At 66.5% G+C, this 226,031-nt stretch carries 219 protein-coding genes (1 of these 219 running past the window's edge); 83 read left to right on the forward strand and 136 right to left on the reverse strand.

Features of this window, described 5'->3' with window-relative positions; all coding sequences use genetic code 11:
* Positions 1-72: 72 nt before the first annotated feature.
* The 4 genes from ACFVTE_RS13010 to ACFVTE_RS13025 all read right to left on the reverse strand — a co-directional run bounded on the left by ACFVTE_RS13010 (position 73) and on the right by ACFVTE_RS13025 (position 3,249).
* Complete coding sequence (locus ACFVTE_RS13010; RefSeq protein ID WP_003802221.1) at positions 73-420, reverse strand: RNA polymerase-binding protein RbpA; 348 nt, start codon at positions 418-420, stop codon at positions 73-75.
* Between the two features lie 277 nt (positions 421-697).
* Positions 698-1,663: an SPFH domain-containing protein gene (locus tag ACFVTE_RS13015; RefSeq protein WP_387100993.1), complete on the reverse strand. Its 966-nt coding sequence runs from the start codon at positions 1,661-1,663 to the stop codon at positions 698-700.
* 106 nt (positions 1,664-1,769) lie between these two features.
* Complete coding sequence (locus tag ACFVTE_RS13020) at positions 1,770-2,231, reverse strand: NfeD family protein (RefSeq protein ID WP_387100995.1); 462 nt, start codon at positions 2,229-2,231, stop codon at positions 1,770-1,772.
* A 121-nt stretch (positions 2,232-2,352) separates the two neighbouring features.
* The gene (locus tag ACFVTE_RS13025) at positions 2,353-3,249 is read right to left on the reverse strand and encodes a methyltransferase domain-containing protein (RefSeq protein WP_387100997.1); all 897 of its coding nucleotides are present in this window, start codon (positions 3,247-3,249) and stop codon (positions 2,353-2,355) included.
* A 73-nt stretch (positions 3,250-3,322) separates the two neighbouring features.
* On the opposite strand from ACFVTE_RS13025, the gene ACFVTE_RS13030 reads away from it, so the two are divergent.
* On the forward strand, positions 3,323-5,410 hold the full coding sequence (locus tag ACFVTE_RS13030) for a S9 family peptidase (protein WP_387100998.1): 2,088 nt from the start codon (positions 3,323-3,325) through the stop codon (positions 5,408-5,410).
* Between the two features lie 10 nt (positions 5,411-5,420).
* Here the strand turns inward: ACFVTE_RS13030 and ACFVTE_RS13035 are convergent, their stop codons facing one another.
* The 4 genes from ACFVTE_RS13035 to ACFVTE_RS13050 form a co-directional block, all read right to left on the reverse strand.
* Positions 5,421-6,110: a peptide deformylase gene (locus ACFVTE_RS13035; protein WP_387100999.1), complete on the reverse strand. Its 690-nt coding sequence runs from the start codon at positions 6,108-6,110 to the stop codon at positions 5,421-5,423.
* Positions 6,111-6,156: 46 nt separating this feature from the next.
* Complete coding sequence (locus tag ACFVTE_RS13040) at positions 6,157-7,290, reverse strand: FAD-dependent oxidoreductase (RefSeq protein ID WP_387101001.1); 1,134 nt, start codon at positions 7,288-7,290, stop codon at positions 6,157-6,159.
* A complete protein-coding gene (locus ACFVTE_RS13045) occupies positions 7,287-7,958 on the reverse strand; it encodes a class I SAM-dependent methyltransferase (RefSeq protein WP_387101453.1) in 672 nt (223 codons plus the stop codon). The genes ACFVTE_RS13040 and ACFVTE_RS13045 overlap by 4 nt, the downstream gene beginning before the upstream one ends.
* A gap of 67 nt (positions 7,959-8,025) precedes the next feature.
* Positions 8,026-9,252, reverse strand: coding sequence for a type III polyketide synthase (locus ACFVTE_RS13050; RefSeq protein WP_387101003.1), 1,227 nt, complete (start codon positions 9,250-9,252; stop codon positions 8,026-8,028).
* Positions 9,253-9,359: 107 nt separating this feature from the next.
* Here ACFVTE_RS13050 and ACFVTE_RS13055 point away from each other — a divergent pair, with 107 nt between their 5' ends.
* The 3 genes from ACFVTE_RS13055 to ACFVTE_RS13065 all read left to right on the forward strand — a co-directional run bounded on the left by ACFVTE_RS13055 (position 9,360) and on the right by ACFVTE_RS13065 (position 12,800).
* Positions 9,360-9,803 (forward strand): helix-turn-helix transcriptional regulator, encoded by a 444-nt coding sequence (locus tag ACFVTE_RS13055; protein ID WP_387101005.1) that lies wholly within the window; start codon positions 9,360-9,362, stop codon positions 9,801-9,803.
* A gap of 9 nt (positions 9,804-9,812) precedes the next feature.
* On the forward strand, positions 9,813-10,223 hold the full coding sequence (locus ACFVTE_RS13060; protein WP_387101006.1) for a VOC family protein: 411 nt from the start codon (positions 9,813-9,815) through the stop codon (positions 10,221-10,223).
* 186 nt (positions 10,224-10,409) lie between these two features.
* A complete protein-coding gene (locus ACFVTE_RS13065) occupies positions 10,410-12,800 on the forward strand; it encodes an ATP-binding cassette domain-containing protein (protein WP_387101007.1) in 2,391 nt (796 codons plus the stop codon).
* 17 nt (positions 12,801-12,817) lie between these two features.
* Here ACFVTE_RS13065 and ACFVTE_RS13070 read toward each other — a convergent pair whose 3' ends face one another.
* Together ACFVTE_RS13070 and ACFVTE_RS13075 are read right to left on the reverse strand one after the other, a co-directional pair.
* The gene (locus ACFVTE_RS13070) at positions 12,818-14,050 is read right to left on the reverse strand and encodes an amidohydrolase family protein (protein WP_387101009.1); all 1,233 of its coding nucleotides are present in this window, start codon (positions 14,048-14,050) and stop codon (positions 12,818-12,820) included.
* Positions 14,051-14,136: 86 nt separating this feature from the next.
* Positions 14,137-15,438, reverse strand: a complete 1,302-nt coding sequence (locus ACFVTE_RS13075; protein ID WP_387101011.1) for a DUF3100 domain-containing protein — start codon at positions 15,436-15,438, stop codon at positions 14,137-14,139.
* A gap of 264 nt (positions 15,439-15,702) precedes the next feature.
* Here ACFVTE_RS13075 and ACFVTE_RS13080 point away from each other — a divergent pair, with 264 nt between their 5' ends.
* The 4 genes from ACFVTE_RS13080 (at position 15,703) to ACFVTE_RS13095 (ending at position 20,445) form a co-directional block, all read left to right on the forward strand.
* Positions 15,703-17,190, forward strand: a complete 1,488-nt coding sequence (locus ACFVTE_RS13080; protein ID WP_387101013.1) for a chlorohydrolase family protein — start codon at positions 15,703-15,705, stop codon at positions 17,188-17,190.
* 149 nt (positions 17,191-17,339) lie between these two features.
* Positions 17,340-18,677 (forward strand): amidohydrolase family protein, encoded by a 1,338-nt coding sequence (locus ACFVTE_RS13085; RefSeq protein WP_387101015.1) that lies wholly within the window; start codon positions 17,340-17,342, stop codon positions 18,675-18,677.
* 71 nt (positions 18,678-18,748) lie between these two features.
* Positions 18,749-19,735, forward strand: coding sequence for an ornithine cyclodeaminase family protein (locus tag ACFVTE_RS13090; RefSeq protein ID WP_387101017.1), 987 nt, complete (start codon positions 18,749-18,751; stop codon positions 19,733-19,735).
* A gap of 41 nt (positions 19,736-19,776) precedes the next feature.
* Positions 19,777-20,445: a GntR family transcriptional regulator gene (locus tag ACFVTE_RS13095; RefSeq protein WP_387101019.1), complete on the forward strand. Its 669-nt coding sequence runs from the start codon at positions 19,777-19,779 to the stop codon at positions 20,443-20,445.
* Positions 20,446-20,923: 478 nt separating this feature from the next.
* Here the strand turns inward: ACFVTE_RS13095 and ACFVTE_RS13100 are convergent, their stop codons facing one another.
* Both ACFVTE_RS13100 and ACFVTE_RS13105 read right to left on the reverse strand, forming a co-directional pair.
* Positions 20,924-21,487, reverse strand: a complete 564-nt coding sequence (locus ACFVTE_RS13100) for a dihydrofolate reductase family protein (RefSeq protein WP_387101020.1) — start codon at positions 21,485-21,487, stop codon at positions 20,924-20,926.
* A gap of 570 nt (positions 21,488-22,057) precedes the next feature.
* Positions 22,058-22,210 (reverse strand): hypothetical protein, encoded by a 153-nt coding sequence (locus tag ACFVTE_RS13105; RefSeq protein ID WP_377997334.1) that lies wholly within the window; start codon positions 22,208-22,210, stop codon positions 22,058-22,060.
* Positions 22,211-22,380: 170 nt separating this feature from the next.
* Here ACFVTE_RS13105 and ACFVTE_RS13110 point away from each other — a divergent pair, with 170 nt between their 5' ends.
* Positions 22,381-23,832 carry a GntR family transcriptional regulator gene (locus tag ACFVTE_RS13110; RefSeq protein ID WP_387101023.1) on the forward strand — a complete coding sequence of 484 codons (1,452 nt, stop codon included), beginning with the start codon at positions 22,381-22,383 and terminating at the stop codon, positions 23,830-23,832.
* Positions 23,833-23,869: 37 nt separating this feature from the next.
* Here the strand turns inward: ACFVTE_RS13110 and ACFVTE_RS13115 are convergent, their stop codons facing one another.
* Both ACFVTE_RS13115 and ACFVTE_RS13120 read right to left on the reverse strand, forming a co-directional pair.
* Positions 23,870-24,262, reverse strand: a complete 393-nt coding sequence (locus ACFVTE_RS13115) for a hypothetical protein (RefSeq protein WP_387101025.1) — start codon at positions 24,260-24,262, stop codon at positions 23,870-23,872.
* A 360-nt stretch (positions 24,263-24,622) separates the two neighbouring features.
* Positions 24,623-25,426 carry an alpha/beta fold hydrolase gene (locus ACFVTE_RS13120; protein ID WP_387101027.1) on the reverse strand — a complete coding sequence of 268 codons (804 nt, stop codon included), beginning with the start codon at positions 25,424-25,426 and terminating at the stop codon, positions 24,623-24,625.
* Between the two features lie 266 nt (positions 25,427-25,692).
* Between ACFVTE_RS13120 and phnA the strand changes: the two genes are divergently transcribed.
* The 6 genes from phnA (at position 25,693) to dapA (ending at position 33,115) form a co-directional block, all read left to right on the forward strand.
* Positions 25,693-27,042, forward strand: a complete 1,350-nt coding sequence (gene phnA / locus ACFVTE_RS13125) for a phosphonoacetate hydrolase (protein ID WP_387101029.1) — start codon at positions 25,693-25,695, stop codon at positions 27,040-27,042.
* 117 nt (positions 27,043-27,159) lie between these two features.
* The gene (locus ACFVTE_RS13130; protein ID WP_387101031.1) at positions 27,160-28,521 is read left to right on the forward strand and encodes an MFS transporter; all 1,362 of its coding nucleotides are present in this window, start codon (positions 27,160-27,162) and stop codon (positions 28,519-28,521) included.
* Positions 28,522-28,570: 49 nt separating this feature from the next.
* Positions 28,571-30,040 carry an aldehyde dehydrogenase family protein gene (locus ACFVTE_RS13135; RefSeq protein ID WP_387101032.1) on the forward strand — a complete coding sequence of 490 codons (1,470 nt, stop codon included), beginning with the start codon at positions 28,571-28,573 and terminating at the stop codon, positions 30,038-30,040.
* A 24-nt stretch (positions 30,041-30,064) separates the two neighbouring features.
* Positions 30,065-30,958 (forward strand): LysR family transcriptional regulator, encoded by an 894-nt coding sequence (locus ACFVTE_RS13140; protein ID WP_387101033.1) that lies wholly within the window; start codon positions 30,065-30,067, stop codon positions 30,956-30,958.
* A 79-nt stretch (positions 30,959-31,037) separates the two neighbouring features.
* On the forward strand, positions 31,038-32,186 hold the full coding sequence (locus tag ACFVTE_RS13145) for a TIGR03364 family FAD-dependent oxidoreductase (protein ID WP_387101034.1): 1,149 nt from the start codon (positions 31,038-31,040) through the stop codon (positions 32,184-32,186).
* Positions 32,187-32,200: 14 nt separating this feature from the next.
* Complete coding sequence (gene dapA, locus ACFVTE_RS13150; RefSeq protein WP_387101036.1) at positions 32,201-33,115, forward strand: 4-hydroxy-tetrahydrodipicolinate synthase; 915 nt, start codon at positions 32,201-32,203, stop codon at positions 33,113-33,115.
* A gap of 9 nt (positions 33,116-33,124) precedes the next feature.
* Here the strand turns inward: dapA and ACFVTE_RS13155 are convergent, their stop codons facing one another.
* The gene (locus ACFVTE_RS13155; protein ID WP_387101037.1) at positions 33,125-33,760 is read right to left on the reverse strand and encodes a dihydrofolate reductase family protein; all 636 of its coding nucleotides are present in this window, start codon (positions 33,758-33,760) and stop codon (positions 33,125-33,127) included.
* A gap of 137 nt (positions 33,761-33,897) precedes the next feature.
* Here ACFVTE_RS13155 and ACFVTE_RS13160 point away from each other — a divergent pair, with 137 nt between their 5' ends.
* The gene (locus ACFVTE_RS13160; RefSeq protein WP_387101039.1) at positions 33,898-34,662 is read left to right on the forward strand and encodes an MBL fold metallo-hydrolase; all 765 of its coding nucleotides are present in this window, start codon (positions 33,898-33,900) and stop codon (positions 34,660-34,662) included.
* A 386-nt stretch (positions 34,663-35,048) separates the two neighbouring features.
* On the opposite strand, the gene ACFVTE_RS13165 is transcribed toward ACFVTE_RS13160, so the two are convergent.
* The 4 genes from ACFVTE_RS13165 to ACFVTE_RS13180 all read right to left on the reverse strand — a co-directional run bounded on the left by ACFVTE_RS13165 (position 35,049) and on the right by ACFVTE_RS13180 (position 37,746).
* Complete coding sequence (locus ACFVTE_RS13165) at positions 35,049-35,729, reverse strand: cyclodeaminase/cyclohydrolase family protein (protein ID WP_387101041.1); 681 nt, start codon at positions 35,727-35,729, stop codon at positions 35,049-35,051.
* A 124-nt stretch (positions 35,730-35,853) separates the two neighbouring features.
* Positions 35,854-36,630, reverse strand: coding sequence for a glycoside hydrolase family 16 protein (locus ACFVTE_RS13170; protein ID WP_387101042.1), 777 nt, complete (start codon positions 36,628-36,630; stop codon positions 35,854-35,856).
* A gap of 130 nt (positions 36,631-36,760) precedes the next feature.
* Positions 36,761-37,234: a VOC family protein gene (locus ACFVTE_RS13175; RefSeq protein ID WP_387101044.1), complete on the reverse strand. Its 474-nt coding sequence runs from the start codon at positions 37,232-37,234 to the stop codon at positions 36,761-36,763.
* A 128-nt stretch (positions 37,235-37,362) separates the two neighbouring features.
* Entirely contained in the window at positions 37,363-37,746 is a 384-nt protein-coding gene (locus ACFVTE_RS13180) for a VOC family protein (protein ID WP_387101045.1), read from the reverse strand.
* 97 nt (positions 37,747-37,843) lie between these two features.
* Between ACFVTE_RS13180 and ACFVTE_RS13185 the strand changes: the two genes are divergently transcribed.
* The gene (locus ACFVTE_RS13185) at positions 37,844-38,254 is read left to right on the forward strand and encodes a DUF3054 domain-containing protein (protein ID WP_387101046.1); all 411 of its coding nucleotides are present in this window, start codon (positions 37,844-37,846) and stop codon (positions 38,252-38,254) included.
* Positions 38,255-38,400: 146 nt separating this feature from the next.
* Positions 38,401-38,682, forward strand: a complete 282-nt coding sequence (locus tag ACFVTE_RS13190) for an Lrp/AsnC family transcriptional regulator (protein ID WP_377966439.1) — start codon at positions 38,401-38,403, stop codon at positions 38,680-38,682.
* A 167-nt stretch (positions 38,683-38,849) separates the two neighbouring features.
* Here the strand turns inward: ACFVTE_RS13190 and trpD are convergent, their stop codons facing one another.
* Positions 38,850-39,908: an anthranilate phosphoribosyltransferase gene (gene trpD, locus ACFVTE_RS13195; RefSeq protein WP_387101047.1), complete on the reverse strand. Its 1,059-nt coding sequence runs from the start codon at positions 39,906-39,908 to the stop codon at positions 38,850-38,852.
* 208 nt (positions 39,909-40,116) lie between these two features.
* Between trpD and ACFVTE_RS13200 the strand changes: the two genes are divergently transcribed.
* From ACFVTE_RS13200 to ACFVTE_RS13215, 4 genes are all read left to right on the forward strand, one after another.
* Complete coding sequence (locus ACFVTE_RS13200) at positions 40,117-40,695, forward strand: heme-copper oxidase subunit III (protein ID WP_043418354.1); 579 nt, start codon at positions 40,117-40,119, stop codon at positions 40,693-40,695.
* 87 nt (positions 40,696-40,782) lie between these two features.
* Positions 40,783-41,571, forward strand: a complete 789-nt coding sequence (locus ACFVTE_RS13205; protein WP_387101048.1) for a c-type cytochrome — start codon at positions 40,783-40,785, stop codon at positions 41,569-41,571.
* Between the two features lie 100 nt (positions 41,572-41,671).
* On the forward strand, positions 41,672-42,742 hold the full coding sequence (locus tag ACFVTE_RS13210; protein ID WP_387101049.1) for a Rieske 2Fe-2S domain-containing protein: 1,071 nt from the start codon (positions 41,672-41,674) through the stop codon (positions 42,740-42,742).
* On the forward strand, positions 42,720-44,390 hold the full coding sequence (locus ACFVTE_RS13215) for a cytochrome bc complex cytochrome b subunit (RefSeq protein ID WP_387101051.1): 1,671 nt from the start codon (positions 42,720-42,722) through the stop codon (positions 44,388-44,390). The genes ACFVTE_RS13210 and ACFVTE_RS13215 overlap by 23 nt, the downstream gene beginning before the upstream one ends.
* Before the next feature lie 109 nt (positions 44,391-44,499).
* Here ACFVTE_RS13215 and ACFVTE_RS13220 read toward each other — a convergent pair whose 3' ends face one another.
* Positions 44,500-45,291, reverse strand: a complete 792-nt coding sequence (locus ACFVTE_RS13220; RefSeq protein WP_387101052.1) for a GntR family transcriptional regulator — start codon at positions 45,289-45,291, stop codon at positions 44,500-44,502.
* Between the two features lie 186 nt (positions 45,292-45,477).
* Here ACFVTE_RS13220 and ACFVTE_RS13225 point away from each other — a divergent pair, with 186 nt between their 5' ends.
* Complete coding sequence (locus ACFVTE_RS13225; protein WP_387101054.1) at positions 45,478-45,771, forward strand: HPr family phosphocarrier protein; 294 nt, start codon at positions 45,478-45,480, stop codon at positions 45,769-45,771.
* 93 nt (positions 45,772-45,864) lie between these two features.
* Here ACFVTE_RS13225 and ACFVTE_RS13230 read toward each other — a convergent pair whose 3' ends face one another.
* The 5 genes from ACFVTE_RS13230 to ACFVTE_RS13250 all read right to left on the reverse strand — a co-directional run bounded on the left by ACFVTE_RS13230 (position 45,865) and on the right by ACFVTE_RS13250 (position 51,047).
* Positions 45,865-46,266 (reverse strand): cytochrome c oxidase subunit 4, encoded by a 402-nt coding sequence (locus ACFVTE_RS13230; RefSeq protein ID WP_387101056.1) that lies wholly within the window; start codon positions 46,264-46,266, stop codon positions 45,865-45,867.
* The gene (ctaD, locus tag ACFVTE_RS13235) at positions 46,263-47,984 is read right to left on the reverse strand and encodes a cytochrome c oxidase subunit I (RefSeq protein ID WP_387101057.1); all 1,722 of its coding nucleotides are present in this window, start codon (positions 47,982-47,984) and stop codon (positions 46,263-46,265) included. Before ctaD ends, ACFVTE_RS13230 begins: the two co-directional genes overlap by 4 nt.
* Positions 47,985-47,994: 10 nt before the next feature.
* A complete protein-coding gene (coxB, locus tag ACFVTE_RS13240; protein WP_387101058.1) occupies positions 47,995-48,867 on the reverse strand; it encodes a cytochrome c oxidase subunit II in 873 nt (290 codons plus the stop codon).
* Positions 48,868-49,052: 185 nt separating this feature from the next.
* Positions 49,053-49,442 carry an iron-sulfur cluster assembly accessory protein gene (locus tag ACFVTE_RS13245; RefSeq protein ID WP_306923786.1) on the reverse strand — a complete coding sequence of 130 codons (390 nt, stop codon included), beginning with the start codon at positions 49,440-49,442 and terminating at the stop codon, positions 49,053-49,055.
* A gap of 159 nt (positions 49,443-49,601) precedes the next feature.
* Positions 49,602-51,047: a dipeptidase gene (locus ACFVTE_RS13250; RefSeq protein WP_387101059.1), complete on the reverse strand. Its 1,446-nt coding sequence runs from the start codon at positions 51,045-51,047 to the stop codon at positions 49,602-49,604.
* A 130-nt stretch (positions 51,048-51,177) separates the two neighbouring features.
* On the opposite strand from ACFVTE_RS13250, the gene ACFVTE_RS13255 reads away from it, so the two are divergent.
* Positions 51,178-51,768 (forward strand): DUF3043 domain-containing protein, encoded by a 591-nt coding sequence (locus ACFVTE_RS13255; RefSeq protein ID WP_387101061.1) that lies wholly within the window; start codon positions 51,178-51,180, stop codon positions 51,766-51,768.
* Positions 51,769-51,884: 116 nt separating this feature from the next.
* Here ACFVTE_RS13255 and ACFVTE_RS13260 read toward each other — a convergent pair whose 3' ends face one another.
* The gene (locus ACFVTE_RS13260; protein ID WP_387101062.1) at positions 51,885-52,949 is read right to left on the reverse strand and encodes a quinone-dependent dihydroorotate dehydrogenase; all 1,065 of its coding nucleotides are present in this window, start codon (positions 52,947-52,949) and stop codon (positions 51,885-51,887) included.
* Positions 52,950-53,076: 127 nt separating this feature from the next.
* Between ACFVTE_RS13260 and ACFVTE_RS13265 the strand changes: the two genes are divergently transcribed.
* Positions 53,077-54,057: an alpha/beta hydrolase gene (locus ACFVTE_RS13265; RefSeq protein ID WP_387101064.1), complete on the forward strand. Its 981-nt coding sequence runs from the start codon at positions 53,077-53,079 to the stop codon at positions 54,055-54,057.
* A gap of 28 nt (positions 54,058-54,085) precedes the next feature.
* Here ACFVTE_RS13265 and ACFVTE_RS13270 read toward each other — a convergent pair whose 3' ends face one another.
* The 3 genes from ACFVTE_RS13270 to leuA form a co-directional block, all read right to left on the reverse strand.
* Positions 54,086-54,907: an isoprenyl transferase gene (locus ACFVTE_RS13270; RefSeq protein ID WP_387101066.1), complete on the reverse strand. Its 822-nt coding sequence runs from the start codon at positions 54,905-54,907 to the stop codon at positions 54,086-54,088.
* Between the two features lie 2 nt (positions 54,908-54,909).
* The gene (gene recO, locus ACFVTE_RS13275) at positions 54,910-55,659 is read right to left on the reverse strand and encodes a DNA repair protein RecO (RefSeq protein ID WP_387101068.1); all 750 of its coding nucleotides are present in this window, start codon (positions 55,657-55,659) and stop codon (positions 54,910-54,912) included.
* A gap of 91 nt (positions 55,660-55,750) precedes the next feature.
* Positions 55,751-57,490 carry a 2-isopropylmalate synthase gene (gene leuA / locus ACFVTE_RS13280; RefSeq protein ID WP_387101070.1) on the reverse strand — a complete coding sequence of 580 codons (1,740 nt, stop codon included), beginning with the start codon at positions 57,488-57,490 and terminating at the stop codon, positions 55,751-55,753.
* 252 nt (positions 57,491-57,742) lie between these two features.
* Between leuA and ACFVTE_RS13285 the strand changes: the two genes are divergently transcribed.
* Positions 57,743-59,695, forward strand: coding sequence for a M13 family metallopeptidase (locus ACFVTE_RS13285; RefSeq protein ID WP_387101071.1), 1,953 nt, complete (start codon positions 57,743-57,745; stop codon positions 59,693-59,695).
* A 99-nt stretch (positions 59,696-59,794) separates the two neighbouring features.
* Here the strand turns inward: ACFVTE_RS13285 and ACFVTE_RS13290 are convergent, their stop codons facing one another.
* From ACFVTE_RS13290 to ACFVTE_RS13310, 5 genes are all read right to left on the reverse strand, one after another.
* Entirely contained in the window at positions 59,795-61,375 is a 1,581-nt protein-coding gene (locus ACFVTE_RS13290) for an LCP family protein (protein WP_387101072.1), read from the reverse strand.
* A 107-nt stretch (positions 61,376-61,482) separates the two neighbouring features.
* Positions 61,483-62,442, reverse strand: a complete 960-nt coding sequence (gene era, locus ACFVTE_RS13295) for a GTPase Era (protein WP_387101074.1) — start codon at positions 62,440-62,442, stop codon at positions 61,483-61,485.
* Complete coding sequence (locus ACFVTE_RS13300; protein ID WP_387101076.1) at positions 62,426-63,757, reverse strand: hemolysin family protein; 1,332 nt, start codon at positions 63,755-63,757, stop codon at positions 62,426-62,428. The genes era and ACFVTE_RS13300 overlap by 17 nt, the downstream gene beginning before the upstream one ends.
* Positions 63,754-64,227, reverse strand: coding sequence for an rRNA maturation RNase YbeY (ybeY, locus tag ACFVTE_RS13305; RefSeq protein WP_306923804.1), 474 nt, complete (start codon positions 64,225-64,227; stop codon positions 63,754-63,756). The genes ACFVTE_RS13300 and ybeY overlap by 4 nt, the downstream gene beginning before the upstream one ends.
* Positions 64,211-65,311 carry a PhoH family protein gene (locus tag ACFVTE_RS13310; RefSeq protein ID WP_387101078.1) on the reverse strand — a complete coding sequence of 367 codons (1,101 nt, stop codon included), beginning with the start codon at positions 65,309-65,311 and terminating at the stop codon, positions 64,211-64,213. The genes ybeY and ACFVTE_RS13310 overlap by 17 nt, the downstream gene beginning before the upstream one ends.
* Before the next feature lie 352 nt (positions 65,312-65,663).
* On the opposite strand from ACFVTE_RS13310, the gene ACFVTE_RS13315 reads away from it, so the two are divergent.
* A complete protein-coding gene (locus tag ACFVTE_RS13315) occupies positions 65,664-66,572 on the forward strand; it encodes a GerMN domain-containing protein (RefSeq protein ID WP_387101080.1) in 909 nt (302 codons plus the stop codon).
* A 59-nt stretch (positions 66,573-66,631) separates the two neighbouring features.
* On the opposite strand, the gene ACFVTE_RS13320 is transcribed toward ACFVTE_RS13315, so the two are convergent.
* Genes ACFVTE_RS13320 through hrcA form a run of 3 tightly spaced genes read right to left on the reverse strand, consistent with a single transcriptional unit; the run spans position 66,632 to position 69,601 of the window.
* Positions 66,632-67,402, reverse strand: a complete 771-nt coding sequence (locus ACFVTE_RS13320) for a 16S rRNA (uracil(1498)-N(3))-methyltransferase (RefSeq protein ID WP_387101082.1) — start codon at positions 67,400-67,402, stop codon at positions 66,632-66,634.
* A 2-nt stretch (positions 67,403-67,404) separates the two neighbouring features.
* Entirely contained in the window at positions 67,405-68,529 is a 1,125-nt protein-coding gene (gene dnaJ / locus ACFVTE_RS13325) for a molecular chaperone DnaJ (protein ID WP_387101084.1), read from the reverse strand.
* A gap of 58 nt (positions 68,530-68,587) precedes the next feature.
* Positions 68,588-69,601 (reverse strand): heat-inducible transcriptional repressor HrcA, encoded by a 1,014-nt coding sequence (gene hrcA, locus ACFVTE_RS13330; protein ID WP_387101086.1) that lies wholly within the window; start codon positions 69,599-69,601, stop codon positions 68,588-68,590.
* A gap of 212 nt (positions 69,602-69,813) precedes the next feature.
* Between hrcA and ACFVTE_RS13335 the strand changes: the two genes are divergently transcribed.
* Both ACFVTE_RS13335 and ACFVTE_RS13340 read left to right on the forward strand, forming a co-directional pair.
* Entirely contained in the window at positions 69,814-70,668 is an 855-nt protein-coding gene (locus ACFVTE_RS13335) for a DUF3097 domain-containing protein (protein WP_387101088.1), read from the forward strand.
* 142 nt (positions 70,669-70,810) lie between these two features.
* Positions 70,811-71,230, forward strand: coding sequence for a DUF4870 domain-containing protein (locus ACFVTE_RS13340; protein ID WP_003800826.1), 420 nt, complete (start codon positions 70,811-70,813; stop codon positions 71,228-71,230).
* A 105-nt stretch (positions 71,231-71,335) separates the two neighbouring features.
* Here the strand turns inward: ACFVTE_RS13340 and hemW are convergent, their stop codons facing one another.
* Positions 71,336-72,565, reverse strand: a complete 1,230-nt coding sequence (gene hemW / locus ACFVTE_RS13345; RefSeq protein WP_387101090.1) for a radical SAM family heme chaperone HemW — start codon at positions 72,563-72,565, stop codon at positions 71,336-71,338.
* A 36-nt stretch (positions 72,566-72,601) separates the two neighbouring features.
* The gene (lepA, locus tag ACFVTE_RS13350) at positions 72,602-74,455 is read right to left on the reverse strand and encodes a translation elongation factor 4 (RefSeq protein WP_387101091.1); all 1,854 of its coding nucleotides are present in this window, start codon (positions 74,453-74,455) and stop codon (positions 72,602-72,604) included.
* A 182-nt stretch (positions 74,456-74,637) separates the two neighbouring features.
* Here lepA and ACFVTE_RS13355 point away from each other — a divergent pair, with 182 nt between their 5' ends.
* Both ACFVTE_RS13355 and rpsT read left to right on the forward strand, forming a co-directional pair.
* Positions 74,638-75,183, forward strand: coding sequence for a type II toxin-antitoxin system PemK/MazF family toxin (locus tag ACFVTE_RS13355; RefSeq protein WP_387101093.1), 546 nt, complete (start codon positions 74,638-74,640; stop codon positions 75,181-75,183).
* A 185-nt stretch (positions 75,184-75,368) separates the two neighbouring features.
* Positions 75,369-75,629 (forward strand): 30S ribosomal protein S20, encoded by a 261-nt coding sequence (gene rpsT / locus ACFVTE_RS13360; RefSeq protein WP_111903413.1) that lies wholly within the window; start codon positions 75,369-75,371, stop codon positions 75,627-75,629.
* Between the two features lie 212 nt (positions 75,630-75,841).
* Here the strand turns inward: rpsT and holA are convergent, their stop codons facing one another.
* The 10 genes from holA to ACFVTE_RS13410 form a co-directional block, all read right to left on the reverse strand.
* Positions 75,842-76,855, reverse strand: a complete 1,014-nt coding sequence (holA, locus tag ACFVTE_RS13365; RefSeq protein WP_387101096.1) for a DNA polymerase III subunit delta — start codon at positions 76,853-76,855, stop codon at positions 75,842-75,844.
* On the reverse strand, positions 76,792-78,534 hold the full coding sequence (locus ACFVTE_RS13370; RefSeq protein WP_387101098.1) for a ComEC/Rec2 family competence protein: 1,743 nt from the start codon (positions 78,532-78,534) through the stop codon (positions 76,792-76,794). The genes holA and ACFVTE_RS13370 overlap by 64 nt, the downstream gene beginning before the upstream one ends.
* A 205-nt stretch (positions 78,535-78,739) precedes the next feature.
* Positions 78,740-79,771 (reverse strand): helix-hairpin-helix domain-containing protein, encoded by a 1,032-nt coding sequence (locus ACFVTE_RS13375; protein WP_387101099.1) that lies wholly within the window; start codon positions 79,769-79,771, stop codon positions 78,740-78,742.
* 176 nt (positions 79,772-79,947) lie between these two features.
* Entirely contained in the window at positions 79,948-80,133 is a 186-nt protein-coding gene (locus ACFVTE_RS13380; protein ID WP_387101100.1) for a hypothetical protein, read from the reverse strand.
* A gap of 81 nt (positions 80,134-80,214) precedes the next feature.
* Positions 80,215-81,807, reverse strand: a complete 1,593-nt coding sequence (locus tag ACFVTE_RS13385; RefSeq protein WP_387101101.1) for a DUF222 domain-containing protein — start codon at positions 81,805-81,807, stop codon at positions 80,215-80,217.
* Between the two features lie 237 nt (positions 81,808-82,044).
* Complete coding sequence (locus ACFVTE_RS13390; RefSeq protein WP_387101102.1) at positions 82,045-83,088, reverse strand: DegV family protein; 1,044 nt, start codon at positions 83,086-83,088, stop codon at positions 82,045-82,047.
* Positions 83,089-83,231: 143 nt separating this feature from the next.
* Entirely contained in the window at positions 83,232-85,757 is a 2,526-nt protein-coding gene (gene leuS / locus ACFVTE_RS13395) for a leucine--tRNA ligase (RefSeq protein WP_387101455.1), read from the reverse strand.
* A gap of 401 nt (positions 85,758-86,158) precedes the next feature.
* Positions 86,159-87,673, reverse strand: a complete 1,515-nt coding sequence (gene glpK, locus ACFVTE_RS13400; RefSeq protein WP_387101104.1) for a glycerol kinase GlpK — start codon at positions 87,671-87,673, stop codon at positions 86,159-86,161.
* Between the two features lie 124 nt (positions 87,674-87,797).
* Positions 87,798-88,544: an MIP/aquaporin family protein gene (locus ACFVTE_RS13405; protein WP_387101106.1), complete on the reverse strand. Its 747-nt coding sequence runs from the start codon at positions 88,542-88,544 to the stop codon at positions 87,798-87,800.
* Positions 88,545-88,599: 55 nt separating this feature from the next.
* A complete protein-coding gene (locus tag ACFVTE_RS13410) occupies positions 88,600-90,387 on the reverse strand; it encodes a glycerol-3-phosphate dehydrogenase/oxidase (protein WP_387101108.1) in 1,788 nt (595 codons plus the stop codon).
* 139 nt (positions 90,388-90,526) lie between these two features.
* Between ACFVTE_RS13410 and ACFVTE_RS13415 the strand changes: the two genes are divergently transcribed.
* Positions 90,527-91,489: a sugar-binding transcriptional regulator gene (locus ACFVTE_RS13415; RefSeq protein ID WP_387101110.1), complete on the forward strand. Its 963-nt coding sequence runs from the start codon at positions 90,527-90,529 to the stop codon at positions 91,487-91,489.
* On the opposite strand, the gene ACFVTE_RS13420 is transcribed toward ACFVTE_RS13415, so the two are convergent.
* From ACFVTE_RS13420 to ACFVTE_RS13430, 3 genes are read right to left on the reverse strand one after another with little or no spacing between them, the layout of a single operon-like run.
* Entirely contained in the window at positions 91,467-92,462 is a 996-nt protein-coding gene (locus ACFVTE_RS13420; protein WP_387101112.1) for an NAD-dependent epimerase/dehydratase family protein, read from the reverse strand. The genes ACFVTE_RS13415 and ACFVTE_RS13420 overlap by 23 nt on opposite strands.
* Positions 92,459-95,116, reverse strand: coding sequence for an alpha/beta fold hydrolase (locus tag ACFVTE_RS13425; protein WP_387101113.1), 2,658 nt, complete (start codon positions 95,114-95,116; stop codon positions 92,459-92,461). The genes ACFVTE_RS13420 and ACFVTE_RS13425 overlap by 4 nt, the downstream gene beginning before the upstream one ends.
* Positions 95,110-96,132: a 3-oxoacyl-ACP synthase III gene (locus ACFVTE_RS13430; protein WP_387101114.1), complete on the reverse strand. Its 1,023-nt coding sequence runs from the start codon at positions 96,130-96,132 to the stop codon at positions 95,110-95,112. The genes ACFVTE_RS13425 and ACFVTE_RS13430 overlap by 7 nt, the downstream gene beginning before the upstream one ends.
* A gap of 244 nt (positions 96,133-96,376) precedes the next feature.
* Here ACFVTE_RS13430 and ACFVTE_RS13435 point away from each other — a divergent pair, with 244 nt between their 5' ends.
* From ACFVTE_RS13435 to ACFVTE_RS13450, 4 genes are all read left to right on the forward strand, one after another.
* Entirely contained in the window at positions 96,377-96,739 is a 363-nt protein-coding gene (locus tag ACFVTE_RS13435; RefSeq protein ID WP_387101116.1) for a VOC family protein, read from the forward strand.
* Positions 96,740-96,829: 90 nt separating this feature from the next.
* Positions 96,830-97,699 (forward strand): aldo/keto reductase, encoded by an 870-nt coding sequence (locus tag ACFVTE_RS13440; RefSeq protein ID WP_387101118.1) that lies wholly within the window; start codon positions 96,830-96,832, stop codon positions 97,697-97,699.
* 14 nt (positions 97,700-97,713) lie between these two features.
* On the forward strand, positions 97,714-98,643 hold the full coding sequence (locus ACFVTE_RS13445) for an alpha/beta fold hydrolase (RefSeq protein WP_387101120.1): 930 nt from the start codon (positions 97,714-97,716) through the stop codon (positions 98,641-98,643).
* The gene (locus tag ACFVTE_RS13450) at positions 98,640-99,716 is read left to right on the forward strand and encodes a glycosyltransferase family 4 protein (protein ID WP_387101122.1); all 1,077 of its coding nucleotides are present in this window, start codon (positions 98,640-98,642) and stop codon (positions 99,714-99,716) included. The genes ACFVTE_RS13445 and ACFVTE_RS13450 overlap by 4 nt, the downstream gene beginning before the upstream one ends.
* Before the next feature lie 18 nt (positions 99,717-99,734).
* Here ACFVTE_RS13450 and ACFVTE_RS13455 read toward each other — a convergent pair whose 3' ends face one another.
* From ACFVTE_RS13455 to pyrR, 13 genes are all read right to left on the reverse strand, one after another.
* A complete protein-coding gene (locus ACFVTE_RS13455; RefSeq protein ID WP_387101123.1) occupies positions 99,735-101,855 on the reverse strand; it encodes a primosomal protein N' in 2,121 nt (706 codons plus the stop codon).
* A gap of 99 nt (positions 101,856-101,954) precedes the next feature.
* Positions 101,955-103,190, reverse strand: coding sequence for a methionine adenosyltransferase (metK, locus tag ACFVTE_RS13460; RefSeq protein ID WP_387101124.1), 1,236 nt, complete (start codon positions 103,188-103,190; stop codon positions 101,955-101,957).
* A gap of 76 nt (positions 103,191-103,266) precedes the next feature.
* Entirely contained in the window at positions 103,267-104,502 is a 1,236-nt protein-coding gene (gene coaBC, locus ACFVTE_RS13465) for a bifunctional phosphopantothenoylcysteine decarboxylase/phosphopantothenate--cysteine ligase CoaBC (RefSeq protein ID WP_387101126.1), read from the reverse strand.
* Between the two features lie 40 nt (positions 104,503-104,542).
* A complete protein-coding gene (gene rpoZ, locus ACFVTE_RS13470) occupies positions 104,543-104,803 on the reverse strand; it encodes a DNA-directed RNA polymerase subunit omega (RefSeq protein ID WP_387101127.1) in 261 nt (86 codons plus the stop codon).
* A gap of 15 nt (positions 104,804-104,818) precedes the next feature.
* Positions 104,819-105,415: a guanylate kinase gene (gmk, locus tag ACFVTE_RS13475; RefSeq protein ID WP_387101128.1), complete on the reverse strand. Its 597-nt coding sequence runs from the start codon at positions 105,413-105,415 to the stop codon at positions 104,819-104,821.
* 43 nt (positions 105,416-105,458) lie between these two features.
* Entirely contained in the window at positions 105,459-105,782 is a 324-nt protein-coding gene (gene mihF / locus ACFVTE_RS13480) for an integration host factor, actinobacterial type (protein WP_043418338.1), read from the reverse strand.
* A 97-nt stretch (positions 105,783-105,879) separates the two neighbouring features.
* A complete protein-coding gene (gene pyrF, locus ACFVTE_RS13485; RefSeq protein WP_387101130.1) occupies positions 105,880-106,749 on the reverse strand; it encodes an orotidine-5'-phosphate decarboxylase in 870 nt (289 codons plus the stop codon).
* On the reverse strand, positions 106,742-110,086 hold the full coding sequence (carB, locus tag ACFVTE_RS13490; RefSeq protein WP_387101132.1) for a carbamoyl-phosphate synthase large subunit: 3,345 nt from the start codon (positions 110,084-110,086) through the stop codon (positions 106,742-106,744). The genes pyrF and carB overlap by 8 nt, the downstream gene beginning before the upstream one ends.
* On the reverse strand, positions 110,086-111,393 hold the full coding sequence (carA, locus tag ACFVTE_RS13495; RefSeq protein WP_387101134.1) for a glutamine-hydrolyzing carbamoyl-phosphate synthase small subunit: 1,308 nt from the start codon (positions 111,391-111,393) through the stop codon (positions 110,086-110,088). The genes carB and carA overlap by 1 nt, the downstream gene beginning before the upstream one ends.
* A 4-nt stretch (positions 111,394-111,397) precedes the next feature.
* Entirely contained in the window at positions 111,398-111,916 is a 519-nt protein-coding gene (locus tag ACFVTE_RS13500; protein WP_387101136.1) for a hypothetical protein, read from the reverse strand.
* Positions 111,916-113,277 carry a dihydroorotase gene (locus ACFVTE_RS13505; protein WP_387101138.1) on the reverse strand — a complete coding sequence of 454 codons (1,362 nt, stop codon included), beginning with the start codon at positions 113,275-113,277 and terminating at the stop codon, positions 111,916-111,918. Before ACFVTE_RS13505 ends, ACFVTE_RS13500 begins: the two co-directional genes overlap by 1 nt.
* Entirely contained in the window at positions 113,277-114,272 is a 996-nt protein-coding gene (locus ACFVTE_RS13510; RefSeq protein ID WP_387101140.1) for an aspartate carbamoyltransferase catalytic subunit, read from the reverse strand. The genes ACFVTE_RS13505 and ACFVTE_RS13510 overlap by 1 nt, the downstream gene beginning before the upstream one ends.
* Positions 114,269-114,853: a bifunctional pyr operon transcriptional regulator/uracil phosphoribosyltransferase PyrR gene (gene pyrR / locus ACFVTE_RS13515; RefSeq protein ID WP_387101142.1), complete on the reverse strand. Its 585-nt coding sequence runs from the start codon at positions 114,851-114,853 to the stop codon at positions 114,269-114,271. Before pyrR ends, ACFVTE_RS13510 begins: the two co-directional genes overlap by 4 nt.
* A 135-nt stretch (positions 114,854-114,988) precedes the next feature.
* Between pyrR and ACFVTE_RS13520 the strand changes: the two genes are divergently transcribed.
* Entirely contained in the window at positions 114,989-116,233 is a 1,245-nt protein-coding gene (locus tag ACFVTE_RS13520; protein WP_387101144.1) for a PrsW family intramembrane metalloprotease, read from the forward strand.
* A gap of 92 nt (positions 116,234-116,325) precedes the next feature.
* On the opposite strand, the gene nusB is transcribed toward ACFVTE_RS13520, so the two are convergent.
* The 14 genes from nusB to ACFVTE_RS13590 all read right to left on the reverse strand — a co-directional run bounded on the left by nusB (position 116,326) and on the right by ACFVTE_RS13590 (position 129,875).
* Complete coding sequence (gene nusB / locus ACFVTE_RS13525) at positions 116,326-116,736, reverse strand: transcription antitermination factor NusB (RefSeq protein ID WP_003800750.1); 411 nt, start codon at positions 116,734-116,736, stop codon at positions 116,326-116,328.
* Positions 116,736-117,299 carry an elongation factor P gene (gene efp, locus ACFVTE_RS13530; RefSeq protein WP_003800749.1) on the reverse strand — a complete coding sequence of 188 codons (564 nt, stop codon included), beginning with the start codon at positions 117,297-117,299 and terminating at the stop codon, positions 116,736-116,738. The genes nusB and efp overlap by 1 nt, the downstream gene beginning before the upstream one ends.
* A gap of 132 nt (positions 117,300-117,431) precedes the next feature.
* On the reverse strand, positions 117,432-117,950 hold the full coding sequence (locus tag ACFVTE_RS13535) for a tetratricopeptide repeat protein (RefSeq protein ID WP_387101145.1): 519 nt from the start codon (positions 117,948-117,950) through the stop codon (positions 117,432-117,434).
* On the reverse strand, positions 117,950-119,038 hold the full coding sequence (gene aroB, locus ACFVTE_RS13540) for a 3-dehydroquinate synthase (RefSeq protein WP_387101147.1): 1,089 nt from the start codon (positions 119,036-119,038) through the stop codon (positions 117,950-117,952). The genes ACFVTE_RS13535 and aroB overlap by 1 nt, the downstream gene beginning before the upstream one ends.
* On the reverse strand, positions 119,035-119,676 hold the full coding sequence (locus tag ACFVTE_RS13545) for a shikimate kinase (RefSeq protein ID WP_387101149.1): 642 nt from the start codon (positions 119,674-119,676) through the stop codon (positions 119,035-119,037). The genes aroB and ACFVTE_RS13545 overlap by 4 nt, the downstream gene beginning before the upstream one ends.
* Positions 119,676-120,875, reverse strand: coding sequence for a chorismate synthase (gene aroC / locus ACFVTE_RS13550; RefSeq protein WP_387101150.1), 1,200 nt, complete (start codon positions 120,873-120,875; stop codon positions 119,676-119,678). Before aroC ends, ACFVTE_RS13545 begins: the two co-directional genes overlap by 1 nt.
* Before the next feature lie 26 nt (positions 120,876-120,901).
* Entirely contained in the window at positions 120,902-121,762 is an 861-nt protein-coding gene (locus ACFVTE_RS13555; RefSeq protein ID WP_387101151.1) for a shikimate dehydrogenase, read from the reverse strand.
* A complete protein-coding gene (gene mltG, locus ACFVTE_RS13560) occupies positions 121,759-123,420 on the reverse strand; it encodes an endolytic transglycosylase MltG (protein ID WP_387101152.1) in 1,662 nt (553 codons plus the stop codon). Before mltG ends, ACFVTE_RS13555 begins: the two co-directional genes overlap by 4 nt.
* Entirely contained in the window at positions 123,417-124,016 is a 600-nt protein-coding gene (gene ruvX / locus ACFVTE_RS13565; RefSeq protein ID WP_387101153.1) for a Holliday junction resolvase RuvX, read from the reverse strand. Before ruvX ends, mltG begins: the two co-directional genes overlap by 4 nt.
* 6 nt (positions 124,017-124,022) lie before the next feature.
* Positions 124,023-126,701, reverse strand: a complete 2,679-nt coding sequence (gene alaS, locus ACFVTE_RS13570) for an alanine--tRNA ligase (RefSeq protein WP_387101155.1) — start codon at positions 126,699-126,701, stop codon at positions 124,023-124,025.
* 107 nt (positions 126,702-126,808) lie between these two features.
* Complete coding sequence (locus ACFVTE_RS13575) at positions 126,809-127,039, reverse strand: DUF6167 family protein (protein WP_387101157.1); 231 nt, start codon at positions 127,037-127,039, stop codon at positions 126,809-126,811.
* A gap of 18 nt (positions 127,040-127,057) precedes the next feature.
* A complete protein-coding gene (locus ACFVTE_RS13580) occupies positions 127,058-127,432 on the reverse strand; it encodes a DUF948 domain-containing protein (protein WP_387101158.1) in 375 nt (124 codons plus the stop codon).
* Between the two features lie 145 nt (positions 127,433-127,577).
* Positions 127,578-128,204 (reverse strand): 30S ribosomal protein S4, encoded by a 627-nt coding sequence (gene rpsD / locus ACFVTE_RS13585; protein ID WP_387101160.1) that lies wholly within the window; start codon positions 128,202-128,204, stop codon positions 127,578-127,580.
* Positions 128,205-128,375: 171 nt separating this feature from the next.
* Positions 128,376-129,875 (reverse strand): replication-associated recombination protein A, encoded by a 1,500-nt coding sequence (locus ACFVTE_RS13590; RefSeq protein WP_387101161.1) that lies wholly within the window; start codon positions 129,873-129,875, stop codon positions 128,376-128,378.
* 62 nt (positions 129,876-129,937) lie between these two features.
* On the opposite strand from ACFVTE_RS13590, the gene ACFVTE_RS13595 reads away from it, so the two are divergent.
* Positions 129,938-130,627: an acVLRF1 family peptidyl-tRNA hydrolase gene (locus tag ACFVTE_RS13595; protein WP_387101163.1), complete on the forward strand. Its 690-nt coding sequence runs from the start codon at positions 129,938-129,940 to the stop codon at positions 130,625-130,627.
* Between the two features lie 99 nt (positions 130,628-130,726).
* Here the strand turns inward: ACFVTE_RS13595 and ACFVTE_RS13600 are convergent, their stop codons facing one another.
* From ACFVTE_RS13600 to ACFVTE_RS13620, 5 genes are all read right to left on the reverse strand, one after another.
* Positions 130,727-131,050 (reverse strand): 2Fe-2S iron-sulfur cluster-binding protein, encoded by a 324-nt coding sequence (locus ACFVTE_RS13600; RefSeq protein WP_190602686.1) that lies wholly within the window; start codon positions 131,048-131,050, stop codon positions 130,727-130,729.
* 10 nt (positions 131,051-131,060) lie between these two features.
* Positions 131,061-132,374: an NAD(P)/FAD-dependent oxidoreductase gene (locus ACFVTE_RS13605; RefSeq protein ID WP_387101165.1), complete on the reverse strand. Its 1,314-nt coding sequence runs from the start codon at positions 132,372-132,374 to the stop codon at positions 131,061-131,063.
* Positions 132,367-133,656 (reverse strand): cytochrome P450, encoded by a 1,290-nt coding sequence (locus tag ACFVTE_RS13610; RefSeq protein ID WP_387101167.1) that lies wholly within the window; start codon positions 133,654-133,656, stop codon positions 132,367-132,369. Before ACFVTE_RS13610 ends, ACFVTE_RS13605 begins: the two co-directional genes overlap by 8 nt.
* Positions 133,657-133,817: 161 nt before the next feature.
* Positions 133,818-134,570, reverse strand: coding sequence for an IclR family transcriptional regulator (locus ACFVTE_RS13615; protein WP_387101169.1), 753 nt, complete (start codon positions 134,568-134,570; stop codon positions 133,818-133,820).
* 20 nt (positions 134,571-134,590) lie between these two features.
* Positions 134,591-136,351 (reverse strand): FAD-dependent oxidoreductase, encoded by a 1,761-nt coding sequence (locus ACFVTE_RS13620; protein ID WP_387101171.1) that lies wholly within the window; start codon positions 136,349-136,351, stop codon positions 134,591-134,593.
* Between the two features lie 133 nt (positions 136,352-136,484).
* Between ACFVTE_RS13620 and ACFVTE_RS13625 the strand changes: the two genes are divergently transcribed.
* The 6 genes from ACFVTE_RS13625 to ACFVTE_RS13650 all read left to right on the forward strand — a co-directional run bounded on the left by ACFVTE_RS13625 (position 136,485) and on the right by ACFVTE_RS13650 (position 141,780).
* Positions 136,485-137,270, forward strand: coding sequence for an IclR family transcriptional regulator (locus tag ACFVTE_RS13625; RefSeq protein WP_387101173.1), 786 nt, complete (start codon positions 136,485-136,487; stop codon positions 137,268-137,270).
* A 105-nt stretch (positions 137,271-137,375) separates the two neighbouring features.
* Entirely contained in the window at positions 137,376-138,137 is a 762-nt protein-coding gene (locus tag ACFVTE_RS13630; RefSeq protein ID WP_387101175.1) for an SDR family NAD(P)-dependent oxidoreductase, read from the forward strand.
* Between the two features lie 68 nt (positions 138,138-138,205).
* The gene (locus ACFVTE_RS13635; protein WP_387101177.1) at positions 138,206-139,888 is read left to right on the forward strand and encodes an FAD-dependent oxidoreductase; all 1,683 of its coding nucleotides are present in this window, start codon (positions 138,206-138,208) and stop codon (positions 139,886-139,888) included.
* Position 139,889: 1 nt separating this feature from the next.
* Positions 139,890-140,219, forward strand: coding sequence for a Dabb family protein (locus ACFVTE_RS13640; protein ID WP_387101179.1), 330 nt, complete (start codon positions 139,890-139,892; stop codon positions 140,217-140,219).
* 10 nt (positions 140,220-140,229) lie between these two features.
* Positions 140,230-141,624: an MFS transporter gene (locus tag ACFVTE_RS13645; protein WP_387101181.1), complete on the forward strand. Its 1,395-nt coding sequence runs from the start codon at positions 140,230-140,232 to the stop codon at positions 141,622-141,624.
* Positions 141,625-141,651: 27 nt separating this feature from the next.
* Entirely contained in the window at positions 141,652-141,780 is a 129-nt protein-coding gene (locus ACFVTE_RS13650) for a hypothetical protein (RefSeq protein ID WP_387101183.1), read from the forward strand.
* A 103-nt stretch (positions 141,781-141,883) separates the two neighbouring features.
* Here the strand turns inward: ACFVTE_RS13650 and ACFVTE_RS13655 are convergent, their stop codons facing one another.
* Both ACFVTE_RS13655 and aspS read right to left on the reverse strand, forming a co-directional pair.
* Entirely contained in the window at positions 141,884-142,699 is an 816-nt protein-coding gene (locus tag ACFVTE_RS13655) for a GNAT family N-acetyltransferase (RefSeq protein WP_387101457.1), read from the reverse strand.
* 115 nt (positions 142,700-142,814) lie between these two features.
* A complete protein-coding gene (aspS, locus tag ACFVTE_RS13660) occupies positions 142,815-144,602 on the reverse strand; it encodes an aspartate--tRNA ligase (RefSeq protein ID WP_387101185.1) in 1,788 nt (595 codons plus the stop codon).
* A 99-nt stretch (positions 144,603-144,701) separates the two neighbouring features.
* Here aspS and ACFVTE_RS13665 point away from each other — a divergent pair, with 99 nt between their 5' ends.
* Positions 144,702-145,973: an APC family permease gene (locus ACFVTE_RS13665; RefSeq protein ID WP_387101187.1), complete on the forward strand. Its 1,272-nt coding sequence runs from the start codon at positions 144,702-144,704 to the stop codon at positions 145,971-145,973.
* Between the two features lie 15 nt (positions 145,974-145,988).
* Here the strand turns inward: ACFVTE_RS13665 and hisS are convergent, their stop codons facing one another.
* Positions 145,989-147,341 (reverse strand): histidine--tRNA ligase, encoded by a 1,353-nt coding sequence (gene hisS, locus ACFVTE_RS13670; RefSeq protein WP_387101189.1) that lies wholly within the window; start codon positions 147,339-147,341, stop codon positions 145,989-145,991.
* 278 nt (positions 147,342-147,619) lie between these two features.
* Between hisS and ACFVTE_RS13675 the strand changes: the two genes are divergently transcribed.
* The 3 genes from ACFVTE_RS13675 (at position 147,620) to ACFVTE_RS13685 (ending at position 151,063) form a co-directional block, all read left to right on the forward strand.
* Complete coding sequence (locus ACFVTE_RS13675) at positions 147,620-148,438, forward strand: peptidylprolyl isomerase (RefSeq protein ID WP_387101191.1); 819 nt, start codon at positions 147,620-147,622, stop codon at positions 148,436-148,438.
* Positions 148,439-148,510: 72 nt separating this feature from the next.
* The gene (locus tag ACFVTE_RS13680) at positions 148,511-150,211 is read left to right on the forward strand and encodes a DUF349 domain-containing protein (protein WP_387101193.1); all 1,701 of its coding nucleotides are present in this window, start codon (positions 148,511-148,513) and stop codon (positions 150,209-150,211) included.
* 87 nt (positions 150,212-150,298) lie between these two features.
* Positions 150,299-151,063: a hypothetical protein gene (locus tag ACFVTE_RS13685; RefSeq protein WP_387101194.1), complete on the forward strand. Its 765-nt coding sequence runs from the start codon at positions 150,299-150,301 to the stop codon at positions 151,061-151,063.
* Here ACFVTE_RS13685 and ACFVTE_RS13690 read toward each other — a convergent pair.
* The 9 genes from ACFVTE_RS13690 to pdxT all read right to left on the reverse strand — a co-directional run bounded on the left by ACFVTE_RS13690 (position 150,944) and on the right by pdxT (position 160,929).
* Positions 150,944-153,337: a RelA/SpoT family protein gene (locus ACFVTE_RS13690; RefSeq protein ID WP_387101195.1), complete on the reverse strand. Its 2,394-nt coding sequence runs from the start codon at positions 153,335-153,337 to the stop codon at positions 150,944-150,946. The two genes, ACFVTE_RS13685 and ACFVTE_RS13690, sit on opposite strands and share 120 nt — an antisense overlap.
* Positions 153,338-153,545: 208 nt before the next feature.
* Positions 153,546-154,559, reverse strand: coding sequence for a protein translocase subunit SecF (gene secF / locus ACFVTE_RS13695; protein ID WP_387101197.1), 1,014 nt, complete (start codon positions 154,557-154,559; stop codon positions 153,546-153,548).
* Complete coding sequence (gene secD / locus ACFVTE_RS13700; RefSeq protein ID WP_387101199.1) at positions 154,559-156,316, reverse strand: protein translocase subunit SecD; 1,758 nt, start codon at positions 156,314-156,316, stop codon at positions 154,559-154,561. The genes secF and secD overlap by 1 nt, the downstream gene beginning before the upstream one ends.
* A 100-nt stretch (positions 156,317-156,416) precedes the next feature.
* Positions 156,417-156,830, reverse strand: coding sequence for a preprotein translocase subunit YajC (yajC, locus tag ACFVTE_RS13705; RefSeq protein ID WP_387101201.1), 414 nt, complete (start codon positions 156,828-156,830; stop codon positions 156,417-156,419).
* A gap of 188 nt (positions 156,831-157,018) precedes the next feature.
* Complete coding sequence (ruvB, locus tag ACFVTE_RS13710; RefSeq protein ID WP_387101202.1) at positions 157,019-158,107, reverse strand: Holliday junction branch migration DNA helicase RuvB; 1,089 nt, start codon at positions 158,105-158,107, stop codon at positions 157,019-157,021.
* Entirely contained in the window at positions 158,100-158,747 is a 648-nt protein-coding gene (gene ruvA / locus ACFVTE_RS13715; protein WP_387101204.1) for a Holliday junction branch migration protein RuvA, read from the reverse strand. The genes ruvB and ruvA overlap by 8 nt, the downstream gene beginning before the upstream one ends.
* 81 nt (positions 158,748-158,828) lie before the next feature.
* Positions 158,829-159,407 (reverse strand): crossover junction endodeoxyribonuclease RuvC, encoded by a 579-nt coding sequence (gene ruvC, locus ACFVTE_RS13720; RefSeq protein ID WP_003800677.1) that lies wholly within the window; start codon positions 159,405-159,407, stop codon positions 158,829-158,831.
* A gap of 31 nt (positions 159,408-159,438) precedes the next feature.
* Positions 159,439-160,194 carry a YebC/PmpR family DNA-binding transcriptional regulator gene (locus tag ACFVTE_RS13725; RefSeq protein WP_387101206.1) on the reverse strand — a complete coding sequence of 252 codons (756 nt, stop codon included), beginning with the start codon at positions 160,192-160,194 and terminating at the stop codon, positions 159,439-159,441.
* 3 nt (positions 160,195-160,197) lie between these two features.
* On the reverse strand, positions 160,198-160,929 hold the full coding sequence (pdxT, locus tag ACFVTE_RS13730; RefSeq protein ID WP_387101208.1) for a pyridoxal 5'-phosphate synthase glutaminase subunit PdxT: 732 nt from the start codon (positions 160,927-160,929) through the stop codon (positions 160,198-160,200).
* A 90-nt stretch (positions 160,930-161,019) separates the two neighbouring features.
* Between pdxT and ACFVTE_RS13735 the strand changes: the two genes are divergently transcribed.
* From ACFVTE_RS13735 to ACFVTE_RS13745, 3 genes are all read left to right on the forward strand, one after another.
* Positions 161,020-162,309: a MurT ligase domain-containing protein gene (locus ACFVTE_RS13735; protein ID WP_387101210.1), complete on the forward strand. Its 1,290-nt coding sequence runs from the start codon at positions 161,020-161,022 to the stop codon at positions 162,307-162,309.
* Complete coding sequence (locus ACFVTE_RS13740) at positions 162,306-163,058, forward strand: type 1 glutamine amidotransferase (RefSeq protein ID WP_387101212.1); 753 nt, start codon at positions 162,306-162,308, stop codon at positions 163,056-163,058. The genes ACFVTE_RS13735 and ACFVTE_RS13740 overlap by 4 nt, the downstream gene beginning before the upstream one ends.
* A 74-nt stretch (positions 163,059-163,132) precedes the next feature.
* On the forward strand, positions 163,133-165,145 hold the full coding sequence (locus ACFVTE_RS13745) for a M3 family metallopeptidase (RefSeq protein ID WP_387101214.1): 2,013 nt from the start codon (positions 163,133-163,135) through the stop codon (positions 165,143-165,145).
* Positions 165,146-165,297: 152 nt separating this feature from the next.
* Here the strand turns inward: ACFVTE_RS13745 and pdxS are convergent, their stop codons facing one another.
* The 6 genes from pdxS to ACFVTE_RS13775 all read right to left on the reverse strand — a co-directional run bounded on the left by pdxS (position 165,298) and on the right by ACFVTE_RS13775 (position 173,653).
* Complete coding sequence (gene pdxS, locus ACFVTE_RS13750) at positions 165,298-166,224, reverse strand: pyridoxal 5'-phosphate synthase lyase subunit PdxS (RefSeq protein WP_387101215.1); 927 nt, start codon at positions 166,222-166,224, stop codon at positions 165,298-165,300.
* Positions 166,225-166,362: 138 nt separating this feature from the next.
* Positions 166,363-166,983, reverse strand: a complete 621-nt coding sequence (gene pgsA / locus ACFVTE_RS13755; RefSeq protein WP_387101216.1) for a phosphatidylinositol phosphate synthase — start codon at positions 166,981-166,983, stop codon at positions 166,363-166,365.
* Positions 166,973-167,560, reverse strand: coding sequence for an HIT family protein (locus tag ACFVTE_RS13760; protein WP_387101218.1), 588 nt, complete (start codon positions 167,558-167,560; stop codon positions 166,973-166,975). Before ACFVTE_RS13760 ends, pgsA begins: the two co-directional genes overlap by 11 nt.
* Before the next feature lie 20 nt (positions 167,561-167,580).
* Positions 167,581-169,545, reverse strand: coding sequence for a threonine--tRNA ligase (gene thrS, locus ACFVTE_RS13765; RefSeq protein WP_387101459.1), 1,965 nt, complete (start codon positions 169,543-169,545; stop codon positions 167,581-167,583).
* A gap of 203 nt (positions 169,546-169,748) precedes the next feature.
* Entirely contained in the window at positions 169,749-173,291 is a 3,543-nt protein-coding gene (locus ACFVTE_RS13770; RefSeq protein ID WP_387101220.1) for a DNA polymerase III subunit alpha, read from the reverse strand.
* Positions 173,288-173,653 carry a DUF6504 family protein gene (locus tag ACFVTE_RS13775; RefSeq protein WP_387101222.1) on the reverse strand — a complete coding sequence of 122 codons (366 nt, stop codon included), beginning with the start codon at positions 173,651-173,653 and terminating at the stop codon, positions 173,288-173,290. Before ACFVTE_RS13775 ends, ACFVTE_RS13770 begins: the two co-directional genes overlap by 4 nt.
* Positions 173,654-173,796: 143 nt before the next feature.
* On the opposite strand from ACFVTE_RS13775, the gene ACFVTE_RS13780 reads away from it, so the two are divergent.
* Positions 173,797-174,183, forward strand: a complete 387-nt coding sequence (locus tag ACFVTE_RS13780) for a hypothetical protein (protein WP_387101224.1) — start codon at positions 173,797-173,799, stop codon at positions 174,181-174,183.
* 97 nt (positions 174,184-174,280) lie between these two features.
* On the opposite strand, the gene ACFVTE_RS13785 is transcribed toward ACFVTE_RS13780, so the two are convergent.
* Positions 174,281-174,607 (reverse strand): chorismate mutase, encoded by a 327-nt coding sequence (locus ACFVTE_RS13785; RefSeq protein ID WP_331572896.1) that lies wholly within the window; start codon positions 174,605-174,607, stop codon positions 174,281-174,283.
* A 14-nt stretch (positions 174,608-174,621) separates the two neighbouring features.
* Here ACFVTE_RS13785 and ACFVTE_RS13790 point away from each other — a divergent pair, with 14 nt between their 5' ends.
* Positions 174,622-175,044 (forward strand): VOC family protein, encoded by a 423-nt coding sequence (locus ACFVTE_RS13790; protein WP_387101226.1) that lies wholly within the window; start codon positions 174,622-174,624, stop codon positions 175,042-175,044.
* A gap of 39 nt (positions 175,045-175,083) precedes the next feature.
* On the opposite strand, the gene ACFVTE_RS13795 is transcribed toward ACFVTE_RS13790, so the two are convergent.
* Positions 175,084-175,833, reverse strand: a complete 750-nt coding sequence (locus tag ACFVTE_RS13795; RefSeq protein WP_387101228.1) for an SOS response-associated peptidase — start codon at positions 175,831-175,833, stop codon at positions 175,084-175,086.
* 103 nt (positions 175,834-175,936) lie between these two features.
* Here ACFVTE_RS13795 and ACFVTE_RS13800 point away from each other — a divergent pair, with 103 nt between their 5' ends.
* Positions 175,937-176,194, forward strand: coding sequence for a mycoredoxin (locus ACFVTE_RS13800; RefSeq protein ID WP_078028863.1), 258 nt, complete (start codon positions 175,937-175,939; stop codon positions 176,192-176,194).
* A 62-nt stretch (positions 176,195-176,256) separates the two neighbouring features.
* On the opposite strand, the gene ACFVTE_RS13805 is transcribed toward ACFVTE_RS13800, so the two are convergent.
* Positions 176,257-176,391 (reverse strand): hypothetical protein, encoded by a 135-nt coding sequence (locus ACFVTE_RS13805; protein ID WP_387101230.1) that lies wholly within the window; start codon positions 176,389-176,391, stop codon positions 176,257-176,259.
* Between the two features lie 277 nt (positions 176,392-176,668).
* Between ACFVTE_RS13805 and ACFVTE_RS13810 the strand changes: the two genes are divergently transcribed.
* Complete coding sequence (locus ACFVTE_RS13810; RefSeq protein ID WP_387101232.1) at positions 176,669-177,031, forward strand: VOC family protein; 363 nt, start codon at positions 176,669-176,671, stop codon at positions 177,029-177,031.
* A 60-nt stretch (positions 177,032-177,091) separates the two neighbouring features.
* Here ACFVTE_RS13810 and ACFVTE_RS13815 read toward each other — a convergent pair whose 3' ends face one another.
* Positions 177,092-177,865 (reverse strand): biotin/lipoate A/B protein ligase family protein, encoded by a 774-nt coding sequence (locus tag ACFVTE_RS13815; RefSeq protein ID WP_387101233.1) that lies wholly within the window; start codon positions 177,863-177,865, stop codon positions 177,092-177,094.
* On the opposite strand from ACFVTE_RS13815, the gene ACFVTE_RS13820 reads away from it, so the two are divergent.
* Positions 177,864-178,241, forward strand: a complete 378-nt coding sequence (locus ACFVTE_RS13820) for a DUF2177 family protein (protein WP_387101235.1) — start codon at positions 177,864-177,866, stop codon at positions 178,239-178,241. The genes ACFVTE_RS13815 and ACFVTE_RS13820 overlap by 2 nt on opposite strands.
* Positions 178,242-178,262: 21 nt before the next feature.
* On the opposite strand, the gene ACFVTE_RS13825 is transcribed toward ACFVTE_RS13820, so the two are convergent.
* Complete coding sequence (locus ACFVTE_RS13825) at positions 178,263-179,066, reverse strand: thioesterase family protein (protein WP_387101237.1); 804 nt, start codon at positions 179,064-179,066, stop codon at positions 178,263-178,265.
* A gap of 231 nt (positions 179,067-179,297) precedes the next feature.
* On the opposite strand from ACFVTE_RS13825, the gene ACFVTE_RS13830 reads away from it, so the two are divergent.
* A complete protein-coding gene (locus ACFVTE_RS13830; RefSeq protein WP_354259488.1) occupies positions 179,298-180,002 on the forward strand; it encodes an endonuclease/exonuclease/phosphatase family protein in 705 nt (234 codons plus the stop codon).
* Here ACFVTE_RS13830 and ACFVTE_RS13835 read toward each other — a convergent pair.
* The 5 genes from ACFVTE_RS13835 to ACFVTE_RS13855 all read right to left on the reverse strand — a co-directional run bounded on the left by ACFVTE_RS13835 (position 179,980) and on the right by ACFVTE_RS13855 (position 183,322).
* Entirely contained in the window at positions 179,980-181,749 is a 1,770-nt protein-coding gene (locus tag ACFVTE_RS13835) for a DUF5671 domain-containing protein (RefSeq protein WP_387101239.1), read from the reverse strand. The genes ACFVTE_RS13830 and ACFVTE_RS13835 overlap by 23 nt on opposite strands.
* A complete protein-coding gene (locus ACFVTE_RS13840) occupies positions 181,707-182,186 on the reverse strand; it encodes a hypothetical protein (protein ID WP_387101241.1) in 480 nt (159 codons plus the stop codon). The genes ACFVTE_RS13835 and ACFVTE_RS13840 overlap by 43 nt, the downstream gene beginning before the upstream one ends.
* Positions 182,187-182,194: 8 nt before the next feature.
* Positions 182,195-182,383: a DUF1918 domain-containing protein gene (locus tag ACFVTE_RS13845; protein WP_331572919.1), complete on the reverse strand. Its 189-nt coding sequence runs from the start codon at positions 182,381-182,383 to the stop codon at positions 182,195-182,197.
* 80 nt (positions 182,384-182,463) lie between these two features.
* A complete protein-coding gene (locus ACFVTE_RS13850; protein WP_387101243.1) occupies positions 182,464-182,814 on the reverse strand; it encodes a TraR/DksA family transcriptional regulator in 351 nt (116 codons plus the stop codon).
* Positions 182,804-183,322 (reverse strand): NUDIX domain-containing protein, encoded by a 519-nt coding sequence (locus ACFVTE_RS13855; protein WP_387101244.1) that lies wholly within the window; start codon positions 183,320-183,322, stop codon positions 182,804-182,806. Before ACFVTE_RS13855 ends, ACFVTE_RS13850 begins: the two co-directional genes overlap by 11 nt.
* A gap of 32 nt (positions 183,323-183,354) precedes the next feature.
* On the opposite strand from ACFVTE_RS13855, the gene ACFVTE_RS13860 reads away from it, so the two are divergent.
* Complete coding sequence (locus tag ACFVTE_RS13860) at positions 183,355-183,864, forward strand: metallophosphoesterase family protein (protein ID WP_387101246.1); 510 nt, start codon at positions 183,355-183,357, stop codon at positions 183,862-183,864.
* A gap of 130 nt (positions 183,865-183,994) precedes the next feature.
* Here the strand turns inward: ACFVTE_RS13860 and ACFVTE_RS13865 are convergent, their stop codons facing one another.
* The 3 genes from ACFVTE_RS13865 to ACFVTE_RS13875 all read right to left on the reverse strand — a co-directional run bounded on the left by ACFVTE_RS13865 (position 183,995) and on the right by ACFVTE_RS13875 (position 184,988).
* A complete protein-coding gene (locus tag ACFVTE_RS13865) occupies positions 183,995-184,171 on the reverse strand; it encodes a CsbD family protein (protein WP_003800599.1) in 177 nt (58 codons plus the stop codon).
* Positions 184,172-184,267: 96 nt separating this feature from the next.
* A complete protein-coding gene (locus tag ACFVTE_RS13870; RefSeq protein ID WP_387101248.1) occupies positions 184,268-184,708 on the reverse strand; it encodes a DUF1810 domain-containing protein in 441 nt (146 codons plus the stop codon).
* A 7-nt stretch (positions 184,709-184,715) separates the two neighbouring features.
* Positions 184,716-184,988 (reverse strand): hypothetical protein, encoded by a 273-nt coding sequence (locus tag ACFVTE_RS13875; RefSeq protein ID WP_387101249.1) that lies wholly within the window; start codon positions 184,986-184,988, stop codon positions 184,716-184,718.
* 402 nt (positions 184,989-185,390) lie between these two features.
* Between ACFVTE_RS13875 and ACFVTE_RS13880 the strand changes: the two genes are divergently transcribed.
* Positions 185,391-186,779, forward strand: coding sequence for an ammonium transporter (locus ACFVTE_RS13880; protein WP_387101251.1), 1,389 nt, complete (start codon positions 185,391-185,393; stop codon positions 186,777-186,779).
* 28 nt (positions 186,780-186,807) lie between these two features.
* On the opposite strand, the gene ACFVTE_RS13885 is transcribed toward ACFVTE_RS13880, so the two are convergent.
* Positions 186,808-187,464, reverse strand: coding sequence for a DNA alkylation repair protein (locus tag ACFVTE_RS13885; RefSeq protein ID WP_387101252.1), 657 nt, complete (start codon positions 187,462-187,464; stop codon positions 186,808-186,810).
* A 410-nt stretch (positions 187,465-187,874) separates the two neighbouring features.
* Here ACFVTE_RS13885 and ACFVTE_RS13890 point away from each other — a divergent pair, with 410 nt between their 5' ends.
* The 6 genes from ACFVTE_RS13890 to ACFVTE_RS13915 all read left to right on the forward strand — a co-directional run bounded on the left by ACFVTE_RS13890 (position 187,875) and on the right by ACFVTE_RS13915 (position 194,600).
* Positions 187,875-189,038: a glycoside hydrolase family 16 protein gene (locus ACFVTE_RS13890; protein WP_387101253.1), complete on the forward strand. Its 1,164-nt coding sequence runs from the start codon at positions 187,875-187,877 to the stop codon at positions 189,036-189,038.
* 290 nt (positions 189,039-189,328) lie between these two features.
* Positions 189,329-191,074 (forward strand): HNH endonuclease, encoded by a 1,746-nt coding sequence (locus ACFVTE_RS13895; RefSeq protein ID WP_387101255.1) that lies wholly within the window; start codon positions 189,329-189,331, stop codon positions 191,072-191,074.
* 179 nt (positions 191,075-191,253) lie between these two features.
* Positions 191,254-192,147, forward strand: coding sequence for a ribonuclease Z (locus tag ACFVTE_RS13900; protein WP_387101256.1), 894 nt, complete (start codon positions 191,254-191,256; stop codon positions 192,145-192,147).
* Positions 192,148-192,192: 45 nt separating this feature from the next.
* Positions 192,193-193,317, forward strand: coding sequence for a 23S rRNA (uracil(747)-C(5))-methyltransferase RlmC (gene rlmC / locus ACFVTE_RS13905; RefSeq protein WP_387101258.1), 1,125 nt, complete (start codon positions 192,193-192,195; stop codon positions 193,315-193,317).
* A gap of 149 nt (positions 193,318-193,466) precedes the next feature.
* Positions 193,467-193,853, forward strand: coding sequence for an Hpt domain-containing protein (locus tag ACFVTE_RS13910; RefSeq protein WP_387101260.1), 387 nt, complete (start codon positions 193,467-193,469; stop codon positions 193,851-193,853).
* Positions 193,854-194,009: 156 nt separating this feature from the next.
* Positions 194,010-194,600 carry a DoxX family protein gene (locus tag ACFVTE_RS13915; protein WP_387101262.1) on the forward strand — a complete coding sequence of 197 codons (591 nt, stop codon included), beginning with the start codon at positions 194,010-194,012 and terminating at the stop codon, positions 194,598-194,600.
* A 37-nt stretch (positions 194,601-194,637) separates the two neighbouring features.
* Here ACFVTE_RS13915 and ACFVTE_RS13920 read toward each other — a convergent pair whose 3' ends face one another.
* From ACFVTE_RS13920 to ACFVTE_RS13935, 4 genes are all read right to left on the reverse strand, one after another.
* Positions 194,638-195,612, reverse strand: a complete 975-nt coding sequence (locus tag ACFVTE_RS13920) for a dienelactone hydrolase family protein (RefSeq protein WP_387101264.1) — start codon at positions 195,610-195,612, stop codon at positions 194,638-194,640.
* 86 nt (positions 195,613-195,698) lie between these two features.
* Positions 195,699-196,205, reverse strand: coding sequence for a DUF664 domain-containing protein (locus ACFVTE_RS13925; RefSeq protein WP_387101265.1), 507 nt, complete (start codon positions 196,203-196,205; stop codon positions 195,699-195,701).
* A 10-nt stretch (positions 196,206-196,215) separates the two neighbouring features.
* Positions 196,216-197,055: an aldo/keto reductase gene (locus ACFVTE_RS13930; RefSeq protein WP_387101267.1), complete on the reverse strand. Its 840-nt coding sequence runs from the start codon at positions 197,053-197,055 to the stop codon at positions 196,216-196,218.
* Between the two features lie 332 nt (positions 197,056-197,387).
* A complete protein-coding gene (locus ACFVTE_RS13935) occupies positions 197,388-197,510 on the reverse strand; it encodes a hypothetical protein (protein WP_387101269.1) in 123 nt (40 codons plus the stop codon).
* A gap of 159 nt (positions 197,511-197,669) precedes the next feature.
* Here ACFVTE_RS13935 and ACFVTE_RS13940 point away from each other — a divergent pair, with 159 nt between their 5' ends.
* Positions 197,670-198,194, forward strand: a complete 525-nt coding sequence (locus ACFVTE_RS13940) for a DUF2087 domain-containing protein (protein ID WP_387101271.1) — start codon at positions 197,670-197,672, stop codon at positions 198,192-198,194.
* A 2-nt stretch (positions 198,195-198,196) separates the two neighbouring features.
* On the opposite strand, the gene ACFVTE_RS13945 is transcribed toward ACFVTE_RS13940, so the two are convergent.
* The 3 genes from ACFVTE_RS13945 to ACFVTE_RS13955 all read right to left on the reverse strand — a co-directional run bounded on the left by ACFVTE_RS13945 (position 198,197) and on the right by ACFVTE_RS13955 (position 201,081).
* Complete coding sequence (locus ACFVTE_RS13945) at positions 198,197-198,622, reverse strand: ChaB family protein (protein ID WP_387101272.1); 426 nt, start codon at positions 198,620-198,622, stop codon at positions 198,197-198,199.
* Positions 198,623-198,771: 149 nt separating this feature from the next.
* Positions 198,772-200,022, reverse strand: coding sequence for a hypothetical protein (locus ACFVTE_RS13950; protein WP_387101274.1), 1,251 nt, complete (start codon positions 200,020-200,022; stop codon positions 198,772-198,774).
* Between the two features lie 102 nt (positions 200,023-200,124).
* Complete coding sequence (locus ACFVTE_RS13955) at positions 200,125-201,081, reverse strand: GlxA family transcriptional regulator (protein ID WP_387101276.1); 957 nt, start codon at positions 201,079-201,081, stop codon at positions 200,125-200,127.
* Positions 201,082-201,192: 111 nt separating this feature from the next.
* Between ACFVTE_RS13955 and ACFVTE_RS13960 the strand changes: the two genes are divergently transcribed.
* On the forward strand, positions 201,193-202,524 hold the full coding sequence (locus ACFVTE_RS13960; protein ID WP_387101278.1) for an alpha/beta fold hydrolase: 1,332 nt from the start codon (positions 201,193-201,195) through the stop codon (positions 202,522-202,524).
* A gap of 45 nt (positions 202,525-202,569) precedes the next feature.
* Here the strand turns inward: ACFVTE_RS13960 and ACFVTE_RS13965 are convergent, their stop codons facing one another.
* From ACFVTE_RS13965 to ACFVTE_RS13975, 3 genes are all read right to left on the reverse strand, one after another.
* A complete protein-coding gene (locus ACFVTE_RS13965; RefSeq protein WP_387101280.1) occupies positions 202,570-204,501 on the reverse strand; it encodes a glycoside hydrolase family 15 protein in 1,932 nt (643 codons plus the stop codon).
* Positions 204,502-204,602: 101 nt separating this feature from the next.
* Entirely contained in the window at positions 204,603-205,436 is an 834-nt protein-coding gene (locus ACFVTE_RS13970; protein WP_387101282.1) for an aldo/keto reductase, read from the reverse strand.
* A gap of 243 nt (positions 205,437-205,679) precedes the next feature.
* Entirely contained in the window at positions 205,680-206,339 is a 660-nt protein-coding gene (locus tag ACFVTE_RS13975) for an NAD(P)H-binding protein (protein ID WP_387101283.1), read from the reverse strand.
* Between the two features lie 361 nt (positions 206,340-206,700).
* Here ACFVTE_RS13975 and ACFVTE_RS13980 point away from each other — a divergent pair, with 361 nt between their 5' ends.
* The 3 genes from ACFVTE_RS13980 (at position 206,701) to ACFVTE_RS13990 (ending at position 209,583) form a co-directional block, all read left to right on the forward strand.
* Positions 206,701-208,245 carry an acetyl-CoA hydrolase/transferase family protein gene (locus ACFVTE_RS13980; RefSeq protein ID WP_387101285.1) on the forward strand — a complete coding sequence of 515 codons (1,545 nt, stop codon included), beginning with the start codon at positions 206,701-206,703 and terminating at the stop codon, positions 208,243-208,245.
* A gap of 156 nt (positions 208,246-208,401) precedes the next feature.
* Positions 208,402-208,929 carry an HAD domain-containing protein gene (locus tag ACFVTE_RS13985; protein ID WP_387101287.1) on the forward strand — a complete coding sequence of 176 codons (528 nt, stop codon included), beginning with the start codon at positions 208,402-208,404 and terminating at the stop codon, positions 208,927-208,929.
* Positions 208,930-209,001: 72 nt separating this feature from the next.
* Complete coding sequence (locus ACFVTE_RS13990; RefSeq protein WP_387101289.1) at positions 209,002-209,583, forward strand: RBBP9/YdeN family alpha/beta hydrolase; 582 nt, start codon at positions 209,002-209,004, stop codon at positions 209,581-209,583.
* A gap of 129 nt (positions 209,584-209,712) precedes the next feature.
* Here ACFVTE_RS13990 and ACFVTE_RS13995 read toward each other — a convergent pair whose 3' ends face one another.
* On the reverse strand, positions 209,713-209,904 hold the full coding sequence (locus tag ACFVTE_RS13995; protein WP_387101291.1) for a hypothetical protein: 192 nt from the start codon (positions 209,902-209,904) through the stop codon (positions 209,713-209,715).
* A gap of 304 nt (positions 209,905-210,208) precedes the next feature.
* Positions 210,209-210,793 carry a hypothetical protein gene (locus ACFVTE_RS14000; RefSeq protein ID WP_387101293.1) on the reverse strand — a complete coding sequence of 195 codons (585 nt, stop codon included), beginning with the start codon at positions 210,791-210,793 and terminating at the stop codon, positions 210,209-210,211.
* Between the two features lie 882 nt (positions 210,794-211,675).
* Between ACFVTE_RS14000 and ACFVTE_RS14005 the strand changes: the two genes are divergently transcribed.
* The 4 genes from ACFVTE_RS14005 to ACFVTE_RS14020 all read left to right on the forward strand — a co-directional run bounded on the left by ACFVTE_RS14005 (position 211,676) and on the right by ACFVTE_RS14020 (position 213,160).
* Complete coding sequence (locus ACFVTE_RS14005) at positions 211,676-211,834, forward strand: hypothetical protein (RefSeq protein WP_387101294.1); 159 nt, start codon at positions 211,676-211,678, stop codon at positions 211,832-211,834.
* 31 nt (positions 211,835-211,865) lie between these two features.
* Positions 211,866-212,261 (forward strand): DUF5956 family protein, encoded by a 396-nt coding sequence (locus ACFVTE_RS14010; RefSeq protein ID WP_387101296.1) that lies wholly within the window; start codon positions 211,866-211,868, stop codon positions 212,259-212,261.
* Between the two features lie 372 nt (positions 212,262-212,633).
* Positions 212,634-212,852 carry a hypothetical protein gene (locus ACFVTE_RS14015; protein ID WP_387101298.1) on the forward strand — a complete coding sequence of 73 codons (219 nt, stop codon included), beginning with the start codon at positions 212,634-212,636 and terminating at the stop codon, positions 212,850-212,852.
* A gap of 41 nt (positions 212,853-212,893) precedes the next feature.
* Complete coding sequence (locus ACFVTE_RS14020; RefSeq protein ID WP_387101300.1) at positions 212,894-213,160, forward strand: hypothetical protein; 267 nt, start codon at positions 212,894-212,896, stop codon at positions 213,158-213,160.
* Positions 213,161-213,803: 643 nt separating this feature from the next.
* Here ACFVTE_RS14020 and ACFVTE_RS14025 read toward each other — a convergent pair.
* Entirely contained in the window at positions 213,804-213,956 is a 153-nt protein-coding gene (locus ACFVTE_RS14025) for a hypothetical protein (protein ID WP_387101302.1), read from the reverse strand.
* Positions 213,957-214,028: 72 nt separating this feature from the next.
* Positions 214,029-214,451 (reverse strand): DUF3592 domain-containing protein, encoded by a 423-nt coding sequence (locus ACFVTE_RS14030; protein WP_387101460.1) that lies wholly within the window; start codon positions 214,449-214,451, stop codon positions 214,029-214,031.
* Positions 214,452-214,542: 91 nt separating this feature from the next.
* On the opposite strand from ACFVTE_RS14030, the gene ACFVTE_RS14035 reads away from it, so the two are divergent.
* The 5 genes from ACFVTE_RS14035 (at position 214,543) to ACFVTE_RS14055 (ending at position 216,470) form a co-directional block, all read left to right on the forward strand.
* A complete protein-coding gene (locus ACFVTE_RS14035; protein ID WP_387101303.1) occupies positions 214,543-214,866 on the forward strand; it encodes a hypothetical protein in 324 nt (107 codons plus the stop codon).
* Between the two features lie 9 nt (positions 214,867-214,875).
* A complete protein-coding gene (locus ACFVTE_RS14040; protein WP_387101305.1) occupies positions 214,876-215,547 on the forward strand; it encodes a DUF6226 family protein in 672 nt (223 codons plus the stop codon).
* 79 nt (positions 215,548-215,626) lie between these two features.
* A complete protein-coding gene (locus ACFVTE_RS14045; protein WP_387101307.1) occupies positions 215,627-215,839 on the forward strand; it encodes a hypothetical protein in 213 nt (70 codons plus the stop codon).
* 38 nt (positions 215,840-215,877) lie between these two features.
* Positions 215,878-216,126, forward strand: coding sequence for a hypothetical protein (locus tag ACFVTE_RS14050; protein ID WP_387101308.1), 249 nt, complete (start codon positions 215,878-215,880; stop codon positions 216,124-216,126).
* 125 nt (positions 216,127-216,251) lie between these two features.
* A complete protein-coding gene (locus ACFVTE_RS14055; protein WP_387101310.1) occupies positions 216,252-216,470 on the forward strand; it encodes a hypothetical protein in 219 nt (72 codons plus the stop codon).
* A 791-nt stretch (positions 216,471-217,261) separates the two neighbouring features.
* On the opposite strand, the gene ACFVTE_RS14060 is transcribed toward ACFVTE_RS14055, so the two are convergent.
* The 5 genes from ACFVTE_RS14060 to ACFVTE_RS14080 form a co-directional block, all read right to left on the reverse strand.
* Positions 217,262-217,960: a hypothetical protein gene (locus tag ACFVTE_RS14060; protein ID WP_387101312.1), complete on the reverse strand. Its 699-nt coding sequence runs from the start codon at positions 217,958-217,960 to the stop codon at positions 217,262-217,264.
* 6 nt (positions 217,961-217,966) lie between these two features.
* Positions 217,967-219,598 carry a hypothetical protein gene (locus ACFVTE_RS14065; protein WP_387101313.1) on the reverse strand — a complete coding sequence of 544 codons (1,632 nt, stop codon included), beginning with the start codon at positions 219,596-219,598 and terminating at the stop codon, positions 217,967-217,969.
* Positions 219,599-219,926: 328 nt separating this feature from the next.
* Positions 219,927-220,250, reverse strand: a complete 324-nt coding sequence (locus ACFVTE_RS14070; protein ID WP_387101314.1) for a DUF6507 family protein — start codon at positions 220,248-220,250, stop codon at positions 219,927-219,929.
* 19 nt (positions 220,251-220,269) lie between these two features.
* On the reverse strand, positions 220,270-220,575 hold the full coding sequence (locus ACFVTE_RS14075) for a pore-forming ESAT-6 family protein (protein WP_387101316.1): 306 nt from the start codon (positions 220,573-220,575) through the stop codon (positions 220,270-220,272).
* 81 nt (positions 220,576-220,656) lie between these two features.
* Positions 220,657-220,998: a hypothetical protein gene (locus ACFVTE_RS14080; RefSeq protein WP_387101318.1), complete on the reverse strand. Its 342-nt coding sequence runs from the start codon at positions 220,996-220,998 to the stop codon at positions 220,657-220,659.
* A 218-nt stretch (positions 220,999-221,216) separates the two neighbouring features.
* Between ACFVTE_RS14080 and ACFVTE_RS14085 the strand changes: the two genes are divergently transcribed.
* The 4 genes in view from ACFVTE_RS14085 to eccCa are tightly spaced (at most 3 nt apart) and all read left to right on the forward strand, a layout consistent with a single transcriptional unit that may run on beyond the window.
* Positions 221,217-221,480, forward strand: a complete 264-nt coding sequence (locus ACFVTE_RS14085) for a hypothetical protein (RefSeq protein WP_387101320.1) — start codon at positions 221,217-221,219, stop codon at positions 221,478-221,480.
* Entirely contained in the window at positions 221,477-222,829 is a 1,353-nt protein-coding gene (gene eccD, locus ACFVTE_RS14090; protein WP_387101322.1) for a type VII secretion integral membrane protein EccD, read from the forward strand. The genes ACFVTE_RS14085 and eccD overlap by 4 nt, the downstream gene beginning before the upstream one ends.
* Positions 222,822-223,907, forward strand: coding sequence for a hypothetical protein (locus ACFVTE_RS14095; RefSeq protein ID WP_387101324.1), 1,086 nt, complete (start codon positions 222,822-222,824; stop codon positions 223,905-223,907). Before eccD ends, ACFVTE_RS14095 begins: the two co-directional genes overlap by 8 nt.
* 3 nt (positions 223,908-223,910) lie before the next feature.
* A protein-coding gene (gene eccCa, locus ACFVTE_RS14100) for a type VII secretion protein EccCa (RefSeq protein ID WP_387101326.1) crosses the window boundary here: on the forward strand, positions 223,911-226,031 show its 5' portion. 1,839 nt of this gene lie beyond the right edge of the window; only the first 2,121 of its 3,960 coding nucleotides appear in the window; the start codon lies at positions 223,911-223,913; its stop codon lies off the right edge, out of view.

The following is a 226,031-nucleotide window of genomic DNA, read 5'->3' on the forward strand; positions in this document are numbered from 1 at the left end:
GGCCCCGCCGCCTCGCTGCATGCAGCGGGGCCGGCCCTTTTGGTTGTGGCGGCTGCCAGTGGCTAGCAGCCCTTAGGCAGAACGCCGTTCGCCGCGACGCTCGCGCAGAATGGTGAGGCGGTCTTCGAGGATCTGCTCCAGCTCAGGAAGCGAGCGGCGCTCAAGCAGCATGTCCCAGTGCGTGCGCACTGCCTTCTCGTTGCTGGTGTCCGGGCGTTCGCCATCAACGAGCAGCGCTTCCTTGCCGGTCTTGGAAACCCAGACAGGGGGAATTTCGGCTTCGGAGGAAAAGGTTACAAAAACCTGTTCGCCATCCTCGCACCGGTACTCAACCCGCTGACGCGGAGCCGGCTCCACGCCGGATTCGGTCTCCATGCTTTGGGCGCCAAGACGCATGCCTCGCAGGCTGCGATCGCTCATGATTTCTCCCTCTAATCGGTTCGCGGAGCGGACCCCGCGCTAGCCGGAAGCCCTGATAAGGGTGCCTCCGGACTACGGTGTGGTTCACGTAGCATCACTAGGTGAAACGCTTCGCCAAGCATTGTTGTTCCGCACGGACTGATCCGGCCGGACAAATATCCCATTATACGGATTCCGAAGGGCTGCAGCAATCCGAACCGGCGCAGCAATCCGGCGCGTGCAAAGCAAACGGGAGGCAGGCCGTTGCGGCCTGCCTCCCGTTGCTCACCATAAAGCGCTACGCCTGGGTCCGGGCCGGTGCCTCGCCGGGCTGGCCACCGTCCTGGCTGCCGAACAGGTCGCCGGAACGGGGATCGGCGTTGGTTCCGCCGAGCGCGCTGCCGATGCCCTTCAGCGCCTCGCCGACTTCGCTGGGGATGATCCACAGCTTGTTGGCGGAGCCGTCGGCGAGCTTCGGCAGGGTCTGCAGGTACTGGTAGGCCAGCAGCTTCTGGTCCGGGTTGCCCTTGTGGATGGCGTCGAAGACTTTCTGGATGGCCTGCGCCTCACCGTCTGCACGAAGGATGGCCGCCTTCGCGTCACCCTCGGCCTTGAGGATGGCGGCCTGCCGCTGCCCTTCTGCCGTCAGGATCGCGGACTGCTTGGTTCCCTCGGCGGTCAGAATGGCGGCACGGCGGTCACGTTCTGCCCGCATCTGCTTTTCCATCGAATCCTGGATGGAGTGCGGCGGGTCGATGGCCTTCAGCTCCACCCGGGAGACGCGGATGCCCCAGCGGCCGGTGGCTTCATCCAGGACGCCGCGCAACTGGCCGTTGATCTGGTCGCGGGAGGTGAGCGCCTCCTCGAGGTTCAGGCCGCCCACCACGTTACGCAGGGTGGTGGTGGTCAGCTGCTCCACGGCCTGGATGTAGTTGGCGATCTCGTAAGTGGCCGCACGCGGGTCGGTGACCTGGAAGTAGACCACCGTATCGATGGACACCACGAGGTTGTCCTCGGTGATCACGGGCTGCGGCGGGAAGGACACCACCTGCTCGCGCAGGTCCAGCAGCGGCAGGAGCCGGTCAACGAAGGGGATGAGGAGAGTCAGGCCGGGATTGAGTGTCCGCTGGTACTTTCCCAGCCGTTCCACGACGCCGGCCCGGGCCTGCGGCACTATCCGCACCGAGCGGACCAGCACGATGATGACAAAAATAATCAGGACCACCATCACGAACGTGAGGGCGACTCCTCCTGGGCTATCCATACTTCTCCTTTGTCCCCAACTTTCAGTGAAGCTCTAACCTGGCGAAAAACTCGCCGCAATCTGCTGCTCCGCCGCGGCGGGAGCAGAAACCAATGGGGGAGAACGCCTACTGGACGGCGGTCTCAGCCTGTGGTGAGACGACCGCCGTCGCGCCTTCAATGGCCGAGACGATCACGCGCTGGCCTTCGGCCAGGACGCCGGACTGCGAGCGGGCGCTCCAGATGTCGCCGCCGATCTTCACCCGTCCGCCCGTGGCCGTGACTGCCTCAAGAACAAGCGCTGATTCACCGATCAGGCGGTCGATGTTGGTGCGCTGTTCGGGGGGTCCCTTGTGCAGGTGCTTGAGGGTCACCGGGCGGACGAAGGCGATCATGAGCAGCGAGACGACGCAGAACACGACGATCTCCAGCCACAGGTCGGCGCCGGCGAAGTCGGCCACCAGGCCGGCCAGGGCGCCTCCGCCCAGCATGATGAAAAACAGGTCAAGGGTCAGCATCTCCACGGCGGCGAACACCAGGAAGAGGGTGAGCCACAGTGCCCACCAGTTTTGGCCAAGCCATTCAAACATCGCGTTCCCCCTTGATCCCGAGGGCTGCGGGGCAGACCCTCAGTAACTTTCTTTCATCGTAGACCGAAGCGGGAGCGCCCGGCAGGGGAATGGCGGGCCGCGCAGGAACGTGGCCAAGCCGTTATGGAGCGCGGTTTTCCGAGGGCACGAAGATGCTGATCCGGAACCGAGCGGACACTTCGGTGGTTGGCGGAAGGCCGGCCAGCCGCTCGCCAAGTGCGGCGCGGTCCGTGTGGTGGCCGGCGGGGCCCATGAGCGCAATGTCGGCCACGTCCTCGGGGGAAAGCGACAGGTGAACATCGATGTCCTGCGTCGACAGCGGGGAGAAGCGGCCTGCGAGCGCCTCGGCCAGGCGCTCGTCCTTGGCGGGGTCGATGCCCAGCATCCCGGCCTGGCTGGCGATCTCCCCGAGGTGGCCGGCGCGTGGCGTCACCACGATGAGCCGGCCTGAGGGTTTGAGGACGCGGGCGAACTCGGCAGCGTTGCGGGGCGCGAACACCACGGTGACGACGTCGACGGCGGCGTCGGGCAGGGGCAGCGGCTGCCAGACGTCCCCCACCAGGTTGATGGCTTCCGGATTGAGTCTGGCGGCGCGGCGCAGCGCGAACTTGGAGATGTCCAGGCCCACGGCGGCCACCCCGTCCGCGCCGTCCGCATGTTTGCTCTCCAGATAGTCAAGGATCGCCCGCAAGTAGTGCCCGGTTCCCGTGCCCGAGTCAAGGACCGTTGGGGCGGGGCCGTTCAGCGCCGGTGCGGCTGCCCGTGCCAACGCGTCGGCCAGGGGCCGGTAGTGGCCGGCGTCTAGAAAGGCCGTCCTGGCCGCGACCATCTCCGCGGTGTCCGGTTCGAAGGCGGTCCCCTTGCCCACCAGCATGTTGAAGTAACCCTGCCGGGCGGCATCGAAGCTGTGCCGCTCCCGGCACGCCAGCGCACGCACCCGCCCGGTGGCGCCGTCGTGGACTGCCTCGAGATCCTGGCGGCAGACGGGGCAGAGGAGGACGGGGAGGCGCGAAAGCATGAGTTCAATCCTAGGGCAGGTGTTCTGCGCGCTGCCGTTCCGTGCCCTGGCCCGACCCGCTAGGCTCACGAGGGTGAAGCCTGAACATCTGCCGCTGCTCAACTCCGTTTCCGCCCCTGCCGCCCACCCTGACGGCACCCGGGCCGTGGTGTCCGTCGTCCGGCCGGACTTTGACGCCGACTCCTACGTCGGCCAGCTGTGGAACGTCCCCCGGGACCCGGAGAAGCTTCCCCGCCGCGTGACCCGGGGCTTCCGGGACACCGCGCCGGCCTTTTCACCTGACGGCCGGGTGCTTGCGTTTCTCCGCGCTGCCCCGGGCGGCAAGCCGCAGCTCCACGTGGTGGAGGCCGCGGGCGGGGAACCGCAGGCCCTGACCGACAGAAAGATGGGCGTCACCTCCTTCGCCTGGTCGCCGGACTCCAGCCGCATCGTCTTCGGATCCCGGGAACCGGCTTCGGGCCGCTACGGATCGCTCGACGGCGTGGGATCCGGAGCCGAGGACGCGCGGCTGATCACGGACTACAAATACAGAATGAACGGCGTGGGATACACCCGCGACAAGCCGCTGCAGCTTTTCCTGCTCGACGTTCCGGAGCTGGGCGGGGAACCCTGGGTCAAGCCAGTGGGCCGCGCCGCCAAGCGGAGCGGCAGCGGGAAGGGCCAGGGCGATACCGACAGTGATATTCCGGACGAGTCCGGCGAGGAATCCGGCGGGTTCCCGGCGGCGCGCCAGCTCACGACGTCCGCAACCGACCACGCCGGCGCCACCTTCAGCAACGACGGCACTGCCGTCTACTTCGTGGCCGCCCTCCACGAGGATGCCGACCAGGATTTGGTGTCCGGCATCTACCGCGTACCGGCCGACGGCGGCACGCCGGTTTTGGTGCCGGTCCCCAACCTGGGTGCCCAGACCGTTTCCGATGTCCGGGAGTCGGCCGACGGGCGCTGGCTGTTCTTCACGGGCCAGGACCTGGGCAGCACCCGCCAGGACTTCGTTGCCAAGAACACGGTCCTGTACGTCATGCCCGCCGCGGGCGGCGACGCCACAGCCCTGAGCGATGCGGAGACCATGGATGTCGAGGCGCCCGGTGCCACCATCGGCCTCCGCGGCGTGGACAGTGCGCTGGTGCTCAACAACGCACAGGGAACGGTGGAACTCCTCGAATTCAGCGCCACAGGAGACCACTCCCTCCTCGTGCATGGCGACCGAGTGGTCGGCGGTGCCGGGGACGCTGCGGGCACAGTGTTCCTTAGCTACAGCGACGCCGCCTCGGCAGGTGACGTGGGTGTCCTCGAAGACGGCCAGCTCCGGCTGCTCACCGACTTCTCGGCCGCGCTGCGGACCGAGGCAGGCATCATCGAACCGCAGGAACTGACGTTCTCCGCCCCCGACGGCTACCCGGTCCACGGCTGGCTGGTTCTTCCGCCGGGCAAGGGCCCGCACCCGGTGCTGCTGAACATCCACGGCGGACCGTTCGCGCAGTACACCACGGCGTTCTTCGATGAAGCACAGGTATATGCCGCGGCCGGATATGCCGTTCTGATGTGCAATCCCCGTGGCTCGGCCGGTTACGGCCAGGCCCACGGACGGAGCATCAAGGAGCGGATGGGCACGGTGGACATGCAGGACGTGCTCGCGTTCCTGGAGGGAAGCCTCGAGAAGTTCTCCTCCCTGGACGCCGGGGCCCTCGGAATCATGGGCGGCTCCTATGGCGGTTACCTCACGGCATGGACCATCAGCCAGAACCACCGGTTCCGGGCGGCCATCGTGGAGCGCGGTTTCCTGGACCCCGTCAGCTTCACGGGCTCGTCGGACATCGGCTGGTTCTTCGGCGGCGAATATGTTGGCTCGGCGGCCGAACAGGTGGCCGCCCAGAGTCCGATGGCAACCGTGGCCGCCGTGCGGACGCCCACGCTGGTGATCCACAGCGAGGATGACCTGCGCTGCCCGGTGGAACAGGGCCAGCGCTACTTCACCGCCCTCAAGCAGCAGGGCGTCGACTCGGCGTTCCTCGTGTTCCCGGGCGAGGACCACGAGCTGTCACGCTCGGGCACGCCGCATCACCGGCGGCAGCGGTTCGAACACATCCTGGCCTGGTGGGCGAAGTACCTGCCGACGGACAGCAACCGTGGCGACTCTGCTGAAACCGGGTCTGCCTGATCCGCTTCGCTCAATCCGTTTCGGTTTCCCGGCCCGCCGGGCTGCCGGCGGGGAAGCCGAGTTCCCGGCTGGCGGTAGCGATGCCCGGTTCGGCCCAGCGTGCGGCGTATTCGCTGTTGGTGCTGAGCGACCGGAGCTCGGCCCGGTCGATGTAGAGCCGGCCGTGGAGGTGGTCGGTCTCGTGCTGCACGATCCGCGCCTGCCAGCCGCTGAAGTCCTTGGCGACCTGCCCGCCGTCGGGCGTTACATACTCCAGCCGCACGCTTTCGGGACGCTCCACCACGGCCTGCAGCCCGGACAGCGAGAGGCAGCCTTCGAAGAAGGCGGCCGTGCCGTTGCCCAGGCGGGAGTACGACGGGTTCAGCATCGCGAAAAACTCCAGCGGCACCCTGCCCCGGGCCGCGGCCGTAACCTCGTCGATCTCAAACTGGTCCTCAAGGACGGCCAGCTGCAGCGGAATGCCGAGCTGCGGAGCGGCCAGGCCGACGCCGGGCGCCGCGTGCATGACCTGCCGCATCAGGACGATCAGCCGGCTGAGTTCATCGGGTTCCAGCTGGCCCTCGAAGGGAGCCGCGTGCTGCCGCAGCACCGGGTGCCCGGCCTGAACGATGGGCGGCAGTGCCTCCAAGGCCAGCAATTCCTGCACTGTTTCCCTGATCCGGGCGGGGCTGTAGGTCGTTGGTGGCGATGCGTGGGTCATGGGGACAGCCTAGTGCCGTGCAGTGCCGCGTCACTGCGGTGCCGCGTCATTGCATGGTGAAACGCCGGGCCACCAGGGCGTTGAAAGCCGGTATGGCCGCGACGCGGGCGATCGCGGCGTTCCGGGGCCGCAGCAGGCCGTCCGGCAGGGGCCTGCCAAGTGCCATGTTCACCTCAGCCTGGCGTTTGGCGGCCGCTGCCGCCCGCCGCCGGTTCGCATCGAAACCCCGCAGCGCCGCAGCGGACGGCCCACCGCGCACGACGGCGAGAATCGCCGGCAGCAGCGCCTCTGCATCCAGCCAGCCAAGGTTCATTCCCTGACCGCCGATGGGGCTGATCTCGTGCGCCGCATCGCCGATCAGCGCCGTCCGGCCCGAGACCATGCGCGCGGCCAGCCGCGAACGGACACTGAAGCTGCTAAGCATGGTGTTCGCACCGGCGTCCAGTGCCATGCGGGTTCTGCAGGCAACGAGGCTCGCCAGCTGCTCCGCGTCGGGGCATGCCGGCGGTTTCCCCAGCCGGACCACCCAGCGGCGGACGCCGCCTGGAAGCGGGAAGGACTCCACAATGCCCTCGCTTTCCAGGAACAGCGCGGCATCGCTGCCGAAGGGGCTGGATTCGGGGAAGTCACCCATCAGATAGTGGTCCGGATACAGTTTCTCCGGCGCCGGGACCCGCAGGAGCGTCCGCATTGTCGAGTAGGCGCCGTCGGCGCCCACCGCGAAACCGGCGGAGTGGCTGGCGGTGCGCCCGCCAGTGGTGACATTGAGCGTGACCCTGCCCCCGTCGTCGTTCATTCCAGTGACCTGGGCGTTCCGGAGCAGCGCACCGCCGTCCAGCTCCCGAAGCCTCCGCTCCAGCACCTCCTCAGTCACGGGCTGGGGCACGGCCAGGACGAACGGATACCGGTCGGAGACCGGAGCGAACGGCATGCGGGCAATCTTCCGGCCGTGGCTGACAGCGAACCCCTGGCGTATCGGTACGCCGCGGCCAATCAGCTCCCGGGCTACGCCGATGCGGTCCAGGGCGGCGAGCGCCGGCGGATGGATGCCGATGGCCCGGGTGTGGGCGTTCCGGCGGGTCCTTCGTTCCAGGACCCGGACGGCGACGCCGTGCTGCAGGAGCAGCGAACCGAGGAAGAGTCCCACCGGCCCGCCGCCCACGATCAGCACATCGGTCATGCCGGGCGCTGCCGGTAAGTATCGTGCCGCCGGTACGTGAGCAGGCAGTGGAAGGGGGCGTGCGGTTCCACGGTCCAGCCGGCGGGGACCACGGCGGCCAGTTCCGGGACGGTGTAGCTGCGCCTGATGGAGGTCAGCCCGTCCCCGCGGATATAGGAGCCGGTGAGCGGCAGGGCCCCGGCGCTAAACAGGGCATAGGCCGCCGCACTCCGGCTGAGGTCGTTGTGCAGGGCCAGGCTGCGGGCAAGCCGGGCGGAGTCGTCCAGGAACGCCTGCAGCTCCGCTGTGGTCAGGTGGTGCAGCACATGGTTGGAAATGACGACGTCGTACCGCTTGCCCTCCGCAAGCAGGTCACCGCTGCCCGCCTGGCGGAACTCAACGCCGGGTATGGGTTTGCGGGCCGCAGCGAAGCGGAAGGCCCGTTCATCCGGGTCCACCCCCGTCACGTGGAGCGGGACCCCGTCCCTGGCGGCCCAGCGGGCGAGCATTACGGCCAGGTCCCCGCCGCCGCAGCCGACGTCCAGCAGGGTGGCCTGACCGGAGCCGGCCGCCAGTGGGCGCACCCTGGTGCGGTACAGCCGGTGCCAGCCGGAGACCACGCGGTTGACCAGCGCGAACTGTTTGTAGGTGCGGTGCAGCCGGTCCGGATCGCAGTCCGCCCGGTCCATCTCCTCGACGGCGTCCGTGTCCCGCCGGCCGAGGACGCCTGGGCCCGTTCCCGGGATTCTCACCGGATCAGGCCACGGACGGCTCGGCGTCACCGGAAAGTGTGTCACCGGAAAGCGTGTCCCCGGAAAGGGTCCCGCCCGCCATGGCATCAGCGTCATTCGCCCGCTGCCTCACTTTGGTGAACAGCCCGGTTTCCACCGTCAGGCCCGGGCCGAAGGCCATGGAGCAGATGCGTTCGTCCCCCTCCTGCGGCGGAAGATCCAGGATGTGTTTGAGGACGAAGAGCACGGTGGCGCTGCTCATGTTGCCGTAGTTCCGCAGCGTTTCGCGGGCCGGACGCAGCTGCACGTCGGTGAGATCCAGCCGGGACTGGACCTTGTCCAGGATGCTGCGGCCGCCCGGGTGGATGGCCCAGTGGGTGATGTCGCGGTAGGCGAGGTCCCGCAGGGAGTGGTCGCGGGCCAGCAGCGGCTCGAGCGCGCCCACGATGTGGTCGTCGATGATGTGCGGCACATAGTTGCCGAGCACCATCTCGAAACCTTCATCGCCGATGTTCCAGGCCATCGAGTCCTCGCCCACGGGAGTCAGGACCGTTTCGAAGTGGTCCAGTTGGAGCAGCGGCGGGGAGGGCAGGTCCTCGCGGGCTGTCACGACGGCGGCCGCCGCGCCGTCCGCAAACAGCGCGGATCCCATGATCGTGTCGGGATCGTTGGAGGTCCGGACGTGCAGGGAGCACAGTTCGGCGCACACCACCAGAACAACGGCCGCAGGGTCCGCCTCGCAGAACGATTTGGCCGCGCGGAGCGCCGGGAAGGCCGCGTAGCAACCCATGAAGCCCAGGTGGTAGCGCTGCGCCGCAGGGTCGAGGCCGAGCGCGCGGACAATTTTGTAGTCCGGTCCGGGGTTGAAAAAGCCTGTGCAGGAGACGGTGATGAGGTGGGTGACGTCCAGCGGGTCAATGCCGTCGCACTTGGAGACGGCCGCATCTGCCGCCTCGATGAAAAGCTTCGTTGCCTCCTCGGCGAAGAGGTTGTTGCGTGCTTTGGTGCTGGGGCTCCGCAGCAGGCCGGTCTGCGGATCAAAAAACTGGGGATTTTCGGCGGTGGAGTCCAGGGTCAGTTCGCGGACCGCCGTGTACCGGGTGTCGATGGCGGCCGAATCGAAGCACGTGGACACGAGCCGTGAGCCAAGGCGGGTCAGCCCCGGCTGGGCGGCGAACACATCACGGGCCTCATGCTGGATGAGGATAGTCGGCGGAACTGCAGTTTCGAGAGCTCTCACATAGACCGTCATTCGTTCATTCTTAACGAGTGCGCACGGTTAAGACAATGGATTGGACTGGCCGCAAACAGACATCTCCGGACTGGACAACCCGGTCAGGAGGTAGCACCATCACGACTGTGACCAGCAAACCCGCAGCAGAACAGCGCCTGGACGATCTGGCGCGGCTGCGCCGCGTCCGGGACCGCATGGACAGGGAGTACGCCCAGCCGCTCGACGTCGAGGCACTTGCCCGTGGCGTCAACATGTCAGCCGGGCACCTCAGCCGGCAGTTCCGGGAAGCCTATGGAGAGCCGCCGTACGCCTACCTGATGACGCGGCGGATCGAGCGGGCGATGGCCCTGCTGCGGCGCGGCGACCTCAGCGTCACAGACGTGTGTTTCGCCGTCGGCTGCTCCTCCCTGGGGACCTTCAGCACCCGCTTCACCGAGCTGGTCGGCATGCCGCCCAGCGCGTACCGGGCACAGGCCGCGGGCGAGACAGCAGGGATGCCGTCATGCGTGGTGAAACAGGTGAGCAGACCGGTCAGGAATCGAGAAGCGGTCCCGTCCGGCCGTACCTAGACTGGCGGCATGAACCTCACCATTCACTACACTTTCCTTCCACACAACGACGCCGACGCCTCCCTGGCGTTCTACCGCGACACCCTCGGATTCGAGCTCCGCAACGATGTGGGGTACGGCGGGATGCGCTGGCTCACCGTCGGCCCGCCCGACCAGCCCGGCACCTCCGTGGTCCTGGAGCCGCCGGCTGCCGATCCCGGCATCACCGACGACGAGCGGCGCACCATCACCGAGATGATGGCCAAGGGCACCTACGCGCGGCTGGTGCTCGGCACTCCGGACCTGGACGGCACCTTCGACAAGGTGCAGGCCAGCGGGGCCGAGGTGGTCCAGGAGCCCACCGACCAGCCGTACGGGGTCCGCGACTGCGCCTTCCGCGACCCGGCGGGCAACCTGATCCGCATCAACGAGGTCCGCTAGGTACTTTCCGTTCACCACCGGCGGGCGCAGCAGCTGCGCCCGCCGCTTCTTGTGCGGCTTACGAACACCGCTCCCGCGGTTGCTGTTGCCGCAGCTGTTGCCGCGGCCGCGCCGACGAACAAGAATCAGACATGGTGCACGAAGCCCGCGGGCGCAGCCCACCGCCGCTGAACAGATGGAGAGACGATGACCACTACGACGAGGACGGACACGCAGCCATCCGGACTGCACACCGCCGACGGCCATGACCTGATCCGTGTGCAGGGCGCGCGCGTGAACAACCTCAAGGATGTCAGCGTCGAGATCCCCAAGCGCCGCCTCACCGTTTTCACGGGTGTCTCCGGCTCCGGCAAGAGCTCCCTCGTGTTCGGCACGATCGCCGCGGAGTCGCAGCGGATGATCAACGAGACGTACAGCGCGTTCGTACAGGGGTTCATGCCGACCCTGTCGCGGCCCGAGGTCGATATGCTGGAGGGCCTGACCACTGCCATCATCGTGGACCAGGAGCGGATGGGGGCCAATCCGCGCTCCACCGTGGGCACCGCGACCGACGCCAACGCGATGCTGCGCATCCTTTTCAGCCGGCTCGCCCAGCCCCACATCGGCTCGCCCAACGCCTACTCCTTCAACATCCCAACGGTGAAGGCCAGCGGCGCAATCACGGTTGAGCGCGGCAACAAGACGAAGGCGGAGAAGGCAACCTTCAACCGGCTGGGCGGCATGTGCCCCCGCTGCGAGGGCATGGGCAACGTCAGCGACTTCGACCTCACTGCACTGTATGACGACAGCAAGTCGCTCAGCGAGGGCGCCCTGACCATCCCGGGCTACAGCATGGACGGCTGGTACGGCCGGATCTTCAGCGGGGCCGGCTTCAACATGGACAAGCCGATCAACAAGTACACCAAGAAGGAACTCCACGACCTCCTCTACAAGGAGCCGACGAAGATCAAGGTCGAGGGCATCAACCTGACCTACGAGGGCATCATCAACAAGATCCAGAAGTCGATGCTGTCCAAGGACGTGGACGCTCTGCAGCCCCACGTCCGCGCCTTCGTGGAGCGGGCCATCACCTTCACCACGTGTCCCGACTGCGGCGGCACCCGGCTCAGCCAGGAAGCACTGTCATCGAAGATCAAAGGCAAGAACATCGCGGACGTCTGCAGCATGCAGATCACCGACCTGGCGGACTGGATTCGGGGCCTGGACGAGCCGTCCGTGGCCCCGCTGCTGGCCGGGCTGCAGCACCTTTTGGACTCATTCGCCGAAATCGGCCTGGGCTACCTCTCGCTGGACCGGCCGTCGGGCACCCTGTCCGGCGGCGAGTCGCAGCGCACCAAGATGATCCGCCACCTGGGCTCATCCCTCACGGACGTCACCTACGTCTTCGACGAGCCCACCATCGGCCTGCACCCGCATGACATCGAGCGGATGAACTCCCTCCTGCTCCAGCTGCGCGACAAGGGCAACACGGTGCTGGTCGTCGAGCACAAGCCGGAGAGCATCGCCATCGCCGACCACATCGTCGACCTTGGGCCGGGCGCCGGCACCGGGGGCGGCACCGTCTGTTTCGAGGGCACGGTGGACGGGCTGCGGGGGAGTGACACCATCACCGGCCGGCACCTCGATGACCGGGCCCGGATCAAGGAGTCGGTGCGTTCCGCCTCCGGCGCGCTGGAGATCCGCGGCGCGTCGACGAACAACCTCAAGAACGTCGACGCCGACATCCCGCTCGGCGTGCTCTGCGTCCTCACCGGCGTGGCCGGTTCGGGGAAGAGCTCGCTCATCCACGGATCGGTCGCCAAGCGCGACGGCATGGTGGTGATCGACCAGTCCGGCATCAGGGGTTCCCGGCGTAGCAACCCGGCCACGTACACGGGGCTGCTCGAGCCGATCCGCAAGGCTTTTGCCAAGGCCAACGGCGTGAAGCCCGCGTTGTTCAGCTCCAACTCCGAGGGCGCCTGCCCCACGTGCAACGGCGCCGGCGTCATCTACACGGACCTGGGCGTCATGGCCACGGTCGAAACCACCTGCGAGGAATGCGACGGCAAGCGCTTCCAGGCGGCGGTGCTGGACTTCACGCTCGGCGGCCGGAACATCGCCGAGGTGCTGGCGATGTCGGTGGCGGAGGCCGAGGAGTTCTTTGAGGACGGCGATGCGCGCACGCCGGCTGCCCACAAGATCCTTGACCGGCTGGCCGACGTCGGGCTTGGTTACCTGACCCTCGGCCAGCCGCTCACCACGCTGTCCGGCGGTGAGCGGCAGCGGCTCAAGCTGGCCGCGCAGATGGCCGAGAAGGGCGATGTCTACATCCTGGACGAACCGACCACCGGCCTGCACCTTGCCGACGTCCAGAACCTGCTGGGCCTGCTCGACCGGCTCGTCGACTCAGGCAAGTCGGTGATCGTCATCGAGCACCACCAGGCGGTCATGGCGCATGCCGACTGGATCATCGACCTCGGACCAGGTGCAGGGCACGACGGCGGCAGGATCGTTTTCGAGGGATCGCCGGCAGATCTTGTGGCCGGCCGTTCAACGCTGACCGGCGAGCACCTGGCGGCGTACGTCGGCGCCAGCTGACACACGCTCCGGTCGAGCTAGGCCGCCGGGCCCGGCAGGACCGACAGCCCGTTGGCGACAACGCGGCCCTCGTGGATGACGGTGCGGTCAGCGCCCCGGTCCATGACGGTGCTCGTGACGGTTTCGCCGTCGACCAGGACGATGTCTGCTGGGTCCCCGACCGCCAGGCCGGGCCGGTCGTCGGGGCTCCTGAGGCGCCGGACGCTCCGGTCCATGATGGAGGCACCCCCAACGGTGGCAATCGCGGCACAGTGCTCGATCAGCCGGTCCTTGCGCAGCCGGTGCGTGAAGGCCAGCTGCCAGGTGCGGTCGAGCATGTCGCAGTTGCCGTACGGGCTCCAATAGTCCCGCTGGCCGTCCTCGCCCAGCCCAACCCGGATCCCGGCGTCGGTCATCTGGGCCAGGTCAAACTGGGTGCCTCCGCTTGCGGGGGCGACGGTCGCCCAGGCGATGTCCAGCTCGGACAGCTGCTCCAGGAGCCGCGCGGTCACGTCCGGATGGATGTTGGCCAGGTCGTAGGCGTGGGACAGCGACACGCGCCCCTCCATCCCCAGTGCCCTGGTGCGTTCAAAGATGAGTTCGGCGCTGAAAACGCCGAGGTGACCGGGCTCGTGCAGGTGGATGTCGACGTCGACCCCGTACTTTTCTGCCAGGCCGAAAACGATGTCCAGGTGGCGGACGGGATCCCGGTCCAGCTGGCAGGGATCAATGCCGCCGATGGTCGTGGCGCCTGCCCGGAGTGCGTCCTCAAGGAGCGGGACTGTGCCGTCTTCAAGCAGGAGTCCGGCCTGGGGAAATGCCATGATCTCCACTGTCGCGGCGCGGGCGAAGCGTTCCCTGGCAGCCATGACCGCCTCGAAGCGCTCCAGTTTGCAGTCGACGTCGATCTGGGCGTAGGAGCGGACGCGTGTGGTGCCCCGCGCAATCATCCGTTCCAGCGTTCCCGCCACCACCTCCGGGTAGGGGATGGGGGTATCGCGCCAGTTTTCCCGGTCGTTGCACATCATGTTCCACACGCCGGGCGCGCCGGTGTGTTCCCGGAACGGCAGCCCAATCCGGGTCGAATCGAGATGGACGTGCACGTCGGTGAAGGCAGGAATGGCGATCCGGCGGCGCCCATCCACTGACTCGACGGGAGTCCCGGCACTGACGGCTGCGGTCCCCGCGGGGTGGAGTGCGGCTATCCGACCCCCGCGGATCTCGATGTCCACGGCGGCCCCGCCCCACGGACGGACATTGGTGATGAGCATGGTTCCTTCCTTTCGACCGGCTGGGATACAGCTGACAGTGGAGAGGTACGGGTGCCGGCTGGCTCGTCCCTCGACAGCAGCATCTTCTAGAAGTTCAACGCAACCTGGGCGATGCCCGCCGCGGCGACGAAGCTCGCCGTGAAGGTTATCAGCGCAACGATGACGATCTTCCAACTGAGTGAACGCAGCGCCTTGACGTCCCGGCCAAGCGACATGCCGATCAAGGCAATCATGGGCAGGCCGGCAAAGAGGACGCTGACGTTCTGCGTGGCGGAGGCGATGAACGGGCCGACGGGCACGAATGTCGCTGAGGCAAGGGTGGCAAGGGCCAGGACCCAGATGCTCGACGGGACGGCCGGAACGAGTTTTGCAAGAACAAGTGCGACGGCGGTGAGGGTGAGAAGGATGACCACGCCGACGGCATCCAGGGGCCGTGCTGAACCGGTGCCGAGGGCATTCAGCAGCAAGCCGGCCGAGCCGGTCGCCGCAAACGCGGTGAGCCACGTCCAGTGCGTCCGGACAACAGTTGGGTCTTGTTCGACGCCGGTGACATCCACGGAGTCCGTCCTGGGTTCCCCTTCCACGGCGGCTACGGCCGGCCCTGTACGGCGGACACGGCGGCCGAGGTCGTCACGTCCCCAGACGCGGGACCACATTGCGTACAGCTTCTGGCACATCGGAAGCGCCACGAACACCCCTGCGTAGAAGCCCACGATGTTGGTGACGAGGTTGGAGAGGGCGGCCAGGGCCATGATTTCCCCTGCCGACTCCGGAAACAGGATGGACAGCGCGCCGACGCCGCCGAGCATCATGGAGGCCGACCCGAGCCCGAGACCCAATGCGAGGGCCCGCGGATCCAGGAAGCCCATTCCACCGAGCAGGCCGGCCAGGAGGGAAATAAAGACGGCACCGAAGACGCTGCCCAGCACCCACACGCCGAACACCCCGCGGTACTCCGGGGAACGGACCCCGAAGCGCTGAATGGCGAAGGCAAGATAGGACTCCCGGTCGATGGACCAGGTGGCGCCGATTGCTGTGCGGCCCAGGCCCAGCGCAACGGCCACCGGCAGGGCCAGGACCACCGTCCCTGCTACGTGGCCGACCTCCTGGAGGAGGATCGCGGGGCCAATGTTGGTGAACTTCGTCAGTGACGGGCCGATTTGAGTGCCGAGACCTGCCAGGAAGAAGACAATCGATACGTCCATCAGGTGCGTGGATACCGCGCGTGCCCGTCCGCCGATCGGCTTCCACTTCTGAACGCCAAGGAATCCGCCGATGAGCACGGTCCACAGGATGGGCATCAGGACGATGGCCGCCGGACCAACGTGGAACTTGTGCGTGCCGATCATGATGGCCAGGGCGCACACGACGGTGGAGGTTCCAATCATTGCCACCCATACGGCGGGACGGGCACGGAATGAACGCTGCGGGACTGCGTCCAGTAAGGCTGGCAAGGAGCCGGATGTGGTCTTCGCTTCATTGCGCATGACACAGGCCTTTCAAGGGAGTCAGTGGGGGATAACCGGGACCGGGTTCGAGTGAGGCTCGACCCGTTCGGTATACCAAATGACTGTATACTCGCTCCTAGTGAGAGGCAAGTCACATCCCCGCCAAAGCGGGGGGAATCCCCACATCTGTACAAGGAGTCACACATGTACACGAAAATCTCGGCCCGGTACGTCCTGGGGTCAGACGGAAAACAGCACACGCTCATCGAGGACGGGGATGTTGTCTTCCGTGGCGACCTGATCGTCTTCGTGGGACGCAACTACAGCGGACCCGTGGACGAGGAACGCGACTACGGGCAAAGCCTGATCATGCCTGGCCTGATCGACCTTGATGCACTTGCAGACATAGACCACCTCATTCTGGACTCGTGGGCGTCGCCCGACGTTGCGGCCGGCCACCTGTGGTCGGAGGACTACTTTGCCAACCGCCGCAGGGACGTGTTCACCCGGGCGGAGCGGGGCAAGGTCCGGCAGTTCGCACTCGCGCAGCTCGCCCTGCACGGGATCACGACCTACATGCCGATCGCCTCCGAGATCCACAGCTCCTGGGCCGAGAGCCTGGATGAACTCGTGGACATGACAGAGACTAGCCGGCGCATCGGACTTCGCGGGTACCTCGGTCCGGCTTACCGGTCCGGGGTCCATGTCACCACTGCCGACGGAACCCGCTCCGTCCGCTTCAACGAATCTGAAGGGCTCGCCGGCCTGCATGACGCCGAGAAATTCCTGGACTACGCCGACAGCCTTGCGGACCCGCTTGTCACCGGAGTTCTGCTGCCGTGCCGCATAGAGACACTGTCGGAGCACCTCATGCGGGAAACGGCCCGCATCGCCCGCGAACGGGACGTGATCATCCGTCTTCATTGCCTCCAGTCACCGCTCGAGGACGGTCTCCTGCAGCAATCTGCCGGGCGCGAAGTCCTGGAACTCCTTGAATCCACGGGGCTTTTTGGCACCCGCCTGCTCATTCCGCACGCCGTGGTGGTCAACGGCAAGGACCCCAGCGCACCGGCTCCAGGAGGGCCGCTGGATCTGCTCGCCAGGCACAACGTCAGCATCGTGCACTGCCCGCTGACGTCCTTCCGCTACCAGAAGCAGCTTGTCTCGTTCGACCGATTTCGGGCGGCCGGGGTTAATCTTTGCCTCGGCACGGACTCCTTCCCTCCGGATCTTGTGCGGGGGATGGACGTCGGCACGCACCTGGCCAGGATGGTTGAGGGTCGGCCCGACGCCGGTAAGCTCGCCGATTACTTCGCTGCCGCGACCTGCGGGGGCGCGCAGGCCCTCGGACGGGCCGACCTGGGGCGGCTTGCCCCGGGCATGCAGGCTGACATCACAGTCGCCTCGCTGGGACACTTCGGGGACGGCGTCGTCGAAGACCCCCTGCGCACACTGGTGCTCAACGGCACGGCGCGCCAGGTGACAGATACCTTCGTAGCGGGACGTCCCGTCGTCGTTGGCGGAAGCCTGCCCGGCGTGGACCTTAATGCCCTGCGCGCCGAGGGGCAGCGGCTGTTCGACAGGATGCGGGCAGCCTATTCAGAGCGGGACCACCGCCTCCGCGAACCGGACCAGCTGTTCCCACCTGCCTATCAGCAGGCCCCGGTGCCATCGCCGGCCGCAGCCCGGTAGATCACCCCTCTTGTTTTGGTATACCAAAAGCTGTATGGTGGGGTCATTCGATTCCTGCTGCACCTCCCGGCGAAGGCCTGCACTTCCCCTGACCTGACTTACTCACGAGGCCCGTCCCGCGGCAGGGCCAACCACTTTTGGAGACCACCATGTGCCTGCACGACCACACCCCTGAAGCCCCGCCTGCAACCGCTGTCCCGCGCCGGGGCATCCTTGCCGGGGCGGCGGCGCTGGCCGGAATTTCAATGGCGAGCCTTGCCGCCCAACTCGGAAGCGCCCCCGCAGCACGGGCGGCAGACCACGCAGCAAGCGCCACCCGCCGGGACCGCCCTGTTTCACCTCCGCCAATGATCATCGAGGGTGGCACCATCGTGGACCCCAAGACCGGCCACGTGGTGGAAGACGGCGTCCTCGTCCTGGAAGGAGGCCGGGTCAGCGCCGTCGGCAACCGTAATGAAACACGGCGTGCCGTCGCTGCTCTTGGCGGCAGGGCCCACACGGTGGATGCGTCCGGCCGCTGGGTCCTTCCCGGCCTCATCGACGTGCACGTACATGCCAATGCGCTATCCGATGCGGCCGCCATCCTGCAGGGCGGGGCGACGAGCGTCCGGAGCGGTTCGACGAGCTTCTACCAGGACGTCGCCCTCGCTGCCCTGCCTGAGTGGGCGGCTGGCGCGTCACCCCGGATGAGCCCCGCTGGCCTGTTCATTTCGCCCGAGCTGGGGGACTCGCTCCTGGCGGACCCGGACCTTGGGCCGCTTGCATCCCTCCGAGGGGGAGTGACCGAACCTGCCGACCTCGCCTACCTCGCGCGGGTCAACCTGAAACGCGGCGCCAAGGTGATCAAGACCCGGGCCAATCCGCGGGCCGGCCTGCCGGAGCAGGATCCGCGGGAACTCGTGTACAACTTCGAGCAGCTGTCCGCGGTGGTCAAGGCCGCGGGGAAGGCAGGCGTCCTCTGCCACGCCTACAGTGCTGAGGGGATCGACGGTGCCGTGCGGGCCGGCGTGCGCAGCATCGAACACGGCGTCTTCGTCTCCGAGGCGACAATCTCCCGGATGGCCAGCCAGGGGACGTACTTCACACCTACCCTGGACGCCATCACTGGCATGTCCGGCTCCTCCGACCCCATCCTCGCAGCGCGGGGCCGGGAATACACGCCCATCATCAAGGCCGCCGTGCGGGCAGCCCACGAGGCCGGCGTGACGGTCGTGGCGGGCACCGACTCCTTCGGCTCCGAGGTGACTCCGATCGGCACCGAGGTGCGCCTGCTTGTTGAGGCGGGGCTCTCACCGCTGGAGGCCCTGAGGGCGGCAACGGTCAATGCCGCCGCCCTGCTCGGCTGGAGCGGCGATGCCGGACGCCTTGTCCGCGGCGCCTATGCAGATGCCGTCGTGGTGAACGCTGATCCGCTGAGCAGTGCCTCGGCACTGGAGCAGATCAGTGTCGTGGTGGCACAGGGAGTCCTTGTGCGGAACGACCGCTGACCGGCCAGCCACCTCCGGACCCCGGCGCTGTCCCTCGCGCTCTATCCGCCCTCCAGTCGAGAAAGCCACCCATGACCCTGATCCTTACGGCCTCCGAGCTGCAGTCGCTGGCCGACATGCCCGGGACGATCACCGCCGTCGAAGGCGTCTTTGCCGGTCTCAGCCGGGGCACCGCCGTCCAGCCGACGCCCGATTCACTCCGCCTGCCGACCTCCGATGCCAGGTTCCTGCCGATGGCGGCGCTGTCCGGCGCCGACGGGCTCGCATCCGTAAAGCTGCTGGCGGACATCCCCTGCAATGGTGCGGCCAACCTGCCCACGCAGCGGTCCACCATCATGCTCGTGTCCCAGCTGACCGGCGAAACCCTGGCCATCCTGGACGGCAAAGTCCCCACCAGGGTCCGCACAGCCGCCGCCAGTGCTGTCGCCACGAAACTCCTCGCGCGGCGAGCCAGCACCACCTTGGGACTGGTGGGGGCCGGGGCCCTGGCCGTGGCACACCTGGAAGCCATGCTGGCAGTGAGGCCGATTGAAAATGTCCTGGTGTGGTCGCGCTCGGCAGACACCGTCGCTGCCTTCTGCCACGAAACTGCACGATACGGGCTCAACATCACGCGGGCCGCCAGCGTTCGGGAAGTCGTGGAAGGCGCCGATGTGCTGTGCACCCTCACTCCGGCGGTGGAGCCGCTGGTCAAGGGGGAGTGGTTCCGGCCGGGACTTCACGTCAACGCCGTCGGCTCCCGGCCCCGGCCGGACCATCGGGAAATTGATTCGGCCGGCATGGCGCGGGCGCGCGTTTTTGTGGACAGCCTCGCCACAGCGAAGGCCAAATCCGGCGGGCTCATCATACCCGTGACCGAAGGGGCAATGGACTTTGAGGACGTCGCAGGGGAGCTGGGTGACGTGGCGGCGGGGATAAAAGCAGGGCGCATGGGAGATCAGGACGTAACCTTGTTCAACTCGGTGGGTATAGGTCTGCAGGATCTGGCCATCGGCCGGCTCCTGTATGACGCTGCCCTGACCGAGGGAATCGGCACCCACGTGGAGCTGAATAACTGAGACGCGCGGCTGCATGACGCCGGCAACAACGGGAGGCATCAATGACAGTCCAGGCGGAATCCCCCGGATCCTCGGCGGAGACTACCCGGGCGCGGATCCGCGAGCTGATCATCTCAGGGGACTTCGCCCCGGGATCGCGGCTCCGGGAACGTGAGCTGTCCCAGTCCCTTGACGTATCCCGGGTCCCCGTCCGCGAGGCCCTCCAGCAGCTGGAAGCCGAAGGTTTCATCGATACCTCCCCCCGGCGCGGTGCCACGGTTAAGCAGATCACCCTGCGGGACGTCAACGAACTTTTCGATGTACGCCTGAGCCTGGAAGTCCTCGCCGCGCGCCTCGCGGCCCAGGCCGCCGCCCGCGGAGAGCCGTCGTTGCATCTGCGCCTGGTGATGGACCGGGCAGAAGAAGCAACCCGGCAACAGGATGAGGCGCAGATTCCGCTGCTGAACACGGCACTGCATGCAGAAATCGTTTCGATGGGAGGCAACACGTTGCTGGAGTACTCCATGAAGCCTCTGCTGGGCAGGATGCAGTGGCTGTTCACCCTCACCGGTCACCGCGATCCGCAGGTACAGTGCGCGGAGCACCTCAGCCTTTGCCAGGCCATCTACGACGGAAAGGCCGAACTCGCGGCAGCGCTGGCCTTTGCCCATGTTGAGCTCGGCCGCGCGCCCTCGCTCCAGAGGCTGGCCGGGCACCTGCCTGAAGGTTGAGCCGGCGCCGGGGAGGGACGCCATTTCCCCGAAGATCTGACATTATGTCAAGTTAAATGTGCAGAGCCCCTGGGAGCGGGGCCCAACTCCAGGGGCGGCGGCCAGCGGAGTGCACGCGGATCAGTGGCCGTCAGGGTAGCCAAGTCTTGCCCAGGGATTCCACCAGGACGACGCGCACGACATCCGGAACCAAAAGATGGATTACTCAACAGGAAGTTCGGATCGTGTCATTGCGTCCAGCGCTGGCGACCACGTCATGGCTGCAAACTGTGACCGAAGCGTCCAGTCGATACTGAGACGAAACCGGATGCGTAAGCCGTATGGATGTGCCGCGCAGGGCATCCACGCACCCCTTCTGCGCAGTGATCTTAAACGCCGATAATCAGCATTATGTAAAGTAGTTTCAGTTTTGGTCCTGGTTGCGGGTCGTTGGCTCAGGATCCTCCTCCCCTGCGGCCGGGGTGCAGAGGAATCACACTCAGCGCCTCGTCTCGTACCTCGTAAGGACCACGCCGCCGGAAAACGTACGCGTCTCCACGAGGTTCAGGTTCACCCAGCTGTCCAGCGCAGTGAAGAACGGCGTGCCGCCGCCCACCAGGACCGGATGCGTGGCCATCACGTACTCGTCGATCAGCCCGGCCCGCATGGCCGCCCCGCCGAGCGTTGCGCCACCGACGCTCATCGGGCCGCCGTCCTCGGCCTTGAGCCGGGTGATCTCGGCTATCGCGTCGCCGGTGACCAGGCGGGTGTTCCAGTCGACCTTGTCGATCGTCGAGGAGAACACTACCTTCGGCGTGTCCCGCCAGTTCCGCGCGAATTCGATCTCCGCCGGGTTGGCGTTGGGCTGCTGGTCGCCGGTCGGCCAGTAGGAGCTCATTGTCTCCCACAGCTTGCGCCCGTACAGCAACAGGCCGCTCGCCCGCTCATGGTCAAGCCACCACTGGAAGAGTTCGTCGCTCGGCCTGCTCCAGCCGATGTCATCGCCGGCCGCGGCGATGTAGCCGTCCAGAGTCAGGTTCATGCCGTAGATCAGCTTCCGCATGGCGCCAGCCTTCCGTCAATCGGGTCTCCAGCATATAGACCAACACGGCGGGGAACCTCTGTCGCCCCACGCATGCCCCTCCTCCACCGGGCACCCTCCGCTCACCGTCACCCGTGCCCCACTGACGACATCGGCATCCTGGCCTAGCGCAACTTCAACATGCCGCCCGCCCGGTGACACTCCGTGGTCGGGAACCACAGGATCAAGGATTCCGGTCGAACCAGTCCTCCAAGCACGGCGCTTCAAGGAGCGGATACGCACTTGCGGCAACCCATAGAGGCTCAGCAGCCGGAGGTTTGCTTGAGCACTCAGAGCAGACAGATCATGCAGACCGCCACTGCAGCTGCGCCAGGACCGCAACATGCCCTCCGATCATGGGAGTGCTGGTTTTTGAAGACGGCGCGGAATCGACTGGTTCAAACCGGTTAAGAAGCTCTAGACCGCGGCCTCTCCCCCGCTGGATGCCGCGCCCTGCTCGAGTCGTAATGCCGCTCACTTGGGCTGATCGCGGCCGCCTGCGCTACTTCACGGAACACGCATTATCTACTGGTGGACGCCGGTGGTTCGAGCTTAAGCGTGATGACTGCTGCGGACCGCCTGCGGTGCGCAAACAAAGAACAGCGGCTGCTCCACCTGGGCGAACGGCACGACGAGCCACCGACCACCGTAAAACTCGACATACGAGTCCGGCGTGCACCTGGCGAAAGCTTCTTCGCGTGTCATCGTCATTCCTTTCCCAATAGGCTTCCGCATTTCAGGACTGTCATTCACCGTCAGAACCGTTTGGCTCCGACCTCGTTCTGATGTCCCCGAGTGATACTCTTAAGTGTAGACCTTCATTGATAAAGGTCAATAGACATTCAAGGTTAAATGTCACTTCGTCTGGAGCCACAATGGTCACTTGGAAAGAGCAACTCGCCTTCGCCCCGCTCGAGAATGCGGACCGTGGCGAGGAGGTTGGCCGCCGGCTTAGGCATGCCATCGAACTCGGAGTGCTCGAGGATGGCTCCCAGCTTCCCAGCGAAAGCTACCTTGCATCGAGGATGGGCGTTTCCACACTGACGCTGCGGGCCGCCTTGGCCGAGCTCCGCGGACTGGGCCTTGTGGAGACTCGGCGCGGCAAAGGCGGCGGAAGTTTCGTGAAGGCCAACACCGGGGACATCGCCCGCGTCCAGCGCCAGTCTCTTGCGGCATATTCCCTGGAAGACCTGCGGGATCTGAGAGAGTACCGCGCCTTCTTGGCCGGCAGCGCCGCAGCCGCCGCCGCGACTGCTAACCGGTCCCATCGACTCTCGATGGGACGCCTCGCCTACACATCCAATGAGATCCGCGGCTGCGAGCACCCGGCGGACGCGATCCGGGCGGACAGCAAGTTTCACATCGAGCTCGCGGCCAGTTCAGGTTCGGTGAGACTCACCCGACAGGAAGTGGCACTGCAGGCCGAGGTGGGCCCACTGATTTGGGTTGACCCGGCCCGCAATAAGGACGCGGCTGCAGAAGAACACACTAAGATCGTCGAGGCGATCAGGAACGGCGACGTCGTCGGCGCCCGAGCCCTGGCTGAAGAACACGTCAGGCGGGATATGAACCTGGTCATCGACGAGCGAATGGAGATGGACCGCATACCGACCGAGTCGCCGCATGGTCCGGCCTCCGGCGACGACGCTGTGGCCGCCATCGAATCACTCGCAGGAATGTTCTACGGAACGGCCGCGGCGTCGATGCGCGAGCTCGAGCAAGCGGTGCGTGCCAGCATCGGGTCCGGAGTCAGCAGAGACAAGGCCGATACGGACATCTATGGTGCGGCCCGAAGGGCAGTGGCCATCGGCGTTCCGCTTCTGTACGGGGCCGGCTTCATTGCGGAGCAGTCATACTTCGGTGAGAGCTGGATTGCCTGGTGCTACACGCCGGCGGGTCCAGAGTCGCCGCAACGGCTATACATCGACATGGACCTCTACGATGTCGTCACTGCACCCTGGCGCCCCGACGATACCGCTGATGACACCACCATCCACACGAGTCACGCGTACGTGGATGCGAGTGGAACGAACGAGAACATCGTCACCTTCAGCAAGCGAGTCACCATCGCCGGAGATTATGTAGGAGCCGTGGCTGCCGATATTCGCGTCAGTCAACTCCAGGATTCGTTCGAGCCCCTCCTGCGGCCCTTGCCGCCGAACACCTGCATCGTGGACCAGCACGGTGCCATCATCGCAACCAACACTGGCCGCTTCGTAGGCGGAACCGTCTCGGCAGCCGACCAGGTCACCCGACGAGCCCTCCCGGGGGTCCCGTGGTGGCTTTGCACGGGAATCGCCGACGAACACGCGGAACAAGTCACGTAAGAGCTATCCGGGCAAGCAGCCCCACCGCTCGCGCCGGTCAGTGGATATGGACCCAACCAACGCCGCCGCCGAAGCGGATGCCGCTGCCGCATACAGAGCACGACCATTTGCCACGGGACCACCGGCGCTCACCTACTGTGCGGCAGGTGCTGATTTCCGGGCTGTCCGATTGAGCACTGGCCCGCACCATCGCGGCCAGCACGACCCGGACATCCGTCTCGCAATTATCCATCGCATGGAAGTCGCGCAGTTCGCAGCGGGAACCGTGCAAGCACGCCCCATCGTGCAGCCGGCGGGCGATCCCCAGCACCGCCTGGTCGCTAACGGTGACGGTGACGACCGGCGCAGCGAAAACTTCTGCGGGGCAGGTCCGTGGCCCGGGATGATCCGCGAACGAATCGTCGATCAGGTGGTTTATTGTGGCGGTCATCGGGTGCTCCTCGGCGCTCCAGTGGTTGTAGTTGTATCCCCCTCGTCTTCGGCACCGTGTGATGCCAGTCACGTTCAATCGCTTCAGAACTAAAGCTACGTCATTTTAAACATCTAGTCCAGACTTTTTTGTCCGCTTAGGAGCACAGTTTGGGTAAGCCGTTGCAGCAACGTTGAGCGCAAGCCGGTGAAAATCCAGAGTAAAAGTCTCGGCGCTAGGGTTTTAAAGTCAATGCACTCCCCACGCCCGTCACAACGCGCCCATGGCCACTGAGTCTGCGGGCCCCTCCGGTGAGTACTGGCGTGGCCTCCTGAATGGCCAGACCGGGTCCACCCTCCACGAGACCCTGGACAGGCTCTGCTAGCGAAGTTCCCGCATCCGGTCGAGCCACTCGGTGATCAGGGCCTTGAGGAGGCCGGGCTGCTCGTGCGGTAATGCGTGACCGGCGCGGTCGAGCACGGCGAATGCAGCCCGCGGATAGTGCTCGAGCAGATCCCATTGACCGGCGTAGCCCACCATGGAGTCCTGGCGGCCGGCGACAATGAGGACGGGGCCGGGGTACGGTGGGCCCCCTTCGGGACTGCTGCCGAACTGCCATTGTTGGCCGATCCGCTCGAGTCCGGCCTCGTCGACCAGAGAAAGGCCGGGGACGACGTACTCCGCGTACCGCTCCAGCGTGGCCTGCGTCTGCACGACAAAGTAGTCGCGGTACACACTCTCCTCGGACGGGCTGAGCATTCCGCCCGGATCGACCGAGGAGTGCAACACCTGATGGGCTGGAAGGTTCCCGGTGTTCTCGCCCAACGGGCAGATCAGTGCAAGCCCTGCTAGCTGCTCCGGGCGTCTGCCGGCGATGGCCCGGGCGTAGTAGGCTCCGGCCGAATGGCCTATGAGCCCGAACTGCCCGTCACCGATCACACCATCGATAAACTCGAGCAGCAGGTCAAGAACCTCGTCGGCACTGTCAAGCGTGCCCGCCGGCGTATGCCCCATGCCCGGCAGATCAGGGTAGAGGCGCTGATAGCCCAACAGCTCGCTAAATATCGGCTCCAGGGCACCGACCATCTCTCGGTGATCTACGCCGGCACCGTGCAATACCAGGAGCGGAGCCCCGTCACCGTGCTCGGCATAATGCACTGGTATCCCGCATGCTTCGTACTCCACTGCGTCAGCCTAATCTCGGCCCTGCATCACCGGTAGCGCCCCCGCTTCCCGGCCAACTGGTGGCGCGCTTCCCTGCCTACCTCCGGGCGCCCCCTCCCCTGCCAGGACCCGCACCCTGCCGGGGTCATAGCTTCAGCCGATAGCCTTCATAGTTTTTTGGCGTCTGTCGGGTCCTGCGGTTCGTACAGATGCTTAGTTCATCAGTTACGAATCTTGCCCGCTCCTCCCCGGAGGAAAGCGGGGCAGGTCTTGAGAGTAGGAACTTAATGTCCCAGACGGAATTTTCAGTCAATGGCCGCAGCTACGCCTTTTCCGATGCCCCGGTCGTCGTCATCTGCATCGACGGCAGCGAGCCCGCCTACCACGAGGAAGCCATAGCGGCCGGACGGATGCCGTGGCTCAGGGAGGTGCTGGCGTCCCGGGGCAGTTCGTGGGCAGCCCACTGCGCCGTTCCGACGCTGACCAACCCGAACAACATGTCCATCGCCACCGGCCGGCCACCCGCTGTCCATGGGATCTGCGGCAACTACATCCTGGACCCCGAGTCCGGCGAAGAAGTCCTGATGAACGATCCGAAATACCTCCGTGCCCCCACGATCTTCGCCGCGGCGGCCGCGGCCGGGCTGTCCGTGGCCGTCGTGACAGCAAAGGACAAGCTCTCCAGGCTGCTGGCCGCCGGACTCACCCAGCCGGGCCTTGACCCCGCCGGCTCGGGTGCTATGGTCGCGCCGGCCAACAAGGGCATCTGCTTTTCGGCCGAAAAAGCCCACCAGGCAACCGTGGAAGCCAACGGCATCGACGCCGTGATGGAAATGGTGGACATGGACCTGCCTGAGGTCTACTCCGCCGGACTCAGTGAGTTCGTCTTGGCAGCGGGAGTCCGGCTGCTCGAACAGCGCACCCCGGATCTGATGTACCTGACGCTGACGGACTACATCCAGCATAAGAACGCCCCGGGAACCGAAACGGCCAACGACTTCTACGCCATGATCGACCGCTACGCCGCGGCGCTGGACGAACTCGGCGCCGTGGTTGTCATCACCGCAGACCACGGCATGAGCCCGAAGCACAAAACGGACGGAACCCCTCAGGTCATCTACCTGGAAGAGGAAGTCAACCGGGTCCTGGGGATCAAAGGGGAAACGCCCGACGGCGGCAGCCGGGTCATTCTTCCCATCACCGATCCCTACACCGTGCACCACGGCGCCCTGGGTTCCTTTGCCAACGTCTACCTTCCCGACGGCGCCGACCGGGAAGCTGTCCTGGCCGCAATGAGCCGACGGGAAGGAATCTCCGGTGTGTACCGCTCCGAGGAAGCGGCCGTACTGTTCGACATGCCGCTGGACCGGATGGGAGACATCACGGTCCTTTCGGACAAGAACACTGCTTTGGGCCGCTACGCCGCCTGGCACGACCTGGCCAACCTCGAAGTTCCCCTGCGCTCCCATGGCGGCCTGGGTGAACTGAACATCCCCTTCTTCATCAACCGCGTACTCCCGGCCCCGGCCGGGACAGAAAGCGAGGCTCCCAACGGAGACAGGGCACTGGCCCACAACTATGACGCATTCTGGGTGGCAACAACCCATGCCTCGTTTGACCTCGCAGCCATCAGCTGATTCCTCCGCCGGACCGGCCCGCCGCCACAGGCGGGCCCGTCTGGCCAAGAGGCCCGCCAGGCCGAAGGCCCCTCGGGCCACGCCAACCCCAGGTTTGTATGACGAGAGGACTCAGCAGTGTCCGATTCAAACTCACCCCAGACCCAGCTACAATCCCCGCCGCCGGAGGGCACAGGAAGCCTGAAAACCTCCACGAAACGGCAGGAGCTACTCAAATGGCAGATCCGAATCTTCGCGCTCTCGTGGCTGGCATACGCCGCCTTCTACTTCCCCCGTTCAGCCTTTTCCGCCGCCAAGGTGGGCATCCTTGAGGAAGGGTTCCTCAGCCGCCAGACTATGGGGCTTCTGGACTCCGTCTACCTGGCCGCTTACGCCGCCGGACAGTTCATTTGGGGCGCGTGCGCCGAAAAATACGGCACCCGCGTCGTCGTCGCCGGCGGCATGATCATGGCAGGCGTGGCGTCCCTGCTCATGGGTATCGTCCCCGCCGTCGCCCTGTTCCTGCCGCTGATGATCGCCCAAGGCCTGGCACAGTCAACCGGCTGGGCAGCGCTGAGCAAGAACATCGCCTCATTCTTCACCATCAGCAACCGCGGCCGCGCCATGGGCTTCTTCTCCACCAGTTACGCCTTCGGCGGCCTGGCGGGCGCCCCGGTGACCGGGTGGGTGGCCTACTCGCTCTTCGACAGCTGGCGTTGGGCGTTCATCGCCGGCACCGCCGTCATCGCCTTTGCTTTCGTCCTGTTCATCATCTTCCAGCGGAACTCGCCCCAGGAGGTGGGCCTGCCTGGGATCGATGAGGATCCCTCACTGCTGGACCACGCCCACGACGGCGGGACCAAACCGGCTGCCACCACGACGCCAAAGACGAAGTTCTCCCTCCGGGATCTGCTGGCAGCGGTCCGCTATGAGCCGATGGTGCTGCGGCTGGGCATCGTGTACTTCCTGATCAAACCGGCCCGGTATGCGATCCTGCTCTGGGGCCCGGTGCTGGTCCTCGAGGCCATGCCGAACTTGAGCGCCATGACGGCAATCATGGTCCCCGTCGCCTTCGGCGTCACCGGGATGGTTGCACCGGTCGCGGCCGGCTGGATGTCCGACACCGTCTTCGGTGCACGGCGTGTCCCGCCGAGCGTCCTGTGCCTGTCGCTGATGGTGGTGGCGCTCGCACTCTGGCAGGCCATCACCCAAACCGGCTCCCTGCCGCTCATCGTGGCGCTGCTCGCTTTCATCGGTCTGACCGCGTACGCGTCGGACGCCATGATCTCCGGAGTTGCCGCGGTGGACTTCGGCACCTCCAGGTACGCTGCCGGCGCCACCGGCTTCGTCAACGGCTGCGGCTCCATCGGTGCCATTCTCGGCGGGCTCCTGCCCGGCTTTTTCTCGGGCATAGTGATCTTCTACACCTTTGCCGGAGCAGCTTTGGTTGCCGCCGTCATCCTCGTGCCGTCCTGGAACAAGCGCCCCATCAGCGCCTGACGCCCTTCGGGCGTCCGGCACCAGCTGTACGTTAACCATCAGAGGAAAAATGAACGCCTTCAAAGACTCCGAACTGAACCTGAACTACATCGACGGCCAATGGCGGCCGTCCTCCGGTGGAGCCACCTTCACCAATATCAATCCGGCGGACACCCGGGACGTCATCGGGGACTTCCCGGACTCGTCGGTTCAAGACGCGCTGGACGCCGTCGGGGCGGCGGAAAAAGCCCGGCAGTACTGGGACTCGCTGGGAACCATCAAGCGCGGCGACATACTGTTCGCGGCCGCGGAAATCCTGGCCCGCCGGAAGGAGGAACTGGCGCGGGCCGTGACGAGAGAACAGGGCAAATGCCTGCGGGACTCCCTGGGAGAAGCGCAGCGGGCCGTGGACATCCTGCGCTACGTTGCCGGTGAAGGCCGCCGGCTTTCAGGTTCGGCCCTTCCGGCCGACGAGCCCCGGAGCATGGCGCTGACCTGGCGCAAGCCCATTGGCGTCGTCGCCCTGATCACGCCCTGGAATTTCCCGTTGGCCATACCCGCCTGGAAAATCGCGCCCGCGCTGCTCTCCGGTTGCACCGCCGTCCTCAAGCCGTCGCCTCTGGCACCGCATACCGCGGCCCTGCTGGTGGATATCTTCATCGAGGCCGGAGTACCGGCCGGCGTCCTCAATCTCGTTCAGGGCGACAGGGATCCCGGGGAAACGCTGAGCAACCACCAAGAGGTAAGGGGCATCTCCTTCACCGGTTCGCTGGGCGTGGGCCTGGCCATCCAGCAGGCGGCCGCACCCCGGCTGGCCAGGACCCAGCTCGAACTCGGGGGCAAGAACGCGCTCATCGTCCTGGCCGACGCCGATCTTGACCTGGCGGCGGACGCCATCCTGCACGGCGCTTTCGGGCAGGCCGGACAGCGCTGCAGCGCCACCAGCCGGGTCGTCGTCGAAAGATCCGTCCGCGAGGAGCTGGTGGGCAAGGTGCTCGCCCGCCTGGCCGATCTAACGATCGGTGACCCGTTCGACGCCGGCACGAAGTTGGGCCCCGTGGTCAACGGAGACCGCCTCGCCGCGTGCGTCCAAGCCATTGAACAGGCCCGCCGGGACGGCGCCACGTGCCGCACCGGCGGTGCGGTTGCTGATTCCGGGGAACTGGCACACGGCTACTTCATACAACCTACGCTGCTGACCGACGTCGCCCCGGACTCCGAACTGGCCATGGAGGAAGTCTTCGGACCCGTCCTGGCCGTCATCGATGCGGAGAACTTCGACCACGCCATGGACGTCTCCAATTCCGTCCGTTACGGCATGTCCGGCACCATCTTCACCAACAACCGCAAGCACATCTACGACGCCCTGGAACGATTCGAAGCCGGCATGTTGCACGTCAACAGGCCGGGGGTGGGAGCCTGGCCGCACATGCCGCACATGGGCGCCAAACTTTCCCAATACGGTGCGCCGGAATGCTCCCCGGAAACCTGGGACTTCTATATGGGGTGGCGGTCCGCTTGCATCAGCTTCCCCGCGTAAAGGCGAGCAGCTAGGTTCGGGATCATGAATCTGAGCATCCAGGGACTGCGGATCTTTCTCGCCGTCGTCGAAACCGGAAGTTTCTCGGCGGCGGGCCGCAGGCTCTACATGAGCCAGCCATCGGTGTCTGCACACGTTCGCAGTCTCGAAACCTCCCTCTCGGCTCACCTGCTGGACAGGGGCCCGGCCGGCGCGTCACTCACGCCAGCCGGGCAGGTGCTGGCCGACCACGCCCGGGCGATCTTCGCCGTGATGGACCAGGTCGACGCAGACGTGGCCGCCGCCCAGGGAATCCAGGACCGCAAGCTGTCCGTCGCCGGCACCAGCACGCTCGGTTCGTATTTGCTTCCCCGGGCACTCAGCCGGTTCCTCGCCGAGAATGACGGGCTCAGGACCGAGCTGCGGGTAGGAAACACCGAAGCGGTTGCTGACTGGCTGATCAACCGGGAGGTGAGCCTGGCGATCTGCGCCGGTGAAATCGACCACGAGCAACTGGAGGGGACGGTGATCTTCCAGGATGCGCTGGTCCTCGTGGCCGGTCGGGCAAGCCCGCTGGCCGGACGTGACCTCACTCCGGCCGACCTGGAAGGCCAGCGTTTCCTGCTCCGGGAGATCGGGTCATCCACCAGGTTCGACCAGGACCAGGCGCTGGCCGACTGGAAGCTCACCCATGCGGAGCAGTGGACCATCTGGACGTCCGAGGCGGCAAGGGAATCTGTCCGGGCCGGACTGGGGCTGGCGCTGGTCTCCGAACACGTGGTGGCACAGGACCTCCGGTCCGGCGAACTGGTCCGGCTGAAAATCCATCCGGCTCCCCGGCACCGCCCGGTATCCCTGGTCCGCATGGCCGGGCAGCCGCTGACCCGGGTTGAGACCTCGTTCGTGGAAATGATCCAGAAAATGCATTCCTGGCCCTGAGCCGCCTGACGGGGCTCGCGGCCGAATCTTTGCCGGACGCCGTCCGGCTCACATTCACGCCACTTGAAAGGCAGAACCTATGAACTCCAAAGATACCGGGAACGCGCTCGACGGCGAGCGTACGGACCTGTTGATTGTCGGTGCAGGAATTGTGGGCCTTGCACACGCCTTCGAGGCGCACCGCAAGGGATATACCGTCCGGATCATCGAACGCGACGCCCGGCCCAATGGCGCGTCCATCCGGAACTTCGGCCACTGTTGCATCACAGCGCAGGACGGTGAACACCTCGACACCGCCTACAGGTCACGCGAAGGGTGGCTGGCTGCAGCCGCCGCAGTGGGGTTCTGGTCCCCGGAAGCCGGGGCACTCGTCGTGGCACGAAGCCAGACGGAGCTGTCCGTACTTGAACAACTCAGCGACAAACGCGGCACCGACAGCGTGCAGCTGCTCACGGCAGCACAAACTGCGGACCGGCTCTCCCCTGCCGGTTCCCCTGACCCGCAAATCTGCGGCGGGGCTTTCCTGCCCGCGGACCTGCGCGTCGACCCGCGCACCGCGGCGCCGGACATCGCGGACTGGCTGCAGAAACAGGCGGGGGTCCAGATCCAATGGGGCACCGCTGTCAAGAACATCCAGGACGGCACCGTCGCCACCACCCGCGGCGACTTCCACGCAGGCAAAGTCCTCATCTGCGTCGGGCACGACCTGGACTACCTCCTCCCGGACGTCGCCGCCCGCTACCAGGTCCGGCGCTGTGCCCTGCAGATGGCACTGGCTCCGGCGCCGGCAGGCTTCACCCTGGACTCGGCAGTGCTGACCGGAACTTCCATGACACGCTACGACGGCTTCACCACCATGCCCGCGGCCGAGGCCGTCCGGCAGGAAATCCGTGGGCACAGCCCCGAACTGATCGACATCGGAGCCAACGTCATGTTCACCCGCCGGCCCGACGGCACCGTCCTGCTCGGCGACAGCCACGTCTACGGACAGACCATCGGCCCCTTCCAGGACGAATGGATGACCACACGCCTGGTCGGCGAGATCGGGAAGATCCTCGGCACCAGGCTGACCGTCACGCAACGCTGGCAGGGAATCTACGCATCCAGCCCCCTGACCTCGCTCCTGCGCGAAGAGCTCGATGCAGTTACCACTGCGATCACGGTGACCTCCGGAATCGGCATGACCCTGTCGTTCGGCATTGCGGCCGAAACGATTGAGCGCCTTTGAAGCGGGAGGCACCCGTGGCAACCGACTCCGCCGATCTCCCCCGCCGCCCTTTTGGGAGCCTCCTCACGGCCATGGTCACGCCCTTCACGGCAGCCGGAGAGGTGGACCTGGACGCCGCCGCTGAGCTTGCTGCGGGGCTGGTCGACGGCGGCAGCGACGGGCTCGTTGTCTGCGGAACCGCCGGTGAAGCCGCCACTCTTGAAGATCAGGAAAAGGAGGACCTGATCCGGGTGGTCAAGGAGACCGTGGGCAACCAGGTCAGCGTCGTCGCGGGCACTGGGACCAACTGCACTGCCCGTTCCATCATCATGGCCGGGCGTGCCGCCAGGGCAGGCGCGGACGGCCAGCTGGTGGTCACCCCGTACTACAGCAAGCCCACCCAGGCAGGGGTGATGGAGCACTTCACCAGGATCGCCGGAGCATGCGATCTTCCGGTGATGCTCTATGACATACCCGGCCGCGCCGGGATCGCCATCAGCACCGACACCATGAAGCGCCTGGCCGAGAACGCCCGCATCGTTGCCCTGAAGGATGCGAAAGCCGACTTCAGCGCGACGACGGTAGTACTCGCCGGAACCGACCTAGCCGTTTACGCCGGAGACGACGCGCTCGCATTGCCGTGGCTGACTGCCGGCGCGGCGGGACTGGTAAGCGTGTCGGCCCACGTTGCCCCGGGTGCATTCCGTCAGCTGGTCGATGCCGTTCACTGCGGGGATCTGGCACTGGCGAGGCGGCTGCACTTTGAGCTGGCTCCGCTGGTCCGCGCTGTGATGGACCACATTCCCGCAGCAGCCGCGGCGAAACACATCCTCCACCGCCAACAGAGACTCCCCGGTGGCTTTGTCAGGTCCCCGCTGACGGAGCCAACAGGGAGTGAGGCCGGGAACCTCGCGGCGGAACTTGCCGGAACAGCCTGGGCGCTTAACTGAACACGGGCCCTAACTGAACACGTCCTCGGGGCCGGCGGTGGCGGTGGCGTACTCCGGCCGCCCGAGCGGCCGGTACGTATGGATGGTGATGCCCCGGGACGTGGTCCGCGAGCTGACGAGCTCGAGCGCCATGTCGGGACCGGAATCGGGGAACAGCCGTGTGCCCTGGCCGACGACGACGGGATAGGTCACCAGGTCGAGCCGGTCGACCAGGCCGTTGGCCAGCAGCCACCGGACGAGGACACCGCTGCCCGGCACCAGCAACTCGCCGTCGTGTTTCGCCTTCAGTTCAGTGATGGCCGTGGCAACGTCGCCCTGCAGGACAGTCGTGCCCGCCCAGTCCGGGTCGGCGAGGCTGCTGGAGACCACGTACTTGGGGCGGCTGTTCAGCGCCGCGGCAATCGGATTCGTTTCAGGGTTGGGCAGCACTCCCCAGTAACCGGCGAAGATTTCGTACGTCCGGCGGCCAAAGAGAAACGCGTCCGCTCTGCCGTAGACCTGATTGAGGTAGTCACCTGCTTCGTCGTCGATCAGCGGGATCGCCCATCCGCCGCGGTCGAAGCCCCCGCTGCGGTCCTCGTCCGGTCCGCCCAACCCCTGCATCACGCCGTCAACCGAGACGTTGGTCGTGGTGGTCAGCCTCATGTCTTGTCACCTCGTCGGACAACGGCCGCAGACCCCTGCCGGATCTGCGCTACCGGCTACAGACAAGCACACATGCTGCAGCCACGCGAGAGCTCAATGAGCACGGACGCCCGTCGCCCGGTGGCTAGGATGTGCCTGTGAAGCAGCAAACCCATCAGTGTCAGGCCTCCGCCAGCACGTCCGAGCCCGCCCCCGGTGTCTTTTTCGTCGAAGGGCCGGCATCAAACTGGATCCTGGTCCGCGACGAGACCGGATTCATGGTGATCGACAGCGGTTACCCGTCCGACCGTCCGCTGGTCCTTGAATCCATCCGCCGTCTGGGCCTGCGTCCGGCTGACGCGCGGGCCATGCTCATCACGCATGGCCACGTCGACCACACCGGGTCAGCGGCCTACTTCTCCGAAACGTACGGAACGCCCATCCTGTGCGCGCCGGAAGAGCTGGCCCACGTCCAGGGCAAGGAAAAGCACCAGGTCACCTTCGGCCAGGTCGTCGTCCGCGCCTGGCGGCCGCGTGTCTTCCGCTGGCTGGCCCACGTCATCAAGGCGGGGGCCCTCAAGGCGAAGCCGGCAACGGATGCCCGGGCCTGGAGAACGGACGACCTGCAGAAGCTTCCCGGGAAGCCGGAAGCCGTACTGCTGCCGGGGCACACACCGGGCAATGTCGCCATCCTGCTTCCCCAGGCCGGCGCCATAGCGGTCGGTGATTCCTTCGTCAGCGGCCATCCCCTGAGCAGTACCCACGGGCCGCAGATGCTGCACCCGATGTTCCACACCGACCCCGCACACGCGCTCGCAGCCACCCACCGCCTTGACGACATCGACGCCTCCGTGGTTCTGCCGGGCCACGGCGCAGCGCTCCGCATGCCGCTGGCCGATGCACTGGCAGCGTTGCGGGGCTAGGAATAACTGCTCCTGTCGCATAAAATGAATGATGTTCATTTATATGGAGCCAGCCCGGAAAGTGGGTGAGGCCGACCAAAAGCGAAGGAGCCACCGACAGTGACGCCGGGGACAACTGCAGGAAAAATTCATGATGCGCGCCACCTGATTGGGACGGAAGTCAGGGTGGAGCGGGCTGGAACGGTCATCCGTGTGGGCTACGTGGAAACCGCCACGCCCTCAGGGGAACTCTTCTGGATCAGGGCGAACGGGTGCGAGCCCCGTGAGCTATTTGGTTCGGCGCTGGGTCACACGGTTGTCCCGGCGTCGGAACCTGGCCAGATCGCCGGCTGAATCGCGACCCGTCCCCGCGCGGCGGGAGCCGCGTCCTAGGAAAGAGCGCCGCCCTAGGAGCCGGAGCCTCCAAGGCCGGAACCACCCGGGCCGGAACGGTGGTTCACCTCGGCAGTCAGCCGGTCGATCCGGGCGACCGCGCCGTCCAGGTTTTCCACTGCCGCCCACAGGACAGGCTGCTCTTCCCGGATCTGCTCCGGCGTGCGGCCTGCGGATGTGAGCGCGGCGAGGTCGAAACTCACGTTGGTCCGTGCCCCGGTCACCGCTGCCCTGAGGGCCCCGAAGGCGACGACGACATCGGCAACCAAGGCCCGGTTCCCGTTCGACGCCAGCCACTGCAGGTCCGCAATGGCACCGATGGCGCGCTCCCCGAGCACGGCAGAAGCCCTGGCAGCGTCCACGGATGCCCGGTGAATCGCATCCTCCCGTTCCGGCCCCGGATTTAGCCGGAAGGCGGCGCCGAAAGCCTTGGAGGCTGAAGCATCCTCGTCGGCCAGCCGCAGCGCGTCTTCCCGCAGCGAACGCACCCGCGCATGAACGTCTGCCAGTTCCTGGCGCTGGCGCCCGTAAGCTTCCGTATATCCGGCGACCATGGACGCCAGCGACGCGGCGATGGCAAGCATGACGCCCGCGCCGGCGCCGCCGCCAGGGGAACCAACGGACTGCGCCAGGGCCTGCGTCCAATCCTCAACTGTCGAACGCTGGGTGGTCACCGCCTTCGCATCATCACTCATGGCACCAGTCTGCCCCACGCCGCACCGTCTGGTCAGCCGGAAACGCTATGGGGCGACGCCGACAGAAAACCGGACGACGGCGGGAGCTCCCGCCGTCGTCCCCGGAGACTTTGCTGATGCGGCGCTACCGGTAAACGCGCACCCAATCGACGATCATCTGGGTTTGGTTGGTGATGGTTCCGTCCGGGAACCAGTCGAGCTGCAGCGTCTGGTGCATTCCCACCGTCGGCAGATGGGACGGGGTCGTATCGATGTACCACGGGACGCCGTCGATGTAGCCGGTGATACCGGTCCGCGTCCACTCGACGGCGTAGTTGTGCCACTGCGTAAGGTCGATGGCCTTGGCCGCCCGGGTCTGATAGTTGGACCGCGTGCAGGCATAGTGCAGGCTGAACTTGATCACGTTGACGTTGCCCAGCGCCTCTGCGTAATCAACCTCGGCGCAGTTCGGCGACTTGTTGTCGTTGGGCCACAGCAACACCACGGGGTGATATTCCACATCCCGGATGCTGGTTCTCATCCGCGTCTCCCAGCGGCCGTACTTCTGTTGGGCGAACTTGGCGGACACCCCGCCCGTGGTGCCATGCGCGTCACCCGTGATGAAGAGCGCCCCCCAGGCAACTTTCACTGCCTTCGGGCTGCGGATCCCGTTGCCGTCATGGCCGACGCTGTCGTACACCTTCCACTTCAGCGGGTTGGGGGGTCCCAAATAATTGAACTCATCACCGGCCACCACCGGGCCCCAGTTCCGAACAACGGCGGCCTGTACGTTCGGCACGACAGTCGCCGCGAAGGCCGCGTCCCCGTGTCCGCCGGAGAAGTCCTCGTTCAGATTAACTGCCGCCACATTCAAGGCAACGGCAACGACGATTGCCGTTGCCACCTTTCGCCTCCACAGCATGATCTCACCTCGGTTTGCAGCCTTCGCAGCGCCCCGCCCAACGCATCGTGTTCAGTACCCTGCCGACAGGGTACTGAGAGCAACTTGGGAAAACCTTGGGTTCCCGGGGGAAGGCCGGCTTACCGGGGAACTACCCGCCGTCGTAAGCCCGCTGAAGTTCGGCGATAACCAGCTTCTGCATGCCCAGCATGGCCTGGACCGCACGCTGGGCGCCGGCGGGGTCCGGCCCGTTAATCAGCTGGCTGAGGACCTTCGGCACTATCTGCCACGAAACTCCGTACCTGTCCTTGAGCCAGCCGCACTGGCTTTCGCTCCCGCCGTCCGTGAGCGAATTCCAGTAGCGGTCCACCTCTTCCTGCGAGGCGCAGTCCACCACGAAGGACACTGCCTCATTGAAGGAGAACGCGGGCCCACCGTTCAGTGCCTGGAAAACCTGGCCCTCGATTTCAAACTCCACGACGACAACCTGGCCTGCCGGCCCGGGCCCGGCCTCACCGAAGCGCGAGACGCCGGTAATCGAGGCGTTATCGAAGACTGACACGTAGTATTCGGCCGCTTCCTCCGCCTGGGTGTCGAACCACAGGCAGGGTGTGATTTTCTGCACGCCGCTCTCCTTCTTCGTGAGGCCCTTAGCCCGCCCGACGGGCGTCGGCACCCCAGGACCTCCTGCATTCCGCCCTGAGACTAGTCCCGCCAGGTGCCAGGGACAATGGGGCGGGCACAGGCTCCTGCTCAGGCGGGGGTCCCGGCGCCGGACGAGTGGCTCACCAGCCCGACGCTATTTCCTTCACTGTCCCGGATGAACGCCATCCATTCGTCCGTGCCCGCAGGGCCGAGCCGGGCATCCTCGTGATGGAAGATTACGTGCGGGGCGCCCACCACCTCCACTCCCCTTGCCTGCAGCTCAGCCACGCACGACCGGACGTCGGCGACGTTGAGGTAGATCAACGACGACGGCGCTCCCCGCTCCAGCAGGAGCCGGACGCCGTCGAGATCGAAGAACAGCAGTCCCGGCGGATCGAAGACCGCAGCCGGAGCGTAACCGAGCAGGGCGGAGTAGAACTCCGCCGCCCGGTCAAGGTCCTCCGCATGCAACGCAATCTGGGTGAGCTTCACCAGGCCTCCTTCGGGGTGCACATTTGTTCCTGCCTGACATCGTCAGGGCATATTCCCGCAGGGGCAAGAGCCGCCAAAAACGGATAGGCTCGGAAGCATGCCTTCCACAACAGACCGTTCCGGAACACGGGCAGTTCCGGCCGCCACGGCAGCCGCAGCAGCAGCGGATTTCATCCTCATCCTGACATTTGCCGCCGTAGGCCGCGACGCCCACGCGCGCGGCGAATCAGTCATCGGGATCCTGTCCACGGCCTGGCCGTTCCTGGCCGGTGCAGCCGTCGCCTGGCTGCTGCTGCGGGTCTGGCGGCGGCCCCTGGCGATATGGCCGGCCGGGGTGGCTGTCTGGCTGGGCACCGTGGCCATCGGGATGGCGCTGCGGGCGCTGACGGGACAGACGGTGGTCCTGCCATTTGTGATTGTTGCCCTGCTGAGCCTGGCGGTGTTCCTCCTGGGCTACCGCCTCATCGTCGCCATAGTCCTCCGCCTCCGCGCCCGCCGGCGCGCCTGACTCCTGCGGGCAGGCCCGGCCCCGCGGGCCGGGCCGAGTCCTGCGGGCCGGTCTGGTCGCCGGCGGCCCGGCGGGTGGCCACCCATGTACCACCAGCCCATGTATTAGGCTGGCAGCACAGCTCAACAGATCCGGAAGGGTTCACAGTGGTCACCGCATTCGTCCTGATCAAGACAGACGCCTCGCGCATCCCCGAAACGGCCGAGGAAATATCCGCCATCGAGGGCATCAGCGAGGTCTACTCCGTCACCGGGGAATGGGACCTGATCGCCGTTGCACGGGTGGCCCAGCACGAGGACCTCGCGGACGTCATCGCTGACAAGCTGTCCAAGGTGCCCGCCGTCGTGCACACCACCACCCATATCGCCTTCCGTGCTTACTCACAGCACGACCTCGATGCCGCGTTCGCGCTGGGCTTCGAGGAGTAGCTGGGTTTCGAGGAGTAGCTGGGTTTCGAGGAGTAGCTGGGCTTCGAGGAGTAACTGGGCTTCGAGGAGTAGACGTCCTGTAACACCCCGTTGGACAACAAGGGAGGGGCCGGGCACCTGCAGGTGCCCGGCCCCTCCCTTGTTATTGCCTCGGGCTGCTGGGTGTCTTAGGCCTGCGAGAGGCTAACCCACTTGTCGAGAACCGCAGCGGCTGCGCCTGAACCAATGGATTCTGCAGCCCGGTCCAGCGCAAGCTTCATGCGGTCAGTGAGCGGACCGTCGGCCTGAAGGTCGTAGGCCACCAGACCCGCCGCCGCGTTCAGCAGGACAGCGTCCCTGACCGGGCCCGTTTCCCCGGCCAGGACATTGCGGACGACGGCGGCGTTCGCCTGCGCGTCGCCGCCGCGCAGCTGCTCGACGGTCGCCTGAGGGATGCCCAGGTCCTTCGGCGAGAAAGTCTGTTCGGTCACCTCACCGCCGCGGATCTCCCACACGGTGGACGGTCCCGTGGTGGTCAGCTCATCCAGGCCGTCGCTTCCACGGAACACCAGGCCGCGGCTGCCGCGCCGCGCCAGGACGCCTGCCACCAAAGGTGCCATCCGTGCGTTCGCCACTCCCACTGCGGAGGCCTGCACCCGGGCGGGGTTGGTGAGGGGGCCCAGGAAGTTGAAGGCTGTTGGGATCGCGAGTTCACGACGGGGCACCGCGGTGTGGCGGAACGACGGGTGGAAGACCTGGGCGAAGCAGAAGGTGATGCCCGCTTCCTCCGCGTTCCGGGCAACGTTGGCAATGGGGAGGTCGAGCCGCACGCCCAGCGCTTCCAGGACGTCCGCGGATCCCGACGACGACGACGCCGCCCGGTTGCCGTGCTTAACGACCTTTGCGCCCGCGCCGGCACAGACCAGTGCGGCCATCGTGGAGATGTTAACGGTGTTAAGTTGGTCACCGCCGGTGCCTACAATGTCCAGCTTCTCGCCGGTGATGGAGATCGGATTGGCATGGGACACCATGGCGTCAACCAGGCCGGCAATCTCTTCTACGGTCTCGCCCTTGGCGCGTAGCGCAACCAGGAAACCGGCGATCTGGACGGGTGTGGCGGACCCCGACATGATGGTGTCCATGGCCCACGATGTACTGTCCGCGCTCAGGTGTTCGCCATTCAACAGTGCCGAGATGAGGCGCGGCCAGGTGTTACCTGCCGCCGGTGCCGATACCTGAGAAGTCACCTCCTGATGCTATCGAGGAGCCCGTCGCAAAGACCAATGTGAACGCCACCGGGAACTTTTCAGCGCGATTTCGCGTCTTTGTAGAAAAAGTCTCCGCAAAAGGCGGTTTGCGTTGGGCAAGCCGAAGTTTTACAGACATAATGTCTATGTGACATCTGCGACCCATGCCCCCAGTACCCCTGCGCACCCTACGCTGAACCGCCCGAATATGGTCTCCGTCGGGACCGTCGTCTGGCTCTCCAGCGAGTTGATGTTCTTCGCCGGCCTATTCGCCATGTACTTCACACTCCGGTCCACTTCCGGCCAGATGTGGGCTGAAGAGACGGCCAAGCTCAACTTCCCCTTTGCGCTCGTTAACACCATCGTCCTCGTGGCAAGTTCCTTCACTTGCCAGATGGGCGTTTTTGCCGCCGAAAGGCTCCAGCCGCGACGCAGCGGCGGGCCGCTCCAGTTCACCCGCTGGGGCATGAACGAATGGTTCACCCTGACCTTCCTCATGGGCGCATTCTTCGTTGCCGGCCAGACCACGGAATACGCCATGCTGGTCTCGGAGCACGTGTCGCTGTCCTCGAACGCCTACGGATCCGCCTTCTACATGACCACCGGCTTCCACGGCCTGCACGTCATCGGCGGCCTGGTCGCCTTCCTGCTCATCATGGGCCGCTCCTTCGCCGCCAAAAAGTTCGGTCACTTCGAGGCGACGTCGGCAATTGTCACCTCTTACTACTGGCACTTCGTGGACGTCGTGTGGATTGGCCTCTTCCTGGTCATCTACGTCCTCAAGTAGTCCAGGCTTTCCCCCTCTCTCCAGAGAGAACGAATTTAAAGAAGCGGCTCACGGAGCCGACGCACGATCGAATAAAGGAACCACCACGTGAAGGCACTCTCGCAGAAGCGACGTCACCCACTGGCAGCAATAGCCCTGCTGTTGATGGGCCTCCTCCTCACTGGTGGGCTGTACGCCGTTGCCACCACCGTCAACGAGGCCAAAGCCAGCACTGCAGAGTTCACCGCCAGCGATACACAGGAAGGCAAGAAGCTCTTCGAAGCAAACTGCGCCACCTGCCACGGCATGGGTGCCAGCGGAACGCAGGACGGTCCCTCACTGGTTGGCGTCGGCGCCGCCGCTGTTGACTTCCAGGTCGGCACCGGCCGCATGCCCATGCAGATGAACGGACCCCAGGCCTACAAGAAGCCAGCCCAGTTCAACGACACCCAGACCCACCAGCTGGCCGCGTACGTTGCTTCGCTGGGTCCAGGTCCGGCCATTCCGGCCGACGAATACCTCGACGAAAAGGGCGATGCCGCCAAGGGTGGCGAGCTGTTCCGCACCAACTGCGCCATGTGCCACAACGCTGCGGCTGCAGGCGGTGCACTGACCCGCGGCAAGTTCGCGCCGGCGCTGGCTGATGTCTCGGGCAAGCACATCTACGAAGCCATGGTCACCGGACCGCAGAACATGCCGGTGTTCAGCGACTCGAACATCACCCCCGAGGGCAAGCGCGACATCATCACCTTCCTGAAGCAGATTGAAGCCAACGGCTCCCCGGGTGGCGCAGACCTGGGTGCCCTGGGTCCCGTTTCGGAAGGCCTGTTCGTGTGGATCGCCGGCCTCGGCGTCATCATCGCCTTCACGATCTGGCTGACGTCCCGCACGTCCTAGCCAACCCGGCAACAAAAGAATGTCCTGCTGATCACTCGGCAGGTTTGGAACTGAACATTAACTCGGCAAAAGCCGAGACGAGAGAAGGATGAGGCGAATCATGGGCAACCATAGTGACGGCAGTCCGAACCACTCGGGCACCGTAGCTACGGCTGGTCAGCATGAGGTGGAGAAATTCCAGGATCCTGGAATTCCCCCGCACCGCTTGCGCCTGGCTGACACGGACCCGAAGGCCGCCAAGCGGGCAGAACGGCAGGTTGCTGCACTGTTCGCAATCTCAGTCGTTGGCACCATCATCTTCCTGGTGGCGTACTTCGCCATCGATTTGGGAGACGACTCCAGCGTTGCGACGATCCGCCTGCAGAATGCGCTGCTCGGCATCGGAACGGCGTTTGCCATGCTCGGCATCGGCACCGGCATCGTGCACTGGGCCAAGGCCCTCATGCCGGACCACGAAGTTTCCGAGGAACGCCACGCGATCCGCACGGAGGACGACCGCCAGGCTGCGGTCCGCATCGTCGACGACATCGTGGAGGAAACGGGCATCAAGCGCCGTCCCCTCATCCGGAACACCCTGCTCGGCGCAGTCGCACTGGCACCCCTGCCGGCCCTCGCCATCTTCGGTGACCTCGGACCGCGTCCGGACGACAAGCTGGCGCACACCATGTGGGCCCCGCAGGACGGCAAGCTCAAGCGCCTCACCCGCGACCCCGATGGCACCCCCATCAAGGCCTCGGACGTCACCATCGGTTCCGCCTTCCACGTCATCCCGGAGGGCCTCAACGAACTGCACGAGGGCAAGCTCAACGAAAAGGCCAAGGCCGTCGTTCTGCTGATGCGCCTCAACCCGCAGGACCTCAACATCTCTGCGGGCCGTGAGAACTGGAGCTACAACGGCATCGTTGCGTACTCCAAGATCTGCACCCACGTCGGTTGCCCTGTTGCCCTCTACGAGCAGCAGACGCACCACCTGCTGTGCCCGTGCCACCAGTCGACCTTCGACCTGACCCAGGAATGCAAGGTTATCTTCGGCCCGGCAAGCCGCCCGCTCCCCCAGCTGCCCATCGCAGTTGACGATGAGGGCTACCTGGTCGCCACCAGCGACTTCAAAGAACCTGTAGGACCAAGTTACTGGGAGCGTGATGAGCATGAGCGCAGCGTCAACAGCTGAAGCCCCCGCCTACGTAGCCAACACCAAAGTCGGACGGTTTACTGACTTCGTCGACGAGCGCGTCGGCGGATCGGGCATCCTCCGCGAATTCGGCCGGAAGGTATTCCCGGACCACTGGTCCTTCATGTTTGGCGAGGTGGCGCTGTACTCCTTCGTCATCCTGCTGATGTCGGGAACCTTCCTGACGTTCTTTTTCGATCCTTCCATGGCGGAGACGCACTACGCCGGCTCCTACACCCCGCTGAAGAACGTCGAAATGTCCGTCGCCTACAGCTCGTCGCTGGACATCTCCTTCGACGTCCGCGGCGGCCTGTTCATGCGCCAGGTCCACCACTGGGCAGCACTGCTGTTCGTGGCCTCCGTGGCGGTGCACATGCTCCGCGTGTTCTTCACCGGCGCGTTCCGCAAGCCCCGTGAAATGAACTGGGTGGTGGGCGGCGTCCTGCTGATCCTGGCCATGGCTGCCGGCTTCACCGGATACTCCCTCCCCGATGACCTGCTGTCCGGCAACGGCCTGCGCATCATCGACGGCGTGATCAAGTCGATCCCCGTGATCGGCACCTACATCTCGTTCTTCCTGTTCGGTGGAGAGTTCCCCGGCACGGTCATCATCAGCCGCCTCTACACGCTGCACATCCTGCTCGTGCCGGCACTGATCCTGCTCATGATCGTCATCCACCTCTTCATGGTGGTTGTCCACAAGCACACCCAGTACCCCGGCCCGGGCCGCAACGACCACAACGTCGTTGGTTACCCGCTGGGCCCGGTCTACGCTGCCAAGGCCGGTGGCTTCTTCTTCATCGTGTTCGGCGTCATCGCGCTGATGGCTGCGTTCTTCACCATCAACCCGATCTGGAACTACGGCCCGTACGACCCCTCCCCCGTGTCCGCAGGCACCCAGCCTGACTGGTACATCGGCTGGGTTGACGGCGCACTGCGGCTGATGCCCGGTGTGGTCAACGGCTTCCACTTCGAATACATCATCTTCGGCCACGTCCTGACCCTGAACGTCCTTCTTCCGGCACTCGTTCCGGCAGGCGCGGTGTTCACCGTGCTGTTCACCTACCCGTGGATCGAACGCTGGATCACCAAGGACAACCGCGAGCACCACGTCCTGGACCGTCCCCGCAACGCCCCCACGCGTACGGCTATCGGCATGGCCGGATTTACGTTCTACTGCGTCATGTGGGCCGCGGCGAGCTCCGACCTCATTGCAACGCACTTCCACGTGGCACTGAACGACGTCACTTACTGGCTGCGGGCACTGTTCTTCCTCGGACCGATCATCGCGTTCGTGGTTACCAAGCGCGTGGCCCTGGCCCTGCAGCGCAAGGACCGCGAAATCGCCCTCCACGGCCGCGAGACCGGACGCATCGTCCGCCTCCCGCACGGTGAGTTCATCGAGGTGCACGCCCCGCTGGACGAGTACAAGCGCTACAAGCTGGTTGGCTTTGAGTCGCCCGCGCCGCTGCCCGCACAGCCCAACGAGCACGGCGTGGTCACCCGCAAGGAAAGCCGCCGCGCCAAGCTGTCCCGCTGGTTCTTCGAGGACAGGGTTGCCCCGGCAACGCCTGCTGAGCTCGAAGCCGGCCACGGCCACCACGAAGCCGTTGAAGCCGGCGAGGGACAGAAGACCCTGAGCCACTAGAGTCTTCACCCACGCACTGCACAGAAGAAGGCCCGGTCCTGATGGACCGGGCCTTCTTCTGTGTTTGAGGAGAATCTGTAACGCCGGGTCCTCCCCGAAGGGAGGCAGGCTACTGCTGCCGGTAACCCGACGCGTAATTACGCGTTGGCCGGACGCCGGGACGCTGCAGGGGCACCCAGAGCTTGTACCGGTCTGCCCTGTAGTAGGACACCGAGTAGTCCACCATCGCCCGGGCCACAAAGGCATGCCGCTGGATCTTCAGCAGGGGCGCACCGTTCTCGACGTTGAGCAACCTGGCGATGGACGGCGACGCAGCCGTGGCCTCGATCATGTCCTCGCCCCATTCCATGACCAGGCCGAACTGCTCACTGAGGACGTTGTAGAGCGAGGTGGGCGGCTCGCCGTCGAGCAGGCCCGGCACACGGTGGGCGGGGATGAAGTTCTCGTCCACGCTCATTGGCTCGTTATCGGCCAGCAGAAGGCGCCGGAAGCGGACCAGTGGCGTTCCCTCCTCGAGCTGGAGTTCGCGGGCCAGGAAGGCGCTGGCGGCGATCTGCTCGAAGCTCAGCACCTTCGCAGCCGGCACCATGCCGCGGCGCTGCATCTCCTCGCTGTAGGAGGTCAGCTTGACCTGGAGGTCCAGCTTCGGTTTCCGGACGAAGGTGCCCAGGCCGACCACCCGTTCGATGACCTCCTCGCCCACCAGGGCGTCGATGGCCTGCCGGACGGTCATCCGGGCGAGGCCGAACCGCTCGGCCAGGTCCCGTTCGGAAGGTAGCGCCGAGCCTGGGGGGCAGGACGTCGCTATGTAGGACCTGAGGATCTCACGGAGCTGGACGTAGATCGGCGTCCCGCTGGTTCTGTCGATTTCACCGGCAATGCCGGCCACGCTAGCCGGCACGGCGGCCGCTCCTGTATTGCATTCTCACAGTTCAAGGGTAAGCCAACACGGCCACAGGTCTAGACCAGCCCGGTCCCCCGGGCGAATTGACGGCACGGGGCCCGATATTCTTAAAGGCGAACAAAATAGAAAGACGACGGCGGCTTCCCCCCAATGTGCCATCCCGTCCAGAATGAAGGAGTCCAGTTGCCCGTTCGTAAGGCAATAGTTTCTGCGGCCATCGGCCTGCACGCCCGGCCGGCAGCGGTGTTCGTCCGCGCGGTCACGGAGACAGGGTTGCCGGTGACCATCCGCAAGGACGGCATTGACGCCGTCGACGCCCGCTCGCTGCTCGAGGTCATGACTGCCGACTTCAACTTCGGCTGCGAGGTAGAGCTTGCAGTTAAGGAATCGGCCCTCCCTGCGGGCAGGAGCCTCGGTGAGGCCGAGGCGGCGCTCTCGGGTCTCGTCGAGCTGCTGGCGTCGCAGAAGCCCAGCTAACACCGGCTGCAGCAGCGATTCAGCTTAAGCACAGAACGACGGCGGGCCCCACCGAAAAGGTGGGGCCCGCCGTCGTTCTTGGTACTGAAACGCTTAGTGCGCGTGGTCTCCGCGGCTGTACTCATAAACCCAGCCCACCAGGGCCACCAGCGCCATGCCACCGGCGATGAAGACCATCCAGAAGCCCACGGCCAGGCCCAGGAATCCTGCGGCGCAGGACAGGCCCAGAACCAGCGGCCACCAGCTCCAGGGGCTGAAGTGCCCCTGCTCGCCGGCGCCTTCGTGGATTTCAGCGTCGGCACGGTCCTCGGGGCGCATGCCCACGCGCTTGCCGGTGAAGCCCAGGTAGGCACCGATCATGCCTGCGAGGCCGCCCACCAGGAGGATGCCCAGGATGCCGACCCACTCAGACCAGTTGGTGAGGAAGCCGTAGATGATGGAAACCGGAACGAAGAAGAAGACTCCTGCTCCAAAAATCCAAGACTCGATTCTCATTGCGCGGTGTCCTTCTGATCGGCGTTGCCCAGCACGCTTGCTGCAGGTGCCGGCGATTCAACGGTGTGTGACTGGGAAAGCTCAGGGTGGTGCAGGTCCAGTGCCGGACGCTCGGAGCGGATGCGCGGCAGGGACGTGAAGTTGTGACGCGGCGGCGGGCAGGACGTGGCCCACTCCAGTGAGGCACCGAAGCCCCACGGATCGTCAACCTGAACTTTCTCGGCGCTGCGTGCGGTGATGTACACGTTCCAGAAGAACGGGATCAGGGACGCACCCAGGACGAACGAGGCGACGGTGGAGAACTGGTTCATCCAGGTGAAGCCATCCTCCACCAGGTAGTCAGCGTAACGGCGGGGCATACCTTCAACGCCAAGCCAGTGCTGGATCAGGAACGTGCCGTGGAAGCCCAGGAACAGGAGCCAGAAGTGGATCTTGCCGAGGCGCTCGTTGAGCATCTTGCCCGTCCACTTGGGCCACCAGAAGTAGAAGCCGGCGAACATCGCGAACACCACGGTGCCGAACACCACGTAGTGGAAGTGCGCCACCACGAAGTAGGAATCGGACACGTGGAAGTCCAGCGGCGGGGAGGCCAGGATGATGCCGGTCAGGCCGCCGAAGAGGAACGTGATGAGGAAGCCGATGCTCCACAGCATGGGAGTCTCGAACGTCAGCGAACCGCGCCACATGGTGCCGATCCAGTTGAAGAACTTCACACCGGTGGGGACCGCGATGAGCATGGTCATGAAGGAGAAGAACGGCAGCAGCACGGAGCCGGTGACGTACATGTGGTGCGCCCACACGGTCACGGACAGGGCAGCAATCGCGATGGTCGCGTAGACCAGGCCCTTGTAGCCGAAGATCGGCTTGCGACTGAAGACCGGGAAGATCTCGGACACGATGCCGAAGAACGGCAGCGCGATGATGTACACCTCGGGGTGCCCGAAGAACCAGAACAGGTGCTGCCACAGGACGGCGCCGCCGTTCTCCGGGTCGAAGATGTGGGCACCGAAACGACGGTCCGCACCGAGGGCGAAGAGTGCAGCTGCCAGCGGCGGGAACGCCATCAGGACCAGGATGGCCGTCACCAGCGTGTTCCAGGTGAAGATCGGCATGCGCCACATGGTCATGCCGGGGGCGCGCATGCAGATGATGGTGGTGATGAAGTTGACCGCGCCCAGGATGGTGCCGAAGCCGGACAGTGCCAGGCCGAAGACCCAGAGGTCACCGCCGACGCCGGGGCTGAACGTGGTGTTGGAGAGCGGCGCGTAAGCGAACCAGCCGAAGGAGGCAGCACCCTGCGGGGTGATGAAGCCGGAAACGGCGATGGTGGAGCCGAACAGGAAGAACCAGAAGGCCAGCGCGTTCAGTCGCGGGAACGCGACGTCGGGTGCACCGATCTGCAGCGGCATGATCACGTTCGCAAAGCCGGCAAAGAGCGGCGTGGCGAACATCAGCAGCATGACGGTGCCGTGCATGGTGAACAGCTGGTTGTACTGTTCCTTGGTCTGCAGGATCTGCATGCCGGGTTCGAAGAGCTCGGCGCGGATGAGCAGGGCCATCACGCCGCCGAAGCAGAAGAACACGAAGGACGCGATCAGGTACATGTACCCGATGGTCTTGTGGTCTGTGGAGGTGATCCAGTTGACGACGATGCGCCCCTTGGATTTGGGAACTACGGGAGCCTCAAGGATCCCGGGGGTCTGGGTGTAAGTAGCCACTTCGCTTCCCTTACTTCGTTGCGTTCAGGTTCGGGTTGCGGTCGTACTCGGGACCAAGCAGGCCCGTGTTGCCGTCCTGGCGAAGCTGGTTCATGTGAGCCTGGAATTCGGACTCGGAAACAACCTTGACGCGGAACAGCATTTCGGAGTGGTACTCACCGCAGAGCTCGGCGCACTTGCCGTCGTAGGTGCCCTCTTTGGTGGGAGTGAACCGGATGTAGTTGGTCTTGCCGGGGATCATGTCCCTCTTCTGCAGGAACGCAGGAACCCAGAAGGAGTGGATCACGTCGCGCGAGTTCAGTTCCAGGTCGACGGACTTGTTAACCGGCAGGTACAGGGTGGGGAGCTTTTCCTTGTCGATCGCCTCACCGGTGAGGTGCGCCTGGACGCCGGCCTCGTGGAGATCCTCGGTGACGACGTCGCCCTTCTTGTAGTTGAAGTCCCATGCCCACTGCTTGCCGCGGACGTCCACTACGACGTCGGCCGGCTGCGAGCGGTCATCGATCGCCTGCTGGTCACGGTCGGTGAAGTAGAAGAACACCAGGACCATGAACAGCGGGATCGTCAGGTAGAAGACCTCGAGGGGCAGGTTGAAGCTGGTCTGCCGCGGGAATCCCACGGTGCCCTTGCGGCGGCGGTAGGCCACGAGGCACCAGACGATCAGGCCCCAAGTGATGATGCCCACCACGAGGGCGGCAATCCATGAGTTGACCCAGAGGTCCATGATGCGGTCAGTGTGATTGGTGGTGCCACGCTCGGTGGGCAGCCACCCCTTCTCTACCTCTGGCGAACATCCAGTCAAAACCAACGCGCCGGCAGTTGCCAAGCCAGTGATCATAGTGATCGTTTTGCGTCGGCTGCCGGTTCGGTTCTGCGAACTCACAGACGGCCCTTCCTACTTGTTGCTGTTGCCAGGGCGGCAAAAAGCTTCCCGGGCACACTAAAAGTTTTACTACTCGGTGTAGAGCTTACCGCTCCCCGCAGGTTTTCGCCCACATGTCCCCACCGTGTGGCGGCGCCGGTTTTCACCGGCGCCGCCAAGAGGTTCAGGATGGGCTTACTTGCCCTTTAGTGGAACGAATCACCGCAGGCGCATGAGCCGCCCGCATTCGGGTTATCGATGGTGAAGCCCTGCTTCGAGATGGTGTCTTCAAAGTCGATGCTGGCACCGCTGAGGTACGGCACGCTCATCTTGTCGACGACGACCTCGACACCGTCGTAGTCGCGTACCGCGTCACCTTCAAGGAGGCGCTCGTCGAAGTACAGCTGGTAAATGAGGCCGGAGCAGCCGCCCGGCTGCACGGCTACGCGGAGGCGAAGATCGGTGCGGCCTTCCTGCTCCAGGAGGCTGCGGACCTTGCCTGCGGCAACGTCCGTCAGCTGAACCTCGTGGCTCGCCAGTTCCTCACTGGCCGTGCCGGTGGGTTCGGTGCTGTTTTCATTGGTCGTAGTGCTCATTGGCCTACCTTACTAACGACGGTTGTGGCTGCCCCGCTTGCACGGTGCCTGCCCCTACGGAAACGGTACGGGCTATAGCTACATGCTACGTCGATCCGGCGCGGAGCTCTAACTTAGTCGTAACCCTCCGCGGCCCCCCGTTGTTCCCTGCGAGGCCTGCTAGCGGAGCCCCTCTGCGTTCAGCCGTGCCAGCAGCAACGCCTCGGCAACCACCGCGTTGCGGAAGTCCCCCAGGTGCAGCGACTCGTTGGCGGAATGTGCGCGCGAGTCGGGGTCCTCCACGCCCGTCACCAGGATCTGGACCTCGGGGTACAGCTCGGTGAGGTCGCTGATGAACGGTATCGAACCGCCAATCCCCATTTCCACCGCCGGTACGCCCCAGGCCTCGCCGAGCGCCCACATGGCCAGGCCGGCAGCCGATGAACCCGTATCCGTCTGGAAGGCGTTGCCGCTCTCCCCCGGCGTGAAGGTCACCTTGGCGCCGAACGGCGCGTGGGTTTCGACGTGCCGGCGCACGGCCTCCATGGCCTCCGCCGGGTCCTGGCCGGGGGCCAGCCGGAGGCTGAACTTGGCCCGGGCGCGGGGCAGCAGGGTGTTGGAGGCAACGCTGACGGCCGGCGCATCAAAGCCGATGATCGACAGGGCAGGCTTGGTCCACAGGCGTGAGGCGATGGTTCCCGTGCCCGCCAGCTGCACGCCGTCGAGCACTGAGGCATCGGCGCGGTACTCCTCCTCGGTGAGGTCCACGGCGGTTTCGTCCCGGCCCGCCAGTCCAGCAATGGCCACGCTGCCGTCGTCGTCGTGGAGTGTGGCGATCAGGCGCGAGAGCAGGGTGGGTGCATCCAGCACCGCCCCGCCGAACATTCCCGAATGCACGGCATGGTCGAGGACCTGCACCTCGATGGTTCCGTCAACCAGTCCGCGCAGGCTGGTGGTCAGGGCCGGTACACCCACCTTCCAGTTGCTGGAATCAGCCACCACGATGACGTCCGCGCGGAGCAGTTCGCGGTGCGTTTCAAGGAACGTCCTGAAGGTCGGCGAACCTGCCTCTTCCTCCCCTTCGAAGAAGAGCGTGACGCCCAGCCCGAATTCGTCACCGAGCACCCGGGTGACGGCGCCGTAGGCGGCGACATGGGCCATGATCCCGGCCTTGTCATCTGCCGCGCCGCGCCCGAAAAGGCGCCCGTTGCGTTCGACGGCGGTAAACGGCTCGGACTCCCACAGCGCGGGATCACCGGGCGGCTGGACGTCATGGTGGGCGTAGAGAAGAATGGTCGGCTTGCCGTGCGCGGCCTCGCGGCGTGCGACGACGGCGGGTCCGCCGGGCGTGCCGTCCTCCTTGTCGCACCTCAGGATCCGGACGTCCCCGATGCCCGCCGCGCGGACCAGGCTGGCCACGGCCTCTGCGCTGGCATCCAGCGGGGCGGGGTCAAAGCTGGGCCAGGCGATGCCGGGTATGGCCACCAGGTCCTTCAGCTGTGCAACTGTGGAGTCGAACGCCGCGTCTACGGCAGCCCGCAGGGCGTCGGTGTCGATGCCGGCCGCTGTCACCCCATGCTGCTGGGCGTCGTACTGTTGCGGGGTCGCCGCAGGGAATGTAGTCATGGCCAAACACTACCTGTGTCACACGCCACAACAAATCTCGCAGTTGCGGGGATGCAGGGTGGCCCAGCCCGGCACTTGGCGGGGATCCGGGCTTGACCGGGGGCGCAGTCCGCCAAGGTATTCTGTTGTGGTGTTCGGACGTAAAAAGGAAGCGCCAGCGGCGCAGGATGTAGTAGACCAGCAGGCTGCCGAGGCAGCTGCGATAGCAGGCAAAGGCGCACCCACGCCCAAGCGCAAAGCACAGGAAGCGGCCCGCAAGCGCCCCCTCGTGCCGGAGGACCGCAAGGCCTCCAAGGAGGCGGAGCGTGCCGCCGCCCAGGAGCAGCGCCTGAAGATGCGCCAGGCCCTGGACACCGGTGACGAAAGGTTCCTGCCGATCCGCGACAAGGGGCCGCAGAAGCGCTTCGCCCGTGATTACGTGGACGCCCGCTTCAGCCTGGGCGAGTACCTGATGTTCGGCGCCCTCGTGTTCGTCATCATCTCCTTGGTGGTGCCTGCCAGCAGCAACATGATGGTCTACGTGCTGGGCGGCTTCTGGGTGATGTTCCTGGCTGTTTTCGTGGACGTGTTCATCCTGTCCCGCAAGCTCCGCAAGCGCCTCGCCGAAAAGTTCGGCGAGGTTGAGCGCGGCACCGTTTGGTACGGCTCCATGCGTTCGCTGCAGTTCCGGAAGCTTCGCCTGCCCAAGCCCCTGGTCCGCCGCGGGCAGTACCCGTCCTGATTCCTCATTTCCCCCTGCGGCGCGGCCGCCAAGGGGGCGGTCCCGGACCTAAAGCAGCAGCCCGGCGGTTCCACCGCCGGGCTGCTGCGTTTAACGCGCTGGTTTGTTCAACGCGGCTAGCGGTTCTTCGCCAGTTCCTTATTGATCCGGGCGGCCCAGAACGGCCCCTCGTACAGGAAGGCGGTATAGCCCTGGACCAGGGTGGCACCGGCGTCCAGCCGGTCCTGGACGTCCTGGCCGGTCTCCACCCCGCCCACGGAGATCAGCGCCAGCCGGTCCTGGGTGACCGACTTCAGCCGGCGCAGCACCTCCAGTGACCGGCTCTTCAGCGGTGCCCCGGAGAGGCCCCCGGCACCGCAGCCCTCCACCTTGTCCGCAGCGGAAGTGAGCCCGTCGCGGCCGATGGTGGTGTTCGTGGCGACGATGCCGTCGAGGCCGAGGTCCATCGCCAGCCGGGCGACGTCGTCGATATCCTCATCGGTGAGGTCGGGTGCGATCTTGACCAGCAGCGGGACGTGCCGGCCTGCTGACTTATCGGCTTCCTCCCCTACTGCCTTCAGCAGCGGCCGGAGGGTTTCCACGTTCTGCAGGAGCCTGAGCCCGGGGGTGTTCGGCGAGCTGACGTTCACCACGAGGTAGTCGGCCGCCGGGGCAAGGCTGCGTGCGCTGATGAGGTAGTCCTCCACGGCGTCCTCGAGCTCCACCACCTTGGTCTTGCCGATATTGACGCCGATCACGGGCCGCACCTTGGCGTGGCGCCGCTGCAGTGCAGCCCGGGCGGACTTCAGCCGCGGAGCCACGGCAGAGGCGCCGTCGTTGTTGAATCCCATCCGGTTGATGACGGCCCGGTCCTCAACCAGCCGGAACAGGCGGGGCTTTTCATTGCCGGGCTGGGCCTGGCCGGTGATGGTGCCCACCTCGACATGGCCGAATCCGAGCTCCGTCAGGGCCTCGATTCCGTGGCCCTCCTTGTCGAAGCCGGCGGCCAGCCCGAAAGGCGACGGGAAGGTCAGGCCGAGCGCGTTCGTCTGCAGGGACGCCGGCGGAGCCGTAAACCGTTCGAGCAGCCGTCCCGCTCCCACGGAATGGACCAGCCGGATTCCTTTGAAACCGATCTTGTGGGCGCGTTCGGCGTCCATCCATGAAAAGGCCAGCCTGAAGAAAGTGGGGTATACGCGCATGCCTCTAGTTTTCCGTCTTCGGGGGTGCAGACCAAATTGCGCGGTGCAGGCCAAAAGACACGGTGCAGACCAAACCGGACCGCGACAACACCGCCCGCGCCGGAACCGGAAAGCCTACGCTGGTGCCATGGAGTGGCAAAGCGACATCCTGGGGCCGGGCTTCGAGTCCTGCGCCTTCGACGCCGCGGGCGCGGACGGCATCCGCCGCAGGGCCACGCTGGTCCGCTTCACTCCCCCGGACAGCCCGGACACTCCGGACGAACGTCCTGCCGGGCCGCGCCGGGCGGTGCTGTTCCTGCACGGCTGGAGCGACTACTTCTTCAACGTGGAGCTTGCCCGGTTCTGGGACGCGCAGGGCTTCGACTTCTTTGCCCTGGACATGCACAACCACGGCCGCAGCCTGCAGCCGGGCGCCCCTGGCGGCTACGTCGCGGATCTGGGCAACTACGACGCCGAGATCAGGACCGCGGTGGGCATGATCTCGGAACCCGGTGGTCCAGGAGGCGTGCAGCTCACGCTCATGGGCCATTCCACCGGCGGCCTGGTGGCAGCCCTGTGGGCCAGCCGCAATCCCGGCGCGGTGTCCCAGCTGGTGCTGAACAGTCCATGGCTCGAAATGCATGGCAGCTCCCTGGTCCGGCGCGCGGCCTGGACCATGGTGGGGCCGATCGCACGCCTGCGGCCGGAGGCGGTGATCAGGCTGCCGGAGCGCGGCTTCTACTGGCGGAGCATCAGCAATGCGGCCGAAGGTGAGTGGACCCTGGACGCAGCCTACCGGCCGCCCTTGGCCTTTCCGGTGCGCGCGGCCTGGCTCAGTGCCGTCCTGGCCGGGCAAGCCAAGGTTGCGCGCGGCCTGGGCATCGGAATTCCCATTCTGGTCCTGCTGTCCGCCGCGAGCGAGAACGGCATGGTGTGGAACGAGGAAATGCGCCGGACGGACGCGGTGCTGGACGTCAACACGATCGCCGCGCGCGCCATATCACTGGGCACGAGCGTCACCGTGGAGCGCATCGACGGCGCCCTCCACGATGTGTTCCTGTCCGGCGCGGACGTGCGGGCCGACGCGTACGGACGCCTGGCCAGGTGGCTAAGGGGCTACGGCGGGTGAACCAACGCTGGGTACCCGGACGAGGGACCTAGAGGGCCTTGGCGGCGTCCACGGCCCCGCCGTACCGGCGGTCCCGCTGGGCATAGATCTCCACCGCATCCCAGAGGGTCCGGCGGTCAACGTCGGGCCACAGGGTGTCCATGAAGACGAACTCGGCGTACGCCGACTGCCACAGCATGAAGTTGGACAGGCGCTGCTCGCCGGAACTGCGGAGGAAGAGGTCGACGTCGGGAAGGTCCGGCTCGTCGAGGTACTTCTGGATGGTCTTCTCGGTGATGGCGTTGGGCTTGAGCCGCCCGTCGGCCACGTCCCGGGCAATGGCGGACACGGCGTCGGCAATTTCCGCCCGGCCGCCGTAGTTCACGCACATGGTCAGCGTGCAGGTGCTGTTTCCGGCGGTGTATTGCTCCGCCTCCTCGAGTTCGCGGATCACCGAGCCCCAGAGCCTGGGACGCCGGCCGGACCAGCGGATCCGCACGCCCCAGTCGTCCAGCTGGTTCCGCTGCCTGCGCAGCACCTCCTTGTTGAATCCCATCAGGAAGCGGACTTCCTCCGGAGACCGGCGCCAGTTCTCCGTGGAGAAGGCGTACACGCTGACGTATTCGATGCCCAGCTCAATGGCGCCGGCCACGACGTCCAGCAGCGCCGGCTCCCCCGCCTTGTGGCCCTCGATCCGCGGCAGGCCGCGCTGGTTGGCCCACCTTCCGTTGCCGTCCATCACAATCGCCACGTGCCGGGGCACGAACTCGGCCGGAATGGACGGCGGAACCGCGCCTGAGGGGTGCGGGTACGGGGCCACCACCGGGGTGGTGCGGCGGCGGGCAGGACTGGTCTTCTTTCCCAAGGACACTGTTAGGTACGCTCCACATGTTTGAGGGATTTCAGGACACGCTCCAGGTGCCACTGCAGATAGCTTGCCACCAGGCCCGCGGATTCGCGGCGGTGGAGCGGAAGCGAGGCATCCGCCGTCGCCCATTCCCCGGTGAGCAGCGCACCCAGCAGGGACACCGTTTCAGGCGCCGGCGCAGGCGATCCCGGCGGCCGGCAGCCGCCGCAGACCATGCCGCCGAGCGGGGCGGAGAAGGCGGTGTGCGGTCCGGGCGCGCCGCAGCGTGCGCAGTCGGTGAAGCTGGGTGCCCAGCCGCCGGTGGAAAGGGCCCGCAGGAGGTAGGAATCCAGGATCAGCTCCGGCGCGTGGTCCCCGCGGCTCAGGGAGGCCAGGGCGCCGACCAGAAGGTTGTACTGCGCTGTTCCGGCTTCACCGTCGACGTCGGTCAGCTTCTCGGCGGTCTCGGTCATGGCCGCGGCCACCGTATACCGCCCGTAGTCGGCGGCGATGTTGCCCCCGTATGCGCCTTTCGCGACGGCCTGCGTCACGATGTCGAGGGTCTTGCCGGACACGAGCTGCAGGTCTGCCACCATGAAGGGCTCCAGGCGGGCGCCGAAGCGGCTGGTGGTCCGCCGGACCCCTTTGGCCACCGCCCTGACCTGGCCGTGGTGCTTGGTCAGCAGGGTGATGATGCGGTCCGCCTCGCCCAGCTTGTGGGTGCGCAACACCACGGCGTCGTCGCGGTAGCTGCGCGCTGCAAATGATTGGGCCACGCTTTATCTTCCCATTGACTCAGTGAAAACAGCTGAGCCGCCGAAACAGCTGCGCCGCCGGCATGGACCGGCGGCGCAGCTGTTAGGAAGCTCAGGCCTGGGCGTCCCGGATGGCCCGGTTCACGGCAGAGATGACTGCCTTCAGCGCCGAGGTGCTGGTGTTGGCATCGATGCCGACGCCCCACAGGACACGCTCCCCGACGGCGCATTCGACGTAGGCCGCGGCGAGGGCGCTGCCGCCTTCGGACAGGGCGTGCTCGCTGTAGTCCAGCACCCGCACATCCACGCCGTCCTGGCCGAGGATGTCCAGCAGCGCGGCGATGGGGCCGTTTCCGGTTCCGGTGCGGCTGGCGTGCGTGCCGTCCACGCCCAGTGAGGCGTGCAGGGTCATGGCGCCGTCCTCGTCCGATTCGGTTTTCACCGACCCGAGCGAGTACCGGCCCCACTGGCTTTCCGACTTGGCGGAGGGCAGGTACTCGTCCTGGAAAATCTGCCACAGCTGGGCGCCGCTGACTTCGCCGCCGACAGTGTCCGTGCGCTTCTGGATGACACCGGAGAATTCGATCTGTGCCCGCCGCGGCAGGTCCAGGCTGTGCTCGTTCTTCAGCAGGTAGGCCACGCCGCCCTTGCCGGACTGGGAGTTGACGCGGATCACGGCCTCGTAGCTGCGGCCGAGGTCCTTCGGGTCCACTGGCAGGTACGGAACCTGCCAGGTGAAGTCGCTGACGTCCTTGCCCGCGGCTGCCGCGTCCTTCTCCAGGGCTTCGAGGCCCTTCTTGATGGCGTCCTGGTGGGACCCGGAGAACGCGGTGAAGACGAGGTCGCCGCCATAGGGGGCACGCTCCGCGACGGGCAGCTGGTTGCAGTACTCCACGGTGCGCCGGACGTCGTCGATGTCGGAGAAGTCGATCATCGGGTCAATGCCCTGCACGAACATGTTCAGGCCGAGGGTGACCAGGTCCACGTTGCCGGTGCGCTCACCGTTGCCGAACAGGCAGCCTTCAATGCGGTCAGCGCCGGCCTGGTAGCCCAGCTCGGCGGCGGCCACGCCGGTACCGCGGTCGTTGTGCGGGTGCAGCGAGAGGATGATGCCTTCACGCGGGTGCAGGTGGCGGCTCATCCACTCGATGGAGTCCGCGTAAACGTTCGGGGTGGCCATTTCCACGGTGGCGGGCAGGTTGATGATCACCTGCCGGTCGGCTGAGGCCTCGAAGACGTCCGCGACGGCGTTGCAGACCCGGACCGCGTACTCCAGCTCTGTGCCGGTGAAGGACTCCGGCGAGTACTCGTAGGTGATGTGGGTGTCGCCGAGCGTTTCCTCGTACTTCTTGCAGAGGCGCGCGCCCTGCAGGGCGATGTCCAGGATGCCGTCCTCGTCCTGGTTGAACACCACGCGGCGCTGCAGGACGGAGGTGGAGTTGTACAGGTGCACGATGGCCTGCTTGGCACCCACCAGGGACTCGTAGGTCCGCTCGATGAGGTGTTCGCGGGCCTGGGTCAGCACCTGGATGGTGACGTCGTCCGGGATGTGGTTGCCCTCGATCAGCTGGCGGACGAAGTCGAAGTCGGTCTGCGAGGCAGAGGGGAAACCGACTTCGATTTCCTTGTAGCCCATGCGGACCAGCAGGTCGAACATCTTCATCTTGCGCGCGGGGCTCATCGGGTCGATCAGTGCCTGGTTGCCGTCACGCAGGTCCACTGCGCACCAGCGCGGGGCCGTGGTGATGACTTTGTCCGGCCACGTGCGGTCCGGCAGATCAACCTTGATCTGGTCCTGGAAGGGGACGTAGCGGTGGATCGGCATTCCCGAGGGCTTCTGTGCGTTTCGCATTAATCTGGCCTTTTCTGTGATTCCTGAGTGAAAGGGTGGCCGGGCAACGCAAACTCCGCGACGAGGGTGGGCCTTGCGCTAGATCGCGTCTGAGGCCTCGCCGCGGCAGCTAAGAAGAAGGAGCTCTGCACGCACCGTTTCACAGTAACACGGGTGCGTAAGATGAAGGGGCAACACCTCCAGCAACGTCCACCATGCAGACGCTGCCCCCGGTGAAAGTGCCGGCCGCAGCCCGTCATCGAAGGAGAACCTGTGCCAATTTCGGGGATCGCCCTGTCAAACATCGACCACAGCGTGAGGCCACAGGACGACCTCTACCAGCATGTGAACGGCGCCTGGCTGAAGGACACCACCATCCCTGACGACCGCCCGCTGGAAGGCACCTTCACTGCGCTTCGCGACGGCTCCGAGCTGGCGGTCCGGGAAATCATCGAGGAAGCCGCTGCCAAGGGAGCCGAGGCCAGCGGCATCGAGCGGAAGATCGGCGACCTCTACAGCAGCTTCATGGATGAGGCAGCCGTCGAAGCCAAGGGCATGGACCCCATCCGCGGACGTCTGGCCGAGGTCTTCGCCACCGCCACCATTTCCGAGCTGCTGGCCCTGGCCGGCCGGCTCTTCCGTGCCGATGTGTCCGGACTTTTCTACATCTATCCGGCACCCGACGCCGGCAACCCCGACCGCGTTCTCCTGTACACCGGCCAGGGCGGCCTCGGGCTCCCGGACGAGTCCTACTACCGTGAAGAGAAATTCGCCCCGGTGGTGGAGTCCTACCGGGAGTACGTGGGCACCATGTTCGGCCTGGCCGGCGTGGCCGATCCCGAATACGCCGCAGCCCGGGTGGTGGCGCTGGAGACCTCCCTCGCCTCGCACCACTGGGACAACGTCACGCTCCGCGACCCGCAGAAAACCTACAACCTGAAGTCTGCGGACGAGGCACGCGAGCTGTTCCCGCTGCTGGACACGTGGTTTGACGCAGCGGACATTGCCCCGGAGAAGCGGCAGGAGATCGTGGTCAGCACCCCCGACTTCTTCGCCGGTGCCGCCGCGCTGCTGGCCTCAGAGTCACTGCCGGTATGGCAGGAGTGGCTTGCCCTAAGGGTCATCAACTCGGCGGCCCCCTACCTCTCGTCCACTTTTGTGGACACGAACTTCGCCTTCCATGGCACCACCATCAGCGGCACACCGCGGAACAAGGACCGCTGGAAGCGGGGCGTCGCCGTCGTCGAGGCCGCACTGGGCGAGGCCGTGGGCCAGATCTACGTGGCCCGGCACTTCCCCGAGGGCCACAAGGCCCGCATGCAGACCCTGGTGGGGAACCTGATCGAGGCCTACCGGCAGAGCTTCAGCGGCCTGGAATGGATGGGCGAGGACACCAAAGCCGAGGCGCTCCGGAAACTGGGGGCATTCCGGGCGAAGATCGGCTTCCCGGACGAATGGATCGACTACTCCGCCGTGGTCATCGACCCCGCGGACCTGCTCGGCAACGTGGAGCGGGCCCACAACGCCGACGTCGACCGGCACCTTGACGAGGTGGGCAAGCCGGTGGATCACAACAAGTGGCTCATGACGCCGCAGACCGTCAACGCCTACTACCACCCGATGCTGAACGAGATCGTCTTCCCGGCGGCGATCCTCCAGCCGCCCTTCTTCACCGCCGAAGCGGACGACGCCGTGAACTACGGCGGCATCGGGGCCGTGATCGGGCACGAGATCGGCCACGGCTTCGACGACCAGGGCTCGCAGTTCGACGGCACGGGCGAACTGCGCAACTGGTGGACCGAGGACGACCGCAAGGCCTTCGAAGCCCTGACCGGACGACTCGTGGACCAGTTCGACGCACTGTCCCCGTATGCCGCGCCCGGCCACAACGTCAACGGCAAGCTCACGCTGGGCGAGAACATCGGGGACCTCGGCGGACTCACAATTGCGCACAAGGCCTACCGCCTGAGCCTCGACGGCCAGGAACCTCCGGTGCTCGACGGGCTGACGGGTGAACAGCGCTTCTTCGCTTCCTGGGCCGCGGGCTGGCGCCAGGTGATCCGCGCCGAGGAGGCCATCCGGCGCCTCGCCACGGACCCGCACTCCCCCAACGAGTTCCGCACCAACGCCATTGCCAAGAACCTCGACTCGTTCCACGCCGCGTTCGGCGTCACGGAGGAGGACGGCATGTGGATGCCTCCGGCGGAGCGCGTCAGCATCTGGTGAGAGCAGAAATGCCGGGCCGCCCCTGTTCGGGGCGGCCCGGCATTTTTTGTGCCCGGATGCTTGTGGCTGGCCTGCCTGGATGTCCGGCCTGCCGGCCGGTTACTGCTGGACGATCAGTTCAGGGTTTGCCTTCTGGCAGACGGTGTCGCCCGCGGTCTGGTTGACGACGTCCTTGGGGACGGTGGTCTTGCCGTACTTAGTGCCGGACGGGAAGTCGGAGCCGAGGTACAGCTGCACGCCCGCGACGCCGGACGAAGGCGCCACCTGGGCGGCCGGAATACCGAACAGGGCTGCCACATCGGCGGCGACGTCCGCGAATTCCGGGCCGTAGTAAACCATGGTCTTTGCCGTGGTCTCGGCCTCCAACTGCCCCACCTGGGTGAATCCGCCGGCAACAACGGCCTCCACGATTTCCTGGGTCCGCGTGGCTGAGCCGGTGCCGTTGGCCACGGTGATGGGCTGCAGCGCCTTGTCATACGGCGCCGCCGTGGCGGTGGGCTTCGGGGTGGCCTTCGGAGTGGAGCTGGCCGACGGTGAGGGCGTCGCCGACGGTGACGGGGTTTCCTTCCCGTCCGGGTCGGTCAGGTCGACGTCCTTGCGCAGGGCAGCAAACAGCTGCGCGGCGGCCGGCGCGGCTTCCAGCCGGTTGGGATCGCTGGTGGCCGGCACGGTGGGCATCGCCACAAAGGCGACCTTGCCGACGTCGATCGTCTTCAGCCGGTTGGCGATCGTGATCATCGAGGGCACGGAGGCGAGTCCGTCGTCGACCGTCAGGTTCTTGGTGATGACGTCGGCGATGTTCAGCAGCTTCGCCGGGTTGGAAAGGGTGCCGTCGTCCTTGATCTTCCGGGTCAGGGAGGACAGGAAGCCCTGCTGGGCCTTGATGCGGCCGAGGTCGCCGCCGTCGCCGAACGCATGGCGGGTGCGCAGAAACGCCAGGGCCTGTTCGCCCTGCACCTGGGAGGTGCCCTTGGGCAGCCGCAGCCGCGAGTCGGGGTCATAGACGGCGTCGCTGATGCACACCGAGACGCCCCCCACGGCGTTCGACAGCTCCTTGACGGCGTTGAAGTCGGCCATCATGAAGTGGTCCACCTCCATGCCGGTCAGCTTGTTGACGGTGTCAACGGCGCAGCCGATGCCGGCTTCCTTCATGGCCTCATTGATCATGATGCCGCTGCGGGCCGGGTACTGCTTGCCGGTCTTCTGGTCGGTGCACTTGGGGATGTCCACCAGCAGGTCGCGGGGAAAGCTGATGACGTTGACCCGCTTGTTGTCCTCCGAGATGTCCATGAGCATCATGACGTCGGAGTTGCCGTAGCCGGTGGAATCCTCGGTGCTGCCGTAATTGGAGTTCTTGCCGTCGCGGGTGTCGGAACCCAGGATCAGGATCTGCAGCCTGCCGGTGGCGTCGTCCGTGGTGTCCGTGCGGCTGCTGCCGGCGCCCAGTGCGGACGTGGAGATGTTGGACTGCAGCCTGAAGTACCAGTAGCCGGCAAAGGCCAGGCCGCCGGCCAGGACCACGGCGACAACGGCGGTGGTCACCTTGAGCCACGTGGGCATGTGGCGGACATTCAGGTGCCGGGCGGCGCCCAGCCGGGAGTCCTCGGCATGCCGGGCAGCTGGCTCGGAGCGGGCGGGTGTGCCCGGTCCTTGGGCGCGGTTGTCGCGGCGTCGCACCACAGGGTGTACCTTCCTCGAAAAAATGGGATCCGGCCTATTTTAGTAGCCGTTTCTGGGAAAACCCCGGCAATCAGGCGTTGGCGGCCCGGCGCGCGGGCGCGGGCGGCTCAGAACCCCAGTTTCACCAGCTGCTTCGGGTCGCGCTGCCAGTCCTTGGCCACCTTGACGTGCAGGTCGAGGTAGATGCGGGTGCCCAAGAGCGCCTCGATGCCCTTGCGGGCGTTGGTGCCGACCTCGCGCAGGCGGCTTCCGCCCTTGCCGATGATGATCGCCTTCTGCGACGGGCGCTCCACATAGAGGTTTACGCGGACATCCAGGAGCGGATTGTCCTCGGTCCGGCCCTCGCGCGGCACGATCTCCTCGACCACCACGGCCAGGGAGTGCGGCAGCTCGTCGCGCACGCCCTCCAGCGCGGCCTCGCGGATGAGTTCGGCCACCATGACGGCCTCCGGTTCATCGGTCAGCTCGCCGTCCGGATAGAGCGGGGGCGACGGCGGCATGTGGCTGATCAGGACGTCCGCCACCGTGTCCACCTGGAAGCCGTCCGCGGCCGAGACCGGAACGATGTCCTTCCAGCCGTCCTCGCCCAGCACTTCCCTGCCGAGTTCGGCGACGGCCAGCAGCTGCTCGGTCAGGGCCTGCCGGTCCACCAGGTCCGCCTTGGTCACGAGGGCAATCACCGGCTTGCGGCCTACCGCGGCGAGCTGGGCGGCGATGAACTTGTCACCTGGGCCGATCTTCTCGTTGGCGGGGATGCAGAACCCGATCGCGTCCACCTCGGAGAGGGTGTCGGCGACGAGGTCGTTGAGCCGCTTGCCCAGCAGGGTGCGGGGCCGGTGCAGGCCGGGGGTGTCCACGAGGATCAGCTGGGCGTCCTCGCGGTGGACGATACCGCGGATGGTATGCCGCGTGGTCTGCGGCTTCGCGGACGTGATGGCCACCTTCTTGCCCACCAGGGCGTTGGTGAGGGTGGATTTGCCGGCGTTCGGACGGCCCACCAGCACCGAGAATCCGGCATGGTACCCGCCGAACGGTTCGCCGCCGTCGGCCTTATTCTGCTTGCTCACGTGGAACTCCCTGTTGCATTGATTCGGCCTCGTCGAGAAGTTCGTCAAGGTCAGTGTGTTCTTTCGGCGCAGCGGCCGCAATGATGTGGCTGACGCGGTTCCGGCGGCCTTCCAGCCGCTCGGCGCGCAGCGAAACGCCGTCAACATCCACCGCGCTGCCCACGATGGGGACCCGGCCCAGGGCCTTGGCCAGCAGGCCGCCCACGGTGTCCACCTCGTCGTCGTCGAGTTCGATGCCGAACAGCTCGCCAAGGTCGTCGATCCCCATCCGGGCGCTCACCCGGAATGTTCCGTCGCCCAGGTCGACGACGGCGGCGCTCTCGGAGTCGTACTCGTCCACGATTTCGCCGACGAGCTCTTCGATCAGGTCCTCGAGCGTCACCAATCCTGCGGTGCCGCCGTACTCGTCGATGACGATGGCCACGTGCGTGGACTCCTTCTGCAGTTCCCGCAGGAGTTCGCTCACCGGCTTGGAATCCGGCACGTAGCGGACCTCGCGGGCCAGCATGTCCACCACGGGCGGCTCGGCCTCGGGGTCCATGCCATGGATCGCGGCCGCCACATCCTTGAGGTAGATGATGCCCAAAATCTGGTCGGTGTTCTCGCCGATGACCGGGATCCTGGAGTACCCGGACCGCAGGAACAGTGCCATGGCGCTGTGCAGGCTCGAGCCGGCGTCAATGGTCAGGATGTCCGTCCTCGGCACCATGACGGCGCGGACCAGCGTGTCCCCGAACTCGAAGACGGACTGGATGAGTTCGGCCTCGTTGTCCTCGATCACGTCCGACTCGGTGGCCCGGTCAACCAGTTCGCGGAACTCCTCCTCGCTGAAGTAGGAGTCGTCACCGTTGGGCGAACCCGGAGCCACGGCGCTGCCCAGCCGGACCAGCCAGGCCGGGATGGGCCCCAGAATCCAGGCCAGGAACCGCACCAGCGATGCCGAGTTCCGCGCCACGGCGGCCGGATGCGAGCGGCCCAGCTGGCGTGGCGAGACGCCCACCAGCACAAACCCGAGGACCGCCATGATGCCTGTCGCGGCCAGGCCGGCGAGCCAGACGTTGTCCAGCAGGCTGTAAAGCAGCACGGCCACAGCCACGGCGGAGGCCGTCTCGAACCAGATCCGCCAGAAGCGCAGGGCACGCATGTGCGTCATCGGCTGGTCCAGGATCCTGCGCAACGCCGGGCCCTGGCTCCCCTGCACAGCCTGCTCGGCGTCGTGGCGCGGAAGAAAGCTGAACGCCGCCTCGGCAGCAGTCAGCAGCGCTGCGGCACCGAGAAACGCCAGCGCCATGCAGACAAGGAGCAGGGAGGTCACTGGGTGGTCTCGGCCGGTGCTTCTTTGCCGGTGAATGCGGTCAGCAGTTCACGCTGCAGGCCGAACATTTCTGCCTTCTCCTCGGGTTCGGCGTGGTCATAGCCGAGCAGGTGGAGGATTCCGTGCGTGGTCAGCAGCAGCATCTCGTCCTGCGTGGAATGCCCGGCATTCCGGGCCTGGACCTCGGCCACCTGCGGGCAGATGGCTATGTCGCCAAGCATCCCCTGCGGCGTCGGCTTGTCCGGGGTGCCCGGGGTCAGCTCGTCCATGGGCACGGACAGCACATCGGTGGCTCCGGGCTCATCCATCAGTTCGATGTGCAGCTTTTCCATGGCCGGCTCGTCCACGAGCAGGATGGACAGTTCCGCCTGCGGGTGGATGTACAGCTGTTCGAAGATGAAGCGTGCCAGCGCCACCAGGCGGGCTTCGTCCACCTGGATGCCGGATTCGTTGTTAACTTCGATGCTCATGCGTGCTCTCCCGTCGTTCCCGGGGAACGGAATGCTTGACCCGGTTGCGTTGTGCTTCGTCCCAGATGCTGTAGGCGTTGACGATGTCCCCCACCAGGCGGTGGCGGACAACGTCGGCGGCGTCCAGGACAGAGAAGCTGACATCGTCGATTCCGGTGAGGATCTCCTCGACGATGCGCAGGCCGGAGCGGGTCCCGAACGGAAGGTCCACCTGCGTGATGTCGCCGGTGACCACCATCTTGGAGCCGAAGCCGAGGCGGGTCAGGAACATTTTCATCTGTTCCGGCGTGGTGTTCTGTGCCTCGTCGAGGATGATGAAGGCGTCGTTCAGCGTCCGGCCCCTCATGTAGGCCAGCGGCGCCACCTCGATGGTGCCGGCCGCCATGAGCCGGGGAATGGACTCCGGGTCCATCATGTCGTGCAGCGCGTCGTACAGCGGACGCAGGTACGGGTCGATCTTGTCGCTGAGCGTGCCGGGAAGGAACCCCAGCCGTTCGCCCGCTTCGACGGCGGGGCGGGTGAGGATGATCCGGCTGACTTCCTTCTGCTGCAGCGCCTGCACCGCCTTGGCCACCGCGAGGTAGGTCTTGCCGGTACCGGCCGGGCCGATTCCGAAGATCACCGTGTTCGCGTCGATGGCGTCCACGTAGTTCTTCTGGTTCAGCGTCTTGGGCCTGATGGTCTTGCCGCGGCTGGACAGGATGTCGTGCGTCAGCACCTCCACCGGATTCTGCAGCGACTGGCTGCGGAGCAGCGAGACCAGCTGCTGGAGAACCGCCGGCGTAATAACGGTGCCGCGGGCCACGAGACCGCGGACCTCGTGAAGCAGGCGCATGATCCGCGGAACGTCGGCGGCGGGTCCGTTGATGGAGAGTTCATTGCCGCGGACGTGGAAACTGACGGCCGGGAACTGGTCCTCGATAAAGCGGAGGGCCTCGTCGTGGCTTCCCAGCGACTGCACCATCTGATCAGAGTTATCGAAGATGACCACCTCCGTCCGGACACCGGGGAGAGTATGGGGGAATTCGCCCGTGGTTCGGTCCCCCGTGTTGAGGCGGCGCTTTCCGTTTGCTGATTCAGTCATGGTGACGGCCCTCAGGCCTTAGGTTCCCTCCAGTTCGGAATAACTCGTTTGCGTCCTTACATCTTACGCCAGCGCACGCCCCGGCCTGCCGTCCCGGAAGGTCACGGCGGACCGCATTTCCGTAACGCGTTCCCGCAATTAGGTATCAACTTTGTATCGGCCTCATATCGTTCCCGTTGCAGTTCGGCCGCCTGCCGCGAAAGGCACCCAGCGCCGCAATGTCTCGTGTAATGCTGGAAAAGGAGCTCGCCGGCAACGGTCCGGCGTGCCCGCACACAACTGCTCATTCGAAGGGATCGCCAGCATCAGTCAGCCAGGAACTCCGGGCCGGAAAGTACCGAGGACGCGCTCCGTGCTGCTGTCCGCGCTGCTTCCGGCTGCCCTGCTGCTGTCCGGGTGCATCGCCGATCCCGATCCCTCGGTGACGTCCGCGAACTCCCCGACGTCCTCCTCGCGCCGGGCCGCCGGCACGGACGGCGTCCCCACCACCAGCGCCCCGCTGGAGACAACGCAGTCGTCCAACAAGGCGCCGGTCTACTGGATCGGGCGGAGCAACAGCAACGTCTTCCTGTACCGCGAGTTCCGCGACGTTCCTGACGACGAGAACCCGATCACCCGGGCCCTGCGCGCCATGATGTCCGAGACGCCGCTGGATCCCGACTACTTCACGCCGTGGCAGAACCCCAAGAACCTCGCGACGTCGATCTCGGGCACCAACGTCATCACCGTGGACGTTTCCGCGGATGCCTTCAACAGCAACCTCGACGCGGACATGGCCCAGCGGGCCATCCAGCAGCTGGTGTACACCGCTACCGCCGCCGGTGCCAGCTCGGGCCTGATTGACGCAGGCCAGCAAATCGAAGTGGTCATCCTGGTGGACGGGCACACGGACTATCTGGCGTTCAAGCACGTCAAGCTCGGTGCCCCCACGTCCCGCAGCGCCGGAATGGTGGCGCCGGTGTGGATCATTGATCCGCAGGAAGGCACCGAAGTCGGCGACGGCCGGGTCAAGATCTCCGGGCGCAGCACCGTCCCCAACGGCAAGCTCCACTGGCGCATCCTCAAAGTCCAGGACAACGGCGACAAGGAGAGCTACCTGACCGGGGAAGCCAGGGCCGCGGCTGATCCCGGCGCCTCCGGGATCTTCGGCATCACGGTGAACCTCGCGCCCGGGAACTATGAGGTACGGGTTTCCCAGCTCGACCCCGGCAAGCCCGAGGACGAACTCAACGTGGACTCGCGCGGGTTCGCCGTCCGCTAGCATCACCGACCGCCAGGTTGGCTGGCTACCGGTCCCCGCCCACTAAAAGTGCGCTGAACCTACCAGCGGCCCAGGACGTCGCTGGCAACCACGACGCCGGCCGGTCCCGCAGTCGACGACCGCAGCACGTGCGGTCCCAACAGTGCCGTCACGGCCCCGGCGCTGCACAGCCGGGTGACCTCGCGGGGGCTGATGCCCCCTTCCGGACCAACAATCAGGAAAATTTCGACGGCTCCGGCCGCGTCCTGGCGCTCCTCGGACCACCTGCCAAGAACCCGCCGCAGCGGCGTAACAGCGTCTTCGTGCAGGATCACGGCGAGGCCTGCTTCCGCCACTTCCCTGGCCAGGGCCTGGGTGTCGACGGCGGGCCGCACCTCGGGGATCCAGGCGCGGCGCGCCTGCTTGGCGGCCGCCGTCACGGCGGACTGCCATTTCCCGTGTGCCTTCGCTGCCCGCTCACCCTTCCACCTGACGATGGAGCGTTCCGACTGCCAGGGGATCACGGCGTCGATCCCCAGCTCGGTGGCGGTTTCGATCGCCAGCTCGTCCCGGTCGCCCTTGGCGAGAGCCTGCACGAGCACAAGGCGCACGTCCGGCCGCGGTTCAAGGCTGACGGACGTGCATTCGACCGTCAGTTCGGCCGCGGCAGCATCCGTCACGGTGCCAGTGATGCGTTTCCCCGCGCCGTCGGCAATGTCCACCTGTTCCCCGACGGCCAGGCGCTTGACGGTCACCGCATGGCGGGCCTCGGCGCCGTCGAGGACGAACACCGAGCCGGGTGCTGTGCTGTCCAGCGCGCCGGCCGGCGTGAAGAATACGGGGTTGCTCACCGCTACAGGTTACCGAGGCGGTCCCGCAGCTTGGCGAAGACGCCGCCGCTCGCTGCGAGCTTGCCCTCGGAGAACTGCTCGCCGCGGAGCTTTGCCAGTTGCCGGAGCAGGTCCTCCTGGGCGGGGTCGAGCTTGGACGGTGTTTCCACCTGCAGGTGGACCTTGAGGTCGCCGCGGCCGTAGCCTCGCAGGTGGGTGACCCCGAGTCCGCGCAGGGTGATGATCTCGCCGGACTGCGTGCCCGCCTTGACGTCGATCTCCTGCTTGCCGTCGAAGGTCTCCAGGCTCAGTTCCGTGCCGAGGGCAGCGGCGGTCATGGGGATGTTCAGGGTGGCGTGGAGGTCGTCGCCCTCGCGGATGTAGGTGGGGTCGTTGTTGACCCGGATTTCCACGTAGAGGTCGCCGGACGGGCCGCCCGCGGGGCCGGCCTCACCCTGGCCGGAGAGCTGGATCCGTGTTCCGGTGGCCACACCGGCCGGGACCTTGATGGTCAGGGAACGGCGGCTGCGGATGCGGCCCTGGCCGCTGCATTCGTTGCAGGGGTCCTTGATGACCGTGCCGAAGCCTTCGCAGGAACCGCAGGGGGCCGCGGTCATGACCTGACCGAGGATGGAACGGACCGCCCGCTGCACCTGGCCGCTGCCGCCGCAGATGTCGCAGCGTTCGGGGTGGCTGCCTTCGCGGCAGCAGGAGCCTTCACAGGTGGGGCAGGTGACGGCTGTGTCCACTTCCAGCTTCTTGTTGACGCCGAAGACGGCATCGCGCAGGTCGATCCGGACGCTGATGAGCGCGTCCTGGCCGCGGCGGACGCGGGACGCGGGCCCGGAGGTTCCGCCGGCACCGAAGAAGGTGTCAAAGATGTCCTGGAACGCGAAGCCCTGGCCGGCGTAGCCGCCGCCGAAGCCGTTGTCGGTCCCGTTCTCGTTGCCGGTGGTGTCGTAGACCCTGCGCTTCTGGGGATCGGACAGCACCTCATAGGCGTGGGTGACGGCCTTGAACCGTTCAGCGGCGTCTTCCCCGGGATTGACGTCCGGGTGAAGCGAGCGGGCCAGCTTGCGGTAGGCCTTTTTGATCTCCTCGCCGGTGGCTTCCGGGGAGACTCCAAGAACGTCGTAGTGGCTGCTCAAAGTTCGTATCTCTTCCTGGTTGTTCTGCCTGGGGTCAAAGGATGTCCGGGGCGTGCGGTCACGGGCCCAGAATCCTCGAAAGGTAGCGGGCCACCGCGCGGACGGCGGCCATGGTGGTGGGATAGTCCATCCGGGTGGGGCCGAGGATGCCCACCTTGGCGGTGGCGTCGGGGCCGTAGCCGGTGGCCACCACCGACGCCTCGGCCAGCCCGTCGTAGGGGTTTTCACGGCCGATGCTGACGGCCACGCCGCGCGGGTCCTGCGCCATGTCGCTCAGGAGCCGCAGCATCACCACCTGTTCCTCGAGCGCTTCCAGCACGGGCCCGATGCTGAGCGGGAAGTCCACGTTGGACCGCGCCAGGTTGGCCGTTCCTGCGAGCACCATCCGGTCCTCCCGGCTGTTGTGGGCGAGACCTTCCAGTCCCTTGCCCAGGGCCATGGCAACGGGGCGTTCGGCCGGCGTGCAGCCGGCCACGACAGCGGCCAGATGCTGGGGCAGGATGGCCACCGGCGTTCCGGCCACACCGGTCAGGAACCGGGTGCGCAGGGCGGCGAGCGTGTCGTCTGACAGATCCTGCCCGGCGTCGACCACGCGCTGGTCAACTTTGCCGGAGTCGGCGATGAGGACTATCAGCACCTTCCGCGGCGCCAGCAGCACGAATTCGATGTGCCGCACCACGGCGCGGCTCAGGTGCGGGTACTGCACGACGGCGACCTGGTTGGTCAGCTGGGACAGGAGCCGGGCCGTGCGGTCCAGGACGTCGTCAAGGTCCTCCGACCCCTCGAGGAGGGTCTGAATGGCGCGCTTCTCAGCCGGGGACAACGGCTTGACGGCGGAAATCTGGTCGACGAACAGGCGGTAGCCCTTGTCCGTGGGAATCCTGCCTGCGCTGGTATGCGGCGCAGTGATGAGGCCCTCGTCCTCCAGGGCCGCCATGTCGTTTCGGATGGTGGCGCTGGATACGCCCAGATGGTGCCGTTCCACCAGGGCCTTGGAGCCGACGGGCTCGCGGGAATGGACATAGTCCTCCACGATGGCGCGCAGCACCTCAAGCCTGCGTGGTTCGCTCACAGTCCACCTCCTTTTGGCCTTGACCGCGCCGGGCGTTAATCCTGCCCGCCGGCGCTGTGGTTAGCACTCGACATGCCTAAGTGCTAACAAGTCTAATATGACTCGCCGCGTTGTTAGCATTGGTACCGCTCCGGGCGAAATTCCGGGCGCCTGTCCCCCGGCGGCATGACCGCGGCCGGAGCGGCTCCTTCCTAGTGCAGAGCGGTGAACGAATGCAGTATCAGACCTGGGGCCCGCAGGAGATGGCAGCGCCCGCCAAGAACAGCCTGCCGGAGGTGCCGGTGGAGCGCGGCATGGTGCTCGAGGACGTCCAGTCCGGCTGGGTGGGCGCGGTGACACGGGTGGAGAAGTCCGGCGGCATGCACGTGGTGGCGCTTGAGGACCGCCGCGGAAAGTCCCGGTCCTTCAAACTGGGCTTCGGCTTCCTCCTCGAAGGCCAGCCGATCCGCCTGATGCCCCCTGCCCCCAAGGCGAAGCCCGCCGGGCAGGGCACGGCCAACCGGACGGCGTCGGGCTCGGTGCGGGTGGAAGGGCAGCGGGCACAGGTGGCCAAGGCCAGCCGGATCTGGGTCGAAGGCAAGCATGACGCCGAACTCGTGGAAAAGGTCTGGGGCGACGACCTCCGCGTGGAGGGCATCGTCGTCGAACCTCTTCATGGCATCGATGACCTGGCAGCAGCCGTTGCCTCCTTCCGCCCCGGTCCCGGCCGCAGGCTGGGTGTCCTGGTGGACCACCTGGTCCCCGATTCCAAGGAATCCAGGATCGCCGACGCCGTGATGGCATCCCCCGGCGCCACCGGGAACGTGCTGATCGTCGGCCACCCGTACGTCGACGTCTGGCAGGCGATCCGGCCGTCGGTGCTCGGCATTCCACAGTGGCCGGTGGTGCCGCGCGGCACGGACTGGAAGACCGGGATCCTCACCGCCTTCGGCTGGCCGCATGAGACCAAGGAGGACATTGGCCTCGGCTGGCAGAAACTCCTCGGCGCCGTGCGCACCTACGCTGACCTTGAGCCCGCCCTGCTGGGCCGGGTGGAAGAGGTCATCGATTTCCTTACAGTTCCGTAGCGTCGGCCCGGCGATTCGGCGTTCGGCCCGCGATTGCCCGTACAGCCCGGTATCCTTGGTACGGCGTCACCGCACCGCGGGCCCGGCGCCGTATCAAAGCACCAACGCACCAACGCACCAACGCAAGCTAAAGGAAGACACCGTGGCAGAAGACGCTCGCGACCGCAGGGACACACAGTCCGGCCAGGACCTGCCCCAGTACCATGGCGTTCCGGCCAATGCGCTTCCGCTGACGGCCAGCGAGGACCGGCAGTGGGCCACCCTGGCGCACTTCGGCGGCATCCTCGGCTGCGTTCCGGCGCTGCTGATCTACCTCATCTTCCGCGACCGCGGCCCGTTCACCGCGCAGGAGTCCAAGGAAGCCCTCAACTTCACCCTGCCGCCCACCATTGCGGCCTTCGTAGCCAATCTGCTGGTGCTGCTTCCGGTCGTCGGCAACCTGTTCGCGGTCGTGGCCACACTCATCTGGATTGCGCTGACCTGCTTCGCGGTGTCCGCCGGCGTCCACGTCAACAAGGGCCAGCCGCACCGCTACCAGTACAACCTGCGCTGGATCAAGTAACCGGCCGGATCAGGCAGGCAAAAAACAACGCGAGGTCAGTTTCAGCCCAATCCGGTAGGGATATTGGGCTGAAAGTGACCCCGCGTTGTTTGTCTGTCGCCGGAACTAGTCCGGCAGGAGCCTGCGGACCACGGCGTCCGCCAGCAGGCGGCCCTTCAGCGTAAGGACGAGGCGGCCCCGGAAGGCATCCTCCGGCACCACGAGGCCGTCGGCGATCAGGCCGGCAACGGCCTTCCTGCCGGACGGCGCCAAGGCAGCCGTTGCGAGCCCCGAGGAAAGCCGGGCCTCCAGCATGACCTTTTCGACAACCCGGGTTTCGTCGTCGAGCGTTTCGCGCCCCGCCGCCGGCGAGACACCTGAGCCGAGCCGGCCGGCGTAGGCGGTGGGGTGCTTGACGTTCCACCAGCGCACTCCGCCAACGTGCGAATGCGCGCCCGGGCCGACGCCCCACCAGTCGTCCCCGCGCCAGTAGGCGAGGTTGTGGCGGCAGGCCTGTTCCGGCGTCGCGGACCAGTTGCTGACCTCGTACCAGTGCAGGCCGGCGTCGTTGATCATCCTGTCGGCGAGCTCGTACTTGTCGGCGTGGTCGTCGTCGTCGATTTCCGGAACTTCGCCGCGGCGGATCTGGGCGGCGAGCTTGGTGCCGTCCTCAATGATCAGTGCGTAGGCGCTGATGTGGTCCGGCTTGTAGGAAAGGGCGGTCTCAAGCGAAAAGCGCCAGTCCTCCATGGATTCTCCGGGCGTGCCGTAGATGAGGTCCAGGCTGACGGCGAGTCCGGCGTCGCGCGCCCACTGCACCACGAGCGGAACGCGGCTCGGCGTGTGGGTGCGGTCGAGGACCTTCAGCACGTGGGGTACGGCGGACTGCATGCCGAAGGACACACGGGTGAAGCCGGCGTCGGCCAGCAGCTTTAGGGATTCCGGCGTGACGGAGTCCGGGTTGGCCTCCGTGGTCACCTCGGCGCCTGGTTCGATCCCCCAGGTGTCGATGGCGGCGCGGAGGATCCGCGCCAGGTCCTCTGCAGGCAGCAGCGTAGGAGTCCCGCCGCCGAAGAACACGGTGCTCAGTTTCCGGGCGGGCAGGCCAGACTCCTCAAGGACCCGCGCGGCAAAGTCCACTTCCGAGATGACGGTGGAGGCGTACGCGTCCTGGGACGCGCCGCCGCCGAGCTCGGTTGCGGTATAGGTGTTGAAGTCGCAGTAGCCGCAGCGCACCGCGCAAAACGGGATGTGCACGTACAGCCCGAAGGCCCGGCTGGCTGCACCGTCGGCCGCCTGCTGCGGCAGCAGGCCGTCCGACGGCGCGGGGTCGCCCAGGGGAAGAACGCTAGGCATGCGTGCGGCCTCCGGAGATTCGGGCCACGGTCATCACTACTTCTTGGCCTTGTCCTTGGATTCGTCGGTGGTGAGGGCTGCGATGAAGGCTTCCTGCGGCACTTCCACGCGCCCCACCATCTTCATGCGCTTCTTGCCTTCCTTCTGCTTTTCCAGCAGTTTGCGCTTACGGGAGATGTCACCGCCGTAGCACTTGGCAAGAACGTCCTTGCGGATGGCGCGGATGGACTCGCGGGCGATGATCCGGGAGCCGATGGCCGCCTGGATGGGCACCTCGAACTGCTGGCGCGGGATGAGTTCGCGCAGCTTGCCGGTCATCATCACGCCGTAGGCGTAAGCCTTGTCCTTGTGGGTGATGGCACTGAAGGCGTCCACCTGTTCGCCCTGGAGCAGGATGTCCACCTTGACCAGGTCGGCGACCTGTTCGCCGTCGGCCTTCCAGTCCAGCGAGGCGTAGCCGCGCGTCTTGGACTTGAGCAGGTCGAAGAAGTCAAAGACGATTTCGGCCAGCGGCATCCAGTACCGCAGCTCGACCCGGTCCTCGGACAGGTAGTCCATGCCGCGCATGACGCCGCGGCGGCCCTGGCAGAGCTCCATGATGGCGCCGACGAACTCGTTGGGGGCCAGGATGGTCGCGGCCACCATGGGTTCGCGGACCTCATTGATCTTGCCGGAGGGGAACTCGCTGGGGTTCGTCACCGTGACCACGTTCTTGTCCTCGAGCGTGACCTCGTAGACCACGTTCGGCGCGGTGGAGATCAGGTCCAGGTTGAACTCGCGTTCGAGGCGTTCACGGACGATCTCCAGGTGCAGCAGGCCGAGGAAGCCTACGCGGAAGCCGAAACCCAGGGCCGCGGAGGTTTCCGGTTCGTAGATCAGGGCTGCGTCGTTCAGCTTGAGCTTGTCCAGCGCGTCGCGCAGCACCGGGTAGTCGGTGCCGTCCAGCGGGTAGAGGCCCGAGAACACCATGGGCTTGGGATCCGCGTAGCCGCTCAGCGATTCCGCGGCGGGCTTGGCGAGGTTGGTGACGGTGTCGCCCACCTTGGACTGGCGGACGTCCTTCACACCGGTGATGAGGTAGCCCACCTCGCCGACACCCAGGCCCTTGGACGGTATGGGCTCCGGGGAGCTGACGCCGATTTCCAGCAGTTCGTGGCTGGCCTTGGTGGACATCATCTGGATGCGCTCACGCGGGTGCAGCATGCCGTCCACCACGCGGACATAAGTGACCACGCCGCGGTACGTGTCATAGACGGAGTCAAAAATCATGGCCCGGGCAGGCGCGTCGGGGTCGCCGACGGGCGCGGGCAGGTCGCGGACGATCTTGTCCAGGAGGGCCTCGACGCCCACGCCGGTCTTGCCGGAGACCAGCAGGACGTCTTCGGGATCGCCGCCGATCAGGCTGGCCAGTTCGGCGGCGTACTTCTCAGGCTGCGCGGCCGGCAGGTCGATCTTGTTCAGGACCGGGATGATGGTGAGATCGTTTTCCATCGCCAGGTACAGGTTGGCCAGCGTTTGGGCCTCGATGCCCTGTGCGGCGTCCACGAGCAGCACTGCGCCTTCGCAGGCGGCGAGCGACCGGGACACCTCATAGGTGAAGTCCACGTGGCCCGGCGTGTCGATCATGTTCAGGGCGTAGCTCACGCCATCGAGCTCCCACGGCATGCGGACAGCCTGGGATTTGATGGTGATGCCGCGCTCCCGCTCGATATCCATGCGGTCCAGATACTGGGCCTTCATGTCGCGGGACTGCACGACGCCGGTGAACTGCAGCATTCGGTCGGCCAGGGTGGACTTACCGTGGTCAATGTGCGCGATGATGCAGAAATTCCGAATAATGGCCGGATCTGTCGCGGCGGGCACCGGGGCGGTGCGGGCCATGGGAGACACGCAGGGTCCTTACTGTTGGCATTTCAGCGGCGTTGTTCAGGTTGAACTCTGGCCATCCTGCTGCCTGCCGCAATATCTGAACCTCTAGTCTCCCACGTCCCGGGCGCTGGCAGTACATTTTGCGCGGCCCGCACGCCCGGACGTCCAGAGACTACGAACGCCGCGCCGGTAGGGTGGCCCGCATGGCCCTAAACATCTCTTCGATCGGCGGCGCAGTCCGCGCCTCGCTCCGCTTCCTCGGCGTACTAAGACAACCGGCGGTCGCCACTCCTTCGCCGGCCCGGGGCAGGGCCGGAAACGCCGGCCGGCTCCCGGCCGGTGTCACCGGCAAGTACCCGGGCGACTTCACCGGCTCGGCCAGCCCGCGCTACTCCCCCAACCCTGACGGGCGCCCGGACCCTGGCGAGATCGTATGGACCTGGGTTCCCTTCGAAGAGGACCACTCGCGCGGCAAGGACCGGCCTGTCCTGCTGGTGGGCAGCCACGGCAGCTACCTGCTGGGCCTGATGCTGACCAGCAAGGACCATGACGGCCACCCGCGCGCCCGCCTCGATTACGTGGACATCGGCGCCGGACCGTGGGACAGGCAGGGCCGGCCCAGCGAGGCCAAGCTGGACCGCGTCCTGCAGATCCACCCGGCCGATATCCGGCGCGAGGGGTCGGTACTGGACCGGAAGACGTTTAGGCTGGTGGCGGACGAGTTGCGTCGGCTTCGCGGCTGGAAATGACGCCGGCACGCCGTCTCCGCACTGAATGGGCACAAATGGCCCCGACCTGCTAATCTTTATAGCTGTGTGTCCGTGCAGGTCGACGGTCACTGATGGCTGGCCGCCATAGGTATCCCCACGCCGCTCAGTCAAGGCCAGCTTGAAAGCCCTCTAGACCATTTCCGCATTACAAAGAGAGTTCACACGTGGCAAATATCAAGTCCCAGAAGAAGCGCATCCTGACCAACGAGAAGGCTCGCCTGCGCAACAACGCAGTCAAGTCCGAGCTGAAGACGGCCATCCGCGCCGTCAACACCGCCGTTGAGTCCTCCGACAAGGACGCTGCTACTACTGCGCTCGTTTCTGCCAGCCGTAAGCTGGACAAGGCTGTCAGCAAGGGTGTTCTGCACAAGAACAACGCTGCAAACCGCAAGTCGGCGATCTCCAAGAAGGTCAACGCACTCTAAGGTTTCCCAGTTCATCTGAACTGATGCTTGTGGCCGGCACCATTGGTGCCGGCCACTTCTCTTTTAACTTTAACGTCCGACGGCGGGCTTCCGGATTAGTTTCCGGCGGCGGTACTCCCGACGGCGGTCGCCGCCCATACTGCTCAGCTGGCCGCCGCCCTTCCGAGCCGTTCCGCGTCCGCTGGCAGCCGTCCCGCTACTGCCTGGCCGGGCTACCGCCCGCGGGCAGCAGCCGCTATTACCGTCACGGCGTGCTCCACGGCGTACACCGGATCACGCGACAGTCCTTTCACCTGTGCGTCAGCTTCGGCCGTGACCTGGATGGACCGTGCCAGGCCCTCGGGCGTCCACCTCCGGACGTCGCGCTGTGCCTGCTCCACCAGCCACGGCTGCATGCCCAGCTGCTTGGCGATCTGTGCCGCTGAACCCTTGGCGCCGGCGACCTTGGCGACTGTGCGCAGTTTCGCCGCCAGCGCTGCCACCAGCGGGACCGGGTCGGCGCCCGTGGCCAGCGCATGCCGAAGGGTGGACAGAGCCACAGGCCCGTTGCCTGCCATCGCGGCGTCGGCCACCTTGAAGGCCGTCGCCTCGACTCTTCCCCCGTAGTAGCGGTCGACCATGTCAGCATCCACGGCAGTGGATGCGTCGGCTATGAGCTGGCTGCACGCCGCCGCCAGCTCGGACAGGTTGGCGCCAACGGCATTGACCAGGGACTGGACTGCCTCCGGCGTGATCCGGCGGGCGGCGGCCTTGAACTCCGCCGTGACGAACGCGGTCTTTTCCGCATCCTTCTTTAGCGGCTGGCAGTCGACAGTCGGCCATCCCCCGGCCTTCACGGCGTCGAGGAGCTTCTTGCCGCGGGTTCCACCGGCGTGTCGGAGCACGAGGACAGCGTCCTGCTCCACGTGTTTGAGATAGGTCAGTGCGTCCGCCAGGAAGGCGTCGTTCATCGCTTCGAGGCCGTCCACCTCGATCAGCTTGCTTTCGCCGAACAATGACGGGCTGACATTCATGGCCAGCGCCCCGGCCTCGTACGAGCCGGCAGTGAGCCTCGTGACTTCCACGTCCGGCGCAGCCGCACGTACCTGTGTCCGGACACGGTCCATCGCACGGATACCGAGGTACTCCTCGGGACCCGTGATCAGGACAACCGCCGCAGGGGCTACGTCCCGCCACGACGCCGCATTGGCTGCCGGCGTCTTCGGTCGTTGCTGGGCAGCGGCCACTGGTGATTCCTCCCGGAGTTCAGGTTGCAGACTCTAAGTCTCCCATGATCGTTGGGTCCGGCGCGGCGGAGCCTGATCTCCGGCAGCCGGTCAAGGAGGCGGACAACGCCGGCGTGCGCTGCGAAGACCAGTTTGACTGTCCGGGCGGGATGGGCAGCCATCCACACGGCGAGCAAGGTCACAACGGAGCAGAGCACCATTGTCAGCAACCCGAACACGCCTTCGGGCCAGGGCGGCGCGGCGCCGGGTAGTCCTGCAGTGAACCGGGCGACGGCCGCCACACCGCCGGCAAAGAAGCCGGCAACGCCGATCAGGACGGTGGCCAGCCACGGCGCGAGGGGCAGGAGCGCCGCAGCAGCCGTGCCCAGGATGGTCACAGGCGCTACTAGCGGGGCAACAAGGACGTTGGCCAGCAGCGAGTATGTGGAAAACTGTGGCTGCAGCATCACGATGACGGGTCCGCACAAAACCTGGGCGGACAGGGGCACGGCAAGAGCTGCCGCAGTCCAGCGCGGCACGCTCGCTGGAAACCAGCCCATGATGCACCGGCCCAGCACAATGATCCCCAAGGTGGCCAGGACGGAGAGCAGGAACCCAAGGCTGACGCCCAGTTCCGGCTCCACCAGCAGCAGGCCAATCACGGCCAGGCAAAGGAAACTCAGTCCCCGGCCAGCCCGGCCGCCCGCCAGGGAGGCCAACGCAATCGCACCCATCAGCGATGCCCTGAGCACGCTGGCATCGGGCCCCACCATGAGAACGAACAACCCGAGGCCTGCGAGGGCGACCGCTGCGGCCGGGATCCTGGCAAGCCGCAACGAGCGTGCCGCCAGCAGCAGAGCGCCAAGTATCAGGCTGCAGTTGGCGCCGGATACCGCCGTCAGGTGGGTGAGGCCCACGGTTTTCATGGTTGTCTCGAGCTCCTCGCTGAGTCCGCCGGTATCGCCCGTGACCATGCCCGGGAGGAGTCCTCTCGCGTCGGGGGCCAGCCATGCCGAGGCCGAGGCGAACCGCTTGCCCAGCGCGGCCGGCGCCTGCTGCCAATCCTGCGCTGCTGCAAGCCGGGCGGGCGGTGATGACGCACTCAACACCGCTGCCTCCGCGCGGCCCGGGTCCGGAGGCCGGAGCCGTCCGGTGGCCCGGAGCAGCTGGCCGGTGCCGGCGTGCTGCCATTCCTGCCCGCCAACGATGACCACCGGCAGGCGGGCGTGCGTGATCTGGCCTCCGGACGTCAACGATCTGGCCACCGCCCCGACTGCCCAGCGTTCGGCACGCCCCGAGGGGCCGGGCGTCTTGAGGGCGCGCGGAGACCCGGTGATCTCGGCTTCCGCCACAACGGATGCCCGACTGGCGATCAGTCCTGCCACCTGTTCGTCGTGGCGCTGGGCCGAGGACTCTGCAGAATGGGCGGTCGATGCCGCGGCCAGCATGAGCGCTGCCGTCAGGGTGGTCAGGAAACTGCGCTGCCAGTGCCCTCCGGCCCTCTTCCGACGCAGGACCATCGCCAGCAGCACTCCAGCACACGCGGCAAGGCTGCCCCATATAAGCAGCAGGCTGACCGGTGCCAGCCATGGCCCGGCGACAGTGGCTGCCCATACGAGCAGCGCGGCCGGGGCAAGGCGAAGATCCGTCCGGCGCCGGTTCGGTTCGGATGCAGCCGCGTCCTGTTCGTCCGGCAGCATGCGACGGCGGATGCCAGCACAGATTTTCTGTCCGATGCCACTAGTAGAACCGGGCCGGAACGGAGGCTGTGAAGGCCGGGATTCCGTAGCGGCAGAATCACCGGAGCCGGCATCACCTGGTGTGGAGTCGGCCCTTGGGAAATCCACTGCCGCCTGCACGTACCGGTGCCATCGGCTGGGCGCGCGTCCGGTCCTGCCCTCCATGTCAGACGGTCACCAGCGGAAGCAAGGTTTCCAGCATTTTGGGCCCGACTCCGTCGACCGCATCCAGTTCCTCAGGCGACTTGAAGGGGCCCTGCTGCGTGCGCCAGTCGACGATACGCTGGGCCAGCACCGGGCCAACCCTCGGCAACTCGCCGAGTTCCTCCACGGTGGCGGTGTTGAGGTTGATCTTCCCGCCAGACGCATTCCCGGCAGGCCCGCCGTTGCCATCGACCGGGGCACCGCCGACTCCGGAGGTGCCGGCCGCGCCGGATTTGTCCGCTGGCGCGGCACCGGTCGTGTCGGCCGGCGCCGCCTCGCCGCGGCGCGGTACGTAGATTTTCTGGCCGTCTTCCAGCGGGGAAGCGAGGTTGAGCCGGTCGAGGTCGGCCTCAGGGCGGGCGCCCCCGGCGGCGGCGATGGCCTCATGCACCCGGCTTCCGCGCGGGAGCCGGACCACTCCCGTTTTCTTCACCGCGCCGGCGACGTGCACCACGACGTTCCCGGCTACCCCGTCACCGTTCGCCCCGGGACTGTTCGCCCCGCCAGCGCCTGCCCCGTCGGCGCCTTTCGCGTCAGTGTCGTTGCCGTCACTGCCTTCTGTGCCGCCGCCGTCCGGGTTGTTGCCCTCCTTGTCGGCTGCGCTGGTGGCCGGTGTCGCGGCCGCATCGTAGGTCACTGAGCTGAGCGGAAGGACCACGGGTCCATTGGCAGCCACCTGCCACCAGAGCAAGACCCCGGCGATTAGCGACAGCACGCCCACCAACGCTGCGGCGCGAATGCCCAGCCGCCAGCGGAACCGCGGTTCGGCCGCTTCCGCGGACTCCGCGGACCTGGTGGAACCGGTGGGGCGGCCATAGCTAAAGCCGCCTCCCGTCCCCGCCTCCAGCAGTCCAGTGGAGCCACCGCCGGGCTGCCGGTCGGGCTCTTCATCAGCGGTAGGACCGGTATTGCCGGCAAGCCCGGGGGTGGTGGGCGGTCCCAGTGAGGCGGCCAGTCGTTTGGCTGTCCGCCCGTCTGTTGTCCTCCCCTGCATGGAGCCAGGTCCGCCGCCGGAACGCCCTGGACTTGGACGCCCTTCGCCTACGCGCGGCTGAGCGCTGGCTGAGGCTCCAGCGGTCCGGCGTGACATATCCACCACGTTAGGAAACGGTCAGACATCCCGACAGTCCCGTCATGCCCTATGTGGATTCCGCCACGTGGGTAGCGCCGCTATCGCTGATAGGTGATGTAGGCCTCGTACTGCACTCGCCATTTATCCGGCTCTTTGGGATCCGGGATGGTGGTGGTGAGGAACTGCACGCTGGTGACCTGGCCCTTCAAGTACTTCAGCCATTTCGTAACTTCGTCGGCCACATCCCGGTCCAGCTGGGCGACGTGGTGGACTTGCATGGACATGGGAGCCTCCTTGCTCGGTGGGGAGACTGTACTACCGGCGGGCATGCACTGCTAGGGCACAAGAAGTGGGCAGACGTTTTCCTAAGCCGCTGTGGATGACCAGTCGAAGCCATCGGAACCGTCTGGCCACTCCGGAGGGTCGGGCCAATCACGCGGCTCCGGATAGTTCTGGACTGGTGGTGGTTCCTGCCAGCCAGGCGGAAGTTCCTGCCAATCTTGGTCTGCCGGCAGTTCTGGCCAGGTGGGTGGTTCCCAGTCCTGATACTCGGCCGGGTAGGTCCGTCCCGACGGTGAGATCCAGCCCGGCGGGGCGTCGCGGGTGGCGCCGACCGGTTGCCAGGCTGTGGCGTGTTTCAGTCTGTGGTGTTTCGGGCAGGGTTGGCCGAGGTTGGCGACGCCGGTGTTGCCGCCGTCGGCCCAGGCGAGGATGTGGTCGGCGTCGTTGTCCAGGGAGTGGTTGTTGCAGGCCGGGAACGTGCATTTGGCGTCACGGAGCCGCAGCCATTGGCGCATGGGTTTCGTCAGCCGGTAGCTGGTGCGTCCGATCTCCAAAGGCGCGCCGTCGCGCGGGTCAACAAGGACCCGAAGGAATGATGTTGCGCCGACGGCGACGAGCCGGCGCGCCATCGACGGCGGGATCGGACCGTGCCCGTCCAGTGTGACGGGCTCCTCGGACAGGCCAAGCAGCGAAAACACCGGAACCGTGACCAGCACCTGCGCTTTCGGTGACGGCACATCAACCGGAACGGAGTCCGCTGGTCCCTCCGTCTCGGAACCGGCAGGCGGGGAACCTGTGGACAAGGAGCTTATGGTTGCACCCTCAACCCCGTCATGGACTCCCGGTGCCGGGCCGAGCAGCCACCCGGCGAACGCGTCGACGCGGAGCTGGGTCAGGGTCCGGGTTTCGGTCGGGCCCCGCATGGCGCGTGCGGCGGCGGTGGTGCGGTTCCAGATCCCGGCCGCCTGGTCAGCAGGCAAATACGCCGACAGCCACGCCATCCCGTCCCGGTCCGGGGCATACTCCAGCCGCCGGTCCTTCACACTCCTGTGGTGGCGGGTTTCGATGCTGACCGGATGATGCCGTTCCCGCCAATACCGGACCTTCGCCCGGAACCTCGCCGGCGTCAGCTCCCCGGCCGGACAACCCCGCGCATACCCCGGTGCGTCCGGGTCCAGGAAATGCGCCTCAAACACCGCCGCCGCTTCGGGTCCCAGCCGCTCGGTCTCATCACACAGGATCCGCCCGTGCTGCCAGGAGATAGTTCCTGAGCCGAGCGCGGCCAGTGCCAGCGGCAGTTCCCTGGTGAGTTTGGCGGATTCGACCAGCAACCGCTCCGCCGCCCCCTCGCTCACGGTCAGCGCGCACGCGACCTCAGCGGTCACCGACATCCGCCGGACGGCGCGGTCCTGCGCGGACACCTCAGGCGGAGCCATGGCCTCCTCCGCCGCGGCGAACCTGGCGGCGAGCTGCACCTTCACCGCCGCCAGCCGGGCCTCCATCGCAGCCACACCCGCCAGACCGCCCAGGCACGCATCCGCCTGGTCCCCCAAAGGATCCGCCTCATGGGCCAGCGGAGCCGGACCCGGATCAGTCGCCCGCCGGAGCTCAGCAGCCAGCGAAAGAGCGGAGGCACCGATGGCCTCCAACGTCTCCGCAACTGCCGCGTTATCCATACCCACAGCATCCCAGAGGGCACCGACACTAAAGGGTTGGATCCGGCCCCCACGGTCGGGCCGGATCGAAAAGTCCTTTAGACCGCTCAAGAACGAAAACCCGGTAGCAGCACAGGGGCTTCCCAGCGCTGAGAACGCCCGGATCTGCTACCCAGTTGTACGACCTCGAGGCCGCCTCCGCCGGCCGGGACCGCCCATCCAAAGTCCTGGGTGTCCAGGTCCTGGGTGTCTAGGGTCCTAGGTGCCGGCGTCAGTACCGCCGGGGCCGCCGGCTTTGGAGGGGGCGGCGAGGCATCCTGCCACGGACGAGCTGCTCTCCCCTACGATCACCGCGAGGACGCCAAGTCCGGCGTGGGCCGCCAAGACGGCGGGCAGCGAGCTGATCTGCGCGGGCGGAAGGGCCGGGAGCCTCGCCGCCAGCCGGGCTGCGAGCATCTCGGCCTCGGGCCGGTTGCCGAAGTGGTGGATGGCCAGCCGGGCTTCCCCCAGCGGCCGGCCCGCGGCCTCCGCCACCACGATCTCCTCCAGCCGGGCAATTGCCCTCGCCGCAGAGCGGACCTTTTCCAGCGGGACGATCTTCCCGCCGTCGACCGCCAGAATCGGCTTGATGGCCAGCATCGCACCAACGAGCGAAGCCGCGGCGCCGATGCGCCCGCCGCGCCGCAACTGCTCCAGGCTGGGAACGTAGAAAAACACCCGGGACCGTGCCACGCGCTCCTCGGCGAGCCGGCGCACTTCGCCGGCATCGCGGCCATCCGCCGCGGCCACCACGGCGCTCTGGACGGCGAGGCCCTGCGCCATACCCACTGTGCGGGTGTCCAGCACCTCCACCGGGATCTTCACCCGGCCGGCAGCGAGGCGCGCGGCATCGGCGGTGCCGGACAGGCCACCGGAAATATGGATGGACACAACGGACTCGAAGCCCTGACGTTCGGCGGCCAGGTATGCCTGCTCAAACTGGCCAGGCGAAGGCCGGGAGGTCTTGACGGGCGTTGCGGCAGCCAGCGCCACCGCAATGGTTCCAGCAATGTCGTCCTCGCCCTCACCATAGATCTCCTCACCCACCATCACGGGCATGGGGATGACGGCCAGCCGGCCGTTGATGGAGAAAGCCCGTACCCAGTCGGCGGGCAGGGCAGCTGCCGAGTCCGTGACCACGGCGGTACGGACGACGACGGCGGGTTCGCCCGTAGGCGGAACCTGGCCAGGCCTGGTGGCCTGGCGGAGGCGGACCAGGTGCTCCTTTAACCACAGCCAGGCTGCCGGTTCTCGGTCAATCACGGCGCAACCCCCTGCAGTTGTTTCCGGCCGCCGGCAGTGCCGGCGGCCGGAACCCGGCCAGTCAGTCGTCCTGGGCTGTTCAAATGACCCAGCTGTTCAAATAACCCTGCCAGTCAAATAACGCTGCCAGTCAAATAACCCTGCTAGGCCGGGACGATGTTCACCAGTTTAGGTGCCCGCACAATGACGGTCCGGATGCCGCGGCCGTCGAGGGCGCGCTGGACGTTCTCGGAGGCCAGCGCCAGCTCACGCAGCTCGTCCTCGGAGATTGCCGGTGAGACCTCGAGCCTGTCCCTGACCTTGCCCTGGACCTGGACCACCGCGGTGATGGTCTCCTGCACCAGAAGCGCCTCGTCGTGCGTCGGCCAGCCGGCGTTGGCCACCGATGCGGGGTGCCCCAGGACGTTCCACAGGTCCTCCGCCGTGTACGGCGCAAAGAGGCTCAGGATGACGGCCACCGCTTCGGCGGCTTCACGCACGGCCGGATCGGCACCGCCGGCACCTGAATCGATGGTCTTCCGCGTCGCGTTGACCAGCTCCATCAGCTTGGCCACCACCACGTTGAACTTGTTGTTGTCCAGCAGTTCCGCGGCGTCCGCGATGGTCCGGTGCGTGACCGAGCGCAGCGCGCGGTCGCCGGTGCTGAAGTCAACACCGGGGGCGCTGGAGACGTCCTGTCCAAGGCGCCAGGCTCGGGCCAGGAACTTCGCAGAGCCTGACGGCGAAACGTCCGCCCAGTCGACGTCGTCCTCCGGCGGGGAGGCGAAGACCATGGTGAGACGGACGGCGTCGACACCGAACTTGTCCAGCTGCTCACCCAGGTCAACACCGTTGCCCAGCGACTTGCTCATGGCCTTGCCGCCGTTGAGCACCTGGCCCTGGTTGAGCAGGGCACTGAAGGGCTCGTCCGCCGCCAGCAGGCCCATGTCATGAATGACCTTGGTGAAGAACCGCGCGTAGAGCAGGTGCAGGATGGCGTGCTCCACGCCGCCCACATACTGTCCGACCGGCATCCAGTCGTTGATCTTCTCGGGATCGAACGGGCCGTCGGTGTAGTGCGGGGAGACGAAGCGCAGGAAGTACCAGGACGAGTCCACGAACGTGTCCATGGTGTCCGTGTCCCGCTGGGCTGCGCGGCCGCAGTTCGGGCACTCGACGTTGACCCATTCTGCTGCTGCGGCCAGAGGCGAAGTGCCCCTCGGTGACAGCGCCTCGCCACGCAGGTCCTCGGGGAGGGTAACCGGCAGTTGCTCGTCGGGCACCGGCACTTCCCCGCACTCGGCGCAGTGGACGATGGGGATCGGGGTGCCCCAGAAGCGCTGGCGGCTTAGCAGCCAGTCACGCAGCCGGAAGTTGACGAACTTCTCCCCGGTGCCCTGCTCTTCGAGAATCCGAATGGCCTCCGGGATGGCCTCGCTCTTGGGCAGCCCGTCCAGGACGCCGGAGTTGATGAGCGTACCCTCCCCCGCGGTCGCCTTGCCCGAAACTGCAGGGTCCTCCTCGCCGGTGCCCAGCACCGCGCGCACAGGCAGGCCGAATTCCTTGGCGAAGTCGAGGTCGCGCTGGTCGTGGGCGGGGACGGCCATAATGGCGCCCGTGCCGTAATCGGCCAGGACGTAGTCCGCCGCCCAGACTGGCAGCTTCTCGCCGTTGAGCGGGTTGATGGCGTAGCGTCCGGTGAATACACCCGTCTTTTCACGTTCCGTGGACTGGCGTTCGATGTCCGAAAGGGCCTTCACCTTTTCCCGGTAGGCCATCAGTGCGTCGTGGTGTTCCGGGGTGACCAGGTCCAGGGCCAGGTGCGCATCCGCAGCGACGACGAAGAACGTGGCGCCGTACAGGGTGTCCGGACGGGTGGTGAAGACAGTGACTTCACGCTCGGCACGTCCCTCAGACGCCTCGATCACGAACCGGACGTGCGCGCCTTCCGAACGACCGATCCAGTTTCGCTGCATCGCCAGAACCCGCTCGGGCCAGTGCCCCTGCAGCTCGGACATGTCGTCCAACAGCCGGTCCGCGTAGTCGGTGATCTTGAAGTACCACTGGTTCAGCGACTTCTTGGTCACTGCCGTGCCGCAGCGCTCACAGGCACCGTTGACAACCTGCTCGTTGGCCAGCACGGTGAGGTCCTTGGGGCACCAGTTGACAGGTGAATCCTTGCGGTAGGCGAGCCCGCGCTCATAGAAGCGCTTGAACAGCCACTGCGTCCAGCGGTAGTACTCCGGATCGGAGGTGTGCAACCGGCGGGACCAGTCAGCGGAGATGGCGTAACGCTTGAAGGAAGCAGCCTGCGTGTCGATGTTGGCGTACGTCCACTCGCTCGGGTGGGCGTTGCGCTTGATGGCCGCGTTTTCCGCGGGGAGCCCGAACGAGTCCCAGCCGATCGGGTGCAGGACGTCGTAGCCCTGCTGGCGCAGGTACCGCGCCACCACATCGCCCATGGCGAACGCCTCGGCATGGCCCATGTGCAGGTCACCGGACGGGTACGGGAACATGTCCAGGACGTAGCGGCGTTCCCGGGATCCGTCGTCGGCGGGGGTGAAGACCTTCAGGTCTTCCCACACCTGCGGCCACCGGGCCTCCATCGCCGCGAAGCTGTACGCGCCCTCTTCGGGCGTCTCCGCTCCACCTGCTGCTGTTCCGGTTTCGGTCTCCGGCTGAACGCTCACTGCTGCCCTCTTCTGTTCTGTCATGACCTCTGTCCTGTCATAACGGTCTGATCCCCGCCGCCCGCCGGGAAGGTCTCCCCGGACACACAAAAGCCCCTCGACATGGAGGGGCGGCCGCTCGATAATCCGTATTTGTTCGGGATACCAAGCGGCTAGCTAAGCAGAAGGATCGCACGCATACAGCCACCTTACCGCCTGTCCACCATTACATGGAAACAAACGACGGCGGACGGAAGCGGGCACGAAGAAAAGGGGCCGGTGACTCCCCGCCATGGTGTGGTGGGCAGCTCGCGGGGGCCCCTGGCCGCGAGGGCCCCGACACGAGCTTGCGAGTGTCAGGGAGCGGCCAGGGACGGGCGGGCGGGAGTTGCCGGCCCCTTTTCTGGACCGGGGCCAGAAGGTTACCTCACGTCCTCGTCAACCCAGTCCATGGACTTGGTGACGGCCTTCTTCCAGAGGCGCAGCTGCCGTTCCCGCTCCTCCGTATCCATGTTCGGCTCCCAGCGCTTGTCCTCCGACCAGTTGGCAGACAGCTCGCCGAGGTCCTTCCAGAAACCGACGGCGAGGCCCGCCGCATATGCGGCGCCCAGCGCCGTGGTTTCCACCACCTTCGGGCGGATGACCGGAACGCCGAGGACGTCCGCCTGGAACTGCATGAGGGCATCGTTGGCGACCATGCCGCCGTCGACCTTCAGTTCCGTGAGCGGAACGCCCGAGTCCGCGTTGACGGCATCCAGCACCTCGCGGGTCTGGAAGGCCGTAGCCTCGAGCGCCGCCCTGGCGATGTGGCTCTTGTTGACGAACCTGGTCAGGCCAACGATCGCGCCGCGGGCGTCCGAGCGCCAGTACGGCGCGAAGAGGCCGGAGAACGCCGGCACGATGTACACGCCGCCGTTGTCCTTGACCGAAGCCGCGAGGGACTCCACCTCGGGAGCGCTGCTGATCATGTTGAGGTTGTCGCGCAGCCACTGGATGAGCGAACCCGTGACGGCGATCGACCCTTCCAGCGCGTAGTGCGGTGCCGCGTCGCCGAGCTTGTAGCCGACGGTGGTCAGCAGTCCGTTCTTGGAGTGGACAATTTCCTCGCCGGTGTTGAAGATCAGGAAGCACCCGGTGCCGTAGGTGTTCTTCGCTTCGCCGGTCTCGAACGCGGCCTGGCCGAAGGTGGCTGCCTGCTGGTCGCCGAGGATGCCGGCCACCGGCACCTCCCGCAGCAGCTGCGAGGTGTGGACCGTGCCGTAGACCTCCGAGGAGGACTTGATCGCCGGCATCATGGATGCCGGAACACCGAAGGTGCCCAGGATCTCCTCGTCCCACTGGAGCGTGTCGAGATCCATGAACATGGTCCTGGAGGCGTTGGTGACATCCGTGACGTGCACGCCGCCGTCCACCCCGCCGGTGAGGTTCCACAGGACCCAGCAGTCGGTGTTGCCGAAGATCAGGTCCCCGGCTTCCGCCTTCTCCCGCGCGCCGTCGACGTTGTCCAGGATCCACTTGATCTTGGTTCCGGAGAAGTACGTGGCCAGCGGCAGCCCCACCTTCTGCTTGAACCGGTCCGCTCCGCCCTCCCTCGCCAGTTCGTCGACGATGGGCTGGGTCCGGGTGTCCTGCCACACGATTGCGTTGTAGATCGGCTTACCTGTTGTCTTGTCCCAGACCACCGCCGTCTCGCGCTGGTTGGTGATGCCGACGGCGGCAATATCGTGCCGGGTCAGGTTCGCCTTGGACAGGGCGGAGCCGATGACCTCGCGGGTGTTGTCCCAGATTTCAGTGGGATCGTGCTCCACCCAGCCGGCCTGCGGGAAGATCTGCTCGTGTTCCATCTGGCCGGAGGACACGATGTTGCCGCTCTGGTCAAAGACGATGGCGCGGGTGCTGGTGGTGCCCTGGTCGATGGCGATTACGTATTGGCTCATGATGACGTCCTTGTCGTAGTGCTTGCGTTTGAACAGATGTGGTTATGGATGTGGTTTTCGGATCTGGGCGCCCCCCCTATGAGGGCGCCGTTCGGGTCAGGCGCCGCGGTTCAGGCGCAGGGCGTCACGTGGCTGCCTTGAACACGATGGGCAGCAGCCCCACGAGTCCGGCGAGAATGCCGCCGACGAGCGGGCCGACCACCGGGATCCAGGAGTAGCTCCAGTCGCTGGACCCCTTGCCCTTGATGGGCAGGATGGCGTGGGCAATGCGGGGTCCGAGATCACGGGCGGGGTTGATGGCGTATCCTGTGGGGCCGCCCAGCGAGACGCCGATGCCGACGACGAGCAGGGCCACGGCCAGCGGGCCAAGACCGGACGGCGTTCCGCCGAAGGTGAGGATCACGAAGACCAGCACAAACGTGCCGATGATTTCCGTGACCAGGTTCCAGGGGGTGGAGCGGATGGCGGGGCCGGTGGAGAAGACGCCGAGTTTGTTGGCGGGCTCGGGTTCGGCATCGAAGTGCTGCTTGTGCGCCAGCCACGTCACCACGGCGCCCAGGAAAGCGCCGAGGAGCTCACCGCCGTAGTAGGTCAGCGTGGACGCGAGGTCGACCGGAACGCCGGGGGCGTATTCGGCCTTGCCGTTGACCAGCAGGCCTGTGGTGACGGCCGGGTTGAGGTGGGCGCCGGACCGGGCGGCAACGTACACGCCGGCGAAGACGGCGATGCCCCACCCCCACGTGACCATCAGGAATCCTCCGTTGTTGCCCTTCGTGCCTTTGAGCGCAACGTTGGCCACCACGCCACAACCCAGCAGGGTCAGCATGGCGGTTCCGAAAACTTCGGAAAGAAAAACCAATCCAAGAGACATCTTTGACTCCTCTATTTTCTGTTGTAAGTCCTTCGTGTTGAAGGACGGTTTCCCGCTAAGCGACGAGGCTGTGGACCTCGACGCCGTGGTATCGCTTGAGCACCTCCTGGGCGTGGTTGATCTCCGCGGCAACGCCTGCCGCATCCCAGCCGAGCGGCTCGGCCAAGGCCTCAGCAACTTCGTTCAGCAGCTCTCCGGTGACCAGGCCGCGGAAGGCGAGCGAAGTGCGCCGGATCAGCACGTCCACCAGGTGCCCTACCTGTTCGTGGGCCGCCATGAACTGCAGTTCCCTGACACTCAGCTCCCGGGTGGAACGCAGCAGCCGGTCGTGGCCGGCGTCGAGATAGCTGATGACTTCCTCGGCGCGGGTGCCGTACCTGGTGAGAAGGCCGGCTGTCCGGTCGGCATCGCGGGTGGCGGTCATGTGCGCCTTAATCCACTTCTGGATTCCGGCGTCACTGTCCGGGAACCCGGCGCCGCCACCGATGGCGAGCTTCGCCGTCGAAATTTTCCGTTCCAGTCCGAGTTCGGCGAGGACGTCGCCGGCCAGGTGTTCGGCCAGGGCGCGGAAGGTGGTCCATTTGCCGCCCACCAGGCTGAGCACGACGGCGCCGCCCTCCTGGCCGCCTCGTTCCGGGGCGCGCCGTTCGATGCGGTAGTCCCGCGACACGAAGCCCGGCTGGGTGGCGTCGTGCCGCGGCAGCGGACGCACGCCCGAGAATGTGTAGACAATCTGGCCGCGGTTGACGGCGATGTCCGGAAACACGTGGCCGATGAGGTCGAAGAAGTAGTCGATCTCCTCATCGGTGCAGACGGCGTCTTCGGACATGTCGGCGTCGACGTCGGTGGTTCCCACCAGCACGCGGTCACCCATGGGGTAGATCAGCACGATCCGGCCGTCAGTGTGTTCGAAGAAGATCTCGCGCCCCTTGCAGGCGGCGAGCAGGCCGGGGTGGTCCAGGACGATGTGTGAGCCCTTGGTCCCGCCCATGAAGGTGGTGGGTGCACCCATGGCCTGGTTGGTGAGGTCCACCCATGCGCCGGTGGTGTTGACGAGGACGTCCGCCGTGAAATCGAACTCCTCGCCGGTCAGCTGGTCGCGGAGAACCGCGGTGCTGGAACCGTCTCCGTTGGACCTGACAGACATCAGCGCAAGGTGGTTGCTGGCCCTGGCTGTGTTGTGTGCCCTGCCCGCCTTCTCGCCGTCCTGCAGGACGTCCAGGGTGAGGCGCTCCGGGTTGTGCACGGACGCGTCGAAATAAGTTGCGGTGTACTTGACGCCGGGATGCAGCATCGGAAGTTCGGCCAGTGCCTTGTGCCGGGTGCGGAACTGGTGGCGCGGGACGCTGCCGCCGTCGCGGGAGAAGGAGTCGTAGAGGCTAAGGCCCAGCTTGATCAGGAATGCGCCGCGCTCCTTGGGCTTGCCCTGCTGCTTGTGCGTCAGGAACCGCAGGGGCGCGGCCAGGACGCCGGAGAACGTGCTGAAGATCGGAATGGTGGTCTGCAGCGGCTTCACGTAATGGGGCGCGATCCGCAGGAGCCTGTTGCGCTCAACCACGGATTCCCGGACCAGCCGGAATTCGCCGTTTTCCAGATAGCGGATGCCGCCGTGAATCATGTGCGACGAGGCGCCGCTGGCGCCCTGGCAGTAGTCGCCGCGTTCCACCAGCGCCACATCGACGCCCTGGAGGGCGAGATCGCGGAAAGTTCCGACGCCGTTAATGCCGCCGCCGATGATCAGGACCCGGGCGTTGGGCCGCTGGCGCAGCCGGGAGACGGACTCGCGCTCCGCACCGTGGACGGCAGCGCTGTTGGTATGGCCGGATGAATCCTTGAGTCCCAAATCTGCTCCTTTGGGTTTGGTCCGAAAAGGCTTGTTGCAGGCAGCGCACCGGATGGTGCGGGGCCGTTCACCACTATTGTTTGAATTATTGGAAAATAACGTCAAGCACTATGCACAAACGTGCAGAACGGAACCATGCATGCCCCGTCCCCGACATTCCGACGCGCTGCGCGCGGCCCAGCTCTACTACATGCAGGACCTGACCATGGACGCCATCGCGCGGGAGTTGCGGACCTCGCGTTCCACGGTTTCCCGGCTGCTTTCAACGGCCCGGGACACAGGACTGGTACAGATCCAGATCCGCAGTCCGCTGGACACAGGCCCTGAACTGGAGCGTCTGATTCGGGCGCAGTACAAGGTGGATGTGCACGTGGTGCCAGTGCTGGACACCTTGAACGAGGCGGAGACGCTGGACCGCGTCGCAATGCAGGCGGCGCGCACCATCGGCCCGCTGGTGGACTCAAACGCCATCATCGGCGTGGCTTGGGGCGCCACCCTCAGCGCGGTCAGCCGGCACCTGACGCGCAAGATCACCCACGACAGCGTGGTGGTGCAGCTGAACGGCGCGGGCAATATGCAGACCACCGGGATCACCTACGCCAGCGACATCATGCGGCGGTTCGGCAGCGCCTACGGGGCCCGGGTTGAACAGTTTCCCGTGCCTGCCTTCTTTGACCACGCGGCGACGAAGACCGCGATGTGGAATGAGCGGAGCGTGCAGCGCATCCTGGACCTGCAGTCCCGCATGAGCATCGCGATCTTCGGCGTGGGCTCGGTGGACGCCGATTACCCCAGCCACGTGTACGCCGGCGGCTACCTCGACGAGGACGACCTGGTCACGCTGGCGGAGTCGGACGTCGTCGGGGACGTGGCCACAGTGTTCTTCCGCGGCGACGGCTCCTCCGACGGGATCACGCTGAACGAACGCTCCACCGGACCGTCGCTCGCCCAGCTCCGCCAGGTTCGCCGGCGGATCTGCGTGGTGTCCGGGGCGTCCAAGATCAACGGGCTCCGCGGCGCGCTGGTGGCCGGGCTGGCTACCGACCTGATCCTCGATGAGGCCTCGGCCCGGCGGCTCGTCAGCTTCGAGGGCGGGGGCTGAACGGCCGGGAACGGTAGTGCTCGGCCAGCCTTGCCAACCCTTCGTCCAGGGAGACAGCGGGCGTCCAGTCGAGGAGTTCGCGGGTCTCGCGCTGGTCGAACCAGTGGGCGGTGGAGAGCTGCTCGGCGAGGAATTTGGTCATCGGCGGTTCCTCGTTCCGCCCGGCCCAGGTCCAGAACTTCTCCACCACCGCGCCAACCGCCCGGGCCACCCCGCCCGGCACAGTCCACGACGGTGCGGCGACGCCCCCTGCAGCGCAAATGCCCGCCAGCAGTTCGCCAACCGGGCGTGGCTCGCCGTTGGTGACGACGAGCGCCCGGCCGTGGATGTGCTCCATCCGGTGCAGCGCGGCGACGATCGCCGAGGCGGCGTTGTCCACGTAGGTGGTGTCGATCAGTGCCGCACCTGCGTCGAGCAGCGGCAGCCGGCCGTGGCCGGCGCGGGCGAGGACCCGTTCCACCAGCTGGGTATCGCCGGGCCCCCAGACAACGTGGGGGCGGACCGCTGCGACCCGGAACTTCGGAGCGTCCGCAGCCAGTGCCAGCAGCTCAGCCTCGGCCTTGGTGCGGGAGTAGTCGCCGTGCGCACGCTGGGGGTCAGCCGGTTCCGCGCCCAGCCCGGCGATGGCGGCGCCGGAGTTGGCCACGGACGGGGACGAGACATACACCACGTCCCGTGCCCCGGCCTCCCGGGCGGCACTAAGCAGGCGCCGGGTCCCTTCGACGTTCACCTCGTCGAACTCCGCGGCACGGCCTGCAAAGGAGACCTTTGCGGCCAGGTGGATGATTCCTTCAGCGCCGTCCACTGCCCTCCGGAGCGCTTCATCGTCCGTGACTGACCCGCAGAAGTCCGCAGCGCCGTCGACTCCTGACGGACGCCGCTGGAACGTGGTCACGGCGTGGCCCTGGCGTACCAGTAGCCGGGCCACCTCCCGTCCCAGCAGCCCGCTTGCGCCGGTAACGAGGACCCTCATGGCTGTCCCGGCAGGCCGCCGGCCAGCACCCGTGACGCCCAGCGGGAGAGACGCGTCCTGTCGATCTTGGCGTTGTGCCGGATGTCGGTGGGCTGTGCCGGGACTTCGAGCACGGCGGAGACACTGACGCCCGCCTCAAGAGCCGCCCCTCGGACGCGCCCGGCAAGGTGCGGCGCAGCCGGGCCGGCTTTGCGGGCAGCTGGTACGGTCTCGACGACGGCGACGACGGCCTGCGTCCCCGACGGACCGACCCCCACGACGGCGGCCAGACCGACGTCGTCCAGGCGTTCGATGGCCTGCTCGGCGCCCACCGGCGTCACCACGGCACCGGGCGCCGTCACGATGTGGGCGAGGCGCCCCTCCACCCAGAGCCGGCCGGCGGCGTCGAAGTGCCCGACGTCGCCGGTGCGGTGCCAGCCGGGCGTGCGGACACTCTGGCGCTGGGTCAGCCAGAGCCGGTCGTAGGCTTGCTTGACATGCGGGGCGCTGACGAGGATCTCGCCGGTCACGCCCGCCTCCGTGACCGCTTCGTTCCCGGGCGCGGAACCGTCCGCCGCCAATGGTGCGACGGCGAGGCGGGCTCCGTGCACCGGCAGGCCCACGCAAACGCCGTTGCCGGCCCCCGGCACTGTGCCCGCCGCGGCGTCGGCCTCCGCCTCGCGGATCCCTCCGAGGCTGATGTCGGTCACGGGCAGCGCCTCGGTCATCCCGTAGGGCGTGTGCAGCGAAGCCTGGGGCAGCAGCCGCTGCACCTGGGCGAGGAGGGCTTCGGGGACGGGCGCCCCGGCGGAGAGCAGCAGCTCCACGCGTCCTAAGGCCCCGTGTCCGGCCTGGCTCAGTCCGTCCTGGGTCGCGACGACGTTGCGCAGCGCCGCGGGCGAGGCGAAAACCACCGTTGCGTCGATGGCCGCCGCGGCGTCCGCCAGCGCGCGGGCCGTCAGGGTCCGTGGCGCAGTGACGTCCATGGCCGGCGTCACCGAAACAGCTCCGAGTGCGGGCCCCAGCAGGGCGAACGGCGCGAAGGCCGCCACCAGCCGGGCACCGGAACGGATCCCGAAAGTTTCCACCACCGTATCCCGCATCGCACCCAGCTGTCGGTGGGTATAGAGCACGCCCTTCGCGGGACCGGTGGAACCGGAGGTGAAGAGCACGGCGGCCTCGGCGTCCGGGCCGGGCACGGGCGACGGCGCCTCCGGGCTCAGGCCGGAACCACGCCGGGCAAGGGCGGCAAGGGAGGTTTCGGCGCCGAGGATTCGTCGGCGGGCCGCCGGGAGATCCTGCACGCTGATCCGCCGCCCCGGCCAGCCGAGCACGGCGGCAGCCGCCAGGGCCTTGTCGATGCCGATGAGGAAATCCGGGGTGGCCCCTTTGACGGCCCTGCTCAGGCCCCGGGTTCCCAGGCCGGCATCGGCCACGACCACCACCGCGCCGAGCCGCAGGCAGGCGTAGAGGGCCACGGTCAGGTCCGCTCCGGGGGGAACCATCAGGCTCACCCGGCTGCCGCTCCCCACCCCGGCTACGCGCAGCCCCGCCGCGAGGGCTGCGATGCTCCGTTCCAGCTCCTGCCAGCTGAGCCGGCGGGCGACGTTGCCGTCGGCGTCCATTTCGGCGACGGCGGTGTCCCCGCCGGCGGCTCCTGCCGCCAGTTCGGTGAGTGGCCCCCAAAGGGGCTGGACGCCGTCGGCCCCCGCTTCTGTCCCCTCCTGCAGGTGAGGTCCGCTGTCCCCACCAAGGCCGGCGAGCCACTCGAAGACGGGGGTGGCGATGTCCCGGTCTTCCGCAACCAGGTGGCCGGCTCCCTCGAAGCGGTGCACCTTCGCGTGCGGCAGCCGCGTGATGAGGTCCTTGAGGTACCGGTCGGAAAAGATCGGGTCGCGCGGACCCCAGAGCATCAGGGCCGGAACCTTCAGCCCGTGCAGCCCTTCGGCGACGCCGCTGAGCGCCGGGAAGCTGGGGTGGGAAGCATCCACGGGGATGTCCGCAACGAAGTTCCCCACGCCGGCACGGCGGCCATAACCACGGTAGGGCGCCATGTAGGCCTTCCGGATATCGGCGGTCAGCGGCGGGTTCGCCAGCGAGTGCGTGACCCGAAGAAAGGCGTCCGACGTCGTGGTTCCCCACCCGTGCACGGCGGGGTGCAGGGCAAGCCGCAGGGCCGGCGGAATTCCTGAACCGGAGGGCTGGTGGACGGCGGTGTTGGTCAGCACCACCGCGGCGAGCTGCTGAGGATGCGCCAGGGCCCAGCCCAGGCTGATCACGCCGCCCCAGTCGTGGCCGACCGTAACGACCGGCCCGTCCAGGCCCAGTGCGTCGGTCAGGTCACCCAGGTCGCTGATCCGGTCCGCAAGGCGGCGGAAGGTGCCGGTGCGTTCGGAGAACCCCATGTCCAGCTGGTCCACCGCCACCACGCGCCACGGATGCGCGGGGTCCGATCCCGCGGCCAGCAGGCTCCGCCACAGGTAGGACCAGGTCGGGTTCCCGTGGACGCACAGCAGCGTGCCGGCGGGAGTCAGCCCCCGGCGGGCGAGCTGGGCAGCGTTGTCGAGCAGGTGCCAGCGGCGTACGGTTCCGGGCTCATCGGCGGCCGAAGTAGAGGAAACAGCGATTTCCCGCGACCACTCGGGGTCGACGCCGGGCCAGTCCGCGGCTACCAAACGATTTCCATCATGGCGGTGTTCAGGCCTGAACCGACGCCCATGCACAGCACGCGGTTGCCGGCTTCAAGGGCCTGAGCCTCCGCGGCGAGGGTCATCGGGAGTGAGGCCGGGCCCACATTGCCCCAGTGCGGGAACGTGATCGGAACCTTGTCCGGGTCCAGGTCGATCGCGTTGATGATGGCCTTCGTATAGGCATTGCTGACCTGGTGCGTGACGTAGCGGTCCATCGAGCCCCAGTCCCATTCCGGCTGTGCCTCATGCCAGGCGTCGACCACAAGCTGCAGGCCGCCATCGAGCAGGCCCTTCGTGTCCGTTGCCATGCCGTCGATGCCGCCAACGCACAGCTCATGGTGCTCGGTGCCGGCCCGCATCACGCCGCCAACGATCCGGTGCGCGCCGGGGTGCTTGTCCGCCGGGCCCAGGACGGCTGCGGCAGCCCCGGATCCAAGCGTGAGCGTGGCGAACTCGCGGTTGAAGTCTTCCCGCGTGGTCTCGGGCCGCTGCAGCCGGGCAAGGGTTGCCTCCTGCGTTGCCTCGGCATCCTCACCGTTGACGATCATCGCGTACTTGATCTGGCCGGAGTCGATCATGCTGGCCGCCAGGGTCAGGCCGTTGACGAATCCGAGGCAGGCGTTGGCCAGGTCGAAGTTCATGGCCGACGACGGCAGGCCGAGTCCGTGGTGGATCTTTACCGCGACGGACGGTTCCAGGTTGCGCCGCGTGACCGATGTGTTGATCAGCAGGCCGATGTCGGACGGTTCGACTCCGGCCTCGGCCAAAGCCTTCGCACCGGCTTCAACCGCAGCATCATCGAACGATGTCCCGTCAGCCCACCAGCGGCGGTGGGTGATGCCGGCAACACGCTCAAGCAGCCGGGGCGGAAACCTCAGCCGCTGCAGGGTCGAAGCCAGCCTCCGGTCAAATTCCGTAGAACTCACGATCCTCGGAGCTTCGACACTGCTCACCGACATCAGCGCGGTGTTGCTGTGCCGGAAGGTTGCATTCCCTGCCAAGTCAAGCCCCTGTTCGTTTCCGTCCTGCATTCATGCGGTGACTGTACCCACAAGCGCAAGCCCAAGAGCTTAACTATGCCGGTGCGGACCCGGATCATGCTATTCCCACCCGTAGCGCCGCACCGGCTCCACACACTTTTTTCGCGGAATTGCCGTGCATCCCCAGAAGCCTGCCATCGTCAGTTCCGCCGGAAACCGGTGGAATGCTCTCGGAAAATCAGCGCGTGCATGCAAGGATGACCCCATGAAAATCACCCATCAGATCGTTGTGTTCGACGCCGCCGACCTTCCCGCCGAGAGCACCTTCTGGGCCGGCCTGCTGGGCGGCACCGTGGATGCCGAGGATGACTGGCACACGGTCAGCGTCGATGGGAACCCGCGGCTGGGCTTTCAGCTTGCGCCGAACCACGTGCCGCCGGAATGGCCCGACGGGAACCCGCAGCAGATCCACCTCGACCTCTACGTCGAGGACGTCGCCACCGCCCATGACGAGGCGATCTCCCTCGGTGCACGCCTCTTGAAGCCGGCGGAGGACATCACCTCCGCCGAGGGCTTCCAGGTCTACGCGGACCCCGCCGGCCACCCCTTCTGCCTCTGCTGGGGCTGAACGTCTTCCTGGGCCGCGGCTGCCGGCCGGGGCTGAAACAGCGCCTGCCGCTCACCCGCGGCGCGGCGCGGTATCGGTAGAGTCGTATCCATGACTACCTCACCCCGGCTCAGCCTGAACAACGGCGTGCTGATCGACCAGTTGGGTTTCGGGCTTTACAAGGTTCCGCCCAAAGAAACCGCCAACCTGGTGGCGACTGCCCTGGAGGCCGGGTACCGCCATTTCGATACGGCGGCCATGTACGGGAACGAATCCGGGGTGGCGCGCGGGCTCGTCGACATGTTCGCCACGGAATCCACCGCCGGCGGGTCGGGTGAGGCCGCCCCGGGCACCTCGCGCGAGGATCTCTTCATCACCACCAAGGTGTGGAACGACGACCACGGCTACGACGCGACGCTGCGGGCCTTCGACACGTCCATGATCAACCTCGGCCTGGAATACGTGGACATGTACCTGATCCACTGGCCGTGCGCGAAGCGGGGCCTGTTCCAGGAGACCTACCGCGCCCTGGAGATGCTGTACCGCGAGGGCAAGGTGCGGGCCATCGGAGTGTCCAACTTCCAGCCGCAGCACCTGGACCAGCTCATGGAAACAGCCGAGGTGGTGCCGGCCGTCAACCAGATCGAACTGCATCCGTGGCTGCAGCAGGCCGAACTCAGGGAGAAGCACCGCGGCCTGGGAATCCGCACCGAGGCGTGGAGCCCCCTGGGCCGCGGGCAGGTGTTGGAGGATCCCGTGATCGGCGCGCTGGCGGCGGAGCACAAGGTAAGCCCCGCCCGGATTGTCCTGCGCTGGCAGATCCAGCTGGGCAACATCACCATCCCCAAAGCGAGCTCGGCGGACCGGATCCGGGAGAACCTGGACGTCTTCGGGTTCGAGCTCTCAGCCCTGGACATGGGGGACATCGAAGCCCTGGAGCGCGGACACCGCACCGGCTCCCACCCCGACAACGTCAACTAGGACTCCCCCAACAGATGAGAACAGCCGACTCCGAGCCTGCAACGGCACCAGCCTTCATCAGCAGCGAGCTCGCCGCCCGCACCCGTTCATCCACCGTCCAGCTGGCAGGCAGCAACATTGCCTACTGGGTGTACGAACCGGAAAAGACAACGCCTGACACGCGCACCATCCTGGTCATCCACGGTTTCCGCGGCGACCACCACGGCCTGCTGCGGGTGGCCGACCAGCTGCCGGAGATGCGGCTGATCATGCCGGACCTTCCCGGGTTTGGCAGCTCCGGGGCCTTCACCGACGGTGCCCACAGTGTGGAACGCTACGGCCGGTTCATCAGCGACTTCATGGCGGCGCTCGGGCTGGGACCGGAAACCGTCCTGCTGGGCCACTCATTCGGCTCCATCGTGGCCGCCCACTTCGTCGCCGCCCATCCGGAGGCGGTGCGGCCGCTGATCCTGGTCAATCCCATTGCGGCTCCGGCGCTGGAAGGCCCCAAGGGCCTCATGACCCGGCTGGCCGTGCTGTATTACCGTCTTTCGGCGCGGCTCCCCCGCGCCCTTGGCCTGGCTCTGCTCCGCAGCCCGCTCATCGTGCGCGTCATGAGCATGGCCATGGCGAAAACGAAGGACAAGGACCTGCTGCGGTTCATCCACGGGCAGCACCACGCGTACTTCAGCGCGTTCGCCAACCGCGAGAGCCTGCTGGAATCCTTCACCGCGTCTGTCAGCAGCAACGTGGCCGAGGTTGCGTCCGGGCTCACTTTGCCCGTGCTGCTCATCGCCGGCGAAAAGGACGAAATCGCCCTGCTGCGCGACCAGCACCGGCTTGCCGGTCTGCTCCCCGACGCAACGCTCGATGTCATCCCGGGCGTCGGCCACCTGATCCACTACGAAACGCCCGAGCCTGCCGCAGGATTCATCCGCCGCTTCCTTAAGGACCACCCCGCGTGAAGATAGTCATCGATGCCCGTTTCACCCGGACGGACCACCATGACGGCATCAGCCGCTACGGCTCCAGCCTCATCGCCGCAGTCTCCAAGATCGCCGATGTGTCCATGCTCATCAGCGACCTCCGGCAACTGGCCCTGCTTCCCGATGTTCCCTACACGCTCATCAGCAGCCCGCTGTCCCCCGCCGAACTATTCGTGGCCCGGAAGGTCAACCAGCTCGGGGCGGACGTGGTGGTGTGCCCCATGCAGACGATGGGCACGTGGGGACGCAAGTACGGCCTGGTCCTCACCCTGCATGACCTCATCTACTATGAGCACCCGGCTCCCCCGGGCTTCCTCCCCGCCCCGGTCCGGATCCTGTGGCGCCTTTACCACAAGGCGTTCTGGCCCCAACGCGTGCTGCTGAACCGTGCCGACGTCGTAGCCACCATCAGCAGGACCACCGAGGCCCTGATGGCCAAGTACCGCCTGACCAGCCGCCCGGTGCGCATTGTCAGCAACGCTCCGCAGCCGGCCCAGCACCCCCGCGATCCTGCAGCGCCACCGGAGAAGACGCTGCTCTACATGGGTTCGTTCATGCCCTACAAGAACGTCGAAACCATGTTGGCCGGCATGGCCGAACTGCCTGACTACACGCTCCACCTGCTCAGCCGCATCACCCCGCACCGCCGCGCCGAGCTTGAGGCGCAGATCCCGTCCGGAGCGAACGTTGTTTTCCACAACGGGGTGACCGACGACGAATACACGGCGCTGCTGAACCGCACCACCGCACTGGTTACGCTGTCCAAGGCCGAGGGCTACGGCCTGCCCCTGGTGGAGGCCATGGCACTGGGCACCCCGGTGATCGCCAGCGACATCCCGATCTTCCGGGAGGTGGGAGCGGACGCCGCAACCTACGTAGCCACCGAGTCAGCGCCGGAGTTCACCGCAGCCGTCCGCAGCCTGGGCGACGGGCAGCACTGGCAGGATGTCTCGCGGCGCTCCGTGGCGCGGGCTAAGCAGTTCAGCTGGGACGAATCCGCCCGCCAGCTGGTGGACGTTGCGGCAGAGGTCATGGCACTGCGGCGCAAGTAGCGTCGCCGAACCGAAGCGTCAGAGCACGTCGACGCCGTCGAGCCGCAGCTGGACCGGGTCCTCGGTGCGTTTCGCGGCGCCTCCTGCCTTGGCCGCCCGAAGGACCCTGGTCACGGTGGCTGCCTGCGCGTACGGGATGAACAGCAGTGTGCGCACGTCCACGCTGTCCGTGCCCGTTGCATGAACGCCTGCCGCCTGAGTGTTTGCGGTCTGCAGCAGCGGGGCCGGTCCCGCGACGCGCAGCTCCACTCCCTCGGCGGCAAGGAGCCTCGTGGCTGAGGCGGTGAAATGGCCGACGGCGGTGCTGCCGCCCGTGACGGCGGCGACCCGCACCGCAGGCGGCAGCTGCAGCTCGGCGCGCAGCCCCAGTTCCCGCTGGGCATAGCCCGCAGGGTCCCACCGCAGCAGTGCGCCGACGGCGGCAGTGTCGTCAGCGGTGATGACGACGATCCCGCCCTCGGTGGCGGGCCTGACCAGCGAAGCGGCGTTGAACCAGCGCCGTACCGCGTCCTCGCCCGCGCGCAGGTTCTCCCGGCGCAGCAGCGAGTCGCCGTCGAGCAGCAGCGCCGCCGCGTACCCGCCCGGAGCCACGGGCTCGGCGCCCACTGTGGCCACCACCAGCGCGCAGGCGTCCGTCACGGCGGCCTTGACGTTCTGGCCGGAGGACGTGACCACGGCTTTGCCGGGAAACGCCCGGCCCAGTTCCTCTGCGGTGCGGAGCACGCCGGCCGCACCGCGGCGGAGCCGGGTCCCGTGGCAGTGCACGCAGCGCCAGGCCGGTGCCGGCGTCGAACACCAGCGGCACTGGGGGACGGCGGCGCTGCCGGCGATGGCGAGCGGCCCCTGGCAGGACGGGCAGCGCGCGGGTTCCCGGCACGTTTCGCACGCCAGCGACGGCGCGTACCCGGCACGGGCAACCTGCACCAGGACCGGGCCGCGTTCCAGCCCTTCCTTGGCGGTACGCCACGCGGCCCCCGGCAGCCTGGCCATCCGGGCGAGCGGGTCGCGCTCCTGTTCGAAGCTGTCGGCCGTGTTCAGGACCCGGGGAACCGTACGCCGGAGCACCGTTCGGTCGGCTTCCACGGGCATTGCCCAGCCCACATCCACCAGCCGCTGCACCTCCGTGCTCCGTGAGTGCCCTGCCAGCAGGCAGGCTGCTCCCTCCTGCTCGGCACGGAGCAGCAGCACCTCGCGGGTATGGGCATATGGGGAACGCTGTTCGACATGGAGGTCGTCGCCGTCGTCCCAGCACACCACGAGTCCCAGGTTTTGGACGGGCGCATAGGCCGCCGAACGGGTGCCCACGGCGACGCCCGCCGATCCCTTGAGGATCCGAAGGTAGCTGCGGTACCTGGGCGTCTGGCCGTCGTCGGCCGTCAGCCGCGCCAGGTCATCGGCGGGCAGGATGTCCTCGAGGGCTGCCTGGACCCGGTCCAGGTCGCGGTAGTCGGGAACGACGACGACGGCGCCGCGTCCGGACTGCCTGACCGCTGCCACCGCCTCCGCGACAAGCCGCGGCCAGCCGTCCGGGCCAAACCCCTGCAGCGCACTGAGGGCAGCCCGGGGCGAGCCTCCAGACGCAAGGTGGCGAAGGTAAGCGGAACCGTTCCGGTACCGGTTCCAACCAGGCGATGCGGTCCAGCCGGAGCCGGACAGGTCATGATCGGCGGCGGACGGCGTGCCCGGTTCCGCGTCGGCGAGCTCCTTCTCCACCTTGACCACCCGCGGCGGGATGGCCACGCGGAGTACGTCGCTGACGGTGCCCGCATAGCGTGCGGCGACACGTCCGGCGAGCTCCTGCAGCGCGGGCCTCAGCACGGCAACCGGCGAGACGACCTTGTGCAGCGGAACGAGTGGCTGGCCGGCGTCGGACTCGTCAACCCGTTCCAGAATGTATCCGCCCAGTTCCTGGCCGCTGAACTTCACCCGGACACGCACGCCCGGCTGGGCGTCGTCATCCAGTTCGGCGGGCACGCTGTAGTCGAAAGGCCGGTCCAGGTGCGGCAGCGGGGACTCGATGAGCACGCGCGCCACCGGCCGGACTGCAGCCAGCGCGGGTCCGCCGGCGGGCCTGGCCGTGGCAGGGAACCCCTGCAGCAGTGACAGCTGCAGGGGTTCTGGTGCTGGGTGCGAAGACATGCCGTTTGCAGACATGCGCCTTACCTCCGTCCTGGGTTACCCATCAGCCAATCACAAGGGTCTGACATTCCCGGCGCTGGCGGACGTGGAGGAGACGGCTCAGGCGTTGAAGTACGCCTTCAGGTCATCCACGCGGTCCAGGCGCTCCCAGGTGAAGTCCGGATCGTCGCGGCCGAAGTGGCCGTGGGCGGCCGTCTTGGCGTAGATGGGACGCTTGAGGTCCAGGGCGTCGATGATGGCGCGGGGGCGCAGGTCGAAGATCTCGGCAATCGCGGCGCTGATCTTTGCCGGGTCCACGGTCTCGGTCCCGAACGTCTCGACGTAGGTTCCCACGGGGCGGGCCTGGCCGATGGCGTAGGCGATCTGGATCTCGGCGCGCTTGGCCAGGCCTGCGGCCACCACGTTCTTGGCAACCCAGCGCATGGCGTATGCCGCGGAGCGGTCCACCTTGGACGGGTCCTTGCCGGAGAAGGCGCCGCCGCCATGGCGGGCCATGCCGCCGTAGGTGTCCACGATGATCTTGCGGCCGGTGAGTCCAGCGTCGCCCACGGGTCCGCCGATCACGAACGCGCCGGCCGGGTTCAGGATGTTGGTGGTGCGCGAAATGTCCAGGTCCGCGAGGGCGAGGACGGGGTCGATGACGTGCGTCGCGAGGTCTGCGCGCAGCTGGTCGAGGCTGAAGCCGTCGGCGTGCTGGCTGGAGATCACGATGGTTTCCACGGAAACCGGCCGGTCGCCGTCGTACCCGATGGTGGCCTGGGTCTTGCCGTCCGGGCGGAGGTAGTCGAGTTCGCCGCTCTTGCGGACTTCGGTGAGCCGCTCCGACAGGCGGTGCGCGATCCAGATCGGCGTGGGCATGTAGGAGGGGGTCTCGTCGCTGGCGTAGCCGAACATGAGGCCCTGGTCGCCGGCGCCCTGGAGGTCATAGTCGTCCTCCTGGCGGCCTTCGCGCGCTTCGAGGGAGTTGAAGACGCCGCCGGCGATGTCGTTGGACTGCTGGCCGATAGACACGGAAACGCCGCAGCGTGCGCCGTCGAAGCCGTTGGCGGAGGAGTCGTAACCGATGCCGAGGATGGTCTCGCGGACGATCTGCGGGATTTCGACGTACGCGTCTGTGGTCACTTCGCCTGCCACGTGAACCAGGCCGGTGGTGGCCATGGTCTCCACTGCGACGCGGGACTCGGGGTCCTTGTCCAGCAGGGCGTCCAGGATCGCATCACTGATCTGGTCACAGATCTTGTCCGGGTGCCCTTCAGTCACCGACTCCGAGGTGAAGAGCCGAAGCGCGGCGGGTGCGGACCCGTGGGATTCTGGAATGTGCAGCGGTAAAGTCACTCAACTACCTTACTGGTTGGCAAACGGCGGGGCGGCAGCGTGTGTCCCCATGCTAAGGAGACGTTGCTTACGCCCGTCAGGTTCGCGGAAACACCCGGCTCAGTTCGGAACCGATCCGGTCAATGACAATGGCGGCGACCTCCTGCTTGGAGCCTGAGGCTGACTGGGGCTCGGAGCCGGCCCGCGAAAGGATGACCACGGAGTTGTGGTCATGGCCGAAGACCTTGTCAGAGCCCACGTGGTTCACCACCAGCAGGTCGCAGCCCTTGCGCTTGAGCTTTGCCTCGGCGTAGGAGAGCACATCGCCCTGCTCGTCGCCGGTCTCGGCGGCGAAGCCCACCACGATCTGGCTACTGCCGGCGGCGTCGCGCACCGCGACAAGCTCCTGCAGGATGTCGGGGTTGCGGACCAGCGTGACCACAGGGTCAGCGGTGTCGTCCCGTTTCTTGATCTTGCTTCCGGACACCTCCGCCGGACGGAAATCGGCCACTGCCGCCGCCATAACCACGACGTCGGACCCTGCTGCCGCTGCCAGCATGGCTTCGCGGAGCTGCAGGGCCGTTTCGACGGCGATGAGTTCGACGCCCGACGGGGCGGGCACGTCCATGTGGGCGGCCACGAGCCGGACGGTGGCTCCGGCATCGCGGGCGGCGGCGGCCAGCGCTACGCCCTGTTTGCCGGAGGAGCGGTTGCCCAGGAACCGGACGGGATCCAGGGGCTCCCGGGTACCGCCGGCGCTGATGGTCACGGTGCGTCCGGCCAGGGGCAACCCGGCGCCGGACCGGAGCCCGTGGGCCAGTGCCAGCGCGGCGTCGAAGATGGCTTCCGGCTCGGGCAGCCGCCCGGGCCCGGAGTCACTGCCGGTCAGCCGCCCGCTGGCGGGTTCCAGGACCGTCACGCCGCGGCTGCGCAGAGTTTCGACGTTGGCCTGGGTGGCCGCATGCTGCCACATCTCGGTGTGCATGGCGGGAGCGAACAGTACCGGGCCGCTCGCCATCAGGAGCGTGTTGGTGAGCAGGTCGTTGGCCTGGCCGGTGGCCGCACGGGCCAATAGGTCTGCCGTTGCGGGCGCCACCACAATCAGGTCTGCCTCGTGGCCCAGCCGGACGTGCTTCACCTGGTCGACGTCGTCGAAGACGCTGTTGGTCACCGGGTTTCCGGACAGGGCCTCCCACGTGGCCACGCCGACAAAGCGGGTGGCGGCTTCCGTTGGGATGACGGTGACGTCATGGCCGGCTTCAGTAAAAAGCCGGAGGAGCGATGCCACCTTGTAGGCGGCGATCCCTCCCCCGACTCCGAGGACTATGCGCACGTGAGCTCCGTCAGCAGGCAGTCTGTTTACTCTGCGGAGGCTACTCTGCAGCTTCGATCGGCGTGGCAACCAGCTTGCCCTCGTTGATCTCGCGCAGGGCGATGGACAGCGACTTCTCGTTCAGCTTGGTGTCAACCAGCGGGCCGACATACTCGAACAGGCCCTCGTGCAGCTGTGCGTAGTAGGCGTTGATCTGGCGTGCACGCTTGGCACCGAAGATCACCAGGCCGTACTTGGAATCGGCTGCCTCGAGCAGCGAATCGATCGGCGGGTTGATGATGCCTTCAAGGTTCGTGGACACGAATTCTCCAAATTTCTAGCGGGCCGACGGCGTCTGCGACTGGCGCGGATGCGGCGTGAGCCCCATGAGTGAAACAAGCTCGTCCGCTGCCCGGCGGACGTCGTCATTGATGACGGTGTGGTCGAACTCCGGTTCAGCAGCAAGTTCTACTTTACCGGTTTCCAGCCGGCGCTGCTGTTCCTCGGCTGATTCCGTCCCCCGGCCCACCAGCCGGCGGACCAGTTCTTCCCAGCTGGGCGGTGCCAGGAAGACGAACTGGGCATCCGGAACAGCCTTCTTCACCTGCCGGGCCCCCTGCAGATCGATCTCCAGCAGCACGGAGCGGCCCTCGGCGATGGCCTGGTTGACGGTGCTCTTCAGGGTTCCGTAGGTGTTCTGCCCGTGCACCACAGCCCACTCCAGGAATTCGCCGGCCTCCACCAGGGACTCGAACTCCTCCTTGGACTTGAAGTAGTAGTGCACGCCGTCGATCTCGCCCGGCCGCGGGGCCCGCGTGGTGGCCGAAACGGACAGCCAGACCTCGGGGTAGGTGTCGCGGATATAGGTGGACACGGTGCCTTTGCCAACAGCCGTAGGACCAGCGAGGACTGTCAGTCCGGGTTTGTTGCTCACGTATTCCTTTGGACGGTCTACAGATGACTCTGTTCGGATAAAGCTATTTCTCGTTCATAAAATCTACCAGCGCCCGGCGCTGGTGGATGCCCAGGCCCCGGACCCTGCGGGACGCGGCGATGCCCAGGCTGTCCATGATGGCCGCGGCCCGGACCTTCCCGATCCCCGGCAGGGCCTCGAGGAGCTCCGAAACGCGCATCCGCGCTATGGCCTCCTCGGTTCCGCCGGAGTCCAGGATCTGGGCCACGGTCAGCTCTCCGGATTTGAGCCGTTCCTTGGCCGAGGCCCTGGCAGCCCTTGCCGCCGCGGCCTTCCTGAGTGCGTCGGAACGTTCCTGCGGTGACAAGGGTCGCAAGCTCACGGTCATTCCCCTGGGGTCAGCCAACGGATCCGCGGCCGGCGGCGTTGGAGCAGCCACGGATTTGTCCTGAACCTACTCCCTGCCGGCCGGAGAAATCAATGGACTATTCGGACCTGAGCCCCGCGAGGGTGCGCTGGGCCGCCTCGGTCAGCTCCCGGATGCCGGGGCCGGCCTTGAGGATGTCCCGGCTGGACGTTCCCAACACCTGGGGGTAGGCGGCGCCGAAGGTCCTCCGGAGGTCTGCCGGAGTTGCCCCCTGCGCGCCCAGGCCGGGGGCCAGGATCGGCCCGCGGACGGCCCCGAGGTCAAGCTGCAGGTCCGCCAGCGCGGTGCCCACGGTGGCTCCCACCACGAGGCCCACCGAGCCGAGGGCACTGGAGTACCGTTCGTTCTCCCCCGCGGCGGCCCGGACAATCCGGCGCGCCACGGAGTCGCTGCCGCCGACGTGCTGCACCGAGGCGCCCTCCGGGTTGGAGGTCAGCGCGAGGACAAACACGCCCCGGCCGTGCTGGGCGGCGAGATCCAGGGCCGGCCGGAGCGACTCGAACCCCAGGTACGGGCTGAGCGTCACGGAGTCTGCGGCGAGGGCAGAGTCGTCGCTGAGCCAGGCGTCGGCGTAGGCGGCCATGGTGGACCCGATGTCCCCGCGCTTGGCGTCGGCGATGGTCAGCACGCCCTCGTCCCGGGCAGTGGCCAGAACCTCTTCGAGGACCGCCATGCCGGCAGACCCGTGCCGTTCGTACAGCGCCACCTGCGGCTTGACCGCGGCAGCGAGCGAAGACACGGCCTCCAGGGCGGTGAGCGAGAAGCGCCTCAGGCCGGCGACGTCGTCGTTCAGGCCCCAGCTGGCCAGGAGCGAAGGGTGGGGATCAATCCCGACGCACAGCGGGCCGCGGTCCGCCATGGCCCGGCCCAGCCGGGAGCCGAACGGCTCCCGGCCGGTGCCTGCGGCAGCGTTCCCTGCCTCAGGCATTCTGCGCTGCCGGGCTCTGCGCGGCTGCCTTCTGCAGCGCGGCCTCCTGCGACGCAAGGAGCGCTGCTGCGTGCTCCTGCAGGCTGGTCACGGACCAGGCGTAGGTGCGCAGCGCCTCGATGGCCTGGACAGCGGCGTTGAACTCGGCCACGGTGGTGATGCAGGGGATGCCGATGGACGTGGCGGCGGCACGGAGTTCGTAGCCGTCGCTGCGGGCCTCGCCGCCGGACGGGGTGTTGAACACCATGTCGATTTCGCCGGCGACCACGAGGTCGGCGATGGTGCCTTCACCTTCGGCGCTGCTGCCCTCTGCCACCTTGCGCACCGGGGTGGCCTGGATGCCGTTGCGGCGCAGGACGTCGGCCGTGCCGCCGGTGGAGACGATCTCGAAGCCGAGGTCGGAGAGCCGCTTGACGCCCATGATCACCGAACGCTTGTCGCGGTTGGCGACGGAGACGAAGACCTTGCCTTCCGTGGGCAGGGCGTTGTTGGCGCCGGCCTGGCTCTTGGCGAACGCGGTGTCGAAGTGCTTGTCGATGCCCATGACCTCACCGGTGGAGCGCATTTCCGGCCCGAGCAGCGAGTCCACGACTTTGCCCTCCGGGGTACGGAAGCGGCTGAACGGCAGCACCGCTTCCTTGACGGCGACCGGAGCGTCCACTGGCAGCGTGGAGCCGTCGCCGGTTTCCGGCAGCATCTTGTACGCGCTGCGGAGCTGGCCGATTGTCACACCGGTGCCGATCAGCGCGGCGGCCTTGGCCATCTGCACGCCGGTGGCCTTGGACACGAAGGGCACGGTCCGGGAGGCGCGGGGGTTGGCTTCCAGGACGTAGAGGACGTCCGAGGCCAGCGCGAACTGGATGTTGATGAGCCCGCGGACGCCCACGCCCTCGGCGATGGCGCGGGTGGCGGTGCGGACGCGTTCCAGCACGTTGTTGCCCAGGGTGATAGGGGGCAGGACGCACGCGGAGTCGCCGGAGTGGACGCCGGCCTCCTCGATGTGCTCCATGATGCCGCCGAGGTACATGTCCGTGCCGTCGAAGAGGGCGTCGACGTCGATTTCGACGGCGTCCTCGAGGAACCGGTCGATCAGCACCGGGTGCTCTGCGGTGATCTCGGTGGCGTTGGCGATGTAGCGGGACAGGTTCGGCTCATCGTAGACGATCTCCATGCCGCGGCCGCCCAGGACGTAGGACGGGCGGACCAGGACCGGGTAGCCGATCTCGTCGGCGATCTTCTTGGCGTCCTCGAAGGACACGGCGGTGCCGTTCTTCGGGGACACCAGGCCGGCTTCGTCCAGCACACGGGCGAAGGCGCCGCGGTGCTCGGCGAGGTCGATCGCCTCGGGCGACGTTCCGAGGATGGGCACGCCGGCGTCGGCCAGCTGCTGGGCCAGCTTCAGCGGGGTCTGGCCGCCGAGCTGGACGAAGACGCCCATCACGCCGCCAGTGCGTTCCTCGGCCGCGATGACCTCGAGGACGTCCTCGAGGGTCAGCGGCTCGAAGTACAGCCGGGTGGAGATGTCGTAGTCGGTGGAGACGGTTTCCGGGTTGCAGTTGACCATGACGGTCTCGTAGCCGGCCTTGCGCAGCGCCATGGAGGCGTGGACGCAGGAGTAGTCGAACTCGATCCCCTGGCCGATGCGGTTGGGCCCGGAGCCGAGGATGAGGATGGACGGCTTGGAGTGCAGCGCAACCTCGTCCTCCTCGTCATAGGCCGAGTAGTGGTACGGCGTGTAGGCGGCGAACTCGGCGGCGCAGGTGTCCACGGTCTTGTAGACCGGGCGGATGCCCAGCGCCTGGCGGACGCCGCGGACAACGGCCTCGGAGTTGTGCGTCAGCGAGCCGATCTGTTCGTCGGAGAATCCGTGCCGCTTGGCGTTGCGGAGCATGTCCTCGGTCAGGGCACCGGAGCGGCGGATCTCCTGGGAGATCTCGTTGAGCAGCTGGAGCTGGTCCAGGAACCAGGGGTCGATCTCGGTGGCCTCGTGGAGGTCCTCCACGCTGGCTCCGCCGAGCAGGGCGCGCTGCACCTGGTGCAGGCGGTCCGTCGTCGGGCGCTTGGCCTTCTCGATGAGCTCCGGGACTTCCCATTCGGGGACGGAGCTGAAGTCCAGCTGCGAGCCCTTCTGCTCGAGGGAGCGCAGCGCCTTCTGCAGGGCCTCGGTGAAGTTGCGGCCCATGGCCATGGCCTCGCCCACCGACTTCATGGTGGTGGTGAGGGTGTTGTCCGCGGCGGGGAACTTCTCGAACGCAAACCGCGGAACCTTGACCACCACGTAGTCGAGCGTCGGCTCGAAGGAGGCGGGGGTCTTCTGCGTGATGTCGTTCGGGATCTCGTCCAGGGTGTAGCCGAGCGAGAGCTTGGTGGCGATCTTGGCGATGGCGAAGCCGGTGGCCTTGGAGGCCAGGGCCGAGGAGCGGGACACGCGCGGGTTCATTTCGATGACCACGACGCGGCCGGTGGCCGGGTCGATGGCGAACTGGATGTTGCAGCCGCCGGTGTCCACGCCGACCTCGCGGATGACCGCGATGGAGATGTCGCGCAGCCGCTGGTATTCACGGTCGGTGAGGGTCAGTGCCGGCGCAACGGTGATGGAGTCGCCGGTGTGCACGCCCACGGGATCGAAGTTCTCGATGGAGCAGACGACAACCACGTTGTCGTTCTTGTCCCGCATCATCTCGAGCTCGTATTCCTTCCAGCCGAGGATGCTCTCTTCGAGCAGCACCTCGCTGGTGGGGCTGTACTGCAGGCCCTGGCCGACGATACGGCGGAGGTCATTTTCGTTGTACGCCAGACCGGAACCGAGGCCGCCCATGGTGAAGGACGGGCGGACCACCATGGGGTAGCCGAGGTCGTCGGCTGCCTTCAGGGCCTCGTCCATGGTGTGGATGATGTGGCTGCGGGCGGATTCGGCGCCGCAGCGCTCCACGACGCCCTTGAACTTTTCGCGGTCCTCGCCGAGCTCGATCGCGGCGATGTTCGCGCCGATCAGTTCCACGTTGTACTTCTCCAGCACACCATTCTTGTCCAGCGCGATGGCGGTGTTCAGCGCGGTCTGGCCGCCCAGGGTGGGCAGCACGGCGTCCGGGCGTTCCTTGGCGATGATCTTCTCCACCACCTCGGGGGTGATGGGCTCGATGTAGGTGGCGTCGGCGAACTCCGGGTCGGTCATGATGGTGGCCGGGTTGGAGTTGACGAGGATGACGCGCAGGCCTTCCTCCTTGAGGACGCGAAGGGCCTGCGTGCCGGAGTAGTCGAATTCGGCGGCCTGGCCGATGACGATCGGGCCGGAACCGATGACCAGGACGCTCTTAAGGTCAGTTCTCTTGGGCATTACTTCTTGTCCTCAGTCTTGTTGTCAGTCGTGTTCTGCTGGGCACCGTCTTGCTGGGCATCGGCGGGGTGCTGCGCGTCCACCGGTTCCTTGGACAGGTTGGCCGTGCGGCCGTCCCGGGTACCTTCCATCAGCTCGATGAAGCGGTCGAAGAGGTAGGCGGCGTCGTGCGGGCCGGCGGCGGCTTCCGGGTGGTACTGGACCGAGAAGGCCGGGATGTCCAGGCAGGCCAGGCCTTCCACAACCTCGTCGTTCAGGCTGACGTGGCTGACCTCGACCCGGCCGTACCGCTCTTCCGGGGCGTTGGTGGGGCCGTCCAGCGGGGCGTCGACGGCGAAGCCGTGGTTTTGCGAGGTGATCTCCACCTTGCCCGTGCGGCGGTCCATGACGGGCTGGTTGATGCCGCGGTGGCCGTAGCGCAGCTTGTAGGTACCGAAGCCGAGGGCGCGGCCCAGGATCTGGTTGCCGAAGCAGATGCCGAAGTAGGGCAGCTTCTCGTCAAGGACGGTGCGGAGCAGCTTGACCTGGTTGTCGGCGGTGGCGGGGTCGCCGGGGCCGTTGGACATGAAGAATCCGTCGGGGCTGACGGCCTTGACGTCGTCGATGGTGGCGGTGGCGGGCAGCACGTGCACGCGGACGCCGCGCTCGGCGAAGCGGACCGGCGTCATGGCCTTGATGCCAAGGTCGATCGCCGCGATGCTGAAACGCGCGTCGCCGTCCCAGCCGTGGTCCTTGGGCTCCACGACGTAGGCTTCGTCGATGCTGACTTCCTCGGCAAGCCGGGCGCCTTCCATCGGCTCGCTGGCGAGCACGGCGTCAACGAGTTCCTTGTCTGTGGCCTTGGCTGCCTCGCCGGAGAAGATGCCGGCGCGCATGGTCTTGTGCTCACGCAGGTGGCGGGTGATGGCGCGGGTGTCCACGCCCTGGATGCCGACGATGCCCTGCTCGACGAGCTCGGAGTCGAGAGATCGCTCAGACCGCCAGTTGGACGGGCGGCGGGCGGCGTCACGGACGATGTAGCCGGCAACCCAGATGCGGCGGGATTCGGCGTCCTCGCTGTTCACACCGGTGTTGCCGATGTGCGGCGCCGTCTGGACCACCAGCTGGCGTGCGTAGGACGGGTCGGTAATGGTCTCCTGGTAGCCGGTCATGCCGGTGGCGAAGACCGCTTCCCCCAGGGCGGTGCCCTGCGCGCCGTAGCTGCGGCCACGGAAGATGCGGCCGTCTTCGAGCACCAGGACGGCGGGGGCGGATGCTGCGGCCTGCGGCGCAGTTCCTGCGTTTACTGTCACTTCGGTTTCCGTCACTTTATTACTTTCCACTATGGGCACCTGCCTGGGGGCCTGGGGAGATCATTTCCTGAAGTTGTTGGAGGACTGCCGGCTTGTCCGCGGCACGGCGGGTTCGGAAGCCGGTGTCCAGGGCGTGGGTTCCGAGGGTCCAGCTGAGGATCAGCAGCCCGTCCTTTTCCACGAATTTACCGGCCATGCCGCTGTCCTGCCGGACGCCGGCCAGCGAGGCCGCCGGGATGAACAGCGGCCGCGCGCCGGAGCGGTCCAGGAGCACGCCTTCCGGATGGATGGAGAGCTCCGCGTTGGTGCGGATGCCGAGGCCGTGCACGGCGATCCGGTCCAGCCAGTCACCCGCGGTGGTGGAGGCCACGTACTGGCCGTCCGCCGAAAGCAGCGGCTCGCCCAGAACGTCCGGAACCGCCGGCAGCTGCTCGATGCCGGACTGGCGCCGCAGCCGGCCGCGCCAGCCGACCCAGATCAGGACAAAAACGACGGCGACAACCGCCAGCATCGCAAGTCCGGGAAGGACTTTTTCCATCAGTTGGCACCTGCTGCGCCGGCAACCGGCACTTCCGACGGGTGGCGGTAGGGCGTGTTGAGCTTGCCGTCCAGGACAGTGGGGTGGCCCTTGAAGAACGTGGCCACCACCTTGCCCGGGAGCTCCATGCCGCGGAACGGCGAGTTGCGTCCCATCGTTGCCATCGCGGCGGGATCCACGGTCCAGCGCGCGGCCGGATCCACCAGGACAATGTTGGCGGGTTCGCCCTTTTCGAGCGGCCGGCCCTGGTCCGTGAGCCGCCCGATGCTGGCAGGCGCGGTGGAGGTGACCCGCGCGAAGTCGGCCCAGGTCATGAGGCCGGTCTCGATCATGGCGTGCTGCACCACGGACAGGGCGGTTTCCAGGCCGGTCATGCCCATCGCCGCCTGCGCCCACTCGCACTCCTTGTGCTCGCTCGGGTGCGGGGCGTGGTCGGTCCCCACGACATCGATAGTGCCGTCGGCGAGGGCGGCGCGCAGGGCCTGGACGTCGTCATTGGTGCGCAGCGGCGGGTTGACCTTGTAGACAGGGTCGTAGCTGCGGACCAGGTCGTCGGTGAGGAGCAGGTGGTGCGGGGTCACCTCGGCGGTGACGTTGATGCCGCGGCTCTTGGCCCAGCGGATGATCTCGACCGAACCTGCAGTGGACACGTGACAGACGTGCAGCCGTGAGCCGACATGCTGGGCGAGCAGCACGTCGCGGGCGATGATGCTTTCCTCTGCCACTGCCGGCCAGCCGGTCAGGCCGAGCACGGCGGACACTTCGCCCTCGTTCATCTGGGCACCGGCGGTGAGGCGCGGTTCCTGCGCGTGCTGGGCCACCACGCCGTCGAACGCCTTGACGTATTCAAGGGCGCGGCGCATCAGGACGGGATCGTGGACGCAGATGCCGTCGTCCGAGAACATGCGGACGCGGGCGCGGGAGTCTGCCATGGCGCCGAGTTCGGCGAGCTGCTCGCCGGCGAGGCCCACGGTGACGGCGCCCACCGGGCGGACGTCCACCCAGCCGGCGGCCTTGCCCAGGCTGTAGACCTGCTCGACGACGCCGGCGGTGTCCGCCACCGGGGTGCTGTTGGCCATGGCATGCACGGCGGTGAAGCCACCCAGGGCTGCGGCGCGGGTTCCGGTTTCCACCGTTTCGGCGTCCTCCCGGCCCGGTTCGCGGAGGTGCGTGTGGACGTCCACCATGCCCGGCAGGGCGACGAGGCCGGCGGCATCGATGACCGTGGGGCCGTCAGCGGCGTCTGTCTCCGACAGGTCGGTGCCCCTTGCCGTGATCACGCCGTCGCGGATGAGCAGGTCCTCGGCGTCGCCGCCCAGGATCGCGGCGCCCCGGATCAGGTACGTGGTTTCTTCAGCCATCAGTTGCTCTCCTTCAGGGTGGCGGCTGGTTCACGGGTGTCCCCGGAGAGCAGCAGGTACAGGGCGGCCATGCGGATCGAGACGCCGTTCTTCACCTGTGCGAGCACGGTGGAACGGGGCGAATCGGCGGCGGCCGCAGAAATTTCCAGGCCCCGGTTCATCGGGCCGGGGTGCATGATGATGGTGTCCTTCAGGCCCAGGCTGTCCAGTGCGCGGAGCCTGTTGTCGTCGAAGCCCCAGCGGCGGGAGTACTCCCGGGTGGACGGGAAGAACGAGGCGTTCATCCGCTCGCCCTGGACGCGGAGCATCATCACCGCGTCAACGCCCTTTTCCAGGGTCTCGTCCATGTCGTAGCTGATGCTGCAGGGCCAATGTTCGACGCCGATGGGCAGCAGGGTGGGCGGGGCTACCAGGGTGACGTCGGCGCCGAGCGTGCGCAGCAGCCAGACGTTGGACCGAGCGACCCGGGAGTGCAGGACGTCGCCGGCGATGGCGACGCGCATGCCGCGCAGGTCCGCACCCGTGGAAGGCAGGCCGGAGAGCTTGGTCCAGTGCCGGCGCATGGTGAACGCGTCCAGCAGTGCCTGGGTGGGGTGCTCATGGGTGCCGTCGCCGGCATTGATGACGGCGGCGTCGATCCAGTCGGTGGCTGCCAGCCTGTGCGGTGCACCGGAGGCCCAGTGGCGGATCACGACGGCGTCGGCCCCCATCGCGGACAGGGTCTGGGCGGTGTCCTTGAGTGATTCGCCCTTGGAGACCGAGGATCCCTTGGCGGCGAAGTTGATGACGTCCGCGGAGAGCCGCTTGGCTGCGGCTTCGAACGAAATGCGGGTCCTGGTGGAATCTTCGAAGAAGAGGTTCACCACGGTCCGTCCGCGCAGGGCGGGGAGCTTCTTGACCTCGCGCTCCCCCACCGTCGACATCTCTTCGGCGGTGTCAAGGATGCGGACGGCGCTGGCCAGGCTGAGGTCTTCGGTGGAGAGAAGGTGTTTCATGCGCCGCCCTCGATGACCACTTCGTTGACCGCCTGGCCGTCGACGGCGTCGGTCTCCTCGAGCCGGACCCGGACCTTTTCGGCTGAGGATGTGGGCAGGTTCTTGCCCACATGGTCGGCACGGATGGGCAGTTCGCGGTGGCCCCGGTCGATCAGGACAGCCAGGCGCACGATGCGCGGCCGGCCGAGGTCCACGAGCGCGTCCAGGGCAGCCCGGATCGTCCGGCCGGAGTACAGCACGTCGTCGATCAGCACGACGACCTTGTTGTCGATGCCCGTCAGCGGGAGCTGGGTGCGGTGCGGGGGCCTCGTGGGCTGGTGGGAAAGATCGTCCCGGAACATCGTGACGTCCAGCTGGCCGACGATCGCGGCGGCGTCAACGGCGGGATCGGCGACGGCGATTTTCTGGGCGAGCCGGACTGCAAGCGGGTAGCCGCGGCGGGGAATGCCGAGCAGCACCAGATCCTGGGAGCCCTTGTTGGCCTCGAGGATTTCATGGGCGATCCGAGTGAGGGCACGGTCAATGTCCGCCTGGTTGAGTACAACCCTGGCCGGAACCGGTGCCTGCGTGACATGAGTCATCGCTCGTCTCCCCTTTCCCCGCCTCACGGGACGGAATTAAAAAAGGAACATTTGCCTTCCAAAATTACCACACGGACGTCCGTCCCCGGCCCCGGCAGAGGGCGTTGTCCGTCACACCGCACTAGGCTCGTGTCTATGTCGATGAACCCGCAGCAGAGGCAGTTCCCCGGACCTGAGTACCCCGGCCAGCCCGCGAATCCCAGTTGGATGGGACACGTCCAGCCGCAGAACTACAGACCGGCGCCCGGGCACAGCGGCCGCGCCGTGGACCAGGTTATCCCGGAGGCCGCGTCCACTGTGGCCGCCCGCCCGGGGGCAGGGACCCTGGGGCTCGTCGTCGGCGGCGGGATACTGGCTTTCGTGAGCCTGTTCCTGGTGGTGCCGTTCCTCCTGGCCAGCACCGGTGTCACCGGCTTCGTTATCGGCTTCGTCGCGTCCCTGATCCCGCTGGCGGCGGTGTTGACCGCCGTGGCCGTCATTGACCGGTGGGAACCGGAACCGAAGCGCCTGCTGATTTTTGCCTTCACCTGGGGCGCGGCCGTCTCCATCGCCGTAACGCTGCTCATCCAGCCGGTCTTCGCCCTGGCGGCCCCCACCACCGACGAGGCGTCCTTCCGCGATTTCATGACCACCGTCCAGGCGCCGGTGGTGGAGGAGTTCGCCAAGTCCCTGGGCCTGCTGCTGCTCCTTTTGTTCGCCCGCCGGAACTTTGACGGGCCGGTCGACGGCGTGGTGTTTGCGTTCACCATCGCCGGCGGCTTCGCGTTCACCGAGAACATCCTCTACTTCGGCCGGGCGATCGCCGAGTCCGGCACACCCGGCAGCGACCTTGTCCAGATCTTCTTCCTGCGCGGGGTGATGTCGCCGTTCGCGCATGCCATCTTCACCGGGACCACCGGCCTGGTCATGGGCCTGGCGGCGCGGCGCGGGCACTCCGGAATTTCGGTGCTCGCGTTCTTCGTGGGCCTGGTTCCCGCCATGATCCTGCACAACAGGTGGAACAGCATGGGCCAGGACTTCCTGGCCCAGTACGTCCTCGTGCAGATCCCGATCTTCCTGCTCGCCGTGGCCTGCATCGTGGTGCTGCGCGTCGCGGAAACGCGGCTTACCCGGCAGCGGCTCCAGGAGTACGCCGCCGCCGGGTGGTTCGCTCCGGCGGAGTTGGACCTGCTGTCCACACCGGGCGGCCGCCGGCAGGCCGTCCGCTGGGCCCGGTCCTACAACCGGGGCGAGGAGATGAAGGAGTTCGTCAAGGCGGCGACCCGGCTGGCCTTCACCCGGCAGCGGATCCTCAGCGGCAGGGATGTCCCGTCGCACCAGCAGGACGAGTTGCAGCAACTGCGCCACCTGACCGCGCTGCGGGCCGCCGTCCAGCAGTAGGGAACAGTCCAGCAGTAAAGACACAGTCCAGCGGTAAAACGCAGAAAGCCCCTGCCGGCAAACCGGCAGGGGCTTTCTGCGTAGAACTCAGCTCAGGCGAGCAGGGACGGCTTCAGCTGCTGAAGGCGCCCCAGGAGGCCGTTGATGAACGACGGCGACTCGTCGGTGGAGAGCGTCTTGGCCAGAGCGACAGCTTCGCTGACGGCAACACCGTCCGGAACGTCGTCGTTGTATAGCAGTTCCCAGGTGCCGATCCTCAGGATGATGCGGTCCACGGACGGCATGCGCTCCAAGGTCCAGCCCTGTGAGTAGGTCTCCAGGAACTCGTCGATGGTGGCCTGCATCGACACGACGCCTTCAACGATCTCGAGGGTGTACGGATTGACGATCTGGTCGGTCCTCTCGCGGCGCGCACGCAGCACGTCGAACGCCGAGACAGAGCGCTGCTCGGCTTCGAAGAGGACCTCGAGAGCCCTGTTGCGGGCTTTACCGCGGGCGCTCACTAGTCGTTGACCCGGCCCAGGTAGCTGCCGTCGCGGGTGTCGACCTTGACCTTGGTGTTGTTCTCGACGAACAGGGGCACCTGGATCTCGTAGCCCGTTTCCAGGGTGGCGGGCTTGGTGCCGGCGGAGGAGCGGTCGCCCTGCAGGCCCGGCTCGGTGTAGGTGATTTCGAGGACAACGCTCGGCGGCAGTTCGATGTACAGCGGGGTGCCTTCGTGGATGGCGATGTTGACCATCTGGTTTTCGAGCATGAAGTTGGTGGCATCGCCCACGGTGGCGCCGGACACGGTGATCTGGTCGTAGTCCGAGGTGTCCATGAAGACGAAGTCGGCGCCGTCCTGGTACAGGTACTGGTAGTCGCGGCGGTCCACGGTGGCGGTTTCGATCTTGAGGCCGGCGTTGAAGGTCTTGTCGACGACCTTGCCGGACATGACGTTCCGCATCTTGGTGCGCACGAAAGCGCCGCCCTTGCCCGGCTTGACGTGCTGGAACTCGATAACGTTCCAGAGCTGGCCCTCGAGCTTCAGGACGGTGCCGTTCTTGATGTCGTTTGTGGTTGCCACTGGTTTCCTCTGGTTGTGTCTGACTGGTTCTGGCTGCCAGCTGTTATGCCAAGCGGGCATGCCGAACGGCGCGCCAGCGTGTGTTTATCAAAAATCCAGAAACTATTCTAGCGGAAAAGCCGGGCCCACTTTTCAGGACGCCAGTTCGAACACGTCCCGCGCCCGCTGCAGCGCCACCGTTGAGGAGTAGATCAGCGCAGCGTCGGCGGACTGCGCCACCCGGAGGTCCAGGGCCCGCGCGAAGGATTCCACCGCCGCGCCGATGTTCCCTGCGGCAAAGTACGCCCGGCCCAGGTACTGGTGTGCGAGGGCCTCGTTGGCGGTGCCGTGCGCCTCGGATACGAGCTGCCGGAAGAGCTCGACGGCGCGGTCGTAGCGGTGGGAGACGCGCAGGACGTCCGCTTCGTAGGCCCGTAGTGTGAACGACTCGGGGTCCTTGTACCGGGCTTCTGCCAGCAGTTCGGCAGCGTCTGAAGCGCGTCCCTCGACGAGCAGAACCAGGACCTGGTCCGCTGGATCCGTGGACGCTTCCAGCGCGGCTGCGCAGGTCTCCTCGCTGACGATCTCAGACAACAGGGTGTCCGGATTGATCCGGATCCCCGGAAATCCGCCGTCGGGCCATTCGATTGTTCCGCCCTGGTCCTCGCGCATCAGGAAGCAATCTCCTGGTAGGCGGCGAAAAGCAGGGAGGTGTCCGGCACATCCAGGATTCCCGGCTTGGCGATCCCGTCGAGGACCACGAAACGGAGCAGGTCGCCGCGGGACTTCTTGTCGCGGCGCATGCCGTCCAGCAGCCCCTGCCAGCGGTCGCGCCGGTAGGTGACGGGCAGCCCGAGGGATTCGAGGATGCTGCGGTGCCGGTCGGCGTCGGCGTCGCTGAGCCGGCCCACGCTCCGGGACAGCTCGGCCGCGAACATCATGCCCACCGAGACGGCAGCGCCGTGCCGCCACGAGTAGCGCTCCACAAGTTCGATCGCGTGGCCCAGGGTGTGCCCGTAGTTCAGGATTTCGCGGAGACCGGATTCCTTGAGGTCCTCCGAGACCACGCGGGCCTTGACGGCGATGGCGCGTTCGATCAGCTCACGGAGAACGTCGGAGCCGGGGTCCGTCACGGCGTCGGGGTCCTTTTCCACGAGGTCCAGGATGGCGGGATCGGCGATGAAGCCGCACTTGATGACCTCGGCCATGCCGGAGATGATCTCGTTCCGCGGGAGGGTCTTCAGCGTGTCCAGGTCGGCGAGGACGGCTGCGGGCGGGTGGAAGGAACCAACCAGGTTCTTGCCCTCGGCGGTGTTGATGCCGGTCTTGCCGCCCACAGCGGCGTCCACCATACCGAGGAGGCTGGTGGGCATGTGGATGACCTTGACGCCGCGCAGCCAGGTGGCGGCCACGAAGCCCGCGAGGTCGGTGACGGCGCCGCCGCCGACCGAGACCACAGCATCGGAGCGGGTGAAATCGTTCTGGCCCAGGACCTGCCAGCAGAACGCGGCAACCTGGATGTGCTTGCCTTCCTCGGCGTCGGGGATCTCGGCGGTGACGGCGGTGAAGCCGGCAGCGTCCAGTTCGTCCCGGACGGTGTCGCCGGTGAGCCGGAGGGCCCGCGGATGGATGACGAGGACGCGGCGGACGCGCTCCCCCAGCAGTCCCGGCAGCGTGCCGAGCAGGCCGCGGCCAACTACGACGTCGTAGTTGTCCCCGGCCGACTGGCCGGTGACCTTGATGACTGTTGATTCGCTCACTTTTCAACTTCCTGTTTCGCGGCAGCACTTCCGTTGGCTGCCGTCGTCGCGGTTTTGTTGATCTCGCGGGTGGTGGTTTGGTGCGGCTTGGCGGCGGCGAAGTCGCACAGTGCCGCTTCCAGCTTCAGGCCCAGCTGCGGCACGGTTCCCTGCCGGACATCCAGCACGATGTCCGCCAGGCGTTCGTAGACCGGCTTCCGGGTGGCAAACAGCGCCTTCCAGCGCCGGATGCCGTCACCCGCCAGCAGCGGCCGGCCGGAGTTCTTGGCGATCCGGGCGGCGACGGTATCGGCGTCGCACTCCAGGTACACAACCGTGCACCGCTCCAGCAGCTGCTGCGTGCCGGAGTCCAGGACCGAACCGCCGCCCAGCGAGACCACGGTGGCGGTCCCGGCCGCGGCCTCGATGATGCGCGCCACTGTCCGGGCCTCGATCTCCCGGAAGGCCCGCTCGCCGCGGCTGGCGAAGATGTCCGCGATGGATCCGTTGCCCTCCACGATGACCGCGTCGGTGTCCACGAACGGGGCGTCCAGCTGTTGCGCAAGCTGCTGCCCGATCGCGGATTTGCCGACCGCCATGGGCCCAATGAGCACAATGGGCCGGTCCCCCGCGGCGCAGGGTGTATTGCTCCGGGGCACTAGAGTCCGATCGTATCCAGCGACGCCGGAATGCTCTCGAGGTAGCCCTTGATGTTGCGGGCGGTCTCGGCCACTGAGTCGCCGCCGAACTTTTCGGTGACGGCTTCGGCCAGGACCAGCGCAACCATGGCCTCGGCCACCACGCCGGCCGCCGGAACCGCACAGACGTCCGAGCGCTGGTGGTGGGCCTTGGCCGCCTCGCCGGTGCTGATGTCGATGGTCTTCAGGGCGCGCGGTACGGTGGCGATGGGCTTCATGGCGGCCCGGACGCGCAGGACGTCGCCGATGCTCATGCCGCCCTCGATGCCGCCGGCGCGGTTGGACGTGCGGATGATCCTGCCGTCGGAGTCCTTGACGATCTCGTCGTGGGCGGCGGAACCGCGGCGTGCGGCGGTGAGGAAGCCGTCGCCCACCTCGACGCCCTTGATGGCCTGGATGCCCATGAGGGCGGCGGCCAGGCGGGAGTCCAGGCGGCGGTCCCAGTGGACGTAGCTGCCGAGTCCGGGCGGCAGGCCGTAGGCGAGCACCTCCACCACGCCGCCGAGGGTTTCGCCTTCCTTGTGGGCGGCGTCCACCTCCGCAACCATGGCGTCGGAGGTCTCACGGTCGAAGCAGCGCAGCGGATCGGCGTCGAGCGCGATCACGTTGCCAGGCAACGGCAGCGGCCGGCCTTCGGGGACGGTGACGCTGGCGATGGAGACGGTGTGGCTGACCAGCTCGATGCCGAGGTGCTTCAGGAACTGGGCGGCGACGGTACCCATGGCAACACGCGTGGCGGTTTCGCGGGCGCTGGCGCGTTCCAGCACGGGACGGGCCTCGTCGAAGCCGTACTTCTGCATGCCGGTGAAGTCGGCGTGTCCGGGGCGCGGCCGGGTCAGCGGGGCGTTGCGGGCCTGGCCTTCGAGTTCCTCGGGGTCCACCGGATCCGCGGACATGATCTGTTCCCACTTGGGCCATTCGGTGTTGCCCACCTGGATGGCGACGGGACCGCCCTGGGTGATGCCGTGGCGGACACCGCCGAGGATCGTGACGACGTCCTGCTCAAACTTCATCCGTGCCCCGCGGCCGTAGCCGAGCCGCCGCCGGGCAAGGGCATCGGCGATCTGCCCGCTGGTGAGTTCAACACCTGCGGGGACGCCTTCAATAATTCCGACCAGTGCCGGGCCATGGGATTCACCGGCGGTCAACCAACGCAACATAAAAACCATCCTGCCATGTCTGGCGGTCAGGACACCCGCCGGGGTGCCCCGACTGCGTCGCACATCACATCTATGACTTCGGCACTTGCGGCCTCTGCCAGGCCCGTGAAATGGCGAACCTGCTCCACCGCCTGGTAGAGCAGCATCTCCAGGCCGGGGACCACTGTTCCGCCGCCGGCGTGCCATGCGGCGGCGATTTTGCTGGGCCAGGGGTCGTAGGCAACGTCCAGCAGGACGCCGTCGGTTCGCCGTCCCAGCGCTTCCAGCTCCGCCGCCATTCCGTCGGCCGCGCGAGGCGGCAGCGTGGAGATTACGACGCCGGCACCGGCCATCGCTTCGACCGCACCGTCCAGGGAATGGACGGTGATGTCCATACCGAGCCCACCGGCGGCGGCCCTGGCTTCTTCAGCCCGGGCTGTGTTCCGGACGTACAGGTCCACGGACACGGCGCCAAGCTCCTGCAGGGCTGCCACTGCCGCGGCCGCCGTTCCGCCGCCGCCAAGTATGACGGCGGCGGGGCCGTCGGCCGCGCCGGCGTTGCGGAGTGCGTTGACGATCCCCGCGACGTCGGTGTTGTAGCCGACGCGCCGCACGGACGCTCCGTCACCCTCGAACACCACGGTGTTGATGACGCCGAGGACGCGGGCGACGCCGCGGACCTCGTCCACCTCGCTGACCATGGCCTTCTTCAGCGGCATGGTGACGGACAGCCCCCGCCATCCGGGCTCGGCACGGACCGTCTCCATGAACGCCGGCAGCGACTCCTCGGTCACATCGATGGCGCTGTAGCCGATGTCGGCTCCGAGCCGGGCGTAGGCGGCCAGGTGGAGAGCCGGAGACTTCGAATGGCCGATGGGGTGCCCCAGGACGGCTGCCCGCAGGCTCATACGCAACGGCCCGGGTTGGCCTCACACCAGGCGTTGTACTGCTCGACATAGCCGTTGTGCTCGGCCAGCGTCTTGGAGAACTTCGTTTCCTTGGTGTCGAGGTTGATGGTCACCCAGTACAGGTAATCGTTGTTGTTCGGCTTGGCCGCCGCGTCGATGGCCGTCTTGCCCGGCGATCCGATGGGCCCGGCGGGCAGGCCCTTGATGGCGTAGGTGTTGTACGGGTTGGACTTGTCGGCTTTTTCGGCCTCGTCGATGTGGAAGGTCTTCTTGCCCAGGCCGTAGGTGACGGTGGCGTCGGACTGGATCAGTCCGTTTGTCTCCGTATTGGTGGGCTTCAGGCGGTTGTAGATGGCGCCGGCCACGTCCTTGTACTCGGCCTGGCCGCCCTCTGCCTGCACGATGCTGGCAACGGTGACGACGTCGTACTGCTTGGCGGGGTCCGTGACGCCCTGTGCCTTCAGTTCGTCCTGGGTGGACTTGACCAGCTTGGTGAGGATCTCCTTGGCGGTGGATCCCAGCGGGAAGCGGTACTCCCCCGGCGCCAGGAAGCCTTCCAGGTTCTTCGCCTTGGAGGTGACTCCGAACTGCTTGGGCGAGTCACTGAGTGCCTTGAGCTGGGCCAGCGAAAGGCCGGATCCCTCTGAGATGGCCTGCAGCGATTCATCGATCCGCAGGCCTGCGCTGAGGGCGAAGTACATGACCTTAGCCTGTCCCTCGTTGAGGAGGACGGAGACGGCGTCGGAGTTCTTCATTTCCTGCTTGAACTCGTACTCCCCCGGATTCAGCGTGCCGCCGGACGCGCTCAGGGCCGCGATGAAGGTTTCGGAGTTGGCCACCACTTTCGCGTCCTCGAGCTTGGCCGCGACGGACACCGGGCCTTCGCCCGGAACCACGGATACCTTGACCTGGCCGGTGCCGGGGCCGGGATAGTCGGCCGGCTTGTCGTTCCCCAGCAGCGGTTTCAGGAACTGGGCGCCGACGACGGTGGCGGTGACGAAGAGCGCGAGGGTCAGCAGGAGCGCCACGAGGCGGCGCCGGCGGCGGACTTTCTTGGAGGGCCGTGCCACCGTGGCTGCACTTTCGGCGCCGGCCAGGAGCTGGTGGCCCACGGCCTGCTGCTCGTAGTGCGCATGGTCATCGTAGGTCTCGTGGGCTACTGCGTCATGGTGGACGTCGTAGTGGTGGACATCTTCATGCTGGATGTCCTCGTGGTGGCCGTGAGCGAACTCGGCATAGTGCGGCGCGTCCTCAGTCTGGATGCCGTGGACCTCAGCTTCCCCATCCCCGGCGTCGGCGGGAGCTGCCGCCTCGGCCTGGTCGGCGGGGTCGTGGATGGTTGGCGGAACCGGCGGAGCGTCAGGAACCTCGGCGGCCGGAAGCGCCTGGGCATCAGGAACCTCGGCGGCCGGAGTCGTGGGCACTGCCGCTGTCCGGGGGCTCGCCGAACCGGAAGCCGCAGCCGATGACCCGGGCCGCTGCGCGGCGCCGACACCGGCATGCACCTCTTCACCGGACTCGTAGGCCTGCTCGGGCACGGCATCGCCGGACTCGGCGGTGATGGCCTTCTCGCGGGCGCGGATCTCCTTGCGTGTCAGGGGCCGTCCGGCGTCCACGAAGGGGCCGCCGGAGGAGTCGTCGCTATTGACCGGGCTCACTGTAGCTGTCCATCCTCTGAAGATCGTGTTTCCTTATCCGGGTCAGGCCGTTCAGCAGTATCTGCGGCGGCGTGTCCGGGCAGCCCCGTACGGGGAAGCGCGCGCACACGGCTCCCCACATCCGTTCCCCTGGCTTTTTGCATATCGATGGCGTGCTGCAGTATTCCTGCAGCCGCAACCTGATCCACCACTTTACGGTGATTTTTGCTGCTCATGCCAGCTTCGTGAAGGTTGCGGTGGGCCGTGACGGTGCTGAGCCGTTCGTCAACCAAGTTTACCGGGACGTCCGAACCTGCGCGGTCCAGTTCGTCAGCCAACAGCTGGGCGTACTCCGTGGCCATGCGGGCTGAGGCGTGTTCCTCGCCCTTCATGGTCCGTGGCAGGCCCACAAAAATCTGCACGGCTCCCCGGTCCGCCGCCAGGGCGGCAATGATCCGGACGTCCGAATTCTTCTTGGCATTGCGTTCCAGCGTCTTCAGCGGTGTGGCGAGGATCTCATCCCGGTCACAAATCGCGACGCCGACGCGCACGGTCCCCACGTCCACCCCCAGTTTGATGCCCCGGGGGTGGACGTGCGGCTCAGCGGAGGAAGTCACGGTTGGCTAGCGCCTGGTGACAGCATCGACGACGGCGGTCAGTGCGGCGCCGACCTTGGAGGCGTCGGTGCCGCCGCCCTGGGCCACGTCGTCCTTGCCGCCACCGCCGCCGCCCAGGATTCCGGCGGCGAGCCGTACCAGGGCACCGGCCTTTACTCCGGCTGCACGGGCGGCTTCGTTGGTGGCCACCAGGACGACCGGGCGGTCGTTGCTGACGCCGGCCACGGCAACCGTGGAGGCTTCGGAGCCCAGCCGGTTGCGCAGGTCCAGGGCGAGGCCGCGGATGTCGTCGGCGCCGCTGACCTGGCCGGCGTCGTGCGCGATGACCCGGACGCCGGCGGCGTCCACAGCGGTTCCGGCGAGCTGGGCGGCAGCGGCCGCGAGCTGTTCCTTCCGGAGCCGCTCAAGTTCCTTTTCGGTGGCCTTCAGCTTGGTGAGGGTCGCGGAGATGCGGTCAGCCAGCTGGCCGGAGGGCACCTTGAGCATTTCGGTGAGTTCGGTCACCAGGGCGCGTTCTGCGGCCAGGTGCCGGAATGCGTCCATGCCGACGAAGGCCTCCACGCGGCGGTTTCCCGATCCGACGGACTGCTCGCCGAGCAGCGACAGGCTGCCGATGAGCGAGGTGTTGGACACGTGCGTGCCGCCGCACAGCTCGCGGGACCACGCGCCGTCGATCTCCACGACCCGGACTTCGCTGCCGTAGTTCTCGCCGAACAGCGCCATGGCGCCGAGGGCCTTGGCCTCGGCCAGGCCCATGACCTTGGTGTCCACGTGGAAGTTGTTCCGGATGGCGAGGTTGGAGACTTCCTCGATCTCGGACTTGGTGGCGGCGCTCAGCCCTTCACCCCAGGCGAAGTCGAAGCGCAGGTAGCCGGCCTTGTTGAACGAACCGCGCTGGGTGGCCTGCGGGCCCAGGATCTGGTGCAGCGCCGCGTGCACGATGTGCGTTCCGGTGTGCGCCTGCTCGGCAGCGTGGCGGCGTTCGCGGTCCACTGCGGCGCGGACCAGCGCGTCGGAGGCGATCTCGCCTTCGCGGACGATGGCCTTGTGGACGCTCAGGCCCTTGAGCGGACGCTGGACGTCCAGGACCTCGACGACGAAGCCGTCACCGGTGATGAGGCCGGTGTCGGCTGCCTGGCCGCCGGCCTCGGCGTAGAAGGGGGTCTCGGCGAGGACGAGTTCGATCTCGTCGCCGGTGGCGGCCTGGGCCACCTTGCTGCCGCCGCTGAGGATGCCGCGGACCCGGGATTCTCCCTCGAGGTCGGTGTAGCCGGTGAAGACGGTTTCGCCCTCTGCCAGCAGCTCCTGGAAGGCGGAGAGGTCGGCGTGGCCGCCCTTCTTGCCCTTTGCGTCGGCCTGGGCCCGCTGGCGCTGCTCAAGCATGAGCTTGCGGAACTCGGGCTCGTCCACCTTCAGCCCGGCTTCCTCGGCCATTTCGAGCGTCAGGTCGATCGGGAAGCCGTAGGTGTCGTGCAGGGTGAACGCGTCGGCGCCGGAAAGCGGGCGGCCGGCGGCCTTGGATTCGTTGACGGCGTCCTCGAGGCGGGCCGTGCCGGAGGCGATGGTGCGGAGGAACGCCTTTTCTTCGGCGTAGGCGATCCGGCTGATGCGGTCAAAGTCCGTGTCCACGATGGGGTACACGCCCTTCATGGCGTCGCGTGAGGCCGGCAGCAGGTCCGGCAGGCAGGCCTGTTCCACGCCGAGCAGGCGCATGGAGCGGACCGCGCGACGGATGAGGCGGCGCAGCACGTAGCCGCGGCCTTCGTTGGAGGGCGTGACGCCGTCGGCGATGAGCATCAGGGCCGAGCGGATGTGGTCGGCCACGACGCGCATGCGGACGTCATCAGTGTGGTGCGGATCGTCCTCGGTCTCCGCGGAGGTGTATTCCTTGCCCGAGAGCTTGGACGCCATGTCGATGACCGGACGGACCTGGTCGGTCTCGTACATGTTCTCGACGTCCTGCAGGATCATGGCGAGGCGTTCCATGCCAAGGCCGGTATCGATGTTCTTCTTGGGCAGTTCGCCCACGATGTCGAACTCAACCTTGGAGCGGACGTTGTCGATCTGGTACTGCATGAACACGAGGTTCCAGATCTCCACGTAGCGGTTCTCGTCGGCGATGGGGCCGCCCTCGGCGCCGTAGGCCGGGCCGCGGTCGTAGTAGATCTCCGAGCAGGGGCCGGCCGGGCCGGGCTGGCCGGTGGACCAGTAGTTGTCCGACTTGCCCATGCGCTGGATGCGCTCAGCGGGCACTCCGGTGTTCTTAAGCCAGAGTTCCTCGGCTTCGTCGTCCTCTTCGTAGACGGTTACCCACAGCCGTTCGGGCGGAAGTCCGTATCCGCCGTCGGCAACGCCCGTGGTGAGCAGCTCCCAGGCGAACTTGATGGCGTCTTCCTTGAAGTAGTCCCCAAAGGAGAAGTTGCCGCACATCTGGAAGAAGGTGCCGTGGCGGGCGGTCTTGCCCACTTCCTCAATGTCACCGGTGCGGATGCACTTCTGGACGCTGGTGGCCCGGGTGTAGGGCGGTTCCTCGCGCGCGGTCAGGTACGGGATGAACGGCACCATGCCGGCAACCGTGAACAGCAGGGAGGGGTCGCTGGAGACCAGCGATGCGGAGGGAACCGCCGTGTGGCCTTTGCTGACGAAAAAATCCACCCAGCGCTTTGTGATCTCCTGCGACTTCATGAGCTGATTACTTACCCTTCTTGGTTCACGCATGCTGGCGCGTGACAGTTTGATTCAGAGGCAGTCCCGGTGTTGGAGGGCACTGCAGGTTTCAATTCTCGCGCGTTTTAGCGGCGGACGACGTCCTGGGATTCGACACCCAGCGCGGCGCGCAGGTCCGTTTCCCGTTCGCGCATGCCGGCGCGGACGGCGTCGGCGAAGTCGTAGACGCCGTCGGCGAGGCGGCCCACGGCCCGGTTCAGGCCTTCCGGGCCCAGCGCTGACTGTGCTTCGGTGACCTTGCGGAACGCGATGACCCCAATGGCCACGCCGATTCCCATCCAGACAAGTCGTTTCATTTCAATTCTCCGGTGGGCTTAGCGGCTGCGGCGGCCGGTGGCGGGCTTCTTGCGGCTGGCGAACGCCGAACGGACGCCGTAGCTGAACGCGGCCACCTTGATCAGCGGCGAACCGACAGTCGCGGCCACGAGCGAGGACAGCGCGGAGATGTTGGCCGAGGCATCCGAAACGTTGGAGGCGATGCCGTCCACTTTCTTGAGCTGCTGGTTGGTGGTGGAGACGGTGGCCGTGACTTCGTCCATGAGCGGAGTGGCGCCGTCGCTGATGGAGCGGATGGAGGTCCGCACCTCGTCGAACACCCGCCCGAGCTTGAGGATGGGCACAGCCAGCAACAGGACCAGGAGCGCAAATACCCCGGCCGCGATCAGGCCGGCAATATCGCCACCAGACATATACGTTCATCTCCTTGAAACTCCGTGGAACTGTACCGGGCATGCGGCGGCCAAAGTGCTGCAGCCGCAAATGTCCCCCAAGTACCTTACATACAAAGAAGCCCGCGGCGCTTGCCACGGGCTTCTTTGGATACGCTGCCGAAATTTAGCGTGCGTAGAATTCGACGACGAGCTGCTCTTCGCAGGTCACGGGAACCTCGGAGCGCTTCGGGCGGCGGACCAGGCGAGCCTGCAGGGCGTCAAGCTTGACGTCCAGGTAGGCCGGAACGGCGGGCAGGACGTCGCGGTGGGCGCCGGCTGCTGCAACCTGGAGCGGGGCCATGGTCTCGCTGCGGCTGTGCACGTGGACGAGCTGGCCTTCGCCGACGCGGAACGACGGGCGGTCAACACGGATGCCGTCAACCAGGATGTGGCGGTGCACAACCAGCTGGCGGGCCTGGGCGATGGTGCGGGCGAAACCTGCACGCAGCACGAGGGCGTCGAGACGCATTTCGAGCAGTTCGATCAGGTTTTCACCGGTCAGGCCCTTGGTGCGGCGTGCTTCTTCGAAGGCACGGGTCATCTGGGCTTCGCGGATGCCGTACTGGGCGCGCAGACGCTGCTTTTCGCGCAGACGTACGGCGTAGTCGGAGTCCTGCTTCTTGCGGGCACGGCCATGCTCGCCGGGGCCGTACGGACGGCGCTCCATGTACTTGGCGGCCTTGGGGGTCAGAGCAATGCCGAGTGCACGCGAGAGGCGTGCCTGACGGCGAGCACGAGTGTTGTTAGCCACTTGTGTCCTTCCAATATCTGCGGTGTGTCAGTGTTACTGGCCTCCATCATGGAGAGCATCGGCCAACCGCTGCCTTTTGCTACTGGGCGCAGGGCACAGCTCCGTCGAAGTGGAATTCGGTGGATTGTGCGTCCGTGCCTTGCCAGACAAACATCCATCCTACCACGGCGGTCACTTGCCCCTGACGATCTTCCGCAGCCGTTCGAGCCGGACGGCGATGTCCCGCTCCGCGCCGTTGGCGGTGGGCTCGTAGTAGTCGCGGCCCACGAGGTCGTCCGGCGGATACTGCTGGGCGGCCACCGAGTGCGGGGCATCGTGGGCGTACTTGTAGCCCACGCCGTGGCCGAGCTGCTTGGACCCGGGATAGTGGGAGTCGCGCAGGTGCGCGGGGATCCCGTTGCCCAGCCCGGCCCGCACGTCGGCGATGGCCTTGTTGATGCCCATGTACGCCGCATTGGACTTGGGCGCCGTGGCCAGGTGGACCACCGCCTCGGCGAGCACGATGCGGCCTTCGGGCATGCCGATGAGCTGCACGGCCTGCGCCGCGGCGACAGCCGTCTGCAGCGCCGTCGGATCGGCCATGCCCACGTCCTCCGCGGCCGAGATCACGATGCGCCGGGCCACGAAGCGCGGGTCCTCCCCCGCCTCCAGCATCCGCGCGAGGTAGTGCAGTGCCGCGTCCACGTCGGATCCGCGGATGGACTTGATGAACGCGCTGGCCACGTCGTAGTGCTGGTCCCCGGCCCGGTCGTAGCGGACGGCTGCGGCGTCCACGGCACGCTCGGTGTGCCGCAGGTCCACGGTGACCGGCTCCCCCGCACTGCCGGCAACTGTGCCGTCCGCATCGGTGTCACCATCCGCATCAGTGTCGCCGTCCCCGGCAAGGGGACTTTCGACGTCGTCCGCGTCACCGAACGCAACGCCGGCGGCGGCTTCCAAAGCGGTCAGCGCCCGGCGGGCGTCTCCGCCGGAAAGCCGGACGAGGTGTTCCAGGGCCTCGTCGCTGAGCCGGACGCTGCCGTGCAGCCCGCGGGGGTCCTCGACTGCCCGCACCAGCAGGCCCTCGATGTCCGCGTCGGTGAGCGGCTTCAGCGTCAGGAGCAGGGAGCGGGACAGCAGCGGCGAGACCACCGAGAACGACGGATTTTCCGTGGTTGCCGCCACCAGGACAACCCAGCCTTTTTCGACGCCGGGCAGCAGCGCGTCCTGCTGTGCTTTGTTGAAGCGGTGGATCTCGTCGAGGAACAGGACGGTGGTGGTCTTGTACAGGTCGCGGGCGGTCAGGGCGTCGTCCATGACGCGGCGGACATCCTTGACCCCGGAGGTGATGGCGGACAGCTCCACGAACTTGCGCCCCGGACCGCGTGCGATCACATGGGCCAGCGTGGTTTTCCCGGTGCCGGGCGGACCCCAGAGGATCAGCGAACTGGGGCCGGCCGGACCCGCGGCATCGGCACCGGCCGCCAGCTGCCGCAGCGGGGACCCCTGGCCCAGCAGGTGCTGCTGGCCCACCACCTCGTCCAGCGTGCGGGGGCGCATCCGGACCGCCAGCGGGCTGCGCGGGGAACGCGGCTGAGCCGGACGCAACGGGCGGGAATCGGCGGCGGCGTCGTTGTCGCCGTCGTTCCCGTCGTCGCTGTCCTGTGCCGCCGAACCAAAGAGATCTTCCACATAGATAGGCTACTTCTAGATCCAGCAGGAAAAATCCGGCCACGAAAGCGGGGAAACCGGCAATGTCAGGCAGCCGTCCGGAACACGGACATGCGGCGCAGGGACGCGCGGCGTCCACCAGGACCGCGTTCGTCCCCGGCGCGCGGCTGGCCGGCTGGGTGGAACGCTTTGCCGCCAGCCACGGTGACCTTGACTGTGAGGACCACGACGACGGCGTGCGGCTGGCCGCCGCGGACGGGGCCACCGCCCTGCTGGTGGCCCCGTGGCCCGACGACGGACGCCCGGGGCGCGGATCCGGCCTAGTGGAGCGGCTGGCATCGCTCGCTTCCCAGCCCCGCACCGTGGGCCTCCTCCTGGTCCGCCGCGGCGGATACGGGGTGGCCGTGGCCAGCGAGGGGATCATCCTCGCCGCCAAGACCGGTTCCAAGTATGTGCAGTCCCGCACTGCGGCCGGCGGCCAGTCGCAGCAGCGGTTCGCCCGGCGCCGCGCCAACCAGGCGGACGCGATGGCGGAGGCGGTGGCGGAGCAGGCGCGGCTGGTGTTTGCCGGCCAAGCGTTCGAGTACATCCTCCCGGGCGGCGACCGCGCCCTGGCCGACGACGTCCTGGCACTGCCTGCCCTGAAACCCTGGGCAGGCCTGCCGCGCCTGGCCTACCTCGACGTTCCCGATCCCCGCGCCGCCGTCCTGAAGAAAGCCGCGGCGGACGCCTGCGCGGTGCGGGTGACGGTCACCGACCCGCCCGGGAGGTAGCTGCGCTGCGGGGACCCTGCCCATTTCGACGGTTCCCCGCCCACTAGACGTTGCGCAACGTCGTGCGGGCACGGCACCGTCGAAATGGAGCGCAGCCGCCTACTCTTCCGGCGCCAGCGTCACGGTGACCCCGTTGAGGTCCCGGCTGAAGCCCACCTGGCAGGAGAGCCGCGAGCCGCATTCCCGGTAGCCTTCGGCCTCCACGAGCAGCTCGAGTTCGTCCTCGCTGCGGTCCTCGAGGGTGTCGAAGACCTCCTGCTCCAGGAACACGTGGCAGGTGGCGCAGGAGGCGGTGCCGCCACAGGATGCCAGGACGGGGAGGTCGTTGTCCCGCAGGGCCTCCATCATGCTCTGGTCCGGCTCCCACTCGAGGTCATGGGTGGCGCCTTCGCGGTCGACGACGGTCAGTTTGTTGTTGCTCATGCCGGTTTCCTTAGGATCGGGCTGCCGCAAGGTCAGCGGCTGCATGGTTGGGTGTGCCGAAGACGGCTTCGGCGAGGGGTATGGCGGGGTCCGCTGCGAGCACCGGGTCGATCCGGGCTCCTTGGGCTATAAGCCGTTTGGCCGCACGGAACTCGGCCAGGTTGGCGATGGTGTCGACGGCGGCCAGGGCGCCGTCGCGGAGGTATGCCACGGAGAATTTGCCACCGGCGGGTTCGCCGCGGACGATGACCTCGTCCTCGGGATGGCGGACGCCGGCAGTCTGCAGCCGGACACCGTGCTGGACGGTCCAGAACCACGGAACTTCCGGTTCGGCCGCTGCTTGACCGGTGATGTGCGCTGCCACCCTGTCTGCCTGCGCCAGCGCGTTCTGGATGCACTCGAGCCGCTGGCTGGCGCCGTCGATGGGACTGGTGAACCGCGTGACGTCCCCGCTGGCGTAGATGGCGGGATCGGAGGTCATGCCGTCGCCGTCCACGAGGATGCCGTCCCGGCACTCGATGCCGGCGTCCGCGGCCAGCTCCTGGTTGGGCAGGACGCCGATGCCGGCGAGGACGACGTCGGCGGGAAAGGCGGTGCCGTCGGCGACGGTCACGTTCTCGGCCCGTTCCGCGCCGTCGATCGACGTGACCGCAGCGCCGAACACGAACCGGACCCCGTGCCGCCCGTGGAGCTGCTCGAAGTGGCGCGAGACCGGGGCTGACGTTACCCGGCTCATCACACGGTCCTGGAATTCGAGCACCGTGACTTCGCAGTGCTTCGCCGCCGCTGCGGCAACCTCCAGTCCGATGTATCCGGCACCGATGATGGCCACGCGGGCTCCCGGCACCAGCAGCCGCTTGAGTTCGAGGGCATCGTTTCGGGTCCGCAGGGAGCGCACTCCCGGAAGTCCGGCCCCCGGCACGGTGAGGGGCCGCGCCCGTGAACCCGTGGCGATGACCAGCCGGTGGTAGGCCTGCCGCGTCCCGTCAGACAGCAGCACGGTCCGGCCGTCCCTGTCGATGGACTCCGCGGTGACGCCGGCAAGCCGGGCGATGCCCTTCTCCGCATAGAACTTCTCCTTGCGGAGCAAGGCCGGGTCGTCGGGGGCGCCGTCCTTCAGGAGTTCCTTGGAGAGCGGCGGCCGTTCATAGGGCAGACCGCTCTCGGAGTCGATCAGCAGAATGCCGCCTTCCCAGCCGCGGGCGCGGAGGCCCGCGGCGACAGCGACGCCGGAGTGTCCCGAGCCGACGATGACCACCGGGTCCTTGGCCCCTGCCGGCGCTTGTGTGTCTGCCCAGCCCTCTGTGTCTGCCCGACTATGCATTGGTTTCCTCCAGAACTACGTGCAGGTGCTCGGGGCCGGAGTTCGTCAGGTTGTTGCCGCGCACGTACTCGATGGGCTTGTCCGGGTGCAGCCTCAGCGAGGCCAGCTTTTCCGCAAGCAGCTTCACGGTGACCAGGACCTCAAGCCTGGCGAGGGGCGCGCCGAGGCAGCTGTGGACGCCGTGCCCGAAGCCGAGGTGGCCGTCGGTGTTGCGGTCGATGTCGAAGCGTTCGCCGTCGGGGTACCTGCTGCTGTCCCGGTTTGCGGCGGCGGGCAGCAGCCGGACGATGGCGCCGGCGGGAATCGTCACGCCGGCAACCTCCACCTCCTCCGTGGTGATCCGGCTGGCCCGCTGGACGGTGCCGCGGTAGCGCGCCAGTTCCTCGACGAAGAGGTTGCCGTCGACCGGATTCCGGCGGATACGGTCCAGCAGGTCGGGGTGTTGGCTGAAGATCCGGAAGGCGTTGGCCAGCAGGATGGTGGTGGTGTCATGCCCTGCGACGAACACGAAGGCGCACAGTTCCTTGGCTTCCTTCTCGCTGAGAAGGCCTTCCTTCCACATCCGGGCGATGTGTCCGCCGACGGAGTCGCTCTCCTCGCGGTACAGGCGCTCCATGGTGTCTTTGAGATAGGCGAAGAACTCGAAGGTGCTTTGCTCGTCGGTGCCGGTGCCCTGGGCGTTGCGGGCCAGCCGGCCGAAGTAACTGAAGGTCTCGTCGGACCAGAATTTCATCTTCTCGAAGTCCTCGGCCGGAACGTCCAGCAGGGCGCTGATGGTGGACATGCTCAGCGGAATGGCGTAGTCGTCCACGGCGTCCCCGCCGCCTGCAGCGAGCATCGGCGCCAGGTACTTTTCGGCGTTCTCCCGCACCCGGTCCTCGAACCGCGCGATGGCTTTGGGGGTGAACGCCTGCGCCACCACTTGGCGGAGCCTCGTGTGGTTGGGGGCGTCGAACAGCGTCAGGAACGTCAGCGGGACCGGGTCCACAACCTGTGAGGAGAAGACCTTCGGTGCCCGCATTGCCCGGCGGACGTCGTCGTACCGGGAGATGAACCAGACATCCGATACCGGCGAATGGGCACGGAGCACCGGCGCGTTCTCGCGCATCCACTGGTAGTGGCGGTAGGGATCGCCCTGGGTCCCGTCGTCCACCACTTTGAAGGGCGCCAGGCCCTCCGGCCAGTCAAGTTCGTGCGAATACGGGGGCAGCGGCCTCTGTGGCACCGCGGTCGGGGACAGTGCGGAGACCGGGGGTGTTGCTGTCAGTGGGCAAGACATCATCGTCCTTCTTTCCGGTTGGCTTCGGCGTCATCGGATGTGATCCGCCTCTCACTCCACAGTGCGGGATCCGCTGCGCCCGCCCCCACAGGTCTTCCGTTCATCGGTTGCGAATGTCTGCCGGCCGGCCGGGCCGGGCGGATTCAAGCCGCCAGGCAGTACAACTAAGCGGATTTCAGCGCGCGGGAGATCCCGTGCGCAGCGGTCAGCAGGGCGGGGACGATCAACGGAACCGCCGCCTCCTGCCGCGGCACGATCGCGTTAAGCGCCGCAGCGATCGTGTTCCCGGGCCCGAAGACAGGCACCGCGATGCCCGTCCATTCGGTGACGCCTATGCCGGCCAGGGCCACGTAGCCGCGCTGCCTGATCTCGGCCAGGTGCCTGCGGATAAGCCCAGGATCGGTGATGGTCTCGGGGGTGACGGCCTTCAGGGGCTCCGCGAGTACCCCCGCTTGGACGGCCGGCGGCGAGAACGCCAGCAGCACCAGGCCGGACGAGGCGGCGTGGATGGGCATCCGCTGCGCAATGTGGGCTGCGTCCAGGCTGGAGTGCGGCGAGGAGAGGCGCTCCACGTACAGCACCGTCCCATGGTCCAGAACGGCCAAGGTGGTGTGCTGGTGGACCGCTGCCTGCACATCCTCCATGAACGGCAGCGCCAGTTCGCGAAGGTTCAGCGCACGGGAGCTCCGGGCAGCGAGCTCCCACATCCGCATCCCGGAGCACAGGTTCCCGTCCGGCAGCCGCTCGATCAGTCCGTGCAGGACCAGGTCATCCACCAGCCGGTGCGCCGTGGTCAGCGGGAGGCCGGCACGGCGGGCGAGGCCGGAGAGCGTCATGGCCGGCAGGTCCCGGTCAAAGGCGCCCATGAGCCGCACCACGCGGCTGATGACAGATTCCCCCGAGGGCGAGTTCGCCATGGCGGTCTCCGGCCCGGCGCCTAGCGGGGCACCGCGTTGGCTGGCCTCGACCCGGCGTGGTCTCCCGTCCGGTCGGGGCGGCGCTCACCCGCAAGCCTGGCGATGTCGCGTCCGGCACGGTAGCCGAACACCAAAGCCGGCCCGATGTGGGAGCCGTAGCCGGGATACCCGCCGCCGAAGACGCTCACCGCGGCGGCGCCCACGGCCAGGAGTCCGGGAACCACCGACCCTTCGGCCGTGACCACCTCGGAGTTTTCGTTGACGCCGAGGCCGGCGAACGTGCCCAGATCGCCCACTTGGATCTTCGCCGCGTAGTACGGGCCCTTGCCCACCGGCGCGAGGTTCGGGTTCGGCTTGTGCTCGAGGTCGCCCCGGAAGTGGTTGTACTGGGTGGAGCCGCGGCCGAAGGCAGGGTCCTGGCCGCGCTCAGCCGCCGGGTTGAATTCAGCGACGGTGGCTTCCAGCCCGGCGGCGTCGATGCCGAGCTTGCCGGCCAGTTCAGCAAGGGTGTTCCCCTTAACCAAGTAGCCGGTCCGGTAGAAGTAGCCGCGGGGCATAGGCCACGGTTTGGCGTAGCCGATGCCGTATTTGTGCATGGTTTTCGCATCGCCGATCACGTAGCCGAAGGTCCTGTCCTCGTCCTTGTTGTGCTCGATCATGGCCCCGCCGAAGTCGTGGTAGCTCAGGGCCTCGTTGCCGAAGCGCCTGCCGTGGCGGTCGACGGCGATCAGCCCGGGGAGGCCGATGGCCCGCAGGTGCGGAAACAGCCGCTGTTCGCCGCTGAGGTATTTGAAGACTGTCACCGGGGCCCAGGAGCCCACGCTGAACACGGAATCGTCGATGTAGCCTCCGGCTCCCATCGCCAATGTGGCGGCGTCACCGCCGTGGCCCACGGTGGGCGTGAAGTGGTCGTTGCCGCCGGCGTCGTGCGGGAAATACCGCCGCCGCAGTTCCCTGTTGCCGGAAAAACCGCCGGCGGCGAGGATGACGCCGGCCCGCGCGGTGACGGCGACGGCGCGCTCTCCGCCGATGACCGCACCGGTGACGGTCCCGTCGTCGTCCCTGGTGAGGGACAGCGCCGGTGCGGACTTCCACAAACGGACGCCCAGGTCGTCGGCACTCTTGACCATGCGGGTCATCAGGGCGTTGCCGTTGGAGCGCAGGACCGGACGCTTGTAGCGGGCGGCATCGGCCCAGGTGCGAAGCAGCTTCTTGGCAACGTAGATAAAGGATTTGACCGACTGGTTCACGTGGAAGAACTCGTTGATGTCCGGCCCCACCTGCGGCATGTAGCCGAAGACTGTGTAGGAACTCATGTACGGCTGCATCAGGAGCCGCTTGTCCCCCAGCACGCGTGCGTCCACATCCTGCGGCAGGATGGCCCGGCCCGACAGCTTCGCCCCGGGCAGGTCCATCTGGTAGTCCGGGGCCTTCTCCGGATAGGTGAATTTCACGTCGGTTTCGTTTTCGAAGAACGAGATCGCCTCGGGGACGGTGTCCAGGAAGTTCCGTACCCCGGCCTCGTTGAAGGTCTCGGGCGCAAGGTGCTTGAGGTAGGTCTCGGCGTCGTCGCGGGTGTCGCCCTGTGCCACGCCGCGCCTGTTGCCGGGGACCCAGGCCCAGCCCGCCGAAATCGCTGTGGTTCCGCCGAAGTACTGTTCCTTCTCCGCGACGATCACGCTCATTCCCTGCGAGGCGGCCTTCAACGCCGCGGCCATCCCGGCCACGCCCGAGCCGATGACGAGGACGTCACAGACCGCCGTCTTTGCGGTTTCTGTCATGGTTCCTGCTCCGTTCTGCCTGCGGGCCACTCCTGTGCGGCGGCAGGCGTTGACTGACAAACCCCCAGTAGACCCGCGGGCGCTGCCGCCCGGGAGGAGGATTACCATTGAGCGGGAATCGACAGGAGGAACAGTGGCCAACTCCGCATCCGGCGAGTCGATCATCGGCCGGTTCGTGAAGATCGTGAGCGCCTTCGATGACCGGCACCCCGCCATGAGCGTTGCCGAGCTCGGGCGCCGCACCGGCCTGCCGGTGACCACCACCTACCGCCTGGTCAACGACCTGCTGCTCGAGCGGCTGCTGGAACGCGAGTCCGGCGGGGACATCCACATCGGCACGCGGATGTGGGAGCTGGCGTCGCGTGGCTCGAAGATGCTCGGTTTGCGGGAAGCCGCCCTGCCGTTCATGGAGGACGTCCAGGCCGTGGTGCAGCACTCCACCACGCTGGGCATCCTCGACTCCGACGAGGTGCTGTACATCGAGCGGCTCGGCTCGGACAAGACCATCGTGGACATCACCAAGATCGCCGGCAGGCTGCCGGTCCATGCCACGTCCTCCGGACTGGTGCTGCTGGCACACTCCCCCGCCGCGTACCAGGATTCTTTCCTGGCGCGCCCCCTGACCAAATTCACCGAGACCACCCTCACTGAGCCGGCCGCGCTCCGGCGCCACCTGGCCGAGATCCGGCAGCGCGGCTTCGCTGCCATGCCCGGGGTAATCGTGCCCGAGTCCAGCGGCATCGCTGTACCGGTCTTCGGCCCCGACAACACGGTCCGCGCCGCGCTCAGCGTGGTGGTGCCGCGCAACGAGGAGAACGCACCCGCCCGGGTGCCCGTCCTGATGGCGGCGGCCCGCGGGATCTCGCGCGCCCTGGGCTGGCGGGGCGAGCTGAAAGGAACGCTCCGGCAAAGCCACTGAGGGCGCTTTTGCCGTTCATCGGTAATCGTGTGGTTCCGCTCACAGGTCCCCTGCCACGCTGGCTGGGAAGCAGCGACGAGGCTGCAGGATCACGAGGAGCACCACATGAATCACATCCAGAACCGCGTGGCCGGAAAGACGGCCATTGTCACCGGAGGCCGCGGAGACCTCGGCAGCGCCACCGCCGCCCTCCTTGCCGAACACGGTGCGAAGGTCGCCAGCCTGGACGTTGCCGGCATCCCGGCCGCCGCTGCCCACGAAAACATCAGAGAGTTCGACGTCGACGTCACCAGCGAGGCCAGCGTCGCCGAGGCCATCCGCCGGGTCGGTGACGAACTGGGCACGCCGGACGTCCTGGTCAACGCCGCCGGCATCATCGGCCCGGCAGGCGCGTCGCACACCGCGTCGACGGCCGATTTCGACACGATTTTCAATGTCAACGTCAAGGGCGTCTGGCTGATGACCAAGCACGTGGTGCCCGGCATGATCGAAAAAGGCACCGGCAGCATCGTCAACTTCTCCTCCATCCACGGCCTCACCGGCGGCCGGAACGTGCCGCTGTACCACGCCACCAAGGGCGCCGTGCGGCTTCTGAGCAAGTCGGACGCCGCTGCCTACGGCGGCTACGGCATCCGGGTGAACTCCATCCACCCTGGATCCATGAACACCCGGATGAGCCGCCGCTCTGCGGAGCAGTCAGAGATCGGTCCCGAGGCCTACTACAAGCAGCTGGTGGGCTCCAATCCGCTGCCTCGCCAGGGTGAACCCGACGAGATCGCCTACGGCGTGCTCTACCTGGCCTCGGACGAGTCACGCTTCACCACGGGTTCCGAGCTGGTCATCGACGGCGGCTACACGGCTGTGTGACACCGCCCCCCCAGCAGCACCCAAACTGCGGCCGCACGCATCATCTTCCTTTTGAAAGGCAACACCCCATGAAATTCGTCAACGGCACCCCCGCGAAAACTTACGACGTCGTCGTCGTCGGCTCCGGTGCGGGCGCGCTCACCGCGGCAGCCACCGCCGCCCGCGCCGGCAAGTCCGTCGTCGTCCTCGAAAAGAGTGACCTGCTTGGCGGGACCTCAGCCGTGTCCGGCGGCATGCTGTGGGTGGCGGACAACCACCACGCGCGGAAGGCCGGGATCACCGATTCCAAGGCAGCGGCCGCGCAGTATGTCCGCGCCGTCGCCCGCGGCAGGGGCCGGGAGGAACTGCTGGACGCGGCGCTGAACTACGGCGACCAGATGCTCCGCTTCGTCGAGGGGGAGTGCGGCGTCCGCTTCATCTTCCTCGACAACTTTCCCGATTACCGGCAGGATCTCCCTGGCGCTATGACGGGCGGACGCACCGTGGAACCCGAGCTGTTCAACAGCACCGAAGCCCTGGGCGGCCTCAGGGAGCACGTGCGCAGCGACGGCCGTGCCCCGTTCACCATGCAGGAATACGAGGAGTGGGGCGCCTTCACCAAATTCCCGTGGGAGGAACTGGCCAGCCGGCAGAAGGACGGCCTGGTCGCCAAGGGGCAGGCGCTCGTTTCGATGCTGCTCGCCAGTCTGGTCCGCGACGGGGCCGCCCTCGTCACGGGGGCACGGGCGCACCGGCTGCTCACCGACGGCCTGCCCGCGGACGGCGGCCGGGTGACCGCCGTCGAACTCGAAGCCGGCGAAGTGTTCCAGGCCCGCGACGGCGTGGTGCTCGCGACCGGCGGCTTCGAATGGGACAGGGCACTGGCCGACTCCATGCTCGCGTCCCGGCTCTACACGATGTGCTCCCCGCCCTCGAACACCGGCGACGGGCTGCGGATGTCGCAGCGCATCGGGGGCCAGACCCGCGGCACGCGCGAGGCCTGGTGGGCGCCGATGTCCGTCACCGGCGACACCCGCGACGGCCAGCCGGTGGGCACCCTGCTCCGGTTCGAGCGGCAGGGCCCGGGGTCCATCATGGTGAACCGCCACGGCCGCCGCTTCGCCAACGAATCCCAGAACTACAACGACCTCGCCCGCAGCCTGCAGTCTTGGGACTCCGCCGCCAACCACACGCTGAATACGCCGGCGCACGTGATCGTGGACCACGGCTACCTGGAGCGCTACGGCATCCTTGCCCACCGAGCCGGCCAGCCGATGCCGGACTACCTGATCGAGGCGCCCACCCTGGCGGACCTCGCCGCGAAGATCAACGTTCCCGCCGAAAACCTGGAAGCCACCGTGGCCCGGTTCAACGGGTTCGCGGCCAGGGGCGAGGACCCCGACTTCGGCCGCGGCGAAAGCGCCTACGACAAGTACTGGGGCGACGCCGATTGCCCGTGGCCGAACCCGTCGCTGGGCCCGCTCGAGTCCGGGCCGTTCTATGCGCTGGAGGTGGTGAACGGCGCCTTCGGCACCAACGGCGGCGTGGCCACCGACGGATCAGCCCGCGTGCTCGACGTCGACAACCGCCCCATCCCGGGCCTGTTCGCCGCCGGCAACACCACCGAGAACGCCTACGCGGCAGGCTATCCCGGAGCCGGCGCTACCCTCGGCCCCATCATGACCATGGGCTACCTCGCCGGCTGCACCCTGGCCGGCAAGTCCCCGGAGTACCAGTCACCGGTGGTCGAGCTTGTCGAGGTGGGTGCCTGAGATGATCCGCCACACCGTGCTCTTCCAGTTCAAGCCTGACTTCCCGCCGGCCGACCGGCAGGCCTGGATTGACGGGCTCAACAACATGGCCGGAAACATCCCCGGCATGCTCAGCCTCAGCCATGGCCCGGACGTCCTCAACACCGAGCGCTCCTTCGACTACGCCATCGTGGCCGACTTCGAAAGCGTCGAGGACATCGCCGTGTACAACACGCATCCGCTCCACGAGCCGCTGAAGGCGTACTCGTTCCCCAACAGCCGGCAAATCCTCGCGGTGGACTTCCACCTCCCGGACACCGCGCCGGCAGCCATTGAGACAACGCAGTCTTAAGGAGATTCCCGTGACCACTTCCCCATCACCCCAGGTTCCCCAGCAGGTTACTCAGCAGGTTCCGCGGAAAACGCCGCGCAAGGCCGCCCTGGCGTCCTTCCTCGGCAGCACGCTGGAGTACTACGACTTCTTCATCTACGGCACCGCCGCAGCACTGGTGTTCCCGCACCTGTTCTTCCCCTCCGCGGACCCTGCCATCGGCCTGATCGGCGCCTTCGCCACCTTCGGCGTCGCGTATGTGGCCAGGCCGGTTGGCGGTCTGGTGATGGGCCACTTCGGCGACAAGTTGGGACGCAAGAAGATCCTGCTGCTGACCCTCGGCATCATGGGCCTGGCATCCCTCGGCATCGGCTTCCTGCCCACCTACGAGCAGTTGGGTGTCTGGGCGCCCATCCTGCTGGTGGCGGGCCGGCTGGCGCAGGGCTTCTCCGCCGGTGCGGAATCGGCGGGAGCTTCCACGCTGACGCTGGAACACTCGCCCGAAGGCAAACGCGGATTCTTCACCAGCTTCGTGATGACCGGCTACGCCTCCGGCATGGTGCTGGCCACCCTGGTCTTCATCCCGGTGACGTCGCTGCCCCGGGACGCCATGATGGGCTGGGGCTGGCGCATCCCGTTCTGGCTGTCCATCGTGGTGCTGGCCATCGCCTACTGGGTGCGCACGCACCTGGACGAAACACCGGTCTTCGAGGAGGCCCAGGAACGCCGCCAAGTGGCCCCGATGCCCCTCAAGGAAGTCCTCCGCTTCCAGGCCCCGGATGTGCTGCGGGTGGCGGGAATGTCCATCATGTCCGTGATGCAGACCATCTTCACCGTGTTCGGACTCGCCTACGCCACGTCCGGCGCCGGGTTTGACCGGGCCTCCATCCTGACCGTGAACGCCGTGGCCATTGGCCTGTCCATGTTCGCCATGCCGCTGGCGGCCAGGCTGTCGGACCGCATCGGCCGCCGCCCCCTCCTGTTGACCGCCGCGATCGGCTGCTCCGTCACGATCTTCCTGTACTTCCTGGCGCTCTCCTCCGGCAGCATCGTGCTGGTGTTCCTTGCCGCGTTCCTGAACATGACAGTGCTGTACTCGGGCTTCAACGGCGTCTGGCCGGCGTTCTTCGCCGAACAGTTCGCAGCGCCCGTCCGCTACTCCGGCATGGCGCTGGGCAACCAGTTCGGACTGGTCCTGGCCGGCTTTGGGCCGATGATCGCCGGGATGCTGCTGGCCCCCGGCGCCTGGGGCTGGGTGCCCGTGGCCATCTTCGGCACCGTCTGCATGCTCATCGCCGCAGGATCCGCGTTCTGGTCCCGCGAGACTGCCGCGACGCCCATCGCCGAACTCGGCGGCCCGTACCTGGCAGGGACCGCGCGCCGGCGGCAGGCCGAGGCACGGCAGCCCGCCCTCCAGCAGCGCTGAGCCCAAGCCGCCCGGAAGGAAATGACCATGACGCAACACACCAGCCGCGAACTGCAGTCGGAAGCAGGGCACTCGGGGGACAGCCAGGACGCGTTCGACGGCGAGCTGGTCACCGCCCCGTGGCTGGGCCTGCACTATGTGACCGAGACCCCGTAACACCCCGCGGCTGCCGCTCCGTTTCGACGGTTCCCCGCCCGCAAGACGTTGCGCAACGTCGAGCGGGCAGGGAACCGTCGAAACGGCGGGATGGAGGGGCGGTTCAGCAACCGGTCAGGGATCGCCGCGGCCGCTCCTGCCGGTAGTAATAGCGGGACACCTCAAAGAACCCTGCCCGGGAGTACAGCTTCCGGGCAGCGCTGTTCGACGCCATCACCAGCAGCCAGTAGCCGTCCAGCCCTCTCGCCGCACCGGCGCTGAACAGGGCCTGCTGTACCCGGGTGGCGTACCCACGGCGCCGGGCATCGGGCCGGGTGGCCATGCAGTACAGCCCGCCCCAGCTGCCTGCCCTGCTGGGCACAATGGCAAGGCGTCCGACGGCGGCCGGGCCGCCGTCGTCGTCCCTCACCAGCGCGTACAGCGCCGGGCAGGCGGTGAGGATGGCACGCGCGGTCTCCAGTTCCGCGGCGCCGCCGCGGCCGTCCACGGACCACCACAGGTCCAGCCATTCCGCCGACGGATACTCAGTGATTTCGACGCCGGCGCCCAATTCCGGGGCCTCCCCGCCGGCCGCAAGGGCAAAGTCAGCATCGGGCGCCGTATCAGCAGCACGCACCATGATCAGCGTTACGGATTGCCGGGTGAAGCCTTCCTCGTCCAGGACGGCGTTCAGCGCGGAGCTGCCGGGAGTATCGAACACCTGGAAGATCACGGGCAGCCGGCGGTTGCGGTACCAGGCCCGGGCATCCCGCAGCGCGGCGAGCCACTCGTCCCGCGTGCAAAGGGGCTCCGAACGCGGCCAGATGGAGTTGGCACGCTGTGTGACACCGTGAGCGGCACGGAGAACCCAGCCGCCGGACAGCTCCCGGTCCGGTGCAGGCCAGGCCGCATCCATGGCGGACTCCAGGTCAGGCAACATGGCCACGGCACTCCTTCGTCAACGGCAGGAGGCTCCCCCGATCTGCGGTACAGATCCGGGGAGCCTCCTGCTCCTGGTTAAGCCTTGCGATAGCTCACGCGTCGAGCCGCGAGGCTTAGTCGGCCTTCTTCTCTTCCGGCTTCTTGGCCTCGGGCTTGAAGTCGACGCCGGCCTCCTTGCGCTGCTGCGCGGTGATGGGCGCCGGGGCATCGGTCAGCGGATCGTGGCCGCCGCCGGACTTCGGGAAGGCGATGACGTCGCGGATCGAGTCCACGCCTGCCAGCAGCGCCACCACGCGGTCCCAGCCGAACGCGATGCCGCCGTGCGGCGGGGCGCCGTACTTGAAGCCTTCCAGCAGGAAGCCGAACTTCGTCTGGGCATCGGCCTTGTCCAGGCCCATGAGTTCGAAGACGCGCTCCTGGACTTCGCGTTCATGGATACGGATGGATCCGCCGCCGATCTCGTTGCCGTTGCACACGATGTCGTAGGCGTAGGAGAGCGCGGACTCCGGGTCCTGGTCAAAGCTGTCCAGGAATTCGGGCTTCGGCGAGGTGAAGGCGTGGTGCACGGCGGTCCACTGTCCGGCGCCGACGGCCACATCGCCCGACGCCACCGCGGCAGCGGCGGGTTCGAACATGGGGGCGTCAACCACCCAGCAGAAGGCCCAGGCGCTGGGGTCGATCAGGCCGGTGCGGTGCCCGATCTCAACGCGGGCAGCGCCGAGCAGCGCACGGGACGGGGTCTTCTCGCCGGCGGCGAAGAAGATGCAGTCGCCGGGCTTGGCGCCCACGGCGTCGGCCAGGCCGGCGCGCTCGGTCTCGGTGAGGTTCTTGGCCACGGGACCCGCGAGCTCGCCGTCCTCCTTGTAGAGGACGTAGGCCAGGCCCTTGGCGCCGCGCTGCTTGGCCCATTCCTGCCAGGCATCCAGTGCACGGCGGGCCTGCGAAGCACCGCCGGGCATGACGACGGCGCCAACGTAGGGAGCCTTAAAGACCCCGAAGTTGGTGTCCTTGAAGAACTCGGTCAGCTCGGTCAGCTCCTGGCCGAACCGCAGGTCCGGCTTGTCCGAGCCGTAGCGGGCCATCGCGTCGGCGTAGGTGATGCGCTGGATCGGCGTCGGGATTTCAACGTCGATCAGCTTCCAGACGGCCTTCACGATATTTTCGCCGATCCGGATGATGTCGTCCTGCTCGACGAAGCTGGCCTCAATGTCGAGCTGGGTGAACTCGGGCTGGCGGTCGGCGCGGAAGTCCTCATCGCGGTAGCAGCGGGCGATCTGGTAGTACTTCTCGAACCCGCCCACCTGCAGGAGCTGCTTGAACAGCTGCGGCGACTGCGGCAGCGCGTACCAGGAACCCGGCGCCAGGCGGGCGGGGACCAGGAAGTCACGGGCGCCTTCCGGCGTCGAACGGGTCAGGGTGGGCGTCTCGATTTCGACGAAGCCCTCTTCGTGCAGCAGCTCGCGGGCAACGCGGTTGGCCTCGGACCGGAGGCGGATGTTGCGGCTGGGGCCGGGGCGGCGCAGGTCCAGGTAGCGGTGCTTGAGCCGGGCTTCCTCGCCCACTTCCACGTGCTCGTCGATCTGGAAGGGCAGGGCGTCGGCGGTGTTGAGGATGACCACCTTGTCCGCCATGACCTCCACCTCGCCCGTGGCCAGGGCAGGGTTCTCGTTGCCTTCCGGGCGCTTGGAGACCGTGCCGGTCACCTGGAGCACGTATTCGTTGCGCAGCCCGTGGAAGACCTCTTCCTCGCGGACCACCACCTGCGCCACGCCCGAGGCGTCACGCAGATCGACGAATGCGACACCACCGTGATCACGACGGCGGCCAACCCAGCCTGCCAGGGTTACGGTTTGTCCAATGTGCTCGGAGCGAAGTGATCCGAGGTCATGTGTGCGCAGCACAGCATTCCTTTCAGAAGGAAGACAGAATGAAGTTCAAATAGGATCGTTGCGGAAACGGTCCCGTCCGAGTTTACCCGTTTGAAAGGTTCCTGCCCCGCCATGACCAAGCACCAGCAGCTGCAACGAAGGCTGGGTGTGGCCGACGCAACAGCCATCGGGCTCGGATCCATGCTCGGTGCGGGCGTTTTTGTCGTCTTCGCACCCGCTGCCCGGCTGGCCGGATCGCTGCTCCTGGTGGCCATCGCCCTGGCCGGCGCCGTGGCGTACTGCAACGCCGTGGCGTCGGCCCAGCTCGCGGCAAAGTACCCGCAAAGCGGCGGGACGTATGTGTACGGCCGGAAGCAACTCGGTGAGTGGCCGGGCTTCCTCGCCGGCTGGGGCTTTGTCACCGGCAAGTCCGCCTCCTGCGCGGCCATGGCCCTGACCTTCGGCCAGTACGTTGCGCCGGGCTACGCCACCCCCGTGGCCATCGCAGCGGTGGCAGCACTGACCGGTGTGAACCTGCTGGGCATCACCCGGACAGCCTTCCTGACGCGCATCCTGCTGGCCGTGGTCCTGGCGACGCTGGCCTTCGTGGCGGCGGCGAGCATCCTGGGACCGCACGTTGCCGGTGGCGGGACGGTCTCCGGACAAGCCGGCAGCTTCTGCGGCATCCTGCCCGCCGCCGGCCTGGTGTTCTTCGCCTTCGCCGGGTACGCGCGTATCGCCACGCTCGGCGAGGAGGTCAAGGACCCGGCGCGGGTCATTCCGCGCGCCGTCCTCGGTGCCCTGGCCGGCGCGCTCGTCATCTACCTGCTGCTGGGGGCGCTGCTGCTGGCGCATCTTCCGGTGCACGTGCTCGCCTCCTCCCCGGCGCCGCTGCTGGAGGCCGTGGAACAGTCACGGCTGGCCGCCGGAGCGCCGGCTGTGCAGGCCGGGGCCGCCGCAGCCTCGCTCGGCGCACTGCTGGCCCTCATCACCGGGGTGGGACGCACGGCCATGGCGATGGCCCGCGAACGCGACCTGCCCGGTCCCCTGGCCCGGGTGGGCGGGCGCCACCCGGTGCCGGTGACCGCCGAACTGGCGGTGGCCGCCGTCGTCGTTCTGTTGTTGCTGACCACTGACGTGCTGACGGTAGTGGGCTTTTCCAGCTTCGGCGTCCTGCTCTATTACGCCGTGACCAACGCCGCCGCGTTTACGCTCCGGGACCGGCCCCGGCACGCGCCCAGGTGGCTCAATGCCGCAGGGCTGGCCGGCTGCCTGGTCCTGGCATTTACCCTGCCGGCCGCGTCGGCGCTCGGCATGGCCGCCATCATGGCCGCCGGACTCGCCGGGCGCGCCGTCATGCTGGCGTTCCGGAAGCGGCGGTCGAGCCAGCTCAGGCAGCGCTAGCCCAGGAAAACCAGCTCAGGAAGCCGGCGCGGCCACGACCTGGACGCGGATGTCCTCGTCCGACGGCGTCCACGTCGCCGGATCGGCGTCGACCTGCACGCCGGAACGGATGTCCTTGACCTGGTGCTTGCCGTCCTCATCCGTGAACCAGACGAAGGGAATGCCGCGCCGGTCCGCGAACTTGATCTGTTTGCCGAACTTCTCGGCCTTGGCGGCCACCTCCGCGGCGATGCCGCGGCTGCGCAGCTCCGTGGCCACGTCCTGCGCCTCGCCCCAACTCTCGTCCGAGGTCAGTGCCACAAACACTGCCGTGGGCACGGAACGGGAGGCCTGGGCCAGGTCCTGGCTGAGGATGCGCGAGACGAGCCGGGTCACGCCGATGGACAGCCCGACGCCGGGGAACTTCCGGTTGCCCTTGCTGGCCAGGGCGTCGTAGCGGCCGCCGGAGCAGATGGAGCCGAGCTGCTCGTGGCCCACCAGGACGGTTTCCACGACGGTTCCGGTGTAGTAGTCCAGCCCGCGGGCGATGCTGAGGTCGGCGACAACCTTGCCGGGGACCCGCTTTACGGCGGCCTCGATCACCTGTTCGAGTTCGTTCAGGCCCTCCTCCAGGAGGTCGTTGCTGACCCCGAGCGAGCGGACCTGCGCCGCGAAGGACGTGTCCTCGGTCTTGATTCCGGCCAGCTTCAGGGCTGCCTGTGCCTGCTCGTCGGTGGCGCCGAGCTCGGATTTGAGGAGCTCGGCCACCTTCTCCGGACCGATCTTTTCCAGCTTGTCGATACTGCGGAGCACTCCTGCGGTGTCGGTCAGGCCGATGCCGCGGTAGAAGCCTTCGGCGAGCTTCCTGTTGTTGATGCGCAGCCGGAACTCCGGAATCGGGAGGGCGCCCAGCGCCTCGGCGATGACCAAAGCAATTTCGACGTCGTAGCGGAAGGGCAGCTCACCGTCGCCCACCACGTCGATGTCCGCCTGCGTGAACTCGCGGGCGCGGCCTTCCTGCGGGCGTTCACCGCGCCAGACCTTCTGGATCTGGTAGCGGCGGAACGGGAAGGCCAGGTAGCCGGCGTTTTCCACGACGTACCGGGCGAAGGGCACGGTGAGGTCAAAGTGCAGGGCGAGGGCGTGCGGATCGTGCTTGCCCTTGGCTTCCTCTCCCTCCTCGTCCTGGAGCCGGCTCAGGCCGTAGACCTCTTTATCGATCTCGCCCTTGCGGAGCAGCTGGCCCACGGTTTCCACGGCGCGGGTCTCGATGGAGCCGAAACCATGCAGCTCGAAGGTGCGGCGCAGCGAGTCCAGGACATGCTGCTCCACCAGCCGCTCCTCGGGAAGCCACTCGGGGAATCCGGACAGGGAGGCGGTGCGTGCCATGGTGGAGTTTCTCCTCAGGTAAACGAAGGCCGGTGCCGCTGCGCATATTTTCCGCGTCGCCATCTGAATCAAACGGCTGCGGCAGCGGCGGGAGTCCAGCCTGTTCTGCATAAACTTATGTGCGGCAGTCAGTTTATGCTTTCGGCGCCCGCATCTCTAATGCGGGAAGGCCGGGAGCGGCCGGCTGCCGCAGTTTAATCTGCAGCAGTGCAATCTGCTGCCGGGGACGCCTTCAGGGGCCTGCCCGGCAGGGCAGTGACGATCAATGAGGAGGACCCGTGGCGGCCAGTCCACGCGAAACACGCGAAGCCAAGAGGCGGATCCAGCAGATGGAAGCCAAGCGCGAGCTTCGCCGTGACCAGGAGAAGCGCCGCAAGCGGGACAACCTGATAGCGGGAGGTGCGGGGGCCGCGGCGGTGGTGCTCGCCGTCGTGCTTCAGCTGACGGTGTTTGCCGGGAACCCCACCGAAGAGGAATTCGCGGCTGCCGAGACGGGCCTGGGCACGCCATCGGCCTCCCCTTCCGCCTCCGCCACCCCGACGGCAACGCAGACCAACGCTGCCAACATCCCCAAACCCGCGACGGCGGCCGGCAAGACGTTCACCGGCTCGCTGCAGCTCAACCGCGGCACCCTGGGCGTGCAGCTGGACGGCACCAAGGCCCCACAGGCGGCCGCCGTGTTCAAGTCCCTGGCAGACCAGAACTATTACAAGGGCATCAGCTGCCACCGCCTCACCACCGCCGAGAACTTCGGTGTCCTTCAATGCGGTTCCAAGACCGGCGATGGCCAGGGCGACCCCAATTACACGTGGGGCCCGCTGGAAAACACGCCGGCAGACAACAAGTACCCGGCGGGCACCATTGCGGTGGCCCGCACCGGCAACAACGCCTACGGCAACGGCACGCAGTTCTTCATCGTCTACAAGGACACCGTCATTCCGGCCGACTCCGCCGGCGGCTATACCGTCGTGGGGAAGGTGACCTCGGGTCTTGACGTCGTCACGAAGATTGCGGCTGCAGGTCTTAAGGCCGGCGAAAGTGGCACAGACGGCGCACCTGCGGAAGCAGTCACGATAGACTCATTTTCTCTGAAGTAGGAACCTTGTGGCACCAGCGGCCACAAGCGACCTATGAATGGGTATCTTCCTCCAAGCGAAAGACTTTTAGCGGTGACAGACAGTCAGAAATCCGACGAAACAGCAGCCGAAGTGACCGAGGTCCAGGCTTCCCCCGAGACGGCTAACCCCGAGACCGTGGAAACGGCACCGGCAGCAGACCCGGCGCAGTCCGACGAGGCGGCACAGTCCAACGAGGTGGCGCAGTCCAACGAGGCAGCGGCGCCGGAGGTTGATGCGCAGGCCGAATCGGCTGAAGCGGCCGGGCAGCCCGAGGAGTCTGCACAGGCCGAGGAGTCTGCACAGCCTGACGCCGCCCCGGCGGAAGCTGCCGCCAGCCCTCAGCCGAAGGCTGAGGAAAAAACGCCGGCACCGAGCCCCGCACCGTCACCGCGTCCGACGCCGGCTCCCCGGCCCGCTCCCACGCCCGCCGCTTTTGCCGCCAGGCCCAAGGCCGGCCCGGCCGCCACCGTCACGCCGGTGCAGGCGCCGCCCGCCACGTCGCTGGCCGAAGCCGCCCGCTGGGGCCGCGTTGAGGGCGACGGACACGTGTTCCTGACCATCGACGGCGAAGAGCACCCGGTGGGCCAGTACCCGGACGTCAGCAACGACGAGGCCCTGGCCTACTTCGCGCGGAAGTACGACGACGTCGTCGCCCAGATTGTCCTGCTGGAACAGCGGGTGGCCTCGAAGGCCCCCACCACGGACATGCAGAAGACCGTAACGCACCTGCGCGAGCAGCTCGCCGAACGGAACATGGTGGGCGACATCCGTTCCGCGGAGGGCCGCCTCGATACCCTGTCCACCCAGATCACCGAGCTGGAGAAGGCGGAGAAGGCGCAGCACGACGCCGTCCGCGCCGCCGAACTCGCCGCCCGCGAAGCCATCGTGGCCGAGGCCGAGGCGATCTCGGGCACCGATCCGGCCCAGGTTCAGTGGAAGACGTCCAGCGCGCGCATGAACGAGCTGTTTGAAAGCTGGAAGGCCGCGCAGAAGAGCGGCGTACGGCTGGGCCGCAGCAACGAGGACGCCCTGTGGAAGCGTTTCCGCGCCGCCCGGACCGTCTTCGACCGGCACCGCCGCGCCTACTTCTCCCAGCTGGACAGCAACAACTCGGCTGCCAAGGCCGCCAAGGAGAAGCTGATTGCGGAGGCCGAGGCACTGTCCTCGTCCACCGACTGGGGCTTCGCCGCCGGGGAATACCGCCGGCTGATGGACGACTGGAAGGCATCACCGCGTGCCAGCCGCAAGGACGACGACGCACTGTGGGCCCGGTTCCGCGCCGCGCAGGACGTCTTCTTCAGCTCGCGCCAGGCGGCCAACGACGAGATCGACCAGGAGTACGCCGCCAACCTGAAGGTCAAAGAGGCGCTCCTCGAGGAAGCATCGTCCATCGTTCCGGTCAAGGACATCGCCGCGGCCAAGAAAGCGCTGCAGTCCATCCACGACCGCTGGGAAGAGGCCGGCAAGGTTCCGCGTGCGGACATGGGCCGGATCGAGGCCGGGCTGCGACGGATCGAGGATGCCGTCCGCCAGGCCGAGGACGAGAAGTGGCAGCGCTCCAACCCGGAGACCAAGGCCCGCACCAACAGCGCCCTCAGCCAGCTCGAATCCGCCATCGCGGGCCTGAAGGAAGACCTGGCCGACGCGGAGAAGGCAGGCGACCAGCGGAAGATCAAGGCCGCCAGGGAAGCACTGGAAGCACGCCAGGCGTGGCTGGACCAGATCCAGCGCTCGGCAAGCGAGCTCTCCTAGCCAGCGTCAGTACAGGCCCCGTTCCGGTTATCCACATAGCCGGGGCGGGGCCTTACCCGTTAAGGCCCTTTCCGGCAGGATGACGGAATGGCACCGTTCTCCCAGCCCCCTGCAACGCAGGCACCTGCGCTTCGGGCGCATGCCTCCCAGGCGCGAGGTGATTCCCCGCCGGCGGACTCCCCCGCCCAGCTGCTGGAACTCTACTCTCCGGGGCTGCCGTTTACCTGGCCGGAGCTCCAGTCCATGGCGGCCGACGGCGTGCTGACGCAGCTTTATCAGCACGGCTACACGGTTCCCGGCACTGCATCCTCGCCGCAACTGCGGGCACGTGCCGCGGCCCACGGCGTGCCCGCCCCGGTCCGGCGGCGCGTGGTGGCGGGACGCATGACGGCGGCCTGGATCTACGGCTGCGCCCGCGAGCCGGACCGGCTGGCACTCCTGGTGGACGCCAAACGCAGGATCTCCAGCCTTCGCTCCACCCGCGGCTGTACGCTCCACGAGGTGCGGCTGGGCCCGTTCGACGTCGTCAGCCTGGGTGGCCTGATGGTCTCGAGTCCGCTCCGCACGGCTCTGGACATCGCCCTGCATGTGGAGGCCGAGAGGGCGGTGCCGGCCCTGCGGCAGCTCCTGGCGAAGCCCGAGCTCGACGTCAGGTTACGGCTCCTCGTGCTGGCGGTCGAGGCGATGCCACGGCTGCCGCACAAGAACGCCGCTCTGGAGAAGCTCTCGCTGTTAGCTTCTCCGGCGGTTGCCCGTGGTCCGGTAGACGTCGAACACCCCGTCGATCCGCCGTACAGCACTGAGCACGTGGCTGAGGTACTTGGGGTCGCCCATCTCGAAGGCAAACTTTGAGATGGCCACGCGGTCCGTGGACGTGTGGACGCTGGCCGCCAGGATGTTCACGTGGTTTTCGGAGAGCACGCGTGTCACGTCGGAGAGGAGGGACTTCCGGTCCAGCGCCTCCACCTGGATCTCCACCAGGAACACGCTTGACTGGGTGGGCGCCCAGTCGACGTCGACAATCCGGTCCGGCTGGTCCTTGAGGCCGGCCACGTTGGTGCAGTCCGTCCGGTGCACCGACACGCCCGAGCCGCGGGTGACGAACCCTAGAATCGGGTCCGGCGGGACGGGGGTGCAACAGCGGGCCAGCTTCACCCAGACGTCACCCACCCCGCGGACCACCACGCCGGAATCCGAGAACCGGGCCTTGCTGACCTGGGTGGGGATGCTGACTTCGGTGAGGTCGTCATCGGGTGTTTCGTTGCCGCCGAGGCTTTCGACGAGCTTTTCCATGACGGACTGCGCGGAGGTGTGGCCGTCGCCCACGCCGGCGTACAGCCCGGAGATGTCGACGTATTTGAAGTCCTCGGCTACGGCGGCCAGCGCGTCGTGCGTCATCAGTCGCTGCAGCGGAAGGTTCTGCTTCCGCATGGCGCGGGTCAGCAGTTCCTTGCCCCGGTCGATCGCCTCTTCACGGCGTTCCTTGCTGAACCACTGCCGGATTTTGTTCCGTGCCCGGGCGCTCTTGACGAAGTGCTGCCAGTCCTGGCTGGGGCCGGCCCCCTCGGCCTTCGAGGTGAAGATCTCTACCCAGTCGCCGTGGTTGAGCTCGCTGTTGAGCGGAACGAGCTTGCCGTTGACGCGGGCGCCGATGGTGCGGTGGCCCACCTCGGTGTGCACGGCATAGGCGAAGTCCACGGGGGTGGAGCCGGCCGGCAGTGCCATGACCTCACCCTTGGGGGTGAACACGAAGACTTCGCGGGCGTTGATCTCGAAGCGGAGCGAGTCGAGGAACTCGCCGGGGTCGGAGGTCTCCTGCTGCCAGTCCACGAGGGAGCGCAGCCAGCCCATGTCGCCGTCGCGCGGGCTGCCCGGCCCCGTGGCGGTTCGGTTCGGCTGGTCCTTGTACTTCCAGTGCGCGGCAACACCGTACTCGGCGCGGCGGTGCATCTCGTGCGTCCGGATCTGGATCTCCACCGGCTTGCCGCCGGGGCCGATGACGGTCGTATGCAAGGACTGGTACATGTTGAACTTTGGCATCGCAATGTAGTCCTTGAACCGGCCAGGCAGCGGGTTCCAGCGCGAATGCAGGGTGCCCAGGGCGGCATAACAGTCCCGGACCGAGTCCACCAGGACGCGGACGCCCATGAGGTCGTTGATGTCGTCGAAGTCCTTGTCCCGGACGATCATCTTTTGGTAGATCGAGTAGTAGTGCTTGGGCCGGCCAGTGATGGTGGCCTTAATCCGTGCCGTGCGCAGATCATCGGCGATCTGGTTCCGGATCACGCTGAGGCTCTTTTCACGCTCCGGCGTGCGGTCGCCCACCATGCGGACGATTTCCTCGTACACCTTGGGATAGAGCGCCGCGAAGGACAGGTCCTCGAGCTCCCACTTGATGGTGTTCATGCCAAGCCGGTGTGCCAGCGGCGCGAAGATCTCCAGGGTTTCCCGGGCCTTGCGGGCCGACGACTCGGCGGAGACGAACCGCCATGTGCGCGCGTTGTGGAGCCTGTCCGCGAGTTTGATCATGAGGACGCGGATGTCCTTGGCCATGGCCACGACCATCTTGCGGACGGTCTCGGACTGGGCGGCCTCGCCGAAGCTGACCTTGTCCAGCTTGGTGACGCCGTCAACCAGCATGGCCACTTCGGGGCCGAAGTCTGCGCGAAGGTCCTCCAGCGTGTAGGGGGTGTCCTCCACGGTGTCGTGGAGCAGCGCGGCCGCCAGCGTGGTGCCGCTGAGTCCCAACTCGGCGAGGATGGTCGCGACGGCGACCGGATGGGTGATGTAGGGATCACCGCTCTTGCGCTTCTGCCCCCGGTGGCTCTGCTCCGCGACCACGAAGGCGCGCTGGATGAGGTCGAAATCTTCCTTAGGGTTGTTCGCCCGCACCGTCCGCAGCAGCGGCTCCAGGATGGGCGAGTACGTCGCGGTGCTGCGGCCTGTCAGCCGCGCCAGGCGGGACCTGGTGCGCTCACGACGGCCAGGGAAGGTGGGCCGGACACCGGAGTTGTCCACAGGCACTCCGGGAGCCGGGCGCCCAGCAGCCACCAGACCAGTCTGTTGTCCCTGGCCCTGACCGTTGCCTCCGGCAGCCGTTGGCGCCGACGTCGAACCTTCTTCCAATGAAGTACCCCTCACGACCCGTTTAATTATCCCAGTCTATTCCCGCTCCGGGCCCGACCGATAACCGCGTCCGCCACCAACCGCGCTGCCGGGTACACAGCCCGGTATCCGGGCGGTTCCGGCCGGAGGCATGCAGGCGCTTAACCCAAGGACCGGACGCCGTCGCTGTGACGGCATCCGGCCCGGATGCTATAGGCTTTTGCGCGTTCTACGCTTTTGCAGGCGCGGCGGCAGCCTTGGCAGCAGCCTCAGCACGACGCTGCTTGACACGCTGGGCCTGCTTGACCAGCGGAGCCTCGCCCTGGCGCAGCCACGCGTACATCGGCGCCGCGATGAAGATCGTCGCGGCGGTGCCGATCAGGATGCCGACGAACAGTGCCAGCGAAAGGTCGCGGAGGGTTCCGGCGCCCAGCAGGCCGGCGCCGATGAAGAGGATCGCCCCGACCGGGAGGATGGCCACCATCATGGTGTTGATGGAGCGGACCAGAGTCTGGTTAACGGCCAGGTTGACTTCCTCGCCGAAGGTCCGGCGTGTGGAGGTCTCGATGTCTGCCGTGTTTTCACGGATCTTGTCGAACACCACCACAGTGTCATACAGCGAGTAGCTGAGCACCGTCAGGAACCCGATGATCGCCGAGGGAGTGACCTCGAAGTCGCTCAGTGCGTAGACGCCGGCGGTGATGAACATGGTGACGAGCATGCCCACGATCGCCGAGAGGGACATCTTCCAGGTCCGGAAATAGAGCGCCATCAGGACGGTCGCGAGGGCGACGAAGACCACGAGGCCGATCAGGGCCTGCTTGGTGACGTCAGCGCCCCACGTGGGGCCAACGAAGGTGGAGGTCACCTCGTTGTCCGTCACGCCGTAGGCCTTGGTGAGGCCTTCCTTGATCTTGAGGGTCTCGTTGTCGGAGAGCTTGTCCGTCTGGATCCGCATGGTGGTTCCGGCGACGTTGGCGACGCGCGGCACACTGCCGGGCACGACGTCGTGGACAGCCTTCTCGCCCACGGTTGCTTCGGTGGTCTTCACGTTGGACACCGTGAACTCGGACCCGCCGCGGAACTCAATGCCCAGGTTGAAGCCGCCCTTGACCGCCGGGATCAGGATGGACAGCGCAACCGCAATGGCTGCCACGGTGAACCAGATTTTCTTGGCCCCGACGAAGTCGTAGGAACGCTTGCCCGTGTAGAGCTCGTTACCGAATTTCGCGAAACTGGACATTACTTGCCCTCCTTGGCCGGGCCCTTGGAGGAACCGGCGAGCTGCTCCTGCTGCTCCGCGCGGCGGCGTTCAGCGATGGTCATCCGGCGCTCAGCCTCGGCCGCGGCACCGGTGTTCTTGGCGCGCACCACTGACGGCTTGTCCTCGGGGCTGCGGAGCCTGCCGGCGCCGCGGTAGAGCGGCACCGCGCCGAGGCGCTCGGGGTCAAGGCCGGAGAACTTGTGGCCTTCGCCAAAGAACCGGGTCCTGGCCAGCAGCTGCAGCGTGGGGTGGGTGAACATGAAGACGACAATGAGGTCGGCGATGGCGGTCAGGCCGAGGGTGAAGGCAAAACCCCGCACGTTGCCGACGGCCACGAAGTACAGCACCAGCGCGGCCAGGAGGTTGACCGCCTTGGATGCCAGGACGGTCCGCTTGGCGCGCTTCCAGCCGTTCTCCACAGCCGATACCAGGCCGCGGCCCTCGCGGAGCTCATCACGGATGCGTTCGAAGTAGACGATGAACGAGTCCGCTGTCTGGCCGATGGACACGATGATGCCCGCAACGCCGGCGAGGGAAAGCCGGTAGTTCTCGGTCCAGCCGAGGATGGCAATGGCAAGGTAGGTGAGCGCACCCGCCACCACCAGCGAGGCGATGGTAACGAAGCCGAGCGCACGGTACTGGAACAGGGAATAGACAACCACCAGCAGCAGGCCGATCAGGCCGGCGAGGAGGCCCATCCGGAGCTGCTCACCGCCGAGTGTGGCGGAAATCTGCTGCTCGCTCTGGATGTCGAAGCTGATGGGCAGGGCACCGAACCGGAGCTGGTCGGACAGCGCTTTGGCGGACTTCTCCGTGAAGCCGCCGGTGATCTGCGGGCGGCCGTCGGTGATCACGGCCTGGGACCGCGGTGCTGAGATGACCTGGTCATCCAGGACGATGGCGAACTGCGACTTGGGGTCACTGCCGGTCTCACCGCCGGCAGCAACGTAGAACTGGTTGAGGCGCTCGGTGACGGTCTTGAACTTGGCCGTGCCCTCGGCGTTGAACTGGATGTTCACAGCCCATTCGTTGGTGACGGCACCCTGGGCGCCCTGCTGGAGCTGGAACGTCGATCCCTGGATCTCAACACCCTTGACCTCGACCGGACCCAGGATGTACTTGATCGCGGGAGTCTGGTCGGTGGCAGGCTCGCAGGTGACCAGCGGCTTGGCCGGGTCGGAACGCTCCTGCTTGTCCTGTGCCGGGTTGTCACAGTCGAGGGCTTCGAACTGCTTCTGGACGTCCGCGGTGATCCAGTTCGAGTCGCTGGCGTTGGTCGGCTTGGCCGTCGGCTTCGGCAGCTGGGCAGCAGGTGTCCGCTGCGCGGTGGGAACCGCTGCACCCGCGCCGGTGACGAGGACGGGGCGGAAGTTCATGTCCGCGGAGGCCTGGATGAGGGCGCGGGTCTCCGTGGACGGCGTGCCTGGAAGGCTCACCACCACGTTGCGGCCGGACTGTGTGCTGATCTCAGCCTCGGCGACGCCGGACCCGTCCACGCGCTGGCGGATGATGGCCACCGCCTGGTTGAGCTGTTCCTCATTGATGTCCGAGTTACCCTCAACCTTGGGTGCCAGGATCATCTGGGTGCCGCCCTCAAGGTCCAGTGCGAGCTTCGGGCTCCAGCTGGCAACCCCGGACATCGTGCCGCCCGCAAGGACGGCCGTCATGGCGGCCAGAATTACGCCAAGCCAGACCAGCACCCGAAGGGATGGTTTTTTGCGGCCAGTTCGTGCCATTGCCTATCTTTCTATTAATTGCGGACGGCCGCCGGAGCGAGCCTTGTCGCACCCGGCGGCTCCGCAGCCGTAGACAGCTGTACTGTGCGGAAGCGGCGGACTAGATGTCCTTCTTGCCCTCGTCGTTGAGGCGCTTGAGGGTTTCATCCGGGGTCTCGTCGGCCGTACCGGCCTTGTTTTCGGGAGTCAGCGCTTCGGGGGCCGCCGGCTCCTCGGCCGTCAGGGCGGACGCGTCGTCGGGAACGGCGTGCGCCTCAGCGGCCTCGGGCTCGACGATCTTGGTGACGGCCTGGCGGTGCACGGTGGCCAGGTTGCCGGGCGACAGTTCCAGGACGACCTTGTTCTCTGCGTCATCGATCGACACGATGCGTCCGAACAGCCCGAAGCTGGTCATGACCTCGACGCCCGGAGCGAACTGCGACTGCAGCTGGGCCTGCTGCTGCTGCGTCTTCTTGTTACGGCGGAACATCATGAAGATGAAAACGCCGAGCATGAGGAACAGCAGAATTGTCATTGGATCCAAGAGGATTTTTCCGTTCTTTACTTGCGTAGCTGGTTGACAGCGACGTCCGCTTTGCACCGGGCTGCCCGCCCGGACACGGGAGACCGGCCGCGGGCGGCCCGCCGAAGCGGGACACGGAAACAAAGCCCGGACGTGCCGAGCGTCCTTCCAGTCTAGAGGGAAAAGCTGGGAGGGTGCTGCTATTGGGTGCTGGAAACCCACTCAGATGACGATTCCTCATCGTCCGGCCCGGCCCCGAACAGGTTCAGGGTTTCCTGGCCAAACACCCCTGCCGGCACCGCCAGCCCAAGGTGGGTCCAGGCCGGGGCCATCGCAATCCGGCCCCTCGGCGTCCTGCCCAGCAGCCCTTCCCGGACCAGGTACGGCTCGGCCACCGTCTCGACGGTCTCCGGCTCCTCCCCCACGGCGATGGCCAGGGTTGACAGGCCCACCGGGCCGCCGCCGAATTTGGTGATCAGGGCTTCCAGCACCGACCGGTCCAGCCGGTCCAGCCCGCGTTTGTCCACTTCGTACATGTCCAGCGCTGCGGAGGCGGAGCGGGCATCAATCTGGTCGATGCCGTGAACCAGCGCCCAGTCGCGGACCCGCCGCAGCAGCCGGTTGGCGATGCGGGGGGTGCCGCGTGAGCGTCCGGCGATCTCGGTAAAGCCGGCGGAGTTCACCTTCAGGTCGAGGAGCCCGGCGGACCGGCGCAGCACCAGCTCAAGCTCCTCCACCGAATAGAACTCCAGGTGCCCGGTGAATCCGAAGCGGTCCCGGAGCGGACCCGGCAGGAGCCCGGCGCGCGTGGTGGCACCCACCAGAGTGAAGGGCGGCAGCTCCAGCGGGATGGCCGTGGCGCCGGCGCCTTTGCCCACCACGATGTCAACGCGGAAGTCCTCCATGGCCATGTAGAGCATTTCCTCGGCCGGGCGGGACATCCGGTGGATTTCGTCGAGGAAAAGGACTTCGCCTTCGGACAGCGAGGAAAGGATGGCGGCGAGGTCCCCGGCGTGCTGGATGGCCGGGCCGCTGCTGATCCGCAGCGGCGCGTTCATCTCGGAAGCGACAATCATGGCGAGTGTGGTCTTGCCCAGCCCGGGGGGACCGGAAAAGAGCACATGGTCCGCGCTGCGCCCGCGCATCCGGGATGCCTTCAATACCAGGGAAAGCTGCTTGCGGACCCTGTGCTGACCCACGAAGTCGTCGAGGTTCTTGGGCCGGAGCGCCGCCTCGATGGCCCGCTCCTCCGGCTCCTCTCCCCCGGCGACCAGGGACGGCTCAGCCACGGCTGCCTACCCTGTTACCGGCCCGGGCGCCGTCCTGGCCGAGCCAGCGCAGCGTGGTGCGCAGGATCTCGGCAACGTTGCCGTCGCCGGCGAGTTCCGGCGCATCTGCGAGGGCCTTGTCGATGCTGCCCGAGGCGTCCTTTTCGGACCAGCCCAGGCTGGTCATGGCGGCCACGACCTGCGGCTTCCAGACCCCTTCTGACGACGCCGCCGGCGCTCCAGCGGGCGTGGCAGAGCCGTGCGGAACCAGTTTCCCGGCGAGTTCCAGGACGATGCGCCCGGCGACTTTCGGGCCGATGCCCGGGACCTTGGTGAACGTCTTGCTGTCCTCGGTGTGCGCTGCCACGCGGATGGCCTCGGGATCGTGCACGGCGAGGACCGCGAGGGCGAGCCGCGGACCCACACCGCTGACACTGAGCAGAATGTCGAAAACTTCCCGTTCGTCGTCGCTCGCGAAACCGAACAGGGTCAGGGAGTCCTCACGGACAATCAGAGAGGTGAAAAGCTTCCCTTCCTCGCCGGTCCGCAGCTTGCTGAGCGTCTGGGGCGTGGCGTAGACGCTCATGCCGGCGCCGTTGAGATCGATGACGGCGGTGGACAGTCCGACGTGCGCCACGGTTCCGCGGAGAAAACTAATCAAGGCCGGGGCTCCTGAACTTGCGCCGGCAAAAACCGACTATCCGAACATATCTACGAATACCCTAGCAAGGGCCGGCGACATTCAGCGCGCACGGCGCGCCTTCGCCTCAGCCTCGGCCCAGGCGCGCTGGGCGGGGGTCAGCGACTGGCTGCCGGGACCGGTGGTGGCCACGGATGCACCGCTGCCAGCCCGCCAGGCGTGCGTGATGGCGAGGGCCAGCGCGTCCGCCGCGTCCGCCGGACGCGGCGGCGCATCGAGCCGGAGAATCTTGGTGACCAGCTTGGTGACGGCCTCCTTGTTGGAGGAGCCGCTCCCGGTCACGGCCGCCTTGACCTCCGACGGCGTGTGCAAGGCCACCGGGATGCCGCGCCGGGCCGCGGCCGCGATGACGACGCCGGACGCCTGCGCGACGCCCATGACCGTGCTGACATTGAGCTGCGAGAAGACCCGTTCCACCGCGAGCACGTGCGGCTCGTAGCGGTCGAGCCAGTCGTCGATGGCGAGGGCGATCACCAGCAGCCGCTGGTCGAGCGTTTCCTCGGGGGATGTTCCCACCACGCCGACGGCCACCATGGTGGCGCGGCGGTTCTTTTCGACGTCCACCACGCCGATGCCGCAGCGGGTCAGCCCGGGGTCGATACCCAGTACGCGCAGCGTCACGTGCAACCGCCCCGGTCCGCCACGCGGAAGATCACTCGGCTTCCAGGGCTGCCTGAACTTCGTCGCTGAGGTCAGCGTTGCTGTAGACGTTCTGGACGTCGTCGAGGTCCTCGAGGGCGTCAACGAGCTTCATGAACTTCTTGGCGGCGTCAAGGTCCAGCGGCACCTCCATGGAGGGCACGAACTCGGCCTCGTCGGTGTCGTAGTCGATGCCGGCTTCCTTGAGCGCGTCGCGGACGGCCTGCAGGTCCTTCGGGTCCGAGTGGATCTCAAAGTTGTCGCCGTTGTCCTTGACTTCCTCGGCACCGGCGTCCAGCACGGCCATGAGGACGTCGTCCTCGGTGAGGTCGTTCTTAAGCAGGGTGACAACGCCCTTGCGGGTGAACAGGTAGCTGACCGAGCCGGGGTCGGCAATGGTGCCGCCGTTGCGGGAGATGGCCAGCCGCACCTCTGATGCGGCGCGGTTCTTGTTGTCGGTAAGGCACTCGATCAGCAGCGCCGAACCCTGCGGGCCACGGCATTCGTACATGATTTCCGTGTAATCCACGACCTCGCCGGTGAGCCCGGCGCCGCGCTTAATGGCGCGGTCGATGTTGTCGTTCGGAACCGACGTCTTCTTGGCCTTGGTAACGGCCAGTTCGAGTCCCGGGTTACCCGCGAGGTCCGGGCCGCCCATGCGGGCCGCGACTTCGATGTTCTTGATCAGCTTGGCGAACGACTTTGCCCGGCGGCTATCAATGATGGCCTTTTTGTGCTTGGTCGTTGCCCATTTGGAGTGGCCTGACATGCTTTACGCTTCTCCTCTGATCATGCGGATAAAAAGTTCATGCACGCGCTTCTCCCCTGTCACTTCCGGATGGAAGGAGGTAGCCAGCAGCTGGCCTGAACGCACTGCAACAATTCTAGCTGTCCCCTGCAGACCGGCCGCGTGGGAGGCGTGCTCCTGGTCGGCCGGCTCCACCTGCGCCAGGACCTCAACGCCCGGGCCGACACGCTCCACCCAGGGGCCGCGGATGAACACCGCGTGAACCGGAGCCACGCCCTGCTCTGTGGCGCTGAACTCCAGGCCCTTGAAGTCGAGGTCGGTCTCGAAGGACTCGCGCTGCCGGCCGAAGGCGTTGCGGCGCACCGTGATGTCCAGGCCGCCGAACGTCTGCTGCGGGTTTCCGGCGAGGTCTGCCGCGGGGTCGGCGATGTCGTGCGCCAGCAGGATCATGCCCGCGCAGGAACCGTACACCGGGAGGCCGTCGGCGATCCGCTGCCGCAGCGGCCCGGCGAGATCGAAGGCGCGGGCAAGCTTGTCGATGGCCGTCGACTCGCCGCCGGGGATGATGAGCCCGTCGAGTCCTTCGAGCTCGGCCGGGCGGCGGACGCCCACGGCGGCGGCGCCGGCGGTCTCGACCGCCCGGAGGTGCTCACGGAAGTCACCCTGGAGTGCCAGAACGCCGATGCGCAGGCCGGACCCGGGCTTTTCGGCCACGCCGGCCGGGCGCGGAAGGGCGCTGGAAAGGGAATTGGTCATCTAAACAGCATAGTGTCCCGGCACAAACCGACGTTCCCGCCGTCGGGGGCCCGCCACATTGCATGCCGCTGCTGGGATATATTACAGAGCATGTTTTCCCTCAGCGTTCCGCTCGGCAAGTTCGTTCGCCGGGTTTCCCGGCTCAGGGGCGGAGGCTCTGCATTCCCCGGCCTGGTGGTCGAAAAAATCGACCCCGGCTTCATGCAGCGGACCCTGTCCACCCTTCCCCACGGCGTGGCCGTGGTCAGCGGCACCAACGGCAAGACGACCACCACCAAGATGGTGGTGGAGCTGCTGGAAAGCCAGGGCCTGAAGGTGTTCACCAACCGCACCGGCAGCAACTTCACCCGGGGAGTCGCGGCCGCCCTGCTCGGCGAGGTCGACTGGCGGGGACGGCTCGACGCCGATATCGCCGTGCTGGAGCTGGATGAGGCCCACGCCGTGCACTTCGTCAACCGGGTCCCGCCGCGCTACAGCCTGCTGCTGAACGTCCTCCGCGACCAGCTGGACCGTTTCGGTGAGATCGACAAGACCGCCCAGCTCCTCCAGCACATCGCCTCCAAGACCACCGGGACCGTCGTGCTCAACCGCGAGGACCCGCGGGTAGCCCGGATCGCCGATACGCTGCACGGTCCCGAGGTCCTCTACTTTGGCCTGGACGACTCCCTGCTTGGCACCTTCCCCAGCGACGATGAACTCCGCGCCGGGCCGGGCAGCCCCGTGCCCGCGGTGCCGGAACGGCCCCGGGCCGACGTCGTGCTCCGCCGGGTGGGTGCCGATGACGCCGATTTTGAGTACGACGGCGGCACGGTCACCACCGGGATGAAGCTCCGTGGCGTCTACAACATCTTCAACGCAGCGGCTGCGCTGGCCCTGGCCCGCAGCATCTGCGGCAGCGGCGCCGCCACGGCCAATCACGGCACCCTGCTCAAGGCGCTCTCCGAGGTGGCACCGGCGTTCGGGCGCGGCGAAAGCCTGACCGTGGACGGGCTCCCGCTGGATCTGGTCCTGGTCAAGAACCCCAGCGGTTTCCGGCTGGGCCTCAAGTCGTTCCCCTCCGGCGGCTACGCCACGATGATCGCCATCAATGACAACTACGCCGACGGCCGCGACATGTCCTGGCTGTGGGACGTTGATTTCGACTCGCTGCGGGCGGAAGGCGTGGACCAGGTCACCGGCTCCCGGGCCTACGACATGGCCCTGCGCCTGCAGTACGACGAAGTGCAGATCGGGGCGGTGGACACCGATATCCCCGCCGCTCTCGCCGACTTCATCCGCAAGGGCAAAGGCAAGCCGAAGCGGGTCTTCTGCACCTACACCTCGATGCTCGCCATCCGTCGTGAGCTGTCCAAAATCACCACAGTGGAGGTGGTCTCTTGACCCCCGATTCGGCCGCCGGCACCACCGCGTCAAAGGGAACCATCCGGGTCCTGCAGCTGTACCCGCGGGAAATGAACATCTACGGCGACTGGGGCAATGCCCTGGTGCTGCAGCAGCGCCTCAAGTGGCACGGATACACGCCGGAACTGCTCGAGTACAACGTGGGCGACGAGTTCCCGGAGGGCGTGGACATCATCCTGGGCGGCGGCGGACAGGACAGCGGCCAGCTGGTCATCCAGGACGACCTCCAGTCCCGGGCCGGCCTCCTCAAGGGGATGGCCGAGGAGGGCACGCCGATGCTCATGATCTGCGGGCTGTACCAGCTGTTCGGGCGCTTCTTCAAGACCCGCTCCGGATCGGTCATTCCGGGCATCGGGGTTCTGGATATTGAAACCCACGGCACGGATGAGCGGCTGATCGGCAACGTCAAGGTCACCACGGCCGAGTTCGGCGAGGTGCTCGGCTACGAAAACCACAGCGGCCAGACCACCCTGGGCCCCGGCGTCGAGCCTTTGGGGACGGTGGCGAAGGGCACCGGCAACAACAGCAGCGACGGCCAGGAGGGCGCCCGGTACCGCAACATCGTGGCCAGCTACCTGCACGGTTCCCTGCTGCCCAAGAACCCGGCCATCGCCGACTTCCTGATCCGGACCGCCGTCGAACGCAAGTACGGAACCTTCGCTCCCGGCGAACCGGACGACCACTACGCAGTCCTGGCCCGCGAGCACGCGGCCCGACGGCCGCGCTAGGGAGCGTCACGGAGCACCCGCAGGTCGCACGCCAAAACATTGTGCACCGCCGGACTGCATGAAAGGGTTGCTTCATGACCAATCCCCTCCTGTCCCCCAGCACCCTGCCCTTCGGTCTGCCGCCGTTTGCCGACATCGACGACGCCCACTATGCCGAGGCGGTGGAGGCCGGGCTCGCCGAACACCTGGCCGAGATCCAGGCCATCGCGGACAATCCCGCGCCCGCCACGTTCGACAACACCGCGCTGGCCATGGAGCGGTCCGGCCGCCTGCTGGACCGCGCAGCGGCTTCGTTCTTCACCCTGGTTTCAGCCGACGCTTCCGAGGCGATCAGGAAGCTGGAGACTGAACTGTCGCCCCGGTTCGCCGCCCACCAGGACGCCGTCTACCTCAACCGGGCGCTGTACGAGCGGTTCACCGGTGTGGACACCGCGGGCCTGGACGCCGAAGCGGCACGGCTGGTGGAGGAATACCTCAAGGAGTTCCGCCAGTCCGGTATCCAGCTGGACGACGCCGGCCAGGACCGGCTCCGTTCTCTCAACGCCGAGCTGTCCCGGCTGGGCACGGAGTTCGGGCAGCGCGTCAAGGAAGCGATGAAGTCCGCCGCCCTGCTGCTGGACACCGCCGAGGATCTCGCCGGACTCCCCGCGGACGAGATCGCCAGCGCCGCGGAGGCTGCGCGTGTGGCCGGCCATGACGGCAAGTTCCTCCTGACGCTCATCCAGCCCAGCAACCAGCCCGCCCTTGCATCGCTGGACAACCGGGACGTGCGCCGGCGGCTCTTCGAGGCCTCCGTGGCCCGCGGCAGCTCCGGCGGCGATCTCGACGTCCTCGACCTCGTGAAATCCATGGTCCGGCTCCGCGCCGAAAAAGCCGCCCTGCTCGGCTTCGCAAACTATGCCGAACTGGTGGTGGACCGGCAGACGGCGCCGGACTTCAGCGCCGTACGGACCATGCTGAGCCGGCTGGCGCCCGCCGCCGTCCGGAACGCCGACGCCGAGGCTGCCGCCCTGGCCGAGAGCGCGGGCCACCCTCTGGAGGCGTGGGACTGGGCCTACTACTCCGCCAAGGTACGGCGGGAACGGTACACCGTGGACGAGCAGGCGCTCAGGCCCTACTTCGAGCTGGACCGCGTGCTGACGGATGGTGTGTTCTTCGCGGCGACCTCGCTCTTCGGCGTCACCTTTCACGAGCGCACGGACCTCGCCGGCTACCACGAGGACGTCCGGATCTGGGAGGTCCGGGACGCGGACGGCACTGAGCTGGGGCTTTTCCTTGGCGACTACTACACCCGCGAAACCAAGCGGGGAGGCGCGTGGATGAATTCGCTGGTGGACCAGTCGGCGCTGCTGGGTACCAGGCCCGTGGTCATCAACAACCTGAACATCTCCAAGCCGCCCGCCGGGGAGCCCACGCTGCTCACCCTCGATGAGGTACGGACCGCGTTCCACGAGTTCGGCCACGCCCTGCACGGGCTGTTCTCCAGCGTCACCTACCCGCGTTTCTCGGGCACGTCGGTGCCGCGGGACTTCGTGGAGTACCCGTCCCAGGTCAACGAGATGTGGATCATGTGGCCGGAGGTGCTGGCCAACTACGCCCGCCATCACGCCACTGGGGAGCCGCTGGCCCAGGACATCGTCGACCGGCTCAACGAGTCCCGACTGTGGGGCGAGGGGTTCGCCACCACGGAGTACCTCGGCGCTGCGCTGCTGGACCTGGCCTGGCACGTTCTGGACGCCGACGGCGTTCCGGAGGACGCCCTGGAGTTCGAGGCGAAGGCCTTGGCTGCCGCGGGAGTGGCGCATTTGCTGATTCCGCCGCGGTACCGGACGGGCTACTTCCAGCACGTCTTCGCCGGCGACGGCTACGCTGCGGGCTATTACTCCTACATTTGGAGCGAAGTGCTGGACGCCGAAACCGTGGACTGGTTCACCGAGAACGGCGGTCTCACCCGGACCAACGGCGACCGCTTCCGCGCGGAACTCCTCTCCCGCGGCAACAGCCGGGACCCGCTCGACTCGTTCCGCACGCTGCGAGGACGCGACGCCGCCCTGGAGCCGCTCCTCAAACGCCGCGGCCTCGAATAAAATTGGAGTTTTTGTCCATTTGTCGCGACTTCGAGGGCCTCTAAGTCCCATTAAGTGGACAAAAACTCCAAGGCATAGAAACGACGACGGCGGCGAGTCACTCAACCGAGGTGACTCGCCGCCGTCGTAGTAACAGAAGCGCAAGGCGCGATTTACCAGCCGCGCTCGGCGAGGCGGTGCGGCTGCGGGATTTCGTCGACGTTGATGCCGACCATGGCCTCGCCCAGACCGCGTGAGGCCTTGGCGATGACGTCCGGGTCGTCGAAGAAGGTGGTGGCCTTCACGACGGCGGCGGCGCGCTGGGCGGGGTTGCCGGACTTGAAGATACCGGAACCGACGAACACGCCGTCGGCGCCGAGCTGCATCATCATCGCGGCGTCGGCCGGGGTGGCGATGCCGCCGGCGGTGAACAGCACCACCGGGAGCTTGCCGGTGGCGGCAACTTCCTTGACCAGTTCGTACGGGGCCTGCAGTTCCTTGGCCGCGACGTACAGCTCGTCCTCGGGCAGGGCCGCGAGCTTGGCGATCTCGGCGCGGATCTGGCGCATGTGTCCGGTGGCGTTGGAGACGTCCCCGGTACCGGCCTCGCCCTTGGAGCGGATCATGGCCGCGCCCTCGTTGATGCGGCGCAGTGCCTCACCGAGGTTGGTGGAACCGCAGACGAAGGGAACGGTGAAGTTCCACTTGTCGATGTGGTTGACGTAGTCGGCCGGGGTCAGGACCTCGGACTCGTCGATGTAGTCCACGCCGAGGGACTGCAGGACCTGGGCCTCGACGAAGTGGCCGATGCGGGCCTTGGCCATGACCGGGATGGACACGGCGTCGATGATCTGGTCGATCATGTCCGGATCGGACATGCGGGACACGCCGCCCTGGGCGCGGATGTCGGCCGGGACGCGCTCAAGCGCCATAACGGCAACGGCACCGGCATCTTCGGCGATGCGGGCCTGCTCGACGTTGACGACGTCCATGATGACGCCGCCCTTGAGCATCTCCGCCATGCCGCGCTTGACGCGGTTGCTGCCAGTCACGCTGTTGGCGGACGAGCCGGCTTCGTTGCTTACATCAGGTTTAGACACAAAAACCCCTATGGGTAGCTAGATGACCTTCGCCGGCAGTGCAGGCGGCAAGGACATGCCGTTTTTGCACACACCGGATTACCGGATCCATTGACCGGGCAGTCCTAATACTAGTCCCACCACGGCAGCCCGGCTTAATCAGGTTTGTTCGGAGTCTTCCAGCGACTGGACGCGGACGGCCAGGACGCGCTGGACGACCGTCACAAGGCTCGCCGCGGCCAGCAGCACCAGGGTGGCCAGCAGCACCACGGGCGGCAGTCCGACACCGGTCAGGCCGGTGATCACCAGGACGGAAACCAGCCGTTCAGCACGTTCGGCAATGCCCACATTCGCCTGGAAGCCGAGGGATTCGGCCTTCGCCCGGACATATGACACCACCATGCCAAGAACAAGGCAGACGACGGCGGCAATGGCTATGGGGGCGTCCGCACCGCCGGTGAAGAACCAGATGGCCAGGCCGGCAAAGAGGGCACCGTCCGCCAGCCGGTCCAGGCTGGAGTCCAGGAAATTGCCCCAGCGGCCGCCGAGGTTCTGCATCCGGGCCATGATGCCGTCGATGACGTCGGAAAAGATAAACGCCGTGATGAAGACGGTTCCCCAGAACAGATGGCCGAGCGGATAGAACACCAGGGCCCCCACCACCACGCCGGCCGTGCCCACAATGGTGATGGCGTCCGGCGAGACACCCATTTTCAGCAGCCAGCGTGCAATCGGGGTAAACAGCGCGGTAAAGAACCCGCGGGCATGCCTATTCAGCATGCGTCTCCCCGGGCCAGGCGTCGGCGACCTGCTGGCGGACCTCGTCGAGGGTCTGGGTGATCGCCTTGGTCTGGGCGATGATCGGGAAGAAGTTTCCGTCCCCGCCCCAGCGCGGCACGATGTGCTGGTGCAGGTGCCCCGCGATGCCGGCCCCGCCCACAACCCCCTGGTTCATGCCCAGGTTGAAGCCGCCGGGATTCGCCACTTTCCGCAGCACCCTCATGGCGGTCTGCGTCAGCTCGGCGAACTCGGCGGTCTCCTCCACGGTCAGGTCCGTGTAGTCGGGGACGTGGCGGTAGGGGCACACCAGCAGGTGGCCGGGGTTGTAGGGGAACAGGTTCAGCACCACGTAGCTCGTGCGTCCGCGGTACACGATGAGGGACTCCTCATCGGTGCGCGCGGGCGCGATGCAGAACGGGCAGTCGTCCTGGTTCTTGAACTGGTGCTGCCCGCCCTTGATGTAGGCCATGCGGTGCGGAGTCCACAGCCGCTGGAAGGCATCCGGAACGCCGGCGAGGCCAAAATCGTCCGTCACCTCCGCGTCGCCCGGATAGCCCGACCCTGTGTTGTCCTGCACGTGTTCCCCCTCCGCCGCGGCTAGCTGGTCCGGTTGCGGACGGCGTCCACGATCCGCCGGACAGCCTCTTCGACGGGCACGCCGTTGTCCTGGCTCCCGTCCCGGAACCGGAAGGAGACCGCACCCGCTTCGGCGTCCTCACCGCCGGCGATCAGCACGAACGGGATCTTGTCCTTGCTGGCCGTGCGGATCTTCTTGGGGAACCGGTCCGAGGAAATGTCCACCTCGGCGCGGATGCCGGCGGCCTTGAGCTTGTCGACGACGTCGAACATGTAGTCATTGAAGGCCTCCGCCACCGGGATGCCCACCACCTGAACAGGAGCGAGCCAGGCCGGGAACGCACCGGCATAGTGCTCGGTGAGGACGCCCATGAACCGCTCCACCGATCCGAACAGGGCCCGGTGGATCATGACGGGACGCTGGCGGGTGCCGTCGGCGGCCTGGAACTCGAGTTCGAAGCGTTCAGGCAGGTTGAAGTCGAGCTGGATCGTGGACATCTGCCAGGTGCGGCCCAGGGCATCCTTCGCCTGAACCGAGATCTTGGGTCCGTAGAACGCAGCTCCGCCCGGGTCCGGAACAAGCTCCAGCCCGGAGGCTTCGGCCACTTCGGCCAGGGTGCGGGTGGCTTCCTCCCAGGTGGCGTCGTCGCCGACGAACTTGTCCTCGTTCTTGGTGGACAGCTCGAGGTAGAAGTCGTCAAGGCCGTAGTCCTTGAGCAGGCCGAGGACGAAGTTCAGCGTGGTGGTGAGCTCGTCCTTCATCTGCTCGCGGGTGCAGTAGATGTGGGCGTCGTCCTGTGTCATGCCCCGCACGCGGGTCAGGCCGTGCACCACGCCGGACTTCTCATAGCGGTAGACCGAGCCGAATTCGAACAGCCGCAGCGGCAGTTCGCGGTAGGACCGGCCGCGCGAGCGGAAGATCAGGTTGTGCATGGGGCAGTTCATCGGCTTCAGGTAGTAGTCCTGGCCAGGCTTGCGGACGGTCCCGTCCTCATTGTGCTCCGCGTCGATGTGCATCGCGGGGAACATGCCGTCGCGGTACCAGTCCAGGTGGCCGGAGACCTCGTACAGGTGCCCCTTGGTGATGTGTGGTGTGTAGACGAACTCATAGCCGGCGTCCACGTGGCGCTGCCGGGAGTAGTCCTCCATGGCCTTGCGGATGATGCCGCCCTTGGGGTGGAAGACCGGCAGGCCCGAGCCCAGCTCGTCCGGGAAGGAGAACAGGTCCAGCTCGGCGCCCAGCTTCCGGTGGTCGCGCCGCTCGGCCTCGGCGATGCGTTCCTGGTACGCCTTCAGGGCATCCTTGGTGGGCCACGCGGTGCCGTAGATGCGCTGCAGCTGCTGGTTGTTCTGGTTGCCCAGCCAATACGCGGCCGAGGACCGGGTCAGGGCGAAGGCGTTGGAGATGAGCTTCGTGTTGGGCAGGTGCGGGCCGCGGCACAGGTCGCACCAGAGGCTGTCCCCACTCTTGCGGTCGACGTTGTCGTAAATGGTGATGTCGCCCGCGCCCACTTCGACGTTGACGCCTTCGCCGGCATCGGCGGCGTCATTCTTCTTGCCCAGCAGTTCGAGCTTGTACGGCTCGTTCTTCATCGCTTCGCGGGCCTCGTCCTCGGTGACGACGCGGCGGACGAACTTCTGGTTCTGGTTGACGATCTTGAGCATCATCTTTTCCAGCTGGCGCAGGTCCTCGGGGGTGAAGGGCTCCTCGACGTCGAAGTCGAAGTAGAACCCGTCCGTGATGTACGGACCGATGCCCAGTTTGGCGTCCGGGCGCAGCTGCTGCACGGCCTGTGCCATGACGTGGGCGGTGGAGTGGCGCAGTACGTTGAGCCCGTCGGGGGAATCGATGGTGACGCCTTCAACCTCGGCACCCTCGGGAAGGGGCTGGTCCAGGTCCTTGAGTTCGCCGTCGACCCGGGCCACAACGACGTCGCGGCGCTCAAAGAAGAGTTCCGCGCCGGTGGTCCCGGTAGTCACCTTCATTTCTTCGCCATCGACGATGAGGGTGATCTGCTGGGCATCTGACACGGGTGTCTCCTATTCAAAGTTCAGGCTTCGTAGCTTGTGGCGTACGGGGACCACAGCCAGCCTCGTCAATGTTATCTGTTGCTGAAGCGGCCAACCAAAGCGCCACGGCGGCGGCCAGGCGGAACACCGAGGAGTCCAAGTGGAAATGGACGGCCGGGTCAGCTTCCCAGTCCGGTGATAGCGAGGTTCCTGCCGATGCCTTCCAGTGGCCCCGGCTGCCTGATTTCCTCAGGCACAGCGGTCCGTGCAGATTCAGGGAACGGCAGGGTTTCCACCTGGCTGAGGTCCCATGCCATGCTGGCGCTCAGGCTGATGCCACGCGGGCCCGTCCGCCTGGTGGTTCCCCGGATAAGCAGCAGCCGGGTGCCGAACAGCAGCGGGCCGGCGTGCTCCTGCGCCTCGTGGAAGAACACGGAATCCACGCACCCGGTGCCGTCGTCGATGCTGATGAAGACCACCCTCCTGCCGCCGCGCATGGGCGGGGTCTGGGTGGCGATCCTCACCCCGGCCACCAGGACCTCCGTGCCGTTGCGCAGCCCCAGCAGCTTGTCCGCGGTGGTGACGCCCAGCCTGTCCAGGAGCGGCCGGTGGCTGGACATCAGGTGCTCGCTGACGTCAACTGCCATCAGGTCAAGTTCCGCCCGGACGTTCTCCACTGCAGTGGGCTCCGGCAGTTCTGCCTTGACATTCCGCAACTCGACATCCCCGAGCGGCAGCGCGAGCTGCCCCTCAATGATGTCGGCACCCTTCCTGGCAGGTTTGTTCTGCAGGCTCTGGAGGTGGTGGACAAGGTCTGCCCGGTTGGCTGTCCCGCCGGATTCCCGGTGCAGGGTGTCAAAGGCACCAAGCTGGGCGAGCCGCTTGATGCTGGGCTTGCTCAGCCTTGAGCGTGCCCTCAGGTCAGCCAGGGAGTCATAGGGCTGGCCGGCAACGATCCGCTTCAGTTCCGTACCGGACAGCCCGAAGATGCCGTTGAGGCTCAGCCGGATGCCCAGCTTTCCCTTGTCCGGCCCCTCGGCGACGCGCTCAACCCGGTATTCCGCCCCGCTGCGGTTGATGTCCAGCGGGAGGATGGGGATTCCCATGCGGCGTGCTTCTGCCACCAGGAGCCGCTTCGGGTACATGCCGGGATCGTGTTCCCACAGGCCGGCGAGGAACGCTTCCGGATGGTGGGCCTTCAGCCAGGCCGACTGGTAGGTGGGCACGGCAAAGGCGGCGCCATGGGCTTTGCAGAACCCGAAACTGGCGAACGATTTCAGGGTGCCCCAGACCTTGTCCACGACGTCCGGCTTATATCCCCTGGCTTTGGCCTCGCGGCGGAAGAACTCCTCAACCTGGCCCTCCTTGGCTTCGTTGCTCAACGCCCTGCGGAATTCGTCGGCTTTAGCCAGCCCGCAGCCGGTCATCACATCGAAGGTCCGCAGGATCTGCTCATGGAAGACCGTCACCCCGTGGGTTTCCTGGAGCACCGGCTTCAGGTCCGGGTGCGGGTAGGTCTCCGGCGCGAAGCCGTGCCTGTGTTCGAGGAAGGGCCGGACCATGTCAGATTTCATGGGGCCGGGGCGGAACAGGGAGATGTCGATGATGAGGTCGTTGAATTCACGCGGGGCCATCTTGCCCACCAGCTCCCGCTGGCCCGGAGACTCAATCTGGAAGCACCCCAGGGTGTGGGTGCTTCTGATCAGCTCATACGTCGGCTCATCATCCAGGGGCACGGTATTGAGGTCGATCAGCCCGTCCTCGGTGATGTAGTCGGGTCCATTGCCGCCAGGGCTAACGGGATGGGCTCCGGCTGCCACCACTTCTGCCTTGGAGGGATGGATGCGGATGATCTCCCGGACAGCAAAGGCCATGGCGCTTTGCATCCGAACGCCCAGAACATCAAGCTTCAGCATGCCCATGGGGTCCATGTCGTGCTTGTCGAACTGGCTCATTGGCAGGCCAAGGCCGCTGGGCTGGACGGGGGTCCGGTCCAGCAGGGTGGCATCACCGAGGATCACGCCGCAGGGGTGCATCGAGATGTGGCGCGGAAGGCGGTCAAGCCGTTCGGTGAGGTCCACCAGCAGGTCCAGCTGCTGGTTCTCGGTGAAGTCCCGCTGTTCCACCCGTCCGGCGAACTCGCGGAGTTCCGGCTTTTCCTCCAGGGCCTCCCGGAACTTCCGTGCCGAGAAGCGCCACAGCTGCTTGGCAATCTCGCCGACATCGCCTTCGTCCATTCCCAAAGCCATGCCGGCGTCCCGCACCGCACCGCGAGCGCGGTACCCGTTCTGCATGCTCATCAGCGTGACGCGCTGCGAGCCGAACCGGTCAAAGATCTTGCGGTAGACGTTGTGCCGCTCCGCGCTTTCCACGTCGATGTCGATATCAGGCAGGGTGGACCTGTCGCCGGAGAGGAACCGTTCGAAGATCAGGTCATGCTGGAGCGGGTTCACCTGGCTGATGTCGATCAGGTAGTTGACCAGGCTAGAAGCCCCCGATCCACGCGCTGCCGCCCTCACACCCATGTCCAGGATCATGCGGGAAACCTCGGCGACAGTGAGGAAGTACGAGGCAAAGCCGAGGCGGGCGATAATCTTCAGCTCATGCTGCAGCCGGGCGCGCATGTCCGCTTCCGCCTTGCCCGAGATGCCGGGGAAGCGCCGCGCAATTCCCGCCTCGCACCGCTGGGCAAGTTCTGCCAGCGGATCCCCTTCAATGCCGATGACGGCGGCCTCGGGGACCACCGGCTGCTTCCAGCCCATGTCAGACTCGGGATCCATGCGGCAACGGTCCGCGAGCGCCTCAGTCTGCGCGAGCAGCACCTGGAGGTCAGCGTTGCCGTAGCCGGCTGCATGGATAATTTCCTTGCCCAGCTCCACCATTTGGTCCGGGGTTTTCAGCCAGCCCTGCCCGTTGGGCTGAAGCAGCGGCGCCGCGGAGAGCTCGGGAAGGGACTTCAGCGTGCGGGCCGAATCCAGGACGTCCGCGGTGGCGGCCCCGTCCTCCTCGCAGTAACGGACTGCGTTGGTAAGTACGGCCGGCACGCTGAACTCCTGCGCCAGCTTGAGCATGCGGACCGCATGGGCCGTGCTGAGGGGCTCCCCCGGTGCGCTGAGGTGGGTGACGATCTCCGCTGCAACGCTTCCGGCCGGCATCGCATCCAACCAGCCCTTGAACAGCGTGCGGGGCCGGAGGTACCGCCGGCCGCCCAGCGCCAGGCCGACGTCGGAATCCGGGCCCAACAGAACGGTGAGCACCGGCTTCAGGGTTTCCGGGTCCAGGACACGGGAGGCGAGTTCAGCCCTGGTGACGGCGACCGGAACAGTTCCTCCCGCCTTGCCCGTGGTGCGGGCATGCGCATCGGAGATAAGCCTGCACAGGGCTTTGTACCCCGCACCGTCATTGTGTCCGTGCGCAAGTACAACGACCCGACCTGCGACTCGGTCCGCCGAATACCGGGCTTTGGCACCCCGGACATCAGGCAACCCGCCCCCGTGGTCTCCCTCGTCGTCGAACACAGAAAGATCGACGCCGACCACGGGATCAATCCCGGCGGCCATGCATGCTTTGAGGTGCTTGACTGTGCCATACAGGCCGTCGCGGTCCGTGCACCCCAGGGCGGTCGCGCCATGGGCAGCTGCCGCCTGGGCGAGTTCATCCGGCCAGGAGACGCCGTAGTGTGCGCTGAAGGCGGTGGAAACGTGTAGGTGAGTGAAGCTCATGCTGATTTGTGCCGGAGTGCGTCTCTGGGTTTGAGGGCGTCGTGGATCCGGAGCAGCCGCCAGCGTCCGCTGCCGGTATGCCGCACCAGGTCAAGGGTCAGGGGTTCAGCCGGTTCTGCAGCCGGAGTTTCCGGCGGGCTGTTTCTGCCGGCAGGCAGGACCTGCACCCGCCAGATCTCATGGTCCACAAGCCCGGGGCCGCTTCCCAGCGGGGCACGCCGTTCTTCGGCCCACCACTGGCGGCGTTCGTACCAGCGCAGGGGTTCAGCGCAGACACTGTATGCCCTGCCGCCCCACCGGAGCTCCGCCGGCTCACCGGTAGGTGCGCAGACGACGTCGACAGACTCGCTGAACGTTCCCATGGGTGCCTCCGGATACCAATCCCATCCTGCGGATAATACGCAGGCATTCGAATATGTATTCGAATAGATCCAGTCTACGCCGGGCCGGAGACAAAACCTAGATGGGTGTGGACGGACGGCGGCTCACAGGGCAGGATGGTCCCATGAGTTCCAATGACGCGCTCCTGAAGCAGGTAAGCATCGCCGCCAAAGAAAGCACATTGGTGGCCAAGTTCGATATCGACGGCAGCATTCCAGCATCGGGCGCCTTTGTTGTGGGGCTCGTGGCTGCCACTCCGGATTATTCGCATCAACGGAGGCTGGGAATCGAGTTCATGAACGGCGAGGCCGTCTCGATCTACTCCTTCAGCCATGACGGCACGGAGGAAAACTTCGACCTCAGCAGCGTTGAGCACTCGGGCAACACCATCACGGGCAAGTTCCCCATGAGCACGGTCATGGGGCTCGAAAAGAGCCACCTCATGTCCGCGTTCAGCGAGGCCGACGGGCGGGAATTCCAGTCCGGCGTGCCCGTTGAGGAGAAGCTTTAAAGGGTCAGCGCCTCCGCGGGCGGCACCGGGCAGCAGCCCGACCAGCCGCCCCCGCGCCCCGGCATGCCTGTGAGCAGCTAAGGCGCCTTTGAACAGCTCAGCTGTTGTCGTTGTGGATTTTCATCTCAAGCTCGATGAACTTCGAGATCATGGCCCGGTACGTGGTTTCCACGATGTCCGGGTCGATTTCTTTTTTCTCGGCGGCCTGGCGCACGTGCTCGATGACCCGCTCCACGCGGCCCGGGGCCCGCACTTCGGCGTCGTCGCCCTTCAGGGTTCCCGCGATGCGGATCAGGCGTTCACGGCGGGCAATCAGCGTGACGATCTGCTCGTCCACCTCATCCACCGCGACCCGCACGGCGGCGAGCTGTTCCCGGTCAGCCTGGGCGTTTTTCTCGTCTCCGTGATTTGTGGGCATGATCATGACAGTATCGAACCATGCAGCCCAGAGTCGATTTTATTTCATTGGGAGTGCGCAGCGTGGCCGCCTCCCGGCGCTTCTATGTGGACGGCCTGGGCTGGCCGGTCCACCGCGAGGTTCCCGACGAAGTCATCTTCATCCAGGCCAACCACGGGCTGATTCTCTCCCTGTGGGATGCCCGGCAGATGCAGGCCGAGGCCGCCGTCGACGCCCCTTCCGCCGTTCCCTGCGTTACGCTCAGCCACAACGTGGGCACCGCGGAGCAGGTGGACCAGGTGATGGCGCAGGCAGAGTCGGCCGGCGCCGCCGTCGTGGCTGCTGCCAAGACCCAGCCGTGGGGCGGCTACACCGCATACTTCGCGGATCCTGACGGCTTCCGCTGGGAAATTGCGTTCAACCCCACCTGGGCAGTGGACGACGCCGGCCGGGTCACCGTCTGATTGCATGCCCGTCCCTGGTTCCGGCCGGTTCCCGCAGTTTCAGAAGAGCGCCTCCACCGGCTCGATGAGCTCCGGCGAGTTGTTGCGGACGTTGCCCACCGCCTTGCCCACGGAATCCACCCGCCAGCCGGCGGCAACCTCCTTCACGCCGGACCGGACCAGGTCCACGAGGCCGGCGGCGTCATCCACCTGCGGATCAAGCCAGGCCGCCATGGTGTCACGGCTCATCGGGAGCGGGACGCGGTCGTGGAGGGCGGTGAGTTCGGCGAACACCGTCCCTTCGGTTCCCGCCGGCGGCGAGTCCGCCGTCATGATGGACATCGACAGCATCCACTGGGCCGGTTCACCCGGCGGCACGGACGGGTCCTTCCACCACTCGTACAGTCCGGCGAAGGCGATGGCGGACTGGTCCCGGGGGTGGACGTAATAGGGCTGCTTGCTGCGGCCCTCGCCCTGCTTCCACTCGTAGTAGCCGTCCGCCGGGACAGCGCAGCGCCTCGACTGCACGGCCTTGCGGAACGCCGGCTTCTCAAGGACCGATTCGCTCCTGGCATTGATCATCTTCGCACCGATGGCCGGGCTTTTTGCCCAAGACGGCACCAGACCCCAGCGTGCGACGTGCAGCTGGCGGACCGTGTCGCCGTCGATAAGCCGTTCCAGGACAATGGGAGCGCCGTCGGTGGGCGCAACGTTCCACGACGGCGGGATTTCAGTTTCGTTCTCAAGTTCGGCGTCGAATTCGGCCAGCAGATCCCCCACTGCCCGGGCCATGACGTAACGTCCACACATGGCACCAGCATGCCATTGCAAACAGAGGCGGGGGAATACCGGGGCCCGGGTTACGGTTGTGGGGAAGGAAACCGACAGGACCATATCAATCCGAGGAGAGCCCGTGGACTTTACCCCCGAAGACGGCACCATCACCATGTTCTCGACCACCTGGTGCGGCTACTGCAACCGGCTGAAGAAGCAGCTGGACGCCCAGGGCATCGGCTACACCGAGATCAACATCGAAGAGGTCGACGGCACGGCCGAGCTCGTGGAGCAGATCAACGGCGGCAACCGCACCGTCCCGACCGTCCTCTTCCCGGACGGCACCGCCGCCACGAACCCGTCCGCGGCCGAAGTCAAGAGCAGGCTCGCCGCCTAGGGCAGACGCCACAGCAGTAACAAGTAGAGGCACCGGAACTCCGGTGCCTCTACTTGCTTAATTCAGACCTTTTCGCCGATCCGCTCCTGCTCCGGCCTCGGAACGTGGGCTTCCCTGCGGCGGGGTTCCTTGCGGCGGGCCAGAAAGGCCCACAGCCTTGTCTCGTCCGCGTGGCTCCGGGGTTCCGGATGGTCCACGGGCAACGGGTTCCCGCGCGCAGCTTCCGGCGGCGCCGGTTTCCGGTGCGCCTCAGGCTTTCGAACGGTATCCTTTCGGGTGTCCCAGCCAAAATCCGCCCGCGATGAATAGCACATCACCGACCTCCTTTTCAGCGGCTGTCCTTTAATCGTCCTCTCCCCGGCGTTTGAAATCGACAGCTCTGGGTACGAAAATTCCGGGCCCGGCGACGCTTCCGGCGATGGCCGGCCCGGCGCGTTACAGTTCGAGTTCCTTCCCGCGTTCCAAAGGATTGCTGTGAATCCAGTTTCCCCGCAGATCGGCACCGTCTTTGTCCCCGTCAGCGATATCGAGGAAGCCCGTGACTGGTATTGCGGCATGCTGGGCGTGCCCGCCGATGACAAGGTCCTGCTGGACCACCTGTACATCCTTCCCATGGAGGGGGCCGGCCTCGTCCTGGACAGCAGGATCTACTCCCCCGGCGCCGTCTTCCAGGTTCCGGCGTTCCACTTCAACACCGCGGACATCCATGCCGCCCACGCGTTCATGAAAACCCGGGGCGTGGAACTCACTGACGTCAACGACGACCAGTGGTTCAACTTCCGGGACCCGGACGGAAACGTCCTCATGATCTGCCAGATTCCCTCAGCTACCGAATAAACCTCAGCCACCGAATAAAACGGTCCACGGAACAGGCCACGCCGGAGACAGCGTGCAACGCTAGGCGCGGAGGCTGCTGAAGTCCGTCTGGCCCATCGTGGCGTAGTCCGCGTAGGTGCGGACCACCGCGTCCTCGATGGCCTGCACGTCAAGGCCGGGGACGAGGTCGTTGACCGCACCGGCCGTCGCCGGGTCCCACTCCAGCCCCAGGGCCGCGTAACTGGCCGTGAGCACCTCGCGGATGGGCGCCGAGTTCTCCACCACGACGACGGAGCTGAACAGCCAGGCGCCGGACACTACGCGCTGGGCCGTGCCCACCAGCTTGATCCGGTGTTCGGGGGCAACGGGCGCGAAGCCGTGGACGCTGTATTCGCCCGGGCAGTACTCCCCGGGGATCTCACCGACGGCGGCGTGCACGCCGAGGCTCTGCAGTGCACCTGCCAGCATCTCGCCGAAAAAGGCGAACCGGCCCTTGGCTCCGGCGACCGCATCGCTGTGCGGCTCCACGTGGTCGATGATGAGGGTGCCCTCGTGATACGCGGCGGCGCGGCCTCCCGCCTTGCGGATCAGGGGTTCGAACCCCAGGTCACGGCACGCCTGGGCTGCAGCGCCGAAGCCGGGCAGGCGGGCGTCGCGCTGGCCGAAGGCAACAGTGGGTGCGGGCCGGTACAGCCTAAGAGTGGGTCCGATGTCCCCGGCCCTGGCCTTGCCGAGGAGCTCAATTCCGAAATCAAGGTCCCGGACTGCGCCGAGGGACTGATCCTGCCGGACGAGGGTCAGAGTCCGTGATTCAGCCCCGGCCTGCTGCATGTTGCTAAGCTCCCTTATGGTCATGTTGCAATTCCTGGTCGTCGCGGCTGCCTTCGCCGTGATCGACGCCGTGTGGCTCAAGCTCATGAACCCGTTTTACCGCAGCCATATCGGTGAATTGCTGGCTGGGCGGCCCAATCTAGGGTACGCCGTGGCGTTCTATTTGATTTACATTGCCGGCATCGTTTTCTTTGCCCTGCGGCCGGCGCTCGACGGCGGCACCTGGCTTACCGCCGTCGGCCTTGGGGCGGCGCTGGGCGCCTTTGCCTACGCAACCTACGACCTCACCAACGCCGCGACACTCAAGACCTGGCCGCTGCAGCTCATTGTCGTGGACATGGCATGGGGTGCACTGCTGACCGCCCTCGCCACACTGGCGGGCTGGCTGGTCTTCCACTAGCCGGCCAAGAAGCGGCGGCCGTCAGCTCTTCCGCAGCGTGAGGATCTGTTCCGCCCGCCCGAACGGGCCGGACAGGTCGTGCAGCACGGTCGAGGTGAGGCCGATGCCGTCGGCACCAAAGGACACAGCGTTGTCCAGTCCCAGCCACTCGCCCTGCGGCCGCCGGTACATGTGGATCTGGAGGTCAACGTTGGGGAACGCGTAGCTGTCCTTTCCCGGCCGAACCCGCGCGGCAATGCCGTTGGCGGTGTCCACCAAACCCATCAGCCTTGCCATGTCCGTGCTGTCGCGTCCGTCCGTCAGCGGGTGGTCCGTGCGCAGCCACACCTTTCCGGCGCCGGGCCGGTGGCCTTCGGCCACCCTCATTTCCAGGGAGCGGATGTACCCTCCCGGCCACACACTGGCGCCGTCGTACGGCTTGCATTCGTCCGGCAACGGAATGGGGCCGTCCTCGACGGCGGCCACCGCGGACGTGTCGCTGGTGATCATGCGCCAGGCCGCCGCCCTGATGGCCACGCGGCCGGCGGCCACCAGCTCAGCCTGCAGCAGCTCGATAGTGCGCCCCGGGCGCAGCGTCGTGGTGACGATGTCAAACTCGCCGCCGGGGATCAGCCCCAGGATTTCGTAGCTGAGCCTGGCCATCCGCATGCCGTCCCGGGGCTCGTGCCGGTCCAGCCGGTCCGCCAGGAGTCCCGACGCCGGAGCCATGTGCTGTTCATGGGCATTCCAGGCCCCTTGCGCATGGATGGTGGAACGGAAGCGGCCGCCGCCCAGGTCCTGGTAGTAGAAGTCGCCGTCGGCGAGTTCCGGGAGTTCAGCAGTCAACAATGACTCCTTCAAAGCGTGATCGGTTAATCCCGATTCACTCTATCGCCTTCGGACGCGCGGAACCGCCCGAGGGCAGGTGACGGGCCGCAGCGGCCGGCGGCGTCACGTATACGTCCGCCGGGGCATATTTTGCCCCGCCGGACGCGCGCTTAATGTCCGGACCTCCATATGATGATCTGGGTAGACTCGGAGACTGGTCCTTCTAGCAGCCCTCGGAAGAGGTGTTCGATGCGAGTTATTAGCTACAACCTCCGCAAGCACAAGGCGAGCGGCGAACTGATGAGTCTGGCCCGCAACTTTGGGATAGACGTGCTCTGCCTTCAGGAGTGTGACTCATCCGATCTGCCCGACACGCTCGGCCCGCTCCACCTGGCCGACTACACCAAGGGCAACAGGCTGGGCCTGGCGATCTACTACCGGGCCGACCGGTTCACGGCTCTGGATACCCAGACCTTTGCCCTGAAGAAGTCCATGCACGACCGCGTGATGGCACCGGCGCATGAGCGGCTGATCGGCACCCGGATGGTGGACAACGAAACCGATCACGAGCTGGTGGTGGGCTCGTTCCACGCCGCCCCGCTCACCGCGTCAAACTCGCTGCGGCGCAAGCAGATCCACGCGGCGCATGCCGAGCTGCTGAGCATGGGCACCGGGCTCATGACACTGATGGTGGGCGACTTCAACTATCCGTTCTTCACTAAGAGCCTTGACGCGCACATGAAGAACTCCGGCTACGCGCTGTCCCTGAGCAACCGCAGGACGTACACGCGGTACAAGGTCTTCAAGGGCCACTTCGACTTTGCCACGTCACTGGGCTTGGACATTGAAAGCGTGGAGACGCTGCCCCGGGGGAAGTCGGACCACCTGCCCATCCTGGTGACGGCCGAATACGGCGCGGACCGGGCCCCGATCAAGGGGCAGCCTGTTTCCTGAGGGTGCCATCCCGTACCGGTATGACCTCGATCCGGGCGCCGGGTCCGACGACGACCAGCACCCGCTCTGCCATCACACCTTCCAGTGCGGCCACAACCGTTCCAGGATCCGGCTGGGGACCTGCAGGCTGGCCAGAGCGCAGCCATACCGTCACGTCGGCATGGGTCGCATTATGGATGGCGTGTAAAAGCGGAACGGGATCGGAGCCTGTCACCAGGACCACCTCGCCGATGGTGCGGCCGGCGTCCGGCGGTGGCGCCCCACGCTCCCGTCGCCAGACGCTGTAGTGGTAGGCAGCCACGAGAGCGGTGGCGGTCAGCAGTCCGAGCGGCGACCGGATCCGTCCCACCAGGTTTCCCGAAGGCACCGGGTCCAGCAGATATTCAAAGACCTGGTAGCCGACCACCAGCAGGGCGATCAGCGCCACTACGGCACTGATCCCGAAGATCGCCACGAGGTAGATCCGACGTCCGGCAGCGGGGCGGCCAGGCAGGCCTTCTGCGCTCGCAGGCCCCCTGCGGTTCCCCGGCTGCCACGCCCTCCACCACACGGCACCGCCCACAGCCAGTGCACTGATGCCGCCCAGCAGCAGCTTGCGCATGCCAGTTCCGGCCAGCGTTGTTTCGGCAAAGCCCAGGGCCGCGTTGACCACCACCCCCACGCCTGAGGCCGCAGCAACCAGTGCCACTCCGGAAGCCAGCAGCCGCCCGGCCTCCCGCATCTTCTCCGACCGCCCGGCAGTCAGCACCGAGTGGTAGCGGCAGACGAGGGACCCCACCGCGGCTGCTGCCAGCGCGGGGCCAAGGGGATCCACGAGCCGGATGGTCTCTTCGGAGCGGTCCAGTGCCAGCCGCAGCACGACGAACACCGCAGTGATGGCGCCGGCCAGTGCCGTGAGGCAGCCGCCAAGCACGCCGAAGACCGCCGCGGCCACGTTGGCCAGCGGTGAGGACAGGCGACGCCCCGCACCCCGGACCCAGTGCCACCACCAAACGAGGAATCCGCCGCCGGCCCAGACGAGCGACTGCAGCACCGAAACCCACCAGGGCGATCCGACGTCCTGCGCACCTGCCAGCCCCCGCAGCGCCGCTTCGAGAAGACCGCCCAGCGCGGTCACGGCGCCGCCGGCAAATATCAGCAGCCCCAGCACCGACCCTGCGAGCGCCGGGACCGTGTTCAGCCGGCGCGGTCCCTTGCCGCGGTGCAGCCACATCCACCGGTGCCACGCCCAGACGGCCGCCCACACCAAACCCGTGGCCAGGGAGGAACGCCATTGCGTTCCTTCAGACAGGACGCCCCCACCCGCCGCGCCGGATCCGGCACGCGCGAGCAGACCCATCAGTTGGGACACGGCACCGAGCAAGGCCGTCGCGGCGGTGACGAGAGCGACCGTGTAGACGCCTGCGACGTACAGTCCCCAGGCAATCGAGGAGCGTTCCGCTTCCTCCCCCTGCCGGCGCCACACGAGCCACCACAGGACAGCTGCCATGCACCCGCCCACCAGGCCGAACGCGAGGGACCGGGCGAGGCTCCCGACGTCGTTCCCGGCCAGTGCTGTGCCCGCTGTGAGCAGCCGCTCCAACAGGCCGGCCACGCCGGAGGCGCCGATCAGGACGAGGACGAAGAAGAGCCCGAAGACCACCAGCCGCCGCACGGCGGGCACTGCCGCCGATGATGACCGGCCGGTGCCCTGCCGGACGGTACTCACGGCGCCGCCGCCGGAACCGGACAGATGGTGAGCTGCCACGGGGCGGTTGCAACCAGCCAGCTGCCGTTGACCCGCTCCAGGCCGAACACGGCCTCGGCCTCGTATTCGGGGTTCCCGAACGGACCGCTGCCGTTGGACGTGGCCAGGACGACGTGCACCTCCGCCGTGTCGTTGTGCTCAACTGTGGAGGCCAGCGTGACCCGCAGCGTGCCCGCCGCAGGACGGTCCGCCGGCACGCACGGCCTCGCCGGGAACGAAGTCCCAAGACGTCCGTCCGTCGAATAGCGCGCGGCTGCCTCGCCGTCATTGTTGAGGACGGCGGCCGCGTACCGCTGGACCACACCCGCCGGCGTATTCCCGGCCAGCGGCTCTGGCTGGCCGCGGAAAAAGACCACAGCGAGGGCCACGGCGACGAGACCGGCAATGATGGCAAGGATTACGATCAGCGTCCGGTCGGGCGGTGGCGGTGCGGTCATCCGGGGAGCTAGGTGGTGTGGTGCTCGACGGTAAAGTCGCCGCCGGGGTAAAGGATGGTCTCGTGGCCATCGTCAAAACGGACGTGGTACGGCGGCGCTCCGTTCTGGCCCTTGACCTCCAGAATCTCACCGTGCCGGTCCGAGGACTCCACTGTCCTGCCCCGGATGATGATGCGGTCTCCCTGGGTTGCCTGCATGGCAATCACCTCCAAGCCCTAGAGTACGCTCTTCCCTTTGGCGGAACAGCCCCTGGCCATCCTCGGGCGAAGGGATGGAATTATGCCCGCCCGCCCGTGTGGCGGATGCAGAAGGGGGTCCACGGGCGCGCCTCCAGCCGGCCCTCGGCGATCGGCTCTCCGCACACCGTGCATATTCCGTAAGTGCCGGCGCGGATTCGCTCGAGGGCGGCGTCCACTTCCGCCAGTCCGGAGCGGCTCTGGTCCAGTAGTGCGGACGCCTGGGAGAGTTCGAAGGCGATCGTGGCCCCCTCGGGGTCATGCTCGTCATCGACGTTGGAGTTCTGCCTTGCGGCATTCGCCGAGGCTATGTCGGCGCGAAGCGCCGGCAGGAGGGCGAGCTTCCTCTCCCGTTCTTCCTCCAGCAGCAGGCGGAGCCTGTCAGTGTCCATCGCCAGTGCCGTCCAGCAGCCTGCCGCGCAGCTCCGGCCAGGAGGCCGCGAAGGTGGGGTGCAGGTTGATGCCGGCCACCTCCTCGACGGGAATCCACAGCAGTTCGATGCTCTCGGGGTCGTTGATGGCCGGTTCGAATGGTTCCAGCACCCGCACCGCCACGGTGGTGTAGGACCAGTAGCCAACGTCGAACACCGAGGTGAAGAGCACCTTGACGCTCTGTTCGGGCACGGCCGCCTCCTCGTGGGCCTCCCGCAGTGCTCCGGTCACGGCGTCCTCGCCCTGGTGCAGCGCTCCCCCGGGAAGCCCCCAGGTTCCGCCGTGGTGGCTCCAGGTGGCGCGGTGCTGCAGCAAAACACCCTTCCCCGGATCGTGGGCCAGGAGGCCGGCCGATCCGAACCGCCCCCAGAACTTCCCCCGGTCGCCTTCCACCCAGGCATCGCCCGGGTCGCGGGGGCCAAGGGGGCGGCGGGGGTCACCCGGGGACGGCGGAATGATTTTCTCCATCGTCCCAGTCTGCCTCATGCGAAGATGCTTCGATGAGCCTGCGACTGGTCCTTGTTGCCGATACCCACGTCCCGAAGCGCGCCCGGGCATTGCCCGCACAGGTGTGGGCCGCCGTCGAGGAAGCGGACGTGGTGTTCCACGCTGGTGACTGGGTGAGCGAGGGCATGCTCGACGAGTTCGAACAGCGCAGCAGGCGCCTGATCGGCGTCTACGGCAACAACGACGGCGACGGGCTCCGGCGCCGCTTGCCCGAGACGGCCAGTGTGACGCTCGACGGCGTCCGGTTCAGCATGATCCATGAGACGGGGCAGGCGAGGGGCAGGGAGCAGCGTTGCGGGGCCCTCTTTCCGGATACCGACGTCCTGGTTTTCGGCCACTCGCACATTCCCTGGGACACGGTGGCGCCCAGCGGACTGCGCCTGCTCAACCCCGGCTCCCCCACGGACCGCCGCCGGCAACCTGTGTGCACGTACATGACCGCCCTCGTCGTAAGCGGCAGTTTGACCGACGTCCGGCTGGTGGCGGTCGGCACCAATCCCTGACCGGCCGCACTGTAATTGACCGGCGCGGAGTATTAACCACACAGGAAAGGGAGCCCTGCCGCGTTTCCCGGCGGGACTCCCTTCGAATCTCCGCTGCAGACGGAGAGTCAGACGTGGTGCTCCTGTTTGGTCAGTCCTTCTTGAAGGCGTCCTTGACCTTTTCACCGGCCTGTTTCAGATCGGCCTTCGCCTGGTCAGTTTTGCCCTCGGCCTCGAGGCCCGGATCGTCGCTGGCCTTGCCAGCCCCTTCCTTGGCCTTGCCGCCAAGTTTTTCTGCTGCATTGTCGATCTTGTCGTCCAGACCCATGCCACTGTCCTTCCGTCTACCCAGCCCGCTGGCTGCAGGCTGGCTCGTCCTCCCAGTCTAGGTCCGCCACCTATCCGGGTGAAGGGCAACTACCACTTAGCCGCGCGGACCGGCCAGCAGCCTGTCGGTGGCGGCGTCGGCCTGCCCGCCGAAGTAGTGCTCCAAAACGCGCCGGAAGACCTGTTCTTCGGGTGCCGCCCGCAGGAACAGCGTCATGGAGGACTGAAGCTTCCTGGAGTCGATTCCGCCGAAAATCTCCGCCGCGCCGCGGTTGCCCACGTTATCTACCGCTGTGGCGCATTCGATCAGGCGCGGTCCCAACACGGGATGCTGCAGGTAGGCCCGGGCCTCATCAAGGGACGCGATGGCGTACCTTCTGGAGGTGGCGCTTTGCCCCAGGCCGGCAACCTGGGGAAAGACGAACCACATCCAGTGGCTGCGCTTGCTGCCCGCGCGGAGCTCCTCCAGGGCCTGGGCGTAGGTGCCGCCGTCATTCTGCGCGGTGACGAACCGCTCCAAGTCGTGTGGGTCGTTCATTGCGCTCCTAGCTGGAAACGTCCCGTTCGATGTCCTCGGCGAGGTCGTCCACGTCTTCGGGCCGCATGCTGATGCCGGCGCCGTCCAGCCGTTCCTTGAGAACGTGGCTCACATCGTCCTCCACATGGCCCAGCCGGATTTCGTCGCGCACCTCCTCGGCGATAGCTTCGACGGTATCGGGGCTGTCCGCCCCTGCCGTGGCGTCAGCGGCTTCCGCCGCAACATCCGCGTGCGGATTCTCGGTGAAATAGTCGTCGCCGGTAGCTGCAGATTCAGTCATATCCCATGGTGGCGGCCCGGCTCAGATCCGGTCAACAGCTCCGGCTGGGAAACCCTCCAGCGCCGGCAGTTGCACCAGCACGGCCCCGGCCATGGATATGTTTCATTCATGTGCTTGTAACGCGTTCCTCCAGAGGCAGCTTTCACGGCGGTTCACCTGACTGGTCCCGAGTTTCCCGCAAATCAACGCCGGCGCCGGCGGAAAATCCCTCCGGCCAACAGCCTTCGTTAACAAATCTGAAACACGGCAGTCACGCGGGCTTTACGTGGGCGCGATTTTTGAAACGCCTGTGTAACTTGCCGCGCCCAGACCCGAAACATAAATCCACCACTATCGATGAGGGGCGTGGCGCCGGCATCAGCGGGCCACGGAAAGGATGAGTTTCCTGGGAAGGGAAAACGCGTGGAAATCACTGCGGCGAACGTTTGGATGATGGTGTCGGCGGCACTGGTGCTGCTCATGACCCCGGCACTGGGCCTGTTCTACGGCGGCATGACCCGTGCCAAGGCCTCCCTCAACATGATCATGATGAGCTTCGTGTCCGCCGGTATCGTGGGCGTCGTCTGGGTGCTCTGGGGTTACTCCATGAGCACCGGCGAAGGCGTCCTGGGCCTGTTCGGCAACCCGTTCGTCAGCTTCGGCCTGGGCGGCCTGATGGGGACCCCCGACCTGATCAAGGCCGGCTTCGCCGGAACGTTCGCGATCCTCACCGTGGCCCTCATCAGCGGTGCGATCGCCGACCGTGCCAAGTTCACCGCCTGGGTTCTCTTCGTGCCGATCTGGATCACGGCCGTCTACTGCCCGCTCGCGTTCATGATCTGGGGCGGTGGCCTCATGAGCCAGGGCGGAGCAGTGACCGCCATCTTCGGACAGGTCATCGACTTCGCCGGCGGCGCCGTCGTCGAAATCAGTTCCGGCATCGCCGCCCTTGTTCTGGCCGTGATCGTCGGCAAGCGCCACGGTTTCGGCAAGGACCCGGGCCACCGCCCGCACAACGTCCCGTTCATCATGCTCGGCGCCGGACTCCTCTGGTTCGGCTGGTTTGGCTTCAACGCCGGTGCCGCCACCACCGCAGAGCAGGCCGGCCTCATCTGGATCAACACCCTTGTTACCCCGTGTGCCGCCATGCTCAGCTGGCTCCTCACCGAGAAGATCCGCCACGGCCACCCCACCTCCCTGGGCGCCGCCTCCGGTGCCGTCGCCGGTCTCGTGGCCATCACGCCGTCGTGCGCCAACATCAGCCCAGTGGCCGCCATCGGCCTGGGCCTGGTTTCCGGCGTGGCCTCGGCGCTGTTCGTCGAACTGAAGTTCAAGTACGGCTTCGACGACTCCCTGGACGTCGTCGGCGTGCACCTGGGCTCCGGCCTGGTGGGCACCCTCGCCCTCGGTTTCATTGCCCTCCCCGTCAACGGCGAAGGCGGCGGCCTCTTCTATGGCGGCGGCGTCCAGCAGCTCATCGCCCAGACGGTTGCCGTTCTCATCACGCTCGCTCTCTCCGGGCTGATGACCGCAATCATCGGCCTCGCGATCCACAAGACCATCGGCTTCCGGGTCAGCCATGAGGCCGAGGTGGCCGGCGTCGACCGGTCCGAGCACGCCGAGAGCGCCTACGAATTCGGCAGCATGGGACACAGCCAGTTCCACCCGCTCGGCCAGCACTTCGCGGCTGCACCGTCCGTCCGCCCTGCGGTCACGCCTGCCGGTCCTGCCGGTCCTGCCCGTCCTGCCGCCGACGATTCTGTCTCCCCTGAGGCTGCAGAGGAACTGCAGCCCGCACCGGCCTCCGTCTAGCACTTCACTTGTTCGTGGGCTTCACGCCCTAGCGGCGGAAGGCGAGCCGGAGCTCCGGCCTTCGTTTGGCCACGGCCTCCAGCACGGCGTCAACGGCCTCGCGGTCGGGGCGGCTGTCCGCCGTCGTCGTCGTTGCTTGCACGTCCGCGGCAATCCTGGCGCGGCGGACGAAACCGTCCCAGTCACCGCCACCGGATCTAAGCGCCCCCAGTGGCGCCAACAGGGACGCACGCCGGAGCCAGACGTCCGGGTCCCCCGCCCACCGGTCCAGCACCGCGTCGGCGCGCATGCGGGCCTGGCCCGCAAGCCCTTCCACCAGCGGGCCAACGACGTCGACGGCGAGCGGGTCCACCAGCGACGGCATTTGCGCGTCCCGCACAAATCCCTCCATGCGCGTCAGGTCGGAGTTGGTCAGCAGCTTCACCTTGGACTGCAGAAGGACGACGGCGGCCAAGCGCCGCTCGTAGACAGGCACCTCCCAGAGTTCGGAACTCAGCGCGGTGACGTCGTCGTGGGCAAATTCGGCGTGCCGGCGAAGGGCGTCGCGGACCGTTCCGCGCACCGCGCCCACCGACGCGCCGTAGTACCGCATCGCACTGCCGAACCGGTGACGCATGTCCTCGGCCCGGTACCACGACGCCTCGCGCTGCAGGGTGTCGTCCACGAATTCGCCGGCAGCACTCACCCGCCCATTCTCTCGGTCCAGGCCCCGGGCAGTCCAACTCCACCCCTGACGCGGGTCCTCATGCTCGACGGCGGCGCGACCCGTTTTTTTGACGGGGAAGGGACCGTGTTTCCGGCCTGCGTCATAAAAGTGTTCCCGCAGGTCAGTCAGGTGAAACCACTGCACGGCCCGCCCGAGGCCATCGTGGCGCTTTGCGGGCCTTGGTAACGATCAAGTAACGTTGACGCCTGTTCCCCATGGGACGGCCCCGCTGGGGGTCCCGGAGGCCAGCGCTGGGCTCCGGATGCGCAGGGCGGCGGTCACGCCGCTCCGGCCCCGTAGACCGGGGCCCAGAATCGCTTCGTGCTGTTCTTTTTCCACCTAGACTGTGGCTGCCTTCTGCGCGGCAGCCGTTTGCCCGGAGGGGTCTCTTGCTTAAGAAGAACATAGCCATTGCCATTAGCATCGGCGCGCTTTCGCTGACCGGATGCGGTCTCACTCCCTCCGCGGAGCAGGCTGCCGAACATACTGCTGCCGCTGTCGGATCGACCTCCGCCAGCCAGGCCGCCGTCGCATCGTCCGCGGGGTCCGCCGCCGCGAAGAGGGCATCGGCCGTCTCGTCGTCGGGCGCGACCGCAGCTGCGGCAGCGAAGGCTGCCGCAGCCAAGAAGGCTGCTGCTGCGAAAGCTGCTACGGCGAAAGCTGCAGCTGCCAAGGCGGCAGCAGCGAAAGCTGCGGCTGCCAGAGCTGCTGCACTGACGGAGACCGCCGCTCAAGCCGCCGCTCCGGCGAAGGCCGCGACCGCCGTCGTCGGCGCTGTTGCTGCCGCTCCCGCGCCTGCCGTCAGGGCCGCGGCACCGGCGGCACCGGCGGTTCCCGCCAAGACCGCTCCTGCTCTGGCCGCTGTCGCTCCGGCAGCAGTCACGCCAGCAGCATCCACACCGGGAAACGGCACCCAGGCCGCAAGCACCCTCGGTTGGGGTTCGGTCGTCGCCGGCGACGAGTTCAACTACACCGGCGCTCCGGACGGCACAAAGTGGAGCGTCTACAACAGCTCCGGCCATGCAGGCAATGGCCTGCGCAGTCCCAAGGCGTGGTCAGTGGCCAACGGCGTGGCGACCGTCAGCGGTGACTCTGCGGGTACCACGGGCGGCATGTCTGCCAAGTTCGCGAAGCAGAAGTACGGCCGCTGGGAAACCCGCATGAAGACGAACCAGCGTGATCCGGAATACCATCCGGTCCTCATCCTGTGGCCCGACACCAAGTCCTCGACCTGCGCCGAGATCGACTACGCCGAGAGCACCTCTGACACGGCCCTGGTGAAGTTCTTCCTGCACTACGCGTGCAGCGGCTCCAGCAAGCAGACGTACGCCTCGAAGGCCGTTGACACCACCCAGTGGCACAACTACGCGGTGGAGTGGACCCCCACGGGCATCACCGGTTACATCGACGGCGTGAAGACGTTCACCGACACCAACCCGGCCCACCAGCCCTCCGGCAGCATGCACCAGACGCTGCAGCTCGACTGGTTCCCGGACGGTACCCGCCTCACGCCGTCCCAGATGCAGGTCGACTGGGTGCGCGTCTACAAGTAAGCAGCCCGCCTGTCACGAAGGGTGCCCGCTCAGCGCGGGCACCCTTCGCTGTTTAATGCCCCATTCCCTAAATGCCCCGCGTTCCTTTTTGGCTTGCGTCCTTTGGGTTGCGTCCTGTGGGTTGCTCCGCCCAACTAAGTAGCACTTCAGGGCGTTCTGAGCGCTGGGAACGCCCTAAAGTGCTACCCAGTTTTCGTTCTCAGGTGGCTACGTAAAAGGTTTCTTGATTCTGCCCCCGTCTGGTGCCGGATCGGCCCTTTAATGTCAGTGGCCCTTGGCAGACTGTGTTCATGGAAGGCATCGGGAATTCGGCACTGACAGCGGGGCCGCCGCGCGGCGGAGTCCTGCAGGCTGCCGCGGTTCCTGAGGCCCTTCTTATGGACGCCGTTTGTCCTGGTGCCGATTTCCCCTCCGATGTGTTTCCCGACCATGCTTTTACCGACGACGGGCTTCCGTACGACGATGACCTCGACGCCGCGTTTCCGGCGTTGTTGCCTGAGGACCCGTTTCCCGAGGCCCTGTTTGCGGACCGTCCCTTCGACGGGGACCTTTTTGACGACAGCCCTGTCGACGGCGGCGCTCATCACGGCGGCGCTACGTCCCGGCGCGCTGGGCCCGGTGCACCTACAACAACCTCCGGGTGGGTTCTCCCGGCAGCCGACCTCACGGCGAACAACGTCGCGCTGATCGATCAGGTCCGGGCCTACGAGAACGTCAAGTGCTGGGCCGCCGGGCAGCAGGCACGGCTCTCCGTGACCTTCGAGGCCCGGCTCCGTCAGGAACAAGCGGATCGTGGGACTCACGCGGACCGGACGCTGACCGCGGAGGACCTGGGCAAAGATCTGCGCAGGGACCACGGCAAAGACCGGGACCTGGGTGCGGCCGGGCAGATCGCGCTCGCCCGGGGCGAGTCCCCGAACCGGGGGCATCGGCTGCTCGGCACGGCCAAAGCCCTGGTGCAGATGCCCCACACCCAGGCCGCGCTGGACACCGGACAGCTCAACGAAGAGCGCGTCATGTATGTGGTGAAGGAGACCGCCTGCCTGAGCCCGGCTGACCGGGCCGCCGTTGACGAGGAACTCGCCGCCGACACCGGCACCTTCACCGGCGCCGGAACCCGGGCCGTCATCGCAGCCGCCCGCGCCGCCGCGATCCGGCGCGACCCCCGCTCCGTCGCCCGGCGCGCCAGCCACGCCGCCTCGGAACGGCGGGTCAGTCTGCGCCCGGCACCGGACTGCATGACCTACCTGTCAGCACTGCTGCCCGTCCATGAGGGCGTCGCCGTTCTCGCGGCACTGACCCGGAACGCCGATGCCCTCCACGCCGCCGGGGACCCGCGCACCCGCGACCAGATCAAAGCCGACACCCTGGTCGAACGGACCACCGGCACCCCCGGCGGCATCACCGGCATCGAACTCAACCTCGTCATGACCGACCGGTCACTCCTCCAAGGCGACTCCGAACCCGCCCGGATTCCCGGTTACGGCATCATCCCCGCCGACTTCACCCGCAACCTGCTCACGCAGGGGCGGGAAGAGCCGGCTCAAGTCCAGCCAGGTGCGCGCGATTCAGCCAGGAGTTTGAAGGAACTCAAGACCTGGGTCCGGCGCCTCTACACCGCCCCCGGAACCGGCGATTTGGTGGCCATGGACTCCAAACGGCGGCTCTTCCCGGCCCCGCTGCGCCGCCTCATCCAAATCCGCGACGACACCTGCCGCACCCCCTACTGCGACGCCCCCATCCGCCACCACGACCACATCATCCCCTGGCACAACGACGGCCCCACCACCCTGGCCAACGGCGCCGGACTCTGCGAAGCCTGCAACCACACCAAAGACCTCCCCGGCTGGGTTGTAAAACCCCGACCAGGACCACGACACACCATCGAAATCACCACACCCACCGGCCACACCTACCACTCCACCGCACCGCCGCTGCCAGGAACCAGACTGTCCGGAGGAGGGCCAGCTGAGACGAGCCCTCCGGGCCGGTCGGCGGGAAGCACGCCAGCCGTAGCCCCCGGCCCGTCACCCTAATGAGCCGGGGCACTCCGGGGCTGACGGCCGCCACCCTGATTGGCGGCAGCTGACGGGACGGGCGCTGATTCTTGCCAGCGCTGCTGCCTGCGAGCGCCGCCAATCCGGGCCGCCGGCGAGCGCCCGCGGTGCCATCCGGTGGCCTGCTGACAGCAAGGGCCTGTGAGACACTCTGTGTCATGCGCGAACTCGTCGTCCTTGGCACCGCATCGCAGGTCCCGACGCGGACGCGCAACCACAACGGATACCTGCTGCGGTGGGACGGCGAGGGCCTCCTCTTCGACCCCGGCGAGGGCACCCAGCGGCAGATGATCCATGCCGGAGTCTCCGCCAACCAGATCACCCGCATCTGCCTGACCCACGTCCACGGTGACCATTGCTACGGGCTTCCCGGCGTGCTGTCCCGGATGGCCCTGGACGGTGTGAAGCACCCGGTCCACCTGCACTATCCCGCGTCCGGAGAAGACGTTGTCCGGGCACTCGTGTCCGTGGCCTCGCCCGGCATCGATCTTCGCCTGCAACCCCACGCGGATGCAGGGGAAATTGCCCCGGGGCTGGAGGTGCGGCCCCTCCGGCACCGGATCGAGACCTACGGCTACCGGCTGACCGAGCCTGATGGCCGCACCATGCTGCCGGAGCGGCTGGCGGCGGCGGGCATTACGGGCGCGGACGCGGGCCGTCTGCAGCGGGAAGGAGTCCTGCGGGGAGTGCGGCTTGGGGACGTCAGCATTCCGCGCGTGGGGCAGGGCTTCGCCTTCATCATGGACACCGCCCCATGCGAGGGAGCCGAGGGGCTGGCCGCCGGCGTCGACCTCCTGGTCACGGAGTCCACCTTCAGCGACGACGACGCCGAACTGGCGGCGCAGTACGCTCACCTCACGGCCGGGCAGGCCGGTGATCTGGCCGCCAACGGCGGTGCCGGGACTCTCGTCCTCACACACTTTTCCTCCCGCTACGGCGACGTGGACATCCTGGCCCAACAGGCACGGGCCCGCTCGGGAGGGACCGCCGTCGTACTGGCCAACGACCTGGATCGGATCAGCCTTCCCAAGCGGCAACGGCCGCCTTCCTGACCGGCGGCCAGAAGAAGCCTGCAGAAAAAGTAGAATTAACCAGACATGCAATGTTCCTACTTCGATGCCGCCCGCTGCCTCTCCTGCACCCACATGGGCAGGCCCTACGACGAGCAGCTGGCCGGCAAGCAGCTCCACTGCCAGACACTCCTCTCCGACCACGCGTCCGTAGAGTGGCTGCCGCCTGTGGCGAGCCGCGAGTCCGGCTTCCGCAACAAGGCCAAGATGGTGGTGGGCGGAACGGCCAAGAACGCGACCATCGGGATCCTTGACGCCGAAGGCCGCGGCGTTGACCTGCGCGAATGCGGCGTCTGCTCCCCGGGGCTCCTCGCATGCTTCCCGGTCCTGGCGGCCTTCATCAGCCGGGCCCACCTGACGCCCTACGATGTCCCCCGGCGCAGCGGCGAGCTCAAACACCTGATCATCACCGAATCCCCAGACGGTGAGATCATGCTGCGCCTCGTGCTGCGTTCGGAGAAGCTCGTGCCGCGCATCCGGGAGCACCTCCCCACGCTCCTGGCCGCCCTGCCGCAGGTCAAGGTGGTCTCGGTTAACCTGCACCCGGAACACAAGGCAGTCCTGGAAGGTGACCGCGAGATTCTGCTCACCGGGCAGTCCACGCTGCGGATGCGCGTCAATGACCTCGATCTCCACCTGCGGCCGCAGAGCTTCTTCCAGACAAACAGCGACATGGCGGCGGCCCTGTACCGGCAGGGGCGCGAGTGGGTCAACGAACTGGCCCCCGCGTCGGTCTGGGACCTGTACTGCGGCGTCGGCGGTTTTGCCCTGCACTGCGCCGACCCGTCCCGTGACGTCACCGGCATTGAAACCAGCCGCGAAGCCATCGTTTCGGCCAGGCTCAGCAGCGACGAGGCAGGGCTCCAGCGCATGCACTTCGAGGCGGGCGATGCCACTGCCTTTGCCGTCACGGCGGACCGGGCGCCCGAACTGGTTATCGTCAATCCGCCACGGCGCGGCATCGGCAAGGAACTGTGCGGCTGGCTGGAATCCTCCTCCGTGCAGCACGTGGTGTACTCCAGCTGCGACGCGCAGTCCCTGGCCCGTGACCTGGCGGCACTCCCCTCGTTCACCGCCCGGCGGGCACGGGTGCTGGACATGTTCCCGCAGACCACGCATTACGAGGTCATGGTGCTGCTCGAACGCGCCTAGCCGCGTCCCCCGCATTCTTGATCCGAACATCGGCAAATGTTTCTCCCGTCTTGAGGTCTCCGCGGGACAGTGTCCGGTAAGCCGCGCAGCAAGGTCGCGGCATGGACTGATGGGCGGGACATGCGGAGGACAGCAGCGGGCGGTGCACGGTGAATGGCGCAGAGGACATTCCCGTCCTGGACGCCGGCCCGCTGCAGACCCTTGCCGCCGAGGTCGGTCCAGCCTTCGCCGAGGCCTTCATCGATGACTACCTTCAGATGCTGCCGGACCGGGCGTCGAAGATCCTTCGCGCCCTGACCGGCGGTGACCCGCGGATGGCAGCGGACGCCGTCGTCAGCCTGAGGGCCACGTCCGCCATGGCCGGAGCCCTGCGGCTCGAGCGGTGCTGCAAGGAACTGGAATCACGCATCCGGCGCGGGCAGCGTCTTGAACCCGATGCGGTCAGGGCAGTGCTGTATGCGAACATCCGGCTGCTGGTGCGTGAAGCCGGACGCCAGGGGTACCTGCCGCAGTCACGGGCCAAGGGCCAGGAATAAGGACGACGGCGGGTACCCGGCTCACCCTGCCCCACACACCCTGGTAAGTTCACCGGACCAAAGCCCCCTGAAACCCCGCTCCCGCGGACGTAGAATCGTCGGACAGGATCGCCTGAAGAGCAGCCGCACAGCTGAACCGATTACAGGAGGATTTCCATGAGCCGCACGAGCACCAGTCCAGTCGCCCCGGTCGCCGCCACCGCTGCACAGACCATTTTCCGTGTGGGACTCGGCGGCGTCCTCATTGCCCACGGCACCCAGAAGCTGTTCGGCTGGTTCGGCGGCGGCGGGATCGAGGGCACCAGCAAAGGCATGCACGCCATGGGCTTCCGGCCTGCGAAGCCAAGCGCCGTCCTCGCCGGCCTCGGCGAGGCGGGTGCGGGCCTTGCCCTGGCGCTGGGCTTCGCCACTCCCGCTGCCGGTGCCGCTGCTGCCACCACCATGGGTGTTGCGGCCAGCGTGCACGCCCCCAACGGCTTCTTCGCCACCGAAGGCGGCCTTGAGTACCCGGCAGTCCTGGGGCTTGCGGCAGCATCCTTCACGATTGGCGGGCCGGGCAGCTTCTCCCTCGACTCCGTCACCGGCCACGTACTGGACCGCCCCTGGATGCGGGCCGTTGCCCTGGCCGTGATTCCGACGGCCATCGCGGTCCAGGTGTACCGCCGCCAGAAGGCACTGGCCCACGACGCGTCCGGCCAGCCCGGCCCGGACACCGCGAACGCCACCGGCCCGGAAAGCACCGGCTAGGCAGCTGCCCTCTTGGCAATTGCCGCCTGGGCGACCGCTAGACGTACTTCCTGAACCACGCCAGCGTGTCGTTCCAGGCAGCTGTGGCCTGCTGCTCGTTGTAGCGCTCGCCGGTGTCGTTGTGGAAGGCATGGTCGACGCCGGGATAGACCTTGAGCTGGTTGCGCACGCTGGTTGCCGCCAGGGCATCCCGGAGTTGCGGCATGGACCCGGTGATCCTGTCGTCCAGTTCGGCGTAAACACCGAACACGGCAGGCTTGATGGACGGCACCTTGTCCAGGTCAGGGGCCGGCCCGTAGAAGGCCGAAGTCGCCTTGAGGCCGGTGATCTCCACCGCCGACTGCCAGGTGATGCCCCCACCGAAGCAGTAGCCGGTCATGGCGATCCGGCCCTGCTCCACGAAGTCCTGCTTCTGCAGGTAGTCGAATCCGGCTGCGAAGTCCGCGACTTGCCGCCGCGCGCCCGCCTGCGCGAGGGCACCGGGGACGGCATCCCGGTCCAGGCTCGCCGTGCCGCCTTCCCTGCTCAGCAGGTCGATCGCCAGGGCCGCATATCCTTCCTTGGCGAAGCGCCGGGCCACGTCCTGGATGTGGGGTGTCAGCCCGCGGTTCTCGTGGCAGACCAGGACGGCGGGGCCGGGTTTCCCGCCTTCGGGTCGGGCGAGGTAAGCGCTGATCTCGGTGCCGCCGGACGCAAACTTTACTGTCGACGTCGTAATTCCGGCCGCCCCCTCGGGAACGGACAGCGGGCTCTTCGCCCCGGGAACGGCGCCGCCTGAGGCAGTGCCCGTAGCGGAGCCTGATGTCGGGGTTGGAGTGGGCATGGGGTCGGTACTGCGGGGGACTTCCTGGGGCGTGCACCCGACCAGCAGCATCGCGGCGGCCGCGGCGGCCATGCTGCCGGTGATGAACGCGACCCGGCGGGTGAAGGTGTGCTGGCTCATGGCCCCGGCACGGTAGTCGTCGAAAAATTCCTCGATCAGGTACTTCTCAAACTTCCCAAGCTGGGTCATGACGGCCTCCTGGAGTTTTTGCCGCCTATCCTCCTCCGAGCCCCAACACCAGGCAAGAGGACCGCGTGCCACCCGGGCGGCCAGTCCTAGCCGCCGTCTTTCAGACCCTTGGCGTAGGCGGCCTGCCCCGCATGCTGAAGGCAGTCGGCAACCGTGCTGACCAGCCGGACGCCGAACGTTACTGGCGGGTCCCAGCGGGTATCCACGACCCGGTCGAGGTCATTGTCGCCGAGCGCGCCCAGAACCTCCGCTGTCTGCCGGTGCACCGCCTCGTAGTATTCAGCGAGCAGCTCCCGCGGAGCCCGCACGGCGTCGACCTTGTCTGACGAATGGCCGTAGCCGGTGTCCCGTTCGGGAAGCGGCAGGTCAAAGCGGCCGGCAAATCTCTGTGATGTCCAGACCTGTTGCAGCCCGGCAGCGGAAGCAACCTGCGCGTCCTCAACCCGGCTGAGGTGCCAGATCAGCCATGCGATGGAGTTGCCGTTGCCGGCCGGCCTCCGGGCCAGGGCTTCGTCGTCGAGCCCTTCGAGTGTGGCGTCCACAATCTCGCGGATACGGCCAAAGGCGTCCAGCAAGACTTCGTTGGATTTCATCGGGTCCCCTTTACATTTGGCTGTGGGCGGCAACGGCAGGATCAGAACCGATGCGGGCACCGGCTTCGAGGGCCGTGATCCCGCTGATCTCGGCAGCCGTCAGCACGACGCCGGCGGCAGCCAGGTTGTCCCGCATCCGGCCGCTGTTGGCCGACTTGGGAATGACGATGGTGCCCTGGGCGAGGTGCCAGGCCAGTACCACCTGGGCTGGGGTGACGCCGTACCTGTCGGCCACGGACGTCACCGCCGCAGCGTCCAGGTCAGCACCCTGGCCCAAGGGGCTGTACGCCTCCACGGCAATGCCGTGGGAGCGGCTCTTCGCCGCCAGTTCGGGCTGCTGGAATGTGGGGTGCAGCTCGAACTGGTTGACCGCCGGAACGATGTCCGCTGACTGGAGGAGCGTGTCCAGGTGGTCCGCCAGGAAGTTTGACACGCCGATCGCACGGATCTCGCCGCTTGCGTGCAGTTTCTCCATCGCTTTCCACGCCCCGGTGAAGAGGTTCCGGGATGGCACCGGCCAGTGGATCAGGTACAGGTCGACGTAGTCGACGCCCAATGCACGGCGGCTGTTCTGGAAGGCTTCCTGGGCCATGCCCTGCTCGCCGTTGCGGAGCTTGGTGGTGAGGAAGATGTCCTCACGGCGGATCCCCGACGCGGCGATTGCGGCGCCGACGGCGGCTTCGTTGCCGTACGCCGCCGCGGTGTCGATGTGGCGGTAGCCGGCTTCCAAGGCGTCCTCCACAATCCGCTGGGTCTCCTCCGGCGGGACCTGGAAGACGCCGAAGCCCAGCTGCGGGATCTGGACGCCGTTATTCAGGGTGACATTCGGTACTGCCTCGTTCGGCGCCATCAAATTCCTCTGTTGCTGGGGCGGGTCACCCTAAGTATGCCTCCCACCGGGGCGGGGGCGGAGGAACTTACTCGTGAGCAGGCCACCTGGACCATTGGTATGACCTCGGAAAGCCATGCGCCCAACACGGCCAGCGCAATAGCCCAGGTTGTTCCCTGCCGTTTCGTGCCCGCTCACTCAGAGTTGTCCCCGGGACCATTCCACATCACGACGCCGGTCAGGCGCCAGAGGCTCGACGGGCCAATTCCGGGCAGTGGACGGCGGATCCGACGCAGGGGAACTAGGCGACGGCGACCACTCCCCCGGTCACCAGCTGCAGGGTAGTCGCGTCATCAGGTGCGGTAAGGATAGACGGTGGCGTCGGCCGCCGGTCCTTCGACCCGGATTATTCCTACGTCTACCAGGCCGGCGGCCAGTTCGACGGCGAACGCTTCCGGGTCCCGTGTCCTAACCATGGCCTTTTACGCCGCCTTACTCGTAGTGCGTGGCCCGAGCAGGCCGCGTCCAATGAAGCCTTTCGGCCTGAACCGCCCGGGACTACGATTTTGCCTGTTGTACCCGCCAACGCCAACCGGCACTGTCCCGGCAGGCCAGAGCTTATAAGGGGGAATGCGGTGAGCAGGGAGACCAGGCAGACAGGGCCACACTGGCGGCGGGTGGTCGCGGCGCTCGCCAACCGGGATGCGCGGACCGCCTACGCGCAGATTGTGCTCGGGGCAACGGCCGAGGACGTGTCTCCCGCTCTGGCCGGCCAACGGCGCGACCGTGCCATCGCCGCCCTGCTCGACGCTGGCCTGGTTGAACGGACCGCCGGCAATGGACTGGAGGCATCCGAGTCGATCTTTCGTGACCTCCTCACGCAACAGCCCAGACGCCAGCCGCGGAGTGGAGTGGCGCGGTTCATGCGTCTAGGCCGGATCGACAGGTATCCGGCCAACCAGGGCGAGCGGCGGGAACTCCTGGCCTGGATCGCCGAAGAGACCTTCGAGCCGGGAGAAGAGCTCACCGAGCGGAAGGTCAATGAACGGCTTCTCAGCTACACCGACGATGTGGTGCTGCTGCGCCGCTACATGATCGATTTCGGCGTGCTGGAGCGGACGCCGTCGGGATCGTCCTACTTCCGCCCCAAAGACCGGTAGGCTCAGTCGCCCCGAGCCCTCCGGGTGGCGGCGTCGTTGGCTTTCTGCAGCGCCTCGACAAGTTCCTCCTTGTCCATTTTCGAACGTCCGTCGATGTTGAGTTCCCGGGCCCGCTTGTAGAGGTGTTCCTTGGAAGCGTTCGCGTCGACGCCTCCGGCCGTCGGCGCCGGGGAATCCATTCCCTCTTCCGCGTGCCGGTCAGAAGGTCCGCGCCTTTCCTTCGGCTCCCAATGGTCACCCACCTTCTCATAGCTGTGCTTCAACGATGCGAAGGCGGTCCGGGCCGCCCGGCTCTCGTCGTTGTCATAGGACTCAAGCGCTGAATCGTAGGTCTTGGCGAATGTGTCCTGGGCTTTCTGGTCCGAACGCTGCAGGGTCGAGGGAAGCTCGTCCTTGCGGGCGTGATCGTTCTTGCCGGTCTTGGGCATGCCACCCACGCTCCTTCATCAACAGACGAATCATGCGGATGGAACCAGCTTGGCACTGATGCGTAGTTTTTGCATGGGCATGTGCCCGTGTGGGCGGAATTTGAGCACGACATCCGGTACCAGGCTGTGGGGCGCATCAAACCCCTGTGCTAGGCATCCTCGGAATCCAGGTCGAAGTCGGGCAGGTCTAACAGGCCCAGCTCCTCCAGCAGCGTCGCGTCCTCATACGTGGTTGCTATGCACCGGAACACGGCAGGCGGTATCCGGAAATGGGTGTCGATCGTCAGGATCCCCTGCTCCGCCAGGCCCTCGAGTTGGCCCAGGGCCGCGGCCTTCAGCGTCTCGACCGTGGCCCTCTCCTCTGCCGACGCACCTTTCCGCGGGTCCAGAATGGTGTCGGTCCGCGGAGGATCCTCCGAGGCCGCCGCCAGCAGGATCGAAGCCACCGTTGCGGCAACGAGGACTTCCCAGGGCTGATCAGGGTCATAGCCAAGCACCGAGACCGAGAGGAACTGTTCGACGAAGAACACCAGTTCTTCCAGCCGGTCCGGGGTACTGCCAGCCTGGAAAACGGCGGAGGCCGCCGTCGGCTCCGCCTTCGTCGGCCCGATCTTGATCAGGTCAGTGCGGGCCAGCGCCTCCCACGCCTGCGCCAATAGCGGCACCTCATACATGCTGCGGACTGTCTGCGTTTCCGAACCACCGTTCCCGGCCTTCGGGGCTCCGGCCTGCTTGGAGCCGCCCCTGGCTTTCAGCCCGAAGCACGCCGCCGCTGCTTCGATGTCCTTCGTCCGGAGCGCACCGGTTGCGGTCACCGGCTTTGCGTCGCCGATCCACTGAAGCAGCGCCGTGGTCCGCTGGATCAGCGGGAGCTCCACGAAGACTTCCAGGGCGTCCTCGTCGGAGATGGCGGGCACGTCGACGAGGGCCCAATCATCCGTCTCCTCTATTAGCGCGTTGAGAAGTTCAACCACGTCGGCGAGCTGTTCGGCTGAACCCGACCACCGGTCCGTGTCCGCAAGGAAGTCAACGAACCCGTGCACAGCGGCGACGACAAACTCACCCCGGTCGTCGTCGTCTTCGTCAACCGGCGTGGAGGCGAGATCGGCACCAAGGGCTTCGGCCAGGATCACAGGGTCCAGGCGTGTCAGGTCAGCGGCGGCCACACGGTCCAGGTACCGGCCCATGACGCTTTCTATGGCTGCCAGGCAATCCAGGGCGGTGGCAGCAGCGCCGGGAGCGCCGTCGTCGAACCATCGGACAAATGCCGGCGCGAGCGAGTCAACTGCCCGCCCGGCCCGGAAAGAGCTCAGGGAAGCTGGCGAAGAGCCGCGTGCGGCTGGACTTCCCGAACGGGCGGGGCCCTTGCGCTTATTCCGGTTCCTGCCGTTCTTGCTCATGCTGCCCCTGACTGAATTCTCGTTGGTTCCTACGACGACGGTACTTACCATTGGCGCGGTGTTCCACCAGGCGCGCTGCACCCGTGGACGTGCTCCTGGCCACTAAGCTTCGCGCGTCAGGCTCCGGTTCCGGCCCTGGTAGAGGCGGCGGTAGCTGGAGGGTGTGGTGTTGAGTTCGCGCATGAAGTGGAGCCGGAAGTTGGCTGCTGTTCCCAAGCCTGTCCTGGACGCGACTGCCTGCACTGTCAGGTCGGTCGTTTCGAGCAGCCGGCATGCCTCGGCGATGCGCTGGCTGGTCAGCCAGCGCAGTGGCGTCGTTCCCGCTTCCGCCAGGAACTTGCGTGCGAAGCTGCTGGGCGCCCAGCCGGCGTGGACGGCCATGTCGACGACGGTCAGCGGCTCCGCAAGATGCTGCCTGGCCCAGGCGCACGTGTCGGCGAAGTGGCTGAGCGGCGCGGCAACGGGGCGTTCAATGAACTGCGCCTGGCCGCCCTCGCGGTGAGGGGCGACGACCATGCGCCGGGCGATGCGGTTGGCTGCCTCGGTGCCATAGTCCTTGCGGACCAGATGCAGGCACAGGTCGATGCCCGCCGCGACGCCGGCACTGGTGCTGACACCGCCCTCGTCGATGTACAGCACTCCGGCGTCGACCGAGACTGCCGGGTGCAGGGTCTGAAGGCGCTGCGCGTTTCGCCAATGCGTTGTGGCGCGTTTCCCGTCAAGGAGTCCGGCGGCCGCCAACGCGAAAGCCCCGGTGCAGACGGACACCACCCTGGCTCCGTTCCGCGCCGCCTCACGGAGGGCTTCGCAGACGTTGGCCGGAGGGTCGTTGAGCGGGCTGAATCCGGGCACAACGACGGTGTCGGCCGACAGCAGCGCGTCGAGGCCCTCCGCGGCGTGGATGGCATACCCGGTTGTGGTGGGGACCAGGCCTGGGTCGGCGGCACAGACGGCGAAGGAGTACAGTTTCCGCTCGTCCTCATGGCCGAAGACCTGCGCTGGAATCGCAAGGTCAAAGGCGACGACGTCCGGCAACGCCAGGGCAACCACACGGTGCATGAGGCCACTGTACCCACGCCGCCAGTGTCCGGATCCCTGTCGGCAGGATCCTTTTCATCCTGGCAATTTTTACCTCTCCCCCGGAGTGCCGCCGGCAGCCAGTCTTAACCCATGCTCAGCTTTCGACCTTCACAGACTCCTCTGCCGGCTTCTTCCCGGCCCGCCACCCGGACCAAGAAGCCGCGCCGGCGCCTTCGCACCCTGGGTATTGCGGCCGCCGTCGTGGCCATCCTCCTCTTTGCATCCACAGTCGCCAATCTCGCCCTGAGTCAGGCGGAGCGGGCCGCGACCAGCCCGTATGGGCAAAGGGTGCAGACAAGCCACGGCTCCCTCAACGTGGTTCGCGCATCTGGGAACGGCAGGACGCGGCAGTCCATTGTGCTGCTCAGCGGCCTCGGTACGCCGGCACCGGCGCTGGACTTTGCACCACTCATCCGGGAACTTGGCGACTACGACGTCGTGGTCGTGGAAGGGTTCGGCTACGGATACAGCGACCAGCCCCCTGTGGAACGCACGGTCGAGAACATCACCTCCGAGTTGCATGAGGCCCTGGCAAATGCGGACGTGCCCGGACCCTACATCCTCGGCGGCCACTCCATCGCCGGTCTCTACACGCTCGCCTACGCGAACCGGTACCGCAGCGACGTCTCGGCGGTCATCGGCATTGACCCCACAGTGCCCGCCGCCAATACTATCCACGCGGACCAGACCGGCGTGCCGTCCGGCGGCATCAATTGGGAAGGTCTGGTGGCTGCCAGCGGCCTGCTCCGCTGGGTCACCGCGCTCGCCCCCAGCCTCGTGGAACCGGACGGCACCGCCTACACGTCCGGTGAGCGGGATCAGATGCGCACGATGGCGAACTGGAACTTCGGCAACCCGTCCGTCCTCGACGAGACCAGCAGGATCACCGACAACGCCCGCAAGGTGCAGGCAATGCGTTACCCGGACGACCTTCCCGTGCTGACCTTCCTCGCCTCCGCGAAGGAGACCGCTCCGGACACTGCGCTGCACGAGAGCCGGCTGCAAAACGTCCGGCACCACGAAACTGTGATGCTTCCCGGCGGACACTACCTGCACTGGACCCATGCGCAAGCCATGGCCGGCAAGATCAAAGCCTTCGTCACAGCGAACGTGCCCGGAATGCATCTGGGGGACGGTCCCGCGGGAGTCACGCACAACTTACCGAGTGGGCTCTGGTTCGACCAGCACCAGGATCGTGTCCGGGCGTACGCCGTCGAATTTCATGGCGTCGGCCGCTGCCTCCGACTGCATCATTCGCTGGAACGTGTCCATGTCCGGGACTTCGACGATCAGTCCGACGCGGTTGGTTTTCCCAGGATCGACAAAGGTTCGAACAGTCATGCCCATAGGTCCGAAGAGTTCCCGGCGTCGCGGCGAATTGAGCCAGTGGTTAACGTCGTCGACCTCATGGAAGATCAGTAGAGTTGCCATCGTTGCCTCTGCTTTCGAAAGGGGTACAGGGAGCGGTTACATGTTGCGGTGTGCCGGGGCGAATTGCCTCACGCGGTCGGTCTCTTCGGCGCGAATGAGGTGCATGAGCGCGTTGATGAGGGCCAAGTGGGTGAACGCCTGTGGGAAGTTGCCGAGATGACGGCCATTCACCGGATCCAGCTCCTCGGCGTAGAGCCCCAGCGGACTGGCGTGGGACAGCAGGCGTTCGCACAATGCTTTGGCGCGGGCCACTTCTCCGATCTCAACGAGGGCTGAGACGAGCCAAAACGAGCACATAGTAAAGGTCCCCTCAGCACCGGTGAGTCCGTCGTCGGTCTGCTCGGTGCGGTAGCGCAGGACGAGTCCGTTCCGGGTGAGTTCATCCGCGATGGCCAAAACGGTGGCACGAACGCGTGGATCATTGGCTGGCAGGAACCGGACAAGCGGGATAAGGAGCAACGAAGCGTCGAGGTTCGTGGTGCCGTAGGACTGTACGAACACTCCGCGGTCGTCGAGACCGTTGCGGCAGATGTCGTCATGGATCTCCGCCGCGATTGTGTCCCACTTCCGGGCGTAATCGGCCTGCCCGTGCAACCGCGCCAACCGGGCGCCCCGATCCAGGGCGACCCAGCACATGAGCTTGGAGGAGGTGAAGTGCTGCAGCTCGCCGCGGACCTCCCAGATGCCGTGGTCGGTGTCTCGCCAGTGCGAGGCTGCCTGCTCGACCTGGCGGAGCAGGATGGGCCATAGCGGCTCGGGGAGCTGGTCCCGGGACTTGGCATGGAGGTAAACGGAGTCCAGCATGGTGCCCCAGACGTCGAGCTGCCGTTGGTGGACCGCAGCGTTGCCCACGCGGACGGGCCGGGCCCCCTCGTAGCCTTCGAGCCCCTCAACCACGGACTCAGGGAGATCCCTTTCGCCCCCGATGCCGTACATGATCTGCAGGTCGTCCTCGGCCGCAACGTCGCGGATGAAGGAGAAGAAGTCGTCTGCCTCTCGGTCCAGACCGAGGGTGTACAGGGCCCACAACGCGAAGGTGGAGTCTCGCACCCACGTATATCGGTAGTCCCAGTTTCGCTCTCCCGCGGGCGTCTCGGGCAGTGACGTGGTGGGCGCGGCGATTAGGGCTCCGGTCGGCGCATAGGTGAGCCCTTTCAACGTCAGCGCGCTGCGTTGCAGCTCCTCCCGCCATGGGTGGTCTGGGAACTCCCCCACCGTGATCCACTGCCGCCAGAACTCGGTGGTCTGCCACTGCTTCTGGGTGGCTTCCTCCCACGTTCTTGGTGGGGGCACCGATGTCCAGGAGAGCGCGATAAACGCCTCCTCACCCTCGGTCATCTGGCTGCGAATGATCGCGATGGAGTCCTCAATGCCCAACTGGCGGTCGGTGGTGAGACGGAGGACCGGATCCCCCTCGTCGCTGCTGATGGTACTGGCCTCCCCGTATCCGGGGCTGACGAACTCCCACCGTGCCCGACGTCGGCCGTAGTCGAAGACCGGCTCGCACAGGACGGATAGCTCCACGGCTCCGCTGACGCACCGGACGGTACGCAGCAGGCAATGCTCGGCCTCGTAGTTCGTCGGCGGGCGGCGGTATCTGCGCGCCCTCTTCTCCGTGTGGTGCCAGGGGCCCATCACCAGGGCATCCCTCACAATCATCCAGCCCGTTCTGGTCTGCCAGGTGGTCTCCAGGATGAGGCTTCCGGGGAGATAGCGGCGCGCAGTAGGTTCCCGGATGCCGTACGGTGCCACCTTGAAACCGCCCGCGGCCCGGTCGAGCATGGTGGAAAACGCACTCGGTGAATCGTGACGCGGCAGGCACATCCACTCCACCTGCCCGCTCGGGGCGATCAGGCAGTTGGCCTCACAATCTGACAGGAACGCGTAGTCTGCGATCGGCGGGAACGGGCTCATGCCCCGCGCAGGCCGCTTCCTTCCCGCAGCCCGAGATCCGACGTCGATCATCATTCACCCAGTATGCTCCGCGATGCTACAGATGACACTCCCTCGAACCGCTGCAGCCTTCCAGTACTCGGCGTCCTCCGGGGTGGAGATGCGCTTGCCGGAGGTTAAATCACCTCGAGCACGCGTTTGCGGGTGGGCGGGGGATGGGCGCGATCCAGGTCGGCCAGGTCGCGGGGAGTGAGCCGAATGTCGAGGGCTCGCTGGCACTCCTGGACATGGTGCGGGCTTGAGGCTTTTGGAATCGCCAGGACGAGCGGCTGCCTGAGCACCCAGGCCAGGGCGATCTGCGCGGGGGTGGCGCCGTGTTCGGTCGCGATGCGGACCAGCACAGGATCGTCCAGCATTCGGCCCTGCTCCAGGGGCGAGTACGCCATCACCGGGATGCCCCACCCGGCGCAGCGGGGCAGCAGATCGAACTCGATGCCGCGGCGAGTCAGGTTGTACAGCACCTGGTCGGTCGCGACCTTCTGGCCACCAGGCAGGCGCATAAGTTCTTCCATGTCCGCCACGTCGAGGTTGCTAACGCCCCAGTGCCGGATCTTTCCGGCGCGCTGCAGGTATTCGAAGGCTTCGAGCGTTTCGGCCAAGGGGGCATCGCCCCGCCAATGCAGCAGATATAGGTCGATGCTGTCCGTCCCAAGGCGACGCAGGCTGCCCTCGCAAGCGGCGACGGTGCCGCGCAGAGTGGCGTGATGCGGCAGGACCTTGGTGACCAGGAACGCTTCGTTGCGGCGTGCTGCCAGCGCCCTTCCGACGAGTTCCTCGGCGGCGCCATTGCCATACATCTCGGCGGTATCGACCACGCACATCCCCAGGTCCAGGGCCATCTGGATCGCCGCCGACTCGCGCGCGGCGTTGCCAGGGTGCTCACCCATTCCCCACGTTCCGATCCCGAGCACCGGGACAGCTTCACCGGAAGGAAGAAGAATCTCGCGCATCGTAACTCCCGTCAGAAAATGCCCCCGTCCGGCAGCAGCGTGTTTCTTCAAGCTACTCCGCCGGAGCAGGACACGATAGGTGGAGGGCAATTAGACGGAACGACCACGGCGTCTGCTTCCCCGAATCAACTGCCCACGGGCGACGCACTTAGTCGGGTGGTGATGTTTTTCAGCGGCCACCGTCACGAGCAGCAGTCCGGTAAAGTGCCAGCTGCCTCCATGTGCCCGCTGTCCCCGAAGGGGCTAGGCCAGCGCCTCCAGGGCTGCAGCGATGGGCTGGCTGCCGTCACGGAATCCGATAGTCCGGCCGATTGTGGCGGGAAGCTCCAGGACGGCCGCAGCGACAAGGGCGACGTTGGCGCGGGCGGTTTCGGCATTCTGCCAGGACTCGTTGACGTGGACATCTATCAGGCCACTGCCCGGCTTGTCCGTGAGCGCGCCGGGGCCGAGGATGGTCCAGTCCAGGCTGGTGGCGCGCAGGTAGGAGTCAGCGGCCGCTTTGGCCTCCGCGTAGTGGAAGAAGGGGTTGTCCGGGGGCACTCCGTGATCCGGTCCGGCTCCAAGATACGACACCGTGACGTAGCGACCGACGCCGGACTGGGCAGCAGCGTCCATTGAGCGGATCGCGGCGTCACGGTCCACGGCGTAGGTCCTCCCGCGGTTTCCGCCGCCGGCACCGGCTGACCATACGACGGCGTCGTGACCCGAGAGCGCCTCGGCGATTTCCGCCGTCGTCGCGTTCTCGACGTCCAGGACGACGGGGCTGGCGCCGGTTGCCGCGACGTCGGACGCGTGGTCCGGGTTGCGGAAGATGGCCGTGACCTCCCGCCCGTCCGCAGCCAGGACCTTGGAGAGTTCCCTAGCCACTTTTCCGTGACCGCCGATGATTGCGATTCGCTTCATGGACCCATTCTGTCCCAGGCCGCGGTATCCCGGCACCCCTTGCGCTTTCAGATTCGGCGTTGCTGCCGCCGGCGGCTTGGCGTCCAAAAGTGATATCGCAACCGGGTCATGTCGCATGGATTACAGCGTCGTCGATATAGCTGTCGCCCACCTGCGGAGGGTGCTCCGCGCGCAGTTGCACGCGGGACAGGGTCGTGACCGGTACTGACCCGGTGGCGCAAGTCAGGTCGCCATGTTCACGCAGGACCCCCCGGGCTACCGGACCATGAACTCCGCGTGGAAGGCCTCGTCCCGACACTGGTCGGTCGCTGTCCTGCCTGGGACGTAAAATTGACGCGGAAGTTTCCAACGAAGGAGCCCTATGCAGGACCGTATCCGTCACGCCAGAATGCACGACAGTCTGATGTCCGCTGAGCAGGCCGCGGCCCTGATCAGACCGGGCATGACGGTAGCCATGAGCGGGTTCACCGGCGCCGGGTACCCTAAATCCGTGCCGCAGGCGCTTGCGGAACGGATGGAAGCGGCGGCAGCCTCCGGCAGCCCGTTCAGGATCAAGGTCCTCACCGGTGCGTCCACCGCTCCCGAACTCGACGGCGCACTCGCTAGAGCCAGCGGCATGGAACTGCGCCTGCCGTACCAGTCCGACCCTGTGCTGCGGGAACGCATCAACAACGGCGAAATCGACTACATCGACATGCATCTTAGCCACGTCGCCCAGCACACCTGGTCCGGGTTTTTTGGCAATATTGACCTTGCCGTCATCGAAGTCGCCGGCATCCTGGCAGACGGTCGGCTGATTCCGTCCTCCTCCGTCGGGAACAACAAAACCTGGCTTGAGCAAGCAGATCAAGTCATTCTCGAAGTCAACGCCTTCCAACCCGCCGGACTGGAAGGAATGCACGACATCTACTACGGCACCGCCCTGCCCCCGGACCGGAAACCCATACCGTTGACTGCCCCGGATGAACGGATCGGCGAACCCTACCTGCACGTGGACCCAGCCAAAGTCGTGGCCGTCGTCAGCACGGACGCGCCCGACCGGAACTCCCCCTTTGGCGCCCCCGATGAAGCCTCCCGCGAAATTGCCGGGCACCTTCTGGACTTCTTCGACCATGAAATCCAGCGTGGAAGACTGACCGGGAAACTGCTCCCCCTTCAATCCGGCGTGGGCAACGTCGCCAACGCCGTACTTGCCGCCCTGTCCGAAGGCGGTTATGAGGGGCTCACCGCCTACACCGAAGTGATCCAGGACGGCATGCTCAACCTGATCCGCGACGGCGTGATCAAAGTGGCTTCGGCCACCTCGTTCTCGCTCAGCGCCGCAGGGGTAAAGGAATTCAACGACAACATCGACTTCTACCGCACCCGGATTCTGCTGCGCACCCAGGAAATCTCGAACCACCCCGAACTCATCCGCCGCCTGGGAGTCATCGCGATGAACGGCATGATCGAAGCCGATATCTACGGCAACGTCAACTCCACCCACATCGCCGGCAGCAAGGTCATGAACGGAATCGGCGGTTCCGGCGACTTCGCCCGGAACGGTTCCCTCTCAGTCTTCATGTCCCCCAGCACGGCGAAAAACGGCAGCATCTCAGGCATCGTTCCCATGGTCAGCCACGTCGATCACACGGAACACGACGCGATGATCATCGTCACCGATCAAGGTCTGGCTGACCTGCGCGGTCTCGCGCCCAAACAACGCGCGCAACTGATCATCGACCGCTGCGCGCACCCCGACTACCGCCCCATGCTCCAGGATTACTACGACCGCGCCAGGCGAGACAGCTACGGCAAGCACACCCCCCACCTCCTCGCCGAGTCCCTCTCCTGGCACGAGAGGCTTGTCGAAACCGGCAGCATGCACATGCAACCGGGCCGCCTCCCAACCGCCTCAATCAGATAACGCCCCGCGGTCACATCTGCCCCCTCCACGTCCGGGCCGCCCGCCGCACGCAATAATGATGCGCCGCCCCCGGGAAGGGAGGGGAAGACTTTGGCGGGTGCCTGGTTGGAGCAGGGGGACTATCCTCCTGCTTGGAGACAGACTATGGTCCCGGTTATGAAGCCGATCATCCTCCTCGACATCAACGGTGTGCTCAACCCGAAGCTTCAGTCGGATGACAGCTCCGGTGGCGCGAATCCCCACCTATCCGATTTGAAGGCTGCTCTGGTGCGTCGGCTCGCCACCAAAGGGAGGATCGCCTGGGTGTCGACATCATCTGAAGCTTTTGTGGATAGCCTCGAAGCGCAGCTGCAGCTTGGGGTGGACCCGCTGCGGGTGGCGATAACGCCCGAGCCGGACGATGAGGACCAGCAGACGCCCAAGCTGGGGTCCGTAGCCAGGTGGTTGAACAAAATGGAATCCGAAGGTGACGCGGACTGGGACGCGATTGTATGGATCGACGACGCACTAGGGGCTGACGTGCACGACTGGGCGCATCTGTATCACCAACCCGTCCTGCTGGAGAAGCCGCTCCCCGCCGAGGGCCTGACGGAAGCCCACGTCGTGGCTGTGCAGGTTTTCATTAATAGTGAAGACCGGGACCGGCCACCTGACGGCAGACCTGCGGCCTGGGACAGACACTGAATGGGCCCGATCTCGTTGGGAGCCACCTGGCGCTGCCCGCGAGCTGACCGTTTAGAGTCTTTGCCTATGAACATGAACGCCAGCAACGTCCCGGTTCGACCCGTCCAGCGTGTCGTGATCGTCCACGGGTACGAAGCTTCGCCGGACGCAAACTGGTTTCCTTGGCTTCAAGGCGCCCTCGAAGCTGAAGGCATAGCCGTCGCAGTCGTTCCCCTCCCTGCCCCAGACTCTCCCGACGCGGCAGCGTGGGAGGACGCTGTCAGCACGGCGCTGGGAGTGCCAGATGCGACAACGGTAGTTGTGGCACATTCCCTCGGTGTGGTTACTGCCCTACGAGTACTCGCGGCGCTGTCTGAGCCCTGGGAGCTGGGCGGTCTCGTGTTGGTGGCCGGCTTCACAGAACCACTGGAAGCACTGCCGGAACTCGATGGCTTCCTCGCAAGTGACGTTGACGTTGAACGAGTGGCAACGAGCATTGGGGAACGAACAGTGATCTGCTCTGACACGGACCCTTTCGTACCGCCAGCAGCATCCGGTGACCTCGCCCGGCGTCTGGGCGCACGGCTGCAGGTTCACCAAGGGGCAGGACACTTCATGACAGAAGACGGCGTCACAAGGCTTCCGGCGCTGCTCGACGTGATTCGGGCCCACTAGGCCAGACGCCGTTTGACCGGTTCCAGCAAACGGTCGCGTACCGCTACCAGCAGGACGCTGACGACGCCGGCACCCAGTTACGGGATCAAGGTGCGTTCGCTGATGGTTTCCCCGGAATCCCGGACTTCTTTACCGCGGAGGGTCCTGCACCCGGCCGCACCGTTTACCGACGTCCTCCAGAGTGGTGGTGCGGTTCAGGGGCGAGGCCTTCTTGATTCCCTCCTCGATCTCCGCGCGGCCTTCGACCTGCCAAGGAATGGCCTCGATGATTCCACCGGTCACCATGGTGACCACACGCACGCCCGTGCGGGCCCAACTCAATCGCCCTTTGCCGGCGCACTCCCTCCAACGCGTCCAGGGCAACCTTAAACCCGCCCAGCCCCAGGAGCGGCTGCGATCCGGAACCGCCGAACATCAGTACGGCGCCGGAGCCTTGCTTGATCATGTGGGTGGCCGCCGTGCGGGTGGTGAGGGAGTGATTCTCCGCAAAGAGCCTCGTAACCGCTGTCCTCCCGGAACATCAGAGTCCATGGCTGAGTCAGATGATTTCCTGTCCTGGGTGAGGTCCCCGCTGTACGAGACGGATCTGGCACTCCATATCGGTGACGCCGACCACGGTCGGCTCTCAGGTCACCCTCTCGACCTGCAGAAAGAGTTCATAGTCCGGCACCCCCGCCACTTCGAACAGGAGGTCGCCCGTGTTCCCGCCGAACAGGAACCGTTCTATGTAGGAATCCCCCGGATTTTTAAGCAGCTTCCGGAGCCTGGACTGCTGGAAAAGGAATGTTTTGGCTCCCATGACCTCGTCCTCAACAGCGCCGACGACAGCTAATCCCACGACGCTCGCGGCCTGGGCGGCCCAGTCTGTTAGCTGCGGCAGGTATCCGACAGCGGACATCTCCTGTTCGGTCGTTTTCCGGGTAGCTTCTGCATTGCCTTGATCCTCCTCCCAGAGTTGGACGCTGAGGGCAATAGGACCCGGGGCTCCGTCGATGTCCCCTTGTTTCGGCCAAACGACACTCTTTGGCGGAAAGAGCCTGGTTCCACCAGGGATGACTTCGGCGAAGACATTCGACCGCATGGTCTTGGTCTGTTGCGCACCGGGATCGAGAGCCGTGAAAATCCAGTACAGGTCGTCGGTCCCGCCCCAGTCGGGCCCGGTGTCAGCGACGCAGGTGAATTTCAGGGCACGCACAACGTAGTTGCTCACTGTAGGATTCCTTCCGCCAGTAGGCTACGATCCGCCGGTGCGCCGTCGTAGTCAATACCAAAAAATGTCCTACGCGACTGGACTTTTGTCATGGTCCCTACACGCCATACGTGGGACCCTGTTGCTCACAGCACCCGTAGGCGGATTCGCTGCCTTCCCTTTCACCGCCCACGGAGCAGATCAGGAAACGGACGCCTGAGAAGGCGGCGCCGTATGGGCGGAGTAGCTGGGCAGACTGGTTGGAGGCGGGCTATCACGCTGGAACGCGCTCCCGATCGCGCCGCCGCCCGTGCCGCCGCCCTGGAAGCCGTCGCCCGCGAACTCCGGACGCTGGAATGCGGGACTTCCGTCCGCGGGAAGGAGGGATAGGCAGCTCGGAGCGGCCGGGCGTTTCCTTGGCGACGGCCCCCGGTGGTGGAACCCACTGCGCCCGCGGCGGCTTCCCGATGCCCACGGCGGACAAAGTCAACCAAGCCGATAAGTGTGGGCCGGAATTGCGAGAATGTTCGGCCGGTCCAGGCCCACCCGGAGTGAGCGCTCAGGTGTTGAATGCCTAGGAAGTCAGCCAGGCTCGAACCTCTCGATGGCGCCCCGCCCATGCCTGGCCTGGTTCGCGCACCAGTACCGCACGGAAATTCCCAAGAATCCCGGCCACCTGTGGAACATCTACTGGGACCGTCTGGACGCCTCCGCTCCGGGATCCGACAGGGAAATCCGGTGGAGCATGACCACCCCTACCGAAGCCGAACTCGCTGCCTTGGACATGGTTGCGAAGCTCACAACTGATGGCCTCCCCACGCTGACTGGCCTACTTGACCGGCAAAACCTGCTCGAGGCAATCCAGGAACGGCGGTCGGGGGGGGGTTCGGCACGGAAACCAACATGAAGCGCTGGGAGGCTCTCCTCCTGGCCGAGAACGGCCCCTCCCCAGAGTTGGAGGCGATTCTCGCAGACCTGACTGGTCTGGCGCGGAATGACGGGCAACGGGCAGTGGCGGACGACGTCGAAACGTGGATCAGGGCTCAGTTCCACGTGGTCTGACATACAGGAGACCGAGCCGTCGGCATCATGGGTGGAGTTGCCGGAGAACGGCTGGGGTGCCCTGATGGGGTGGGCGGCCGGCAAAGAGAACGTCCGTCGCCGTCCGGCCTCGGATGCGGGCAGGACGTTGACCGGCTACACCGAGCATGCTGGACAACAGCAGCGGTTCGAGGGGCCCTTCACCTCAGCTGACCGGCAACACGTCGATGACGACATCGACACGTATCTCCGGGGCGCTGGCGTTCCGTCGCGGCCGCGAGGATATGTCTGGATGATTCGTGTTCCGGACGATCACGGATCGCCAGAGACTTTCCTGGCAGACGTTGACGCGGCGATCATTCGGGCTGCTAACGGCAGCGTCGACCCGAAACGGCTGCGCAGTGTATTCGTTGAAGTGCTCCGTGACGTCTACACAGTGCGTCGCTGAACGAGTTCGGCGGTAGCCCACCGATGCGGATGCCGCTAGGCTTCGGGCATGGGGTTCCTTGGGGGGAAACGAGTCCGCGGCATGGCGACACTGCTGGTCATTGCCAGCTCGGCAGGGGTCTTGAGCGCCTGCGCATACACTGACGACGAGGCCGGCATTGCGACCGCCCCGCCACCTTCAACTTCCCGGCCGGCCCCGCCTCCACCGCCGACGGCCGATACCGCGCTGGCCGAAAAGCAGGCAGGCAACCAAGTACAACTGGAACGGATCCTCGGCCCAAGGCCCTCTGACCTCGTCCTTGGCGGCTGGGGCGGACTTAGCGGAGACGGGCACCGCACCTCGCTGCCTGGCATACCTCACGGACGCTACAAAGTGACCTCTGCATGTGTCGGCATCACGGATGCAGCCCTCCTCATTGCACAGCCGGACCGCAGAGGAGGATCAACCCACGAACTCGCGCTCAAGTGCGGAACAGCCAGCACCATGACCGTGAACCTGGAGGCCGGTCAGGTCCTCAGCCATCTGGTGCCGATGACCACAGGACCGAGCAGTGCGGCCGTCGCCGGATTCTGGATGGTCCCGGCCCCCTAGACAGATCACGTCAACCAGGCATTGTCAGAAAGGAGACAAGCGTGAGCCTCAAACATCTATTCCGCCGCAAGGCCAAAGCCACAGGCAGCCGCGCAGCCGAAGCCGCAGGCCAAGCGAGTGCCCCGCTGGCACAAACCGAGGACCTGCAGGAGGCCTGGGCCGAACTGACCGAAGCGGCCCGGGGCTCCAAGGTGATGAGCTTCCACGCCTGCACGGCCAACGGAGTCCCCTGGGGCCAGGATCCCGCTGCCGTCCGCACCATTGCCGCAATACTCCGCGAGTTCCCCGACGGCCAGCAAACTACCTAGGCGCCCGCTCTACAGGCTGGCCACCCGTCATGGTCACCACGTGTATTTGTTGCGGGAAGCCTTCACAGGGCTGCCGTTGCGCCTGTGAGCCTTCCGGCCGCCAAGGATACTCATGCGCTTTTGGGTGCTGCCATCGGCCTTGAACGGTGACGCGTTCCGGCTCACCCCACGCTCTTGTCGCCGTCGAGCCGCAGCTCGGCCACGCTCTGCGACATGGAGTTGGCGCTGGCCGTTGCCGGAGCGGGGAATTTCAGGGCCGATCCCCAGGAGCATCCCCGGATCGGCGCTGACCTGTCCCCGCTCGATTCTGCAAGCCAACGATGAGGAACGTGGCGCCCATGGTTAAGAACGCGATCCAGGCTACGTTTCCCAGGAACAGCATGACTACCGCCAGGGCGAGAAACACGATCCCGAGCGGTAAGAATGCTGTACTGCCGTGCCTGTTCGCTCGGCCATCTTGCTCCCCCATTTGCGATTCCTTCCACTTACCCATTTTGCTGTGGGCGCTGACCCAATCGGGACTCCGGTAGATCACTCCGAGCGTCGCGCCGTCTGCGCGTCATACGGGACGGCCATGCCTGGCACAGACTCTCACAGCCAGCACGGACATATGACCGAGGGTTTACGTTAAACCCCGGGGATCCTAGCTGAAGTTCTTGGCGTCCTTCCTGTCGGTGGCCAGGAATGTGACTACTCCGAGAATCAGGGACGTGGCGAGGACAGCTGGGAGCGGGATGTTGCCACTTACCCACGCGGCAAACAGTGAAACGGCTGCCACCGACAGGCCCGCGAGCACGGCGACGTTCTGCCCTTAGTTGCTTTACCCATGGTGGGAGCATAGCGACATTTTTGGATCATGCGCCCCTGGTTAGCCGAACGGGAAGACTCCGATGAACCAGAAGGAAGCCACCGCGAACACGGCGAAGAACGGGATCACACAGCCCAGCACCAGCTTGGACGGGTGCGCGACCTCGAAGGATTCCCCGGGGCTCTCCGGGTTGTAGGCCACCTCCAGCACTGAGCCGGGAACGGGCCGCTCCACCAGGGAGACCTCCGATTCGCCGAAGTAGAGAACGCCCTGTGGCCCGGTGAACTCGTAGGTCGGCCAGAAGCGCACGTTCCTGTTCGTGTTGCCGACGCCCGAGGTCCAGCCTTCCCGGCTGCCGGTGACGGTCGCTTGCACCTTGGGCCAAGCGTCGATCAGCCGTTCCTGGGCCTGCGTTTTCCGCAGTGAATGGATGCAGGTGGCGGCCGCGGCCGCGCCGAACACTATCCAGATGATGTAAAGCACTATTTTCAAAGCGTCCCCCAAGTCGCAGTCACCAAGAAGTATGCCCGGTCTCTCAGCGGCATGCCTGTTGACAGGCTCTAGACTGGCCGCCATGAGCACTAGAACCCGCGGCTACAGCCAGCTGCGCGAGGCAGTTACCGCCTGCCTTAACAGGCACGACCTGCTCGGCGTCCTGGATCTCGGGGCGCCGGCGGACGAGTACGACCCGGAGGCTGAAGACTTCGCCTGCATCATCGCCAAAGGTGAACCCATCACTGCTGATGTAGTGGCCGCTGTCTGGCATAAATGGTTCGGTGAACCGTCGGAACACCCTGGGCCGCCGACGATTGGCATGGCAGCACTTGCCGTCGACCTTCGTGATGTTCAGCAGGCCTACGCCAGGTGGTGCGCCTGTCGGCTTTTGCGCCAGGGCTAGGATGGCTGCATGGGGATAGGTGAGGATCCACGATATGTCCGTCCCGCCCTGCCCACATCCACCTACTACTCCAGCGAAGGTGAACCCATCCCCTACGGCCAGCGCTGGGGTGAGGACGGACCGCCGGAGGATGCCTACAGCGTGCTCAACCACCCGGAGCGCTTCGCAGCACTGCACGACGTCGCCCACGCCCTCATCGCCCATCTCACGGCAACCTTCGACGTCGAGGTCGACGACAATCAGTCCACCATCAATGACCTGCTCAGGCAGCCCGAAGCTGTGGTGGAGTCGGTCCGGGTTACGCCACGAAAAGCGGGGACCGCGTCTTTGACGTTCGTGCTCACACAACCGCCGGGAGTCATCGTTCACGCCGGAGTGCTTCACGACTTCGCGTTCCCGCCCTGCAGCTGCGATGCGTGCGACGAAACGGCTGAATCGGCAGCTGACCGGCTGGAGTTGCTCGTGCTTGCGGTCACGGCCGGCGGGTACAGCGAACGCTATCCGGTCGGCTGGCGGCGGTGGCTGGGCTATGGACTGACGGCGGCCGACGGATCAGCGGAAGAAAGTGGACAGGGAGATCCCGGGTCGATTGTCCCCGACCGTCTGCGGAGCGCCAAGGCCCGGCTGAGGGATGTTCCAAACGGCTGGCTCCCCTGGCCTCCCGGTGAGCATAGGCAATGAGGCTCCGTCTCGCCCGCCCCCACCCAAACATGCCTGGACGCAGCCGCGTCCGGGGCCTTTGAGTCAATAGGCTGTGTCCATGGCGACTATGTGGTGGAAATCCTTGTCGGATTTCGAGCGGGATCTGAGCTCCGCCGATGACGCCCGCGTCGAAGTGATGCGCAAGTGTGCCAGCGATCGTGAGGATGCCGCCGATGCCCCGGGGACCGGGCGTGCACCTAAGGCCACACGCCATTTCAGACTGATGCGGGTCGCTGCCGAACAGGAATTGGCGAAGCGCCGACCGTTGTGAATGTAGGCACCTGAACCGTAGCTGGCAGGATGGATCCCGTGGCTGACAGAAGATGGGAGGCAGCTCCGAATCCGGAGTGGGCGCTGATGTACCGTGGCGGCCTCACCCGCGCCCAGATCGCGAAACTGGTCGGCGCTCCGACCTCGACGGTCGGCTACCACCTGGACATGGCCAGGAAAGCAGACCCTGACTTGCGGACCGCGCACAAGGCGGCCGCTGCCCTCAGGACAGCGCATAAGGCGACGGCGGGGGCCTGGAGCACATGCGCCAGCTCGCGGTGTTCGTAGAGGAGGCTGGCCGGTACCCGTCCAGGGCCAGCACCAGCGAGTCTGAGCGAAGTCTGGCCGCGTGGCTGCAGCGTCGGAGGGAGGAAGCCCGTGAGGGCACGCTTGCGCTTGCCTACAAGGATGGTATGGCGGCACTGTCTGGCTGGCAGACTCCGAGCCGGGCAGAGGCCGACAAATCATGGTGGGACGAGCGGCTCGCGTCCTTGGTCGAGTATCGGGCCGCCGGCAACGACTGGCCTCGGCACAAAGCCTTCGTGACAGGGCTGGAGCATGATCTGGGTGTGTGGCTCCACTTCCAGCGGGCCAAGCTCCACCGCGGAGAACCGGACGAGTCAAAGGTCTAGGCGCTGGACCAGGCGCTGCCCGGCTGGCAGACCGGGAGAAAGCGCGGCAGGAAGCCCCGCCACGACGGCTGACGCGCTCTCAGGAAATGTACCGATCCAGCCTTGATGCTCGTCCTGCAATTCTTGATCGACTATTGACCGCTTACGCCGGGATTCTTGAGCTTCTGGGAGAAGAGTGTCAGTTACCGACACAGAAGACCGGGCTGCTGGAAGCGATAAGTCCTACTGGGCAACAGCAGCAGTCCCGACCTCATCGGGACCTTGGCCCTCCGGCCTCCCCAATCGCCCCCTCCGTCGACCGGTTCCCCCAAGCCGCGGCGGAGGGGGTTCTCCCCCGCGGCGGCCATTCCGACCTGACGGTAGAGATTGGAAGCCAGGGGCCGACCCCCTTGGGTCTTCGGCCCGCCGAACTTGATCGAACCTTGCGGAAAGCCCCGGCAAATTCTGAGACAACCCGGCAAGACTGCCTGCTTAGGGGGCTCCAAAAGAATCCCCGGTAGGGGGACCAGCAATGCCACTGCAGACATACTCTCCCGGCCGCTAACTGGTGCCCCGACAGCCCTCGTCGCGAGCTGCTCGGTCAGCCAGCCCAGTTGCTGGCCAATGCCCATACCTTTCATCGGCACCTCGTGCACCCACTGGCTCCCAAAGACCGCGTACCGGTATTGCTCCCTGCCATGACGGTGAGCCTGACGTTGTCCGGACCGGTGAGCTCGGCTTTTCTCTGTGCCTTGCCAGTCGCGGACCACCGGTGGATCGGTGGTGACACGCCGTCCCGGGAGAATTTTTTCTTAAGCCTTCCGGACATATTCAATTGCGGAGTCAATGTCCAGATGGGAAACGTCAGCCAGGCGGCCCTTAGCTGTTTTCTGTAGGATAACCCCGTCCTCCGCGGGCAGTTCGCGGCCTAGTCGGTCGGACCAGTAGGTCACCAAGCCAATTTTCGGGGCTCCAATTGGCCAGTCGACGGCCTCAACGATTTCGTGCGTGAGTGCCGCACACCAGTCCGCATCCCAGATTTCGCCCAAAGCCTCGACGAGAGCAGAGATTTGCTTCATGGGTGGGATCAGCTCGATGTCCTCGGTAAGGAAGTCAACTTTCAGGGAGTTTCCTCGACGGGTCGCAGCTCCCACAGTGCCCGTGAATGCAACCATATCCTCCTTCGGCCAAGTGCTTATCCGGCCGTACAGAGGAATGGCGAGTCCGCCTTTCTGCCAGATCTGGCCCGCGTCATCGGTCTTAGAAAAGGACGCGAGATCCACATCATCGGGACGGACGTTGGCGGGAAACGGCATCATCGTGAAGTCGTTTTCTTCTCCCACATCTGCTGACCAGTCCAAGGTGTCCGTTTGAAGGGACGCTGCCACCGCGCTTAGCGATTGAAGCAGCTTCGCAGCAATGTCATGCTGGGCTTCAGTCCTGGCCGGCCACCGGCAGAGGACAAAAGGCTTCTGGGCTAGCTCTTGTTTGAACATTTCGTGCTTGTCCATTTCGTTTCACTGGGTCAGGGGGATGTATTTCACATCCACGGGTAGCTCTTCTTCACGCACTATCTGCTGGAACCGGCGGGCTAGGTCTTCATTCCTCGTGAAAATCCATTCCAGTCGCGCGCCGGGAGGTAAGGCTTCAAGCTGCCTGTCGAGTTGCCCATCGATCCATTTTCCAAGCGTCCTGTCGGTCGCTCTAATCCTCTGGAAGAACGGCTTGTCCAAGTAACTGTAGTTACCCTTGATCTCCTGGTATATCTCAATCGGCGGGTGTCCCCGCCAGAAGTGTCCGTCGTAGTCAACCTTCATGCCATCGTGCACGACTACATACTCGAGGAGCTTTCCGTTTGGTCCGACCGTTTCCACTCCGGTCCCGAATATCTGGTCTGGAACGCCGTTCAAACTTCGCCCCCCAGTTGGTTCCTCCCATCGACCGACCCCGCCGTCAGTGTCCCCGATGACTGGTTGCAGATCGGGGTGACGCCCCGGCAGTGTGGCATCGCCGAGCGTATGATCGACCGCTCTGGGAGTCATGTCAGGGAGCGCGGAGGGTGGAGTTACCCGTTCGCTCGACACAGTCCGGGACTCGGTATGCGCTAGCCAGGTGCCGGAACCATTTACGTCGGGGACCCCTTTGTGGATACCCGCGATGGAGGGCTCTGGAGAAAGGCCGCCAATTGATTGCCCTGCCTTGGCCAGGCCCTCGTCGAGCTTCCGAAGGGCGTCGCCAATGCCTTGGTTCCAGACGGCGATTCGCGCCTTGCCCAGTTTCGAGGCCACAGCGGCCGTGGCCTCGCTCAACGCCCCTCGCGTCGCGGTCGTAAGCCCTGACGCGGCCTTGGAGAGGTCCGCTGCGCCCTCAGTAAGTCTTCCGGCTTTACCAGCAAGGGTTCCTGCTTTGAGCCCGGCGCCGCTGCCACCAACGAAGAGTGACGCGACGTCAAATGTCACAGCACCGCCGGCGTACCAAGGGTCCTTTCCCCACTCGTCGTAGTGCACGGCTGTCTTTCCTGCTTCGGCCACTGTGAGGACTGCTTTCACGTCCTCGGCGGAGAGGTCGCGGGCTCCCCGATCGATAACGGATTTCGTGGTAATCACCGCGCCGGCCAGTGCCCACATGCTCTGCCACGCCTGGGCCTGCTTCAGTTTGTCGGACGTCCCCAACAGGGTATAGAGACCTTGTCCCGCCCCTACGATGGCGCCGAGGAAGCCCTGCCCGGTGGATCCGATCCCGCCCAGGCGAACGGAGGCATTGGCAGGCCCCCAAGGCTGGTCGGGGATCTGCTCATCGGTCCCCAGGAAGTGTTGGACGTGTGTGAATACGTTGCCGAACCAGTCTGTGGAACTGTCCAGGCTGTGTCGCTGGATGACTGGGGCCGTGACAGTTTCCCCGCCGGCCAGCGCATTCAGCGCTGAGGCGCATTCGGCGTCGGAGTCCAGGATTTCCTGGGCAAGGGCGCTGACGCGGTCGTAGGTTTCGCGTCGCTGGTCTACGATGCCGATTTTCGTCTGCCAATCATCGTTACCCAGGATTAGCTCATCGAGCGCTTCCACGTCGGCGCCGAGGGCGGTGACGCGTCGCTTCAATTCCCGGGCCCTTTCGGCGTAGGCCGTCAATGCTTCGGAAGCACGGAGGGTCACATTTTCGAGTGCTTGGGAACGAGAGAGGACGGGTGTGAAGCCGCTAAGAACCTGGCCAGCTTCAGGCGCTTGGTAGAACCCTGAGAGAGCCGCCCATGTCCCTGCTGCAGGGCTGACGCCGGAATGAACAGACGTACCGGAGACGGAGAGTGCACGAGCGTGTGTCTCTAAAGTGTCCGCGTCCGGTAGGGGCGGTAACGCGCCCATATCGATGCCGCTCGCTCCCGCGCCGACGGCGCACACTTGGGTGAAGTCCCCGCTCATCCTTATTTTCCGTCCCGGTGAAGGTCAATGTGTCGGCCAACAGTGGCTCAGGCAGGCTAAGCCCCTACTTGGTGTGAATGGATGCGGCACTGCTCGCGGCTGTGGACGCCATGACCAGGTCGCCGTTGACATAGTGCCCGACTGCCCCCGATGTGCCTGAGACGACGGTGGTACTCCTGTCCACCACGTCCTTGACTGCTGGGCTCAATGTCATCTCTAGGAGGGAACCTAGGGCTTGTTGTACGACGGCTGAAGGCACTGCGGCAGCTAGTCCTTCAACGGCCGACCGCATTTGCTCCAGGGGACGTTGAAGATCTGATACTGAGGCGGCAGTGGAGCTGATGACCCCTCGGGCCGCCGGCACGTCGATATTCCAGGTGCCAGCCATGCGCTAACGAACCCGCCGGTCAGCCAATGCCCTGCACCGCGTTGCGGGCAGAGGTTGAGGCGGTGGTTGCGGTTTCGTCGTTCAGGCCCAGTGTGCTGCAGACCAGCGCGATGATGGCCTTGACCTCGGCGGCTGCGCTGCCCCAGCGTGCTTCCACGGCCTGGTACTCGGCGTCCACGCCGTCGGCACGGAAGTCGGACATGGCTTGGTTGACGTCGGACTGGCGCTGGGCGATGAGGCTCTCCAACTGTGCGGCGAGGGCTTGGATGTCGCCTTGGACCTGGGAGGAAACGTTCGTGTCGTATGCGATGCGGTTTGCAGTCATTTTTGGGTCGGGGCCTTGCGGCTCCTGCTCCGTTCCGGACTCAGAGAAAGGATTTGCTGCGGGAAGACGGCAGAAGACGGGCTAGAGGGCCCGCCCCTGGAAGCGTGCGGCGTCGAAGTTCGCCGATCCCTCGCTGCGGCGGGCGTTGTCGCCAGCAGCCAGGTCGCCCTGTTGGAAGGCTGTATCCATGCCGGACTGGCCCCGAACGATTGAGGCAAGCGCAGTGTTCAACTCCGAGGCGACCAGGTCCGAGCGGTTCTTGAATGAATCGAATGCCGCCTTGCCTGCACCGCTAAAGCGCCCCTCGAGCGGCGTCACGGCATCCACAAAACGCCGGACGAGGGCGCCGAGATCCTGATGTGATGAGTCGGTCTGCTTGTTCAGGTTGCCTAGGGTGTCGGCACCCATGTCAAAAATAGCCATCGTTCCCCCCAGTAGGAATGTAGGACAGCGCCGACGCCGGACGGCACCGGACACCATTAACAGGATGGACAAACCGAAGAGTTAAGTCCAGTCGATGCACTAAACAGGTCAAGAAACAGCGTGTGACTTGCACCGGAAACCTGGCGCGATAGGTTTAAAGGCTGATTGGCACTACGACAACCGGGAACGCCGAAATCGGAGTCCGGAGGGGGACGAGAATGGCGGAAGATTACGATTCCCGGCTGCTTGAGTCAGCACGCGTGCGGAAGCACCGCCTCGACGATTCCTTCCTGTTTGGGAGGAATCCACAGGAACGGACCTACGCCACGGTGACGACCAGGCTGATGCAGTCGCTGCTGCTGGCAGCTCTCATCGCAGCTATCTGCGTCGGCTTTAGTTTTGTCCAACACCTGCTCAATGAACAATCCGCGCGGCAGTCCGCGCAGGCAACTACCGTCACTGTTTCCGAAGGAACTCCATGAGCGGCGCCTTGAGCCGAGTTACCGTTATCGCACCCCACCGGCACCTCGACCTCCGGCTTCCATCCGACGAACCTGTGGCTTCGCTGATGCCACAGATCCTGGCGCTCATGAACGACGGCACTGATGGTTCGCCGACAAGGTCATTCAGCGGAAGCGGCGCGGTTGTCAGGTCGACCGTATTGACGACGAGCCTAGGTATCGCCCTTGAAAACTCGCTGACCCTCAGGCAGGCCGGCGTCCCGGAGGGCTCCTTGCTGTATCTGCGTGATGAACGCGACGTACCTCCTGCTCCCGATGTTTATGACGTTCCGTCCTTTGCAGCGGAAGCGACCGAACGGATTCCTGCGCTGTGGGCGGGTGCGCTGCGGACCGCAGGCCTCTCTGCCGTGGCGGGTCTGCTGCTTGTGGGGGCAGGTGCGTCGTTCGTGCTGCTGGGCCCTGGGGGCGGCTACGACGGCGTACTCGCCGGGCTCATCATCGCTGCGATCTTGATGCTGACGGGCGCAGTTACAGGCCGGTGGCGCTCAGCGCCGGCAGGGCTAGCCCTTCTGTGCGCCGGGCTGGCTGTCTCGGCTGCGGCAAGCATCGTCGCAGGGCCCCAGCCCGGGGCGCTGCTCTTCCCGGGAGCTGTTGTTCTTGCGATGGCGGGGGCCGCCGTCGCGACCGGCCGGCATGTCCCGTTCCTGTCCAGCGCCGCACTGCTCCTTGCCTTGGGAGGCGCATGGACTGTCCTGGCCTGGAGCACAGGCGATCAGGCACTGGCGGCGGCCCTGACCGGCATCGCCGCAATCTTCGCACTAGGTGTCGCTCCGCGGCTGAGCACAGTCCTGACAGGCCTGAGCGGATTGGACGACGACCAGCGGCAGGGCAAACGTATCTCCCGGAACACCACCCTCGACGCCGTGCACTCAGCCCACGCAACATTGACTGGATGGACCCTGACGGCGGCCACAGTTGCCGCCACCTCAGCTATTGTCACCGCTACGGCCACAGACCGACTTCCTTGGGCTGCGCTGCTGTCCATCGCTCTGCTCGGAGTGCTGACATTTCGCGGACTCTCCCTGCCGTTGCTGGCGCAGCGGGCAGGAATCTATGTGGCAGCCGCCGCGGCCTGTCTGGGGGTGACAGCAACGTTTGCCCTGACGTTCGGGCAGCCACTTTTGCTCTGCGGCCCCGGCGCGATGGGAGCGCTCGTGCTCATCGCCTCTATCGCCCGAGTCCGGCCTCAGGCCGCCGCACGCCTCCGCGTGGCGGCGTCCCGGCTGGAACTCCTCTGCGTACTGTCGACCATTCCTCTGGTCCTGGGACTGTCCGGGGCCTACACACAGCTAGGACAGACCTTTGGCTGACCAACCACGCACAGGATTCCCGATCGGCCGCCCCGACACCGAGGCCCAGGCTCCGCAGGAACCGAGCCAAACCACACAGCGCTCGTCTTCCCCCGGCGGTTTCCCGGGAATGACCCCCGCGGCCAACCAGACAGCAGTCCGCAGCGCAGCAGCGCCGGCGCACGCCAATGTGCCTGCACCGGCGCCGATCCCCCGCCATGCGCCTCCGCCGTCGACCCCGGCAGCCGCGGCACGTCCCGAAAAGTCCCGTAGGAACGGCGGGGACAGTCTCTGGGAGCGCGTGCGCTTTGAAGTCACCGATGCCATCACCTCCGGGGCCCTGTCCGAGCGGCTTATCCGCGGCTGCGCAGCAGTTGAGGCCCCGATAACCACCGGACGGCGGGTCGTTGTCCTGGGAACGGCCGGAGGTGCAGGAACAACCACTGTCACCGCCGTACTCGCCAAGCTTCTGGGCAGCATCCGTCAGGAGCCAATCATGGCACTGGACGCCACGGACCAGGCCGGTGACCTGCTCCGGTATCTGGGCGCGCCTGCACCGGCTGCGATGTCAGCCCTGATACGCAACTTCCAGACCCGACCGGTCCGAAGCCTTCCCGAAGCCACCACCAACGCTGCAGCCTGTGGCAATCAGGTATTTGCTGCGGACCGCCACGACGTGCCCGCAGTGGCGGACTCACCGATCAACCCGCGGGAGTGGACGGACGTGTCCTCCACGCTGTCCCGCTTCATGGCCGTCACACTGGTCGACGCAGGCAACGCCCCGCTGTCCCGCCACGCCGCCGCCCTGCTGGAAACGGCCCACGCCGTCGTGCTGGTCACGCCTCCCGGTGACCATGCACCGGCCAAGCTGGCATCCATCCAGGCCACCTTGACGGGGGCATTTCCGCAGGTGCAGCAGTTGGAGGTCACGGTGCGGTCGAGGGACAGTCAGGAGCGGAGGCTTGCCGACAGGGTGCTGCCGTTCGACCGGCACCTTGCAGGTGGGGGCGCGCTGCAACTGAGCAGGCTTGGTTCCAGGACGAGGATCGCCGCCACCGAGATTGCCGGCATGGCGCTGCTGGCCGCCAACAGGGCGTAGGCTATGACCACGCGAACTGTGCACAGGCCGGCACGAACGACCTTGCCGCAATGCACGCCGGAGCCCGCGCAGCTGGACGCACCGCCGCAGCTTGCCACGGGAGCCGGCGGAATGAACCTGCTGGCGCTGGTGCCCATGCTCGGTGCCGCAACGTCAGTGACCGTAATGATGCTGTTCCGGGGTTCCTCACTGGCCGGTATCGGCGCGATCATGATGGTGGCAACAGTGCTGGCCTCGGTGGTGCTGATGTTCTCCCAGCGCGGCAAGGCAACACGGCAGCGGGCAGCCAAGCGGCGGCTCTACATGGACTACCTGCGCCGACGCCGCCAGGACTTTGAAGACGAAGAGCACCTCGCGCGGGCGGGAGCCAATGCCGCCCATCCCCCGGCTGACCGGCTGGTCGAAAACATCGTCAATGACCCGCACCGGCTATGGGAACGCCGCCGGACCAGCCCCGATTTCCTGATCACCCGCATCGGAACCGGCACCGTGCCCCGGCGCAGCATCAGCGTTCAGGACAGCGGCGACTCCGTAGAACGCCCGGACGCGTTCATGCTGTCCGAGGCCGAAGACCTCCGTCAACGATTTAGCAGCACCCCCGACATGCCCCTGACCCTGCCGCTGGGCGCCGTGTCTGACGTGTCCATCGTGGGTGACCGGGCCACAGCGCTGACGGTATGCCGGAACCTGATCTGCCAGCTCACCGCCGCGCAATCACCAGAGGACGTCGAACTGGCAATTGTCACCTCCGAGACCGAGCTGGAAGCCTGGGACTGGACCAAGTGGCTTCCCCATATGCAGGAACATGGGACGTTGCGCCGGGCTGGCTCACTACAGGAACTGGCGGTACTGCTGCGTGGCCAACTGGACGCCCGGGCGGCCGCCCTGAGCAGCGCTGCCCGGAACTTCCAGCAGTTGCCGCCCGATGCCCTTCCCCGCCTGGTTATCATCACAGACTTGACCGCGCAGAACGCCGACCCGCTTCCCGGTTTGCCCGCGGACCTGCCGCTGACCAGGCTTGCGGTCACCCGTATCCACCTACTCGCAGAGCAACAGCAGGAACCTGAACACGTGGACCTGCGACTCACCGTGGCACCGGATTCCCTCACCCTGGAGGTGACCGCGACCGGGCAGAAGATCAGGGGGATTGCCGATGCCGTGCCACCCGCAATAGCGGACGCCGTGGCCCGCAGCTTGGCTCCCCTCCGACTCTCCGACGTGTCCCACGAGTTTGGCGAACACAGATCCTCGCGCAGCTACGCGGAGGCTCTGGGTCTTAACGACTACACCGCCGAATCGATGCTCCAGCTCTGGCGGACCCAGCGGGGCCCGGATTTCCTCCGCGTCGCCCTGGGTGAGGACGAGGACGGTACGCCGGTGCACCTGGATCTCAAGGAACCGGCGCAGCAAGGCATGGGACCGCACGGGCTGTGCGTGGGCGCGACGGGCTCGGGCAAATCCGAACTGCTGCGCACCATTGTTCTTTCCCTGATCGCCACCCATTCACCGCAGGACCTCAACATGGTCCTCGTGGACTACAAGGGCGGCGCCACATTCGCTCCGTTTGAGGACGCTCCCCATGTCTCAGGTCTCGTCACCAATCTGGTCAACGATGCCAGCCTGGTGGACAGGATCTACTCCAGCCTGTCCGGGGAGGTCAAACGGCGGCAGGAACTGCTCAGGAACGGCGGCGATTTCGCCCACATCAACGACTACCGGTTGGCCCGTGACCGCAACCCGGCAGATGCCGCCCTGCAGGAACCTCTGCCCTACCTGTTCGTATGCATTGACGAGTTCGGTGAGCTCCTCACCACCCGCTCTGACTTCATCGACTTGCTGCTGTCCATCGGCAGGATCGGCCGCTCGATCGGCATCCATCTGCTCCTGGCCTCACAAAAAGTAGAGACCGGAATGCTCCGGGGCCTGGACACCTACCTTGCCTACCGCATCGCGCTCCACACCAACTCCGAGAGCGAAAGCCGCACCATCATTGACGTGCCCGACGCCTACCACCTGCCCAGCACCCCTGGACACGGCATCCTCAAGGTGGACACGACCGTCTTCAAGAAGTTCCGCGCCGCCTACGTCTCCGGCGCCCTGCCCTCACAAGTGGACGATGCCATT

The sequence above is a fragment of the Arthrobacter sp. NPDC058097 genome (assembly GCF_042884885.1).
Classification (GTDB): domain Bacteria; phylum Actinomycetota; class Actinomycetes; order Actinomycetales; family Micrococcaceae; genus Arthrobacter.

What these genes read in the sequence shown, in the direction of transcription:
- ACFVTE_RS13630 (WP_387101175.1), top strand. Translation starts at nt 137,376, where the DNA reads ATGAATCACATCCAGAACCGCGTGGCCGGAAAGACGGCCATTGTCACC.
- ACFVTE_RS13875 (WP_387101249.1), bottom strand. Translation starts at nt 184,988, where the DNA reads ATGACTGAATCTGCAGCTACCGGCGACGACTATTTCACCGAGAATCCG.
- ACFVTE_RS13830 (WP_354259488.1), top strand. Translation starts at nt 179,298, where the DNA reads ATGCGAGTTATTAGCTACAACCTCCGCAAGCACAAGGCGAGCGGCGAA.
- ACFVTE_RS13950 (WP_387101274.1), bottom strand. Translation starts at nt 200,022, where the DNA reads ATGAGCAAGAACGGCAGGAACCGGAATAAGCGCAAGGGCCCCGCCCGT.
- ACFVTE_RS13775 (WP_387101222.1), bottom strand. Translation starts at nt 173,653, where the DNA reads ATGGGAACGTTCAGCGAGTCTGTCGACGTCGTCTGCGCACCTACCGGT.
- hemW (WP_387101090.1), bottom strand. Translation starts at nt 72,565, where the DNA reads ATGCCTAGCGTTCTTCCCCTGGGCGACCCCGCGCCGTCGGACGGCCTG.
- aroC (WP_387101150.1), bottom strand. Translation starts at nt 120,875, where the DNA reads ATGTTGCGTTGGTTGACCGCCGGTGAATCCCATGGCCCGGCACTGGTC.
- ACFVTE_RS14055 (WP_387101310.1), top strand. Translation starts at nt 216,252, where the DNA reads ATGGCGGCACTGTCTGGCTGGCAGACTCCGAGCCGGGCAGAGGCCGAC.
- ACFVTE_RS13855 (WP_387101244.1), bottom strand. Translation starts at nt 183,322, where the DNA reads ATGGAGAAAATCATTCCGCCGTCCCCGGGTGACCCCCGCCGCCCCCTT.
- secD (WP_387101199.1), bottom strand. Translation starts at nt 156,316, where the DNA reads ATGGCACGAACTGGCCGCAAAAAACCATCCCTTCGGGTGCTGGTCTGG.
- ACFVTE_RS13610 (WP_387101167.1), bottom strand. Translation starts at nt 133,656, where the DNA reads ATGATGTCTTGCCCACTGACAGCAACACCCCCGGTCTCCGCACTGTCC.
- ACFVTE_RS13215 (WP_387101051.1), top strand. Translation starts at nt 42,720, where the DNA reads ATGAGCGCAGCGTCAACAGCTGAAGCCCCCGCCTACGTAGCCAACACC.
- ACFVTE_RS14075 (WP_387101316.1), bottom strand. Translation starts at nt 220,575, where the DNA reads ATGACTGCAAACCGCATCGCATACGACACGAACGTTTCCTCCCAGGTC.
- ACFVTE_RS13065 (WP_387101007.1), top strand. Translation starts at nt 10,410, where the DNA reads ATGACCACTACGACGAGGACGGACACGCAGCCATCCGGACTGCACACC.
- ACFVTE_RS13075 (WP_387101011.1), bottom strand. Translation starts at nt 15,438, where the DNA reads ATGATTGGAACCTCCACCGTCGTGTGCGCCCTGGCCATCATGATCGGC.
- ACFVTE_RS13965 (WP_387101280.1), bottom strand. Translation starts at nt 204,501, where the DNA reads ATGATGATCGACGTCGGATCTCGGGCTGCGGGAAGGAAGCGGCCTGCG.
- ACFVTE_RS14035 (WP_387101303.1), top strand. Translation starts at nt 214,543, where the DNA reads ATGAGCACTAGAACCCGCGGCTACAGCCAGCTGCGCGAGGCAGTTACC.
- ACFVTE_RS13865 (WP_003800599.1), bottom strand. Translation starts at nt 184,171, where the DNA reads ATGGGTCTGGACGACAAGATCGACAATGCAGCAGAAAAACTTGGCGGC.
- ACFVTE_RS13895 (WP_387101255.1), top strand. Translation starts at nt 189,329, where the DNA reads ATGGAAGGCATCGGGAATTCGGCACTGACAGCGGGGCCGCCGCGCGGC.
- carB (WP_387101132.1), bottom strand. Translation starts at nt 110,086, where the DNA reads ATGCCCAAGAGAACTGACCTTAAGAGCGTCCTGGTCATCGGTTCCGGC.
- glpK (WP_387101104.1), bottom strand. Translation starts at nt 87,673, where the DNA reads ATGAGCCAATACGTAATCGCCATCGACCAGGGCACCACCAGCACCCGC.
- ACFVTE_RS13960 (WP_387101278.1), top strand. Translation starts at nt 201,193, where the DNA reads ATGCTCAGCTTTCGACCTTCACAGACTCCTCTGCCGGCTTCTTCCCGG.
- ACFVTE_RS13580 (WP_387101158.1), bottom strand. Translation starts at nt 127,432, where the DNA reads ATGTCTGGTGGCGATATTGCCGGCCTGATCGCGGCCGGGGTATTTGCG.
- ACFVTE_RS13850 (WP_387101243.1), bottom strand. Translation starts at nt 182,814, where the DNA reads ATGGACACTGACAGGCTCCGCCTGCTGCTGGAGGAAGAACGGGAGAGG.
- ACFVTE_RS13260 (WP_387101062.1), bottom strand. Translation starts at nt 52,949, where the DNA reads ATGCGCGTATACCCCACTTTCTTCAGGCTGGCCTTTTCATGGATGGAC.
- ACFVTE_RS13505 (WP_387101138.1), bottom strand. Translation starts at nt 113,277, where the DNA reads ATGGCTGAAGAAACCACGTACCTGATCCGGGGCGCCGCGATCCTGGGC.
- ACFVTE_RS13935 (WP_387101269.1), bottom strand. Translation starts at nt 197,510, where the DNA reads ATGGTTAGGACACGGGACCCGGAAGCGTTCGCCGTCGAACTGGCCGCC.
- ACFVTE_RS14005 (WP_387101294.1), top strand. Translation starts at nt 211,676, where the DNA reads ATGAAGCGCTGGGAGGCTCTCCTCCTGGCCGAGAACGGCCCCTCCCCA.
- ACFVTE_RS13185 (WP_387101046.1), top strand. Translation starts at nt 37,844, where the DNA reads ATGCCTTCCACAACAGACCGTTCCGGAACACGGGCAGTTCCGGCCGCC.
- pgsA (WP_387101216.1), bottom strand. Translation starts at nt 166,983, where the DNA reads ATGCTGAATAGGCATGCCCGCGGGTTCTTTACCGCGCTGTTTACCCCG.
- ACFVTE_RS13650 (WP_387101183.1), top strand. Translation starts at nt 141,652, where the DNA reads ATGACGCAACACACCAGCCGCGAACTGCAGTCGGAAGCAGGGCACTCG.
- ACFVTE_RS13555 (WP_387101151.1), bottom strand. Translation starts at nt 121,762, where the DNA reads ATGAGCCTGCGGGCAGCCGTCCTGGGGCACCCCATCGGCCATTCGAAG.
- ACFVTE_RS13725 (WP_387101206.1), bottom strand. Translation starts at nt 160,194, where the DNA reads ATGTCAGGCCACTCCAAATGGGCAACGACCAAGCACAAAAAGGCCATC.
- mihF (WP_043418338.1), bottom strand. Translation starts at nt 105,782, where the DNA reads ATGACCGTGAGCTTGCGACCCTTGTCACCGCAGGAACGTTCCGACGCA.
- ACFVTE_RS13500 (WP_387101136.1), bottom strand. Translation starts at nt 111,916, where the DNA reads ATGGAAAAAGTCCTTCCCGGACTTGCGATGCTGGCGGTTGTCGCCGTC.
- pyrF (WP_387101130.1), bottom strand. Translation starts at nt 106,749, where the DNA reads ATGCCTGAGGCAGGGAACGCTGCCGCAGGCACCGGCCGGGAGCCGTTC.
- ACFVTE_RS13135 (WP_387101032.1), top strand. Translation starts at nt 28,571, where the DNA reads ATGAACGCCTTCAAAGACTCCGAACTGAACCTGAACTACATCGACGGC.
- ACFVTE_RS13420 (WP_387101112.1), bottom strand. Translation starts at nt 92,462, where the DNA reads ATGAGGGTCCTCGTTACCGGCGCAAGCGGGCTGCTGGGACGGGAGGTG.
- ACFVTE_RS13025 (WP_387100997.1), bottom strand. Translation starts at nt 3,249, where the DNA reads ATGCTTTCGCGCCTCCCCGTCCTCCTCTGCCCCGTCTGCCGCCAGGAT.
- ACFVTE_RS13640 (WP_387101179.1), top strand. Translation starts at nt 139,890, where the DNA reads ATGATCCGCCACACCGTGCTCTTCCAGTTCAAGCCTGACTTCCCGCCG.
- ACFVTE_RS13535 (WP_387101145.1), bottom strand. Translation starts at nt 117,950, where the DNA reads ATGCGCGAGGACCAGGGCGGAACAATCGAATGGCCCGACGGCGGATTT.
- ACFVTE_RS13440 (WP_387101118.1), top strand. Translation starts at nt 96,830, where the DNA reads ATGACTACCTCACCCCGGCTCAGCCTGAACAACGGCGTGCTGATCGAC.
- ACFVTE_RS13145 (WP_387101034.1), top strand. Translation starts at nt 31,038, where the DNA reads ATGAACTCCAAAGATACCGGGAACGCGCTCGACGGCGAGCGTACGGAC.
- ACFVTE_RS13115 (WP_387101025.1), bottom strand. Translation starts at nt 24,262, where the DNA reads ATGACCGCCACAATAAACCACCTGATCGACGATTCGTTCGCGGATCAT.
- yajC (WP_387101201.1), bottom strand. Translation starts at nt 156,830, where the DNA reads ATGACAATTCTGCTGTTCCTCATGCTCGGCGTTTTCATCTTCATGATG.
- ACFVTE_RS13090 (WP_387101017.1), top strand. Translation starts at nt 18,749, where the DNA reads ATGACCCTGATCCTTACGGCCTCCGAGCTGCAGTCGCTGGCCGACATG.
- ACFVTE_RS13860 (WP_387101246.1), top strand. Translation starts at nt 183,355, where the DNA reads ATGAGCCTGCGACTGGTCCTTGTTGCCGATACCCACGTCCCGAAGCGC.
- ACFVTE_RS13140 (WP_387101033.1), top strand. Translation starts at nt 30,065, where the DNA reads ATGAATCTGAGCATCCAGGGACTGCGGATCTTTCTCGCCGTCGTCGAA.
- pdxT (WP_387101208.1), bottom strand. Translation starts at nt 160,929, where the DNA reads ATGACCAATTCCCTTTCCAGCGCCCTTCCGCGCCCGGCCGGCGTGGCC.
- ACFVTE_RS13815 (WP_387101233.1), bottom strand. Translation starts at nt 177,865, where the DNA reads ATGACCATAAGGGAGCTTAGCAACATGCAGCAGGCCGGGGCTGAATCA.
- ACFVTE_RS13010 (WP_003802221.1), bottom strand. Translation starts at nt 420, where the DNA reads ATGAGCGATCGCAGCCTGCGAGGCATGCGTCTTGGCGCCCAAAGCATG.
- ACFVTE_RS13655 (WP_387101457.1), bottom strand. Translation starts at nt 142,699, where the DNA reads ATGTTGCCTGACCTGGAGTCCGCCATGGATGCGGCCTGGCCTGCACCG.
- ACFVTE_RS13245 (WP_306923786.1), bottom strand. Translation starts at nt 49,442, where the DNA reads ATGAGCACTACGACCAATGAAAACAGCACCGAACCCACCGGCACGGCC.
- ACFVTE_RS13790 (WP_387101226.1), top strand. Translation starts at nt 174,622, where the DNA reads ATGCAGCCCAGAGTCGATTTTATTTCATTGGGAGTGCGCAGCGTGGCC.
- ACFVTE_RS13020 (WP_387100995.1), bottom strand. Translation starts at nt 2,231, where the DNA reads ATGTTTGAATGGCTTGGCCAAAACTGGTGGGCACTGTGGCTCACCCTC.
- ACFVTE_RS13510 (WP_387101140.1), bottom strand. Translation starts at nt 114,272, where the DNA reads ATGAAACACCTTCTCTCCACCGAAGACCTCAGCCTGGCCAGCGCCGTC.
- rlmC (WP_387101258.1), top strand. Translation starts at nt 192,193, where the DNA reads ATGCAATGTTCCTACTTCGATGCCGCCCGCTGCCTCTCCTGCACCCAC.
- ACFVTE_RS13110 (WP_387101023.1), top strand. Translation starts at nt 22,381, where the DNA reads ATGGTCACTTGGAAAGAGCAACTCGCCTTCGCCCCGCTCGAGAATGCG.
- ACFVTE_RS13945 (WP_387101272.1), bottom strand. Translation starts at nt 198,622, where the DNA reads ATGCCCAAGACCGGCAAGAACGATCACGCCCGCAAGGACGAGCTTCCC.
- ACFVTE_RS13355 (WP_387101093.1), top strand. Translation starts at nt 74,638, where the DNA reads ATGGCCCTAAACATCTCTTCGATCGGCGGCGCAGTCCGCGCCTCGCTC.
- ACFVTE_RS13405 (WP_387101106.1), bottom strand. Translation starts at nt 88,544, where the DNA reads ATGTCTCTTGGATTGGTTTTTCTTTCCGAAGTTTTCGGAACCGCCATG.
- ACFVTE_RS13770 (WP_387101220.1), bottom strand. Translation starts at nt 173,291, where the DNA reads ATGAGCTTCACTCACCTACACGTTTCCACCGCCTTCAGCGCACACTAC.
- ACFVTE_RS14060 (WP_387101312.1), bottom strand. Translation starts at nt 217,960, where the DNA reads ATGGACAAGCACGAAATGTTCAAACAAGAGCTAGCCCAGAAGCCTTTT.
- ACFVTE_RS13155 (WP_387101037.1), bottom strand. Translation starts at nt 33,760, where the DNA reads ATGAGGCTGACCACCACGACCAACGTCTCGGTTGACGGCGTGATGCAG.
- ACFVTE_RS13615 (WP_387101169.1), bottom strand. Translation starts at nt 134,570, where the DNA reads ATGGCGAACTCGCCCTCGGGGGAATCTGTCATCAGCCGCGTGGTGCGG.
- ACFVTE_RS13780 (WP_387101224.1), top strand. Translation starts at nt 173,797, where the DNA reads ATGAGTTCCAATGACGCGCTCCTGAAGCAGGTAAGCATCGCCGCCAAA.
- ACFVTE_RS13735 (WP_387101210.1), top strand. Translation starts at nt 161,020, where the DNA reads ATGTTTTCCCTCAGCGTTCCGCTCGGCAAGTTCGTTCGCCGGGTTTCC.
- ACFVTE_RS13455 (WP_387101123.1), bottom strand. Translation starts at nt 101,855, where the DNA reads ATGTCTTCGCACCCAGCACCAGAACCCCTGCAGCTGTCACTGCTGCAG.
- ACFVTE_RS13915 (WP_387101262.1), top strand. Translation starts at nt 194,010, where the DNA reads ATGAGCCGCACGAGCACCAGTCCAGTCGCCCCGGTCGCCGCCACCGCT.
- ACFVTE_RS13445 (WP_387101120.1), top strand. Translation starts at nt 97,714, where the DNA reads ATGAGAACAGCCGACTCCGAGCCTGCAACGGCACCAGCCTTCATCAGC.
- ACFVTE_RS14040 (WP_387101305.1), top strand. Translation starts at nt 214,876, where the DNA reads ATGGGGATAGGTGAGGATCCACGATATGTCCGTCCCGCCCTGCCCACA.
- ACFVTE_RS13170 (WP_387101042.1), bottom strand. Translation starts at nt 36,630, where the DNA reads ATGCTGTGGAGGCGAAAGGTGGCAACGGCAATCGTCGTTGCCGTTGCC.
- ACFVTE_RS13985 (WP_387101287.1), top strand. Translation starts at nt 208,402, where the DNA reads ATGAAGCCGATCATCCTCCTCGACATCAACGGTGTGCTCAACCCGAAG.
- hisS (WP_387101189.1), bottom strand. Translation starts at nt 147,341, where the DNA reads ATGGCACGCACCGCCTCCCTGTCCGGATTCCCCGAGTGGCTTCCCGAG.
- ACFVTE_RS13845 (WP_331572919.1), bottom strand. Translation starts at nt 182,383, where the DNA reads ATGCAGGCAACCCAGGGAGACCGCATCATCATCCGGGGCAGGACAGTG.
- ACFVTE_RS13040 (WP_387101001.1), bottom strand. Translation starts at nt 7,290, where the DNA reads ATGACCGATGTGCTGATCGTGGGCGGCGGGCCGGTGGGACTCTTCCTC.
- secF (WP_387101197.1), bottom strand. Translation starts at nt 154,559, where the DNA reads ATGTCCAGTTTCGCGAAATTCGGTAACGAGCTCTACACGGGCAAGCGT.
- ACFVTE_RS13970 (WP_387101282.1), bottom strand. Translation starts at nt 205,436, where the DNA reads ATGCGCGAGATTCTTCTTCCTTCCGGTGAAGCTGTCCCGGTGCTCGGG.
- ybeY (WP_306923804.1), bottom strand. Translation starts at nt 64,227, where the DNA reads ATGAGCATCGAAGTTAACAACGAATCCGGCATCCAGGTGGACGAAGCC.
- ACFVTE_RS13520 (WP_387101144.1), top strand. Translation starts at nt 114,989, where the DNA reads ATGTCGATGAACCCGCAGCAGAGGCAGTTCCCCGGACCTGAGTACCCC.
- ACFVTE_RS13900 (WP_387101256.1), top strand. Translation starts at nt 191,254, where the DNA reads ATGCGCGAACTCGTCGTCCTTGGCACCGCATCGCAGGTCCCGACGCGG.
- alaS (WP_387101155.1), bottom strand. Translation starts at nt 126,701, where the DNA reads ATGAAGTCGCAGGAGATCACAAAGCGCTGGGTGGATTTTTTCGTCAGC.
- ACFVTE_RS13310 (WP_387101078.1), bottom strand. Translation starts at nt 65,311, where the DNA reads ATGACTGAATCAGCAAACGGAAAGCGCCGCCTCAACACGGGGGACCGA.
- ACFVTE_RS13820 (WP_387101235.1), top strand. Translation starts at nt 177,864, where the DNA reads ATGTTGCAATTCCTGGTCGTCGCGGCTGCCTTCGCCGTGATCGACGCC.
- ACFVTE_RS13210 (WP_387101049.1), top strand. Translation starts at nt 41,672, where the DNA reads ATGGGCAACCATAGTGACGGCAGTCCGAACCACTCGGGCACCGTAGCT.
- thrS (WP_387101459.1), bottom strand. Translation starts at nt 169,545, where the DNA reads ATGAAGGTGACTACCGGGACCACCGGCGCGGAACTCTTCTTTGAGCGC.
- ACFVTE_RS13600 (WP_190602686.1), bottom strand. Translation starts at nt 131,050, where the DNA reads ATGAGCAACAACAAACTGACCGTCGTCGACCGCGAAGGCGCCACCCAT.
- ACFVTE_RS13795 (WP_387101228.1), bottom strand. Translation starts at nt 175,833, where the DNA reads ATGTGTGGACGTTACGTCATGGCCCGGGCAGTGGGGGATCTGCTGGCC.
- ACFVTE_RS13415 (WP_387101110.1), top strand. Translation starts at nt 90,527, where the DNA reads ATGCCCCGTCCCCGACATTCCGACGCGCTGCGCGCGGCCCAGCTCTAC.
- ACFVTE_RS13930 (WP_387101267.1), bottom strand. Translation starts at nt 197,055, where the DNA reads ATGGCGCCGAACGAGGCAGTACCGAATGTCACCCTGAATAACGGCGTC.
- pyrR (WP_387101142.1), bottom strand. Translation starts at nt 114,853, where the DNA reads ATGACTCATGTCACGCAGGCACCGGTTCCGGCCAGGGTTGTACTCAAC.
- ACFVTE_RS14045 (WP_387101307.1), top strand. Translation starts at nt 215,627, where the DNA reads ATGGCGACTATGTGGTGGAAATCCTTGTCGGATTTCGAGCGGGATCTG.
- ACFVTE_RS13380 (WP_387101100.1), bottom strand. Translation starts at nt 80,133, where the DNA reads ATGTCCATGCAAGTCCACCACGTCGCCCAGCTGGACCGGGATGTGGCC.
- ACFVTE_RS13105 (WP_377997334.1), bottom strand. Translation starts at nt 22,210, where the DNA reads ATGACACGCGAAGAAGCTTTCGCCAGGTGCACGCCGGACTCGTATGTC.
- eccD (WP_387101322.1), top strand. Translation starts at nt 221,477, where the DNA reads ATGAGCGGCGCCTTGAGCCGAGTTACCGTTATCGCACCCCACCGGCAC.
- ACFVTE_RS13080 (WP_387101013.1), top strand. Translation starts at nt 15,703, where the DNA reads ATGTACACGAAAATCTCGGCCCGGTACGTCCTGGGGTCAGACGGAAAA.
- ACFVTE_RS13200 (WP_043418354.1), top strand. Translation starts at nt 40,117, where the DNA reads ATGGTCTCCGTCGGGACCGTCGTCTGGCTCTCCAGCGAGTTGATGTTC.
- ACFVTE_RS13595 (WP_387101163.1), top strand. Translation starts at nt 129,938, where the DNA reads ATGTCAGGCAGCCGTCCGGAACACGGACATGCGGCGCAGGGACGCGCG.
- ACFVTE_RS13250 (WP_387101059.1), bottom strand. Translation starts at nt 51,047, where the DNA reads ATGACTACATTCCCTGCGGCGACCCCGCAACAGTACGACGCCCAGCAG.
- ACFVTE_RS13370 (WP_387101098.1), bottom strand. Translation starts at nt 78,534, where the DNA reads ATGCTGCCGGACGAACAGGACGCGGCTGCATCCGAACCGAACCGGCGC.
- ACFVTE_RS13975 (WP_387101283.1), bottom strand. Translation starts at nt 206,339, where the DNA reads ATGAAGCGAATCGCAATCATCGGCGGTCACGGAAAAGTGGCTAGGGAA.
- ACFVTE_RS14070 (WP_387101314.1), bottom strand. Translation starts at nt 220,250, where the DNA reads ATGGCTGGCACCTGGAATATCGACGTGCCGGCGGCCCGAGGGGTCATC.
- ACFVTE_RS13635 (WP_387101177.1), top strand. Translation starts at nt 138,206, where the DNA reads ATGAAATTCGTCAACGGCACCCCCGCGAAAACTTACGACGTCGTCGTC.
- ACFVTE_RS13990 (WP_387101289.1), top strand. Translation starts at nt 209,002, where the DNA reads ATGAACGCCAGCAACGTCCCGGTTCGACCCGTCCAGCGTGTCGTGATC.
- ACFVTE_RS14080 (WP_387101318.1), bottom strand. Translation starts at nt 220,998, where the DNA reads ATGGCTATTTTTGACATGGGTGCCGACACCCTAGGCAACCTGAACAAG.
- leuA (WP_387101070.1), bottom strand. Translation starts at nt 57,490, where the DNA reads ATGCGAAACGCACAGAAGCCCTCGGGAATGCCGATCCACCGCTACGTC.
- ACFVTE_RS13035 (WP_387100999.1), bottom strand. Translation starts at nt 6,110, where the DNA reads ATGACCCACGCATCGCCACCAACGACCTACAGCCCCGCCCGGATCAGG.
- ACFVTE_RS13605 (WP_387101165.1), bottom strand. Translation starts at nt 132,374, where the DNA reads ATGCATAGTCGGGCAGACACAGAGGGCTGGGCAGACACACAAGCGCCG.
- ACFVTE_RS14085 (WP_387101320.1), top strand. Translation starts at nt 221,217, where the DNA reads ATGGCGGAAGATTACGATTCCCGGCTGCTTGAGTCAGCACGCGTGCGG.
- ACFVTE_RS13870 (WP_387101248.1), bottom strand. Translation starts at nt 184,708, where the DNA reads ATGAACGACCCACACGACTTGGAGCGGTTCGTCACCGCGCAGAATGAC.
- ACFVTE_RS13100 (WP_387101020.1), bottom strand. Translation starts at nt 21,487, where the DNA reads ATGCGGAAGCTGATCTACGGCATGAACCTGACTCTGGACGGCTACATC.
- ACFVTE_RS13335 (WP_387101088.1), top strand. Translation starts at nt 69,814, where the DNA reads ATGCAGTATCAGACCTGGGGCCCGCAGGAGATGGCAGCGCCCGCCAAG.
- ACFVTE_RS13045 (WP_387101453.1), bottom strand. Translation starts at nt 7,958, where the DNA reads ATGGACCGGGCGGACTGCGATCCGGACCGGCTGCACCGCACCTACAAA.
- ACFVTE_RS13785 (WP_331572896.1), bottom strand. Translation starts at nt 174,607, where the DNA reads ATGATCATGCCCACAAATCACGGAGACGAGAAAAACGCCCAGGCTGAC.
- ACFVTE_RS13685 (WP_387101194.1), top strand. Translation starts at nt 150,299, where the DNA reads ATGGCACCGTTCTCCCAGCCCCCTGCAACGCAGGCACCTGCGCTTCGG.
- ACFVTE_RS13575 (WP_387101157.1), bottom strand. Translation starts at nt 127,039, where the DNA reads ATGAAACGACTTGTCTGGATGGGAATCGGCGTGGCCATTGGGGTCATC.
- ACFVTE_RS13665 (WP_387101187.1), top strand. Translation starts at nt 144,702, where the DNA reads ATGACCAAGCACCAGCAGCTGCAACGAAGGCTGGGTGTGGCCGACGCA.
- ACFVTE_RS13955 (WP_387101276.1), bottom strand. Translation starts at nt 201,081, where the DNA reads ATGCACCGTGTGGTTGCCCTGGCGTTGCCGGACGTCGTCGCCTTTGAC.
- ACFVTE_RS13050 (WP_387101003.1), bottom strand. Translation starts at nt 9,252, where the DNA reads ATGACGGTCTATGTGAGAGCTCTCGAAACTGCAGTTCCGCCGACTATC.
- ACFVTE_RS13375 (WP_387101099.1), bottom strand. Translation starts at nt 79,771, where the DNA reads ATGCAGGGGAGGACAACAGACGGGCGGACAGCCAAACGACTGGCCGCC.
- phnA (WP_387101029.1), top strand. Translation starts at nt 25,693, where the DNA reads ATGTCCCAGACGGAATTTTCAGTCAATGGCCGCAGCTACGCCTTTTCC.
- ACFVTE_RS13095 (WP_387101019.1), top strand. Translation starts at nt 19,777, where the DNA reads ATGACAGTCCAGGCGGAATCCCCCGGATCCTCGGCGGAGACTACCCGG.
- ACFVTE_RS13070 (WP_387101009.1), bottom strand. Translation starts at nt 14,050, where the DNA reads ATGCTCATCACCAATGTCCGTCCGTGGGGCGGGGCCGCCGTGGACATC.
- ACFVTE_RS13435 (WP_387101116.1), top strand. Translation starts at nt 96,377, where the DNA reads ATGAAAATCACCCATCAGATCGTTGTGTTCGACGCCGCCGACCTTCCC.
- ACFVTE_RS13925 (WP_387101265.1), bottom strand. Translation starts at nt 196,205, where the DNA reads ATGAAATCCAACGAAGTCTTGCTGGACGCCTTTGGCCGTATCCGCGAG.
- ACFVTE_RS13085 (WP_387101015.1), top strand. Translation starts at nt 17,340, where the DNA reads ATGTGCCTGCACGACCACACCCCTGAAGCCCCGCCTGCAACCGCTGTC.
- ACFVTE_RS13620 (WP_387101171.1), bottom strand. Translation starts at nt 136,351, where the DNA reads ATGACAGAAACCGCAAAGACGGCGGTCTGTGACGTCCTCGTCATCGGC.
- ACFVTE_RS13060 (WP_387101006.1), top strand. Translation starts at nt 9,813, where the DNA reads ATGAACCTCACCATTCACTACACTTTCCTTCCACACAACGACGCCGAC.
- ACFVTE_RS13840 (WP_387101241.1), bottom strand. Translation starts at nt 182,186, where the DNA reads ATGACCGCACCGCCACCGCCCGACCGGACGCTGATCGTAATCCTTGCC.
- ACFVTE_RS13385 (WP_387101101.1), bottom strand. Translation starts at nt 81,807, where the DNA reads ATGGATAACGCGGCAGTTGCGGAGACGTTGGAGGCCATCGGTGCCTCC.
- ACFVTE_RS13230 (WP_387101056.1), bottom strand. Translation starts at nt 46,266, where the DNA reads ATGAGAATCGAGTCTTGGATTTTTGGAGCAGGAGTCTTCTTCTTCGTT.
- ACFVTE_RS13920 (WP_387101264.1), bottom strand. Translation starts at nt 195,612, where the DNA reads ATGACCCAGCTTGGGAAGTTTGAGAAGTACCTGATCGAGGAATTTTTC.
- ACFVTE_RS13745 (WP_387101214.1), top strand. Translation starts at nt 163,133, where the DNA reads ATGACCAATCCCCTCCTGTCCCCCAGCACCCTGCCCTTCGGTCTGCCG.
- ACFVTE_RS13165 (WP_387101041.1), bottom strand. Translation starts at nt 35,729, where the DNA reads ATGAGTGATGATGCGAAGGCGGTGACCACCCAGCGTTCGACAGTTGAG.
- ACFVTE_RS13980 (WP_387101285.1), top strand. Translation starts at nt 206,701, where the DNA reads ATGCAGGACCGTATCCGTCACGCCAGAATGCACGACAGTCTGATGTCC.
- ACFVTE_RS13265 (WP_387101064.1), top strand. Translation starts at nt 53,077, where the DNA reads ATGGAGTGGCAAAGCGACATCCTGGGGCCGGGCTTCGAGTCCTGCGCC.
- ACFVTE_RS13015 (WP_387100993.1), bottom strand. Translation starts at nt 1,663, where the DNA reads ATGGATAGCCCAGGAGGAGTCGCCCTCACGTTCGTGATGGTGGTCCTG.